The organism is Winogradskyella sp. SYSU M77433 (assembly GCF_029911945.1).
Classification (GTDB): Bacteria; Bacteroidota; Bacteroidia; order Flavobacteriales; family Flavobacteriaceae; genus Winogradskyella.
The window spans coordinates 1-186,441 of the sequence record NZ_JARYTG010000007.1; the positions used below are offsets into that span (position 1 = coordinate 1).

Genomic DNA, 186,441 nt, shown 5'->3' on the forward strand with positions numbered 1-186,441 from the left:
AAATAATAACAAGCTGGAATTTTTAACCATTTAAAATACATCCAAAAATGGTCAACCTATTTCAGGACAAGACAAAAAATCGTACTCATATTAATCATTGCCAATTTGTTTTATAATTGTGAAACGAAAAAGGAAAGAACGGAATTAAAAAAAATCCAATACTACTATCCTCGAGTTTCGAATTTTAAAATGGATTCTTCTCTGACTGAAATATATCTCGATTCAATCAAAAATTATGGTGAACTAATTAAAATTGCGGATAAAATTGCTTGCTATGGAAAAGCCCCATTACTTAAATTCAGCACTGATTCAACGGAATTTAATCTGATTGTGTACAAAGAGTGCATTAGTAAAATGGATATTGTCGACTATCACGGAAGTAATGTTATTTCAATTCAAAAAGATTCGATTATAATAAACAATGAAATCGAGGTATCATTTGACAGTTTACAGCCAATATTGCGGAATCATATACTTAACCCAGAACGAAAATTTGACTTCTCAAAAAGTATTGATAAGGCATTAATCTTTTATTATCAAGACAGTTCAGTTTCTTCAAAAAAAATAAAAGACCAACTCATTAAAATAACAACAGATTTCAACGAGCTGAATAGAAAAAATGGAGATAGTCTTCCATTGAAAATAAAATTAAGTGAATACTCTTACATTAAAATTCTAAATCCACCATTACCTGATGAAGAATAAAAACGTCTGGTAACACCGGCTATAGTTCATTGCTGCGGTAATCCCCACAGTTTATTTAGGCAACTGTACTATCTTTAGTTTTGGCGGAAAAGTCCTGCGGACGTTTTCCGCAACGAAATCATAGCCAAACACGTTACACACAATTTTGGTTAAACTTATCGACAAACAAAAAATTTAAAATCTTATTAACTTATGATGAAAAGACTCCCATTACTCTTAATCACCTTGATTTTTTTATCGTGTTCAAATGATGATAATGACTTATTAATGTCTAATGGCCAATTAGTGTATAATGAACAGTCTTTTACTTTGAGTTATGCATACAAGATTGAATTTGATTTTACAATAGATGATATTCACGGCTTTGAAATTATATTAACAGACCAACCAGTAACTTTTGAAAATAGTCAACTTAACTTATCTTTAGATACTAAAGTTCTCTTAAGGATGGTGTTTTTGACTCCAGGGAGTGATTCTGAATCACTAGAGAATATCTATCCACTTAACCAGAACAATTTCAATTCGGCTGACATTGAAGCAAGGCTTTCTGGTGCAAGCTTGTTTTTTCTAAGAGCTGATAATAATGAATTGATTACAGATAACTCTAACTTAATATGGAATACAGGCTCAGTCGAAATAACTGGTTCAAACAATCCTTATAATTTATCTCTTGAATTATCCACTGAAGAAGTTGAATTAACAGCAAGTTACACAGGTGAGATAATTATTGCTGAATACGAATAGAAACGGTTAGGTAAATAATTTATAAAACTTAATAGTATATTATCCTAAAATCAATACACTTAAAGAAAGTTTTGTAACGCTATGTGTATTTTATTAATATTCAATCTCTTAATCAAAATAAAGATGTATTTAGAAAGTCGCTAAATTTTTAATACAAATCAATCTAAAATAGAATGTCTAAACGCTCATTTTTAATTTTATTATTAGGAATATTAATAATATTAAGTTGTTCGTCTGTTAATGAATTTGGAAAAAGACGAATAGGTTTCCATTATGAAAAAATTAAACCAAATTCTAATCCAATTGCCTATAATATTATTGATACTTCTAAAGTTTATTTAAAAATATCGACTATTAATACTTTTGACAACTCAAAAGACTCAATTTCCAACAAAAACATAAAATCTAATCCAACATACTTGAAATTTTATAGAAATGGAAGAGTTGGTGAATTTAAAAACATTAACATAAATGACATAAATGACTTAAACCCAAAAAAAGCGGAAAGTTATTTATACAGATACAAAAAGGGAAAGTTTATTGTTCAAGTATATTTCAAACATCCACAGTGTGGAGAGTGCTTTATTAAGGAAACATTAAACAAAATTTCTAACGACACAATTAAAATAATTAGTGGAGACTATATCTCAACTTATATTAAAAAAGATATTCCGAAAAAATATTTGATATACAAGCCAGAATGGTAAAAGTACTACTATAACAAATTATGTCATTCTGGATAAAGGAATAATTAGAATTAAGGTGAAGTTAATGCATTTACTTTAAGAAGGTCAACCAAAACAAATAAAGTTCAATATGTTATCATAACTCTTATAAGAAATCTTTTTGTGTAATCAATAAAGCTTTAACAAACAGGGTATTAACTCATCATAATTGAAGAAATCGCTATTATGAAAAAAATATTTAGAGTATTTAAAGTTCTGTTTTTTGTTTATTTCGCTTATTTAGTAATTGCTATAGGCCTTGGTTTTTTTGGGGTGATTAACGTTATACCATTAGCACCTGGTTGGAAATTAAAAACACCAAACTATACAAGCAAACAGGTTGTAGTAGATTTTGAACAGCCCATAGTATATTACCAAAATGATAGTTTAAAAACTATTCATATTGAAAAAAAACAGAATTCCTTTTCTAAAAAGAGCGTATCATACAATATAAAAGATAGTGTTTATATAAAGGTAAAATATCCTAATGTAAGTTTTGATGTACCTATATCTCAAAATTATTCTATAGAAAAGGATACCTACAAACAGCCAAAAGAAATTATATGCCTTTCTGATATAGAGGGTAATTTTGATAGTTTTATTAAATTCTTAAGAGGAAATAAGATTATTAATGAGAAATATGAATGGATCTTTGGTGAAGGTCATTTAGTTTTATTGGGTGATTATTTTGATAGAGGTAAGTACGTTAACGAATGCTTATGGCTAATTTATAAATTAGAGAAAGAGGCTGAGCATGCCAGAGGCAAAGTTCATTTTATATTAGGTAATCATGAAGCTATGAACATAATTGGTGCGTATGATAATGATCTTTTTAAGTATGTTGATCATAAATATTTTGCTAATGCTGAGTTTTTAGGTTTTGAATATTCTAATTGGTATTCTAAAAACACGGAGCTAGGAAGGTGGTTGCGGACTAAAAACTCAATAGAAAAAATAGGTGATTTACTTTTTGTTCACGGTGGAGTAAGTCCAGATTTGATAGAAAGCGGTCTAACTTTAAACCAAATCAATTCTGGTATTAGAAATGGATTGGACAAAAAACCCGAAAACCATTCAGAAAATGAAACTTTACTATTAAGAAACAAAGGTCCTTTATGGTATAGAGGTCTGGCTAGAGAAGAAGTAACAGATATAGAGATTGATAATATTCTAACGTATTTTTCTAGTAACAAAATTATAATAGGACACACTGTTTTTGACGAAGTAAAAAGTCTCTATAAAAACAAAGTCATTGATATAGACTTAAACCATAAAGAGAATAAAAATACATTTGGTCTTTTAATTAAAGCAAATAGCTTCTATGAAGTTGATGATAAGTCAAGAATTAGAAAAACACTATCTTTAATTCCGTAAGTGATGGTTATACGAGACCTTTGGCAGTAATTAGAACTAAGTAATGATAGGATCTTTAATGCGAAACATATTTTATAAAAAACTGACTTCCGAATTAACTGAAATTAAGTTAACCGAAAGTGGATTTTCTATAAAAGAACCTTTTGGAGCGAAGCCCAAATTATTTAATTGGAAAGAAATTAATAATGTTCAATTTTCAGAAAATCGGAATGAAGTATTTTTTGAGAAAGCTGAGAAAACAATCAGTCTAAAAAATAATAACATTGGTTGGTATGAATTTATTCAAAATGTGCCAACTATATTTAAAAAATTTGATTTTGACTATGTATCTGAATTTATGAATTCCTTAAAAGCATGTGCAGTTTGCGGAATTGTTGCAGTAAGAGAAAATGAGTGTATGGTTTGTGAAACTATAACTTGGAATAACGAAATGATTGAAAACGAAATTGAGTACATAAAATCAAAACAATCGGAATTATACTCTGAACTAATAAAAAGAGGAACAGAAATAAACAAAGTGGCTGAACCTGAACACGGATTTAAAGCGGACAAAAACTGGAAACTATACATTTAAAAAAAACTACTGCAAATAACATGTTAGCTCATTGCGGCTGAATACCTATAGAGATTTTATTTCTATTTTGTTAGCTTTTGGCATTGGTAAAAAGAATCTTGTGATTTTTCATATAAATCATAGGCAAAACCTTTATTTTACATTAAGCATAAACTTAAATTAAAGAATGAAAAAAAGAATCCTACTAATTGTTTTAATTGGTTTTTTAACCAAAATTTATTCACAGGACAAAAAAATTGAATTTCAGTTATCTCTAGGACCTACATTATCTATACCTAAAACTAGCGAACTAACAAACACAAATGTTGATGGTAGTCCTGAAATAAAATCCTCGATTAATATTGGAGCATATATTCTACCTAGTTTTAACTATTTAATTAATGAAAATTCATCTATCGATTTTGGTATTGGTTTTTATTTAGATAGGTTTTCTATTGAAGATAAAATGGGTGCTATTACTAATAAAGGAAATCGAAATATTAGTCAAATTCAAATACCCGTAAATTATAATTTTCATTTTGGACAAGATAAATCTTATCATTTTGGAATAGGTGGATTTACAAGCTTTTTAATATCTGCAAAAGAGAAAGGTGACACTACAGCTGATCCAACTCAAATTATAGACCCAAACGATCCAGTTTTTAGCAATCCAACAGCCAGCTATAACAATGACATTAAGGATAATTATAATTCTGTAAGTTTTGGAGCTTTCATACAGTTAAAGAAATTTTTTTCATTTTCATCAGAAAAAAGAGGGTTTATCCTATTGAAGATTAATCAATATATTAATTCGATAAAGAATAATGATTCTGACTCTGATTTGAGCCAGTACATAGAGTTCAAAAATGAAAAAGAACCAACAACTGTGAATTTAGGAATTGGAATAATTATTTGAAAAATGTGCTTTATGAAACAAAAACTATTATTAGGTATATTACTGATTTTTTCAATTAAATCATTTTCACAAGACTCAAAATTTAGTCTTGAATTAAATTATCCTCTAACAGTTGGTGATAATTTCATTGGAAAAAATTATAATGGAATTATAGACTTAGGGGTTAAATATCGTTTTGCAAATTTAGAATTCTTAAATATAGGAGCATCTTTAAACGGAGGAATCCTAAAAAATTCTAAGGACGATAGTTTTCAACCTTTTGATGTTACTGTTTTTGCAATACAGCCAAGCATTTTTGCCGAATTAGATATTGAATCACTAACTAAATTTCATCCTTCGATAGGATTAGGTTATACTTTTATGAATTTTAAAACTTCAGGAATAGATGGTTTTAATTTTAGTAACCCGGATTTATCAAGCTCAAGTCAAACCGAAAATGGTATTAACCTGAATTTAGGACTTGTTTATGACATCACAAAAAAACTATTTGTCCAAGTCCAATATGATTTAATAAAAATTGGAGTAGAAGATGGGGTTCCAGATACAAGTTACAATACAAATATCACTATTTTAAAGTTTGGGTTTGGATTGAGAATTTAAAAATAGTTTCAAAAAGAGCAACATAAATCATTTAGCTTAAATCCACTAATAAGAAAAAGCCATTTCAAAATTAATTGAAACGGCTTCTTATCAAGACATTATTCAAGATTTGCTATTAATTCATAAGGGATTTTGAATAGTCATTCTTATTTTAGAATAATCCAACAGCATCTTTACTGTAAGAGATAAGCATGTTTTTAACAACACGGTAGTGGTCTAAAGCCATTTTATGGTTTTCACGACCAAAACCAGATTCCTTAACACCACCAAATGGCGCATGTGCAGGATATGTATGGTATTGGTTTACCCAAACTCTACCTGCTTGGATAGCTCTTGGTACTTGGTAAAGCTCATGAGCATCTCTACTCCAAACACCAGCACCTAAACCATAAGATGTGTCGTTTGCTATAGCAATAGCTTCTTCTACGGTGCTAAATGTAGTTAATGATACTACAGGACCAAAAATCTCTTCTTGGAATACACGCATATCGTTTTTACCTTTTAATACAGTAGGCTGAATGTAGAAACCATCTTTAATGTCTCCTTCATAGTTACCAGCATCACCACCAGCAAGAACTTCTGCACCTTCTTCTTTTCCGATTTTGATATAGTTCATAATCTTCTCGAATTGTGCTTTAGATACTTGAGAACCAATCATTGTTTCTGGATCTAAAGGATGACCTGTTTTTACTGCTGCTAAACGCTCTTGCATTCTTTCAATAAATAAGTCTGCGATATCTTCGTGTACTAAAATTCTAGAAGGAGATGTACAGATTTCACCTTGGTTTAATGCAAACATTAAAGCACCTTCAATAGCTTTATTAAAGAAGTTATCATCTTGATCTGCTACCGATTTAAAGAAGATATTTGGTGATTTTCCACCTAATTCTAAAGTTAAAGGAATAATGTTTTCTGCAGCGTTGTGCATTACTTTACGACCAGTTTCCGTAGAACCAGTAAAAGATAATTTAGCCACACGTTTTGAAGTTGCTAATGCTTCACCAGCTTCAGCACCAAAACCAGTAACAATATTTAATACTCCTTTTGGTAATACGTCTTTAATCAATTCCATAAAGCACATAACACTTGTAGGTGTTTGCTCTGCTGGTTTTACTACAGCTGTACAACCAGCCGCTAATGCAGGTGCTACTTTCCATGCTAACATTAATAATGGGAAGTTCCAAGGAATGATTTCTCCAACAACACCTACTGGCTCATGAAGAGCAATACTAACCGTATCTTTATCGTGCTCAGAAATAGTACCTTCATCTGCACGAATAACACCAGCAAAATATCTGAAGTGATCTATACAGTAAGGAATATCTGCTGCTCTAGCTTCACGAATTGGTTTTCCGTTATCTATAGTTTCTAAAGTAGCTAGGTATTCAAAGTTGTCTTCCATTACCTGAGCTATTTTTAATAAAGCGTTACTACGTTCTGTTGCAGAAGTTGTACTCCAAGCCGGAAATGCTGCATGTGCTGCATCTAAAGCTAGATTTATATCTTCTTCTGTAGATCTTGCTGCTTTTGTAAATACTTTACCATCAACTGGTGAAACATTATCAAAATAGTCTCCTTTTACTGGTGGAACAAACTCACCATTTATAAAGTTATCATACTTTTCTTTAAATACAGGTCTTTGTACTTGAGTCATAATTTTTTTCATTTTTAATTATAACTGCAAAACTACAAGCGAACTGCTTCTGACTATTTATTAAAACAAGTCAGTTATTTATGAAAATGGTTCAAAGTAGATAAAATTGAACTTTTTTGGCTTTAGGATACCTCTTTTGGACTAATTCCGAACTTGTTTTTAAAGGCTGTACTGAAGTTAGAAAGGTTATTATAGCCAATTTCTAGATACACATCAGATGCTTTTACATCGCGTTGTTCTATTAAGATTTTTGCTTTTTCTAAACGTTTATCCATAAGCCATCTACCTGGCGAAGCATTAAACTCTTCTTTAAAATGTCTTTTAAAAGTAGAAAGACTCATGTTACACAAAAAGGCAATTTCTTCAACCTTTAAGTTAGAATAGACATGACGTTCTACAACTTCTCTAAAGCTAGAATCTTTTTCTTTTATAAGCGACTGTAAAAAGGCTATAAAAGCGCTACCGTATTTACCTGAAAGATAGAGTAAAATCTCTTCAAATTTAAGCTTTGTTAAAGCTTCATTTTGTTGAAGTTGATCGTTACCTATTGCCGATAGTGAATTGATAAATGCCGAAATAAAGTCATCATTTTCAATAATGAAAAACGGGTTTTCTTGTTGGGCTTCTTCAGAAAAACTAGAATGTTTTTTTAAAAAGTCTTTTAATACTTTTTCTGAAAAGAAGAAAAGTTTACAGTAATAGCTATTTTCTGTGTCTAAAAGTTCGGTCCACAAACAATTACCTTTGGTCGTAAGAATAGATTGCGTTTTGTCTACTGCAACAGAAGTTTCTGCAAAGTGCACTTGCTTTTTTCCTATTTGAAGAAAACTAAACATGTGCATTTGTAGGTTGACTTTACTTTTTACATTATCATTAGTCATCCTAAAATCATGTATCAGAAGATCTGGTAAAGATTTAGAATTGGGAATAAATATATTGGGGATATTTTCTACTAGCATAAGGTTTGTAACAATTTAGGGTTTACAGATACCATTCCTTAATGTCTTCTGTTTTAATTGCTTTGGTGTAAATTAAAAATCGTGTTAGTAAATAAATTGCCATAGTATGACAAAAAATAATTAAGCTAATAAATGTTTTGTCATTGTATAAAAACTCGTTGATAACGCTAAGACATACTTGCACAAAAAAGAATATACCAGACGCCAATAACATGGTTCCGGATCTATAATTATTGCTAAAATAAATTAACCCTATAGTAACTAACAAAACGATGAGTGTTAATACGGACAAAAACACAAAAAATAGTGTGTTTTTTGGTAAAACAAGGACTAATAAGTCTAGTATTGCATATACAATGTAGGTCAACAACCCTATAGTGATAAAAGAAGTAATACTTAAGAAGGACTTTAGTTTTCCTCTTTTTAAATATTTTTTTAAAGCCAAAGTACTACAAACTATGTAGGTTGTAGTAAGTATTGTAATTTTCAAAAAAGAATCTTTAAAAGCTAAAGTTGCAAAAATATCAGAAGTGAATAAAGCCAATAGACCTATACTATATATAAGATTTGTTTTACTTTTTTTTACATAAACATAGTTCATTAGAATACACAACGTAATTGTAGGCATAGTATAGATCAAGTCTTTTTTCTCATACAGTATGCTAATTATTATTGATGCTAATAGTAATGCAAAAAAAAGCAGGTCGAAACCATTCAATCTGCGTTTTAGCTTTTTAAAATATTTTTTTTTCAATATTAAAACGTTAATTATCAATTACTAAAGGTAGTAATATTATAGCAATAGTTAACCTGTAATTGTAGCTTTTTAAGCGATTTAATTCTATGTGCTGGATTTTTTCGTTACTATAATAAGCGCTCAGCAATTTCTAACCAGTTGTTAACTCTAGTGTAACCAGTTTCGCTTACATTATGAGGAGAGTTGAAGAGTAGGGTATCACCATCAAATTTTTCTAGATTATAGGTTCTGTCATCTATGAGTAAATCTCCTTTAAGAATAAACTTATGACCGCACATAATACGGTGCTGCCATGTTATAAAGGGTATATATTCATCAATCCAATCGCTTTTTTCCTTTAGGGAGTCTGGAAATTGGGTTGCAGCCGTAGCAATGTAGACTTCATGTTTAGCGTATAGCGCCTCCATAACCTGTATGCAGTCCTTTTTTGGTTTTAGATCTCTAAAGAAGCCTTTTTGGTTGGCGTGATCCTTTATACTCAACTGGTGGTCTTCAGGTACATTGTGCCATACCTCACCTGAGGTGATTTGGGATATATTTAGTTGTTGTTGGTGTTCTAAGTTATATAGTTCAATATGCTTTTCGTACGTTTCTGCTAGCACATCGTCCATGTCTACAAATATGGTCATGTGAATTTTTTTACAAAGCACGAAAATTAATAAAGGCTAATCAAAGAATTTAAGGAAATTTTATAAAGATTTAATAGAATCTAAACATTGGGAAGTTATTTCTATAAGAAAAGACTACGATTGTAGTACTTAGGACAAGCGGTCACGATATTCAGTAGGTGTAACACCTAAGATCTTCTTGGCGTATCTTGTAAAAAAGGAACGACTACTAAATTCCATTTCATCCGCAATTTCAGAAATATTGAGACTTTTATCTTCTAACAAGATAATTAAGCGCTCTCTAACATAACGTTGTATCCATGCCGAAGCTGTAAGGTCTGATATAGATTTACAAATTTGATTTAGATATTTAGGCGTAATATGTAGTTGGTTGCTATAAAATTGAACTTCACGTTGCTGCATAGAATGTTTATGAAGCAGTGTAATAAAGCCTTCATAAATAGCATTTGTTTGCCTAGTATGTTTTTTACTTTCATATTCATTAGCAAAGGTGTTCCACATTTCTAAAACAAAAAGTTTAAGCTGAAGACTTAAAGCTTCTTCATAAAACTTGTGTGTCTTATTGAGATAACGTTGGTTTACTACTTTGAAGTTAGAAATGATTTTTTGCTGCACCTTTTTGTTTTGAATAATTTTTATAGGATTCACTCTAGAGTGGAGTAGAGCGTTAACCGCATATCCTACATTGGGAACATTGTCGTCTAGCAGTTGCTTTTCAACCAATAAAACAGAGGCTTTAAAGTCATTAGAGGTCTGTATTTGCAATAATTGACTTTGCGCAAACCAAAACAAAAAATCACCACCATTGCACTGCATCGTATCATTGTTTAACATGAATTTGATATTACCACTAAGACAAAACATATGTGTGTGGTAATGTTTATAAAAATCATCAGGTAAGTCAGATACAGCGCTAACGTCTAACAAAAGTACTTTTGGAAACTGATCGCTAAGCATAATTTTTGGTATTCTATACAAATATAAGTGATATATGACACAACTACCGTAATTTTTGTAACACTTAACGAATTGTACCTCAATATATTTGCAAAACAAAAATAACCCTAACCCCTTTTAACTAAAAGCACACATTGATTATAATTGATGTTTGAATATTAGTTCTGATTAATAGCTAAGCGTAATACTTGTATTACGCTTTTTTTTAAATCTGATTTACTGAAAATTGAGTATTGGTTAGCTAAATTCGTTTCAGGATTTCATTAAAACAAATTGTTAGTTTAAATGTTTTATTCAAAGCTTGAGAACAAAATGTATCGAAAAATATCTATAACCATAAATGTCAGTCTGAGCCCGTCGAAGACGAATGGTAATACTGGGTTTTAGACAGCGCACTCTTAATTATAATGCAATCCTAAATTCGTTTCTGGATCAAATCAACTATGACCAATAAACAATATAGAAGAAAGAAAATACCGAAATAAACAACCATAAAACAATTCCTAACCAAAGAGGTTTACTACCCGTATTTTTAATATCCTTTATAGCAATAGTTGTACCAACAAGGAAAAGCGTTACAATCAATAAGCGTTTAGCACAAACAACAATAAAACTCGACATCTCTAAAGGTATAAGCTGATAACTGTTGGTAACAATAGCAGCAATAAATGCTAAGATAAACAAGGGGAATTTCACTCCTTTTTTTGGTGACTTAAACACAAATAACGAAGCAATGGATAAAGGGATTATCCATAACGTTCGAGATAGTTTAACGGTTGTTGCAATTCTTAAGGCTTCATCTCCATAATCTATTGTAGCACCAACAACTGAGCTTGTATCATGTATAGCTACTGCGCACCAAAGCCCGAATTGCTCTTGTGTGAGTTGAAAATAATGCCCTAACACAGGAAATAAGAACAAAGCGATAGAGTTCAGTAAAAACACAATAACCAAGGCCATACTTATAGTTTTATTATTGGCTTTTATTATTGGGGAAATAGCAGCAATGGCACTACCACCACAAATTGCAGTTCCAGAAGTAATAAGATGTCCTAGTTTTAAGTCTATTTTAAAGATTTTGGTAAGTGCAATTCCCAAACCTAAGGTGAGTAATATTGTAAAAACTGTTAGTCCAAAACCTTCTTTTGTGGTTTGTAAGGTTTCATTTATAAACATTCCAAAACCCAAACCCACTACTGAAATCTTTAAGAGTAGGGGAATAGCTCTTCTATTATAACGCTCAAATGGATTTTCAAATACTAATACAAAAGCAAAACCTAGCAATAAAGCCACATAACTAGTGAGCAAACCTAAAACAGATGAAATTACTATGAGTACATAAATTAATTTCACTACAGTTTGTTTCATCCTATTTTTTTGCTTTGTGTGTTGCAAAATTAGGGCTATATTCTAACTCATCACAATTGTATTGTAGTTAATTGTTGAGTTCTTCCACAGATTACCTAAATAAGACTGATCTTTGAGGTTACTTATATTTATTGTCTAATCCTGAACTGTCACACTGTGCTAAGGAAGTATCGAAGTATTGTTTCAGGATACCATAAAGAGCTCCTCACCAGTTTGGACTTGTTGAACGCGATCTTTGTAATACAGCATAAACCATAAATAGTATCAAACCCAAATTCCGACACGGTCGGAAGCAACGATTTTCAGAAGTAATGAGCCCTTATTAATCTTAAGAATTTAAATCTAGGATTGAAGAATAATCATTAATAATAAAACAGAATAAACAATTATCAGTGAATGGTGCTTGCAACTTCCTATAAATCGTTTTGATCTTTTGGTTCGTTTTGTATCAAGACAAAATGAACATAAGAAACAAAATCCGTTAAGAATGGCTGAAGCCTAGGAAGTATTGTTGTCATGCTGAACTGAGCCTGTACTGAGCAAAGACGAAGTATCGAAGTGTTGTTTCAATCTGAAAGTATACAATAGAGTAGCACCCACAAATGTTAAGATTATTTTAAATCCTAGGATTTTTCCCATTTCATTCTTTAAACCATTTTATGACCCATACATTTGCAGGGTTTTATAAATTATAATAATAACACAAACAAACAATTATGAGTAAAGTAAAGGAAAATGATGTGGTAAAAGTGCATTATACTGGTAAGCTAAATAACGGTCAGGTATTTGACAGTTCTCTAGAGCGTGAGCCGCTACATGTAGAACTTGGTAAAGGTCAATTGATTCCTGGGTTCGAAAAAGGGCTTATTGATATGGAAGTTAATGAAAAGAAAACCATATCAATTGATAAAAAGGATGCTTATGGTGAAGTGAATGAAGCTTTATTTCAAAAAGTACCTAAAAATCAATTACCAGAAGATATAAAACCTGAAGTTGGTATGGGCTTAGTTGGTAGCAGACCAGACGGTGGGCAACAACAGTTCAGAATTGCAAAAGTGGAAGAAGATAGCATTATCGTTGATGCTAACCATCCATTAGCAGGACAAGACTTAGTTTTTGATCTTGAAGTAGTTGAGATTATATAATTAAAGTTATACTGAAGGTCCTGAAATAGGTTTAGACAATAATCAAGTGTTGTCGTCCAAAACTGTCACACTGAGCTTGTCGAAGTGTTGTTTCAGGATCTCATCTCATTTAATATTAGTAATGTCAGCCAGAGCCTGTCTAAGACAAATTAGTAAAACAACTAATCAACAAACTGCTTTTCCCGCGCTCGCACTTTTTTCTGCTTTTTCACTTCCTCACGTTCCCAAACAGTCGGACTACCAAACATAATCTTCCAAGCCTTTTTAGGACGGTTCCAAATATCAACTAATAAGTCTCCCCAAGCGTGAAATACCAGATACACTGGATTAAAAGATTTCACCGGTTTAGTAATACCATAAATAGCCTGTTCTTTTTCAGGTTGAAACGTACCAAAGATACGGTCCCAAATAATAAGTGTAGAACCAAAATTCTTATCAATATAATCGTCATTTACTGCATGATGAACTCTATGGTGCGATGGAGTTACAAAAATATATTCTATAGGTTTCGGTAGCTTCCGAATTAGTTCGGTGTGGATCCAGAATTGGTATAAGATTTCCAATTGATGTACAATGATAAACACTACAGGATCAAAACTCAGCATAATCACAGGAATAAAGAATACCAGTTTAAGGTTCTGTACCCATGAAAGACGAAAAGAGGTAGAGAGATTATAATATTCAGAACTGTGATGCACCACATGGGTAGACCACCAAAAGCGTTGTACATGCGATATTCTGTGCGACCAATATCGAACAAAATCTAAACAGAAAAAACACAAAAGGTATGACCACCACGTATGCGGAATAGTCCAAGGAGTTAAGTTATAACATATAACCACGATATAGAAAATACCCACTTTGGTTAAAGCATTAACAAAGAGATTACCAAAGCCAATGGCTGATGAAGCTAAGAAATCCTTGCCGTGATAGAGTTTTTTATTTTGTTTAATGGATAGATAGTATTCTAAAGCTACAAGGGCAAACATTACTGGTGCCGCTATCCAGATGATGGTGTTAAAGTCTAGTTTTAAAAGTGAGTCGAGAGTGATCTTTTGGTTTTCGATGCCTGGGTTTTTAGATTAAACGTAAAACTCGCAATATAAGTATTACAAGATGCCTTGTCGAAAGAATTGTTTTAAATCTATATTAAAACCTCAAGAAAATGGTTTATGAGAACCAGAGCCAAGCGAAGTATCTAAACATTTCAAAATTTATAAGATCCTGAATCAACACTTCGATACTTCGTCTTTGCTCAGTACAGGCTCAGCTCGGACTTACGGTAAACATAGTTGCAGTGTCATCCTGAACTTGTTTCAGTATCTAAGAAAAGTACTACTGTCAGTCTGAGCCAGTCGAAGACGAGTTCTGTTAAAGGTGGCGTCAGTTCGAGTGTTTTATGCGAAGCATGAGTATAAAATGTATCGAGAACTACATAAAAAAAAACAATTTGCAATCATAATGAGATCCTTAAACAAGTTCAGGATGACAAATTAAGATAGTGTTATTTGGATTGGCAACCCTTATGAAAAACAAAAACGCCTTAATAAATTAAAGCGTTTCTTTATTTCTTTTTCTATAGCAATTAGTCTTCATGATTTTCAGCATCTTCTAAATGGTCGTTGTCTCCGCTACCTTGACTATACAACTCGTTTTCTTCGTCCTTAAAGGTGCCTTTGTTTGGTGTGGCTCTTTCTCTGCCAGGAACATCCAAATCCTTTCCTGTGAAATCTATATGACGTTCTCTGTTCTCTAGTTGCGCATCATCTCCTTGGCGATCATTGCGGATTGCTCTGGCAAGTTCACCTAGTTTTTCCTTGTCTTGTTCTGTAATATCTGAATTATATGTTTTGTCAGTTTTCATAATCTATACTTTTAAATGATTCTTTTTCGTGTTCTTTCCAAAGGTCATTATAATGTATGGATTGGCTTGCTCCATATCTATCAATTCTTTGCTCTTACCGTTTTAAGAAATATTTAAGATGCTCTTATCAAACTGATTAAGATTCCTGTGGTTTGCGTTAATCGGAATTGGGTATTGTCGGTATTTTTGATACTGAACGTATAAAAATTAATAACACTAAAAACTCATATATTATGAATGTACAACCATATTTAGCCTTTAAAGGCGATTGCAAACAAGCTTTAGAATTTTATAAATCCGTATTGGGAGGTAAGATTGTGAACGAACAAACTTATAACAATGTGGAGAGCGATATTCCAGAACATTACAGAAACAAATTACAACATGCCGAACTGAAGGGTAGTGGCGTGCATATCATGGCTTATGATGCTGCACCAGACACACCTTTATCTAACGGTACCAACTTAAACCTTAGTATTGATGCCGACAGTAAAGAAGACGCGAAAGCAATCTTTGACAAGTTGAGTGCCCAAGGTACGGTACACACACCATTTCAAGAAATGTCTTGGGATGCGCATTATGGCCGTTGTTCCGATCAGTTTAATGTCAGCTGGATGGTAAATTATAAGCATAACTAAAATAATCAAGGTATCATATCTTAAGTATTGAACACAATCTACGCCAGTAGTAGAAAAAAGTACAGCTTTACACTCTATGCGATTATGAACTTCCATAATCGCATTATTTTTTTAAGCTAAAAGCATGTTAATGTATTAGTATTTAATCGCATAAAACTTTATCTTTAAAAGACTTATGAAAACAATTACTTCCATAAAGACTCTAGTATATAGCCTTGGGCTTTTCATTATGCTGTTTGCGGTATCTTGTAAATCTTCCGAACCATCAGTAGAAAATACTGCAGCACTCAACCAGTTGGAGCAACAGCTGACCAATGGCGACTTTAAAATAGATATCAATACCGTGTTTCCGTTTAATACCAATGCAACTACACAAGTACTAAACAACTTAACCCGCTACACTGGTAACACCGCCAACCGTATTAATGTTAACGGTTACGAGCTCACCTTTAAAAACGACAGTATTATTGGCCAATTACCATATTATGGCGAGCAACGCATGGGCAGAGGTGCTTACGGAACTACTATGGGTGTAGTGCTTAACGGTAAACCAACAGATTACTCCCTCACAAAACATCCCAAAAAAGAAGCCTACATCATGCAGTTTGATATTGATGATGGTGAAGAATCCGTAGAAAACTATAAGGTTATCATTACATTCTATACTAGCAATATTGCCGATTTAACCTTTGCATCTTCCCACAGAAACAGCATTAGCTATAGAGGAGAAGTAAAACCAATTGAATAAAATTTAAAGACTAACCACCCTGTTTTTCAATCTGAGGCGATTAAAGGTAAATCCAAAACAAAACTCTCTCTCTCTCAAAGCTTGTCATCCTGAACTAGTTTCAGGATCTAATTAATTAAATCTACTGTCAGTCTGAGCCTGTCGAAGACGAATTACTAAAAAATAACCACACCGTCAGTTCGAGTGTTTTATTCAAAGCATGAGAATAAAATGTATCGAGAACCAATATCCACAAAGACTGTCAAACCCAAATTCCGACACAGTCGGAACATGCTGTCAGCAGTATAATAAACAAAATCCGTTAAGAATGGCTGAAGCCTTGGAAGCCATTTAGGATTTTGGTTATGGTTTTAAGAGCACCAGAGTGCTATTAAAAATACCTCTTGACAGCAAAGCACTTTTTGGGTAGCTTGCCCTGAGCGCAGTCGAAGGGTTTGGTGCATCAAAAATGAACATGAGAAACAAAAACAATTAAATAAAAATCCGTTAAGAATAGTTAAAGCCTTAAAAGTATTATTGTCATGCTGAACTGTCTCACTGAGCTTGTCAAAGTGTTGCTTTCAGGATCTAATTAATTGATTAATCTTGCTGTCAGTCTGAGCCTGTCGAAGACGAATTAGTAAAAAATAATAACCACATCGTCAGTTCGAGTATTTTATTAAAAGCATAAGAATATTTTTGGGTAACCTACCCTGAGCACATCCTAAGGATTTCTTCGTCAAAAATGGACGTACTAAAAAAACATTAAAACAACATTTCGATACTTCGTCTTTGCTCTTTACACGCCAAGATCAGTGTAACAGTTCTGAATAATACAAAACCCAAAACCAATCAACATTATCAGTCTGAACCTGTAGAAAACTAATTAGTAATGCATAAAACCACTACGTCATTTCCTTCATTTTCAAGTAATAAAAGGTAAAATGATTCAGATTTCAGGTTTTTTGTATAAACATCTAACAACTTGAGTGTTATAGATTATTGTAAGAATATTTTGCAAAAGCAATGAGATCATGTTTGGTTTTTGTATAGGTCAATTTATTTGTTTCTCATTAAGCATTGAGTATAATTGATTTACTAAATAAATAAACTATGCTTAAAAACAAACAATCATTTTTCAAAATGCTGGTAGCTTTATTGCTATCAGTACATTCTTTATGCATTACTGCTCAAGTGGTTAATATAGGTAATGGAAGCTACACAACAACGTTTCCAGGTACCGATGCCGCTGGTAGAAATGGGTTTCCTTCGGGTTCACCTCAATTAAGTGGTAATGCTATTGGTAAACCAGTGCCAACCAATGACTGGTGGTCAAAATTAATCAAGGAAAATCATGCCGATAACCTGTTTAATTATCCAATGACCATGAAAACAACCAACCAAGGTTTAATTGTAACCTATATTCCTTGGGGACCAATCGGAGATTCTGCACCAATTGAGATTGGTCTAACAGGTTTAAATGCTTCTATGGCAACCGTATCAGACTATTCAGACTGGACAGTTACTATGAACTGGAACGACGGTGCACACGACCTTAAAGCAACATCAGGTATAGGAATGCCTTTTGTCTACTTTGATAAAGGTAGTAGCGATACTGTTGAAATTACAATCAACTCTGGTATCGTAACTATTTCAAATGAAACCATTACAGTACAAGACGCTACTTCTGGATCAGATTTTGCCATTTATGCGCCAACAGGGAGTACTTGGACACAATCGGGTTCTACCTATACATCCACGCTAAACGGAAATAATTATTGGTCTTTAGCTATGTTACCACTAAGTACTTCAGATGTCAATGCAATGGCGCAAGAATACAAAAAGTACGCCTATGTATTTCCTACCAATACGGTTACCAATTGGAGTTATGATGAATCCAATTCAAAATTAACATCAACATTTACTGTAACTACTGATGTAAAAGAAGGAACAGATACCAATGTATTGTTAGGATTACTACCGCACCAATGGAATAACTTATCCGCTGGCTCAACAACACCAGACGAATATAGTTACGACACGGTTAGGGGAGAGCTAAAAACCTTAGACGGCAACAGCTTTGAAGTAGAAAATGTTTTTAAGGGCATACTGCCAACACTACCAAATTTAGGGCAGTACAGTGCAGGTTATGATCCTGCTGAATTAAACAGTAAAATTGCAGCGATACAAAACGATCAATTAGCAACTTGGACAGATTCTTACAATGAAGGTCAGGTAATGAATCGTTTAATACAAACAGCCAGAATAGCAGATCAAGTAGGTAATACTGAAGCAAGAAACACCATTGTTAGCACCATAAAAGAACGATTAGAAGATTGGTTAACCTATCAGTCTGGTGAAGTGGCATTTTTGTATTATTACAATGATACATGGTCTGCAATGTTAGGGTATCCTGCTGGCCATGGTCAAGATAACAACATCAATGACCATCATTTTCATTGGGGATATTTTATTCATGCAGCAGCGTTTATGGAACAATTTGAGCCAGGTTGGGCTGCACAATGGGGAGATATGATTAACCTATTGGTGCGCGATGCTGCTTCTGATGATAGAAATGATGCCTTATTTCCTTTTTTAAGAAACTTTAGTCCGTATGCTGGCCACAGTTGGGCAAATGGATTTGCAACCTTTCCACAAGGAAATGATCAAGAATCCACATCAGAAAGTATGCAATTTGCTTCGTCATTAATTCATTGGGGAGCAATTACAAATAACGATGCCATAAGAGATTTGGGTATATTTATCTATACCACCGAACAAACTGCTGTAGAAGAGTATTGGTTCGATATGTACCAACGAAACTTTTCCGCATCACATCCTTACGAATTTGTGTCTAGAGTTTGGGGTAATTCCTATGACAATGGCACATTCTGGACAGGTGATATTGCGGCATCTTACGGCATAGAGCTCTATCCTATACATGGTGGCTCTTTATATTTAGGTCACAATCAGAGTTATGCACAATTACTGTGGTCAGAGATCTCTGCTGATACTGGTGTATTGAGTAACGAAGAAAATCCAAACTTATGGCACGATACGTATTGGAAGTTCCTAGCTTTAACGGATGCTCAAAGTGCAATTAATTTGTACGATTCTTATCCTAATAGAGCGCTTAAGTTCGGTATTTCTGATGCGCACACTTACCATTGGCTGCACAATATGAATGCTTTAGGCACACCAGAAGCTTCAATTACAGCAAATGATCCTCTAGCAGCAGCGTTTAACGATAATGGAACCATCACCTACGTAGCACAAAACTATTCAGGTACAGCAACAACAGTAACATTTTCAGATGGCTATGTGCTAGATGTTCCTGCTTATACCTTAGCTACAAGTAGAGATATAGATATTACAGGAGTTTTATCTGCTAATCCTACTGACCCTAACGAAAATGATAATGTAGAATTATCTGTAAGTACTACAGGCGCAGGTATTACCAAAGTAGAATTTTATCATAACGGAACATTGTTAGGCGAAGATACTACTGCACCTTACCAATACACACTTCCTAATATTGCTTTAGGCATACACAATGTCTATGCGAAAGTTTATGAGGGCACATCTTCTATTGTTACCAACATTGTTACATTAACCATAGGTGATCAAGTACCGTATTTAGGATCGCCAAGCATAATACCTGGTGTAATTGAAGCAGGACATTACGATCTTTTTGAAGGTGGAAATGGCCAAAACATAGCGTATTTTGATACTTCTATGGACAATCAAGGCGGTTTTAGACCATCAGAATATGTAGACGCAGCAACAGATGCCACAGAAGGCGAAACAATCGGTTGGGTTGCAGCAGGTGAGTGGTTAGAGTACACGGTAGATGTACAAACTGCAGGATGCTACAATTTAGATATCCGTTATGCATCAGGCAATACCAATGGAGGAGGCCCTATTAAGTTTGAAGTAGATGGTGCGCAAGTAAGTCAAGATATCATATTTTCATCAACAGGAGACTGGGGAAGTTGGAGTACAAAATCTACAAGCAACGTCAACTTAACTGCTGGTGTACACGTTTTGCGATTAACAGCAACAAATGGCGAAGTTAATTTAGGTAGAATGACCTTTACTTACAATGATGTGGTATGTGCAGAGCCAGGTAATAATACAGGGCTACCATTTTATTTTGAAACCACACCAGTAACGGCAGATTTTACTAATTTTGATGGTGCTACAGCCACTGTAGAAGCAGTTGTTCCACCACAAAGCACAGGAAACAGTAGTGCCAACTTAGCCAAAATTGTTAGAGATGGCGGACAAACTTGGGCAGGGGCTTTCATTAACCTTAATGATGCTTTAAACTTTAACACAGCACAATATATTACCCTAAACCTCTGGACCGAAGCTCCTATAGGCACACAAGTACTTATGAAACTAGAGCAGCAGAGTGGTGGTTCTACCTTTGAGTTATCAACACCAACAACGGTTACAGGAGAATGGGAAACATTAAGTTGGGACTTTGGTGCCCTTGGTGTAAGCCCATACGATAAGCTAGTATTTATGTTCGATTTTGGAAACGTAGGAAACGGTAGCGCAACATCTACATTTTATTTTGATGATGTTATGCAAGTATCTTCCTTATCTACCAATGCTTTTGAAACCAATGAAGTAAAACTATATCCTAACCCTGTTGGTAGTAAGTTGTTTATAGAATCTAACATTGACTTTTCTAAGGTAGAAGTATACTCGCTACTAGGAGAAAAACTTTTTGAAGTTTCAAATAACCCTAATACTATAGATATGCAACAGTTATCAAAAGGGATTTACTTTGTAAAGCTATATTCTGAAAATTCATCTATAACCAAGAGAATAATTAAGAATTAGGTATAATCGTATTATACTGTATTACTAAAATAAAAAGCGAAGAATGGGATAACAATAATTCTCATTCTTCGCTTTTTTTTATGACTTAGAGTCTACATCTCGTACTATTATCCCCAAATGTCAGTCTGAGCCTGTCGAAGACGAATTACTAAAACAATAACCACACCGTCAGTTCGAGTGTTTTATTCGAAGTATGAGAATAAAATGTATCGAGAACCAAAAAAAAGATACCCATAAAGATCATCAAACCCCAATTCCGACACAGTCGGAAACCGCTGTCAGCAGTATAATAACCAAAATCCGTTAAGAATGGCTGAAGCCTTGGAAGCCATTTAGGATTTTGGTTATGGTTTTAAGGGCACCATAAGTGCTCTTAAAAATACCTCTTGACAGCAAAGCACTTTTTGGTTCGTTTTTGGTGCATCAAAAATGAACATAAGATTTTGGTTACGCTACGCATTATACTTTCATTTAAAACAGTGTTTCAAATTCAGTAGTGTAAAGTCCTAAATAACCCCAAACCAATACCAAAAATAAGGTTCACCCGTATCTAAGTCGGGTCTAATCCAGATCAAAAGCGACTCAAACCCAGATAAACCTCGGATAACAATCGGGTAAACATCACAACATACAACAAGATAGCCACCAAAAACCAGCACTCTCAATCATAATATACTTTAATCTAAAATGTCCTATAATTTATATTATGTAAAATACATAGTGAATTAATAACTACTCTACAATGTATTTCTAGTGTATCATAAAAAGATCTATCATACCACAGATTCAGGATTTATAAGATACTTATCAGCATACTGTTTAGTAAAGTGTGCACCAAATAATAATATTAAACTAGAATACGACACCCACAGCATAATCAAAATTATAGAGCCTGCAGCTCCGTAAGTAGAACCAGGTTCCATAGTATTAAAATATAATGCCAGCAGATATTTACCAATCATAAACATTACGGTTGTTAATGCGGCGCCTACACGTACAGATTTCCACGGGATTCTCGCGGATGGTAAATATTTAAACATCGTAGCAAACAAGATATAAATAAAGCCAACCGACACTAACAAGTCCACCAAAAACAACAAATCGAACATATCTTCTGGTAATAACTCATTTAGTTGTCGACTAAAAGTGCTTAATAATGAGGTCAACACCAAACTCACTAACAACAAAAAGCCTATAACCAGTATAAATCCAAAGCTTTTAGCACGACTTACAATGGTTGCTAAAAGGCTGTTTTCGTACCTTGGATGATTTCCCCATATATTATCTAAAGCACTCTGCACCTGAAAAAACACTCCTGTAGAACCGTACAACAGCGTTCCTATACCAATGATGGTCGCCATGATTGAAGTGTCCGCACTACTCCTATTGTTTATCATAACCCGAATAGCATCAGCGGCATCAGGTCCTATGGCGCTAGATATTTCACCCAGTAACTCCCCTTGTACCAAGTCTTCTCCCCAAACACTGCCTACCACTTTTAAGATAATAATGATGAGTGCTGGTAAAGACAGTATGCCGTAATATGCTACAATTGCACTGTGTTTAAAAGGATCTCCTTTGTACCAAGATTTACCTGTATTAACCAGTAATCGTGGGATATGCTGTATTTTGAATGATTCGGGTGTTGTCATTAGTCATGCATTACCCCATATATTATCTAAAGCACTCTGCACCTGAAAAAACACTCCTGTAGAACCGTACAACAGCGTTCCTATACCAATGATGGTCGCCATGATTGAAGTGTCCGCACTACTCCTATTGTTTATCATAACCCGAATAGCATCAGCGGCATCAGGTCCTATGGCGCTAGATATTTCACCCAGTAACTCCCCTTGTACCAAGTCTTCTCCCCAAACACTGCCTACCACTTTTAAGATAATAATGATGAGTGCTGGTAAAGACAGTATGCCGTAATATGCTACAATTGCACTGTGTTTAAAAGGATCTCCTTTGTACCAAGATTTACCTGTATTAACCAGTAATCGTGGGATATGCTGTATTTTGAATGATTCGGGTGTTGTCATTAGTCATGCATTATAAGTAAATCTAAAGTTTGATTTTTAGAGTGCTTAGCGCATTTGGTTGAAATACTATTCTTAATGACATTGGATATTATAAATGCTGTTTTTGGAGTGCATATTTGTTAAAAATCAGCACTTTGCCGAGGAAAGGCATCCGTAAAGCAGATATTTTTTATGTAAAACTGGTTTGATGGTATTTTCGTATATAGATTCCCTCAGCTACTTAAAACCTATTATTATGGACACAAACTTTTCTTTGTTCAACCAGATCAACAGTTTATGTTATTGGTTGTTAACGTACAGCGACTACAGAACTTCTGTGAACCTTAATGCCGAAAACGACACATATAGTGTCTGTATTACTCATGCTGGTATTGAGCTTTATTCTAATTGTATTCAAGGATTTAGCAAACGTAATCCACGCTTTTTAGAGCATGAATTGGATGCTATTGTTGCAGGTTTGTTACATTTGAAGCAGAATGTTGCTTTAGAAACGGCTTAGACTGATATTAGCAATTAGGTACTGTTATTCTGTAAATGGTTCTCGATACTTTTTATTCTCATGCTTCGAATAAAACACTCGAACTGATGGTTTTTTATTAGGCTTTTACTCTATTCAACGTTTATTAATTTATCTTGACAGGCTCAGGTTAATATTACTTAGTTATTATGTCACCCTGAACTCGGTTCAGGATCTATTTAATTGTTTTTTTTCTTATGTTCATTTTGTCTTGATACAAAACGAACCAAAAAATCAAAACGATTTTTAGGAAGTTGCAAGCACCATTCGCTGATAACTGCTTATCTTGTATTTATATTCTTAATTGTTCTTCAATCCTAGATTTGAGTATTTAAGATTGATAAGAGCTCATTACTTCTGAAAATCGTTGCTTCCGACTGTGTCGGAATATGGGTTTGATTCTCTTTGTGGTTAATGTTGTATTACTAAAACGTCTTCGACAGGCTCAGACTGAAAACATCTTTCATGTTTGATGAGATCCTGAATCGAGTTCAGGATGACATGGCAACAAAGAGTTTAGGTTTTTAAAGTAATATTACTTCAATTGTTCTGTGAGCCAAAGTGGGTTTTTATTAAAGACTTTCCAATCCTTTTCTAGGGCTTTGTAGAGTTTATCGAGTTCTGTAAAATCGGTAATACCACTACTCTCTTCTGCTTTAAGTGATAATATATAATCCATTAATTCATAACAGGTTGTGAATTGTCCGCAAGCGATTAGTGTATCCATTCTATTTTTCTGAATATCGGTTTTATCCCACCATAAAGTGGTTGGTGTTTCAGATGCTGTAAGGCATACACTTTTTAAACTTTTGGAAGGTTTTGGCTTTATATGGTCATTATAATTTGCTTTAGTATAAGGAGTGTCTTCTCCGTTGAGTTTATACACGGTTGATGTTAAGCGTTTATTATTTAAGCTCGACTTGGAATAGAATAAGTCATAATTGAGTCGACGCATTTGCTTAAGAAACACATCGTTTATCATTTTAGCAGCAGATGTTGCACGTTCGGTGAGCATACGCTGCACCAAGGAGATATCTAGCTTTTGAAAGGTAAGAATATCATCTAGCAAAGGTTCTGGAACATTCTTTTTAAAGAGATTTTTTAGTTTACTAAGTGTAAAACCTTTTATGGTTGCGGCTAAGAGTCCTAAAATGGTCATGGTGAGTCCGATTCCCATGATGACACTACCAACGATATAGAGTGCTGTCCAGGCATTACCTTCACATTCAAAATAAGAACCAGCTAGCACAATGATGAGACCTATCAGTAAGGTAATCCAATAGATAGGTTTAATAGTAAAATATTGCAATACCTTATTGACTGCCTTTTGAACCGTTGATGTTTTTTCGATTTCCGCAGTATCAGGTTGCCAAGGAGTCATTTTGTAACTTCCAACATCATTGACCATAATAAGATCGAGTTTCCCTTTCATACGGTCATTGATTTTCATCATACTACCAATGCCTTGGTTATCGGCAATACCACCATCCATAATCCCTACTCCATCAATATAGCAATCCAATCCTTTAAGGTTTTTATAAGCTTCCGAATTTTGATCTTGGAAATAATCATCAGGAAATACTAAAGGTTCAAAACCCAAAGGAAAACATGATGATGAAGCTATAGCATCACTGAGCTGCACCTTATTTCGTAATGCATCGACTTCACTTCTATTGCTATTGTATAACGGACTATTTCCAAAGAATCCTTGATTCTGAAAACGATACGTTAACCCGAACGAAAAGTCTGTAGCATTAAAACAGACCTGTTCAATATGCTTTATATTGTCTTTATTGAACAATTCAAAATCACCTGAAAAGATGGGCATTTCGGCATAAGTCAAAGCAAAGGCATTGATGAGTGAACGTTTTTTATGACTGTTTTTCCAGATGCTATCATCTTCCAATTTAGCAATGGCGGTTTCTAAAAGTTTATCATTTTCTGGTGTAAAGGTGTTGTAAAACTCTTTGAAAAAGGTTTTGAAATCGTAATCAGGATGTTGAAGTGCTTTCGCAAAGCCAACACCCAATAAAGTTCCACCACTAACGGTACTGATGGCCTTTACGGATTTTAATAAGGATTCATTTTTATACGAAATATGATCTAAATAAGATACTACGCCTAAAGCAAAGAAAGTAGCTCTGTAACCACCACCGCTAAAGCAAAGTCCTATATTTTCGAATGGTTGGAATTGATGACCTGACATACTTTTATAGTTTTACTTTGCTATTACCTGTGTTAATTCCCCAATGAATTCCGAATAAAGTCACCAGATTATCATCTTCATTCACGCTAAAATCCTTACCAAATCCTCCTGTAATACTGATGTCTTTATTGATCGTAAAACGAATGTTTCCTACAGAGCGCTCACTATCTATAGTACCTTTTCTGGAAATATACTCGTAACCTACACCTAGTTTACCAAATTCGAATTCTAATTTTCCACCAAAATCACGATAGTAATTTGTGAAGAAATCTTCTGGACTTGTAGTATTGAAACCATCTTCAATATAACGAGCTGTCAATAATAGATTGAAATAGTTATTGGTTTTGGCATCGCTACCTTCGTTTAGAATGATACTGGTTTCGGATGTTAACCACGATCCAAAGCGTTTTACGGTCCCAGAAGAAATGGAATTTTCCTTAAACAAGGTACTGTAACCAATGGCAGCATCGAGCCTGAATTGCGGTTTGATTACTTTTTGGTAAGGTTCTAAAAGTGCATTGATTTCCTCTTGATTGTCGTTATAATACGCTTGGATAGCTTCTGGTCCTTGTGTAAGTACTTCCACAGGAACTGTTATGTTAGACAATGCTGTTGCCATACCAATCGTATTAGCATGTACTTTTTCTTTGTTATAAAAACGGAGCAATGTTGTACGGACTCCTATGGAATATGTTTTACGTTCGTCTGCTAAGCCTGAAAATTCTTTATCTACATAAGCAAAGGAAATAGTAGTGGTATTGAGTCCACTAAAAGGATTCTGCTTGAGTTTCTTGGTTTCTTCATCTTGCGTGACTCCAATATACTTCTGATAGGTTCTGTCCTTTCGTTCTTGATTGATGAGAAAATATGGAGTAGCTTCTACAGACAAGCTTTTACCAAAGTTATCTAAGGCATGAATGGCGAGCGCTTTTAGATTTTCTGGAGTGTAAATAGCTGTTGGTGTTTCTTCTACCAGTACAAATGCTGGAGTTGAGGCGTTAGCTAAAGTAAATTCACTCAAATCTACCTGTTGCGCTTGAAGTGTTAAGCCAAAAGCGCATACTATACTTAATGCTAATTTAGTTCTCATCGTCTTCGGTTTTTTCAAGTTTTAAAACTACGTAAGACATAAAGAGCATAGGATTGATCTTTACCTTTTCTGCCACAAAAGATTCCGTAATCGTTTCTGTAGAAATAATACATTCCACAATAGTGGTTTCCATCACGGCATCTATGAGTCCTCCGCTGACAAAGAAATTAGAAACTACAGATAGTGATTTTCCGTCGAGATCATCGATAGTACCAAGCTCAACATTAAAATTATTGGTAATACTTTTTTTGACCACGACATCATCGAGATGCACGTTAGAGCCGACATTGGCATCAGAGCTGATTTTGACCGTAAGCTTAACGGTTTCCCCTGTTTTGATTTTTAAGGTTTCCATTGGTGTATTTGGTTTTAACGTTAAAAACGATACTAATTTGTACTACTGTTACTGCTAGAATTATAGCGGTAATAGTACGTAAGGGAATTTGTAATTGTTATAGCAAGAGGGTCAACAAGAGTGTGTTAAAGGTATAAAATCTTTGTGAATTTTGTTTGATATAGGATTGGTTTTTAGTTTTGATATTGTCTTTGATAGGCTCGGACTGACATTAACATTCAAATGCTGTCATCCTGAACTAGTTTCAGTATCATTTTTTTATACGTTCATTTTGTATTCGTCAATATTCATTGTTTAAGAACTCATGATATGCTTCGCAGTTCTTGATACAAACCCTTCGACTGCGCTCAGGACAGGCTACCTAAAAAATCAAAACGATTTGTAGGAAGTTGCAAGCACCATTCGATGATGGTTGTATATTTTGTTTTATTATTAATAATTATTTTTTAATCCTTGATTTGGATCTTTAATATTGATAATTACTTATTACTTCTGAAAATCGTTGGTTCCGACTATGTCGGAATTTGGTTTTGATTCTCTTTGTGGTTAATGCTGGATTATTAACTCGTCTTCGACAGGCTCAGACTGACAATATCAATAATGAATTAAATCCTTAAACAACACTTCGTCAAGCTCAGTGTGACAGTTCAGGATGACAAAAATCAATGACAATGGCTTCTTTTAGATTTTTGTCAAACTGTCATTTCTTTGAACGTGATACCGAGTTCGGATTGGATATCAATAATCTTTTGCATTTCGCCAGGAATGATAAGTGCGATGGATTGACCTGTTTTACCAGCTCTGGCCGTTCTACCACTACGATGGGTATAATAGTCTAAATACTCTGGTAATTGATGGTGTAACACAAAAGCAAGATTATTTACATCAATACCTCTGGCGGAAACATCAGTGGAAACCAATACTTGTAGACTTTCATTTTTAAAGGCTCTCATAACCTTATCGCGTTCTTTTTGCTGCATGTCTCCTTGTAAAACATCAACAGCAAAACCTTCGTGCTGTAATTGTTGTGCTAAGGTTTTGGCACCTGCTTTTGTTCTGCAGAAAATAACTCCTCTATCGTCTTTGCGTTTATCCAAAATTCGGATAATCATATTGACTTTATCTTTAATATTAGTCTGTACGTAATGGTGAGAAATATTTTCATTAACTAAAGCGTTTTTGTTCACCTCTACTCTAGCCGCATTTGGATCCATGTAGTTTTTGATCATACTCTTTATATCCTGAGGCATAGTTGCTGAAAACAACCATGTTTTTCTGTTGCTGGTATTGTATTTTAGTATTTTGTTTAAGTCTTCCTTAAAACCCATACTCAGCATTTCATCCGCTTCATCAAGTACCAAGGTCTTTACATTAGAAATATCCACTGCACCACGCTCTACCAAGTCTAGCAAACGACCTGGTGTTGCCACTACGATATGTGTTGTTCGATTTAATGCTCGCATTTGAACATCCATCTTTTCGCCACCGTAAACGCCTTCAGCAAATATCTTTCCATCAATATACTTAGTGAATTTAAAGAGTTGCTTCTGTATTTGTTGAACCAATTCTCTGGTTGGAGCTATTATTAGTGCCTGAACTTCATTCTTATTTTTATCAATAGAATGTAATAGCGGTAATCCGAAGGCAGCTGTTTTTCCTGTGCCTGTTTGCGCTAAACCTATTAAATCTGTTTCTGCCTCCAATAATATTGGAATTACTGCAGCTTGAATTTCTGTAGGGTTTATAATGTTGAGCTCTTTAAGAGCTTTTATGTAAGGCTTACTTATTCCAATATCTTTAAAAGTCGTCATAGTCTTATAATTATTTTACAAAGGTACTTGTGTGAAGTAGAAAAACTAAGTTTTAATCTAAAAAAAACGACAGTAGATTTTACTGTCGTTTTGTTGTAATAACCGGTTATTACTATTTGTCATCAACACTAACTTGAGCTAGTGGTTGAATTTGCGGCTTTAAACGCTTGTACAAATCGAATTGTGGTTTTGTTAGTACATTGCGCATTTCCATGGTTTCCGCTTTTCTTAGTTTATATAGCATATTTAGTTTAGTTTTACCTTTGAATTCGTTGTGAATTTTTTCTTCTCTAATGAGGTACTCTTCTACTTTTTTTTCGAATAACGTAAATTGCTTACCATCCAGACCTAATTGGTCGTCATATGTTTTCGTAATTTTTGTGGCTATGCTTTCTAATGCTTTATTATCCTTTTGCATAATTGGATCTTGAGCCGAAAGTTGTAATGTAAATACTATACCTAATATAAATAAAACTGTTCTCATGGTTATTGTGATTTTATGGTTTACTATAATATAACAGCAGAAACTATATGAGTCAATTTTTTTAAGATTACTTAACGGAATTGAGGTTGTTTTAACATTGAATTAATAGTTTACAACATGACATGTAAACTATTATAAATCAAAATTTAACAAAAACTTATTTAAACACATGTACCTCATGAATTCTTGATCAGACTTAGATAACATCAATGTTTTATTAGATCCTGAAACAACACTTCGATACTTCGTCTTTGCTTAGTACAGACTCAGCTCAGTGTGACAGTTCAGGAAGACAAATCTTTGTGATGATTGGCGATATAATTTATTCCCATACTCCGAAAATGAAATATGTAGTTTATTTAATACTAGAGATTATTCTTCTGGCGGATAACCATGGATTTCCTCAAACTTCTCATCAAAATTGGTACGTAAATAGGTGTTCAATTTCTTTTGGTAGTCGTCCTTTAACCATTTTAAGAAGTTGTAGGTGCTTTTACTAATACACTTTGCATAGATTTCAATACGCTGATTGATGTCTTCTTTTAATAATTTAGCTAAAGCCAAAGCATCATAAACATCTTCACTATTCTCTATACAAATTTTTGCATGATGCTCTATAGAACGCTCTAAAACCACTTTTGAAGATTCACCATTAGCTACTGCATCTTTGTAGGTTTGGCGAATATCAAAGTAAGTATCTTCTGACTTTGAAAATTCGTCTTTGATATCGTCCGATAAGTCATGCTTAAAATTAGCTTCAATAGCTTCATCACTCTTTATTCTATCCGCATACCAGTTAGGCGACTTAAAGATTAATTGCCAATCTAAATCAGCTCCCCAAGGTCCGAAACGATACAAGTTATTCCCTAAATCAATAATTGTGAACTTGGATTTATTATTAAGAATACGCGATCCACGACCAACCATCTGATAATAAAGCGTCAACGATTTTGTTGCTCTGTTAAGAATGATAGTGTCAATAGTAGGTTCATCAAAACCTGTAGTTAAGATACTAACAGACGTAAGTACAGCATTTGGTGTTTCGTGAAACCAATCTAATATTTGCTTACGTTGCTTTTTGGTCGCCGTATTATCTAAGTGCATAATAGGAATACCAGCTTCTCTAAACGCATAGTAGACACTTATTGAAGTGTTGATACCATTGTTAAATATTAAAGTCTTCTTCCCTAGTGAATGTTTTTTGTAAGCGTCAATAGTTTTCTGCAACATAGCAGGACTAGAGTATAAATCTTCGGAAGATTTCACGGTATAATCACCATTAGAACCAACCTCAAGAGATGTTAAACCCATATCGTAAGCGTAAGTCTCTGCTCGTGCTAAGAATTCGTTTTCAATAAGGTTTTCAATGGTTTCACCTGTAATAAGTTCATCGTAATTACCTTTCATTGGTAATTCTTTATTAGAACTTAAAGGAGTTGCGGTAACACCGAGGATGAATGAATTTTCAAAAAATTTAAAAAGCTTTGTAAATGAGTTGTAATGCGCCTCATCTATAATAACCAAACCAACATCAGAAATGTCTAGTTTGTCGTCATTTAACCTATTGTTTAAGGTCTCAACCATGGCTACAAAACAAGAATAATCCGCCTGATCATCTAAATTAGCCTTACTGCTTACCACTTTATTAGTTACACCAAAGCTCGTTAACATTTTTGAAGTTTGGTTACACAACTCAATTCTGTGTGTCATAACCAAAACTTTTTTATTGTGATTTTTTAGATATTGGCGCACCATTTCGGAGAAAATAACCGTTTTACCACCTCCTGTTGGCAATTGGTATAGCAGATGGTAATCGTCTGGAGCGGTATCAAACTTTTCAAAAATCTTATTTATTGCACCTTGTTGGTAATCGTATAATTCTTTGTCGGTCTTTTTTTCTTGAAGAGCTTGATTGTTTTGAGACATAAATGAAATTTCGGGTTTTTAAATTGAGGTGCAAATTTACAATTCTTTGTAGCATAAAAAAAGCACCTATACAATATAGATGCCTTTCCTAGTTTTAAGTGTTGAATGTTATGTATTTATAATGGATCCATCTGCTCTGAACTCCACATCTTTATTTTTCCCTTTTTGTTTAAATTCTACATCGTAGAATACACCTTTAGTAGCACTATCTACTTTTTCTATTTCAGTTATTTCCTCGCTACCATAATTGTCCTTAATAGAGTTTTTTATAGCTTTAGGTAGCGCTTTCTTGTCAATACTTGTTTCCGTTTCAACCCAAGAGCCATCAGCATTAAAGTCTGCTCTATACTTTACACCATCAATTTTGAAGTGTGCTTCGTAATACCCATGATCGTCTTGATGCCAATCTGGATCATTCTCACCTGGATATTTAGCCTGAAAGGTTTTCTTTACAGCTTCAGGTGTTTGACCTTTAGTGTTATTATTACAACTCAAAAGTATTGCTGCACATAGTATAAATATCTTTTTCATAACAATTTCTTTTTAGTTATTCACAAAGTTAATTTTACCACAGGCTTGGTTTTAACTTATATAGTAAGAATTATTGTTCATATCGTTTACAGGTTCATTTTTGTTCAACATATATGAGACAATATTAATTCTATATTTACGTTTCAAAAATTGAATAAAATTTTTAGAATTAGTTATTTTCCCTCTATGAAGTACTTTGCTTTTTGTGTTGCTTTGTTTAGCAGTATTACATTTTCATTTGCCCAACAAGACTCTACCTTAACTTCATTAAAAATTAAAATCCCAAACACCTCTCTTTTTGATAAGTCAGAACAGATTAAAGAAGTTGAAATTCCATTAGTAACTTCCGATGCGCTTCCTGATATCAAAGCTGAATTTTGGGATACCACAGTCTATAATCCTTATAAAGATATTGAGGTTAAGTTTCCTTTACAGCTTAAATTTACAGATACCACATACGCTTCGCCTGTTGCCCATAAAAAGGTAATTACGTCTCGCTATGGATGGCGAAGAGGACGACCACATCAAGGCATCGATATTGATTTGGTTACAGGAGATAGTGTTGTTTCAGTTTTAGATGGCATCGTTCGTTTTGCTGGTTACAGTTATGGTCATGGAAAAACAGTTGTGGTTAGACATTATAACGGCATGGAGACAACGTATGCACACCTCTCTCGTATTAATGTTAAAGCTAACGACTCAATAGCTAAAGGCGGATTCTTAGGCAAAGGTGGAAACACAGGAAACTCTAGAGGAAGTCATTTACACTTGGTTGCAAGTTTTAAAGGTGAAAGAATTCATCCTGAATATTTATTTGATTTCTCACCAACCAATAAAATTAGAGCTCAAGAAATATGGGTAACCCAAGAGTGGACGCGTGCTATATTTCACAATTCAAGACGTGTGAGTAAAGTAAATGTTCTGGAGTCCGAAGAAGCTGCCTTAGCTAGTCTAGTTAAAGAAAAAACGATTTACACAGTGAGAAAAGGAGATACATTGTATGGTATTGCAAGGAGAAATAATATTCCGATATCTCTAATTTGTACTTCCAATAAAATCAAAAAGTCCTCTCCGTTAAAAATTGGACAAAAGTTAGTCTTAGAACTTTAATAAAATAGTCTTTTTTCATTTAGAAATTTCTGTAATTTGCAGGCTGATTAAAACCGAAGTGTATTGAAAGTTTGTATTGCCGAAAAACCTAGTGTTGCCAGAGAAATAGCTTCTGTACTTGGTGCTACCACCAAGCGAGATGGTTATTTTGAAGGAAATGGATATGCTGTAACTTACACCTTCGGACACCTTTGTACGCTTTGTGAGCCTAGTGACTACAAGCCTTATTGGAAAAGTTGGGATCTTAACAACTTACCTATGCTTCCTGACAAATTCAAAGTAAAGGTTGCCAATAATGATGGTATAAAAAAACAATTCAAAATTGTAAAAAGTCTTTTTGATAAAGCTGATGTGGTGATAAACTGCGGTGATGCCGGACAAGAAGGAGAATTAATACAGCGTTGGGTTATCAATGAAGCAAAATACAAAGGTAAAGTAGAACGTTTGTGGATTTCGTCTTTAACGACTGAAGCCATAAAAGAAGGTTTTGACAATCTAAAACCCTCTGAAAACTATGATAATCTTTACTACGCAGGCTTTTCAAGATCTATAGGTGATTGGCTTTTGGGTATTAATGCCACACGACTTTATACTGTGAAACATGGTGGCTACAAACAGGTATTGTCTGTTGGTCGCGTGCAAACTCCGACGCTTGCTATGCTTGTTAACCGTTATAAGGAGATAGAAAATTTTGTTCCTCAGCCGTATTGGGAATTACAGACCATGTATAGAGATACGCTGTTTAGTTATGAGGAAGGTCGTTTTCTTAAAATGGAAGATGGTGAAAAACTAGCAACTAAAGTTAAGGAACACGAATTTGAAATAGAATCCATTACCAAGAAGAAAGGTACAGAGTATGCTCCAAAATTGTTTGATCTTACAGGTCTTCAAGTATACTGTAATAACAAGTTTGGTTTTTCGGCTGATGAGACGCTTAAAATTGCGCAACGCTTGTATGAAAAAAAGGTAGTAACGTACCCTAGAGTAGACACCACTTTTTTACCTAACGATGTTTATCCTAAGGTGAAAAACATATTATCAAAACTCACTGATTATTCTGAACTTACAACTTCTATATTAAATAAAAAAATAAAGAAATCTTCTAGAGTTTTTAATGATAAAAAAGTTACCGATCACCATGCTATAATTCCAACAGGAATACAAACCCATTTACAACCTGCCGAGCAACAAGTTTATGACATTATAACACGACGATTTATAGCTGTTTTTTATGACGATTGCAAGGTTTCTAACACTACAGTCATTGGGAAAGCAGCTGATGTTAACTTTAAGACCACAGGAAAAGAAATCTTATCCAAAGGATGGCGTGTTGTTTTTGAATCTGATAGCTCGAAAAATAAAGGTGAATCCATACTTCCTTCATTTGTTAAAGGTGAAAAAGGACCTCATGAACCCTCTTTTTTAGAAAAGCAAACTAAGCCACCAAATCAATATACTGAAGCTTCCCTTCTACGCGCTATGGAAACCGCAGGAAAGCAAGTAGATGATGATGAGCTGAGAGACCTTATGAAAGAGAATGGCATTGGTAGACCATCTACCAGAGCCAATATTATTGAAACGCTCTTTAAACGTAAGTACATCAAACGAAATAAAAAGCAAATTCTACCTACTGTAACAGGTATTCAGCTGATTGATACTATTCAAAACGAATTATTAAAATCGGCGGAATTAACTGGAACTTGGGAAAAGCAACTAAAAGATATTGAGAAAGGCAAGATAAGTGCCAACGCTTTTATTAAAGGTATGAAGCGCATGGTTGATGCTTTGGTCTATGAGGTAAGAAGTGAAAAAGTAGAAACCCGTATTTCGGCAGTAAATAACAAGCCTACATCATCACCAAAAGCGAAAAAGAAAAGCAAATCCAAATCATTAGTTGGGAGTGACTGTCCTAAATGCAAAAACGGTCAATTATTAAAAGGAAAATCGGCTTATGGATGCAGTCTTTATGGTAAGAGTTGTGATTTTACACTCCCCTTTAGTTTTGCAGATAAAAAGATTTCAGAAAACCAATATAAACGGTTGTTGAGTAAAGGATCTACCGTAAACTTAAAAGGGTTTAACGTACAAGGAAATTCTATTGAAGGTTTATTACGTTTTGATGATAATTTTAAATTGAAATTAGAACCGAAACAAACGGCTAAAAACCTTTCTGTTAACGTTGGTGATACTTGTCCAAAATGTAAAACAGGTAAAATACTGAAAGGTAAAACCGCTTTCGGTTGTAGCAATTATAAATCTGGATGTGATTTTAGAGTGAACCTTTAGATAAACATCTATGACACTATGAGATCCTGAAACAACACTTTGGCAAGCTCAGCGTGACTGTTCAGGATGGCAAAACAAAACGTTTGATTATATAACTAAAATGTCAGTCTGAGCTTGTCGAAGACTGCTTAAACTACACTTCGACAAGCTCAGTGTGACGCAAAAGCTAATTAGATTTTATCGGTATATAAATATCCTCTTCAGAATCAGGACTTCCGTTTTTATAGTCCTCTCCCATAATCTGAAAATGAGGTCTATCATCTATTGTGTAACCTGATTTTGGTAGCCATTCCGTCATAATTTTTTCATACAAGCCTTGGATGTTCATTCCTTTCAATGTAAAAACAGCATAATCACCGCTTGGTATTGCATAAGATAGTATTCCGTTAGGAATATTTTCAAAATCATGAACTTCAACAGCTGCCCAAATCGTATACTCATCAACACCTTCATTGTTTATGTTATTTGGAAATAACTGAATTGCAATCAACTCATTAGTTGCTACATTTTTAATCTTATACTTTTCAGGCATGAATTGTCTCCAGAGTTCACCAATTTTATGAGGCTCATTTCTATTTATAGTTGATGATAATCCAACGACTTTCCTTTCTGAGCAGTTTATAATCTTAGGATTCATGAGTTGATTTGTATTTTGAGTTTAAAGATAAAAAAAGCACAAGCGTTTTGGCTTGTGCTTTCTCAGAATTAACAACTACCTCGATTATATGACTACTGTTGCTAATTCTACCCTAACTAAACTAAATTTAATATTTTACATTCCTGGAAGTACAACGGTATCTACCACATGAATAACTCCATTGGATTGGTTAACGTCAGCAATAGTAACTTTAGACATATTACCTGCACTATCTTTAAGAACAACAGCATCACCATCCATCATAGCCCAAAGCTTAGCACCATTTACGGTTTTAAACATCGCTTTACCATCTCCTTTTTTAATAGCTTTCATTATATCTTTTGCGCTGTATTTACCTGCTAACACATGATAAGTAAGTACAGACTGAAGTTTTGATTTATTCTCTGGTTTTAATAGTGTTGCTACGGTTCCTTCTGGTAATTTTTCGAAAGCAGCATTAGTTGGAGCAAAAACTGTGAAAGGTCCATCTCCTTGAAGTGTTTCTACCAATCCGGCAGCCTTAACCGCAGCAACAAGGGTTGTATGGTCTTTAGAATTTACAGCATTAGATACTATATCTTTAGAAGGATACATAGGAGCTTCACCTACCATTTTTATACCTTTTTCCTTTTTCATGTTTTGAGCCATTACTGTTGTGCTAAACACCAACGCTATAGCTAACATTAAGCTTGAAATCAAATTTTTAGTTTTCATCGTTTTAAGTTTTAAAGATTAACTGTTCACGATACTTACGATATTTTACATAAGGCGGTTTTAAAAAAATGAAAAAATGCTAGATATGTATAATCAAAAAATAAAAAGGCCATTATAGTTTTATCATATAATGGCCTTGAATATAAAGTTTTGTAATTCTTAGATTTCTACTTTTTTTACTTTTACAGCATTCATTCCTCTCGGTCCTTTTTCAAGTTCAAAAGTTACTTTATCATTTTCAGTAATGTCATCAAGTATGTTACTAACATGTGTGAAATATTTTTCATTAGTTTCAGTATCAATGATGAACCCGAAACCTTTTGAGTTATCGAAAAAAGAAACTTTACCGTTTCTAACAGGATCAAATTCCTCTTCAATATCTTCTTTTTTAGGAATTCCTATTTCAATATTTTTTGCTTTGATTTTAACTTTTTGGGATGGGTCTGGCGGAGTATCTGTTAGGTTTCCGTTGTGATCTACATAAGCTATCGGAATACCTCCTGTACCATTTTCTTCTTTCTCGAGTTTACGCGCTTCCATTTTTTTACGCTTTTCCTCTTTTTTCTTTAAACGCTTTTTTTCTTTTTCTGTTTTACTAAATGTCTGTTGTGATCTACCCATTCGTTGTTTTAAAGGTTAATAAATACTTGCCGCTTATGAAAGTTGCAGACAAACATTATTAACTTAACAATAAATTGTGTGAACTACAAAATAATAACTAAAGAATGTTATTAATGCGGTGAATCTTTTATATACTATTGCAAAGATACTGATTTTAGACTCACTTTAAGCGTCCTGTCCAAGAAATAGAGTTGCTACCACCAACAGAAGCTGTTAAAAAAGCATTTCCATTAGGTCTAACATCTATAAAAACATTAACGGTTTGTGATTCAGATTGTACTTTGAATTCAATAGTGATGATTTGTTGCGCATCATCAAAAGAAGCATTATAATCAGATATTGTTCCGTTAAGATCAAAAGCCTTTTTCTCTGTGCTTAAGGATGTAACTGTACCAGAAGCTGTTCTTTTGTCTATTTTAATAGTATTTTCCTCAGCATTAAGTATCTCTCTATTCTTATTATTGTATACAACTTCACCTGCATAGGTATATTGCTGTGTCTTTACTAAAGCCTTTAAGCTATTGTATGTTGATTGAAAAACCTCTTTTTGTGTTTTAGTGCTTTGTGCATAAGTCAATGATACTGTTGAAAAGTTAAATGCTAAAGCTAATAAAAGTAATTTTTTCATAATTTAAATTATTTAGGGTCTAACGTGTTTTCAATTCTTTCTATACAGTCTTTGTAATGGTATTTTGTCTCAGTGTTTACTGCTCTTCTTGAAGCTGAATTTAAAATATTTTTTAGCGTATTAAGCTCACCTCTAACTAAAGCTCTCACATCAGACTGATTAACATTGTAATACTGTCTTGTTCGTTCTGGATTTAATTCTTCCGTCATCAAATAAATCATTCTATCCAAGTAAACGCGCTGTAAGTTACGTCTAAAAATTGAAACATTTACAGAAGAATTGGTTTCTGACCAAATTCCTCTACGAACGTCACTTAACATCTCTAAAGCCGAATAAGTTTTTGAGTCAATCGCATGATGATCCATAAGTCGGCCAATACGCTCAAAATCCAATAAATTATTAAGATGTCTTGCTTGATAACGTCTTAAGATATCAGTATAACCAGCATAGTTAATATTTTTTATAATGTCATCATCTAATAACCAATCTGGTGTTTCAAAAACATTGTCTTGCAACCATTTTATAGCTTCTTCTTGATATGATTTTGAAACAGGTTGGTAAATTATACCTTCCTGAGAAGGATTTTTGGTGTTTTCCACTACTCCACCAACATGTGTTACTACGTGACCAACATAGCGGCTCAACACGCCAAGAAGTTCGCCATATAATTCTTTTAAGTCATCGTAATTATCAGTTTTATCACTTGTCCAACTTGGTAAGTTTTTAGCAACGATTTTTAAGTTTTTAATACCGTAAGTACTCGCTTTAATACTATTGTTACCAATGTCTTCAGTTTGTGCCGTTGGATCGAAACGGCTACTTTGTTTTCCGAATTTATAGATTGGATTACCTGCTTTTTCCATTATCCAACCCTTTAAAATTTCTTTTTCATCTTCAGCAGAATTCGCTTCCGGAATATAACGGTATCCAAAATTAATGGCATAATCATCATAAGGCCCTAACTGACGCACAAAACGAATGTTTTCATCTCCTGGTTGTGCAATATAGTTGTAGCGTGCATAGTCCATTATTGTTGCTGCAATACCATTTTTTTGAGTGAAGGCTCCATCACGATAACTCTCTACATCATATGCATAACTTGCACTCATATTATGAGGTAATCCTAGTGTGTGACCAACTTCATGAGCAATAACCATTTTCATCATTTCTCCAATTTCTTCATCAGGAGTATTTAGTGTTCTAGCTGATGGGTTTGCAGCACCAGTTTCCAATAAATAACGATTACGATAAGAGCGCAAATGGTTGTGGTACCAAATGATATCACTTTCTATAATTTCACCACTACGAGGATCTGAAACACTTGGACCAGTGGCATTTCTTGTGGTGCTAGCAACATAACGTACCACAGAGTAACGTATATCCTCAGGACTAAAATCTGGATCTTCTTCTTTTGAAGGAGGATCTTTAGCGATAATCGCATTTTTAAAACCTGCAGCTTCAAAAGCCTTTTGCCAAAGCTCAATGCCTTCTTTCATATAAGATCTAAATTTCTCAGGAGTTGCAGGATCTAAGTAATACACAATAGGCTTAACTGGCTCTACTAATTCACCACGTTTGTAGGCTTCAATATCTTTTGGAACCAGTTTCCAACGTCTTAAATAGGTTTTTTCATCAGCTTTGAGTTCTTCACTACCATAATCATATTTACTTAGTGTGAACCATCCTACACGTTCATCAAAATAACGTGGTTGCATTGGTTCTTCTGGTAATAAAATCATGGATTGGTTCATTTGAACACTTATAGTTTCATCACCTGTATTTACAGGAGGATTTGAAGCATTATAAGTAAAATCTTGAATGACTTCTATGTTCTTTGGAAAGCTTTTTATTGAATTAATAAAACTTCTAGATTTATCTAAATTTCTAACTTTATATGCAGAACGCATTCTTGAACCAAGTCCACTAATAGACTTAACATCAGAATCATAAAAACTTGTAACATCAACAACTATAGCTGTTGAATCTTTTGAGAAAGCAGCGATATCAAAAGCGTAAAGTGTAGGTTCATAATTATTTGCTTTAACAGATACATTTATCGGTAAGCTATCTGCAGCAACAGCGCTAGATGATTTTTCCTTTATGAGAATTTTGTTTTTAAAACGTTCCCAATTAATCATTCGAGTATTGGTTTTAGAACCAGCATTTACATAACCACCTCCTAGGTTTGATGGTAGTTTAGCAAATCGACTAACCAAGAGCATATCCGTATTAAGGTAATCCATCGGAATCTCAAAATAATACTTTTCATCAACCAAGTGCACTTTGAATAAACCATCATCTGTAATGGCATCTTTGGTAATTACTTTATCGTAATCTTTTATTTTACCAGGTTTCTTTTTTGGTTTTGGAGCACTTGCTGTGTATTGTGCATTACTTTTTGATTTGGATTGGTTTTTGACTGTTGCACAAGACAACACCAAAAGTGAAGCACATAAAAGTATAGAGACTTTCTTCATAATGGATTGGAATGATTTTAATTGATTTGCTAAAGATAACTAAACATTATTTACCCATACTCCATTTCTTAAAAGCTGTTAAAATTGTATGGCTATTCATATAATCTAGAGTATTTTTGCACAAAAATAAAACGATGCCAAAATTATTACCGATTTTCAGAATTGTAGCTTTATTAGAAGGTGTTTCATATATATTACTATTGTTTATTGCAACACCTATAAAGTACTTTGGAAATGATCCAACTTACGTGAAATGGTTGGGCATGCCACATGGTCTTTTATTTATAGCTTATATTGTTATTGCAGTTTTAATAAGCTCAGATATGAAATGGAATAATAGAACATTTTGGACTGTTTTGATTGCTTCTATAATTCCATTTGGGACGTTTTATGTAGACAAGAAATTTTTAGCGAAAAAAAATGCTTAAAATCAGACATTATATATATGATCTTTTAGTTGATAAAGGGATTTCAGAAGATACGGCCAAGTTTCTTAATATGCTTGGGTTGTTATTGGCTGTACTTCTTATTGCATTTATTATAGATTTTATAACCAAACGTATTCTTTGGAGGTTTTCTGCAGGTGTTGCAAAGCGTACCAAAACCAATTTTGATGATATTCTAATTACAAATAGGTTACCAAGAAATATTGCGCACATAGTTCCTTTAATCATTCTTATAGAGTTTGTACCTCAAGTATTTTCAGATTATCCATATGCTGAAAATATTATAGAAAAAACACTTAAAATCATTGCGATTGTTTTAGCACTTCAAATTATAAGAAGCTTTTTAAACTCTATTAAGGATTATTTAAAAACGTTGAAACGTTATAAAGACAAGCCTGTAGATAGCTACATACAAGTCTTTATGATTTTTGCTTGGCTTTTGGGATTATTTTCTGCTTTAGCGATTATTACAGGTGTATCTTTTATAAAGTTTGCAACTACGCTTGGTGCCGCATCAGCCGTAATTATTTTAATCTTTAAAGATACTATTCTAGGTTTTGTAGCTAGTATACAGGTATCTATCAACGATATGGTGCGTATTGGTGATTGGATTACTTTTGAAAAATATGGTGCCGATGGTGATGTAATTGAAATTAACTTAGCCACTGTAAAAGTGCAAAACTGGGATATGACGATAACCACTATTCCAACCTATGCGTTAATCTCTGATTCTTTTAAAAACTGGAGAGGTATGCTTGCCTCTGGAGGACGACGTATAAAACGATCCGTGATTATAAAGGTTTCTACGATTAAGTTTTTAACCGAGGAAGACATAGAAAAATTTAAGAAAATCCAATTAGTTTCTCAGTATATTGAAAATAAGTCGAAAGAAATTAAAGACTATAACACAAAGCATGGTGCAGATAAATCTGTGTTGATTAATGGTATTAATCTTACCAATTTTGGTGTGTTTAGAAAATATCTTCAAACCTATATAGAAAATCATTCTGCCATCAATAAAGATATGACTTTAATGGTGCGCCAGCTAGAACCTACTCCACAAGGTATTCCAATGGAAATTTATGCGTTTAGTAAAGACCAACGTTGGGTAAACTATGAATTTATTATAGGAGATATTTTTGACCACGTCTTGGCTTCCGTAAAGTATTTTGATTTGGAAATCTACGAGCTGTCTTTAGGGAATAAAGACTAATCGTTTCTTAATCGATCTTTTACAAACTCTACTTCGGTTTTTCCATGTGGTTTTGGTTTGCCATCTTCACCAAGGTTAACCATGATGAGATTGTCAATCGTTAGGATAGTTTCTCTTGTCATTTTGTTTCTAGCCTCACATTTTAAAGTCATTGAGGATTTACCGAATTTCGTAACTTCTATACCAATTTCAATAATATCTCCTTGTTTTGCAGAAGCCATAAAATTGATTTCAGACATATATTTAGTAACAATTCTAGAGTTTTCGAGTTGAATTATAGTGTATAATGCCGCTTCTTCGTCTATCCATGCCAAAAGCTGACCTCCGAATAATGTTCCGTTAGCATTTAAATCTTCGGGTTTTACCCATTTTCTTGTGTGAAATCTCATGTTTTAAGTAATTAGTAGTTAATGTTTAGTTTATAGTAGTTTGGTGGTTATAAAAGTTTTTGCTGCTGATCTTCATTAGGAATTCGCATATCAGTACCTAATTCGGCATTTAGTTTTTTAATTAAGTATGCAGAAAGTAATGGAGACTCTTTTTCGATATTTTGGTGTACAAAAAAATCTATTTCTTCAATACCATTATCTTTCCATTGTTTTAGTCGCTCTACCCAATCATCTAAACGCGTGTAATCGCTTTGGTGATTTGCACCAACATAACGCACAAATGCTCTAGAGTTAGTAAGGCGCATATGCATAAGATCGCGTCTGCCAGCACTGTCGACTATAATATTAGATATATTGTTTTCTTCTAAAAGTTGATACAAATCTTCAGCTATAGCTTTATCATTGTACCAATCTGTATGCCTAAACTCTACTGCTAACGGTACTTCTTTTGGCCAACTTTCAGCAAAATTTATAACACGATCAAAGTCCTTAGGTGCAAAATTGTTATGCATTTGTAAAAAAACACAGCCTAACTTTTCCTTTAAGTTAACCGCACTGTATAGGTAATTATCTACAACAGGTGCAATCTCTTCATTCAAACGTTTCCAATGGCTGATTTCTTGATTTAACTTTGGGAAGAATCTAAAATTATCAGGCGTCTTCTCATACCATTTTTCAAACTGTTCGGGAGGAAATATTCTATAGAATGTTGCATTAAGCTCAATAGAATTAAACTGTCGAGAATAATACTCAAGTTCATCTTTTGTTCCTCTAGGATAAAAGCCTTTAAGATCAGCCTTATTCCACTTAGCACAACCCACAAAAACATTAGTAGATTTTGAAGGGTTTTTCTGCAAAACTTTTAAAGTATCTGGATGATCTTCAGGTAAGGTAAAATCAATATTTTCAGGATTATCTACACTTCCAAACTTCATATAAATCGTTTTACCCAAAGATAACTCTAAAAACGTTAAAAGAAGAGCAAATCACATCTGAATATTGAATACAAAAATCAGCATTGTTAATAACCACGTTAACAAGATATTTCTTTCTCTTCCAAATACCACAGCTTAATACTTAAATTTAATTCCGTATAAATCTATAATAACCTAATTATGACTTCTAGAACTGAAGACCTACTAGCTATTAGAACTCAAATTCTTTCTGCAAAGATTAATGACAATATGAGCTCTGATGAATTATTTCAGAATACAACATTGAGGCCTGTTATAAAAATGCAACATGATTTGCTAATAGCTGTTTTTAGGAACTACATCGCTAAGCATAAAAATGTTTTTTACGAGCTGTCTTTAGAAAAACAGTTGGCTTATATAGAAAACTCTATTCACAAGGATATGAAGTTTAGAAATTCACTTAAAGGTATGATTATAGGACAGTTTACTGTTGAAGAATATGATCTTTATATTAAAAACTCTTCGGCTTTAAACAAACGTATGATGAATATTGTAAAAGAACGTTTAATTGATAGTATACAAGTATTTGAAAAGCCTGAAATATTGAAGGCTGTATAACAAAAATGAAAATAAAAAGAGATCTTTTAGACCTTTGTAACCAGCATGCCAATAAGCGTATTGCTGATTACAAAAACGAAATAGAACTTATAAAAGAATCTATTGAGAGCAATGATAAAGTAAGCAATGAAGAAGATGATTCTGGCAACTCTAAATTGTTAGACGATTTAGAAAAAAACATGAATTATCTAAATGAAGCTCAAAAAACAAAAGAAAGACTTCAATTAATTAAACCCAACTTACTCTCGGATACCGCAGTCTTAGGAAGCTTAGTTAAAACAGATAGTATTTCTTTTTTCTTGGCTATTAGTATTGGCAAAGTCACGTTGGAAGATGAAGACTACTACATTATTTCCATTCAGTCACCTATTGGGCAACTCCTAAAAACAAAAAAGAAAGGAGACCAAGTTGAATTTAATGGTAAACACTATAAAATTTTAGAAGTTTTATAAAATGGATTCACCATTAAGATTTGTAGTGAGCACATCGCTCATATAATCAAAAAATGGTCTTATTTTTTTGAAAGAATCATTAACGTCTTCTAGAAAACCTTCAGCCAAAACTTCTTTGTCTGTATATTTTTTTGTGAAGATGTATTGTTTTCTTCGGATAAGATCTATAGCAGGATGTTCTTTATCAAAACCTTTGGGAGCTGTTTTTAATTCATCACCAACAAAACCTCCCCAAGTTTTACTAAAGGTTTTATCATTTAGAATATCACGCATATCACTATCATCCATTTCAAATTCCTTTCGTATTCTTAATAAATCTTCCTTATTCGGATCCCAAAATCCAGTTGCAATAAATGATTCATTATTTGGTTGAACATGTAAATAATAACCACCTCTCAATTTCGGTTTTTTTCTAGAGTAAGAACCACCAAAATGCGTTTTGTAAGGCTGCTTATTTTTTGAAAAACGTACATCTCGGTAAATTCTGAACATTTTTATTTTTTCAATCTGGTCGTGTGCACTTAGTAATTCACCTAAATAATTATAAGCTACTTTAACTTGTTTTTCTATAGCTTTAAATTCAGGTTTATGCTCATTAAACCAATCTCTGTCATTGTTTTGGGATAGTTTTATAAAGAATGGAAATGTCTCTTTAGGGATTGTAACACTCATATTTTTTTTTGGTTTTTTATAAAAATAAAAAAAGCCATCTTAAAAAAGATGACTTTTTTGCTATTATTAGTTCAATCAATTTAAAACTTGGTATCACTGAATTTTTCAATGATAAGGGTTCCTTCGTTATCGTAATATTCAATTACGAATTGATTATCTTTAAAGTAACCTATACCTGAATAGTCGTCAGTATCTAAAATATATACGTCTCTATTAGCAGATATTCTAGCAGTACCAAAATTACTATTGTTTTTACCATCAATAATATCAAAACCTGAATTTGTAGGATTGAAATTATAGGTCATACCATCTTTTTGATAGTAGGTTACCTGTGATTCATTATCGTAAAACGGATCGCTATCATTATCTATGTAGATAACCTTAGAAACTTTTGTTGCTGGATAAACTCTGTCGGCATCAATAGTCCCTTTTTGTTTTTGGTTCGTTTTAACTTCTTGCTCTTTTGTAGTTCTTACCATCACTTTTTTCTGAACCATTTCGCCATCTTCCATGACGTTTATAATTCTAGTTTTGGTCTCTACAATTTTATCTTTGTTTTTTTGAGCTTCAACACCTATGAAAGTCATAAGTGCTAAAGCTAATATTTTGAGTTTCATAATACGACTTTTAAGAGTTATCGTTGCTTTCCTCTATGGCCTCATCAATTTCATCTTCAAGATCCTCGGCTGCGTCTTGTACATCGTCACTCGCATCCTCCAAATCTTCGCCAAGGTTATCCATAGCTTCTTCAACTTTTTCATCAGCCGATTTCTCTTCTCTACAACTTGTTGTTGTAAAGGCTAAAAGGCTAAGAATTGATAACATTATAATTTGTTTTTTCATTGCTTTTAAATTTATGGTTTAATCATCCACAGCATCTTCTACATCATCAGCAGCGTCTTCAATAGCGTCACCAGTATCGTCAACTGCTTCTTCAATTTTTTCTCCTGTAGACTTTTCTTCTCTACAACTTGTCGTTGTTGTGATTAAACTTAAACTAAATAGTGCTAAGAATATATATGATAATTTTTTCATGATTTTTCGAATTTTAGTGATTAATAATAATTAGATATTTTTTCAATTACCTTTTAACTGCTCCTTTAAGAAGTGACAGTACAAAAAGTACTAAGAATACAAAGAATAGAATTTTAGCTATTCCTGCTGATGCTCCTGCAATTCCACCAAATCCTAAGACTGCGGCTATGATTGCTATTATTACAAATGTGATTGTCCAACGTAACATAATTTTTGGTTTTTAAGTTAATGTGTTACCGACTATCAGTAACATACTCAAAGATCGCAAAGATTTTACCCTCTGCTTTGCTCTTATCCTTAACATGTTAACCCATTTGTGATTAACATGTATAAATTTAATTTTTAGTGTAGGCTTCTTGAAGATCTTTAGAATTGAAACCTAATTTATTATTGAATTCCAACGTTCTTATTGGGAACGGAATGTTGATACCTTCTTTATCATAAGCCTTTTTGATTTCAATAATGGCTTTTGTTTTAGCTCTTAACTTTTCTAGCATACTCTCGGCATCAATCCAAAAACGACATAAATAATTAATAGAGCTATCACCAAATTCTGTATAATAAAACTCAACATCATCAGATGATTTAATTTGGTCAAAAGTATTAGCTATAGTTTCTTTTGTTAACTGCTGTACTTTTTCCAAATCAGACTCATATCCTACTCCACATTCTAAAAAGATTCTCATCTTAGTTGTTAAGGAATAATTTTTCAGCGGATTTTCTAATATGGTCTTGTTTGGAATAATGACCATATTATTATCAGCTTCTTTAAGTGTAAAATCTCTAAGGTTAATATCAATTACTTCACCTGAATATCCTGTAGTTTCTACCCAATTACCAATTTGAATTTTCTTTCTAAACGATAATAAAAGACCTGCAAAAGTATTGGCTAATGTTCCTTGAAGCGCTAAACCTATTGCTAAACCTACAACACCAGCACCTGCCAATAATGAAGTTAATGCTTTGCCTAAATTCATAACACCTAAGGCGATGAATAAACCTAAACAAACAATAACAACAGAAGAAACTCTAGCTATTGCATACTTCACAGAATCTTGTTGCACTTTTTTACCTACTAACCTTGCCACAAATTTACTTATGTGTTTGGCTGCGTAGTAAGATGCTATCATTACTAGGATGGCCAATAAAAAATTAGGTATGTTTTCTATTATAGCATTAAACCATCCTTTGAGTTTCTCAATAAGGTTTCCTAATGCTGTGTTGAATTGTTCTTTCATAATGTTTTGGATAATTAGTTATTAAATGGATTTATGTTGAGCATTAATTACACAACACTTTCCTTTAATCTTGAAGCTGTTTCTTTTCGAAATGCATCTAACATCCAACTACTTTTCTCTAATTCTCTAATGTATGCACCAATTAAATCTATGGTACCTTCATCATTTGCATTTTCAGCTTTTTCGACAACTTTAGACATTTGTTTTAATAATACAGAATGATTATCGAGAATTGTATAAACCATTTGTTTATCAGTTAATTTTGAAGACGCTTCTTCTATTGAAGAAGTCTCTAAATAATCTTTAAGATTACTCATCGGATGATATCTTAGAGTAAGAATACGTTCAGCTATCTCATCAATTTTCACTCTGGCATCTGTGTACAGTTCTTCAAATTTCTCATGTAAATCGAAGAAATTTTCTCCTAGGATATTCCAATGAAAATTTCTCAAGTTTTGATAGTAGATATGATAATCTGCTAACAGTGTATTCAGTTCTACTACGGTTGGTAATAATTTTTCGTCGCTAATATTTAAATAATTCATTGTTTAAGATTTTTTAAGATTTGTTCTATTAATAAGATAAGCTGAATAGAAAATTTGTCAAGTGACTTAACAGGGTTTAACGGATAGCCTTATTCTTTAACATAATATTTTGTTAAGAAAATAGCGTTTTGTTAAAGATGTTAACAGTGTTAAAAACCTCGGTATAGAATTGTTAAAATATACTTGTGAGATGCTATAATTTTTACTATTATGCATGAGTTTTAATTTAGATAATAACTTTTATGGGTAGACCAGCAACAAGACCAACCAAATTAAAAGACGGTTACTATATAGAAATAAGAAATAAAGGTTCAAAAACAGGAGTAAAATTATATAGTGGTACAAAATTACAGATGCATCGTGCGATAAAAATGTACGAGCGTTCTAAAGAAGTTCTCATCTTAGGAGAGTCTGTAGATGGTAAGTTTGTAGAAAAAGAGCCTAAACTACACGTGGTAGACTAATCATCTACCTTATTTTTTTACTGATTTTCTTTCTAGATTGAAAATTTGTTAATTTTTTTCATAAATTGTTGATGAAAAGCTATTTTTTATGCTTTTACATTAACTAAATTAAATCAACCTTTTATGACTACATCTATTAACAAACCACCAACTTGGTTCTGGATTGTTAGTGTGTTAGCACTAATTTGGAACGGACTCGGAGTTATGGCGTATTTGGTCAGAGCTTTTGCTACGGAAGAAATGATAGCTGCTTTACCTGAAGACCAACAAGCAGAATTTTTAACGGAATATCCTGCATGGTACACTGCAGCTTTCGCATTAGCTGTATTTTGTGGTGCCCTAGGATGCTTATCATTATTGATAAGAAAGAAATGGGCACATTTCTTATTTATAATCTCTGCTTTTGCAGCAATAGTTCAGCACATTTATTTGTTTATTAATCTAGAAATGAGCCTTACAGATATAATTATGCCTGTTATGGTGATTGTGGTATGCTTTCTATTAATTGGATTTGCTAAAAAATCTATAGCGAAAGGCTGGATCAGCTAATAAAAATATAAAACCAACCAATCATAGAAAAGGTGCAAGTTTAATCTTGTACCTTTTTTTATTCAAAATTTACAGAATGAAGTATTAATCCAGATGCTGGAGCAATAAAGTCCATAATCTCCTTACTATCTGGCAATAATGAATCTTCTATATATTTTAAGTCTACTTCACCTCTACCCAATTTAATTAAACAACCCATCATTAGGCGAATTTGATTACGCATAAAACCTTTTCCTTTAATTTTAAAAACATAGGTCTTTTCTGGGAAGAAATTGGCAGTATAAATGTCATTATCTATGATTTCGCAAGATTCAATTGTTCTAGTGTATTCACCTTTATCTGTAGCTTTATAACAATATGTTTTAAAAAAGTGAGTTCCTTCAAATAGCTTGGCTCCTTCTTTCATCAACTCTACATTAAGAGGTTCTAGAATTGTTGTTAAAATTGGTGCACAAAACGGATGATTTTTTTGCCCTTCAGAAAACACATAATGATATTCTTTAACTTTAGAATCTTGAATAACATTAAAATCTTTATCAACTTCCTTTATAGATAAAGCTCTGATATCTTGAGGTAAATTGTGATTAAAAAGATCTAGAAAATCATCAAAATCCGTAATAGGGTCATTATATATAAACAATTCTAAAGCCGCTTCATTTGCAGACACCATAGCATCTGTTCTTCCTGCTCCTAGGGTTTTAAATCTCGTTTCGCCTAAAATATATTTTAAGGTTCTGTCTATCATTAAATGGATGGTTTTTACATCAGGTTGCTTTTGCCAACCATGAAACCGATAGCCCAAATACTGAATTTTTATAAGGTAATAGTAACGTTTATTAAACATACTGGCAAGAACGCTATTTTATTGAAATTTCCAAAAGCATTGTTTATTTTTATCAGCAAACTATGACCTTGAAAAGAGCTTACCCTTTCGACCCATTATTAAAGCATCATTTTATCATCAGTCTATTATTAGCTGTTTGGATTTTTATTTTCCTGTATTTCACAGAGCCCTTAGACGTCGCGGAACTTAATAATAAAGAAAAATTGATTTTTTTACCAGGTTATGGTTTGCTTGCTGGATTTTGCTATTTATTGTTTCTGCCTTTACAATATTTTTTATTTAAGAGAAACCAAAAAAAATGGTATTTATCTAACGAATTTTTGCTTATAAGTTGCTTTTCTGGTTTTACAATCATATTGGCTCGAAGTTATTATTTATTTGTAGTTGTAGCAGGAGAACCCAATCCTTATACCTTGAGCTATATGCTAAAGTCAATTTTTCTTCCAGCGTTGGTAGTGATTTTACCTATAATAATTATTGCAAGATTTGCCTTTGGTAAATACCATGAAAAGCGCTTGGATGATCAAAAAATAGAAATAAAAGGTGAAGGAAATTATGAAGGCTTAAGACTTCAACTAAATGAATTGGTTTACATTCAATCCTCTGATAATTACATTGAGGTCAATTATATTTCGAATAATATTCTGAAGAAAACTTTAATTAGAAATAAGCTATCGGCAATTGATAATGAATTTTCGGAATTGTTACGTTCACATCGTTCTTATCTTATAAATCCGTATCATTTTCAACGTTGGAAAACCGAGAATGGAAAGCTTTTTATGCTTTTAGGTTACGACACTAAAGTGCCTGTTTCAAAAACATATCAAACCGAAATAAAAACAGCTATAAATTCTACCACAAACTAACAGCATTTCACCCCAAACCCTTACTATAATTGAATATCTTGATTTTTGATGATTAGGTTTGCTTCAACAAATTTTAATATCAAAAATCCATAATCATGAAAATTTTAGCAGTATTCATTTCAATCTTTTTAGCTTCAATAATCACATTAAAAGCACAAGAGCAACAAAAAGAAGTCTTAATTATTGGCACAATGCACACCGTTCCAAAAATTGTTAAACACAGTTACAAACCAATGCTAAAACGTGCTTTAAGATATAAGCCAGAAGCTATATATGTGGAAAGTCCAAAAGGAAATGACTCCATAAGTTGGGAATATCTAAAAGATGGTTGGTCCGAAAATTATAGAGCTTTTTATTATTTGTCCGATTCTATTCAGAAGACCTTTACTTCAGATGAAAAGAGATTCGAAACTGTATTGAAAAAACAATTTTCAGATATGACCCCAGATGATTTAAAATTTATGATTAATTCATTTGCGTATAAAAGAGATCATGCCAACTATGAGTTGTACAAATATATTTTAGAGTATGGAATTGATGGTGCGAAAAAGCCAACTAGACATGAAGATGGTGACCTCACTTTTAAACTAGCATTAGAATTGAATACTACACTATTAAAATCAATGGATGATCAGCAAACCAACAAAGAATACCATACAGCTTGGTCTAAATGTTACAAGGAAGGAAAAAGCAATGGCAATAACACTATATTAAAAAAGCTAAATAAAAAAGATTATAATTCTGCCATTATACCTGCTCTATTCAGAGGTCTAGGAAAACACGTAAACAAGAGAAAGTCTCTAAATCGATTACATAAGTTAAGTTCTTTTACCTATGCTACAGAAATGACCGAAGGTTGCAGTGAAGGTGAACAATATTGGAACGAACGTAACATGCGAATGGCAAAAAATATAGGAGACCAAGTGATGCAATCAAAAAACATAAAGAATATCGTTATTGTTGGCGCTTCTCATGTCATTGGATTAGAAAAGGAGCTAAAAACGAACTTCCCTGAATTAAAAGTTTTATTATTTAATTAATAAAATAAAATCAGCTATAATCATATGATTATAGCTGATTAGGGATAAATAAAAACTAACAACAACTACCTAATAATTATCTTTTTTGTGACTTTTTCATTACCACTATTTTCTAATTGAAGAATAAAGACACCAATGCTGACATCACTAACATCTATAACTTGGTTATTTGATTTAGGATTTAAATCTTTAGATAAAATCAATCTTCCGTTTAAATCATACAGTTTAGCTTTTGTATTACTTTGAATCACTCCAGATATCACTATAGTTTTTTGCGATGTATTGTTATAGATATTTAACTGATTCAAATGTATTTCAGCCGTTCCAAGAGAAGCATTACTAAATCTCAAATAAAACCGACCAGAACCTGATAAATTTGAATTAGGTGTTAAAATAAAATCATTTGTAGTTAGTAAAGTAGATGTGTTATTTTCGGTGTCATCTAAATAAATATCGATACTTTCATCAATATCAGTTTGATCAATACTTATGGTTAACTGCTCTCCCTGATTAGCGTTTACTCCTAATGGAATCATATTATTATATATAGAATCTGGATTTACAGCTTGAACCGCCAAAGAAATATCAGAGGAATTACCATCTACCATTTTAGAATAAATTGAGAAAGAAGGTGGAACTCCACCATAAATAGCAGCATCGTAACCTGCATCAAAACTATTAGAGGTATTAGAGTTAAAATAAATGTCTGTAAAGTAATTTGAAGCATTTGATGATGATTTCAGTCTCACATAACCAAAATGTGGCGATGACTCAGAAGATCTTCCTAAAATAAAATCATCTGATGAACCTGATGTCCGCATTGCAGTAGTAAAATCAATTAGGCCACCACCAGGCTTAGCCTTTACAAAAAAGCCTTGACCAGGTGCTATTAATTCTGTTACAATAGGAGAATCAATCACAGCCTGATTCCAAATTACCCAACCATCAGAAGAATCTCCATCATAACCATATATAGCTTGATGCGAGCCACCATTTAGTTCAGTTTTATTCAATGCAAAAAATGTTGCAAAATCTATATAGGAAGGATACGGGTTTCCTATTAAATTCCATGCTCCACCAGCTGATGCATCAGAAATAGGAATATCTAAGACATCGCCTGTTATCACATTACCTGTAAATTTTAAAGTACTACCATTAGTTGTAGCTGCTCTATAACCTTTTCCAGATACTATTGTTGTTAATAAGTTTGTGACTGTATTATAATTTTCATAATTACCAGAAGATGTATTAAATGGCGCAAAAGCTCTAACTAAACCAGAAGCAGCTAAATTAGAGTTGTTAGTGGCAAATAGCCCAAAAGTTTGCCCTTGCAAAGGAGCGGATATTAAATCGTTTGTCCCAACTGGTCCGATTAAGGCTGTATATCTATTATAATTTACTGTTCCGGATATAGAACCGTCAGAGATTAAACTAGAATACTCTTGTGAAGTTGATTGCAAATTTACCGTTGCTGTTAAAGTTGCTCCTGATGCTATTATTAAAGTTGCTCCTGGATTTACTGTTACGGTAGCACAAGTTGTATTTGATGTTATATACGCGATACCAGATTCAATTACAATGGTATTAAATAATGAATACGAACCAGATGGATCACTTGGGGACCAGCCATCATCATAAACATAGGTCAGAAAAAATAATTTATTAGCTTCATTTTCATCAACTATTCGATGATTTTTTTCACCTAATACATAGTTGATTTTTTTTAGTTGGTTATGTTTCAAAAGTACCATTGGGTTATAAGTACACACAGAGAACAATAAAACCAAAGTGGCTTTAAAAAGTAACATAAGTTTCGGGTTATTAAGTATTTAACTCTAACTTATGCTTTTTGAATTACAAATCCGATAAAAAGCAATTTTTATCGATAAAATAATATAGTTTTACATCATTTGATCGGCAAAATACATATTTAATCGATGAAATACACACTTTAGATAAGTCTAGTGTTTTAATAATCAATTGTTTATGTAAGATTAATAATATAAATAATAAAAAAAAGTAAGTTAATTCTTATTGAGAATTCTAAAATTAAGAATCTTGTGTAAAAAAAACATCAAAAAACACCTCATTATAAGACACTTAACTAACGTCTTTCATTTAATACCTTTACAATATCTTCCAACTTGAAGCCTTTTGCCTGCAATAACATCAAATAGTGAAATAATAAATCGGCACTTTCATTTAAAAATAAATCGTCATTATTGTCTTTAGCTTCGATAACGACTTCTACAGCTTCTTCACCAACTTTTTGAGCCACTTTATTTATCCCTTTTGCAAATAGTGATGCTACATAAGATTTTTCTGTGTTACCAGCTTCTACTCTACTTTGTATCGTGTTTTCTAATTTGGTTAAAAATCCGTAAGATTCGATATTAGCTTCATTCCAACACGTATCACTTCCTTTATGACATGTTGGCCCTTTTGGATTTACTGTAATCAATAACGTATCGTTATCACAATCTAATTTTATGTCTATTAAATTTAAAACATTACCACTTTCTTCACCTTTAGTCCAAAGTCGGTTTTTGGTACGACTAAAAAAGGTCACTAACTTAGTGTCTTGTGTCTTTTTTAGCGCTTCTTCATTCATATAACCAAGCATCAACACATTTTTGGTTGTTGCATCTTGAATGATTGCTGGGACTAATCCGTCTTTATTTTTATTGAAATCTATGTTCATAATGTTGATTTTTGGATTCCGTATCAAGTGCGGAATGACAAGTTATAATCTAACAGAAACACCTTCCTGTTTTAATTCTTTTTTTAAATTTTTTATTTCTATTTCACCAAAATGAAATACACTTGCAGCCAAAGCAGCATCTGCTTTTCCTACTTTAAAGGTATCTGTAAAATGCTGAATGGTTCCTGCGCCACCAGACGCAATGATTGGGATATTTACAGTGTCTGATAGTTTTGCCAAAGCATCGTTTGCAAATCCGTTTTTTGTTCCATCGTTATTCATCGAGGTAAACAGAATTTCGCCTGCGCCTCTTGTTTCAACTTCTTCTGCCCAATCGAATAGATCTATTTCGGTTGGAATACTTCCACCAGCTAAATGCACTTTCCATTGTTCTTTAACTTGTTTGGCATCTATAGCAACTACAACACATTGACTACCGAATTTACTTGACAATTCATTAACCAATTCTGGTCGTTTTACTGCAGATGAATTTATAGATATTTTATCTGCTCCAGATTTTAAAAGTACATCTACATCTTCTACAGACGAAATTCCGCCACCAACGGTAAATGGAATATTGACTTGTTCGGCGACTTTCAGCACCATTTCAATCATTGTTTTTCTACCTTCTAAAGTTGCTGAAATATCTAAAAACACCAATTCGTCTGCACCTTTTTCTGCATACTGTTTTGCTAATTCTACAGGATCGCCTGCATCTCTTAAATTAACAAAATTAACGCCTTTAACGGTGCGACCGTTTTTAATATCTAGACAAGGTATGATTCGTTTTGTTAGCATAATTTTACTTCCTGCGAAAGCAGAAATCTCATTTTTAGTTTCAAAATAGATTCCGCAACAAGTGCGGAATGACAGTTTTATAAAAAGCGTTCTAATTCTTTTAAACTTATTCTGTTTTCGTAAATAGCTTTTCCGATTATCACTCCATCGCAACCTATGTCTGCTAAAACTTCAACATCTTTAATAGTTGTTACTCCACCAGAAGCGATTAGCTTTACAGATTGATCGGCGCTACCATTGGTACATTCGCTGATAATTTTTTTATACAGATCTACTGATGGACCTTGAAGCATTCCGTCTTTTGAAATATCTGTACACACCACATATTGAATACCATTTTTTTGATAGTCTTGTATAAATGGTACAACGTCTAAACTACTTTCTTCTAACCAACCAGAAATGGCGATTTTTTCGTTTTTACAATCGGCACCAAGAATGATTTTTTGCGTTCCGTATTTATTAATCCATCTTAAAAAAGTGTCTGTATTTTTTACAGCTATACTTCCACCGGTAATTTGTTTAGCACCAGAATTAAAAGCTATAAATACATCGTCATCTGATTTAAGTCCGCCACCAAAATCAATTTTTAAATTGGTTTTGGTCGCCACCTTTTCTAATACTCTATAATTGACGACATGATCTGCTTTAGCGCCTTCCAAATCTACCATATGCAAGTATTCTATGCCTGCATCTTCAAATTGTTTGGCAACTTCTAGCGGATTTTCATTGTACATTTTTGTTGTGCTATAATCGCCTTTAGTTAATCTTACGCACTTTCCTTCAATTATATCTATTGCTGGTATTATTCTCATTTTTTCGCCTTTTGCTTTTAGCTTTTAGCTAATCGTTTTATTATTTATAAATTGATGAAATTTCTCAAAATTCGTTCGCCTGCTAAGGATGATTTTTCGGGATGAAATTGGACACCGTAAAAATTATCTTTTTGTAATGCAGAAGCGTATTCAACATCATAAGTTGTAGTTGCAATTGCTTCTTGGCATTGTTCTGCATAAAAACTATGCACCAAATACATAAATTCATTGTCTTTAATATCTTTAAACAAATCTGATTGAAGATTATTAATCGTATTCCAACCCATTTGTGGCACTTTTACTGAATTTGAAAAACGCTTTACATCTACATCAAAAACACCTAAGCCTTTTGTATTTCCTTCTTCTGTAGATTTACACATTAATTGCATACCTAAACAAATCCCTAAAACAGGTTGTTTTAACTGCGGAATTAAACAATCTAAACCTGATTCTTTTAGCTTTTGCATAGCACTACTCGCCTCGCCTACACCAGGAAAAATCACTTTGTCTGCTGCTTTAATTTCTTCAGGATTATTAGTTAACAACCCTTTAAAACCTAAGCGTTTAAAAGCAAATTGAATGCTTTTGATGTTACCTGCACCGTAATTTATGATGACAATATTAGCCCCTTCTAACTTCCCCAAAGGGAAAGAATTAGCATCTGTGTTTAAATTTTCTTTATCCATTTTTTAGAGTTATTTGTTCCTTCCCTTTGGGAAGGATAGGATGGGCTTTTACAACATTCCTTTTGTACTTGGTAAAATCATTTTTTCAACATCGCGTTTTACAGCCATTTTTATGGCTTTAGCAAATGCTTTAAAAATTGCTTCAATTTTGTGATGCTCGTTTGTGCCTTCTGCTTTGATGTTCAGGTTACATTTTGCACCATCTGTAAAGGATTTAAAGAAGTGAAAAAACATTTCGGTTGGCATTTTACCAATCATTTCGCGTTTAAAATCGGCTTCCCAAACTAGCCAGTTTCTACCACCAAAATCTATTGCGGCTTGCGCAAAACAATCGTCCATTGGTAAGCTAAAACCGTAACGTTCAATGCCTAATTTGTTTCCTAAAGTTGTTGCAAATACTTCACCTAAAGCAATTGCTGTATCTTCAATGGTGTGATGCTCGTCTACATCCAAATCACCATCAACTTTAATGTTTAAATCTAATTGTCCGTGACGCGCTATTTGATCTAACATATGGTCGAAAAACGCAATGCCTGTATCGGTATTACTTTGTCCTGTTCCGTCAAGATTTAAATCGATTTTAATCTTGGTTTCGTTGGTGTTTCGTTCGATGCTTCCTGTGCGTTCTTTGGCTTTTAAGAATTTATAAATTTCTTCCCAATCGTTACTTTCTAAAGCGATAAACTGGTCTAAAGCGTCTCGTTTTACCGTAATTTCATCGGTTCCTAAATTGGTATTATCATTAATAAAAATGCCTTTAGAACCAAGGTTTTTAGCTAATTCTACATCGGTTAATCGGTCACCAATAACAAACGAATTTTCTAAATCGTAATCTTCGCTAAAATACTTAGTTAATAGACCTGTATTTGGCTTTCGTGTTGGCGCATTGTCTTTTGCGAAAGTTCTGTCAATAAACTGTTCTTCAAAAATAACACCTTCATTTTCAAAAGATTGAATCACAAAATTATGAACTGGCCAAAATGTGTTTTCTGAATACACATCTGTTCCCAATCCATCTTGATTGGTAATCATAACGATTTCGAAATCTAATTCTTTAGCGATTTTACTTAAATACGTGAAGACTTTTGGGTAAAACACTAATTTCTCAAAACTATCGATTTGTTCGTCTGCTGGTTCTTTAATCAATGTGCCGTCTCGGTCTATGAATAGTACTTTTTTCATCTTATTTGTTATTCCTGCGCAGACAGGAATCTTTTATTAATTTAACTTCTTTAATATTTCAATCAACTTCTCATTTTCTTCACTTGTGCCAACAGTAAAACGCAAACAGTTTTCACAAAGTGGCTGATTGGTTCGGTTACGAACAACGATGTCTTTTTCTACTAATTGACTGTATCGTTTTGTCGCATCATCTACCTTAATTAACACAAAATTCGCTTGTGTTGGATATATAGTATCAATCCAAGTAATCGACATTAAGGCTTTAATTAACAAGCGTCTTTCTGAAATTATATTCTGAATTTCGTTTTGAACCTCTTGTTGCTTTTCTAAACGTTGGATTGCCTTTTGCTGCGTTAATTGATTGACGTTATATGGTGGTTTTATTTTATTTAAAATTGAAATAATTTCGGTTGAAGCATAACAAATTCCTAGTCTGATTCCTGCCATTCCGTAAGCTTTAGACAACGTTTGTGTAACTATCAAATTTGGGAAATCTGATATTTTTGAGATCCAACTTTCGTCTTCTGAAAAATCGATATATGCTTCGTCAATCACTACAATTCCATTGAAATTAGTCAATAATTTTTCAACTTTTGAAGCTTCAAAACTATTTGCTGTTGGATTGTTTGGCGAACATAAAAATAACAGTTTGGTGTTGCTGTTTTGCGTGTTTAAAATCTCGTTTACTTTTGGTTGAAAATTGGTGTCTAATTCAACAGTCAAAACATCTACAGCATTTGTATTTGCTAATACGTCGTACATACCATATGTTGGTGGTAATGTGATAACATTATCTTGATTTGGCTCGCAAAACGCTCTAAAAATTAAGTCTAACACTTCATCACTTCCGTTTCCTAATAAGATATTTTCGGTTGGAATGTGTTTAATTTTTGACAACACCGATTTTACATCTTTTTGTTGCGGATCAGGATAACGATTTACACCATTTTCAAACGGATTTTCGTTTGCATCTAAGAAAATCATTTGGTTTGAAGTTGAGTCCTTAAACTCATCTCTCGCTGATGAATACGGTTTTAAGGCTGCGATGTTTGGTCTGACTAAGGTACTTATGTTGAAAGTTTGTTTCATATTATAATCTTTAGATTCTTCGCTTTCATTTCGACTGCGCTCAATGTGACAAATCTGAATGACATTAGTTTGTTAAGTCTTTTAATCTAATCGAAACTGCATTCTTATGTGCTTGTAAACCTTCAGCTTCAGCCATTAGTTCTATAGTGTTTCCTATGTTTAATAAACCTTCTTTTGTGATATTTTGAAACGTAATCGCTTTTGTGAAACTGTCTAAATTCACGCCAGAATAGGCTTTACTAAATCCGTTGGTTGGCAAGGTATGATTGGTACCTGACGCATAATCGCCAGCGCTTTCGGGTGTGTAATTGCCTATAAATACCGAACCTGCATTTTGAATACCATCAACATAAAAGTCGTTGTTTTTAGTTGCTACGATAAAGTGTTCTGGACCATAATCATTAATTAAATCTAATGCTTCTTCATCAGTTTTCACTAAAATAGATTTTGAATTATTGATAGCTTGTTGTGCGATATCTTGTCTAGGTAAAGCTTTAATTTGTGTGTTGATTTCAGTTTCAACTTCATTAATTAAATTCTCAGACGTTGATACTAAAATCACTTGACTGTCAGTTCCGTGTTCTGCTTGACTTAACAAATCTGAAGCCACATAACTTGCATTGGCACTATCATCTGCCACAACCAACAATTCGCTTGGTCCTGCAGGCATATCGATAGCAACACCGTATTTTGTAGCCAATTGCTTTGCAACAGTTACAAATTGGTTTCCTGGACCAAAGATTTTATACACTTGCGGAATAGTTTCAGTTCCAAATGTTAATCCAGCAATCGCTTGAATGCCACCAACTTTCACAATTTTAGTGACACCACAAAGTTGAGCAGCATACAAAATTTCGTTAGCAATTTTACCGTCTTTATTTGGTGGCGAACATAACACAACTTCTTTACAACCTGCAATTTTTGCTGGAATTGCTAACATCAAAACAGTTGAAAATAATGGCGCTGTACCAGCAGGAATATAAATCCCAACTTTTTGTATGGCACGTTTTTCTTGCCAACAGGTAATTCCAACAGATGTTTCTAAACTTACCCTTTCTGTTTTTTGTGCTTTGTGGAATGTTTCAATATTTGTCTTTGCTTGGTTAATTGCAACTTTTAGTTCTGATGATAATTTGGAAGATGCCTCTTCTATTTCTTGCGTAGTTACAAGATTAGATTGTAAATCTGCACCATCAAATAAGTTAGTATACTTTTTTATTGCTGTATCACCATTGCGTTGCACGTCTTCAAAAATTTGATTTACCGTACTTTCTATATCTTTAACGGTTTGTGTTGGTCGTTTTAAAAGTTCTGACCACGTATTTTTATTTGGGTATTTTATTGTTTTCATTCTTCTCGATAATTAGGCTTCGACTGCGCTCAGCCAGACATTAAAAATTTTATTACAAGACCATATTTTCAATTGGACAAACTAATATGCCTTCTGCTCCATTTGCTTTTAATTCGTCTATAATTTCCCAGAAATCGTTTTTATTGATTACGGAATGTAATGAACTCCAACCTTCTTCAGCTAGTGGTAAAACGGTTGGACTTTTCATTCCTGGCAAAATATTTATAATGTCATCAACCTTGGTGTTTGGCGCATTTAGTAAAACGTAACGTGAGTTTCTTGCTTTTAAAACCGATTGTAATCTAAATTGAAGTTTATTTAAAATGGCTTGATTTTCAGTGGAAATTTGAGGTGACACTGCAAGTACAGCTTCCGATTTTAAAATGACTTCAACTTCTTTAAGGTTATTTTTAAATAAGGTGCTTCCGCTAGATACAATATCAACAATAGCATCTGCTAAACCGATATTTGGCGCAATTTCTACAGAACCGTTAATGATGTGCAAATTCGCATTGACATTGTTGTTTTTTAAGAATTGGTTGACTGTGTTTGGATACGAAGTAGCGATACGTTTTCCTTCTAAATCTTTAATAGAATTGTAGGTTTTTCCTTTTGGAATCGCTACAGAGACTTTACAGCTAGAAAATCCTAATTTCTCTGCAATAGTGATGTCTTGTCCTTTTTCTACTAAAACATTTTCTCCAATAATAGCTACGTCTACTACACCATCTTTTAAATACTGCGGAATGTCTCCGTTACGCAAATAAAATACTTCTAGAGGAAAGTTTTTAGCAGAAGTTTTGAGTTGATCTTTGCCATTATCAATAGCAATACCAACGTCTTTTAGGATTTTCATAGAATCCTCGTTTAATCGTCCAGATTTTTGAATTGCAATTTTTAGTTTACTCATTTTTCTTTTTTAGTTAAAAGTGTTTGAGTAAATCTTTTTGGATAAGATTCCTGTTTTCACAGGAATAAAAAAACCGCTTGATTTACTCAAACGGTTTTAAAAATATCTTGGTTTTATTCAATACATTTTCAGCTCGCTTGAGTGCAAGTATGAAAATGATGATGATGTAATTGAATAAAAATCATGTGTCGTTTTGTTCTTTACAAAGATTGTAAATTTAAATCTACAAATCCAAATCAATTTCAATTTTTATGAAAAATTTAAATTATTGATTTCCTAAAATTATAGGCATTCCGCTTTCACCAGAACCAATAATAACTACTTTACTGTTAGGTGATTCTGCTAATTTATTTGTCGCTTCAATACCTTTATCTTGCAAAATTTTATCTGTTAAAGAAGCACTTAAAATTTTATTAGCATCTGCTTTACCTTGTGCTTCAATAATTTGTCTCTCGGCTTCTTTTTCTGCAGTAACTAGTCTAAATTCATATTCTAAAGACTCTTGTTCTTGCTTTAATTTACGCTCAATAGCGTCTTTAATTGTTGGTGGTAAGGTTACATCTCGCACTAAAACTTCATCTAAAACAATGTATTGATCATCTACAATTTTTTTAGTTTCTTCGAAAATTTCACGTTGAATAGCATCACGTTTACTAGAATATAATTGTTCTGGCGTGTAACGACCAACAACACTACGTGCAGCAGAACGAATTGTTGGTAAAATGATACGTTGTAAGTAATTCTCACCGATTTCTTGGTGTAATTTACCTAAATTACGCTCGTCTGGTTTGTACCAAGCCGATGCATCTAACTGAATATCTAATCCGTTAGAAGACAGTACTTTCATTTTTTCAAAAATTTCTTGTCTACGAACTTCATAAACATACACTTTGTTCCAAGGTGCAACAATATGAAAACCTTCACCTAAAGGTGGTTGATCTGTAACAACTCCGCCATCAAAGGTTTTATATAAAACGCCAGCTTCACCAGAACCGATAGTAACAGCAGATTTTGCGATGATAATTATTAGTAGAACGATACCAATTAAAATTGGCAGTCCTATTTTAGGTAATTTGTCCATTTTAGTTTGTTTTTATATTAGTCCGTTGTACTTTCTGATAAACCACTCAGCAAACAAGCTTAAAGCGATTAAGCCAAGTAGATATTTCCAGTCTATCAAAGGTACGATATTTTTAGTGCTTTTCTGAATTGTAGAATATCGCTTATCTGAGAGGAGATTCTCAATTAAATCATCAGTTTCACTACTGAAATAAGACTTTCCTGAACTATTATTAGCTAGAGATTTTAATTTTGAAATATCAGCATTTAGAAATTGTTGTTCAACATTGTATTCTAAAACCTGAAATTGACCTAAGGCAGATACAGCTTCTGAAGCATGCTTAACTGTAAAATTATACTCGCCAGCTTTTATACCGCTGAGATCAACTGTGTAATTTCCATTATTTAATAGCAAAGGTACTTCTCTTACACTATCATCTTCCGTATTTTTTAAAGTGATACTTAAAGAAGCACTATTATCAAACTCATAATTCTTGTTGAAATATTGCGCTGAAATGATAACATCATCATTGCCATTATAGAATGATTTGTAATCGATGTTTATTCGTGTGCGCTTTTTATTAGAACTTAAGTATTGAATAAGTTTCCCAATAAAATTATCAAAATCACTGAAGCTTTCCGTATCTAAATATGATTGTGCGCGCCAACGCCATATACCTTCACCACTTAGTAAGGCGTGTTTTGTATTTTCAAACTCTATTGTAGAAAGCAAAGACTGATCCGTAGTAATGCCATTTACAGTTTTATAAAGAATAACATCAGCAGGCACTAAAAATTCTGTTTTTCCAAATTCAGATTTTAAGGGTGGATAATTATTAAAATCTAAATTATCAACGATAAAAGTGTTGTAGTTCTTGTTTAAATTAGGTTGAAAATTTTCAGTTTGATTTGTTATGGTCTGCTTAAAATAGCCTTGAGAATTATTGAGTAAATTCCAATTTGTTATTGGTCCAGAGATTGTAAATGTATTCAGCTTTTGAGCTTTAATTTCTTGAAGAACTCTATTAAAGCCATTATTCGGCTGATACAAAATAACCAATTGAAAATCATTTATTTTATCAAAATATTCTTTTGGATTTAAAATAGTAACGCTTCGCTGTTCATTACTTTCAATTGACTTTTTTAAAGCGCCTAAATCTGGATGTAATTTATCTGAAACTAAGGCTATATTTGTCTTTTGATCGATGACCTCTACTCCAAAATTTTTGGTATTGTTAACTTTATTTTTCTCATCTTCTAGGGGCACCAATTCTACACGAAACGTTTTTACACCAACTGAGTTTGCGGTTAAAGTAGTTGAGACAATTTCCGAAGTTTTTGCGTCATCAAACTGAATAGTTTTTCTGAAAACCATATTGCTTCCTGACCAAATCTTCAATTCAGTATTTACAGCTTCCGTACCATTATAGTTTGTAATAATTTCAACAGGAAAGTCATTCTTTAAAAAGGCGTAACGATTAACATTAAGCTGTTTAATGCTTAAATCTGAATACACTGTTGAGTCTCCTAAAATAATTGGATATATAGGCTGATTTACGGAATTATACACATAACTATAATCAGAACCATAGGTTTGATTACCATCGGTAACAAGGATTATTGGAGCTGTTTCATCTTTAAAAACTTCACCAAATTGCTTTAAAGCTTGCGAAATATTAGATTGACGTTCCGTAAAACTTAAACTATCTAAATTGTTTACAGACTTGCCAAAACTGTATTCTTGAATATTAAAACGTTCCTTGAGTTCTGAACTTGAATCAATAGATTTTAGAATGCTATTAACACCTGCATCTTGTTCCAAATACGAAACCGATTCTGAATTATCTACCGCAACAACTAGAGTGGGTTTTTCGTTGTAATAAGTATTGGATTGGAATTTAGGATTAATCAGCAATAATAAGATTCCAAATACAGCAATAAACCTTAACGCTACTAATATATACTTAAGATTAGATTTTAATTTCGATTTATATAAATACTGAAACAGCGCTAATAAAAGCGCTGTTATTGCAGCAATGGTTATATATAAAATCGTTTCTGTTTGCAATTATCTTTTTAATGCTTTTTTTATACAAGAATTAATATCCTTAACATGCCTTGCTTTCATATTATATGAAGATAACATTCCTGCAACATAATTTCTGTAAATGATTTCACCCGTTTTTGAGTTTATAATATGTATGAATTTTTGTGAATTCACTCTTACAAAACGGAGGTAATAAAATTCTTCTCCATTAAGAATCCTTCTATCTATCTCATTTTCATCTTGAAACTCAAACTTATAATTATAGTTTTCAAAAGTATCTTGAAATTCATCTTTATCTTCTTTGGCTTTCATTTTCCAAGGGTTGTACTTTATCAAGTGATAATTTGGAATATAAAGTGTTTCGTTAGCTAATTTTTTTAGTTCAGGTAAAAAATCATTATCATACATCCAATATTCTTCACCAGTCCCTATTTGATTATTTACCTTTTGAAAATAATTTTTTAAAAACCCTGATTTATAATTATAAAACACATCTCTAGTATAAATACTATCCATTATAACGGAAGTTTCTGAAGTTAATGCCGTAGCAAGAAAAGTGTCTTTTGGAAACAAATCAACTCTAGCTATATTTTCTCTATTAGAACTTATCGCATTATTGAGTTTTCTTTCATATTTTTTTTTGCTTTTATCTAACTTACTTATATCTTTCTTTAAACCCTCACTGTCAAGCATAAAGAAGTTTACATAAACATAAATATAGTCTACAACAGCACCTGATTTCATCTGTTTTTGCTTATGATAACCTTCTAAATTTGCAAATGAATAGTTACCATCTAAGTAATCCAACAAATTAAAATCTTCTCGGCTAATCAACTTGTATGGAGTTATATCCCATGAATCACTCAACAACTTTTTATAAGTAGCTGTATCAATTATATCTGATAAAACAAAAATTGTTTCGGTACCTTTAAATTTATCTAAACGATCTTTAGGAAATTTCTTTTGCTTACCAATATGGGTTGGCCCTACACTTACTTGTCCATTAATAGATATAGTTAATAAAAATAAGCATATAAAAACTAGGTTTATTTTTAGTTTCATTTTATTTTTTTATTGATTAATAGCTTACTGTATTTTAATGGATTTTATGTTAACATTCCACCATCAACATTCAGGGTTTGTCCAGTTACATAGGCACTAAGATCACTTGCTAAATACACACAAGCGTTAGCTATATCTTCTGGAGTACCACCACGTTTTAATGGTATTGCAGCTCTCCAACCTTTTACAGTTTCTTCATCTAGTTTTGCTGTCATTTCAGTTTCTATAAAACCTGGTGCAATGACGTTACTTCTTATATTACGAGAACCCAATTCTAAAGCTACTGACTTAGAAAAGCCTATAATACCTGCTTTTGAAGCTGCATAATTGGTCTGACCAGCATTACCCTTAACACCAACTACAGAGCTCATATTAATGATTGAGCCTTTACGTTGCTTTAACATAGTACGCTGTACAGCTTTAGTCATGTTGAATACGGATTTAAGATTCACTTCAATAACTTTATCGAAATCTTCTTCTCCCATACGCATTAATAGATTATCTTTTGTAATACCAGCGTTATTCACCAAAATATCTATTGAACCAAATTCAGCAACAACATCTTCAGCTAACTTTTGAGCTTCATCAAAACTAGCAGCATTACTTTGGTAGCCTTTAGCTTTTACTCCTTTGTCATTAAGTTCTTTTTCTAATTCATTTGCAGCCTCAACAGACGAACTGTACGTAAAAGCTATGTTTGCTCCATGATCTGCAAAAACTTCAGCAATGCCTTTACCAATTCCTCTACTTGCTCCAGTAATGATTGCTGTTTTACCTTCTAAAAGTTTCATAAATTATTTTTTCGATTAGTTAGTTCCTACCCTAACTCATAAAGGAAGGAAAGTGTTTATATAATGTCAAATATACCAATTACAAGTTGCATGAAATATAAAAACCTCACAAGATTTTGTAAGGTTTTTAACAGTTTATACCAAACTTGGTTTAGTATTTAAATATTTTGATTAGCCTAAAACTTCAGCTACTTTTTTACCAATTTCAGCAGGAGAATCAACAACGTGGATACCACATTCTCTCATAATTTTCTTTTTAGCTTGGGCTGTATCATCACTACCACCTACAATAGCTCCAGCATGTCCCATAGTACGACCAGCAGGTGCAGTTTCACCAGCAATAAAACCTATGATTGGTTTTTTACTTCCGCTTTCTTTGTACCATTTAGCAGCATCAGCTTCTAATTGACCACCTATTTCACCAATCATTACAACAGCTTCAGTTTCTGGATCATTAATTAAAAGCTCAACAGCTTCTTTTGTAGTTGTACCAATGATTGGATCTCCTCCAATACCAATTGCAGTAGTAATACCTAAACCTTGCTTCACAACTTGATCCGCTGCTTCGTAAGTTAACGTACCAGATTTTGAAACAATACCTACTTTACCTTCTTTAAAAACAAAACCAGGCATAATACCTACCTTAGCTTCACCTGGAGTAATAACACCCGGACAGTTAGGACCAATTAAACGACAATCTCTGTTTTTGATATAATCTGCAGCTTTAATCATATCTGCAACAGGAATACCTTCTGTAATAGTAATAATTACTTTTATACCTGCATCAGCAGCTTCCATAATCGCATCAGCAGCAAATGCTGGTGGTACAAAAATGATAGTTGTATCAGCCCCAGCTTGTTCTACAGCTTCAGAAACTGTGTTAAAAACTGGTTTTCCTAAGTGAGTTTGACCTCCTTTTCCTGGAGTAACACCACCAACCACATTGGTACCATATTCAATCATTTGTTCAGCGTGAAAAGTTCCTTCACTACCTGTAAAACCTTGTACAATTATGTTTGAATTTTTATTAACTAAAACGCTCATTAGATATTTCTGTTTTTAAGTTTTATTAATTTGTTATGCAAAAATAAGAGTTTTGAAATGTAAAACCGACCTCTTTTTTATGTTTTTCTACGACTTGATTATTATTTTTTGTTTTTCAACTTTTCGAGGATTTCAGGTATCATTTTTATAGAAGCAATCTCCTTGTATTTAGATCTAAAATCATCAGCTGGAACACCGAAATAGCTCTTTCCCCCTTCTAAAGATTTACTCACACCTGCTTTGGCAGAAATCACCGCTTTTTTACCGATAGTAATTCCGCTAGTAATACCAACTTGTCCCCAAATGGTAACTTCATCCTCAATCACTACACAACCTGCAATACCAACTTGTGAGGCAATTAAGCATTTTTTACCAATAACTGTATCGTGACCTACCTGAACCTGATTATCGATCTTAGTTCCTTCTTTAATTGTTGTATCCGCAGTAACTCCGTTGTCTATTGTGCAAAGTGCACCAATATCAACATTGTTTTCTATAACTACTCTACCACCTGATTTTAACTGATCGAAACCTTCAGGTCTATTTTTATAATAAAAAGCACTCGCACCTAAAACTGTTCCAGCATGGATAATAACATTATCTCCTATGATGGCATTATCATAAATACTAACATTGGAATGAATAATACAATTCTTTCCTATTGTTACATTATTACCTATAAAACAGTTGGGCTGAATGACGGTACCTTCACCAATTTTAGCTTCTTCTGCTATAGCCAAATTAGACGGCTTAAATGGCTGGAAGTGATTAGTCAATTTATTGAAATCTCTAAAGGGATCATCTGAAATTAATAAAGCTTTCCCTTCTGGACATTCAACTTCTTTATTAATTAAAACAATAGTTGCAGCAGATTGTAGTGCTTTATCATAATACTTTGGATGATCTACAAAGACAATGTCTCCTGGCTCTACGACATGAATTTCATTCATGCCTAAAACAGGAAAATTATCATTACCAACATAATCCGTTTGGATTATTCCGGCTATCTCTTTTAATGAATATTCTCTAGGAAATTTCATAAAAACCTTTTATTTATTGATTAATTTAAAAGTTCCATTTATATATTCAAAAGAATTTTCATATTTATCAAGCTTATCATTTACAGTCCAATTCATTAACATAAAAATATCTTTTTCCCCTTCCACAAATGCAATAATATAAACCACTTCAATATCATCTACTTTCCCAAATATTTTTATTTGCCTTGCTGGCTTATCATTAATGGATGATAAGCCATAATCCTGGAAAATAGGATTTGTTAAAGACTCTGTAAACATATTTTTCTGAGCGTTCTTATAGTTTTCAATTACAGGTAATTCATCATTATAATCACCAAACTCTTTGAATAACTCAACATACTCATTTTTGTCTTCTTGAATAACTACAAAATAAGTTTCCTTATAAATATTACCATATTGCAAAACCGCGTCTGAATTTAATTGATTCATGGGTTTCATATAAATCGGTAAATCTACATGGAATACACTATCCAAACTTACCTTTTCATAATTATGAGCTGAAGTAGATACTGGCTGATTATTGATTTGTTCACTAGCTGCTTTTCCTGCTTCAGAAATTAACTCAACACAAGATGTAGCTACTAAAGCTAACAAAACAACTAGAAGAATTTTTCTCATAAAACTACTCCTTGATACGCTCTTTATAAGTTCCTTTTTCGGTTTCAACTTTTATTTTATCACCTTCATTTATAAATAAAGGCACATTAACTTCAGCACCAGTCTCAACCGTAGCTGGTTTTGTAGCATTTGTAGCTGTGTTACCTTTAACACCAGGTTCTGTATGCGTTACTTCTAAAATTACAGTTGCAGGCATGTCAACCGATAAAGGCATGTTATCCTCTGTATTAATCTGAATAGTTACAATTTCACCTTCTTTTAATAAATCGGGTCTATCTAAAGCTGATTCTAGTAATCGTATTTGAGTGTAGTCTGCCTCATTCATAAAATGGTAGAATTCACCATCATTGTATAAATATTGAAATTTATGCGTTTCAACACGAACATCATCAATTTTATGACCTGCTGAAAACGTGTTATCTATTACTTTTCCTGTGGTTACACTTTTTAATTTAGTTCTAACGAATGCAGGACCCTTTCCTGGTTTTACATGAAGGAATTCAATGATTTTATAAATATCGTGATTGTATCTAATACATAGTCCGTTTCTAATATCTGATGTACTTGCCATTATAATTTATAAGTTGTTAATTTTAGTTTGATTTAAAGTAGCCTTTCATAATACCTCGATGTGAATTCTTTATAAACTGTAAAATCTCATCGCGTTCTGGAGTGGCTTCCATTTCTGCTTCAATTAAATCTGAAGCTTGTGTATTGTTATAATTTTTTTGATACAGTATTCTGTAAATATCCTGTATTTCTCTAATTTTTTCTGAAGAATACCCTCTTCGTCTCAATCCTACAGAATTGATTCCTACATAAGATAAAGGCTCACGAGCAGCTTTAACATATGGTGGTACATCTTTACGCACTAAAGAACCACCTGTTACAAAAGCATGGTTTCCTATAGAACAAAATTGATGTACGGCAGTCATTCCTGCTAAAACAACATAATCGCCTACTGTAATATGTCCAGCTAACGTACTGTTGTTTGAAAAAATACAGTTATCACCCACAATACAATCGTGTGCAATATGGCAATAAGCCATTATAAGACAATTGTTACCAATTACGGTTTTCATCTTATCTGCCGTACCACGATTTATAGTAACACACTCTCGAATGGTAACATTATCACCTATCTCAACGGTTGTTTCTTCGTCGTTATATTTTAAATCTTGAGGAACTGCCGATATTACTGCACCTGGAAAAATGTTACAATTTTTCCCAATACGAGCACCTTCCATGATAGTAACATTACTGCCAATCCAAGTACCCTCACCTATCTTTACATTGTTATGTATTGTTGTAAAAGGCTCTATTACGACATTCTTAGCGATTTTTGCACCAGGATGTACATATGCTAAAGGTTGGTTCATTTTATTTTACTTTTGAAATTTGAGCCATTAATTCGGCTTCTGCGCATAATTTTCCATTGGCATATGCATAGCCTTGCATGTGACAGATCCCTCTTCTAATAGGAGTAATCAATTCACACTTAAAAATTAAAGTGTCACCAGGAACAACTTTTTGTTTGAACTTAACATTATCCATTTTCATGAAGAACGTTAAGTAATTTTCAGGATCTGGAACAGTACTTAATACTAAGATACCACCAGTTTGCGCCATGGCTTCAACAATTAGCACACCCGGCATTACTGGAGCTCCAGGAAAATGTCCTTTGAAGAATTCTTCATTCATTGTGACATTTTTCAAACCAATAACATAACTTTCAGTAAGTTCAAAAACTTTGTCTAAAAGTAAGAATGGCTGTCTATGTGGTAACATGTTCATGATTTGATTCACGTCCATTAAAGGTTCAGAATTCAAATCGACTTGAGGCACATTATTACGTCTTTCGTTCTTTATAATTTTGGACATCTTTTTTGCAAACTGAGTGTTTACAAAATGCCCTGGTTTGTTAGCAATGACTTTGCCTCTAATACGAGTACCAATTAATGCTAAATCACCAATAACATCTAATAATTTGTGCCTTGCAGCTTCATTAGGATAATGCAGTGTAAGATTATCCAAAATACCATTAGGCTTAACAGTAATTTTATCTTTATTGAATGCGACACTAAGCTTTTCCATTGTTTCAGGCGATAATTCCTTATCGACATAAACTATGGCATTATTTAAGTCACCTCCTTTTATCAGACCATGCTCTAAAAGCATTTCTATTTCATGGAGGAAACTAAATGTTCTTGCATTTGCTATATCAGATTTAAAATCCGAAATTTTATTTAATGTTGCATTTTGAGTCCCTAAAACTTTTGTTCCAAAATCTACCATTGTAGTAATTTGGTATGAACTTGAAGGCATTAATATAATTTCGCTACCAGAGGCTTCATCTGAATAAGAAACTACTTCAGTAACTTCATATTCTTCTCTACAAGCTTCTTGCTCAACAATTCCTGCTTCCTCTAAAGCTTCCACAAAAAACTTTGAAGAACCATCCATAATTGGTGGTTCAGAAGCATTAAGTTCTATTATAACGTTATCTATATCCAAGCCAACCAAAGCTGCTAAAACATGTTCACATGTCTGAATAACAACTCCGTTTCTCTCTAAACAAGTTCCCCTTTGCGTGTTAGTAACATAGTTGGCATCAGCTTCAATTTTTGGGTGTCCTTCTAAATCGACACGCTCAAAAAGGAATCCTGAATTTTCAGCTCCAGGTTTAAAAACCAATTTAACATTTGCACCTGTATGAAGTCCTACTCCTTCAAGTGTAACTTCTTTTTCAATGGTCTTTTGCTTTATATCTGTTTTAATTATTGCCATCTACTTTTTTTTCTAATTCATTTATAGTTTTTGCAAGCTTCGGTAAGTTTTTGAAAAGCACATAAGACTTATTCCAGTCGGTATAACCAAAAGATGGTGAACCTTGCAAAACTTCGTTATCCTTTATGTTTCTTCCAATTCCGGATTGCGCTTGCACTTTTACATTGTTACCTATAGTAATGTGACCAACGATTCCTACTTGACCTCCAATAATACAGTTGCTGCCTATTTTAGTTGATCCTGCAACTCCTGTTTGAGCTGCTATAACAGTGTTTTTTCCTATTTCAACATTGTGTGCAATCTGAATTTGATTGTCTAGTTTTACACCATAACGAATTACGGTAGAACCCATTGTGGCTCTATCTATTGTAGTACCAGCTCCAACATCGACATTGTCTTCTAAAATTACATTTCCTATTTGTGGAACTTTTGAATACTCACCCTTTTCATTTGGAGCAAAACCAAAACCATCTGCTCCTATAATAGCTCCAGAGTTGATCACACAATTATTACCAATAACACAATCGGAATAAATTTTTCCGCCTGCAAAGATGATACAATCGTCACCAATTGTAACATTCTCACCAATGTATGAATTCGGGAAAATCTTAACATTATTCCCTATAGTTACATTATCTCCTATATAAGTAAATGCACCTACATAAATATTTTCACCCAATTTTGCAGTATCGGAAATAAAGCTTGGTTGCTCTATTCCTGACTTATTACTCATTTTAAATTGGTTGTAATATTCTAATAGTTTTGTAAAAGACCTGTAAGCGTCTTCTACTTTTATAAGTGTTGTACTTATTGGGTTTTCGGGTTTAAAGTCTTCATTAACAATAGTAACCGAAGCCTCTGTAGTATAAATGTATTGCGTGTATTTAGGATTTGCTAAAAAAGTTAAAGATCCTTCGCTTCCTTCTTCTATTTTGGATAGTGTAGAAACTTCCACGTTGGGATCACCATCAACAGTTCCTTCTAAAATACCTGCGATTTGTTCTGCTGTAAATTTCAATTAATTGATTTATTTGTCTGTTGGTTCAGCAAAAATAGAAAAAATGTATTACAATTTCTTCTTAGGATAGCACTTATAATATTTGGTTACAGGTTTACTTAGTGCTTTTAGGTTAACTTGATCTGAAGCTTTAACTATATCCTTTACTTTTCCTGACTTTAGAAGAATATTGATATTCTGCTTTTTACTCTTATAAGCTTGATTGGTAATTTCACCTTTAAAAACAAAATACTCTGCTTCTTCTCTAGTTAGATTATACTCGTCAACTAAAGCATTGATATGCTCTGTAAGTTCCGCTTGTTTAATATCTTTATTTTTCAACTTTATTTTGAGTAAATCTCTATCGAGAATCATTTCGCAAAGATTACTTAACACAAAATCATTATGATTTTGCCAATTCTTCATTGCTGAAACAATATCATAATCGTCCAATTTAGAGAATATGCTTAAAGTTTCACCATCAAAAGATGCTCTATCAATATTAGAATTTAAAAAATACGACAAAGCTTCACTTGCATTGAGATCAACTCCTCCCGAAACCAAATCTTTAGCTCGCTTTAAAATTCTTGTTAAAAGTTGTTCGGCCGCTAAGCTTGTTTTATGTAAATATACTTGCCAATACATAAAGCGTCTAGCAACTAAAAACTTCTCTACACTATAAATTCCTTTTTCTTCCACAACCAACTCATCTTCAACCACATTAAGCATCGTAATTAAACGTTCACTATTAATGTTTCCTTCAGCAACACCTGTGTAAAAACTGTCTCTTTTCAGATAGTCTGCTCTATCCATATCGAGTTGACTTGAAATTAATTGACACATGAATTTCCGATGGTATTCACCTTTAAAAATTGAGATTGCTAACGTTAAACTTCCGTTAAACTCATTATTGAGTTCTTCCATAAAACGCAGTGAAATTTCCTCGTGAGAAATATCATTTACTATACTATGCTCCATGGCATGAGAAAAAGGCCCATGTCCAATATCGTGCAATAAAATAGCGATTAGCAAACCGTTTTCTTCATCTTCCGAAATCGCAACTCCTTTAAAACGAAGTACATTTATAGCTTTTTGCATTAAATGCATACAGCCAAGCGCATGATGAAAACGTGTATGATGCGCGCCTGGATACACCAAATAAGATAAACCCATTTGGGTAATTCTACGTAACCTCTGAAAGTATTTGTGTTGAATAATGTCAAAAATTAGTGAATTTGGAATGGTAATAAATCCGTAAATTGGATCGTTAAATATTTTGAGCTTATTATTAGTAGGCAAAATGTATAAAAATCAATAGTTAAAAGACAAATATACCACAACATGATAAATATTCTTTGGGTAGACGACGAAATAGATTTACTAAAACCTCATATTCTCTTTTTAGAGCAAAAACAATATATAGTTACTAAATGCCAAAGCGGTACAGAAGCACTAGAAGTTATAGACGAAACGAACTTTGATATTGTGTTTTTAGATGAAAACATGCCTGGACTCACAGGATTGGAAACTTTAAATGAAATAAAAGAAAAACGACCAAACCTTCCTGTGGTAATGATTACCAAAAGTGAAGAAGAATATATTATGGAGGAAGCAATCGGTAATAAAATTGCTGATTATTTAATTAAGCCTGTTAACCCTAACCAAATATTACTAAGTTTAAAGAAGAACTTAGACCATTCTCGTTTAGTCTCAGAAAAGACGACATCTAATTACCAACAAGAGTTTAGAAAAATAGCCATGGATTTATCTATGGTAAATTCTTATCAGGAATGGGTAGATCTTTATCAAAAGTTAATTTATTGGGAACTTCAGCTTGAGGATATAGAAGACGTTGGAATGACTGATATCCTTGAATCTCAAAAAACCGAAGCTAATCTACAATTTGGCAAATTTATTGAGAAAAATTACGAAGATTGGTTTCAGTCAAATACTGAAGCACCTGTTATGTCACATACTTTATTTAAGGATAAAGTTGTGCCAGAACTAAGTGATAAACAACCAACGCTTTTAGTTGTCATCGATAATTTACGTTATGACCAATGGAAAGCTTTTGAGCCTATCGTTAACAATTATTACAAGAAAGCTTCAGAACTTTCATTCTTCAGCATTTTACCAACAGCTACACAGTATGCGCGTAATGCTATATTCTCTGGTTTAATGCCATCAGACATGGAAAAACTTTATCCTCAATATTGGAAAAACGATATAGATGAAGGAGGAAAAAACCTTCACGAGGATGATTTTCTAAGAGAACAGTTGAAGCGTTTAGGACTAACACATCTAAAGTATGAGTATCATAAAATTACCAATTTAAAATCAGGAAAGAAACTTGTAGAAAACTTTAGAGCATTAAAAGAAAACGATTTAAGTGTAGTTGTGTATAATTTTGTGGACATGCTATCACATTCTAAAACTGAGATGGAAGTTGTTAAAGAATTAGCCTCTAACGATAAAGCTTATCGCTCGTTGACTTTAAGCTGGTTTAAAAACTCTCCATTATTAGAAATGATACAACTTTCTCAACAATTAGGTTTTAAACTCATAATGACTACAGATCATGGTACTATTAATGTTAAAGCACCTTCTAAAGTTATAGGCGATAGAGATACTAGTTTGAATTTACGCTATAAAACAGGTCGTAGCCTCACCTATCAAGACAAAGATGTTTTGGCGGTAAAAGATCCAAAATCTATTCATTTACCTTCATTAAGTATGAGTAGCTCGTTTATTTTTGCTAAAGGGGATTTGTTCTTAGCTTATCCTAATAATTTTAATCACTATGTCAGTTACTACCGAAATACGTATCAACACGGTGGTGTTTCTTTGGAAGAAATGATTATTCCTTTTGTGATTTTAGAACCAAAATAACAAATCTTCCATAAAGGATAATATCTGTAAAAAGCAAAAAAAATCGACGAAATACATAAATTTCTAGGATTTTCAATATTTTATTCCTAACATTGCATCAAATTTAATTGATAGTGAATACTATAGAATTTGAATATCAACTCAATGAAATTGATAGCATTGCAACTAAAGTTTTAGAGCATTTAGTTTCTAAAACCGTGCTTTTCAATGGGGAAATGGGTGCTGGAAAAACAACTTTCATAAATGCTTTACTAAAAGCTTTAGGAAGTGATGATGTAGCTTCTAGTCCGACATTCTCCATTGTTAATGAATATGAGCTGACAAATGATAAGGTTTTTCATTTTGATTTCTATAGGATTGAAGATATTGAAGAAGCTTATAATTTTGGTGTTGAAGATTATTTTAACAGTAATAATTGGCTTTTTATTGAATGGCCTGAGCGTGTTGAAGAATTACTACCTGATGATAACCAGACAATAAGCATCACTAATATTAATAATGAGAAAAGATCCCTCAAATTAACTATAAAGACTAAACATTTAACCGAAAATAAAGCTATGACAGAAACAAAATTTTAGTTTAAATTTTGACTATATTCCTTTAAGATAGTATGCTAATTACGGGAAAACCGTAATTATAAACTCATAATTTCTAGGATTTTAACATTATTACATTTTAGCACTATTACTCTACACTGTAATTTTGTAGTAATTAATTAATTAAATCCCTTTAAATTATGAAAGCTAAAAAACTAGTACTAGCGATTGCTATCTTCGGCGGAATGTTATTCACTGCTCAAGCAACTAACATTATTGACTTAGATGGCCAAACTACAACACAAGTTGACAAAAGAAAACTTAAAATCCCAACACACGGATAAGAAATCTTATAATCGAAAGATTTTAATGGGGAGTATCATAGCTACAGTTATAGCTGGTACTCCTTTTTTATTCTATATCTACGAATATGTGCCTGACACTCCTAAATGGGAAACTATATTTGGAACATATAATAGTAATTTATATGGAAGTGCAAATGTAGGCGTCTGGGTTTTAATGATGAAAGTTATACCCTTATTACTTTCTCTCATATGGTTTTTTACTTGTAAGCATTGGTGGTATCATGTTTTAATAATCCCTATTGCTATGTTTTCTTTTCAGTGCTTAAGTGCATTAAATGATGATATAGTTTATATGGACGAACTTCATATTATTTGGCTTTTACCTTTTATGGCTATCGTTTTCCCTTCAATATATCTAATTAGAGCTAGAATGTTCAATAAAATAAACGATGCAGATAAAACTATGGAAGAATTAGAAGAAGAGTTTATGATAAAACCAAAAACCTTTTGGGGTAAGATTAAACAGTACTTTTAATTATTATATTCCTCTCTATTAAAGCATTTATTGTTTGAAGTAGAATAATTTTAGTAATTCATTTAGGCTTTCACTATATTGCAATTACTTTAAACTAACCTTCAATGAGTAAATCTTTATCTCCATTTACCAAAGCCCAACTATTACCTCAAGAAGAGACCTTAGAAATTTTTAAACGAAAAGGGGAGCTTTTTATTGGTATCCCTAAAGAAACTCATTTTCAAGAAAAAAGAGTTTGCTTAACTCCAGATGCTGTTTCTGCTTTAACAGCAAATGGTCATCGTGTTTTATTAGAATCTGGTGCTGGAGAAGGTGCTAATTTCAATGATAAAGACTATAGCGAAGCTGGTGCAGAAGTCACCAAGGATACGGCAAAGGTCTACTCCTGCCCTATGATACTAAAAGTAGAACCACCTTCCTTAGATGAAATTAGTTTAATAAATCCTCAGACAATTTTAATATCTGCCTTACAGATTAAAACTCAGAGTAAAGCTTATTTTGAAGCTTTAGCCAAAAAAAGAATCACTGCTTTAGCTTTTGAATATATTAAAGATGAAGATGGTGCTTACCCAGCAGTGAGGTCACTTAGTGAAATTGCAGGCACAGCTTCTATTTTAATCGCTTCTGAGTTACTATCTAATGTTAATGGTGGTAATGGATTAATGATGGGAAACATCAATGGTGTTCCTCCTACCGAGGTTTTAATTCTAGGTGCTGGCACAGTAGGTGAATTCGCTGCTAGATCAGCTATTGGTTTAGGTGCAAATGTTAAGGTTTTTGATAGTTCAATTACTAAACTACGCTGTATTCAGAATAATTTAGGACGTACAATTTACACCTCTACAATGCAACCAAAAAACCTACTAAAAGCCTTAAAAAGATGTGATGTTGCTATTGGTGCTGTTAGAGGCACTAATCGTTCTCCTATTGTAGTTACTGAAACTATGGTAGACAACATGAAAAAAGGCTCAGTAGTCATAGATGTAAGCATTGATATGGGAGGTTGTTTTGAAACCAGTGAAATAACCACTCATGACCATCCTACTTTTGAACACAACGGAGTACTCCATTATTGTGTTCCGAATATTCCTGCGCGTTACTCTAGAACAGCTTCAGTTTCCATAAGTAATATTTTCACACCTTATTTACTAGAAATTGGTGAACATGGTGGTTTAGAAAATGCGCTTAGATTTGATAGAGGATTAAAAAATGGGTTGTATTTTTACCACGGCATCTTAACTAATAAATCAGTTTCCGAATGGTATGGTTTAGATTACAATGATGTCAACCTATTAATCTTTTAAAATTATTCAATGAAGTTTATTCATCGACTTGGCTATTATCTTGGAGGATTTGCCATAGGTCTTATAATTCTTATGTTTTTTCTTAACGGCAAAGATGCTTCGTGTGATTATGGCCCAAATGCTAGAACAGTTAAAAACATCAGTTCTAAACCACTCTCTTATTCTGAAAGTGCCTCTACTTTTATTCAAAAAAACACACTAGATTCTTTAACTGTAGTTAACTTAATAAAGTACGGAACAGTTGATTTTTCAAAAAGTAATATTGATCTAGACTCTTGTAAAATATATATTATAGAAAACTCTTATAAAGAGCAAGAGATGGAACTCAAAGTTGAAAATTGCAACTCGCTAGCAAAAATTATAGAAATTGATTTTACGCAAAACTAATATTTATGTATTCTATCGCTAAAATCTCAAATTTATCAATCTAAATTTTAATCTTTGAGGTTAATTATTCAAAACATTAAATAAAAGATAATGAAAGTATTAGTAACTGGTGCCGCAGGCTTTATTGGCTTTTTTGTTTCAAAAATATTAATAAATAAAGGGCATCAAGTAGTAGGCTTAGATAATATAAACGATTATTATGATGTCAACCTTAAATTTTCAAGACTTAAGGAATTAGGAATTGAAAAAGAGTGTGCTAGCGAGTTTAACAAAGTATGCAAAAGTTCATCTAGCTTTTTCTCTTTTGTAAGAATGAACCTTGAAGATCGAGAAAATTTACCTGAATTATTTAAAAACGAAAAGTTTGATATCGTTTGTAATTTAGCTGCACAGGCTGGAGTTAGATATAGTTTAGAAAATCCCGAAACTTATATTGATTCTAATTTGGTTGGATTTCTAAATATTCTTGAATGCTGTAGAAACTTTGAAATTAAACATTTAGTGTATGCTAGTAGTTCTAGCGTATATGGTTTAAATAAAAAAGTACCTTTCTCTACTGACGACAATGTTGATCACCCAATAAGCTTGTACGCTGCTACAAAGAAAAGTAATGAGTTAATGGCTCATACTTACAGTCATTTGTTTAATGTTCCAACAACAGGCTTACGATTCTTTACAGTTTATGGCCCTTGGGGAAGACCAGATATGGCTATGTTTTTGTTTACTGATGCTATTGTTAATGACAGACCTATAAAAGTATTTAATCACGGAAAAATGGAGCGTGACTTTACTTATATAGATGATATTGTAGAAGGTGTTGTGAGAATTATTGAAAAGCCAGCAATATCTCGTGTTGAAAACAAAGAACTTTATAAAGTATATAATATAGGGAATAATAATTCCGTAAAACTTCTAGATTTTATAAAGGAAATAGAAAAAAATCTAAATAAGGAAGCTGATAAAAATATGATGGATATACAACCTGGTGATGTTGAAAGAACCTGGGCTGATGTAGATCAATTAATAGCAGATTATGACTACAGGCCTAATACATCTATAGCAAGAGGAGTAAAAGCTTTTGTAGATTGGTATAGAGAATATTATAAATAAATAAATAATTGATAATGGATTTTATCGTAAAAACTTGTCGTTAATATAATAATTTAGAGTAAGCGAATAATTTCTTACAAATTTGAAATCTAAATAAATAAACCTGAATCTAATAAACTTAGAAACATGAAAATAAATAAAATTTGTTGTATTGGTGCTGGATATGTTGGTGGCCCAACTATGGCAGTAATAGCAAAGAAAAACCCTGAAATCCAAGTAACTATTGTAGATATAAATGAAGAACGCATTGCCGCTTGGAATGATGAGGATGTATCAAATTTACCAATTTATGAGCCTGGATTAGCGGAAATAGTAGAAGAAACAAGAGGAAAAAATCTTTTTTTCTCTACTGAAATAAACAAGGCTATTGATGAGGCAGAAATGATTTTCATATCTGTAAACACCCCAACTAAAACTTATGGTAAGGGAAAAGGTATGGCTGCAGATTTAAAATATGTTGAATTATGTGCTAGAAATATAGCAGAAGTAGCAACTACAGATAAAATTGTTGTAGAAAAGTCTACTTTACCTGTAAGAACAGCTCAGGCTATAAAAAGTATATTACACAATACAGGAAGCGATGTTAACTTTAGTATTTTATCTAACCCTGAATTTTTAGCTGAAGGAACAGCTATTGAGGACTTATTAAGTCCTGATAGAGTTTTAATAGGTGGTGAATCTGAAGACGCTATTGAAAGCCTGGCAAATATCTATGGAAGTTGGGTACCACAAGACAGAATATTAAGAACCAACGTTTGGTCTTCTGAGTTATCTAAACTAACAGCTAACGCTTTCTTAGCGCAGAGAATTTCGTCTATTAACGCAATTTCAGAATTATGTGAGCATACAGAAGCTAATGTTAATGAAGTTGCTAGAGCAATTGGTATGGATTCTAGAATAGGACCTAAATTCCTTAATGCATCAATTGGTTTTGGAGGATCTTGTTTTCAAAAAGACATACTCAACCTTGTCTATATTGCCAGAAGTTATGGTCTTAACCAAGTAGCTGATTATTGGGAACAAGTTATTATTCTTAACGATCATCAAAAACGCAGATTCTCTGATAACTTAATCAGTACATTATACAACACCGTTTCAGGGAAAAAAATTGCGATGCTAGGATGGGCTTTCAAAAAAGACACAAACGATACAAGAGAATCTGCTGCAATTTATGTAGCTGATCATTTACTAAGTGAACAAGCTAATATTGCAGTGTACGATCCTAAAGTATCAGACAAAAAAGTTCAAAATGACCTAAATTACTTAAACACTAGAACTTCTGAAGAAAACAGGGATCTTGTTACATCATATAGTGATCCTTATGAAGCTGTAAAAGATGCTCATGCTATTGCTATAATGACTGAATGGGATGAATTTAAAACTTACGATTGGAAAAAGATTTATGAGTCTATGAAGAAACCTGCATTTATCTTTGACGGTAGAAATATCTTGAATAAAGAAGAAATGAATGATATAGGTTTTGAATACTCTTCAATTGGAAAATAGAGTTTTATAAATAGAGTTTTATGTTACGAAGAGACTTGAGCCATATGAATCTGCTTAGAGCCGTTGGTATTACTTTGGTTGTTTTAAGGCATTCTTTTTCTCCATATAGAAATAGTTGGGATGTTAGTAAATATTATAAATATAATATTATAGCTGATTGCTTAGGGCAATATATCTCAACAATCTCTATGCCTCTTTTTGTTTTTATTTCTGGATATATATACTACTATTTGAGAAATAATTATGGAAAGTATGGGAACTATAAAACTTTACTCAAAAAGAAATCAAGACGCTTAATTGTACCCTATCTAATATTATCACCAATATATATCTATTTTTTAATTGATTATAGTTCTCTAAAGTCCTTTTTATTTTATATGTGGTCTGGAGCCGGACATCTGTGGTTTCTCTTAATGATGTTTTTCATGTTCATCATATATTATAAATTTGAAAAGTATTTATGTAAACATTATACATTAAGTATCTTAATTGGTATTATATTATATCTACTAGCATTACCCTTAAGTTATATTAACCTTCAGCCCCTATCTTTGGTTTGTAAATATTATATTTTTTTCCAAGTAGGTAATCTTTTTAATAAATACTCTTCTATAATTTTAATTTATTTGAAGGGAAAAGTGCTATATATTTTTTTATTACACCTAATTCTTTTTTCTTTTTATTTTTTTCTGATAAACTTTTTTCAAAACAAGTATATTTTGTTTGCAATTAACAAGACACAACTTGTATTGAGCTTATTAGCATTATGCTTTATTTATGGATTTTTAAATATACTAATTGTTAAATATGATTCTTTACTAAGTAAAGCAAAACCAATCATCTCATATGTAAATAATAATAGTTATTATTTATACCTGATACATGAACCTTTACTTAAAGTATTTTTCACTTTCATGTTTGTACAAAAAATGCCTATAATCCTAGCTATATCATTAGCTTTTATAATTTCAATGACTATATCTTTAATTTTAGGTAATCTTTTGATGAAATTAAAATTGGGCAGAGCACTAATAGGTTCTTGATCGGCAATTTAATCTATTATAAGTTTTTTGGTTATATCTCGGTCTCTGTCCACAAGTTGCACAAAATAAACACCTGCTTGTAACATACTGATATCTACTTGCTCAATCGTAACAGGATTTAAGTTTTCATTTAAAATCTTAACTGATTTTACTAGCTTACCTGTTAAATCATAAAAGTGAACATCTGACTCTAATGAACTTGATGACAGTTTAATATTAACACTATTTTTTGCTGGATTAGGAAAAATATTTAGAGAAGTTTCAGATTGTTCTTCACTAGGTGTTACGACACTATTTCCACAATTAGCATCTACCCCTACTATAACTGTGTCTTCATCATAACTCATAGCGTTAAAAACAGTTACGGTATATTCTGTTGTTTCAGTAGGAGATACTTCGATAGACTGGGTGGTTTCACCTGTACTCCAAAAATATTCATCACCTCCTGTAGCTGTTAATATTACAATTTCATCTAAACATATATTGGTATCTGCACCTGCATCTGCAACAACAGGCTCATATACATTTACTGTAACTTGTTTCTCATCAAAACAATCACCTATATAACCCACAACTTCATATGTAGTTGTTGCATTTGGACTTACAGCAATATTAGGTTGAGTCGCACCATTATTCCATTGATATGTATTGGCACCAGATGCTGACAATGTTATAAAATCACCACTTAATATATCAACACTTTCTCCGTTAGTTATAACTACTTCAGGGCTTGGATCAACATAAACAGTGACATCGTCAGTATCCTCTTGTTGTCCTTGTGTAACTGTAACTGAATAAGTTGTCGTAGACAAAGGACTAACTATAATACTTTGAGTAGTAGCACCTGTACTCCATAGATAGCTATCACCTTGTCCTGCAGTTAATACTACCTCATAGCTTTCGTTATTACAAACACGTTCATCAGTTCCTGCACTTGCCATAAATGGTTCTTCAACAATAACCGTAACTTGGGCTTCCGAAGAGCAAGAATTTGAAGTACCTATTACCGTATATGTTGTTGTTTGAACTGGACTTACTGAAATTGAAGCTGATGTTTCTCCTGTACTCCAAACATAGTTATTCGCTCCTTGAACTTGTAACGAGACAGTTTCACCTTCCACAATGGTAACATTGTCAGTAATGCTTAAAGTTGGTATTTCATTTACTGTTACAGTAACACTATCAGAATCTGAATTACCATATTCATCAGTCACAGTTATAGTATAAGTTGTTGTATTTGTTGGACTAACATTTAAACTTTGAGTATTATCACCTGTATTCCAAGCATAACTTACGCCTCCAGAGGCATTAAGGATTGTACTTTCGCCTTCACAAATTGAGACATCATCACCTGCTTCAGCTACGACTTCAGGGATTACTGTAACCGTAACTTCTTCTGTTGCTGTGCATCCATTTGTTCCAAGTGACGAAACAGAGTATGTTGTTGTTACGCTTGGGCTTATATTTATAGTATTTGTTGTTTCACCCGTACTCCATTCATAATTATCACTCCCGCTAGCCGTAAGTACTGCTGATTCACCATTTACAATGACTAGGTCATTTGTTACATTAATATTAGGCGCTTCATTTACAAAAACAATTACATCATCAACACTTGAACAATTGTTTTGAATCACCTCTACACTATAATTTGTTGTTGTACTAGGGGAAACTGAAATTGAAACTGTTGTTTCACCAGTGCTCCATATATAAGAATCACCTCCAGATGCCGTGAGCGTAATTAATTCTCCTTCACAAATTGTTTCATCCTCACCAGCGTAAGCACTAGGTATTGTATTTACTATAACAGTAACTTCATCTGTATCAAAATTACCATAACCATCTCCAACAGTAACACTGTATGTTGTTGTTTCTAATGGACTAACAGTCAATTGAGATGTTGTAGCACCAGTATCCCAAGCATAACTAACACCACCAGAGGCATTGAGTGTTGTACTTTCTCCTTCGCAGATTGAAACATCATCACCAGCACTTGCCATTAATTCATCTAAAACTGTAACAAGAATATCTGCTGAAGTCTCACATCCATTTTCAGAAATAGCAGTTACGGTGTAAGTGGTTGTTTCATTTGGGGAAACTTCAATTGAAGCTGTTGTTTCACCTGTACTCCATAAATATGTATCTCCACCATTAGAAACTAAAGTTGTTGAATTTCCAATCATGACGTAAACCTGATTGTTTACTACTAAATTAGGAGCTTCATTAACAAAAACTGTAATAGAGTCAGTATCGGAATATCCATAATCATCAGTAACAGTAACTGTGTATGTTGTTGTCTCTTCAGGACTGACAGATATTTCTGCTTGGTCTTCACCTGTGCTCCAAGAATAAGTTGATCCTCCTGTTGCAACTAAAGAAATTGTTTCACCGTTACAAATAGTTACATCCTCACCTGAATCAGCTACGACTTCAGGAATTACAGTTACTAAAATTTCTGCATAACCAATACAACCATTTTCACCAATAGAACTAACGGTATATGTTGTTGTTTCAGTAGGATTAACAGTTATAGAATCGGTTGTTTCACCAGTACTCCATTCGTAATTATCTACTCCACTAGCGATTAATGTTGTTGAAGTTCCATCTACGATAACCACATCTTCTGAAGTAATAATTATTGGTGAAGGGTTTACAAAAACAGAGACACTATCAGTGCTAGAACATGAATTGGAAATAACTTCTACATCGTAGATTGTTTCAATCTCAGGACTTACTTCGATTGATGCTGTTGTTTCACCAGTGCTCCACAAATAAGAATCACCTCCGGAAGCTGTTAATGTTATTGTTTCACCTTGACAAATAGTTTGATCTTCACCAGCATTAGCTGTAGGCATAGAATTTACGGTAACCATTACAGTAGCACCATCTGATTGACCAAAATCATCTGACACCGTTACAGCATAAGTTGTAGTTTCTACAGGAGACACTTGTATTTCTGGTGTCGTTTCACCTGTATTCCATAGGAAATAATCTCCACCTGTAGCTATTAAGGTAATCGTTTCTCCTTCACAAATTTGTTGGTCATCGCCTGCGCTCGCTTGGAGCGCTTCAGGAAAAACCGTTATCTCTGATGTATCAGTATAGCCTCCGTCATTAGATGTAAATGTAATTATTACTATGCCTTCAGAAACAGGCGTAACAACACCATTAGAATCTACCGTAGCTATTGCCTCATCACTAGAAGCCCAAACACCTGATTGGTTTGTAGCATCTGATGGCGTGAATGCTGTAGATAAGGTTATAGTTTCTGGAATTTGGATTTGAGCAGAACTAGGTAAAACTTCTACATCTTCAGCTGATACAGCTGATAAATCTACATCCACACCATTTAAGTACTCTTCAATCCAAGTATAACCTGAAGGAGCTATATCATTATGGTCTTGTCCTGCAGGTACATTATTTTGAAACCATATTTCAGGAATGTGAGGGTTTGATTGATAGAAATTATCAGGTCTTTGAACAGAAGGAATAGAAGGTAACACATATTCACTTGTTTCAAGCTTAGGTGTAAAGGATCCAGAGATAACATTATTTAACCACAGAAAATCATGCTCATCTAAATTATCACTAATACTACCGTCTTGATTTAGCCTAGAGCTACAACCAACATTAGACGACACATCTATTAGTGACTGACTTCCATCTAGAAGAGGTATTGCTCTACCTAGCAAGGTATGTTGATTATTTGCAAAATAATTATCTGGTAATTGGTCGCCATATTGGTATCCTCCACCGTCAAGAAAAAACTTCCAGCTGAGGTTATTATTACTATTCATTTCAGAAACTGAATAGGTTAAATCATTTGTATCTGTACTTTCATTTGGAGCAACAAGTATATTATCTGATGTATATATCTGAGGTATAGTACCATAAGCGAATACATTAAGGCTAGTGTTTTTCAATACAAAATTATTATAATGATAATAATTTCCTATGTGGTTCAAGCTAAAGCTACCATTACCTCTTATTAATCTTCCACTAGAATTCCAAACCACATTGTTTATAACATCTATTCTTCCGCCATCACCTGTTACATTCGGAAACCTATAACCAGAATTATAAAATAAATTACTTATAAAAGAGATTTTTGGAGATGGCCCTGTTTTTCCAGATTGTTTTCCAATGATACAACCTTTAACGCTTTCTGCAAATAAACATCGCTGTATAGTGACATTATTAACATTATCACCGTTACCTGTCGCATACCAACTTGCAGATTCATCTGCTCCAAATGCAAAACTACAATGATCAAATATTTGATTTGTCATTGTAGCTACAGAAGACAAAGAATCGTTTCCTAAGCTATCATTACTATTAGGGTAATAATCAGCATTAATTCCTCCTTTAAACCTTATATGCCTAACGATAATATTATCTACATCATTTAAATAAAACCTGGCACCATCTATAGTAATCCCCCCTTCTGGTGCAGTCTGGCCAGCAATTGTGACGTTACTATTGTCATTGTCTATATATAATAATGATGTTAAATTAATGATTCCACTTACATCAAAAACTATTATTCTAGGAACAGTCATTGATAATGCTTCTCTAAAGCTTCCTGGACCGTTATTATTTAAATTTGTAACATGAACTATAATTCCATCTCGTCCACCTGTAGTATAAGCTCCAGCTCCATAAGCGCTAGGAAATGCCAATTGTTGCGCAAATGAAGGTGGCTGAGAGATAAAAATAAATAGAATGAAGTAAAATAAGAAAGAACATTTAGGGGTAGTACACAAAAAACGCATAAGGGCTAAGTAGGTTAAGATTTAGGGACAATCTATCATTATTTATTGGCTAATCTATGGAATAAATACATAGATAACAGCTGAAAACCGTAATTATTCGACTAAAAGCAATAATTTGTAAGTTATTTCTATTGTATTAATGAATTTGATTTAAAAATATACGAATGAAGTAACCTTTTTGGATGTTATAAACATAAAAAAATGAAATTTTATTATATCAATCAACGATAATTTTATCCCGTTGACTTAAAAAGTAATATTTGAAGAACTAATTCATAATATTTGTTTTCAAAAAATCTTTGAAAATGAGTTTTAAAAGAGTTGATATAGAGAGATTATATCACTTAGATCTTATACGATTATTTGCTACTATCTATGTAGTATTTTACCACTATTGCTTTAGAGGTTACGCTAAAGGTAATTTCTCAATATTAAAATTCTCTCCTCTTGAAGACTTTTCTGAGTATGGTTATCTCGGTGTTGAGTTATTCTTTATTATTAGTGGCTTTATAATCTTAATTTCAGCTAGAAATTCTGATTTAAAAAAATTTTATATTTCTCGATTTAGAAGTCTTAATCCTGCGTTCTGGTTTAGTGTATTGCTAACTTCTTTTATTGTATTTATTTTTGGCTACCCACTGTTCCAATTAACGTATGGGCAGGTATTATTAAATCTTATTACAATGTTTAACGAATTTTTAGGTGTAGAGCATGTGGATGGCGTATATTGGTCCTTAGTAGTTGAATTGAAATTCTATTTTTTAATTGCAATTATATTATTTTTTAATCTAATAAGATACATAAGATTTTTTGCTTGGGTTTTATTATCTATAGCTATTATTCAAATTATAATCCCTTTTGCCGAAGCACCTTATTTATTGAAAATAGTATATTATGTTTGTTTTGCAAGTAAGGGCACGTACTTTGTTGCTGGAATGTTTATATATTTTATGAAATCGGAAAAAAAATTAATAAAAAATTTATTACCGATTTTACTAGCGTATGTTGTCTCAAACAAAATTGCTCATGATGATACTTTTATACGTAATGAAAGATATTTTAACTCTTATGATGAAAATGTTGTAATGCTAATAATCACACTATTTTTTATAATAATGTTTTTAGTTGGTATAGATAAGTTAAAACCATTTAATAAAAAGTTTTTCCTAAAATTAGGAATTTTAACCTACCCTTTATATTTGCTTCACCAAAATATTGGATTTATAATGTTTAATAAATTAAAACTATATATTAATAAATGGTTTCTTCTGAGTTCTGTAATAATATTCATGCTGATACTATCCTATGTAGTTAATAAATATATTGAAATCCCACTTGCTAATTATTTGAAAGAAAAATTAAAACAAAATAATATTTTTCCTAAATCTAACCCAATAAATAAGAATTCATTTTTTTAAAATTAATTTTATTCTATTATTTGTTATTTCAAATAACAAGTGAAATATTGACCTCAAACATCCATGGAACCTAAAAATTCATATAAACTCTTGACAAGACTTAAATCTTACTTGAAAAACCCTGTTTTGAGGAGTATGTTAATTGTTGCCATAGTAACTTTTTTTATTAAGGGTTTAGCCTTTTATAAAGAGACTGTTATAGCAAGTTCTTTCGGTCTTTCTGAAGTATTGGATACTTTTCTCGTGGCAGTATTGATACCTACTTTTGTACAAAGCGTTTTTTTAAATTCCTTAAAAAATTTATTCATCCCAAATTATATCATAGAAATTAAAAACGGTAGTAACAAAGGAGGTTTTCAGTCCTTAGTATTTCTAATGACTTTGATTGTTTCGTTAGTGTCTATCTTGGTATGTTATTTTTTTATGGATTTTTTTTTAGAAAATATATATCCTGGACATACAGAAAATTATTACGCTTTAGTTAAAAATCAATTAAATATTATTTTACCTAGCCTTGTGCTTTGGGGGTTTTCCACTGTTATTTCTGGACTTCTTGAAGTTGACAATAAATTCTTTGTAGCTACGATTCATCAATTTTTTCCTTTAATAATAATGTTATTATTTTTATTTTTTTTAAAAGAAAATCTTGGAGATAAAGTATTAGCTTATGGTACATTAGTAGGAAGTTTAAGTAGCTTTTTATTCTTATTAACGTATGCAATATATAGCAATAAATTACTATTAAGTAAACCTGCTATGAATACAAACTCAAAGATGATGTTATCGCAATTACCCCCAAAGATTACATCAAGTTTTCTTTCTAGTATGAATAATTTTATAGATCAATTTTTTGCTGGACAATTGGTAGTAGGCTCTATTGCGGCATTAAATTATGGTAACAGAATCCCAGCTTTTGGTGTTACCATAGTTATTATGGCCTTAGGAAGTGTGCTTCTTCCCCACTTTTCTAGACTTGTAAATACAGACATTAATTTAGCTTATAAGTATTTATTCAAAATACTAAAAATAGTTGTAAGTACTAGTGTAATTGTCGTTATAATTGTGATTTTTTTTTCCGATGTAATTGTAGAAATTTGGTTAGAAAGAAATGAATTTACTCATGATGATACGATTAAGGTTTCCCTAATACAAAAAATATTACTTTTTAATGTACCTTTTTACCTTTGTACTTTAATAATGGTTAAATTCTTAACCAGTATTAATAAAAATAGTTTCATGGCAAAAATCTCATTTGTTAATCTAATGATTAATATCTTACTAAACATAATACTTATAAAGTATTATGACGTTTATGGATTAGCTTTGAGTACATCGTTTGTACTAATAATAAGTAGTTGTTTCTACTTTAGGTATACTTATAAAGAATATAAAAAAATAAGCTAATGAAGATAGACTTTATAATTTCATCTTTAGGTGGTGGTGGTGCCGAAAGAGTTTTGGCTCTTATGGCAAACAGCTTGGCAAAAAACACTAATAATAAAATATCTGTTATAACACTTTTTGAGGGGAGAGACAACTACCAACTAGATCCATCAATCAATAAAGTTAATTTAAAACAAACAAAATTTGTACCTAGCCATACAATACGAAGTGTTTTAAATTTGTCTAGACATTATTGGAACAAGGCAAACAGACCAGATGTTATTATTTCCTTTATAACATTGACCAACTTAATAACAATAATAGTAGCTAAGCTATTTTCTATAAAAATCGTAGCTCAAGAACATAACTCTTACTTGAGATATATGAAAGGGCGAAAAAAAATTACAAATTTTACTAAAAAATATGTATACAAATTGGCTGATGTAGTTACAGTTCTCACTTCATTTGACATTGAGTATTATAGGTCTCAAGGAGTAAATGCCATAGTTATGCCTAATCCATGTAGTTTTATACCCATTACCAATAACTCCCATATTAGAGAAAAAACAATTTTAGCTGTAGGCAATTTAAATCGCTATCATCATAAAGGCTTAGACAATTTGATTAAATTAATTGAACCTATTTTAAAAGAGTTTGAAGAATGGAGATTAATAATTGCAGGTTCTGGTGATACAGGGTTGGATTACTTAAGGCTGCTAGCTACTGAAAAAGGTATTATAGAAAAAGTGGATTTTATAGGGTTTGTAGATAATATATCTGAGATAATGAATAAATCTTCAATCTTTATACTACCTTCAAGATTTGAAGGATTACCAATGGTACTCTTAGAGGCTATGTCCCAAGGTATGGCATGTATATCTTACAACTGTAAAACTGGTCCATCTGACGTAATAGAAAATGATATAAATGGCTTATTAATAGAAGATCAAAATATGGCTGAAATGCAATCAAAGCTAAAAGAGCTTATTGAAAATAAAGAGCTGAGAAAAGTACTATCTACAAAGGGTATTAAATCATTGGATAAATTTCATATTTCTACAATAACCTATCGATATGAAAAATTACTTCATGAAATGATAAAATTATAAATTAATGTATAAACTAATAACTTACATTTGTTTTTATTTTCCTTTAGTAAGCAGTTGCTTAAATCTTCAGATAACCGTTTCTAAATTTGTTTCACCTGCTTTAGCTCAATTTATTGCTTATTTTAATCTTGCCTTAATTACTTTGGGTTTGTTTCTTTTTCGTAAAAACATAAAGCACCTATCACCTACAAATCAGTTATTTTTTATTTTCTATTTACTTTATTACTCCTTTGGTTTACTTGCCATGGGAACATCAGGTTTTAAGACCTCGGTTATAGCTACTTTTGTACCTGTCATATACTTTATTGGTTTTTATTTCTTGTTAAGCAATAGAGAGCAATTCAAAATATTTTTTAAAGTAATATCCATATGTTTTGTTATCTCTGCATTTTTAACTATAATCTTAATAAAATTAAATATTAATGTATATACTGGTGAAGAACACGGTTGGGAACTCGATAGAGCTGGTGGTGTTACAGGGGATGCAAATGCTGCTGCACATACAAGTATATTTGCTTTTATTCTCTTTAGCCAATTATATAGGCCAAAAAAAAATATTTTTCGTTTTTTAAAAATAGTCATATTATTAATCATTTTTTACAGTCTATACCTTACGTTTTCAACAACTGGTCTTTTCGTTTTTACAATTGTCTTTTTCTTAATAAATTATAAGTTTTTTACTGGTCTAAGGCTTACTTTACTAGCCGCTATCATACCATTATTTTATATTGGCATATTTGCATTAAAATCCCAAACAGCTAGTTTAGGTTTGTCAAAAGCTCAAACAGATAAAGTAAATAACATTATCAACTTACTTACTTTTAATTTTGACGAAGTAGATAACTCTGGCCGTGGCGATCTTGTTGAGAAAGCATTATATTATTTATATGATCATCCTATTTTAGGTAATGGAATTGACTTTTCTGTTGATAAGCTAGTACATAATACATATGTGGGAGTTTGGGTAGATTCTGGCATATTTACTTTTTTATTTTTTATTTTTATGTTATTCTGCTATTTTTTTAGGTCGTTTTCACTTAGTCCCAATATCCGTTTTTTTTCAATATCAATTTTAACTGTATTATATATTTTCATGATTAGTCTTCAAAGCGTAATAAATCAACCTTACTTAATAGTGTTATTTGTTTTTGTAGGTTATCTAATAGATTACAATAAAATAGATAAAGGCTATACAAATATTTTTGCAAATAAAAAGGGGTAGTTTTAAAAAAAAATCAGTCACTTTCTTAACAATTTAAAGTTTTAATTATACACTTTGAAGATTTATTTTGATTTTTCGCTGAAGTTAAAACATATTTACGGAAATTTAAATAATCTGTCAAGCACCCCAAATTAACCGTATATGCTATTCAATTCCATAGAGTTTTTTGTGTTCCTTCCTATAGTCTTTGCGCTATATTGGTTCATTGGTAGCAAGAACATACGTTCTCAGAACCTACTCGTTGCTGTTGCCAGTTATGTCTTCTACGGCTGGTGGGACTGGAGGTTTCTTTTCCTTATACTTTTCAGCTCTATCGTGGATTATTCTATTGGACTCTTCCTCGATAAGACTCAAGAACAAAAGAAGCGTAAAATATTACTATGGGTAAGTATATGTGTTAACCTTGGCTTTCTGGGCTTTTTCAAGTACTATAACTTTTTTGTCGACAGTTTGGTAAGCTCTTTTACCTTTTTCGGCCAACAGCTAAACATCAGCACTCTAAACATCATATTACCTGTAGGTATTAGTTTTTATACGTTTCAGACTTTGAGCTATACTATAGATGTATTTAATAGAAAACTAGAGCCTACAAAGGACTTTGTTGGATTCATGGCCTTTGTTAGCTTTTTCCCTCAACTAGTTGCAGGACCTATAGAAAGAGCTACCAACCTGCTCCCTCAGTTTTCTGTTGAACGCAAGTTTGACTACCCAAAGGCTGTTGATGGACTCAGACAGGTACTTTGGGGATTGTTTAAAAAAGTGGTCATTGCAGACAATTGTGCTAAGTATGCCAATATGATTTTCAACAATCACACAGAATATAATGGAAGTACACTCCTTTTAGGGGCATTTTTCTTTGCCTTTCAGATTTATGGTGATTTCTCGGGTTATTCAGATATTGCCATTGGTATATCTAGACTTTTTGGTTTTGATCTAAAGCGTAACTTTGCCTTCCCTTATTTCTCTAGGGACATTGCAGAATTCTGGAGACGATGGCACATTTCGCTATCCACTTGGTTCAGAGACTATTTGTACATCCCTTTAGGTGGAAGTCGTGGAGGCACTAGTATGAAGGTTAGGAATACTTTCATAATCTTTATCGTTAGTGGGTTTTGGCATGGTGCTAACTGGACATTTATCGTTTGGGGTGCATTGAACGCTATCTACTTTTTACCTTTGTTACTGGCTAACAAAAACAGGATAAATACAGATCTTGTAGCTCAGGGTAAGTACTTACCGAGCATAAAAGAGCTTGGACAAATGGGGGTGACATTCTTTATAACATTGATTGCATGGGTATTCTTTAGGGCAGATAGTGTTTCGCATGCTTTCTCATACCTTAAAGGAACCTTCAGCTCTTCGCTGTTCAGTTGGGTGGAGATATTCCCTACTACGATATTGGCACTTTTAGTCTTCTTCCTTTTGGTGGAATGGTTGGGAAGAGCTAATGAATATGCCATAGAAAAAGCAGATGTCTTGAAAAAACCTCTTAGATGGGGATTTTACGCTGTACTTATCATTTTAATGTTTGCCTTTACAGGTGAAGAACAACAGTTCATATATTTCCAATTTTAGTCATGAAAAAGTTCTTGAAAAATACTGTTTTGTTTTTTCTTGTGATTTTAGTCATTGGAGAAATTGTGGTAAGAATAACTCATTCTGTTTCAGATATACCGCAAAGAACCATTGATAAATTTCATATTCAGAAATATTATCCTAATCAAGAAGGCTATTGGAAAGGTGGTGACCATAAATGGATGATTAACAAACTAGGTTGGCCAGGTGAATTACCTGAAAGTTTTGATGATTTAATATTAGTCATAGGAGATTCCTTTATTGAAAATTTTATGAACCCAAGTGAATGTCATCAATCCAAATACTTAAAAGAGAATATGGAAGATTATAATTTCATGGAAGCAGGAAGATCTGGTGTATCTCTAATTGAAGCCATGGAGATTAACAAACAATTAGATTCCTTAACGCCATTAAAAAGTCTGATTTATGTTAATGACAACGACTTCTTTGAAAGTATAGTTGACATAAAAACAATGAAAGACATTACTCAATTAGACTTAAAAGATGAAAATGTAGTCTATGGAGAAATGAAATCTCCAGGCCTAAAAAAAGTTTTATATAATTGGAAATTACTTTATTACTTCTATAATAGATTCCCTATAGATTTTTCAAAAAGTAAAGAAGATAGTCAAAAGATTGAAGACCTTAAAGAACTATTAAAAAATAATAAAGAAAAAGTTTTTGATCTTTTAAAATATATTACTACTCACTACAAAACAGATAATCAAATCTTAGTTTTTCACCCCAACTCTAGCGAGATTATTATTGAAGCTTGTAAAGAAGTTGGTTTTGAGGTTATAATTTTAGATTCTAGTAAAAGCTCTAATGATTGGACATTTGATTACGACAGTCATTGGACCTGCTATGGACACAAACAAGTGGCTAATCAAGTTTCAAGAGCATTAATAAATGCTCTTGAAAAAAATAATTAGACCTTATTTAAACTGTTATAATTAGTTATGATTAATTCAAAAACAGACTATAAGTACTATTTAAACCAAGATAAAACTGCATTAGGCATTAAAAAAATAAGCTTAGCAGCTTCTATTTTATCGTTTTTTTCTCCTAATCCTATATGGCAGTTTCAAAAAACAATGAGAAAATTAGAATATTATTCTAATTGCAAGAACAAAGGACTTTACAAGATATACATCTTATTATTAAGATATAAATACAAAAAAATATCATTGAAACTTGGGTTCTCTATTCCTATAAATGTTTTTGGCCCAGGACTGTCTATTGTTCACTATGGAACAATAGTCATTAACAGAGCAACAAGAGTTGGTAAAAACTGTAGAATGCATGCTTGTGTAAATATAGGAGCTTCTGGAGGAAGTAAAAAAGCACCTCAATTAGGAGATAATGTCTATATAGCACCTGGCGCCAAAATCTATGGTGATATAACCATAGCTGATAACACAGCTATAAGCGCTAATGCAGTTGTAAACAAATCGTTTGAAGAGAAAAGTATTTTACTAGCTGGTAATCCAGCAAGAAAAATAAAAGAAATAGATATCACCAAGATTATTACATATATATAGTTCTGATAATCAACAATATTACGCTAGATTAATTAATAAAGATTATTCATAACAAGTAAAGCTTTTTGTTAATAATAGTCATTATCGTACAATTCAAAGATTAATTTTGATTAATAGTTATAGTAGTGGCATATTTATACCATCAAATTATTAATGGTTTGATATACCCAAATTTAAAATTATGTTAATCAACCTACATCCAAATTTTAGATATTCATTTTTCTTTATTAAAACTAAGGTTTTTAGGTTAAAAAAAACAGTCTAATAACAAAACTGATGCTACCTAAATCTAAAATAAAAATCATTTTCATCTTACCTTCATTAGTCGCAGGAGGTGCCGAACGTGTAATCTCTTTTGTCTCACAAAGTATAGATAAAACCAAATTTGAGCCTTTGCTACTTGTTGCTGGTTATGAAAATGATACTGTTTACGATGTTAGCAATGTAAAAGTCAATTATTTAAATAAAAACAGAATATTAACGGCAATACCTTCAATTATTCTATCCATAAAAAAAGAAAGACCAGATATCGTAGTAAGCTCTATAGCTCATGTTAATACAGCTATGTCATTGATATCTCCGTTTTTTAAGAACACAAAGTTCATAGGAAGAGAAGCTACTATTTTAAGCAAAAGGAAAAATGAAAAAAAGGCTAGAAAATTCTCTCCAGTGTATTTTATGTCTAACGGATTTCAAAAGCTAGACGCTATAATTTGTCAATCACAAGATATGGCTAAAGATATGGTGGCTAATTTTGAAGTTCCTGAGCATAAAACTTATGTAATCAATAATCCTATTTCTAATTTGCCGGCTTTAAAAGATCCAAGGCCTTCTAACAAGAAAATAAAAAAATACATCACTGTTGGAAGGTTAACCGAAGTAAAAGGACATTTACGATTGTTAGAAATTTTATCTCGACTTAAGACACCTTTTGAATACACTATTATAGGTAATGGAGGTTTAAAGGACGAAATTTTTGCTAAAGCTCAGTCTTTAGGACTTTCTAACACAATTAGACATATTCCTTTCACCAATAATGTAAATGATTATATAGCAGAACATGATCTATTTTTACAAGGTTCTTATGTTGAAGGGTTTCCTAATGCTCTACTAGAAAGCTGTGTGGTTGGCACTCCTGTTATTGCTTTTAATGTACCAGGCGGCACAAAAGAAATTGTTGAAAATGGAATAAATGGCTATTTAGTTGATAGTGAAAAAGAGTTTGAAGAAAAGCTTAATGAGAAAATAGACTGGAATCCAAGTGAAATAAGGGAATCTGTTTATAAAAAATTCAATAAGGAAAAGATTATAAATGATTACGAACAATTATTTATAAATGTTTTAAAAGAGTAATAGTGGTGAATAACTCTAAAAAAAATATAAGTATACTTAGTATAACTCTAGGAAGTGGTGGAGCTGAAAAAGTAATTAGTCTGCTACTGAAGTCTTTGGTTAAAGATTATAATGTTTATTTAGTTCTTTTTTATGACAACATCCACTTCTCTATTCCTGAAGGTGTTAATGTAGTTTTCCTTTCTGAAAAAGGACCAGAAAGACCTTTTTATTTGAAAACCTTAGACTCCATAAAGTTTATTTTTAAATATTTTAAATTCGTCAAAAGGAACAATATTATTGTTTCGGTATCTTTCCTAGCATTCCCGAATCTTATAAATGGTGTTGTTTCTACTTTAAACAAAAGAGTTAAAACAATAATTAGTGAAAGAGGTTTCCCATCAGATAATGTAAGCAGTAAGTTGTCGCTTTATATCTCTAAGATTTTCTATCCTATTTTTTACAATAGATGTGATAAATTGTTTTCAAACTCCATTCACATAAATAATGATTTAAAAAATAATTTTGGGATTAAAATCCCTATGGAGGTGATTTACAACCCTATTGAAATACCTCAAAAAACAATAGAACCAACAAGTCTAAATTCTACTGAAAAAAGATTGGAAATTATTACGGCTGGCACACTCAATACAAGAAAAAATCAAGTAATGATTATACGCTCTCTTTTAGAAATACAAAATAATGATAAATTTACCATTCTTGGTGATGGTCATTTAAGAGCCTATTTAACTGAAGAGATTAAAAGCTCTAAACTTGAAAATCAAGTTCAGCTAAAAGGGAAAGTGAAAAATGTTAACGACTTTCTTCTTGAAAGTAATTGCTTTGTTTTGTCATCATTTACTGAAGGTTTTCCTAATGCTTTATTAGAAGCTATGGCTATTGGTCTACCATGTATATCTACTAATTGTTTATCAGGACCATTAGAGTTACTAAATGAAAATGATGCTGTAGACATAAAAAACGGCGAATTTGTCATTGCTAAATATGGCTTATTAGTTAATAATGATGATCATGTAGGATTAAGTAAGGCTTTAGATTTTTATAGAAATAGCCCTGAGAAACGAGTAGAGTTTGGTAAATTGAGTTTACAACGCGCCAAAGAATATCATTTAGACACCATATACACAAAGTTTAACCAATTTATAACCAACTAAAGGCTTTATAACCATGTGTGGAATAAACGGCATAATAGCCAAAACAAATAGAAATGAGAATGAGATTAAAACCATTCTCAACAATATGAATGACCTCATTATTCATAGAGGTCCGGATGAAGATGGTGTTTTTGCTAACGAAACCGAAGATTATACGGTTGGGATGGCTATGCGAAGATTGTCTATTATAGATTTATCATCTGGTAAGCAACCTATTTTCTCTGATGACAAACAAATCGTTATTGTTTTTAATGGAGAGATTTACAACTATAAAACTATCAAAGCTAAACTTGTAGCTGAAGGTGTGACGTTTCACACCACTAGTGATACCGAAGTTATTCTTAAAGCTTATGAAAAATATGGTGTCGAAGCTTTTCAATGGTTAGATGGCATGTATGGTTTTAGTATTTATGACAAAAAAATAAATAAGCTTTTTATAGCTCGTGATTTTTTTGGGGAAAAGCCACTGTATTACACACAAACTGATAAAGAATTTATTTGGGCTTCAGAACTTAAATCTATCATAAACACTATAGATTTTCAACCTGAAATTTCTAAAAAAGGGTTGAATTTATACTTTCGACTAACCTATATTCCAGCACCACATACAATTTATGAAGGTATACATAAGTTAGAGGCTAATCATTATATAGAATATGATTTTGGAACTCATAATACCTCTATCCATAAAATAAATGCCGAGCCTAAACCAAAAACAGCTAACATTTCTTTTGATGATGCAAAGTCCAAAACAAAAGAGTTGGTCTATAATAGTGTAGACAGTAGATCTATCGCAGATGTTGGTTTAGGTACATTTTTATCAGGTGGTGTAGACTCTTCTATTATTTCTCTTTGTTTATCTCAAGCTACGGATAAAAAGATAGATACATTCTCTATTGGATTTAAAAAAGCATCTTACGATGAAACAGATAAGTCTAGAGTTGTAGCTGATATGATAAATAGTAATCATCATGAATTCATTATTGATGAAGATGATTTAAAAAATAATATTCATCAAATCTTGGTGAATTTTGATGAACCTTTTTCAGATTCCGCAGCCTTACCCACTCACCTACTTTCAGAGAAAACAAGAGAGCATGTTACAGTTGCTTTAACTGGCGATGGTGGAGATGAAGTGTTTGGTGGTTATAACAAATATTACATTGGTAAAATGAATAAAAAGTTCACTAGTATAATACCTAGAGGACTTCATAAAACCATTAATAAACTAAGTAACAAGTACCTTGTTGACAAAGACGATAAACGTGGTAAAAAGTTTCAAATCAACAAATTGCTTAATGCTATAAATTATGATGGTGATTTCTATTGGGACATCATTTCTTTAGCTAACACAAGTAATCAATTAGAAGAACTCTTTCTACCAGAACAATTTGAAAAAGATCTTTTTAAAGAGTATAAAGAAGTTTTAGGCAAACAAAAAATTGAAACGCTTACAGATTTTAGACTTGTAGATAAAATTTTAAGTCTTGAAGGCGGAATGCTTGCTAAAGTTGATAGAACAAGTATGTTAACATCTTTAGAATGTAGAGCTCCTTTTCTTAACCGAGAAATATGGGAATTTACCAACACACTTCCTGAAGATTATTTGATGAAAGGTTGGGATAAAAAACATATTTTAAAAGAGGCATTTAAAGATCAATTTCCTATAGATTTTTTAAATAAAAGTAAAAGTGGTTTTGGCTCTCCAACTGGAGATTGGTTAAGACAAAGCTTAAGAAATGAACTAGAAAGCTACATAGATCCAAAAATGCTTCAGGACCAAGGCATCTTTAATGTAGATTATGTTACAAAACTAGTTAAAGACCACTTAGATAGTAAAAAAGATAGCTCTTTTAGGGTTTGGTCTTATTACTGCTTTCAGAAATGGTATAAGTATAATTATTTAAAACAAAGCTAAAATATGTCCCAAAAAAGAATATTAATCATAGCATCTTATGATGGCTCTTTAATTAGATTCCGTGGTGATTTTATTGCTAGCTTAGTAAAAGATGGTTTTGAAGTATTTGCTGCTGCTCCAGATTTTTCCAAGAAATACAGAAAAATGGTTTCTGACTTAGGTGCAACACCAATAGAGATTAATCTTCAAAGGACAGGCTTAAATCCTATTAAGGATTTAAAATCTATTCTTGAGCTAAACTCAATCATCAAAAAAAATAACATTGATATTGTTTTTCCTTACACTGTAAAACCCGTTATATATGGATCTTTTGCGGCAAACATGAGTAAAACACCTGTAATTTCATTAATTACAGGATTGGGTTATGCTTTTACAGGTCTATCTAAAAAAGCAAGATTATTACAGAGATTCAATGAAACTTTATACAAACTTTCGATCAGAAAAAATAAAGTTATTGTGTTTCAAAATAGAGATGATTATCAGCTCTTTTTAGATAGAAAAGTCATTTCTAAAAAACAAAAAGTTGATTTTGTAAGTGGTTCTGGTGTTAATCTTGACGAATTCAATTTCAAAGAGAAAAATCCAACTGACAAAGTAAGCTTTCTTTTGGTAGCACGATTAATCGAAGAAAAAGGAATAGCTCTTTATATGGAAGCTGCCAAAATTCTAAAAGCTAAATATCCAAAGACAGAATTTCACCTTATCGGTTCTACAGAAACTTCTCCTTCTGCAATAAGTGAAAATGAACTGAACGAATTACATGAAAAAAACATTATTGTTTTTCATGGTAAACAATCAAATATAGATGAACATCTGAACAAAAGAGATATTTTCGTTTTACCTAGTTATTACAGAGAAGGTTTACCAAGAACTACTTTGGAAGCCTGTGCATGTGGTAATCCTATTATCACAACAGATTCAGTAGGTTGTAGAGAATCTGTAAAAGAAGGTATTAATGGTTTTTTAATTGAACCTCAAAACCTCGAAGCATTAATAGAGCCTATGGAATTCTTTATTAACAATCCGGAAAAGATAAAAGAAATGGGCATCAATAGCAGGAAATATGCTGAAGAAAGATTCGATGTTAACATTATAAATAATGATTTAATAGATATTATTAATAAAGAACTTTAATTTTACACCAGAAAAACCATCCCTACACATGAAGTTTTATAGTGTTTTTAAAAGAATATGTGATTTTTTTGCAGCTTTAATAGGGCTTATAATAATTTCACCATTATTGATAATTCTAATTATCATACTTTCTATTTCCAACAATGGAAAACCATTCTTCTATCAAGAACGTGCCGGTAAGAAAGGAAGGATTTTTACAATCATAAAACTTAAAACTATGAACGATAAGAAAGATAGTAATGGAGAGTTACTACCTGTTAATTATCGTATAACACCTGTTGGTAACATTTGCCGCAAATATTCTCTAGATGAAATACCTCAATTAATAAATATTTTGAAAGGTGATATGAGTGTCGTTGGTCCTCGCCCACTTCTTAAAAGCTATTTACCACTCTACAACGAAGAGCAAATGAAAAGGCATGATGTACTACCAGGCATTACTGGTTGGGCACAAGTAAATGGTAGAAATACAATAAGCTGGGATAAAAAATTCAAGTTAGATGTTTTTTATGTGGAAAACCAATCGTTATTGATGGACATAAAAATAATTCTTAAGACAATTAACAGAGTAATCAGTCCGAAAGACATCAATAATTCCGAAGAAACTGACATGCCAGTTTTTACAGGAAATAATTAGATAAAATACTGATTTATTTAAACTTAGAATAAACCACAGAAACAATTAGTTCATCTACACTATATTTAGTTCCTCAAAAGAGAAAATAAAATCTTTAGGCAAATACCCATCTTTGTGGTACTTCCAATTTGTAGAGTGTATATTTAGTCCACTATCTATCATACCAATAGTTAACCAACGTAATTTATTCGGTGAGATAAAATCTTTTTTTAGATTATCCGCTATATAGATATATTGTTTAGCAGGTAATGAATTCTCTAAAATTTTGAAATTTTGAATACTAGGCTTTTCACTGCCAATGGCTTCAGAAATAATTATTTCATCAAAAAAATCTTTTATTTCTAAGGCTTCTATTTTAGCCAATTGAGTCTTTACCCTACCGTCAGTAATGATTCCCAACTTTCCTTTTTTTAATTTTATTTTATTAAGAACTTCTAATACTCCCTTATTAAGATTGATCTTGGGTTTATGAAAACGATAATAACTCAATAAATCGTCAATATTCCTATCATATCTTGAGCTTAATATCTCAAAAACGTTCTCTCCAGATCTATACATTGAGAACATTTTAGCATATAAAAATTTCCAATTTACAGGCTCAACAATCTTCGCTATATACATATAAGCAGATTTAAGATAATCGATCTCATTATAGAGTGTATCATCTAAATCAAAAACTACAACAGTCTTCTCATCAACCTTTATATCCATGGACTAAAATTTCATCATCGTATCTTATCATTAAAAGGTCGCTTTCCCAACTATCAAACTTATCCTCAATACTATTTTGTAAAAAGTATTCTTTAATTAACCACTTAGGAAAATTAGCACCTGACAAATAAGACAAAGGGTAACCACCACCAAATCTAGGATTAATCTCTATACCATATATTTTTGTTTCATCTTCTTTGTGAAGAAAAAATTGTGCTGTAACACACCCAAACGCACCATCTATGTAGTTTAGATGCTCTCTAATGTAACTGACAAGAATATTATTTTTAGTTACTGCCTTATACACTTCACCATCCCTAACTTCTAATCTTTGCCTTGGTACAACACATTTTAATTTACTGTTTTTATCAAAATACAAATCACATGTAAACTCATTATATTTATCATGGTCTAGGTATTCTAAAAACATTAATTTTTCATTCTGAAAGTGATAATCTTTTAATTCTTCCTTTTCTTTTATGATGTAGGTATCTACACTTCGACTACCATCTATCGGTTTAACAAATAGTGGTAATTGATAATTCTCTTTACTAAATTCTTTAGCGACATTAACACCTCTATCTTCTAAAAATTTATGTATTAAACGCTTATCTCTACATTGAGAAATAAAGTGATAGTCAGAAACTACAATATCAATACCTTGTTCTAAAAATTCTAATTTATTTTTTGAAAGAACAATTAGTTCTGTATCTATTGTTGGGATTATAAGTTTTATTGAGTGTTTTTCACAAATACTTTGCAATACTTCACCATATTTTGGATCATCAACTCTTGGCACAAGAAAAAAATCATCTGCTATTTGACAGGCAGCTGACAATTCTGGTTCGGAATCTGCTGCAAAAACCTTTGCTTCTGGATAAAAATTCTTTAGTTCTTTTTGAAATTCTCTAACTAAAGAAACTCGTCTTCCTGCGGAAGTTATTAATATATTCATAGGGAATATGTTGTTCTCTGCAATTATAAACAATTATCCCTCTCATCTCACAATGATTAGACATATCATAGCTTTTTTCGATTATATGTAAAATACACGATTAAATGAACTCATATTATAACTATATTGATTAAAATTTCAAGAATAAGAGTTGTTAATGTTCTAAAAGACATGCTTTTTATCTGATTTATTTTACTGTTGAAAATTAGCTCTTCATTATATATCGTTTAAAATTAACAGTTCATCGTAATATTCTAAATTTGTTTTATAGTTTGATTCATAAGGGCTTATATTAGCAATTGTAATGCTATTAATTTAGGTCCCAAACACCTTTATTTAAAAACTTTAGGTATTAACTTAAAGAATTAACCTATGAATAAAAAAATATGGCTGTCATCACCACACATGAGTGGTAATGAGCAATCTTACATAAATGAAGCTTTTGAAACTAACTGGGTTGCTCCATTAGGACCTAACGTTAATGGTTTTGAAGAAGATTTACAAAATTATCTTAATGAAGATATACATGTAGCAGCTCTTGCTTCTGGGACTTCTGCCCTACATTTAAGTCTTATTCTTTTGGGTGTAGGAAAAGATGATGAAGTTATCTGTCAAAGTAAAACTTTCTCTGCTTCTGCAAATCCAATTGTATATCAAGGTGCTACACCTGTTTTTGTTGATAGCGAAAAGGAAACATGGAATATGTGTCCTGAACAATTGGAGATTGCTATAAAAGATAGAATATCTAAAGGAAAAAAGCCTAAAGCTATAATAGCTGTTCATTTATATGGAATGCCTTATAAGGTAGATGAAATTAACAGAATAGCTAAGGAATATAACATTCCCATAGTTGAAGACAGTGCTGAATCTTTAGGAAGTCATTATAAAAATCAAAATTGTGGAACTTTTGGTGACCTTTCTATTCTTTCCTTTAATGGAAATAAAATAATCACAACATCTGGTGGTGGTGCAATTGTAACAAAAACACTAGAACAGAAACAGAAAGCTGTTTTTCTAGCTACACAAGCTAGAGATAATGCTCCGCATTACCAACACTCTCATATAGGATATAATTACAGAATGTCTAATATAGTTGCAGGTATTGGTCGCGGTCAGATGACGATTTTAAATAAACATGTGGCAAAGCGTCGTGCCAACCACGAATTTTATCAAAATGCTTTTAAGGACATTGATGAAATCACTTTTTTACCAGAACCAGAAGGGCATTTTTCAAATAGATGGTTAACCTGTGTTTTATTGGACTCTAAAGAAACAAGAGAAGCCTTAAGGCTAGCTCTTGAAAAAGAAAACATTGAATCCAGACCGCTTTGGAAACCAATGCACCAACAGCCTATATTTAAAGATTCACCAAGTTATTTAAATGGGGTTTCTGATGACCTATTTAACAGAGGATTATGTCTACCTAGTGGATCTAATCTTTCTGATGAAGAATTAAACAGAGTAGTTTCGACTATAAATACGTATTTTGTAACATGTTAGTGAATTTTTTACAAAACATATCGCAAAAGTATGCTTCGAAATGGCTAGTCTTGCTATTTGATATATGTATCATAATAGCAACATTCTTCCTTGCTTATCTTATTCGATTCAACTTTCAAATTGATTTTGATCTTAAAATTGTTTTTGAGCAAATACCATATTTAGTTATAGTTTCAGCGATAAGCCTTATTGCTGTTGGATCATATAAAGGTGTTGTTAGATTTACAGGTTTTAAAGATATATTGAACATTATAATTGGTGCTAATATCTTAGCAACTCTACTTATTTGTTGTACTTTTTTGAGCCGAAAATTCCTTAGTGAGGATAGTATCTTAAACATATCTGGATCGATAATTTATATCCATTTATTATTAAATATTTTATTTCTAATTGGAGCAAAATTATTTATAAAATCCATTTACAATTATATTACCCAAGAATCTCAAACAACTTCCAATGTACTAATATTTGGCGCTGGAAACTCTGGGATGCTGACTTATGACGCTATTCAAAACGATACTAAAAACAGTTTTGAAGTCGTTGGCTTTATTGATGATGATGAAAGAAAAATAGGAAAGAAGATAAATCTTCTAAAAGTTTATGACATCAGTTCTATTGATGGAGATTTTATCAAGAAGAATCATGTAGAAGATGTTATTATATCTATTCAGAATATTGATCCTTCAAGACTATTACAGATTACAGGTAACTTATTTTCGCTTGGTCTTAAAGTAAAAATCGTACCTCCTGTTCAAAACTGGATAGATGGCGACCTTAGTGTTGGCCAAATTAAAGAGGTAAAAATAGAAGACCTATTAGGCAGAGAACCTATAAATATTAAAAACCCAGCCCTTGAAGAACAATATGACAATAAAGTTATCTTGGTTACAGGTGCTGCAGGATCTATAGGTAGTGAAATTGCTAGAAAAGCTAGTTTATACAATTATAAAAAGCTTATCCTAATAGATAATGCTGAATCTGCTTTATATGACATTCAACAAGAATTCAGACAACAAGGTTTAGAGAACATAGACGCTATTGTAGCAGATGTTCGTAATAGAACTAGAATAGATCAGATTTTTAACCTTTATAAACCAAAAATTGTTTTTCATGCTGCAGCATATAAGCATGTTCCTCTCATGGAAAACAATCCTTATGAAGCTGTTAGTGTTAACATTGGTGGTACAAGAAATGTTGCTGATATAGCTGTAAAACATAGTGTGGATAAATTCGTTTTAATTTCTACAGATAAAGCTGTAAACCCAACCAACGTAATGGGTGCTACAAAGCGTATTGCCGAATTGTATGTTACATGTTTAAAGGGTAAAGGAAACACCAAGTTCATAACAACAAGATTTGGAAATGTATTAGGTTCAAACGGATCAGTAATACCATTATTTAAAAAGCAAATTGAAAAAGGTGGTCCACTTACTGTGACTCATAAAGAAATTACACGTTATTTTATGACCATTCCAGAAGCTTGTCAGCTTGTGTTAGAGGCTGCTGCCATGGGTAATGGAGGTGAGATTTATGTTTTTGATATGGGTGAACCAATTAAAATATTCAACCTTGCCACCAACATGATTATCCTTTCTGGATTACGCTATCCTGAAGATATTGATATTAAAATTACAGGCTTAAGACCTGGTGAGAAAATATATGAAGAACTTTTAGCTGACGGTGAAAACACCAAGAAAACATATCATGAAAAAATAATGATAGCTAAGTCCAGATACGTTGATACTGAAAATGTTGAGAAACAAATCATTAAAATAACCAACATGAATTCATTGACTCAGCCTTTAGAAATAGTATCTTCAATAAAAACACTAATTCCAGAATACATTTCTAACAACTCCACATATGAAGTTTTAGATTCAAAAAAATAATTCTATTCAATTAAAAAACTAAATTAAAACAACAGAAGATGAAAATCCGTTTACTTTTAATATCACTAATCTCAATTGCACTAGCTACTTCTTGTGCATCAAGAAAGAATATTGTTTATTTTCAGGATGAACTTCTGAAAGATGGATTAGAAACTTCTACTCCAGAACAATTGATTTACAAAACTGATGATTTGCTTACAATCAATGTTTCTGCATTTGTTCAAGAAACTGTAGCGCCTTTCAACCTTACAGTTGCTTCAAGTAATGCACTTAATACTACTAATGTTCAAGGAAATATTCAGCTTCAAACATATCTAATAGACTATGAGGGTAATATTGAATTTCCTGTTTTAGGTAAAATAAAAGTTGCTGGATTAACACGTACCGAACTCACCAAATATCTTACTGATAGGATTAGTGAGTACGCCAAAGATCCAATAGTTAATGTAAGGTTAGCAAATTTCACTATAACCGTTTTAGGTGAAGTGTCAAACCCAGGAACATTCACTATTCAAAAAGAGAGAATTACTTTAGTTGAAGCTCTTGGGCTTGCGAGTGACTTAACAATCTTTGGAAAACGTCAAAACGTTAAGTTAATAAGAGAAGTAAATGGCGTAAAGAAATTTGCAGAATTTGACCTAACATCAGTGAATACTGTAAACTCACCTGCATATTATCTACAACAAAATGATGTAATCTATGTAGAGCCTAATAGAGCCAAAGTTAGATCTTCTACATTTAATCAGAATAATTCAGTTTTAATTTCTGCTATTGGTACATTAACTACTATTTTAGCTATATTTTTAGTTAAGTAATCAATATTTATTTAAGTGTCTATGGACAAAAGTAAGCCTGTTTTTCAGTCTAATGAAATAAGACAAAACTTAGAATTATTCCTTTCTTATTGGAAAATCCTTTTAGTTTGTTTCATCGTTGCTGTATTTCTTGGTTATACCTACCTCAGATATACAACTTATGAATATAGTGCTTCTGCCACTATTAAAATTAGAGATGAAAAACAATCTCAAAAACTACCTAGTATTGAAGAAATTTCTAGTGGAGGTCTTTTTTCTGATGGAACTAATAAAATTAAGGATGAAATTGAGGTTATAAAATCTCGTACTTTAATAGCGAATGCTGTCAGAGACCTAAAACTAAACATTAGTTGTTTTGCACAAGGAAGTATTAAGGAAAGAGAATTATATCTAAACCCACCCGTTAAGCTTAGTTTTTTTGAAAGTGACTCTATTATTAACAGAGTAGATACTACGCTTTTTATTAAAATAAAATCTCCAACAGAATTCTTAGCTTTCAAAGAAGAAGGAAAATCTCTAATTGAAAGAGATGATTCTGAAGGTGTCCTTCACAGATTTGGCGAACGTATCAAAACTGGTTTTGGTGATATGGTACTCACTCCTGAGGTTGGGGAACATGCCCCAATGATCAATAGTAAACTAAAAATAGCTATAAGACCGGTTAGTCAGATTGTTAATGCTTACCAAAGAAAAATTAATATTTCTACAGCTGATGGATCTAGTATTATTAAACTAGATTTAAATGAAACCAACTCGCACAAAGCTGTAGACGTTCTTAATCAACTTATTAAAGAGTATAATAAAGATGTACTAATAGATAAAGAAGCTGTTGTTAAAGCTACTTCTGATTTTATAAATAATAGACTGCAGGTAGTCTCTGAAGAATTAGGTGAAGTAGACTCTAATGCTGAGTTAGTACAAAAACAAAATAATCTTACAGCTCTTGGCTCCCAAACAGATTTAAATTTACAAGCGAGAAAACAAATAGAACAACAAATTTCCAACACTTCTACAAATATTCAGATGATTTCTTATCTCCAGGAAGAAATAAGTGATGAGAATAGAATTAATGATATGTTGCCTGCTGATATTGGTATTGGTGATGCCAATACGGCTCAAGTAGTTAAAAGTCATAATGATTTAGTTGCACAACGTGATAGATTATTAAGAAATTCTAGTGAAAAGAATCCCGTTGTAATGCAACTTAACAATGAAATTAACGCATTAAAAACCAACCTTCAGAACTCTTTAGAGAGTATGAAAAGGACATCTGAGTTAACCCTAAACAACTTAAATACCGAAAGTAACAGAATAAGCGGTCAACTTTATGCTGCACCGACTAAAGCAAGACAATTTAGAGACATCAAAAGAGAGCAAGATATAAAAGAATCTCTCTACCTCTACCTACTCGAAAAAAGAGAAGAATCTGCTATTAGATTTGGAATGTATACACCAAATGCTAAAATCATAGATAAAGCCTACTCATCACACAGACCAGTAGCTCCAAATATGATGATGGTCTATATCGCTTCTATTATTTTAGGTTTAGGCTTACCAATTGGTTTAATCTATATTTCTGATTTAATAGACACCAAGCTATACAGAAAAGAAGATTTAGTTCAAATTTTAGATATTCCTTACATAGGAGATGTTCCTAAAACATCAAAAAAACAAAAGCTTGTAAAGAAAGTAGACTACTCACCAAAAGCTGAAGCGTTTAGAATAATACGATCTAACATAGACTTTATGCTTCGCAACGTTGAAGGTTCTAAAAAATTATTTATTACCTCTACTAAAGCTCAGGAGGGAAAGTCACATACCAGTACCAATCTAGCAACTTCAATTTCTTTTTCTGAGAAATCAGTTTTATTGATTGAAATGGACATTAGAGTTCCTAAGATACTGGATTACCTTGAACTTAAAGACAAACCGGAAAAAGGACTTTCAGATTTTATTGCGGATAAGTCAATTAAACCTGAAGAAGTTGTACTTAAACATAAGGACAATGAATACCTAGACATTATACCTTCTGGAACTATTCCTCCAAACCCTTCGGAGTTATTGATGAGTAATAGAATTGATGAACTTTTTAAGTATTTTGATGGTAAATACGACTATATTATAGCAGACACCTCTGCAGTAGGATTAGTAAGTGATACATTACTAATTGCCGGTCATGCAGATATGTTTGTGTATGTTGTTAGTGCTGATGGTGTTGATAAACGACAATTAGTACACGTCGCTCAACCATTATATAATGAGAGACGACTACCTAATATGACCATGTTGTTAAATGGCGTTAAACAAGGTAAGAAAGGCTATGGCTACGGTTATGGATACGGAAACAATCCAAACAAAAAGAAAAAGTGGTATCAGTTTTCTGCTAAGTAATAATAAAAAAGCCTTTCGTTTTGAAAGGCTTTTTACTTATAGTTTTCTACGTTTCTTTTCTTCTTTAAGCAAAGATAACTCTCTGTTGGTTTGTCCCGCTACAGATGTATTTTCTTCAGCTCTTCTTATTAAGTAAGGCATAACATCTTTTACCGGCCCAAAAGGAATATATTTAGCCACGTTATAACCTTGAGCTGCTAAATTAAAACTAATATGATCACTCATGCCGTAAAGTTGCCCAAACCAAACATTATTATCTTCCTTGCTAATATTATACTTTTCCATTATTTCCATCGCTAAATAACAACTTGCCTCGTTATGCGTACCAATAAAAATAGAAAGATCACCCAAGTTGTCAAGTATATACGTTAGTGAAGCATTAAAATTATCATCCGTCGCTTTTTTACTTTCACATATTGGTGAATCATATCCTTTTTCTATTGCTCTGTTTCTTTCCTTCTCCATATAAGCACCTCGCACTATCTTCATCCCTATCTTAAAACCTTCTTTTTTGGCTCTCTCGTGTAGTTGTTTTAAGTAATCTAAACGATCCCAACGATAGGTTTGTAAGGTATTATAAACGATTGTAACGTCTTTATTGTAGCGTCTCATCATTTCTTCTACTAAATCATCAGCTGCATCTTGCATCCAGCTTTCTTCACCATCAATTAATACCTCTACATCTTTTTCTTTCGCTAGTTTGCAAACCTTATCATATCGGTCTACTACCCTATCCCATTCCTCTTGTTCTGCTTCTGTAAATTCTTTACCTTCAGTTTTCTTATGATACAAATGAAATCTTCCAAAACCTGTAGGTTTAAAAACTACAATGGGCATTGCCTCTCGCTCATCACAAAAATTAATAATCTTTAATATTTTTTCTACTGCATTATCAAACTGAGCTTCTGTTTCTTTTCCTTCAACCGAATAATCTAAAACAGAACTAACTCCTTTAGTGTAGAGGTTATCTATTACGGTTAGACAATCTTCTTCATTTACACCACCACAGAAATGATCAAAAACTGTAGCTCTGATCAAACCTTCAACAGGTAAATTGGCCTTAAATGCAAATTGGGTAGCTAGTGTTCCTATTTTCACCAAAGGTTGAGAAGAAATCATTTTAAACAAAAAGAAAGCTCGGTCTAACTCAGAATCAGATTTTAGAACAAAAGCTGTTTCCGTATTTTCAAAAATAGTGCGGTCTATCATTAACTTAATTTATTATTACAAATATATTTATTCTAAGCCTTATTTATTTCTAAAAAAACTAACTATTTTAACGCAATCAATTAAGATAGCTTTTCAAATGAACTCTATATCAACTAAAAATTCTGTAGTTTACTTTAATTCTGAAACTTATACAGAACTTAATAAATACATACAGAATCAAAATCCTTCAAAAATATTTATTCTTGTAGATACTAATACTCACGAATATTGTTTACCGCAATTTCTTGAGCGTCTAGAATCTAACAATATTACTGTTGAAGTTATGGAAATGCCAGACGGAGAAGACCATAAAACCATTGATATATGCAATGGTGTTTGGGAGGCATTATCAGAATATGGTGCAGACCGCAAAAGCCTTATGATTAATCTTGGTGGTGGAGTTGTTACCGACTTAGGTGGTTTTGTAGCTAGTACATATATGAGAGGTATTGCTTATATCAATATACCAACAACACTTTTAGCTATGGTAGATGCTTCTGTAGGTGGTAAAACTGGAGTTGACTTAGGTGTACTTAAAAATCAAGTAGGGATTATTAATGAAGGGGAAATGGTTGGGATTGACACCGCCTTTCTAAATACACTACCTCAAAAAGAAATGATTTCTGGTTTTGCCGAAATGCTAAAGCATGGTTTAATATTCGATAAAGATTATTGGCATACCTTAACACATCTCGAAGGTATGGATTTTTCTGAATTAGATAGATTGATTTACGAATCAGTTGCCATAAAAAACAAAGTAGTAAGTGAAGATCCTACCGAAAAAGGTATGAGAAAGATTCTAAATTTCGGACATACGCTAGGTCATGCTATTGAAAGCTACTTTTTAGAAAATGCAGATAAAACACCTCTACTACATGGAGAAGCTATAGCTATTGGAATGATATTAGAGGCATACATATCCACAGAGATTAGCAATCTTAGCGAAGAAAATTTAAAGATTATTACAGAAGGGGTTTTAAAAACTTTTTTAACTACAAATATTACTGTTAATGATCAAAATATAATTATAAGACTACTGAAGCATGATAAAAAGAATAGTCATGGAATTGTGAAATTTGTTCTATTAGAAGATATAGGTCAACCTAAAATAGACTGTATTGTAGAAAATGATATAATTATAAAAGCTTTTGAATATTACTCTAAACTTTAAATAAAAAAGCCCTTGATTACTCAAGGGCTTTTTTATTTATTGCTTTACAATACTATAATTCATTAAATATAGTATGCATTAAACGTTTTTTGTCATTAATACTTTCTTCTAAGGAAATCATTGTTTCCGTTCTGTAAACTCCATCAATATCATCTAACTTAAAGATGATTTCTTTGGCATGCATGGTATCTTTCGCTCTAATCTTACAGAAAATGTTGAATTTTCCTGTTGTAATATGAGCAACAGTTACGTAAGGAATATCATTAATACGCTCTAAAACAAATTTAGTTTGTGATGTATTCTGAAGGAAAACTCCAACGTAAGCTATAAAAGAGTATCCTAGTTTTTTATAATCTAATGTTAATGAGGAACCTTTGATAATACCTGCTTCCTCCATTTTCTTTACACGTACGTGAACAGTACCTGCTGAAATCAATAATTTTTTTGCTATATCTGTAAAAGGAATACGCGTATTATCTATAAGCATATCCAAAATTTGGTGGTCTACTTCGTCTAATTTAAACTTTGCCATAATTGATTAATCTTTAATATAAATGCAAAAATAAAAGTTTTTTATTGACAAATCATCATTATTATTGAAATAATTTAGGCTTTTAGTGACGTTTTCTCATTATTTATCAAAACGAAAACGTTTTCGTAACCCACTTTTAGCTCCAAATTTTCTGCATTTTTTACCAAAGCCCCTTTTGCATCAATTTCTTTATGACCATAATAAGCATTTAAATCTGATATAGATTCCACTACCGGAATAAAATCAATTTTTCCATTTTTAAGAGACTCTTTATATTGTATAGCAACATCAAAACGTTCTTCACCTTTATTTATCCTACCATTTCTAATAATTATGTCATAAAAAGTTTTAGTGTTTTCAGGGATTTTAAAGTAGTCTTCATATTTATCTGAATCAACTCCACCAATAATAGATTCAATTCCTTTAAGGATAGCTATAAAAGCTAGTTTACGCACCCCTTCCCTATCATAATCATTTGGGTAATGCCCTGTTTCATATAAGACCGTTGGCACTCCAAAGCTTTGGAATGTATCACCTACGCAATTTAAGTTAAAACCGTCATCATAACGCCCAATCCCATTAGGAATTAAATCTTTAAGCTCATTATTTATATCAGATATTATTGTCATAGCTACTTTTCTGTTCTCTGTTAGTGACCGATTTTCATCCTCAGCAGGAGATAAAAATGACATTGTAGCAGAAACACCTGTAGATCCGGCTCCAAAAATGGTACGCTGACCATGTAGATTGAAGCAATAATGTGGTTTAAATTCATCATAAAGACCTCTTAAAACATTACTTTCTGGTTGAGATAAGTCTTGAGCATCCCTATTAATATCCACCTCATTAGCATTTGCCCTAGTATAACGCTCAGCACCATCTGGGTTTAATATTGGAATCATAACAATTGTACAAGACTCTAGAAGCTTCTTAGAAAACTCATTCTGGGTTTGAAATAGATTGATACAATCAAAAAGTGCTTTAGTAGTTGTTGATTCATTACCGTGCATCTGTGACCACATCAATACTTTTTTCGGACCAGTTCCAAATTGCAATTTATAAATCGGTCGCTTCTCAACCGAATATCCAATGGTTTCTATTAGAGCTTTAGGAAGCTTATCTAAACATTTTTCAATGTTTGAATTTGTGATATACCTACCAAACAAACCTTGCTCTTTTATGTCAGTATATATAGTATATAAATCAGTTATGTTCATTTACTTTTTCATTAGTTTACAAATGTAATCATTTGTTTTTTTACAAATATAAACAATTGAAATATGAATTATGTTTACATTAATGAACAATAGATATACATTAATCATCAATAGCTACAATTAAATATCAGACAAAAATTGAAATAAATTTTAATGCACTTAAAATACTGTTATTCAGTAAATAAAAACTATTAATTAAAGTGTAATTTTAAATTTTTTTAAACTTTTAACGCCACTTTTAATTAGAATAATCATTTATTGTTTACTTTTGTAACACCTCAATAGCTAAGACATAAGTTTACAATGATAAACTCATTAAAATTTACAGAAAGACTCCAAAAAGTCATAGAATTTTATGGCGAAACCGCATCTGGTTTTGCTGAAAAAATTGGAGTTCAGCGTTCCAGTATTTCACATATTCTATCTGGAAGAAACAAACCTAGCTTAGATTTTGTAATGAAGATTCTTGACACCTACCCTGAAGTTGAATTGTATTGGCTCTTAAATGGCAAAGGTGAATTTCCTAGAAACGAAAAAATTCAGGAAGAAATAAAAACTGATATTCAGCCAGTAAAAAAAATATCTGAGCCAGAGAATAACATCTCTGCCCAAAATTCCACACCTAATACTACTTCAGAAATTGAAAAGATTGTTATCTTTTATAAGGATGGTACTTTTAAAAGCTACAAACCTTAATTTAAATACATGATTCATTATCTTTGCCCAAAGGTTTTAGATGAGAAATTTTTATTCAATATTTATACTCTTAATTTTTACTAGCTGCTACAATACAGAACGTAACTGTGCGGATTTCAAAACAGGCACATTTCAATTTAATTACATAATTGATGGAGTTGAAAAAACTGGTAAATTTGTTCGTAACGACTCTTTGAGCATTGATTATTATGACGGTAAAGCTGATACTTCTTCAGTAAGATGGATCAATGATTGTGAGTTTATTCTAAAAAAATTGAACCCTAATAGCTTATCAGAAAAAGAACCTATCCACATGAAAATCCTTTCTACAACAAAGGACTCTTACGTTTTTGAATACAAACACGCCATTAAAAAAGCTAATAGAGATATCCACGTAGAAACAGGTATAGCAAAAAAAATAGATTAATTACCTATGTTAGATTTCCTACTTACTTCAGACGCCATCATGGCCTTGTTAACGCTAACGTTTTTAGAAATAATCTTAGGAATCGACAATATAGTCTTCATATCTATTGCAGCAAACAAATTACCCGAAAGTCAAAGAAGTAAAGCGACCAATATAGGACTGCTTTTAGCTATGGTACAGCGTATAGTGCTTTTGTTTTTTGTGTCTTTCTTAATCGGCTTAAGCGAACCTTTTTACACTATAGATACCGATTGGCTACATTTAGCTATAAGTTGGCAAGCTTTGATATTGTTTTTAGGAGGGTTATTCCTAATATACAAAAGTACTTCTGAAATAAGAGAGAAAGTAGAATCTCCAAAACATGATGAAGATAGCATGAAATCTAAAGTCATAAAGTCATTAAAACAAGCCATTGTACAGATTTTAATCATCGATTTTATTTTCTCAATAGATTCTATCCTTACCGCAGTTGGTATGACAAACGGATTACACCCAAATCATAATTACACTTTAGTTCTTATGATTATTGCTGTAATTATATCAATAGCTGTTATGATTGGTTTTGCAAACCCAATCCGAAAGTTTATAGACCGCAATCCAAGTATGCAAATATTAGGTCTTGCCTTTTTAATTTTGATAGGCTTTATGCTAATCACAGAAGCAGCACATCTTTCTCATACTGAATTTTTTGGAAAATCGGTTGGCGCTATACCAAAAGGTTACTTATACTTCGCTATTGCTTTTTCAATATTTGTTGAATTCTTGAACTTCAAGACGGTTAAAAAGAAATAATTAAAACCTTACCTAAAAGTTATAGAACGTTGTTTTTATTCCGCTTAACTAAAATTTAAGCACTTTTTAGGTCGCTGGAATTTGTATTTACTATATTTCACAAAAATTAACGTGTTTTTGCTAACCCAAATCTATAAAACTCTCAGTTAATGCTTTTTAATTCAATAGACTTCGCAGTATTCTTACCAGTAGTTTTTATATTATACTGGTTTGTTTTTAAAAAAAATCTAAAGCTGCAGAATCTTTTAATTGTAATAGCTAGTTATGTTTTCTATGGCTGGTGGGATTGGAGATTTCTTTCGTTAATTGTTTTTAGCACTCTAGTAGATTATTCCATAGGAATTGCCTTATCTAAAGAGAACAATTCAAAAAAACGCAAAATCTTTTTATGGGTAAGTATTATAGTAAACCTAGGCTTTCTCGGCTTTTTTAAATACTATAATTTTTTTCTAGAGAATCTAATAACAGCCTTTACTTTTTTTGGTAACGAACTACATGCTAACTCTTTAAAAATCATTCTTCCTGTTGGTATTAGTTTTTATACATTTCAAACGTTAAGCTATACAATTGATGTCTACAAAAGAAATCTTGAACCTACTAAAGACTTTATTGCGTTTTCTGCATTCGTTAGTTTTTTCCCTCAATTAGTTGCAGGACCTATCGAGCGTGCTACTAATTTGCTTCCTCAGTTTTATAAAAAAAGAAAGTTTGAATATAACAAAGCCGTAGACGGGTTACGTCAAATGCTTTGGGGCATGTTTAAAAAGGTGGTCATAGCGGATAATTGTGCCGAATTCGCAAATGAATTTTTTAATAACCACACAGAGTACAACGGAAGCACACTATTACTTGGCGCAATATTTTTTACTTTTCAAATATATGGTGATTTTTCAGGTTATTCAGATATAGCCATTGGCACATCTAGGTTATTCGGATTTGATTTAAAGCAAAATTTTGCATTTCCATATTTTTCAAGGGATATAGCTGAATTTTGGAGACGTTGGCATATATCACTTTCAACGTGGTTTAGGGATTACCTGTACATTCCGTTAGGCGGTAGTAAAGGTGGCACTTTAATGAAGGTAAGAAATACTTTTATTATATTTTTGGTTAGCGGTTTTTGGCATGGTGCTAATTGGACTTTCATAGTTTGGGGCGGATTAAATGCTATTTATTTTCTTCCTTTGCTTCTAACCAAAAGAAACAGGTCAAATATTGGAGTTGTAGCTCAAGACAGATACTTACCATCTTTTAAAAATATGATAAGCATTATTTCTACTTTTTGTCTTACAGTGTTGGCTTGGGTGTTTTTTAGAGCAAACTCAATTAATCACGCTTTAGAGTACTTACAAGGAATATTCTCTAACAACTTATTCTCAATACCTGAGTTTGAAAACAAGACTCATGCAGGAGAGGTTTTAATTCTCATAGTCTTTTTATTATTGGTTGAGTGGATTGGTAGAGAAACGCAATATGGCCTTGAAAAGCTAGGACTGAATTGGCCTAGAAGTCTAAGGTTGACTTTTTACGTGAGTATAGTTTGCTTAATATTTTTATTTATCGGTAAAGAACAAGAATTTATTTATTTTCAATTTTAGCATGAAAATTCTCATAAAAAAAATAATAATTTTTCTTTCGTTATCCTTCTTGGTAATTATTGCCTTAGCGTTGATCTCTAGTGAGACTATTAAATCTAGAGCCGATCTTAAAATACCAAAAAAGAACACAACGATAGTTGTAGGACACTCACACTCGCAGTGCTCTGTAAATGATTCAATTCTTTCAAACACGTCTAACCTCTCTTCTTCAGGCGAATCTTATTTTTATAATTTTCAAAAATTGAAGCAAATTATTAATGAAAATAGTCAAATTAAAACTGTTCTCATCGAATTCACCAATAACAATGTGGATAGCATAATGGATGAATGGACTTGGGGTTATGAAAAAATGTCTTTTTACCTTCAATATTACTCCCCATATATAGGTTCTGAAGATTTCAATTTATTGATGGACAATAATCCTACTGATTTATTTACAAGCTACTCGATTGCTACAAGAAAAAATCTATATAGAATTTTGAGAAGTGATTATAGTTTGATTGATGATTTTGGTGGATACACAGAATCTAAACTTAGTAAAGTTGATGATTTAATTGCTAAAAAAGATTTTAATTCTAGTATTTCTAAAAATCATGTAGTTTCCAATGTCAATCTCAAATATTTAAGAAAAATGATTGATGAGTGTAGAAAAAATAATGTAGATATTTTTTTAATTAGAAGTCCTCAACATGAATTATATGCTGACTTAGGCAATGAATCTATTTACCAAAAAGTGCTAAAAACTCAATTTAACGATGTTGAATTATTGGATTTTGACAATATGAAATTTCCAAATAAGTATTATTTAGACTTACACCATCTAAACTACAAAGGGTCTTTACAGTTCAGTAAACTGTTGAATGAATTAATAGAAAATAATATTTTAACTACAGACAACAAACAAGAAATGATTGACAAAGCTATTTTAAATTTTAATTTAAAACAGGTTAAACCTAATTTTTAACTTTCACTAAAATAATGTCCCCTGACCTTGTTCATCTTTACCTTCTGAATCATTAGATGTGTTTTCAGAATCGCTTGAAGATTCCGAATCTTCATCACTATCAACGGTTTCCTCGTCTATAACTTCTAAATCATCCGCGTGAACTTCTTCAGGAGCTTCATAAGGTAATGGGTCTAGAATGTTTATTTGGTTTATTTTATCTCTAGTCAACTGATTTCCTAGTGCATTAATGCCTTTTACTGCAATAAACTCTTCAAGATTAACCTCCATATTAGGCTTACGATCTTTACCTCGTTCTTTCGTGAATTCAACATCTACCATAGGACGCCAATCTGTTGAGATAACTTCTAATTGAGAGCTTGGATGATCCGATATAAAAGTTTCCTCTTTTCCTTCTTGTTCTATCAAAAAGCGTTTCACATAGTAACGCTCTTTTTCACCATCGTAGTAAATTGCTGAAATAGGTTTTTTAGGCACCCATTTTTCTAAAACAATCATATCGTCTTCAAAATGAGTCGTTAATTCTGGTATTATCGTTTTTGCCATACCTGACTGCGTAATAATCAACAAACGGTCTTCACCCCTAAACTCACCAATCAACTCACCTCTACCATCCACATTCAATCTTTGAACAGTATCATCGAACCAAATCTTTCTTGGTTTCAATGTTGAAACGCCTTTTTCTTTGAGCTCTACACGTTTTATAGCGTATTTAGTAACCAAGTTACCTTTAGACGATCTCCCTTTTATTAAAACATCAGAAAAATCTAAGTCCCATTTCAGCTTTTTGATACTTCCAACCTGTCTTAATAAAATAGTTACTACTTCCGCCTCTCCATTTGGATTTGCGGAAAAATACCAAAGAGACGATCCTTTATTGCCATTGGTCATATCGTACTCTCTATCTCGAGTCATACTTGTAACAGCAAAACGTTTCACGTAAGAAGGGCCTTTCTTGCCATCGCGATAAATCATGTTGTAGATCGTGCGCTTGTCCTTCTTCTTAAAAACAGCAACATGGATAATATTCTTACCAATAAATGTTTTCGTATCCACTTTGGTTACCATCATCTTACCATCAGCAGTGAAGCAGATAATATCATCTATATCACTACAATCGCACACATATTCATCACGCCTTAAAGATGTACCAATAAAGCCTTCCTCTCTGTTTACATAGAGTTTTGTGTTTCTTATAACAACCTTAGTAGCATCTACATCATCAAAAACTCTAATTTCAGTTTTACGCTCTTTACCTTCACCGTAATCCTTTTTTAGTCTTTCAAAATACGCTATGGCATAATCTATAAGATTAGCTAAGTGATGTTTTACTTCAGCTATTTGATCTTCTAAAGCTTCAATTTTTTGCTGTGCCTTATCAATATCGAATTTTGAAATTCTTTTGATTCTAATTTCCGTAAGACGTGTAATATCTTCTGTGGTAACTTCTCGCTTTAAATGCTTAATATGTGGCTGAAGCCCTTTATCAATTGCCTCTATCACTCCTTCCCATGTTTCCTCTTCTTCAATATCACGGTAAATTCTATTCTCAATAAAAATACGCTCTAAAGATGCAAAGTGCCATTGCTCTTCAAATTCACCGAGTTTTATTTCTAACTCTTGTTTTAAGAGCTGAACGGTGTTATCTGTAGAACGACGCAGCATTTCTGTAACACCAACAAAAAACGGCTTATTATCTTCAATAACACAGCCTAATGGAGAAATAGAGGTTTCACAACTTGTAAAAGCATATAGTGCATCTATAGTTTTATCTGGAGATAAACCAGACGGAAGATGTACTAATATTTCAACTTCAGCAGCTGTATTATCTTCAATTCTCTTGATTTTTATTTTACCCTTATCATTGGCTTTAAGAATTGAATCTATCAACGAAGATGTTGTAGTTCCAAATGGAATTTCAGTAATAACCAAGGTATTTTTATCTCGCTGTGAAATTTTAGCTCTTACCCTAACTCTTCCGCCACGCATACCGTCATTATAGTTAGTAAAATCAGCAATACCTGCTGTCGGGAAATCTGGCATTAAGCTAAATCGCTTACCTTTAAGATGTTTTACAGAAGCGTCAATTAATTCTATAAAATTATGCGGAAGAATCTTTGTTGAAAGTCCTACCGCAATTCCTTCACCTCCTTGCGCTAAAAGCAAAGGAAACATCACAGGAAGATTAATCGGCTCTTTCCTTCTACCATCGTAAGAAGCTTGCCACTCTGTAATTTTCGGATTATATACAACATCTAAAGCAAATTTTGAAAGTCTAGCTTCAATATAACGAGAAGCTGCCGCACGATCACCTGTAAGGATATTTCCCCAGTTACCTTGAGTATCTATCAGTAAGTCTTTCTGACCAATCTGAACCATAGCATCCGCTATACTGGCATCACCGTGAGGATGATATTGCATGGTATGACCGACAATATTCGCTACTTTGTTATAACGACCATCATCGAGATCTTTCATGGAATGCATAATTCGTCTTTGCACAGGTTTGAAACCATCTTCTATAGCTGGCACAGCACGTTCCAAGATTACATACGAAGCGTAATCTAGAAACCAATCTTTATACATTCCTGTAACCTTGGTTATTGTTTCCTGGTTACCGCTTTCATCGTTTAAAAGCTCTTCATTTTCTTCTGACATCCTCTATCCTAATTTGCTAATTTTTCTTTCCTTGAATATTTTCCTTAGAGACTGCTTTACATATCTGATTTTCTTAGGCTTTAGTAAAGTAACATTAAAGCGATACTTTACCACCCTATCTTCATGAGTTTTGATTTGTAAAACCAATGATTTATAAAAAAAATAATTTTTAATCTTGAATCCTACTAGTTGATTCCTTTTGAATTTAATCTTCTTCTGCCTGTAATTAATGTATTCCGTAAGAATTAACCCTTTATTAATTACAATAATTTTATCACCATCACTATCGTACTCAAAATAACCTGCTATAGATTGCACTAGCACTAAAAGCACTAAAAACCCTAGAAAGACATAAAAAACACCATTCTCAACCAATTCTAATGAACTAAATACCGTTGCCATTAAAACCGTTAGCAATATCAATACAAAATAAATGGAAATAACCGTATTTCTTACTTTTCTATTGTCGGTTCTCATGCAGTTTCTTCAACAATATCAAGTTCAACTTTAAGATTTTCGATAATGAATTCTTGTCTAGTCGGAGTGTTTTTCCCCATGTAAAATGACAATAATTCTTCAATAGACATGTCTTTATCTAGCATTACAGGATCTAAACGCATATCCTCACCAATAAAATGCTTGAATTCATCTGGTGAAATTTCACCCAATCCCTTAAATCGTGTAATCTCAGGTTTAGGTTTTAATTTTTCTATAGCATCTACACGCTCTTCATCCGTGTAACAATAAATCGTCTCTTTTTTATTTCTCACCCTAAACAAAGGAGTTTGCAAAATATATAAATGTCCTTCCTTTATAACTTCAGGAAAAAACTGTAAGAAGAAAGTAATTAACAACAAACGAATGTGCATACCATCAACATCGGCATCAGTTGCAATTACAACATTGTTATAACGCAAATCCTCTAAAGACTCTTCTATATTTAATGCTGCTTGCAAAAGATTAAACTCTTCGTTTTCGTAAACTATCTTTTTGCTAAGTCCATAACAGTTTAAAGGTTTTCCCTTCAAACTAAAAACAGCTTGTGTGTTAACATCTCTAGACTTTGTAATACTACCTGATGCAGAATCTCCCTCTGTAATAAACAATGTTGTATCGAGATATCTTTCGTTTTTGGTATCACCAAAGTGAATACGACAATCTCTAAGTTTTTTATTATGAAGACTCGCTTTTTTAGCTCTGTCCTTAGCCAATTTTCTAATTCCGGATAACTCCTTACGTTCACGCTCTGCCTGTAAAATCTTTCGCTGAATCTTTTCTGCAGCCTCAGAATTTTTATGAAGGTAATTATCTAAATATGTTTTTACAAAATCATTAATATAAGTTCTTACCGTAGGCAATTCGCCACCCATATCTGTAGAACCTAGTTTTGTTTTTGTCTGACTTTCAAAAACTGGCTCCATAACTTTAATAGCTATAGCAGCTACAACAGACTTTCTTATGTCTGATGCGTCATAGTTTTTACCGTAAAACTCTCGAATGGTTTTTACAATAGCTTCTCTAAAAGCCGCTAAATGGGTTCCTCCTTGTGTTGTATTCTGGCCATTTACAAAAGAATGATATTCTTCGCTGTACTGAGTTTTACTGTGCGTAATGGCAACTTCAATATCGTCACCACGTAAGTGAATAATCGGATAAAGTAAATCTGAAGTATTGATGTTTTCAGAAAGCAAATCTTTTAAACCATTTTCACTGTAGAACTTTTCACCATTGAAAACTATAGTTAAACCTGGATTTAGGTACACATAGTTTTTAAGCATACGTTCTACATACTCATTTCGGAATTTGTAGTTTTTGAATATCGCTTCATCAGGAATAAAACTAACTTTAGTTCCTTTTCTTCTACTCGTTTCTTCAAGTAATTCCTGATTAGTTAAGTCCCCTTGTTCAAACTCAGCTGAAGCCGACTTACCATCTCTAGTTGATTCTACTCTAAAATAAGTCGATAACGCATTTACCGCTTTGGTACCGACACCATTCAAACCTACAGATTTCTTAAAGGCTTTGGTATCGTACTTTCCACCTGTATTCATTTTAGAAACAACATCTACCACTTTCCCTAACGGAATACCTCGACCATAATCTCTAACAATGACACGTTCGCCTTGAATGGAAACCTCAATAGTTTTACCAGCTCCCATAACAAACTCATCTATAGAGTTGTCTAAAACTTCTTTAAGAAGGATATAAATACCATCGTCTGGCGAAGAACCATCACCCAACTTACCGATATACATACCAGGACGCATACGGATGTGTTCTTTCCAATCGAGTGAACGAATATTATCTTCTGTATAGTTAGATTGTTCTGCCATAGAAAAAGGACGGTTATTATTACGGTGGACTGCTAATATAATACTATACCGTAAAAAATGAAACTCGCTTTTGGTAAAGTAATTAACAATAAAGTACCGCTATTGTTGAGAACCTATAACAGATTTCATCGTTTTGATAATTCCTCAGCTTTTTGCTTAAAAATTTCGTTTCTATCAATTAGAATACGCTTAATATGTCTTTTTAAAATTAGGTTATCTATAAGTTTACCTAGAATTCCATATTTAGAAGTAAAGTGAAGTTCATTTATCATTATGGTTTTACCTTCTTGTTCTTCTTTAAAAATATGTGCATGCCTGTAAGATTTAAAACTACCATCAGTCATTTCGTTCACATATAAAAAAGGTTTTTCAAAACCTGTGACAGTTATTGTAAGGTGTTGTACAAAGCCAAGATGATTGGTTTCCCAAGTTACAAAATCCCCTTCCTCCATAAAACCAGATGTTTTTCCACTAACAGGAATTTCATTTCGGTTTTTTAAGGATTAAGCATAAAAACGAATATCTCTTGCCAAATCAAAACAAACCTCAATATTGGCATTAATTACGGTTTCTACTATAATTTGAGGCATAATCTATCTTTATGTATAAGACACTTCACTTAAGAAGCTGTCACATAATTTTCTTTGATTTTTTCAGCCCAAACAAGACGTTAACTGATAATCAAGACGTTAAAAACCGAATAAATGATAAAAAATTTACACGTTGAATAAGAAATGCATCACATCTCCATCCTTAACAATGTAATTTTTACCTTCAACACGCATTTTACCTGCTTCTTTTACTTTATTCTCACTTCCATATTGCACGTAATCGTCGTATGCAATAACCTCTGCTCTAATAAAGCCTTTTTCAAAATCGGTATGAATAACTCCAGCAGCTTGTGGCGCAGTAGCACCAACAGTTACCGTCCAAGCTCTTACTTCTTTTACACCAGCAGTAAAGTAAGTCTGCTGTTTTAGTAATTTGTATGCGGCACGAATTAATTTTGCCGAACCAGGTTCGTCTAAACCTATGTCTGCCAAAAACATTTGGCGCTCTTCATAATCATCTAGCTCATTGATATCTGCTTCTGTACCAACTGCCAAAACTAATACTTCAGCATTTTCGTCTTTTACAGCTTCTCTTACTTTTTCAACATAATCATTACCTGTTGTAGCAGCACCTTCATCTACATTACAAACATACATTACAGGCTTATCGGTAATGAATTGTGCAGGCTTTACGTAATCTTCATAATCGTCTTCAGAAAACTCTAATGCTCTGACCGATTTCCCCGATTCTAAACCTTCTTTTATTTTTAAAAGTACTGCTTCTTCAGCTTGTGCTTCTTTATTACCTGTTTTTGCAGCACGCTTTACCTTATCTAGCTTTTTCTCTGTAGTCTCTAGATCTTTAAGCTGAAGCTCCATATCAATGGTTTCCTTGTCTCTTAGAGGATTTACAGAACCATCAACATGAACAATATTATCATTATCAAAACAACGTAAGACGTGTAGAATAGCATCTGTTTCTCTGATGTTGGCCAAGAATTGATTTCCTAAACCTTCACCTTTACTTGCTCCTTTTACCAAACCAGCAATATCTACAATCTCTACGGTTGCTGGCATAACGCGCTCTGGCTTTACCAATTCCTCTAATTTAGATAATCTTGGATCTGGTACGTTTACCACACCAATATTAGGTTCTATGGTACAAAATGGAAAGTTTGCACTTTGCGCTTTGGCATTAGACAAACAGTTAAATAAAGTTGATTTTCCTACGTTTGGTAATCCTACAATTCCAGCTTTCATAATATTTCCTGCGAAGGCAGGAATCTTTTTAGTTAAACATCATACCCAACTTCTGTGTCCTCTTTTTGAGATTAAAGATGGATTCTTTTTATGCGCTGCAAATGTAGTTAATTAGTGGAATTGAAAGAAGTTTTTAAAAATAATTATAACCCTTATTTTATTCAACAAAACTTTATTTCTCTAATTTATTTTTTAAATATTGTATTTTTAAATCTAAATAAATATATAATTTGCGTGAAAGTTTTATAACAACAAATAATATAGCTATAACTAATATTAGAATTAAGACTTGCCATAAAATTAAAAAAATACTTGTATCGTTTATTTGCATAATTTTATATTATTTTTTTGAAATCTTTTTTGACAAATCTTTTTTTTAATTGAATTAAAAAAAGTGCGAGAAAATTTTATTTTTCTTACACTTATTCATTTAAATTGTAGAGACTAAGAACCTATAAATCTTATTTCTTTCGAATCTCACTTATGAGTATCGTATCCTGTTCAATTTTAATCTCGTAAGAACTATTCAATGGAATACCGTTACTGTAATAACCAAAATTTTCAATGATTTTATCTGAATTTAAATTATATTGTAATTTATAACCACCATCAGTTTTAGGAACACCTTTAAATTTTAGTACAACACTTTTCTTCTCGTTTGGTTTTATAGTATCCGTATAAATTTCATTTACTCCATTTGAAACCACAACATCTGTAATTATGTTGCCACTATAATTTTTAATATCAAATACAGTATCTTTTTTCAAGTTTAAGCAACTAGCATTAATAAGGATTAAGGCTAGAACAATATAGGTTATTTTTTTCATTGGTCTGTAGGTATTATTTGGGTTGAATTTGATATACCATGGTTGCCATCATTAATTTCAGTTGTAGAAAGGTCATCCCAAAAATTTGGATCGGCATAATTTATAGGAAATAAATAAACTAATTCACCATCCAAAACCGCTTGATAAACGGCATTAGAAAGATCTTGATCTGACACGAAAAAACTTGCATTATCGCCAATTATATGTCCAACATCATTATTATGTAAATCCATTTGTTTTTCTAGAACCCAGTTAGCTGGAACTTCACTCTCATGTGCTGTAGAGAAATATCTCGCTACCTTATCACCAGCATCATTTGAATTCATAGCATTGAAAAAAGCATGTCTAAAAGCATCCGATTTATCATTTATACCGTTTATACCAAACCTAACTTCAGTTTCATCTTCAGCAGGATCTCTATTAGCATTAATTATAAAAGCTTGAGCTGGAAAAGCAGCTATAAGCCATTTTTCTTCATCGGTCAAATCTTCATTTACCCCATCTAAATTTAAGTCTATATTATCTGATACAAATGTTTCGTCATTCCACCAATTATAAGGAAAATTATCTTCCATACCTGGATAATCTGTTTCACTTATTATACTCGTATAGCTAATTGCTATCTCAGCTATTTCATCATCATCTAAACTATCCGAGATTTTTATAACAGCAGTTACAAAGTCAATATCTTCATCAGAGTTATCTCCATTTTCATCTTTGTTATTCTCTAGATATTCATTGAGTTCAAATACTTCTTGTCCATTACTAATATCATCTATCCAATTATTAAGAGCTTGATTTTCCTCTGTGCCCTCCCCTATTCTGTTACCTATATCAAGTTTTTGTTTTAACTGTTCGCTAATAGAGGCTGGTGGTAGAGGATTACCCACAAAACCATCTCCTGGCTCTTGTCCACCACCACCTCCTGTTCCAGAGCCTTCTGAAGGATCAGAACTAGAATCTCCCGTGCCTGTACCACCACCTGCTGACCCGCCAGATGAAGAACACCCATAAATCACTATATTATTCCATTCACAGCTTAGGTATGCTGGTGTGCAGCTTGCTGAAACACCACAAGAACAACTATCTCCCACGTCATGACCCGCTCCTGTGCATGCAACACTAGTACACACATATCCTTCTGCTTCTGCTATAATCTGAAAATTAGCACAAGAGTCACTTTTTAAAATTAAACTTTCATCAGAAATTTCTGTAACCTCTGCATTAGCATAGTCGTATATAGTATTTCCTTGCCCATCTAAATTAAATGGATAAGCAATAAGATATTGTTTATATGTGTTATCTGGATACTTAATCAATAAGTAGTTCTCTAAAATGTTAGGTGTTTCATAACTTCTATTAACCACAAAAGTATAAGAAATATAAGTATCAGTTTCTATAGTCTGTACTTGATACTGATCCAATAAAAAAGCTTGGTCATTATTTTTAGCATCTAATACATCTTGAGCGTTAAAATACTTACTAACTCTCTTAACCAAATCTCTATTTTGTTCTTTTTCATGATTCCACAAGCCTATTCTAATATTTATATCACCCAAAGATTGACTTTGATTATCGCTATTAGGCTTTTCTATGATTGCCTCTTGTTGGCAATTAGTAAAAAATAATAATGTACATATTACTATAATTAAAACTTTACTTGAGCCATTTCGCTTGCTTTTCATTTTAAAATTATTTTTAGTTATTTTTTGATATCAAATTTTCTAAAATATTTGATATCCTTATAATTATGATTAAATAAAAAAATTTAAGCAAAAATATTATTTAACATTAAACAATAATATACGTAAAGTTACGTATTTTTAAAACAAAAAAATCCCAAGCCATAGACTTGGGATTTTTTAACAACACAATTTAACTATGATGCATTTACGCATAGGTTTCTTTTAAAAAGTCTGCAATGGACTGTGTTGGTCGTCCTAATACCGTTTCTAAATCGTTGGTATTATGGTTAAATTCCCCATTAGCAATACCAAGGCTAAACATTACCACCATATCTATAATCTCTTGAGGTAAGCCTACTGCTGCCAATTGCTTTCTAAACTCACCTTCTTCTGGTGATATATAAGGAATGGTTTCACCAACCACTGCAGATAATTTTTCTGCAACGTCCTTAAAGCCTACTTGCTCACTACCGTTAAACTCTAAAATCACATTTTTATAAGCTTCTGGTTTAGCCAAAATAATAGCCTCTGCCTCAGCAAAATCCTTTCTTGGCACAAAAGATACGACTCCGTCTTCTGTTGGTAAATAAATAGATTTGGTTTGTAGTACTTGGGCTTTGTCACCAATAAACATATTAATGACCTCAGCATACAAGTTGTGTCTTAATATGGTGTAGTTTAATCCTGAAGCTAAGATTAAATCCTCGGTTTGTTTGTGTGAGTCTACCACTGGAAATAATGGTGCAGCTTCGCTTTCATCATTTCTAACCGTACTTGTGTATAAGATATGTTCTACACCAGCTTGTTCTGCTGCTTTAACAACATTTTTATGCTGTGGCAAACGTTTGCCTATATCACTACCAGACACAAAATACAAAAGGTCTATACCTTTAAATGCTTCTGTAAGGCTCTCAAAATTATCGTAGTCTCCTACTCTAACATCTATGCCTTCAGACTTATAGCTTTTAACGATATCACTATCTGTATTACGCACTAAAACAGCGATTTGATCTGTGCTTACTTTTTCTTTTAAAAAACGTACTGTACTACTTCCTAAATGTCCTGTAGCACCTGTTATCAATATTTTTTTCATTATTATAAATTTATAGTTTAACTTTACAAAAGTTTATTACTTACTTTTAGTGAGTCAAAGGTAAAAAGTAATTAAAGACTAAACAAGAACTGTAAAGAAAGTGAGACACTTACTTTTTGGTAACTACTATTGAAAATGAGATTGTTATGACTGAAAATAATTTAGAAAAATATTTAGATGCTGATAATTGCCCAGTGCGAAATGTGCTGGATAGAATTGGAGACAAATGGTCTGTATTGATTATTCTACTTCTGGAAGACGCTAAAACACTACGTTTTAATGAGATTCATAAATATATTGGTACTATTTCCCAAAAAATGCTCACGGTGACTTTAAAAAAGTTAGAAGCCGACGATTTGGTAAAACGTACCATATATCCGCAAGTACCACCAAAAGTTGAGTACAACCTTACCGAACGTGGACAAAGCCTAGTGCCTTATATTCAAAATTTAGTGCAATGGGCCAATACTAATCTTGAAGGGATTAAACAATCGCGAAGCAGAGTACAATAGATCCTATTCTGGTTTCCAACCTCCAAGCACAAATGTAGGATCAGTGTATTGTTGAATAAGCAAACTGTCGTTTTCTTTTGTTAACTGACGAGAAATAGGATGCCTCTCGCTTATGTTTATTGGTTCTCCAGAAGTTTTATCTGTAGAATTATATTCCCAATAATGAATGCTATGTGTGTTTTCACCACGTACAGCCCAACCTTTTGGATCAATACCATCTAAAGTACAGTTAAGCAACACAGCTTCGCAATATGGATATCCTTCTCCTCTATTATCTGTGGTACGTGCTAAAACGGCTTTATTTTTTCCTGTGTTTGTAAAACTACAGTTTAGAAATACGTTACCATGATTCTCGGCTGTGTTTCTAATCCACATGAATGGTCCAGGCGATAAAAACTCACAGTTTTTAAAGAATGCTGGACCTCTGCCTAAAATCATATCTCCACCTCCATCTATTTTTACATCTTCAAAATATGCTGGTCCGTTGGTTTGCAAAGCATCTCCATCACCAACTATAGTGACGTTTTTTACTAACACCTGATCTCCGTTAATCAGTAAGCCTTCCGCCTGTCCTTTTAATAATGTTTTTACAGTGAGGTTTTTCAGCTGAATGTTACTACAATTATCTATCGCAAACGCAGCACGTCTCGATGGAAACGTTCCTGGTTTTTCATTGGTCTTTAAATTTCTTGGATGCGGATTGAAAACTTCATTATTAGCATATTGTACAATAGTGCTTGCTCTGCTTTCACCTTCAATAATGATGTTCGATTTATTCCTGAAATAAATCAACTCTTCATACACTCCATTTTTAATTGAAATATGAATGGTATCTTGGTGATGCTCTGGTATAAAATCTAACGCACCTTGTAAAGTGTTAAAGTCACCTTCTCCTCTATCATCCACAACTAATTTCTTTTTAGAAAGTTCTGGTTTATCTTTTTTTGTCTGGAATTGCCATGAGTTTTTATTGTAAATGCCTTTGAAATTTCCATCTGGTGTTGACAACACTGTACTGTCCATTAGAACATAGTACTGCTTATTATAATGAAGCAAATTATGATGTGGATAAATGATTGCTGTACTGTCGTGAACTATAATAGGATAAAAGTGAAATGCATCAGAAAACCCACCAATAATAGTTAATTGGTAATCGTCTGAAGTAGGCAAAGCTCCACCTGAAGGTGTGCCTGGTTTTGTATTGGCATTGGTAGAAACAGGAGTATTATAATTGTATGGTTCTTTAATATAATCGGCATCAGGCTTCTTTTTATATTCGGTTGGTCCTGGTGGAATACTAAGATCTAAAACATCTACTAACGAATCATTAGAGGCGTCAAATATTTTGATTTTTCCTTTGTTGCCGATATTTGGCTGACTTTTAAAAGTAATTTTAAGATGTGTGTCTGGCGAAATTCCCATCTCATTTGCCTCTGGATAAAATACCAAATCTGTACTTTCATCCTTTGTTTCACAAGATACAAGAAGGGTTATTGTTAGGATATAGATGAACTTTATTATTAAAGCGGATGGCTTAGTTTTCATATAATAGCTATTGTTTCTTTTAGTTTTTCATAAAAGTAACAAACTAAATTTTAAAACAGCTTCAAATAAAAAATCCTGAGCGTTAACTCAGGACTTATTTTCATCTACTAATGAAGTTCCTCACAATAAAAACCGTGCATTCCCAACAAGCCCAAAACTGATTCGGCTGTAATGGTGTTACTCTCAACTCGAAGTATGTTATCACAGTCTTCCAAATCAAAATTCCAACGGTCATTTTTAGCCACTAACTTATTAAGTAATGGATTCAGCTTTTGTACTTCATCAGTGTTGTAAATTGAAGTTTTAAATACCAATACAGTTTTTAATAATGTCTCCTTCATAATTACTGTTTTAGTCTCTCATATAAAATAAAGGCGGCTCAATACCCAAAGAACGTAAGTACACATAACCTTGTGCTCTATGGTGAATTTCGTTATCTATAAAATATGAGATCTGTGAATACACCGTACCTTCGTATTGTCCAAATAGCGTAATGTTTTCTTGAAACTGCTCTGGTTTTAATTTTGCCCAAAGCGTGTTGATAGCTTCCGTAGCATCGTCCCAAAGTTTTAAGAAATACTCCTTATTTTTTTTGTGCTTAAACTCTTCGTCAAAAGATTCTGGTTTATCTCCTGTAATTTCTCTTAAACCTGGTTCCGCAATAGCTAAAAGCTCCATAACCATTTTATAAAAAGGACGCATACCTCCTATACTATGATTAAAAAAAGCATCTTCTGGAAAAGCTTCTATAGTACGACGCGTAACACGTCTATGACCTTGCCAATGTTCTAAAAGTTCTGCTGGACTAACAACCTGTGGTTGCGTTTGTTTTGCTGTGGTTTCCATAATAATTTCTGTTTTAATAATTAATGATACAGCAAATGTAAAAGCAGCTTGTGACAGCAGTATGTCAGTAGTATTTTAATTATTTTTATTCTGCTTTTATGTTGTTATGACGTTCCTAAACTTCCTGACAAACCCTTGTCACTATGCCAACCTAAATTTGATCCATCAACCAATAGCATTTAAAAACATAGTGCTATGACGAAACTAAAAGACCTTAATAAAATTCAGATTCATCTTAAAGATTATCTTTGGGATATATGTTGTGCCATTATGAGTATAGATACCGTAAAACGATTCGATCGTATTGTTGCCATACTAGTAAAACTACAATCTAAACGCATTGTTAAAGCTCAAGAGTTAGCAGATAAGTTTGATGTGAGCCTTAGAACCATTTACAGAGATGTAAGAACCTTAGAAGCAGCAGGCATCCCAATTGTTAGTGAGGCTGGTATTGGTTATTCTATAATGGAAGGCTACCGATTACCTCCCGTAATGTTTACCAAAGAAGAAGCTAGTAGTTTTGTAGCTGCTGAAAAGCTTATGCAGAAGTATGTAGATAAATCTTTAGGTAATTATCATGAGTCTGCCATGCTTAAGATAAAATCGGTTTTAAGAGGCAGTGAAAAGGATTGGATTACAGCATTAGAATCTCAGATAACGGTAAGTCCATCGCAACAATTATTTAATAAGAATCTACCTGATGCATTAGAAATTATTTTTGAAAGCATTACCGAACACAAGCAGTTTTTCTTAAAATATCATTCGTTAAATAGCGAAACACCTTCTGAGCGCTTTATAGAACCTGTAGGTTTATTTCATGAAAATAATGCTTGGTATCTTTTAGGATATTGTCTTTATCGGAATGATTACAGACAATTTAGAACCGACCGAATGCTGAACATAAAACGAACCGAAATACCTTTTACCAAAATCCACGGAAATCTTGAAGACCACTTAGCAAAAACAAAAGCACACGAAAAAACCAAAGTGGTTATTAGAGTTGACAAAACTGTAGCGCGCTATATCAGTAGTAGTAAAAAACAAAATGGATTTATCTCTGAACGTATAGTTGGTAACCAAATAGAAATGACGTTTATGTCGTCTCACTTAGAGGACGGTTTTGCCAGATGGTATATTATGTTTGCTGACTATGCCGAAATCGTAGAACCCGAAAGTCTAAAGACACGCCTTAAGGAGATTATGAAAAAAGCTACGGAACGGCTTTAGGTGGTTTTTGGTTTATTGCGCTTATGGTTTGTGTATAGTGTCGTTGTGTGAAAACCCACTAGGATTTTCGTGTTAAGAAACTAAATTAGCAAATCGTTTTTTATTCAAATTCATCACTATTCATTAGTTTTTCAATTTTCCATTGAGAAACTTTACGAATTCTTTTAATTCTGTCCGACAATTCTGAATTGTATTCACAGCGGTTTCTTTCAAATCCAATCCAATCAGGAAAATATTTTTTAGCTAATTCAAAAGTTCGTTTCTCAATCCTTTTCGAGTTCTTCTTTTTGATTACAAAGTTCTTATCAACAATCAAATTCGTTCTATAATTAAGAGCGTATCTTAATGCATTTTCCAATTCTGGATCACATTTTTCAATTCCTTCATCATTCCAAACAATAGCATCAGCTAAAACGTGATAATTCATTTTTGGTTTTTCAGAAACAGATTGAGTAGGAAGACTGTTTTTGTATTTTCTAAAAACTCTTCTCATTAATAATTCCTGTGTAATCCATTCTGCTATTTTGTGCATTAATTATATTATTTTCTAAGGCTAAAATATAGTTCCTTTTCAATGAAATATATCGATTGATAATTAAATAAATTCAGGTTAATGACTAAAAAACAACAGCTATCATATGCCTAAATTCCAGCCTATAATTAGTTTGATCGTATTTGTTTTTACCGTTCCATCTAAATGGTTTGGAACACCACCAATATCAATAACTCCAAAATCATCTCTAATTTCAACAACTAGGTCATTGCTTTCATTTAATGCAATATTTGTTCCTACACCAAATGATAACCCCAAATCAATTTTTTTCTGTTCCGTTATTTCATCATTACTATCATTGGGATAGTTAGAATCAAGTTTGTTATTTAATAAATAATTGAAAAATGGACCACCATTTATAAAGAATTTTGATTTTCCAAATTCATATTTCAATAATAGTGGGACATTTATATATTCATAAATCTCACTAAAACTTTCATCTCCTACTTCTTCTGCATCATAGTTGAAGTATGTCAGTTCTCGTTCCCTATTTTTTCTTTCATAATTAATATTTGCTTTTATTGATAAATCTTCCTTCAGGTAATAATCGAAAGAGACACCTAACAGATAGCCTATTTTAAATTTTCTATTCTTTGCATATTCATACCCTCTGTGATCTGGATAATTTAATCCAGCATTAACTCCTATTTTAAATTTATTTTGGGCTCCTATAGTAACTGAAAACAAAAATCCAATTACAATTAAAAATAATTTACGTTTATACATACATTTTTTATAATTAAAGAAATATTAAATAAACAAGATATAAGTAGTACTATACAACACATCTCTTTATCAACAAATTTAAACTTTGTAGATTCACTTTCAATACGTAAAGTCACGTATTTTAATCTAGTCTTGTAATAAAACAGATATTATTCCGTATAATCCATAAAAATCTTAACCAAAGTAGTAATGCCTATAAAGAGAATAAAAAACAAGGATAACTTTCTAAACTTAGATTGTGGGATATAAACCAATATCTTTTTCCCTATAAATGACCCTACCAAACCTATAATTAATAAAAAAGGGACATACTTTAAATCGTGTTTATGTATATAGCCATTATTGTAATACACAAACGTCCGAGAAAAGTCTATCATAAAATCAATAAAAGCTGAAGTGGCTATAAATGCACTTTTTTCTAAATTAAAAGCAGCCATGGTAAGACCTCTAATTGCACCACCTGTTCCTAATAAACCAGCCGAAAAACCTGATAAAGATCCACCTACAATAGCATTCTTGTTTTTTGGCTGAACAATGACGTTACTTTTTATCAAAAAGAATAGGCTTAAAACCACCAAAAAAACACCCAAGAAGATTTCTAAAAAATAGGTGTTTAGATATTTTGAAACAATACCACCTAAAATGACAAATATTACCGAAGGTAAACCTATGTATAACAACAGTCTTTTGTCTAAGCCTTTCTTAAATAAGAAGATTTTACTCAAATTGCTAGACAAATGAAAAATTGCTGTTAAGCCTAATACTGAATAAAAATCGAAATAAAAGTTGCCAATAGGCACAAAAAATACTGAAGAACCAAAACCACCTATTGTACCTATAATTTCAGCTACTAATGCCAAAAGCAAAAATATATAGCTAATATCTTTCATGGTATTTAGTTTTAGTAGATAAACAGCCTTATTAGGTCATATTAAATGTATGAAATAATTAAGTGTAAAACCATTTTTGAGGCTTAATTTATTAGTGAAGTCTTAAAGTTTTTCGCAAATAATATCCAATATTTTAAATGTAGACTTTTACATGTTGCGCTTATCTTTGTGTATAATTGGCTAAATGTTTGAGCAACTAATTTAGAAAATAAAAAACGAATAGAAAATCCGCAAGGATTTTCGTAAGTAGGCCATAACTTGCAATTAATTATACATGTTTTTGTGTGTAGTTTTTCGTATAATAATTTCTGCTATCCCTAGGTTTATTGTCCAGCCTAAAACAGAAACAATTTTATAAGTGTCCATTGGTGGTAATTCAAAAACCGATACAATTCCATATTTAAATAGTCTTAAACTTATTGCAGATAAAGTTAAAGCATAACTTCTAATCATAAAGTTTCTATGTTTTTTAAAACTTCTTTTTTTTATGCTTGTATATGCACTTAATGTAAATACAAACCATAGGATTGAAAGGGTTAAAAAGGATATTTGAGAAATTAAACCTCCGTTTGCGTGATATGACATTATTAATCCAGATGGTGAAGCAACTAATAAAATCAAAAGAATATATACTTTTCCACTAATTTTATGAATAGAAGAGAATCGATTTCTTATTGTTTTAGAAAACTGGGTTAAGCCTAAAGATATAATAATTATGCTTGAATATACGTGACTAAAAAACGCTAATTTATAATAAGCTAATTTAATTTCCTCTTGTTTTAAATTGAGAAAAGCTATTTTGTAATTTATTGGAATGTATTGTATTGTTATTAATACTAATAGATATATGAAATAAACTAAAGAGCCATATAAAATAGCTTTAAGGAAAAAAAAGCGATTTAATTTTAATTTCATTATCCTCTCCCAAAATAATCATAATATTCAATTGCATTCTTTTCATAACGCAAGAGAAGTTTAATATTTTCTTTTTCAATTTCGGTGAATTCTGACTTAACATCTGTATGAACAGGAATATACCAACTTTGAGCATCAAAGAATACTCTTAGTGGTCTATTTTTAAATGAATATCCGTGTCTTGTGTAAATTGTATTTCTTATTATTGTTAAGTCTCCTTTTTTTAAATTTTCGACATCATTTTTTTTCAATAAAGTATTTGACGCATTAATAGTATAAATTAATTTGGTAGCAGTGGCAAATTCTTTTGTTATCCATTCTTCAAATTCTCCTTCTTCATATTCTTCAAGAGTTTTTTCTTCAGTAAAATTATTCCAATCAACATACTCTTTTACTTGCTCTAGCATTATATCTGGATTATATGCAAAAACTTTTTTTATCAGCTCGTATTTTCGATTCTTGATATCAATATTTTTATAAGCAGTCCATTTACCAATTAATTTATTTTCTGTAATTGTAAATTTAAATTCCCCATCATATTTATCATCTCCTGGTTCTTTTACGTGGAACACCCCATTTAGTAATTGCCCTGCGAAGGGTCTGTTGTTACCAGCAACAACACTATGCCCAATTATTAAACTGTCAGTGATTTTATCTATTGATATATTTATTTTATTCTCCCTATTCCAATAAAAACCTTCGTCAGCATAAATAGCTTTTTCAGTATAACTATCTTTTGTGTCTTCTTTGAAATATCCAATCCAAGAGCCTAAAATCTTCTCATTATTAGAATTAGCTTTGACCTTGTTTTCAGGTATGTAATTTGTTTTTTTTTCTTCTATTATTGTATTCTGTTCAATAATTTCAGTTCCATTCTCAATTTTAATTTTTGACTCTGAATCTTTAATTTTTGAATTACAACTAATAATTAAGAACGCAATAACAAGAATAGATATATAATTTTTCATTTTTCAGAATTAATATTTTCAATTACGACAACGTTAAGATATAGTTCCAATTCAATGAATTATATCGATTGATAGGCGAAGTTAGTTTTTTCTAAGCATAGTTTCAAGACTTAAAGTCACGTATTTTCTTACTAAAAAGAACATTTACAACACAATAGTAGGAGAAATGCGTTTTAAATTGTTATATATTTATAACATAAGAAGTTAAATTTAACAGCTTAATAATCAATTTAATCAACTATTATGAAAAAATCAATCGTACTTATTCTTTCTTTAGTTTTAGTATTTGCCTGTTCTAAAGACAAATCAGAAAATATTGAAGGAGACTTTTCTATCTCTGGAAAATTTGTAACTCCAAACAGTAACGATGCCATATCTAAGGCATCGGTTAAGCTATACAGCAATAGTACTATTGTAAAAGAAACAGATACAGATAGTGAAGGTAATTTCACCCTGTCTGGTATTGAATCTGGCGAATACGAATTAACTATTGCTAAAGGACTTTTTACAACTACACAAAACGTAATATTAGATGAAACTAATGATGTTTTTGACATCACTTTAGATAATATTGAATTTACAAGTTTTCCTAATATTGCCGTAGTAACAGGCTCTTACGATCATATTGAAGATGTATTATACAATATAGGTTTAGTAAACCCTATAACACAAGAACCTTTATTTGACATCATAGATGGTAGTGGACCTTTTGATAGACCAATTGGAGATGCCCATAATAGTAGACATCAATCTTTAATGGGTAGAAACTTTAACCCTCAATTAGAACCAAATGTAGATTTTGATTTTGGTGATCTTATTGATTCTCCAACCTTATTGAGTAATTATGATATCATTTTCTTAAACTGCGGACTAGATAATAGTAAATTGGCTTCTAGTAATAATCTTACACAATATGTCGCTGATGGCGGTTTATTATATGCTACAGACTGGGCTTATGAATATCTTAATGATATTACTGCTGACGGTAATCAGTACCTGAGCTTCTATAATCCTTACAAAAGCGGAGAGTCACTAAGCACTGAAGCCGAAGTCTTTAATACGGATTTGCTAGATTGGTTAACACTAAATTATAATATTACCATAGAAAATAACACAGTAACTATTGATGAATTTTTACCTAGCTGGCAAGTTGTTGATAGTTATGATGAAACTACAGTTTTGCCTTGGTTAAATGGACCAATAACTTATAACGGCATAACCGAAAACAAGTATTTAGCATACACATTCCTTCATGGAAATGGTGGTGTGCTTTACTCCTCTTTCCACACTGAAAATGAAACTTCTGATGCCACAACTGTAGAACGTGTAATGCAATATCTTACTTTTGAACTCTCAGATTTAAAGAACGAATAAGAAGTAAAATCTTTCTATAATTAAAAAAGCCCTGAGAAGTCCTTGGGGCTTTTTTGATAATTCTTGTTTTCTCATAAAATATCAAAGGGGAAATTGAGTATTCAGAAATACCTCTTTAAATTCACGAAATTAAGATCATACATAATCTAATCTGAATATAAATCTACATTGGTAACAAAAGCTCTATATTTAAAAAGTGCAACGAACACAACTCCTCCTATAGCATTTCCTATTAATGCTAGCACTTGAAATGTTAAGTAGTCCACAAAACCTATATCTGCACTAGTGATCATTCCTGAAAATACTTCTATACTTCCTATAATACTATGATGTAGTCCTGTAAATGACATCGTAGCGGTAATCATAAAAATAATTACAAAACGGGTAATAGTATCCCTAGATGAGGTTACTAGCCAAGACAACAATCCCATTAACCATCCTGCCAAAATTGCACTTACCAAAATAACTAATGGAGAAAAACTAATCACATGATTAGCAACAATAGATACAGTATCGTACTCAAATAAACCCAGTTTAGGACAAATCCATAAAAAAACTAAAGAAATGATATAGCCACCGATTAAATTACCTGCTATAACTATTCCCCATAATCCCAACAAACTTTTAACCGAACGTTTTTTATTAAAAACTGGTAGAGATAACAAGGAAGTCTGTTCTGTAAACAATACTGACTGACCAAATACCACTAAGATAAAACCTAAAGGATAAGCCAGACTGATAAGCTTAAACAATGCATCATTAGAAAAATCATTACTAAAAAAACTAAAAATAGTACCCATCAACAAATAACTAAACCCTATTTCCATACCAGCAGTAAACGAAGAAATGAATACGCTTCGTCTATGAGCATCAAAAGTTTCCATACCTTCAATAAGCTGTTCGCGTAAAATTTCTCCGTGAGACTTAGCTACATCAGCCGAATCAGAAACAGATTGCTTAATTTCCTGATCTATTGTTTTTTGAGCTGAATCGGCTGGAGGTGTCTGTTCTTTCATAATTTTTCAAACACAAAATTACTCAAATACATTGCTGTATACAACTTGTACTACACTTTTGAAGACATAATAAGAATATTTATATTCTACTGATATTATCGAAATAATTATGGGTTATTTATTAAGTGTCAGATTGTACTAGAAACCAAAACCGTAGCTTTATACAATCATTTTAGTTGGTATCTAGTTAATGTTGGTTACTTCAATTCCTTTATTTTTGTTAAATTTGCAACCATAGGCTATTATTAAAATAGTAGATTCTTTAATTGGATATGAAAAAGAATCTTAGCTATATCCATTACATGTTGTACCAACATTTTTTCTATCCAAAAATCCTTGTTTTACTATAATTAGAGTTATTAGCAGAACTTGGATTCACTATTTAAAAGTGCTAATTCTTCAAGACAACTTACGTTGTGGTTTTAGAAAACCTAATCATTAAAATACGAAATGAAAAATAAAATGAAAATCAGAGTCACACTCAGTAAAGGTGTTACTGTGCCTAGTCTTATTTTTATTGTAATCATTTGTTTACTCTCGGCAATTTATCCAAAACTTACCGAGAACTTACTCAATACAGTTAAGGATTTTATTTTCATCAACCTGAACTACGTCTATGTATGGTCAGTGACTATTTTCATACTCTTCCTTTTTTATCTTATGTTCAGTAAATTTGGAAATATTAGGTTGGGCAGAAACAACAGTAAACCCGATTACTCTTTCTTTTCATGGATTTCTATGCTTTTTGCAGCAGGTATGGGTATTGGGCTGATGTACTTTAGTGTAGCCGAACCTATGCAACATTATTCTAATGAAGTTTTTTCTGCAAATACTACTGTTCAGAAAGCTAAAGACGCTCAACTCTTTACCTTTTTTCATTGGGGCATACATGCTTGGGCTATTTATGGTATTGTTGGTTTAGCCTTATCTTATTTCGCTTATCGTTACCGATTACCATTATCACTACGAAGTTGTTTTTACCCTTTGTTAAAAGATAAAATCAAAGGAAAATGGGGAAATATTATAGATGTGTTTGCGCTTTGCAGTACATTTTTTGGTATTACAACAACCTTAGGGTTTGGAGTTGTTCAGATTAACTCAGGATTAGAAACACTCAACGTCGTTCCTGGAAGTAGTTTTACTTACCAAGTAATTATTGTTGTAGTGCTAATTTCACTTTCCATAATTTCTGCTGTAAGTGGTGTAGATAAAGGAGTAAGAATTTTGAGTAGTATCAACATCATTAGCGTTATTGTACTTTTGCTATTCGTTTTATTTTTAGGCCCAACTGTTTATCTTATTGGTAGCTTTACCGAAGGTATTGGGAATTATATCAACAATTTTTTCACCCTAACTTTCAACACCCATGTTCATGAAGAAAACATGCAACCTTGGTTTTATGATTGGACAATCTTATACTGGGCATGGTGGATTTCATGGTCGCCTTACGTAGGACTCTTCATTGCGAAAATATCTAAAGGAAGAACCATAAGAGAATTCATAGCTGCTGTTCTCATTCTACCTACAGTATTCAATTTTATTTGGATGACAGTCTTCGGGAACAGTGCCATATGGTTTGATATGAATGTTGCTGATGGAGCATTAAGCCTTCTGGCTTCAAACCCTGATGCGCTAATGTTTCGCTTTCTAGAATACTTACCCTTAACCAAGATTACTAGTTTTTTAACCATAGCTATCATTATTATTTTCTTTGTTACTTCTGCCGACTCTGGCATGTTTGTAATGAACAGCATTGCCACAAAAAATGCTCGTATCTCTCCTAAATGGCAAACTGTGGGTTGGGGAATTTTACTTGCTTGTTTGGCTTTAATGTTATTAAATGCAGGTGGATTAAACGCTCTTCAAAGTATGACCTTGATAACCGCATTGCCATTTTCAATTATTATGCTGCTTTTTATTGTGAGTTTGGTTAAGGCACTTTCTATCGACAAGAATTATTACGAACGTGATTTTTCGTTAACTACTGTACCTTGGTCTGGCCAGTCTTGGAAAGAGCGATTAGGTAGAATCAACTCCTTAAAGGATAAAAAAACAACAAACCAATACATCAATACCACTGCTAAGGAAGCGTTTATAGAGTTACAAAAGGAATTTGAAAAGAACGGAATAGATGCTAGAATTAATCAGTATAGCGATCCTCAAAAAGTTGAAATCGAGATAAAGTACGATATTGTAAATAATTTTATCTATGGTGTAAAGAACGAATCTAAAATAGTATCCGAATATCTATTGAACGAGGAAAATTTACAGGATATTGATGATAATCAGACCTTTTTTCCTAAGTCTTATTTTGGCGATGATCGTAAAGGATATAATGTACTACTCTTTACAAAGAACGAACTCATATCAGATGTTCTGAAACACTATGAGCGATTTATAGAAATCATTTCTGAAGAAAAAAATGAAATGTTTGTAAGCAGTAATACCAACAGAAAATTGAGGTGATCTAACTATTTAGAATAATAGTATAATTAGCTCATCTAAAAAATAAAAAACTAGTTACAGATCAGTTTATATTTCCAAACTTATCCTTTTATAGTATAAATCATATAAGTAAATTTAGGCTGTAAATCATTATAAACTGTGTTTTATTTCACTGACAATTCATTACTGATGATTTGAATAAATTTTTCATTCCATTTTTTATAATCGTGCCCACCATCAAACTCATTAATTTCAGATATTAAATTCAGTTCTTCATATTTTGTTTTCAAAAACTCAGCATCTTGTTTAAGAAAAAATGGTTCCTCACTTCCATATTCTAAGTACAGTTTAGGATAATCAACGTTGCTTTTCCAAGAGTTTGTTTGAATATCTCCACCAAATGTTGAAAAACAAAGGTAAGTCCCTATACTCTCTGGATGACTATTTAATAAATGTAGTCCAAAGCCAGCACCATTTGAAACTCCATAAAAATATCTATCTTCTTTAGTTAGTTTTTGGTTTAATTTACTTTCTACCGAGGATATCAATTCGTCGTTAAAGTATTGCATATGGTTTTTAAACCTGTTAGCAATTTTAGAATTATTATAACCTTCAGAATACTGATTTAGGTATTCAAAATATCTATATGCTAAATACATTTTATCTCCGTTTCCCAATGTACCACTACTGTCTGCAATTTTCTGGTTTGAATAGCTTTTAATTAAAATAGTTGGTTTAATGATGTTCCTTTCGATTAAGGAGTCTAATGTTTTTTGATAAAAACTATTCTTCTTTATTTCGTTACCATCCGTTGAGTATATAATGGGATATCTTTTTGTGCTATCAAAGTCTTTTGGCAAGTAAACGTTATGTTTACGGTATTCATTCAGAAAATTACTGTAGATTGAATCTGTGAAATATTTAGATTCTGAATTTGATGTAGATATTTTCGATTGACAAGAAACTATTAAAAATCCAACAATTGCAATTATTATTCTATTTTTTCTCATTGATTGTTTTTTTTTGTAATACCATAACGACCTAGAATTTATTTCATTGCGGAATCATCTGCTCAATTATTTCATCAATAGCAAAAGTTAGCAAGCTTGTTTTAAGCTTTCTTATAATCTAAGCTGCTGCGAATTAAAACATTTATATGAAATGTTATTTTTTTAGCTCAAATTCAATTTTTTTTACTTGAGATTTCATTTCCTTTATTGCATAATTGATGTTTTTATTGGCAACAGGTATATAACCGCCTGAAAGAACTAAAAATTCATTGAAGTCTTCACTATCATGTATTAACTCATAATTAACCTTATAGTTTACTTTTATACCATCTGAAGTATCAGGGATAACCTCTTTTTCAAAAATTTTAGAAACCAAATCATGCTTTTTATAAAGTTGTCTTCTTATAAATTCATTGACCCAAAATTCGACTGCTTTTAATTTTACCTCGTATAAATTTGTAATGCTGTTTCTGAGTTCAGAATTAGAAATTTTATCTAATCCCGTAGATTTTATAGACTCATATGGACTATAATTTATCACCATAGCTATACCACCTTCTCTTACCTTGGTAAAATGGTAAACTAGCGAATCGTGAGAGTATGTAGGTTCATTACGAATAGTTGTCAATTTAATTACGCTTCGTTTTAAATCTTCAAGAGCATTAAGCCCTCCCTCCATATTATATATATCTTTATCTAAAGCATCCTTAATCTCCCTGAGCATAGTCAACTCATAATTCCTATTTATTCTTTCTTGATTTTTATTATTGATTTGTAGCGCTATCAATATTCCAATAACTACAAGTATGATTTCACCAACAGCATAAATCAGATATTTACTGAATTTATTTTCAGAGAGGAGTTTCTGTCTTATTTTTCTAAAGAATTTTATCATTGGTAAAGGTTAGTTATACTAAAGAACAACTGCTTGGATATGATTTGTGTGGAATCGTCCAAAAGACCATTCCTTGCAAGAAACCAGCTTGGTTAAGTTTACATTTTATACAAATAAAACATAGATCACACTGAATAATAGACATTGTTGTGCTTTCGTTATTATTAAAATTCAATTCTCAAATTTCTTCAACTCTAGTCTTACATCATCTAAAATTTCAGAAATGCGCATGTTTATTCTTTCAGTGTACTGAAAGTTTAATTCTGCGTCTACACCTATCAGTGTGCTGACGTGGTACTTGGAGTTGGAATCATTTTTAAAGCCTTCAATGTCTGTTTTAAAATGCTCTAAATCTTTATTTGAAATTATTCTATTTTCTCTATTATAATTTTTCCACAAGTGCGCCATTATTTCTGCATCAAAATATTTGTATAAATGAGCATTATACTTCTCTTTATGCTTATGAGCTTCCGTAAATAAAAATGAATTGGCAGCCCTAATACTACTCTTGTAATTTGAAATTTTTGTTTTCAAATTTTCACTTTTAATAAGACTCAAATTTCCCGAAGAAATGATTTCATCATACGTTGGTGTGCTACTATTAAAGAGCAAGGCTTTACTATTATAGAACAAGAGGCTTACTAAAGAATCAGCTCGGAGGTTGTTCTTTCCTTCTAAAAATAGTCTTATTCTCATCCCATCCTGTACTTTTAAGTTAGTCAACCAAGCCTGTGTTTCAATATGGCTACTATCCTTTTCAAATTCCTTTTGCAATTGTTGTAATAGATAATATTCTTTCTTGGAGTTCTTTTTTCGTTCATTCCAAGTGTTGATTTGAAGGGCAATCAAAATGCCTATAACTACAAGTATAATTTCTCCAATTGCGTAAATCAGATACTTACTGAATTTATTTTCAGACAGAAGCTTTAGTCTAAATTTTCTAAAGAATTTTATCATTAGAGGTTAGTTTCTCTAAAGATATGATTTTTAATCTATTGAAATTCTGGAAATGGTAAAGCAATTCCGATTAGGACACGAGCACGCAGTGCAAACTATGCGATAGCAAATTTTCAGAAGTGAGCGAGTTTATCTTTGAGCATATCTATGCCAATACACAGGGATACCGTAGAGCTTTAGATAACGATTTACTGCCTTTTCTAAACAACCGTTAGGTCCCCTTCCTAACAGAAGAACAAATGATTTACGACAAAGGTGAAGATCTAAAACTAAAGCTCAAACGCATTATGAATTCTTATGTTATAGAATAAATAAAAAGCCTCTCATGGTCATTGAGCTTGCCAAAATGTGAGAGGTTTTTTTTAATGTGCTTATCGGTAACGTATAAGAATAGTAGCAAATTTTAAGTAATTACTTTTCAGTCTATAACTGACCTTTATTTTATTAATCATCTTTCGTTTAAGCACCAAAAATCTCTATTTTTTATATACATTGTTGACAATAGTTTTTATTTCATTTAAATATGTTTTTTTCATTTCAGGTGATTGAAATTTAACAAGCTCGTTTATTTTTCTGATTGAAATATCCTTTTTAGCATAAAAATAAGCAAATAGTTCAGTTGTAATCAATGTAACATTTCTAAAATATCTGAATTCAAATTTGCCCTTTTCATCATCAGGTATATTTGGAATTTTAATGTTTTTAAACATTACATTCTCTCTAATTTCTCTTCTTTTATTTGGCATTAAATTAAAAGGAATAAGTAAACCAGAAATAACTGCATTCCAACATCTACAACCTTCGATGAAGTTTATATTCTTGAAGCTAGTACTCCACATATAACTATGTGAAAAATCCACATCAACTAAAGTTATATGATTAAATTTCGTGTCACCTAATACACAACCACTGAAATCAATGTTTTTAAGGTAGCTAAATGAGAAATCTAGATGATTCAAAACGGCATATAAAGAAGTACGCTCGTCAATTTGACTCATATCAATTCCTTTAAATAAATTTCTACCCCATTCTGGAATATTGTTTTCATTTGTTCTTCTATTAGTAGATTGAATTATTAAATCAAATAACTTTTTTGGGTTTATTTCATACTCTTTATTAAATAACACAGGTTTGTTAATATTGCTTAAGTCATTACAAAGTTTATTTCCAACTAGTAAAGCTATCCATTTATCAAAATCAAGAGGTAATTCATAAATAGAGGTATTTTGGATTAACGTTAACTCATTGTCGTATAATGATGATTTTAAATCACTTTTTGTAAGCAAGTAAGTATTATTTGAGTTTATAATTTCCTTACACAAATAAAGTATCTTGTCTATCTTAGCTTTATTAAAAGCCCAATCTTCAATTAGTTCTATTGGATATTCTACTTCATCGGGTTTTATAGGGTATTTGTTAAACCACTCGTAGTATAAGCTATTACAGAATAGATTATTGTTTTTTTCTGTTGCCAGCGTAGCTAATAATGGAAATAATAGTTTTCTTTTTTCAACTGTTTCAGAAGCTTTTGTGTCGTTTGTCGAATCCTTTAATAAAATTAATAGGTCAATTAAAAATCTAATTGTTTGTTCAGTTGGAAAGCCCAGAAGAAGTTTTGCTCTGGCTTCTGCTATATTGAAATCTTTGTCTACCGAGTATTTAATAAATACTTTCAAGTAATACTCAGCCAATAGTATCTCGGCAAAGGATTGATGTTGAAAATGTAATTTATTATCATTTTCGCCAAAATATGAATGAGATAAAAATTCAATTTCTGTAACCTTTTTGTTTTTATAGCGTTCTAATATTTCATTGTCAGATTCGTGGCGGTTATCTCCGTCAAGAACTCGACATATATCAGCTTTTTTTAATGAACCTTGCTTACCTTGATGTCTTTCAAACATCCATAATGCTGATATTGAATGAAGCAAATTTCGATACTCAAATTCTTCACTTAAGTTTACGTGATAACTAGGATCGTTAATATGCTTTGCATCTTTCGAAAGAAGATTTAGAAATGATAAATAAACTCCTATTTTACCAACCTCAAGAAAATTTACATTATTTAAGATTAGTTGATAAATCATATAAGCAAAAATGGGTCTTCTTAATTCGCTTTTTGACAATGTTTTATTTTCAACTAATGCTTTGTAAATGTCGTATTCCCCATCTTCATAAACAGCTGTTAATATTTTATTTATAATTCCACTTGTTTTTGATATATCGATTCTTGGTGCATTTTTTATGGAGGAAATTAGCCAATCATTGAATTGTTTTTTTTTGAAACCATATATCGAAATAAATTGAGGAATTTCTCTTTTTGCTTTATTTAATCTGGTTTTGGGTTTATGACATTTTAAGTGTTGGTCCAATCCTTCGTCAAAAGGTCTTGTAGTGACTATAATTTTATTAGTCCTATATTTTTGTTTATCAATATTTTGTATTTGTTGAATAGAGTTAATAACTTTCTCAATACTCACTTTATTTAACTCGCCACTTTCATCTAATGAATCTATTAAAAACACATATTTCTTTTTGGCAAATTCATCTGATTTAATATCAATGGCATATTCAGTTAATAAATAATCTTCAATTACTCCAAGTCTTGTGTTGTGTGAATAATTATGAAAATTTCGCAGATTAAAATAGATTGGAAATTCACCCTCTCTAGTATTAATGTATTTTTTAGCTAATTCAGAAGCATAATGTTTTAGAAAAACCGATTTACCTTTACCAAAATCTGCCACTATAAATAAAATTTTGTCTAGGTTGTTTTCTGAATTGATTTTAAAATATTCTTCAATCAATTCTAATACTGGATTTAATTTTTTTTCTTTTTCATTTTCATCATCATTTTCCTCATATAAATTCTCATTCTCGCTTTCAAAACTTTTGAAAGTATTTACATCTTTCCATATGCCAAATGTTTCCTCATATTTAAGATTTTCATTAGAAGTAAATCCTATTACACCTAATTTGGACGTATCCCAAAGTAATCTAGTCTCGTTTTTTCCTAATGCATATTCAGAAATTAGTTTTAAATGCTCCTCATAACTTTTGCCGAAATTTTTTTCAACTTCAGAGCTGATATTTGAATTAAAATCTAAAAGAAATTTATTAATTACACTTGTATTAATACCAAGTTTTTTAAGAATACTTACATAATTGTTTTTTACAAAGTTTATAGATGGATGATATTCGGGTTGAAATATTAGTAGTATATTAGAAGAATGAAACGTTTTAATTTCTTTGTCGACTATTGATTCATAAATCAAAGAAAATTCATTGGCAGATAACAAGTTAGTTAAATCATCTTCAATTTTTTCAATTGAATTATTTGCTTGAATAAAGGCTGACTTAAGATATACTTTTTCTCCAAAATCTTTGAGCTTATTTTTCTCAAGTTTATCAAAGTATTTATCTATCAGTGTTTTACCAAACAACTTAATTATTATTCCAGCAGTACCAGTAGAATTCTCTAATACATCTTGAGCATTTTCTTCAAAATTATTCTTTGTCCAGTCAGCAACATTTTTGATGACATCTGGTAAATTATCAATTATTTTTGAGGTTATTTTATTCATTCAGTTCAAATTATTGCTAACGTCAAGACACAGTTTCATTTCAATGAACTATATCTGTTAAAAGGCAAACTTAACTTTTAATAAACTATAAGTCAATACGTAAAGTCCGTACATTTTAAACAAACTGCTCTAAGTCCATAACATTAATCGTATCATGGCTGGTATGCGCCACCACTACTCCTTCTCGTATCACTAAAAGTTGAGCTACAATAAATTATAACCCATTAGTATATGCCTTTTTCTTATAAACTACTGACAGGCTTTTAATATCATTCCCCATTTATTTGGAACTATTATTTTATCGCCATCAAAAACAGTTTCACTTAATAAGTCTACCATACAATGAGTTCTCAACTCTGGAATATCTAAAATGAATTCTTCACCTCCATTGTTGATGGCAACAACTATGCTTTCACCTTCATATTGGCGTTCAAAAACAAAAATACCTTTAGCATCATTCGTAAATACTGTTTTATATGTACCTTGTTGTAGTGAAGGGTGATCATTTCGTATAGAAATGAGCTTTTTGTAGTGATTAAATAAAGAGGTATTGGTTTCAACCTTATCTGGTTTGTGAGTAGAACCATCTGCATTAAAAACTTCATCTTCATACACAATATCATCCCAAATCATCGGTTTTCTACAATCCGGATCATTACCTCCCCACATTCCAACTTCATCACCATAATAAATCATAGGTGCGCCTACGTAGGTCATTTGCATAATGGCAAACAGTTTTTGCAAATCAATATCTTCTTTTTGAGGTTTCCGTGTGGAATAATTAGGATTGTTTCCTGCTACCGAAGCATTAAAATATGTTCCCCAGTTTCTAAAATTTCCAATTCCCCTATCACGATTTACAATGTGTGAACCAATTCTATTAGAATCATGACTACCAAAAAGGTTTTGAGAAACATAAGCCACACCTTCAGGATATAAGTCTCTAAGAGCTTTTAATTTTTGAGCATATGTACTCGCATTAATTTTAGTAGAATCTGTATTGAAAAAGAATTCTGCTGAGGCAAATGCAAAATTATAGTTCATTTCTCCATCAAACTCATCTCCTTGCATATATGGCGTCACTTTTTCTGGATCATCAACAATTTCAGCTGTCATATAAGCTTCAGGGTTAATTGATCTAACATGTTTTCTCCATTTTTTCCAAAATGGATGACCAATACAGTAGGCAACATCTAGTCGCCATCCGTCTATGCCGTGTTCAATACCCTTGTTTTGAGGATTCATCCAGCGTTGGGTAGCATTGAAAATATATTTTTTAGGACCTTCTACAATTCCTGTACTATCTTCTTTAAATTCTGGAAGCGATTTTACTCCAAACCAGCCTTCATAATCAAATTCAGTTCCTTTTTCTTCATCATTCCAAGACTTAATCATAAACCAATCCTTGTACGGCGAATTCTGTTGGTTTTTTACCACATCCTGAAAAGCAAAACTATTGTAACCTAAATGGTTGAACACACCATCAAAAATGATTTTCATATCACGGCTATGCGCTTCATCAATTAATTGCAAGGCTAGTTTATCAGCACTCGTCCAAACCCAAGTAGATGGATCCAAAGGATTTTCAGATGCTATTAATTTCCTATCACCTTCTGGATCAGGACCAAAATTAGGGTCTATATGATGGTAACTTTCGCCATCATATTTATGTAACGAGGGCGACTGAAAAACGGGATTTAAATAAATAGCTGTGATGCCTAAATCTTGTAAGTAATCTAGTTTATTTATAACTCCCTGTAAGTCTCCTCCATAACGTCTTCTTAAAATATGTTTCCACAATTCAGGCTCTCCGTTTGCCTTCTCATAGTCTTGTAAGGCATACCAATCGCTTCCCCATGGATGAACCTCCCATTCTTTAGGTAGTTCTTTAGGATCCGCTCCTTTTAAATCGTTTATTGTCGGATTATTAGTTGAGTCTCCGTCTCTGAAACGCTCTGGAAAAATTTGATACCATACCACGTTTTTAGCCCATTGAGGAACAAATTCTTTATTAACTTTAGATTCTGGTGGATTATTACATGCAGATAAAAAAAGTATTGATAATAGAATACATATCTGGTTGTAGGTGTATTTCATGTTTTTAGTTTAAATTGTATACATCGCTAAGATATAATTACGTTTGAATGAACTATGATACTTGATAAGCGAAGTTCGCCATTTTAAACCAAAAGGCAATACATAAGCTTAAGTAGTTTTAGATATATTACCTAAAAACTATAGTGTTAATACCTATGAACTGTTGTATGCAATCGCTACAACATTTAATAATTTATGATTTCAGTCTTTCTATAATCATTGAAGAAAAAAAGTTAACTCCAGAGGCTATACTATTTTCATCAACCGCAAAATTTGGCGAATGTGGCATGGAAATTATACCTTTTTCAAAATTAGATGCTCCCATTAAAAAATAGACTCCCGGAATTTCACGTTGAAATAATGAGAAATCATCACCACGGCCATCTGGTATAGCTCCGTAAAGAGGAAGAACATGTTCATTTCCGTAAATTTTACCAATTGAAGCCATTGCTGATGAGGTTAATTGAGCATCATTAAGAACTAATGAGGTTTCATAATAAAAAGCACCATTAATAAATTGATCTGCGTAGTCAGAGGCTTTAAATGTCTTTTTTATTTCGCTTAAAAGTATGTCTAGCTGAGTTTCTTTTTCTGCACTTAGGTAGGCTCTTATCGAAATTTCGTCATCATTTTCTTTAACCGCAATATTAGTGTTAACAGTAACATAGCCTTTAAAAATGGTATTAGGATTACCTAGTCCAATATTAGGGTCTAATAAATTTCTATTATCCCAGAATTTACTGTCAGCTGAAACATTCTGAAGGTTTAAAAGTAAATCTTTTGTATAGTTAATCAGCTCTGTGTTATTCTCAACGTTTTTAAAAGTAAGTTCAATTCCCTTATAATCCGCATATGGGTTTCTTGCCTTGGTGCTAATCATCCCTTCAGACATTGGTGCAATATGTAATGCATAGATTTCGTCTGGACTTATTATATTTAGTAAGCCATCATTTAACATAGCTTTTGCTCCCTCCCAATTTTCCTCTGCTGGCTGAAAAATAAAATAAATGGTTCCTGTTAGGTTTTCTTTTAAACTTGTTAATACATTTGCTATCCCAAGCCCAATAGTGGTATGCACATCGTGTCCGCAAATATGTCTTACTCCTTCATTTTTTGAAGAAAAGTCAACAACATCAAGATGGTCAGAAGCTAGTGCATCAATATCAGCTCTCCATGCAATCCCTTTACCTTTTTTGTTTGTTCTTAAAATTCCAACAACACCATAACCTCCAACACCTGTATGTACTTCTAATCCTAATGACTTAAGATAAGTTGCTATTTTAGTTGAAGTCCGTTTTTCTTGCTCAGCTAATTCAGGATAGGTATGAAAATCTCTTCTGATGCTCACCAAGCTATCAAAGATAAGTTCAGTACGTGTCTTAACTTTTTCATGAATATTGCTATCTACTGTTTTGCTTTGCGCAAATATTAAGGAAGGTAGATAAGCTAACTGTATAACAAGTACTATTTTGATAAGTTTTTTAATTGATGTCATTTTTACAATATTTTAAATTACACTGTAAAATTGCAAATCAATAATGAAGTGAACCTGACACATTTGTGACAATTTTACTTTTTAGCAATTTTTTTTCGTATTCTACTTAATGATTGTCTTTCAATACCTAAGTAAGAGGCTAAATGAGTTAAGCTTATTCTATTAATAATATCAGGATTGTCATGTATGAAGTTTAAATACCTTTGCTCGGCATTTTCAAACAAAAAACTTTCCACTCTATCAGTTTGCACTGTCAAAACATACTCCGCAATTAACCTTCCATACATTTCATTGTTTTTAAATTTTTTGTATCCTTCTTGTATATCTTGGTAAGACAATTCAATAATTACGGATGGTTCAAGGCACTCCATGTAATATTTTGTTGGTTTTTGCCTTATAAATGCAGGATAATCCGTTGCATATTCATTTTCCTTAACAAAGCCAGTTGTTATTTTGTTACCTTTTTCATTGATGTAGTATCTTCTTAATAAGCCTTTACACACATAACCCATATGTTTTTGAACTTCCCCTCTTTTTAAAAAAAAGTCCTTTTTACCTAGTTCTTTAATCTCTAACTGTGAGCGTAAAATCTCTAACTCCTCTAAGCTTAAATGAGTAAATAGTTTGAGATAAGAATCATAATATGTTTTGAATTTCTCTTTCAAAAATCGAAGTTTATTTTAGCTTATCATTTACTTTAAGATATAATTCCGTTCTCATTAAATTATAGATATGTATAGTAATTTTTAACTAAACACAATTTCTCATATACTTAAATAAACTTCTCTAAATCCATATCAATAATCCCACCATGGCTCGCATGCGCCACCACTACTCCATTTCGTATCACCAAAAGTTGTGGAGACTCGTGCATCACCTGGAACTTGTAACCCACTTCGTTAGACACCTCTCTATAACTCAGCAAATCCAAATAATACAAATCGGTATTTAAGTCCAAATCATAGGCAGCTACAAACTGGTTCATCACCATTCTGCTAATCCCACAACGCGTAGAGTGCTTAAAAATAAGCTGCGTTTTCCCTTTAGATTTCTCTTCAATAATATCCAATTGGTCTATGCTGTTCAAAGCAATCCAAGGCAGTATTTTTTCTTCTTTAGGCTCAGATGAGCCAAACAATTTTTTAAACATTTTAAATCTATTTTTTAATGTCAGTTCGAGTGAAATGCGCAGCATTATGTATCGAGAACCTCCATGACCTCAAAACCACATTATAGCAATCTCAAACATAAAGTTCATCCGTATCTACTTCGGGTCTAATTCAGGTTTAAGTCGAGTTTAAAGCGTATCAATCTTGGGTCATACCCAGATATAACCACAACTAATCACAGACAAAAAGTCACTACAATACTAATAAAACCAGTCATTTTGTCGTTTTTGTCTTACCAAACATAAATGGTAAGATAATTGCCTAAAGGTAATCAAACAGAATAATAAATTAAAACAATAAAGGTGTCATTCAGAGCGTAAGCGAAGAATCCTTCAACAGATTGCCACGTCCTACGTCCTCGCAATGACACTAAAACAAAATACTATATGAACTTTAATAATTATACCATAAAATCGCAAGAAGCCATACAGCAAGCACAACAGCTTGCACAAGGCTTTGGTCATCAACAAATAGAAAACGAGCACATATTCAAAGCGCTATTCGAAGTTGATGAAAACGTACTACCATTCATCCTTAAAAAGCTGAATGTTAATGTGTCTTTATTACAACAAATATTAGACAAAGAACTACAGAGTTTTGCTAAAGTCTCTGGTGCAGAGCTAATGATTTCCAGAGAAGCAAGTAAAGCCCTCAACGAAGCATCGATCATCGCCAAAAAGATGAATGATGACTACGTATCTATTGAGCATTTAATCTTGGCAATATTTAAGTCTAACAGTAAAATCGCCCAGATTTTAAAAGACCAAGGCGTTACAGAAAAAGGACTCAACTCAGCCATTGAGGAACTGCGTAAAGGAGATAGAGTAACGTCTCAAAGTCAAGAGGAAACCTATAACTCTTTAAATAAATACGCTAAAAACCTTAACCAATTAGCACAAGATGGTAAGCTAGATCCAGTTATTGGTAGAGATGAAGAGATTCGTAGAATACTTCAAATCCTATCACGACGTACCAAAAACAATCCTATCTTGGTTGGTGAACCTGGTACTGGTAAAACTGCCATTGCAGAAGGTTTAGCACATCGTATCATAGATGGTGACGTTCCTGAGAACCTTAAAGACAAGCAAATCTTTGCTTTGGATATGGGAGCATTAATTGCTGGCGCGAAATATAAAGGTGAGTTTGAAGAGCGACTTAAAGCCGTTATTAAAGAAGTAACCACTAGCGAAGGTGATATCGTCCTATTCATTGACGAAATCCACACCCTTGTTGGCGCAGGTGGTGGCCAAGGTGCAATGGATGCTGCAAACATCCTTAAACCTGCTTTAGCACGTGGCGAACTGAGAGCTATTGGTGCCACTACGCTAGATGAGTACCAAAAGTACTTCGAGCAAGACAAAGCATTAGAAAGACGTTTCCAAAAGGTAACGGTAAATGAGCCAGATACAGAGAGTGCCATTTCCATCCTTCGTGGTATTAAAGAAAAGTATGAAGCACATCACAAAGTGCGTATCAAGGATGAAGCTATTATTGGTGCTGTAGAGTTATCAAACCGATACATTACCAATCGTTTCTTACCAGACAAGGCGATTGACCTTATGGATGAAGCAGCTTCTAAATTACGTATGGAAATAAACTCTAAACCAGAGGAATTGGATGTCCTGGACCGTAAGATTATGCAGCTTGAAATTGAGCACGAAGCTATAAAACGTGAAAAGGACGAAACCAAATTAAAAGCCTTAAAAGCTGAATTGGCTAATCTTAAAGAAGAACGTAACGAGCTTAATGCCAAATGGAAGTCTGAAAAAGAAACAGTTGAAAACGTTCAAAACATAAAGCAAGAAATAGAAAACTATAAGCTTGAAGCTGAACGAGCAGAGCGTGAAGGTGATTATGGTAAGGTTGCAGAAATCCGTTACGGAAAGATAAAAGAAGCCACAGAAAAGCTTGAAGCGTATCAAAAACAACTGGCAGAACAACAAGAAACAGCCTTAATTAAAGAGGAAGTTACTTATGAAGATGTCGCTGATGTTGTTGCCAAATGGACAGGAATTCCTGTAACCAAAATGATACAAAGTGAGCGCGAAAAGCTTTTAAAACTTGAAGACGAATTACATAAGCGTGTGGTCGGCCAAGAAGAAGCCATTGAAGCCGTGAGTGATGCTGTGCGTCGTTCTAGAGCTGGTTTACAAAACCCAAATAGACCAATAGGATCATTCTTATTCTTAGGTACAACAGGTGTTGGTAAAACAGAATTAGCAAAAGCACTAGCAGAATACTTGTTTGATGATGAAAATGCCATGACGCGTATCGATATGAGTGAATATCAAGAGCGTCATGCGGTGAGTAGATTAGTTGGTGCGCCTCCAGGATACGTTGGCTATGATGAAGGTGGGCAATTAACCGAAGCTGTAAGACGTAAGCCTTATTCAGTAGTATTGCTAGATGAGATTGAAAAAGCGCATCCAGATACCTTTAACATCTTATTACAAGTATTGGATGAAGGACGTTTAACAGATAACAAAGGTCGTATTGCAGATTTCAAAAACACCATTATCATCATGACCTCTAATATGGGAAGCCATATCATCCAAGAACGTTTTGAAGCTACAAAAGATATTCCATCTGCGATGGAAGCTGCCAAAGTAGACGTTTTAGGTTTGTTGAAACAAAGTGTAAGACCAGAGTTCTTAAACCGTATTGATGATGTCATCATGTTTACACCTTTAACCAAGGAAGACATTGTTTCTATTGTAGACCTTCAATTGAAAGGCATTACAAAAATGATTGCTCATCAAGGTATCACTTTTGATGCTACTCCAGAAGCGAAAGCTTATTTGGCAGAAAAAGGATACAATCCAGAATATGGTGCAAGACCAGTAAAAAGAGTCATACAGAAAGAAGTATTAAATCAATTGAGTAAAGAAATATTAGCTGGCAAAGTAACTACAGATAGTATAATTCTTCTTGATGAGTTTGACGGACAATTGGTTTTTAGAAATCAAGGAGATTTAGTGGTTGAAGAATTGTAATATCTGTAACAATTTTCAACGCAAACAGTCTTTATAATGATTGGTTGGTAAAAGCAACACAAATTTTGAGCAATTAAAAGGCGTGTTGCTTTTTTATGTTGTTTTTTTTGAGTACATTAATATGATAATTCTGTGTGTAAATAAAATCAATTTGTTATGGGAATATTTAAGTACTATGACATTGGTCACGCTGAGGTTTTTGTTTTTGACGACTTTCTCATTAAACAAGTAAAAGAAGGAGTAATCATTGATTTGAAAGAAACCGATGCCTTGAAAGAAGTTTTGGAAGAAAACTTTAAAGGTAGAAATGTAGCTTATATTTCTAATCGCATGACCTCTTATTCTGTTAACCCTTTGGTTTACAAGGAAATTGAAAACATCTCAAATTTAGTTGCGATTGCAATTATTCCCAACAATCACTTAAAAAAGTCTAATGCGGAATACGAAAAGCAATTCTTTAAAAAACCCTTTGGTGTTTTTGATTCTCTTGATGAAGCCATTAAATGGGTGCATCACATCATCTCTAAGGAAAATTCTGAAATCCCTGTTTAGTACTTTTTTCCTTAGACCAACCCTAAAGATTTAATTAAAAGCAAAAAAGAGTCTCATTCTGAGACTCTTTTTCAATTACTATGAAAATTAAAGTTGGTTTAAAACTTCATACCAACCCCTAAACCAATGATTAATGGATCTATATCAACCTCAACAGGCAAAGTAGCATCTCCTAAATCAACATCTACGTCTGTCGATAGAAATAATTTTTTGATATCTAAGTTTAAAAACCATTTATCGTTTAAATTATAATCTAAACCAGCTTGTAATGAGAAACCAAAAGAATTCTCATAATCCATACCAGCGACATCACCTTCATCAACACCATAGAAGAATGTATAATTTACACCTGCACCTACATAAGGTTTAAAATTATCTGCAAAGAAGTGATACTGTAAGTTTAAAGTTGGAGGTAATGACCAAACATGTCCCAAATCTGTGCCTTCAACATCTACATTGTGTTTTGTTGTTCCCAAAATAAGTTCTGCAGCAATGTTTTTGGTAAAGAAATATGTAAAATCTAATTCAGGAACAAAAGATGTACTTATGTCTACATCTGCACCATCTATATCATCACTAGGTGATGGAATTACAGAAATAAGCCTAAATCTAGCTTGCCATTTATTATAATCTCCTGTTGATTGTTCTTCTTGAGCTTTAACACTAAACGTAAAACCGATTGCTAGTACAAATAATAGTATTTTTTTCATGATATAATTAAGTTATTTATTTCCGTCAAAAATAAACGTCTCAAATACCATAAATACTGATAAAAATCAGGTTTTAAACCACTATTTTTAATTAAAAAAGCACATTTTAAGTCTTACTTTTTTTGTTAGTCTATCTTATTTAAAATGAGTCCATTTAAAAAGTTATTAACAATAAATCGATGAAATGCATAATAAAATTAAAAATGCAGAGTTACTTTTTAACGAAGAAATCATTAATTTTGTCGAGCTATTAATTCCAACATAACTTAAATTCTATTAAGACTTGTTATAGAATTCCCTCAATTTCTGGGAGTTACTATGGCTGATAATTTTTATAACCCTATTTTAAAGATATATAATGGAATTAAACCAGTATTTGGACCACACTTTATTAAGTGCCTCTGCCTCTGAATCAGACATATTAAAACTGTGTGAAGAAGCTATTAAATATAATTTTTACTCCGTATGTGTTAACAGCTGTTATGTACCCATAGCAAAACAAGCTTTGGGCAGATCTAATGTTAAGATTTGTACCGTTGTAGGATTTCCTTTGGGAGCGATGTCTACAGAAGCTAAAGTCTATGAAGCTAAAAAAGCTATTGAGCAAGGAGCTAGCGAGATTGATATGGTAATAAACATTGGCCGTATGAAAAGCCAAAACCATGTTGCCGTTTTAAAAGATATTACCGACGTAAAACAAGCCATTGGTCTTACTCCTCTAAAAGTAATTTTAGAAATCAGTGAGCTTTCTAAAAATGAAATTGTAAAAGCATGTGAAATCTGTATTGATGCTAAAGCCGATTTTGTAAAGACCTCAACAGGTTTTTCTAAAAGTGGTGCGACGCTAACTGCAGTAAAGATTATGCGTAAAACCGTAAGAGACCATTTGAAAATAAAAGCTTCTGGTGGTATTAGAGATGCAGAAACTGCATTAAAATATATTGATGTTGGTGTGGATAGAATAGGAACTTCATCAGGTGTTGCAATGATGGAAGATTTACCATCTTATTCGTCTTATTAATTATTCTTTATATGTAAATTTACGGCATGAGTGTACACATTGGTGCCAAGAAAGGCGATATAGCAGAAACTATTTTATTACCTGGAGATCCATTACGAGCTAAATGGATAGCTGAAACTTTTTTTGAAAACCCTATTTGCTTCAATGAAGTAAGAGGCATGTATGGTTATACAGGTACATATAATGGGAAACCCATTTCAACCATGGGAACAGGAATGGGTATTCCTAGTATATCAATTTATGCCAATGAGCTTATTAAAGATTTTGGTGTAAAAAATCTTATTAGAGTTGGTAGCGCAGGATCATATCAAAAGAATGTAAAAATCAGAGATGTTGTCTTAGCTATGGCTGCCTCTTCTACATCTGGTGTTAACGAACTTCGATTTGGTGGTGCAGACTATGCTCCTACTGCAAATTTCGATTTGTTTATCAAAGCTGTTGAAGCTGCAAAGGCTAAGAATATTCCTATTCAAGCTGGTAATGTATTATCTTCTGATGAGTTTTATGAAGACGATATGGAGTCCTATAAAAAATGGTCTAAGTTTGGTGTACTTTGTGTTGAAATGGAAGCTGCTGGCTTGTATACCGTAGCTGCAAAACACAATGTTAATGCTTTGGCAATTCTAACCATTTCAGATTCTTTGGTTACTGGTGAAAAAACAACCAGTAAGGAAAGAGAGACTACATTTAGAAATATGATAGAGATTGCATTAGAGCTCGCCTAGTTTTAACATTTTTTGATGCAACCTTTTCAATTTTTTACGTCTTACTAATATGATCAAAGACTAAACTATTATGAAATTAAAGTACTTGTTCCTACCTTTTCTGCTATTTCTTTTAACCAACTGCTCTAAAGATGACGATAATTCAAGTAATGATTTAATCGTTGGTAAATGGCAACTCGATAAAATTATTCTTAATGGTTTTGCAGGTCAAACAGAAACTTTATACAATCCCGAAGATGTTATTTATAAATTTTATTCAAATGGAACCTTAGAAATTATAAGTAACATTTCAGATATTAATTCTGAAACAATGAATTATTCTATAGAATTGGATTGTTTGAATTCAAATTGTGACAATAATGATCAGATGTATGAATTTTTATTCTTAAATGGTAATAAAAACGAATTTTGGATTGAGGAAAATACTCTTAGTTTTGGCACAGCTTATGTCGATGGTTCTACTTTTGTTTTAAGTCATTTGCAATAGACATTTAACACTCTTTTAAAGATAAATTGATTTTTTATAGCCTATTTTTGAGAGGTTTAACAAATCATCTTTCAAAATGAAATCTCTGTTCTTTAGTCTGCTATTTTTACTTTCATTCAACATTTTTGCTCAGGAAACACCTGAAAAAGAACAGAAAGTCACGACCTACTATCTCATTCGGCATGCAGAAAAAGATCGTACAGACAAGTCTAATAAAAATCCTGACTTAACAGAAGCTGGACATAAAAGAGCCAGAAATTGGGCAACCTATTTTAAAGATATTGAGTTTGACGCTGTATATTCAACAGATTATAACCGAACTAAACAAACCGTTTTACCAACAGCTGAATCTAATAATTTAGATATAGAAATTTACAACCCTTTTACCATCAAAATCGATAGCTTTTTGATGAAAACAAAAGGAAAAACAGTTCTCATTGTTGGCCACAGCAACACTATCCCTAAATTTGTAAATCAACTAATTGGCGAAGAAAAATATAAAGACATAGCTGATGATAATAATGCTAATCTTTATATCGTAAAAATTAAAGAAGGTAAAGCTATATCTGAATTAAAAGTTATTGAATAATTTTAACTTTTACATTTTCCAATTCTATTTTAGATAATAGTTCTAGTTGGTTTTGTTCAAAAGCTTTTACTAAGTCTTCTAGTCGAATAGATTTATTTTCAGATTTAAAATTATTGTAGTCTACAAAACGTAAGTCATCAATAAAGCGTTCGTTATAAGCTTCCCTAAAACGCATTCCAATACCACTATCTTCTTTGTATGAATATGCTAGATAATCAACTTTAAAAGTTTTCTGGTTAACCCAATACACAAATACATCATCAAAGTCTTCTCCGCCTCCATCTTCACTAAAGGTCACTTTAATTTTATAATAGCGCTTTCCATTTATGGTGTCTTCACCAAATAACGATTTATTTACAGCCTTATCATTCAAGCCATAAGGTAAAACCGAAAAATAATGTACAGAATTTACAGATGCTGAGTATCTAGGCACCATTGAATCTTCAACCGCAGTTATGTTCTCGTTCACCAATCTTTCAAATCCATTATTACTCAAGATATCAACAATTGTATCATTATCTTTTGTGAATTTTCTTTTAAGCTGAAACTTACCGTTATTTCGCTTTGCCGAATAGAACATATCCCTAAAATCAAAACTAATAATAGACTTATCAAATTTTGATCCTCCTGAAACTTCAATAGATTTATCAACGATTTCATTGGCTGTTAAGTCTTCAACATTAGAGCTCTTAGTATTTTCTTTACAAGCCACTAAACTTAAACTCACTACTAAAACTAAAATATATTTCATGTCAATTCTTTAAGTGAAACTGTCGTAAAATTAAAAGTTTGTTTACACACCTTCTTAACTTTTTACTTATTACTTTTAACTTCAAACTATATCGATTACCTTTGCGGACTATGCAAAAAACAGTTAACATACTTAATAAGAAGGCCAAATTTCAGTACGAAATATTAGATAAATACACGGCTGGAATTGTACTTACTGGCACTGAAATAAAATCCATCAGAGCGAGCAAGGCTTCTATTGCAGAAAGTTTTTGCGAGTTCAATGAGCACGGTGAACTGTTTGTTATTAACATGACCATTCAAGAATATATTTTCGGAAATTATTACAACCATAAACCAAAAGCTGAGCGCAAACTTCTTCTTAATAAGCGCGAACTAAAAAAACTCGAAAAGGAGGTTAACATCAAAGGAAATGCAATAATTCCGACACGTCTTTTTATTAATGATAGAGGCCTTGCCAAACTTGAAATTGCGCTGGCAAAAGGTAAAAAATTGTTTGACAAAAGAGAGGTTATCAAAGACCGTGACAACAAGCGAAACCTAGACCGTATTAAGAAAAGTTTTTAATAACTTTAAGATTGCTATAACTTTAGGCATTGAGATTTTAGTCTATGTTTGAAACATTATAGGCAACCATTCGTCAAAGAATTGCGTCTATACAAATACAAACCATCAATCAATACACTATGCTAAAAAAACTACTTTGCCTTACATTCATTTCTTTATTTTATTTTTCATCAGCTCAAATTGTAGGTACTGTTAAAAGTACCAAGGGAGAACCGCTTCCATTTGTAAACATCCTTATAGAAAACACCTATAAAGGAACTACCAGTAATGACGACGGTTATTACGAGCTTAACATTACCAAGCCAGATACCTACACTATTGTTTACACGTATCTTGGTTATAAAACCGTAAAAAAGAAAGTTGCTGTAAGTGATTTTCCTTATGTTATCAATGTAAATTTAGAAGAAGAATCAGTTTCTTTAGGCGAAGTTGTGGTTAGTGCAGAGGACAATCCTGCAAATGCCATTATGCGACAAGCTATAGCTAAACGAAAAGAAAATCTTGAAAAAATAGAATCCTTCAAAGCAGATTTCTATTCAAGAGGTTTAATCCGAATTAAAGATGCGCCCGAAAAAATACTCGGCCAAGAAGTTGGGGACTTAGGCGGAGGATTAGACTCTACCAGAAGTGGTATTATTTATTTATCCGAAACCATTTCTAAAATTCAGTTTTTACAACCCGATAAACTAAAAGAGAAAATCACAGCATCTAAAGTTAGTGGTGATGATAACGGCTTTAGCTTTAATAGCGCTTTGGATGTCGATTACAATTTTTATAATAATACGGTTGAATTTGGTAATCAAATCGTTTCTCCTATTGCGAATAACGCCTTTACCTATTACAAGTACAAGTTAGAAGGCATTTTTTATGATGATAGAGGTAATCTTATCAATAAAATAAATGTAATACCAAAACGAAAGAACGATCCTGTTTTTTCTGGTTCAATTTATATTGTTGAAGATCAGTGGACCATTTACGCACTAGAATTAGATATTACAGGTGTGCAAGCTCGTATTCCTGCCGCAGACTTAATTACGTTGAAACAAAGTTTTTCCTATTCTGAAAAAGATAATATTTGGCCAATTATCTCACAAAGTATAGACTTTAAGTATGGTATTTTTGGTATAAAAGGAGATGGACGTTTTACGGCTGTTTATAGCAATTATGAATTCAATTTACCTTTAACACGAAAGGATTTTGGTAGAGAATTGGTTGCTTTTGAAAATGAAGCGAACAAGAAAGATTCGCTATACTGGGAAAGCATTAGACCTGTACCTTTAACAAAAGAAGAGCGAACAGATTATACAAAGAAAGACAGTATACAGATTGTAAAAGAATCGAAACCTTATTTAGATTCTATAGACCGCGTCAATAACAAATTTAAACTAGGTGATATCTTAGGCTACACCTATCAAAACTCGCATAAAGATTATCGTTTAGGGTTTAATATGCCGATTACTGGTGTCCGATTCAATACCGTTCAAGGTTATACGGCGAAAGCTAACGTATTTTACACAAAAAACTATGACGAGTACAAACGTTACTTTAATGCCAGTGCAAGCATTGAATATGGTTTTTCGGATGAACGATTAAGAGCTACTGGGTCTTTAAACTACAAGTTCAACAATACCTCTAGAGCTTTTCTTTCGCTTTCAGGCGGCGTGAGTGTTCAACAATTTAATCCTGCAGAGCCAATTTCACCATTAATCAACTCCGTGAGTACTTTGTTTTTTGAAGACAACTATATGAAACTTTACGACCGTAGTTTTCTTCAACTTAATTATTCCGAAGAATTATTCAACGGTTTTAGACTTTATGCTGGTTTAAGCTACGAAAGACGAAAAGCATTATTCAATACTACAGACCAAACATTCTACAATGATAAAGATGATGCCTATACAAGTAACAACCCGTTAGACGAAACAGCATTCGGTATTGCTCCTTTTGAAACTCATAATATTGTAAAAGCTAATGTTTCGGCTCAAATTAATTTTGCTCAAGAATATTTTAGCTATCCAGATAGTAAGTTTAATGTTGGTAATGAAGATTATCCAACTTTAGTGTTAAGCTACGAAAAAGGTTTAGGAGCTACTAATAGTGATTATAATTTTGATCAAATCAAAGCAAGACTATACCAAACCTTTAGTATTGCAGACAAAGGAAGATTTAGGTACAACATTAGAGCGGGAAAATTCTTTAATGCGGATGATATTGCTTTTATGGATTACCAACATTTTAACGGTAACCAAACTCATGTAAGCACCTCTGGCAGTTACACCAATGTGTTTAATAATTTAGATTATTATACTGCAAGCACTAATGATTCTTATTTAGAAGCACATGCAGAACATGACTTTAATGGTTTTTTACTTGGAAAAGTACCAGTATTGAATAAATTGAACTTCAATTTGGTTATCGGTGCGCACTTACTTTCTACTCCAGACATGAAACCTTACCAAGAATACACTATTGGTGTAGATAATATCGGTTGGGGAAAATGGAGATTTTTACGAGTAGATTATGTACGCTCTTACCAAAGCGGATTCCAAAGCGATGCTATTTTGTTTGGATTAAAATTCTTTTAAATTTACATAATTGTATTCCTGCTTGTCATACTGAGCTTGTCGAAGTGTAAGCAGGAGTCTAAAACTCTAGATATTTGCCAATTATGAAAAAACTACTATTAATTTTTACACTTATTTCGTTTAGCGTTTCTGCACAAGAAACCGAAAAAAAAGATTATTCTAAGAATGTAGCAACATTAGATAGTACTATTGAAAGTTTATATACTGTAATTTCTGGTGACAAAGGTTTTAAACGCGATTGGGCTTTATTCAAACATTTATTTCACAAAAAAGCAAAACTAATTCCAACGGGTAAAACTGAAAAAGGTGAAACAATTTCACGCTATATGACACCTGAAAGTTATATTGAAACCTCAGGCGAATGGTTAACACAAAATGGATTTCACGAAAGAGAAATTTATAGAACCGTTGAAACTTTTGGAAATATAACGCATGTATTTAGCACTTACGAATCTTACAGAACCAAAACGGACGACAAAGCTTTTATGCGAGGTATAAATAGTATTCAACTAATGTATGACGGTACGCGTTGGTGGATTATAAATATCTTTTGGTTACAAGAATCTAAGGAAAACCCAATTCCTGAAGCCTATTTACCTAAAGGTTAAATTAATTTTTATCCTCTAGAAGCGGTACAAATCGGAATTCGCCAAACTCATGTTTTTCGAATTCCTTTGCTCCTTTTCGAATAAACAACGTCATTGTTTGAACATCATCACCAACAGGAATTACTAAACGTCCTCCAATTTTTATTTGACTCATTAAAGGTTTAGGAACAAAAGGTGCACCTGCGGTAACAATTACACTATCAAAAGGTGCTTCTTCTGGTAAACCTTTATAGCCATCACCAAAAATTAGTTTTTTAGCTCTATAGCCTATTTTAGGTAAAAACTTAGACGTTTTTTTAAATAACTCTTGCTGACGTTCTATACTAAACACTTTTGCTCCAAGTTCTAGCAAAACAGCAGTTTGGTAACCACTACCTGTTCCAATCTCCAAAACTTTATGTCCTGGTTGAATCTGTAATAATTCCGATTGAAATGCAACAGTATAAGGCTGCGAAATGGTTTGATCTGCAGCAATAGGAAACGCTTTATCTACATAAGCATGGTCTATAAAACCAGAATCCATAAATAAATGCCTAGGGATTTTGCCAATGGCTTTTAAAACCTTTTCATTTGTTATGCCCTTTTTTATCAGTGTATCAACAAGTTGTTGACGCATGCCCTGATGCTTAAATGTATCTTTCAAAGTCTAGTTTAGTTTCAGGCTAAATTAATTCATAGAATTACAAGTTCAAAACCAGATTGTCAAACTTTATTAAATTAATAATTCCGCAGTATTTTATATTTTCTTTTTTAACTTTCTAAAGGAAAACGATTATTTTTGAAAAAAACAGAAAAACATGCTAAAAGCTGGTGTTCTAGGTGCTGGTCACCTTGGAAAAATTCATTTAAGACTTCTTAAACAATCCGAAAAATATGAGCTTGTAGGGTTTTATGATGCCGACCCTGAAAATGCAAAACGTGTAGTTGAAGAGTTTGATTATAAATACTTTGAAACTATTGATGAATTGATTGATGCTGTTGATGTTGTGGATATTGTAACTCCTACCCTTTCGCATTATGATTGTGCGAAACAAGCTATTAAAAAAGGAAAACACATTTTTATAGAAAAACCAATTACTAATACCGTAGAAGAAGCTGAAACTATTAGAACTTTAGTGGCAGAACATGGTGTTAAAGGACAAGTTGGTCATGTAGAGCGTTTTAATCCTGCGTTTATTGGAATAAAAGACAAATTGGAAAATCCAATGTTTATTGAAACCCATCGCTTGGCAGAATTTAATCCTCGTGGTACTGATGTTCCTGTAGTTTTGGATTTAATGATTCACGATATAGACATTATTCTAAGTGTCGTTAATTCACCTGTAAAACATGTTTCAGCAAGTGGAGTTTCAGTTGTCAGTGATACTCCAGATATTGCTAATGCACGTATAGAGTTTAAAAACGGTTGCGTTGCCAACTTAACAGCTAGTCGTATTTCGCTTAAAAATATGCGAAAAACACGTTTCTTTCAAAAGGACGCTTATATCTCTGTAGATTTCCTTGAGAAAAAATGCGAAGTGGTAAAAATGAAGGATGCTCCAGAAAATCCTGGTGATTTTGATATGATTCTTCAAAATGCAGAAGGTATCAAAAAACAAATCTATTTTGATAATCCTGAAATTACTTCAAACAATGCCATTTTAGATGAATTGGAAACCTTTGCAGATGCCATTAACAACAACACAAAACCAATTGTAACATTGCATGATGGTACAGAAGCTTTGCGTGTTGCAACCATGATTATTAATCAGTTTTAAGACTGAATTTAAGTGGTCATTGAGGCTCTCGAAATGACCATAATTTTAATTCTCCGTGACTTCGAGAGCCTCAGTCACCAAAAAATATTATGAAAAACATAGCAGTAATAGGCGCTGGTACTATGGGAAACGGAATTGCCCATACATTTGCGCAATCAGGATTTAAAGTAAAACTTATAGACATCAGTGAAGCGTCTCTAGAAAGAGGCTTGGCAACTATTTCTAAAAACTTAGACCGAATGGTCTCTAAGGAAAAGATTACCGAATCTGATAAAGAAAGTACCTTAAATAACATTTCAACTTTCACTAAAATTGAAGACGGAGTTAAAGATGTTGAACTTGTTGTAGAAGCTGCAACAGAAAATGTAGATTTAAAACTTAAAATCTTTAAGCAACTAGATGAAGTCTGTGGTAAAGACACTATTCTAGCTACAAACACGTCGTCTATATCTATTACACAGATAGCAGCAGTAACTTCTAGAGCTGAAAAGGTTATTGGTATGCACTTTATGAACCCTGTGCCAATTATGAAATTGGTAGAAATTATTAGAGGTTACAACACAAGTGACGAAGTTACTAATACCATTATGGAGTTATCTAAAACTTTAGGTAAAGTACCGACTGAGGTTAACGATTATCCTGGTTTTGTGGCTAACCGTATTTTAATGCCAATGCTTAACGAATCTATTGAAACACTTTACAACGGTGTCGCTGGAGTTGAAGAAATTGACACTGTAATGAAATTAGGTATGGCACACCCAATGGGTCCATTACAACTGGCCGATTTTATTGGCTTAGACGTTTGTCTTTCCATCTTAAATGTTATGTACGATGGATTTAAAAACCCTAAATATGCTCCTTGTCCTCTATTGGTAAATATGGTACAAGCTGGAAAACTTGGTGTAAAATCTGGTGAAGGTTTTTACGATTATTCTGAAAGCCGTAAAGCGGAAAAGGTTTCTAGACAATTTGCTAAATAGAAATTGTAAATAATTTAATGACTCGATTTTCCTTATGTATATTGACCCTATTGATATTCTTTTCATGTAAAAATGAAAAAGCTATTTCAATAGAAGGTTTCAGTAATACTGGAGAATACATGGATTATAGTCTAAAGATTGAATTTGGTCAGGATATTGATTATATAGAGTTATTTGATAAAAATCCCTCATACATTTCAAACGGTTTTGATTTCCCTGTTGGAAAGCCAAACGCAAGAGGCTATTACAATGCCCAAAAATTTCAAGAAAACAATCATTTAGGTGATGATTGGAATGGTAATGGCGGAGGCAATTCTGATTTAGGCGACCCAATATATGCAATTGGTAATGGCTATGTTAGCGTTGCTGAAGATTTGAAAGGTGGATGGGGAAATGTGGTCAGAGTTATTCATTTGTATGATGGAAAACTTTATGAATCATTATATGCACATTGTGATTCTTTATACGTAGATCAAAAGCAGTTTGTAAAAAAAGGTGAACAAATTGCAACTATAGGAAACTGTAATGGCGCATATTATGCACATCTTCATTTAGAAATTAGAGATGAGGTAGGTTTAGATATTGGTGGCGGTTATTCAACTAATACTGACGGTTATCTAGATCCTTCAGCTTTTATTGAAAAAAACAGATAGAAATTGGCAAAAATTATCCCATTCAAAGCAGTAAAACCTACAAGAGCCATGGTTGGTCTTGTGGCCTCACGTCCTTACCAAAGTTATACGCTGGAAGAACGTGAGTCTCGTATGGGCTATAATCCGTTTAGCTTTTTACATATTATAAACCCTGGTTATAAATACGATCAAGAAGTAACAGGAGAAGAACGTTACAAACTCGTCCGAAATAGATATCTGGAATTTAAGGAAGATGGTATTTTTGTTCAAGATGAAAAACCTTCGTTCTATGTGTATAAAATAGTTAATAGACATGGACAAGAATTCAATGGTATCATTGCTGCTACTAGTGCCGAAGATTATGAAAAAGACATTATAAAAAAACATGAAGATACCATTGCCAAACGGGAGCAAACTTTTAAAACCTATCTTCAAACCGTAGGTTTTAATGCTGAACCTGCTTTACTCACCTATCCAGATAATGCTGTAATTGCTTCAATTATTGAAGAAACTCAAAAAGGTTATGCTGAATTTGAGTTCACTATGACTTATAGAGATACCCATTACCTTTGGAAAGTTGATGATGAAGCTACCATAGCTATAATTCAAAAAGAATTTAAGGCTATGGAAACTATTTATATTGCGGACGGCCATCACAGGTCTTCATCGTCCTATTTACTTTATAAAGACGAAAAAGCGAAGAATCCAAACCATAATGGCAGTGAATCTTACAACTTCTTTATGTCTTATCTTATTCCTGAATCTGATTTAGTAATCTATGAATTTAATAGATTGGTTAAGGATTTAAATGGACTCACAAAAGAAGAATTCTTAATAAAGTTAGATGAATTCTACCGAATAGAGAACAGAGGAACGTTACCTTACCAACCATCAAAACCACATCATTTTAGTATGTATTTAGATGGTGAATTTTATTCCTTATATTTACGTAAAACACATTACAACTTTAAGACTGCGTTAGATCAATTAGATGCTCATCTGCTTTACAAAACCATTCTTCAACCTATTTTAGGTATTAACGATTTAAGAAACGATAGCAGAATTGAATACGTTAATGGTCGTCATGAAATGATTACCACAAAAAGTAGTGTTGATAGCGGAGCATTTTCCGTTGGATTCGGAATGTGTCCATCTAATGTAGAACAAATGAAACAAATCGCTGATGAAGGCTTAACAATGCCCCCAAAGAGCACTTACATTTTACCCAAATTACGAAGTGCCATCACGATTTACGAATATTGAAACTAATTTATTTCTGAAAAAGAAATAACAAAAGACCTAAGATTAATGAGTGTAAAAGATAATCTCAAACACATAAAATCTCAATTACCAGACCATGTTACTTTAGTTGCTGTTTCTAAAACCAAGCCTGTTTCTGAGCTTATGGAAGCCTATGATGCCGGACAACGTATTTTTGGTGAAAACAAAATCCAAGAAATGGCCGAAAAACATGAACAAATGCCTAAAGACATTCAATGGCACATGATTGGTCATGTACAAAGAAACAAGGTAAAATATATGGCTGAGTTTGTTAGCTTAATTCATGGTGTAGATAGTTTTAAGCTTTTAAAAGAAATTAACAAACAAGCCGAAAAGTACGATAGAGTTATCAATTGCTTGCTTCAAATAAAAATTGCTGAAGAGGATAGTAAATTTGGTATGTCTAAAAATGATGCCGCTTCTCTACTCCAATCTGATGAATTTGCAGCTTTAAAACACATAAAGATTGTTGGAGTTATGGGCATGGCAACATTTACTGATGATATGATGCAAATTATTAAAGAGTTTAATAATTTAAAATCTGCATTCGATAGCTTAAAAAGCTGGCAAACCGAAAACTGTCACTTAGAAACCGTTTCTATGGGAATGAGTGGTGACTACCAATGGGCTATTGAAAGCGGAAGTACCATGGTTAGAATAGGAAGCAGTATTTTTGGCCCTAGAAATTATCACTAAAATTAGTGTTTCAAAGCATTAACTTTTTTAATTTAGTACCTTATCTAAGCTTAGAGTTATATACGCAATACTAGACATAGAAACCACAGGTGGCAAGTACAACGAGGAAGGTATTACTGAGATTGCAATCTATAGATTTGACGGTCATAAGGTTACCGACCAATTTATTTCTTTAGTTAACCCTGAACGCGACATACAACCTTTCGTAGTTAATCTTACTGGCATCAATTCTAATATGCTTAGAAATGCACCAAAATTCTATGAAGTTGCAAAACGTATTGTAGAAATTACCGAAGATTGTATTCTTGTAGCTCATAATTCAGACTTTGATTATCGAATCCTTAAAACGGAATTTAAACGTCTTGGATTTCCCTTCAAAAGAAAAACACTTTGTACGGTAGAATTATCCAAACAGCTTATACCTGATATGGAATCTTACAGTTTAGGTAAATTAGCTAGAGCACTTGGCATTCCGGTAAGTGATAGACATAGAGCCAATGGCGATGCGCTTGCTACGGTAAAATTATTCAAAATGTTGTTGAATAAAGATACCGACAAATCCATAATTAAGAATGCCGTAAAAGTTGAGAAAAAATCTAAAATAGCTCCCAATCTTAGAGATATTATTAATGAACTGCCGAGCGAAACAGGAGTGTATTATATTCACGATGCTGATGGAAATATAATTTACATCGGAAAAAGTAACAACATTAAAAAACGCATTACGCAACACTTTACAAATACCAATTCAAAATCTAAAAAAATACAGCTTCAAGTCGCTTCTGTAACTTATGAAAAAACAGGCAGTGAATTAGTTGCCCTATTAAAAGAAAGTGAGGAAATAAAAACGAACAAACCAATACACAATCGAGCACTTAAACGTAGCAAGTTCACTCAGGGCCTTTATAGCTTTGTGGATTCTAAAGGTTATATCAATTTAAGAGTTTCTCAAATAAAAAAAGATGTGAAACCTATAACCACATTTACCAACAGACAAAGTGGTATTTCTTTTATGACACGAATGATTGAAACCTATGAACTCTGCTCAAAACTTTGTGGGTTAGAAAAAGGAGACTCAAGTTGTTTTAATTATGGCATCAAGGCTTGTCACGGAGCTTGTATAGAAGAAGAACATATTGAAACGTATAATAAACGAGTACTATCGGTAATTGAAACCAATTCTTATGATAACAAAGACATGATTCTCATTGATCGCGGAAGAGATATAGATGAAAAAAGTGTTATTTTAATTGAAGACGGCATTTTTAAAGGCATCGGCTTTTTTGACCTTAATCATCAAATAAACAATCGAGAAATTCTGTCGTCTTTAATCACACCAATGCAAAACAATAGAGACACACAGCATATTATTCAAAGTTACATGAGAAGGAATAAGCGATTGAAGGTTGTAGATTTAAAATAGCTTCTCTTTTTTACTTTTTGTATTTTTAAATATTGGAACAAGAAAATAAACATAACTGGCGCACCAGACTTCATGAAATAATTTATGAAGCAGATACTCCTGAAGGTAAGTTATTTGATGTTGTTCTTTTAATAGCAATATTAACAAGTATTGTTCTTGTGATGTTAGAAAGCATCAAACCATTTGATTTAAAGTATCACCAAGAAATAAATATAGCAGAATGGATTATCACCATCCTTTTTTCTATAGAATACATTGTTCGTATCATTTCCGTAAAAAAGCCTTTTAAGTATATTTTTAGTTTCTATGGTATTATAGATTTATTATCTACTGCACCTAAATATATTTCATTGTTTATAACAGGAACTCATGCGCTTATTGCCTTAAGAGCTTTAAGGTTATTACGTGTCTTTAGAATTTTGAAACTCGTAAGATATCTTGGTGCTTCAAACCATTTAGCTAATGCCATAAAAGCTAGCAGAGCTAAAATAGCAGTGTTCTTATTTGCAGTTCTTATTGCTTCTGTAATTTTCGGAACCATAATGTATATGGTTGAAGGTGAAGAAAACGGGTTTACAAATATCCCAAAAAGTGTGTATTGGTGTATTGTTACTATGACTACGGTTGGTTTTGGCGATATAGCCCCACAGACTGCTTTAGGACAATTTATAGCTGCTATAATTATGATTATTGGGTATGGTATTATTGCTGTACCAACAGGAATTGTTTCTGCAGAATATGCCAAAAACACCCCTCAAAAATTATTAGGCGAAGAGGTTAATAAAAAAAACACCCCTAACAAAGTACGCTTAAACACACAATCTTGTAGTAATTGCCTAGAAGACAAACATCAAGATAACTCAGAGTTTTGCCACAAATGTGGTTATAAATTACATCATGACTAAAAGCAACTCTCTTATTTCTATTGTTGGGCCAACAGCTATTGGTAAGACAGCGCTTAGCATAAAATTGGCTCAACATTTCAATACAGAAATTATATCTTCAGACTCACGTCAATTTTATAAAGAAATGAATATTGGCACGGCAGTACCTTCAGAAGAAGAACTTAGTGCTGCTCCGCATCATTTCATTCAGAACAAATCCATTACAGACTATTATAATGTTGGTGATTTTGAACGCGATGCCATAGAAAAACTCAATCAATTATTTAAGGTTAATTCTAAAGTTGTTATGGTTGGTGGTTCTGGTCTTTATGTTAAAGCCGTTACAAAAGGATTAGATAACTTTCCTGAAGTGGATAGCAGCATTAGAGAACGTTTAAATGAGCGATTTAAAAATGAAGGTTTACAGCCTTTACAGGAAGAATTACAAACTCTAGATGTAGCATCATACAATTCTATAGCCATAGATAATCCTCAACGTGTTATTAGAGCTTTAGAAATATGTATGGGAACAGGAAAGCCTTATTCTACTTTTCTAACAAATCCTGAGAAAAATCGCAACTTCAAAACCATCTCTATTGGTTTAGATGCAGAGCGCTCTATAATTTATGATAGAATTAACCAACGTGTAGATATAATGATTGAAAATGGGTTGTTAGATGAAGCTAAAAAGCTACTACCTTACAAAGACAATAATGCTCTAAACACTGTTGGTTACAAAGAATTATTTGAATATTTTGAAGGTAATTACACTCTAGATTTTGCAATTTCTGAAATTAAAAAGAATACCAGACGCTTTGCTAAAAGGCAGCTTACATGGTTTAGAAAAGATACTTCTATTAAATGGTTTGATTATAAAACCAACATTAACGAAATTATTGAATATATTGAATATGAGATATAAAAAAATCCAGTTCAAAAGAACTGGATTTTTCATTTATAAAGTTTCAACTTTTCTTATTTATTTACTACTAATCTAAAACCTTCACCGTGAATGTTTAAAATTTCAACATTTTCGTCTGGTTTTAGATACTTACGTAATTTGGCAATATAAACATCCATACTACGAGATGTAAAATAGTTATCGTCTCTCCAGATCTTAGTCAATGCTAATTCTCTTGGCATTAAATCATTTTCATGTAAAGCCAATAAACGTAACAATTCATTTTCTTTTGGTGATAACTTTGTTGGTTCACCTCCATCAAATTTTAAGAAACGAAGTTTTGAGTTTAAATCGAAACGACCGATTTTAAATTCAAATTGCTTGCTGTCAGCTATAGTGTCGGTAGCTTTGCGTTGCATTATTGCCTTTATTTTCATGAGTAATACCTCACTATCAAAAGGTTTATTTAAATAATCGTCTGCACCAACTTTGTACCCTTTAAGTACATCTTCTTTCATAGCTTTAGCCGTTAAGAATATAATTGGAACATCTTCGTTTTTTTCTCTAATTTCTTTTGCCAAGGTGAAACCATCTTTATAAGGCATCATGACATCCAGTATACAAAGATCATAATCGTCTTTTTTGAACTTTTCAAAACCCTCCATTCCATTTTTGGCATGGACAACGTCGTAATCGTTCATCATTAAATAATCTTTTAAAACTGTTCCAAAATTTGGATCGTCTTCTACCAAAAGAATTTTCTTGTTTTGCTCTTCCATAGTTTTACTTTATGATATTAATGGCAACTTTATAATAAAAGTACTGCCTTTTCCTTTTTCACTTTCTACTGATATATGACCTTGATGGTCATCTATTATTTGTTTTACATAGGCTAAACCAAGCCCATGTCCTTTTACATTATGTACGTTCCCTGTGTGTTCTCTATAAAATTTTTCAAACACACGTTTGGCAACTTGTTTAGACATTCCGTTACCTTGATCTGAAATCTTCAAAATGATATTGTTACCTACATTTTCTGTATACACATCTATTTTTGGTACATCATCCGAATACTTCACGGCATTATCTAAAATATTCACTATTACATTAGTGAAATGTGATTCGTTTGCCAAAACTGATGACTTTGCAGCATTCAAATGCGTTTTTACATATCCTTTTCTATCTTCTACAATTAACTCAATATGGGTAATGGCATCTTCAACTAAGTCGTGTAACTTAAGACGCTCCTTACTAATGTTAAGCTCATTCTTCTCTAGCTTAGATATTCGTAATACATTTTCTACTTGAGCATGCATACGTTTATTTTCATCCTTTATCATTCCCAAATAACGCATCACTTTTTCTCGATCATTTATGATTTTAGGATTTCTAATAGAGTCTAATGCCAAATTTATTGTTGCTATTGGCGTTTTAAACTCGTGCGTCATATTGTTGATAAAATCTGTTTTTATCTGTGATATTTGTCGTTGTCTTATCAACTGATAAATAGCACTGACATAAGCTAAGATTATAATACCTGTAAAGATTATGGACAATACAATCATCCATAAAATAGAAGATATTAAATACTTTTTTCTTTCAGGAAAATCTACCCAAAGCTTATAACTGCTTTCGTTATTATTATCTAAAAAGATAGGTACTCCGTAAGCATTTAATTTCTCAAAGTTTTCAGTTTGTACTTTAGTAGCCAAATCATCATCGTATATCGCAAATTCAAAATCTAAAATCACACCTTCGCCCTGAAGTTCTCTTCTTAACAATGTTTCTATTTGTTCTGGTGTTACCCTTTTATAAATAGGAACATCTTTAAGGAAAGTATTAAAAGAGGTTTCCCACATTTGCTTTCTTAACTCAGGCATTGAAGAATAATCTCTGAGAATTTCTTGAGGTTCAATCCCAAGATTGCCATCAATTGTACTATTGTAGATTTCCGTTACACGCTCATTAGTATAATTACTAATTGTTATGCTGTCTGCATCAATTTCAAAGAACAAGGATGGTACTTTAAAGCGTTCTTCTAAAACCGTATTGCGGTGTACAATGGTTTTTTCGTTTAGTTCGTCTTCGGAAGTTATGTACAACTCTTGGATTAAAGTTGAGTCTAATGCTTCTTGACTAGAAAGGTATGGACGGATTTTTAAAATATAATCCCTAATTTCCATCTCCTTTATGTCTCTAGAGACAAAACTTAAAGCTCTTTTTACACTGAGTGTAAAATTCTTTTCCTCATTTTCTAAAGTATTATTAATAAAAAATGATTGTACAAAGATGATACCAACAAGTGATAAGCTCATTAATATTACCAACAAGACGAATAGCTTCTTACCCATCGCCCAAATTTAACATTTTAACATTTAGAATAAATTACCTTTAACCTTACATTAACATTAGAATTAGTGTTAATTCTCCTCTGTTTTCTCAAGAATTTGAAGGTGTATTTTATGAGCTTCTTGCTTTGCGGAACCTAAGTTGTTATTAGTGATAACAAAGTGAGATCTTTTAATTTTTTCTGAATCAGGCAATTGATTTTTAATTATGGCTTTAACTTTCTCTTTAGATGAATTATCTCTTTTCATCACCCTTTGGATTCTTAAATCTTCGTCTGCAACTACGGTTATGATGTAATTGTATTGATCCTCCAAGTTATTTTCAAAAATTACAGCAGCTTCTTTTATAATATAAGGAGCATTTTGTTTTTTCAACCAATTCTTAAAATGCGAAGCTACTTTTGGATGAACTATAGCATTCATTTTTGCCAATAATGCTTTATTATTAAATATTTTGGTTGCCAAATAAGACCTATTTAACTCGCCATTCTCATAGGCTTTTTCTCCAAAAAGTTCTGTGAGTTTTCTTTTAATAACCTTAGAGCTATTCATAAGCTCTTTAGCTTCCTTATCTGCAATATATACAGGAACTCCTAACGATTCAAAATACCTTAATATGGTGGTTTTTCCACTTCCAATACCACCAGTAAGACCAACTATAATCATATTACAATTTTATGAAGTCTATACGATTTTGTTTAATATTTGCTCTCTTGATAAATTCTGGTTTCTTTGTGACTTTAGGAACTAAATACGTTTGATTTTCTTCAACAGCCATAAAATCACATTCTACTATAAAATCACCTTTTCTTATAAGCTTATAGTTCTCTAAATCTACATAATAAGCCACTGTAACCGTTTTAGGAAAAAAGTTAATTTCTAAGTCTTTTGGCTTATTTACCAATGTCACTGGCACCTCTATTGTACCTTCTGTAAAACGTGTTACTTTAGCTTTCACCTCTACTATCTTAGGAAAAACTTCTATATTTTTATACTTAGAAACGTTTACCTCAACGTGTTCTGAAATATCCTTATTCACATCATTTAAGATCAGTTTTTTAGTTTTAATCTTATGAATTGAATCTACTTCATTTGCTGAACCTACAATCTTAATACTATCTATATTAGTAGAAAATTCACCTTTTATATCATATCCTACTGAATATTTAACGTCGCTTTCTAAAACTAAAGGTACTTTTTTAGATGCTAATTTGGAATAATATAAATTCAAAGTGTCTGGTGATAATGTTAGAAGATCGTAAGACTTACCAAGTTGTTCTTCAATTAGGAATTTATGACTTTGTACATCAAAAATAAAATGATCAGGTCTTGTGGTTACATCGGTTTTGGAATCTAAGACTATATCTTCGGTATTACTGAACAAAAATGACAACATAGAAAACCCTTTAGCTTTAACAAAGGCATCAATAATGTTTGTAGAATCTTTTTTTAGAACAATTTCATCCTGAGTATTCGCAATTTGTACCCTTAATTTAATGTTTTGGGTATAATCGTTTGAAAGCTTAGAAAAGATTAGAAAAATGAAAGCTACAAGAAAAAATATACTAAAGCGCTTAGCATTTTTTCTTTTTAAGTAAGATGATATATTAAACTTTCTATTAGAACTCATACTTATTTGAAAAATAGTTTTGGAAAAGCATGTTCTGGTTTCTTCTTTAATATAAGCAAGCTAATTGTAGATTTTAAAAATCCATAACCATACCCAAAAAACTGGATGCCTATTGCCAGAATAGATTGAAAAGCTACAATAATATTTTTAGACGAAATAAATGCCAATAGAAAAGCTACTAGGAAATATAATACATAAAAGTAAAGAAGTATAGGTATATTAAATAAAGTCAATACTAACGATAATACAAAACCTAAACTAAACAACGTTGGAAACCAATAAACCAAGCTCTTGGACTTTGGATGCCATTGATTAATTATTGGCCTTACGAGTCCAAATTTATTAACTTGTATATAAAATTTCTTCCATGAAATTCTTCTTTTATGGTAAACAAAAGCATTCTCAATCAGAACTGTTTTAAAACCCAATTTTTGCAATCTCAATGACAAATCAGGATCTTCACCTGGATGAATTTTCCCAAATCCACCAGAAGCTAAAAATGCTTTTTTGGAAATACCCATATTAAAACTACGTGGTTGAAAATCTTCAACCTGTTTCTTCCCGCCTCTTATACCGCCAGTTGTTATAAAAGAAGTCATAGCAAAATTTATAGCTTTCTGTAAGTTGGAAAATGAAGGGTGTGCGTTATCAGGACCACCAAAACAATCGTAATACGTATTTTCTAAAAAATCATTTACTTCTTTTAAATAGTTTGAAGGTAGAATAACATCTGAATCAAGAATTATAAAATACTCACCTTGTGCTCTCTGCATTCCATAATTTCTAGAATCACCTGGACCAGAATTGCTTTTATAATAATATGAGATATTCAATTGATCCTTAAAATCCTTTATAACCGATTCTGAAGTATCAGTAGAACCGTCTTCAACAATAACAATTTCATATTTAGGTGCTTCTTGAAGGAGAGTAAAACTCTCTAAAAGCTCCCTAATTTCTTGTGGTCTGTTATAAACAGGAATAATAAACGAAAAACTAATTTCCTTCATTTCACAAAGGTAAATAATCCTTTTTCACAATTTAAGAATTGTTGAAGCTTTTAATTTTGGATTATTAATACTTTACTATTCTGAAAGTTTGTTTTGAGATATCACCAAGCACTTCTAAAAAGTAAACTCCAGGTTTTAAAGAAGACATATCAATAGAAGATTCATTTTTAGAAAATTTAATCTCTTTAACTTTCTGACCTACAGTATTATAAATTAACACTTTTTCATAGGTTTTGTTTGAATTGATGAATAATTTTCCAGATGTTGGATTAGGATACAAATTTATATCATCTATAGCCTCTTCACTTAAAGACAATGTGGAGCCCTCAACAATATTTAACTGCTGATTTGCACCAACGTTATATATTATATCTTCAATACCACTTAACCATGTTACTTTTATATAATCAATTTGTATATTTCCTCCTAATCCAAAAAATTCTGTTGCAGAGTTTTGTGAAAGATAGCCTTCACCACACAAAGTATAACGATATTGCTTGTTTCCATTGATTGATATTTCAATAAAAGATCCTATACCATTTTTATTACTCGTTGTGCCTTCTAATTTTACTCTTAGCCAATTATTGGCATTTACTGTATTATTTTTCCAAAGTGTAATATTATTATGATTGATGTTATTTACAATAATTTCAGGAAATCCATCATTATCTACATCACCTATAGCATTAGAATAACTTATAGTAAAATCATTTGGTATTGAGGAGTTGTTTAAGTTAAAATTATAAATACCATCTTCACTGTAAAAACTCTTATAAAAAGCCGATGACAAATAACCTGGAATTGATCCATTATGCTCGCCACTAATAAATAAATCCTCATCAGTATCGTTATCTGCATCTAAAAAAACGGCACCCCAAGCTACACTATTGAACGTTGTACCCGTTTCAACAGCTACATTGGTAAAAGTTCCATCACCATTATTTTTTAAAAGCACATTTCCTGGTATATCATTTGAGACGTAAATATCTAACCAACCATCATTATTATAATCTGCGATAGTAGCAGACATTGCGTCTATAGCTATATTAGTTCCTGAAACAGCACTTACATCTGTAAATGTTCCATCTCCATTATTTTCATATAACGTATTAGTGTAATCTAATTTATCATTAATAACATAAATATCTTGGTAACCATCATTATTATAATCAATAAAAGCAGAGCAAAAAGATAAATAAAGTGTGGGGTCAAGATCTAAACCAGCTTCTAGATTAGCTATTGTAAATGTATTATCCCCATTGTTCTTATATAAAATATTAGGAATACTAGTATCTCTGTTGCTAACAAAAACATCTAAAAAACCATCGTTATTATAATCACCCCAAGAAGCTCCATAAGTAACTAGGGATTCTGTTAACATTCCTGACGAAGCTGTAATATCAAGCATGACCATGTTTCCTAAGTCTTCATACAATTTATTTCCAGTGGTATCACTGGTTATAAACAAGTCATTGTCACCATCATTATCAATATCTACCCAATTGATTTGCTTGTTCCTTGTGTTGTCGGTTATAATATTTATACTCTGTTCTATGTAATTACCATTAAAATTCTTAAAAAAACGAACATTATCGCCTTGGGCTGTTCCTATGGTAATATCATCCCAACCATCATTATCATAGTCAAAAAAACTAATACCACTGCCGTACAGAGAGTTACCACATAAAACCTCAATCCCTAATACACTTGCTTCATCACTAAAAACAACTTGTGCTGAGGTAAATTCATGTACTAAAAATAAGATTAGAAGAATAAAATAGTTTTTCATAAAAATATATTTCATACATGAGTTAAACCAATTAATTATTCTTAATTATAATTTAAGAATTTTGACTGTTTTGTTATCATAACTATTAATAGCTTTTATAAAATAAATGCCAGATTTAAAATTAGATAAATCAATATTATATCTATAATCTTGAGTGCTTGTTTTGAATACTTCTTTACCTAAAGTATTATAGATTATAATGGTTTCTATTATAGTCTTAGAATTTACATAAATTATATTCTTTACTGGATTAGGAAATATTAAAAAGTTTGTGTTAGAATAAGGGTCTAAAGAAAGTGTTGAAGCTTCTGTAATATTCAACTGTTGATTAGCACTAACATTATATAGAATATCTTCCACGCCACTCAACCACTTTACTTTTACATAGTCTACTTGTAAATCATTTCCTAGTCCAAAAATTTCTGTAGCAGAATTTTGAGATAAATAGCCTTCTCCACATAATGTATAGCGATATTGCTTTTCTCCATTTATCGAAATCTCAACTAAAGATCCAATACCATTTCTGTTACCAATTGTGCCTTCTAACTTTATCTTGAGCCAATTATTATTATTTTCTTGACTTATATTTTTCCATAAAGATATATTAGTATGATTGATATGATTAACAGCTATTTCTGAATACCCATCATTATCCAAATCTCCAATAGCATTAGAATAACTATTAGCAAAATCATTAGGAACAGAAGCATTATTTAATGAAAAAGTACCATCGTTATTGTTTATATAAAAAGCAGATGACAAATACTCTGGATTAGAACCATCAGTTTCACCACTTATATATAAATCTAGGTCCTTATCGTTATCTGCATCCAAAAAAACGGCGCCCCATCCTAAGCTATTAAAAGTTACTTGAGAACTTATTGCTACATCAGTAAAAGTTCCATCAGTATTATTGAGCAACAAAACACTATCGGTATCATCATTTGTAACGAAAATGTCTAACCATCCATCAGAGTTAATATCATCAATAGTAACCGACATAGCATCAATGCCTATTGCTGTACCTGTCAACGCTCCTACTTCTGTAAATGTATTATCACCATTATTTCTGTACATTAGATTAGGATAATTTTCCTTGTCATTTGACACATAAATATCTTGATCTCCATCATTATCATAATCAAAGAAAGCCGAGCAAAATGACATAAATCCATTACTTAATAATCCTACTTCAGTATTTACTATAGTAAAAGTATTGTCACCATTATTTTTATAAAGTATATTGGGAATGTTCTGGCTTCTTATACTCAGGAAAACATCAAGAAATCCATCATTATTATAATCTCCCCAAGAAGCTCCATAATAAGGAAAAATATCTGAAAGCATTCCACAGCTATCAGTAATGTTTTCCATGATCATGTTTCCCAAGTTTTCATATAGTTTCACACCTGATGTATCACTGGTAACAAACAAGTCATTGTCACCATCATTATCAATATCAACCCAATTAATCTGTTTGGTCTGTGAGTTATCATCTTCAATATTTAAACTATGTAAAACAAAATTGCCATTGATATTTTTATAAAAACGTATTGAATAACCTTGAGCAGACGCTATAGTAATATCATCCCAACCATCATTATCATAATCGAAAAAAGTAATACCATTTCCAAGAAATGTATTTCCACAAGGAGCATTTATTCCTAAGTTAGTTGCCAGATCATTAAAACTAACTTGAGATATAGAGATATTAACAAATAGAAATGATACTAATAAACATACATTACGAAATTTCATTGCTAATTACTTCTTTAGAAGAATTTAAGATACAAAAAAGCCGCTAAAATTTAGCGGCCTTTGTTTATAAAATCATAATCTATTCTGATTATAGTTTACTGTTTAATAACTCTAACTGTTTTTGTTGTATTAGCTATAGTTACTTGTACAAAATAAGTACCAGAATTTAATTGTGACATATCCAATTCACTGTCAATAGTATTTGGAGTAGCTCTTAATACTTCTTGACCTAACATGTTATACATTACGACATTATCAATGTTGTTTTGAGCATTTAATGTTAATGTATTTTTAACTGGGTTTGGATAATAAGTGAAACTAGAAGTACCACTGATATCACCTAATCCTAAAGTTGCACTGAAAGCAGACACCTGAAAGTTCATTACAGAATCACCACTATACTCCCATACTCTTACATAAACCGTTTGATCAGCTAGCCCATCTGTAGGTTCAATAACAACTTGACTGTATGCGCCATTTCCATCATCATCATCACATTCTAAAAGAACTAAAGAACCACATGAACCTGTATATACTGCCATACCTCCATCTCCTCCATTTCCTGTTGGATCAGAATCTGTTTCTATTGTTAAATTTCCATCAGAAGGTACTGTCACAGCATACCATACATCTCCTCCATTTCCTGTTGAATCAGTTGGATCGTATGAAGCACATCCAGGTAAAGGCATCTCCCCAGAATCTGTTGCTCCTGCATTTGTTTGTCCTGCAATAGGATTTTCACCAAAAGTTGAGCCTGGAGTAATTACAGAAGCATTTACACAATCATTATTTGCTGGTGGACATGTGTAAGAAATTAATGCTAAACTATAATCACATGCAGAATCTGAATGCTCAACTGTCAAAGTAATGCTTGATCCACTTGTAAATGGACCTACTTGTGTAATACCTGTACCTGAAATTGGATAAGTATTGGTACCATCAGTAATCTGTGTAGCATCACCTACTGTAGTAATATCTACATCTACATAAAATTGTGTATTAGAACAATCCGCAGATATTGTTGAAGAATCTACAACAGCAGAAGTACATACTAACGGAGTTCTTACCTTGAAATTATCTACATAAAAATTCATATCACCTCCAGAGTTATCATCTTCTAAAGCATAGATAGCAAATTGAACTGTTGAACTCGTTATCGCAGCAATATCTATCGTTAAGTTGTCACCTGTATTTGATGGTGAATTAGAGTCATCCCATGTGTAAATAGGTGTCCATGTCGCACCACCATCTATTGATTGCATTACATATACAGCATCACCAGTATTTATAGTTTGTGCTGCAGTACCTGTGTAAGCAGTAAGTGCAACATCCATATTCAATTCATATCCTCCAGCAGATAAATCAAATGTTGGTGTAATTAACCAATCATCACCTCCTGTAGAATAAATATTAAATCTTGCACTACCAGTGGTTCCATCATTAGCGAAACCATCAGCTGTCCATCCAGCACTTCCATAAGCTGTTGGTCCTGTAATAGGCCCTGTAGCTTCCTCCCAACAAGGATTTAGAAAAGTTGTAAAATCCTCTGTGTAATCAGGCACAAAAACGTCACAAGGTGTTGTAAAGCTGAAAGGTCCAGCCCAAGCACTTAAATCTCCTCCAGTACAATCTGCCTGTACGTAATACTGATAATCTGTTGTTGGAGTTAACCCTGTTTTAGTAAATCCACTAACTACACCTGTATCTGTTGGTGTTCCTGTTGGTGTTTCTCCATCTAAAACTACTTCTACATTATATGATGAAGCTGATCCATTTTCAGTCCAACTTAAATCAGCTTGATAAGGCATAATATTAGATGCTGTTAAATCAGAAGGCTCTATACAACTTGGAATAGGCTCCCAGTTAAAATCGTCAATATAAGTATAATCATAAGTTGCTTGCGGTGCCATTTTAAATGCTATATAAGCATCACTACCCGTATACGTATCAAAGTTTACTGAATACTCTGTTGCTGTTGAAGATAGAGTTACAGATTGAAACTCTGTAAATGTTGTAGCATCTGTAGGGTCAGTTATAGTTCCAACAATAATATCATTACTATCATTATCTCTACCTGAGAACCTAACTCTATTTTGAGTAAAATCGTCACTAAACATTGGAGTTACCAATATCAATTCAGCATCAAGATCACCTGAGTTATAAAAACGAATTGAGTTTGGTTCTGAAACATCATTTGTTGTACTTGTAGTTACATTAGCATAACTAGATGTTGTATTTTCTATTTTAGACCAACAGTCCGGTAAATTCGGTGTTGAAGGAGTGTCAAAATTCTCATAATAAGAAGCTGTGAAAGGATCACAAACTGTACTAAAAGCATATGGACCTACCCATGCACTTAAATCAGTACCGCATATAGCTTGGACGTAGTATTCATAATCATTATTAGCTGTAAGACCTGAATAATCATAAGAGTTTGAAACTCCTGTTTCAGTAGCTGTCATCGTTTGATTGCCACCTGCTGTTATATCTACAAGCTCTATATTATACGTTGTTGCTGAACCGTTTTCTGTCCAACTTAGTATAGCAGAGTTATTTGTAACATTTGAAGCCATTAAGTCTGATGGATCAAAACATGAAGGAGCATCATCAAAAGAAATATTATCTATAGACATATCACTAGTATAATCTGCACCTTTAGTTCCTCTAAATATTATTTGAATGGTTTGTCCTGAGTAAGCAGATAAATCAACGATTTCAGTTTCAAAAGGATCATTTTCGGATGTTTGCTGTTGTCCAACAAGTGATAACAACACAGTTTCTGTTCCACCTACATTAACAATAATTTCTAAAGTTCCCATATCAGCTCCATACATATGATAATCAAAGTATAGTGCAGGTACCGTTAATGCACTTAAATCTACTAAAGGTGACCATACATCAATTGCATCTCCTGTAGAACCACTTGTAGCTTCAGTAAACAAATAATTACCGTCACTTACACCTGAAGCAGGACCTGTTGATCCTGAAGAGGTATCTGTTGTAGCAGCTACTTCCCATACATATCCAGAAATACTAGTCGCACTCCAACAATTTTCATTAGATAAACCAGCTGTAGAAACAGTAAATGTTTCAAAATCTTCAGCATAAGGCGCTACAATTGCCGCACAAAGTGTGTAAAATGTGTATGGACCTTCCCATGCACTGTAACCATCTGCATCACAATTAGATCTAATATAAATATCGTATGCTGTGTCTTCAGTTAAACCTGAAAAACTATATGATTCATCTGTAGGATTAGCTGTAGCTGCTTGTAATTCCTCACTATTTCCTGGGGTAAATCCAAGAGCACCAAGCTCTAACTCATAACCTAAAGTGCCATTTGGTTCGTCTAACCATGTAAAATCTGCTGTAGAAGTGGTTATACCACTCACAGCAGCATTAGTAGGAGGATAACATGAAATTAAAGTTGTAAATGAAAATGGCCCTATCCAATCCGACAAATCACCACCACAAATAGCCTGAACATAGAATTCATAATCATTATCGGAAACAAGTCCCGAATAAGTATATGGATTTGAAACTCCAGATTGTGTTGCTGTCATAGTTTGTGTTCCGCCTCCTGTTATATCAACTAACTCTATGTTATAAGTTGTTGCTGTCCCTGTTTCAGTCCAGCTAAGATCAGCTGAATAGGCCATAATATTAGCTACATCTAATGTAGAAGGATTAGAACATGCAGGTGGTTGAGCTATACTAAAAGTGTCAATATAAAGTTCATCTTCCCAATCACCCTTATATTTAAAAGCTATGTAAACTGTTTGACCAACATATGAACTTAAATCTTGGATGTATTCAGTCCATTCATCTTCTGATGCATTAGCCAATAAATCATATAAAAGTGTATAATCCCCTGGGTTAGTAATAGGATCTGAACCTGTAGTTGATATCCAAACCCCATTTTCTTCACCATAAGTTGGTGTAAAATTGTGACGGTACCAAAATCGAAGCTCATCACCACTAACAACAGTATAACTAGGAGAAATCATCCAATCCTCAAAACTAGCAGATAAATTATCGTCATTATGATAAAAGGAAGCTGCACCATCTTGAAATTGTGCTGTTGTTTGAATCCATCCTATACCGGATGCATCTTCATTATAGAAACTCCAGCCTGTTGGAGGGTCCGTTTCAAAATCTTCAGATAGCTGTGCACTAGATTGCCAATAAAAAGCTACTAATGCAAAAAGCATCAATGTAATTTTTTTCATAAGAATTAATTAAAAGTTAGTAATTCTTTAAAAATATGTTAATTCTATAGAAAGGTTAGAACCTTTAACAAGCAAATCGTTAAAACGACAAATACATCGATGAAAAAAATGCACACTAATTATACTTTTTGTTTATGAAATAATACTCTATTAATATTTGAGCTATTCAAATTTTCTTGTGTAGTAATTTTACAGATATATCACAAAAAAAAAGCCGCTAAAAATTAGCGGCCTTTGTTTATAAAATCATAATCTATTCTGATTATAGTTTACTGTTTAATAACTCTAACTGTTTTTGTTGTATTAGCTATAGTTACTTGTACAAAATAAGTACCAGAATTTAATTG

Annotated in this window: 167 protein-coding genes; 72 read left to right on the forward strand and 95 right to left on the reverse strand. The window is 32.4% G+C overall.

Features of this window, described 5'->3' with window-relative positions; all coding sequences use genetic code 11:
* Positions 1-189 precede the first annotated feature (189 nt).
* From QGM60_RS13995 to QGM60_RS14025, 7 genes are all read left to right on the forward strand, one after another.
* The gene (locus QGM60_RS13995; RefSeq protein ID WP_281140869.1) at positions 190-705 is read left to right on the forward strand and encodes a hypothetical protein; all 516 of its coding nucleotides are present in this window, start codon (positions 190-192) and stop codon (positions 703-705) included.
* A gap of 192 nt (positions 706-897) precedes the next feature.
* On the forward strand, positions 898-1,449 hold the full coding sequence (locus QGM60_RS14000) for a hypothetical protein (protein ID WP_281140870.1): 552 nt from the start codon (positions 898-900) through the stop codon (positions 1,447-1,449).
* A gap of 173 nt (positions 1,450-1,622) precedes the next feature.
* On the forward strand, positions 1,623-2,156 hold the full coding sequence (locus QGM60_RS14005; RefSeq protein WP_281140871.1) for a hypothetical protein: 534 nt from the start codon (positions 1,623-1,625) through the stop codon (positions 2,154-2,156).
* 204 nt (positions 2,157-2,360) lie between these two features.
* A complete protein-coding gene (locus tag QGM60_RS14010; protein ID WP_281140872.1) occupies positions 2,361-3,548 on the forward strand; it encodes a metallophosphoesterase in 1,188 nt (395 codons plus the stop codon).
* Between the two features lie 43 nt (positions 3,549-3,591).
* Entirely contained in the window at positions 3,592-4,122 is a 531-nt protein-coding gene (locus QGM60_RS14015; protein ID WP_281140873.1) for a hypothetical protein, read from the forward strand.
* A 166-nt stretch (positions 4,123-4,288) separates the two neighbouring features.
* On the forward strand, positions 4,289-5,017 hold the full coding sequence (locus QGM60_RS14020; RefSeq protein WP_281140874.1) for an outer membrane beta-barrel protein: 729 nt from the start codon (positions 4,289-4,291) through the stop codon (positions 5,015-5,017).
* Between the two features lie 12 nt (positions 5,018-5,029).
* The gene (locus QGM60_RS14025; RefSeq protein WP_281140875.1) at positions 5,030-5,617 is read left to right on the forward strand and encodes an outer membrane beta-barrel protein; all 588 of its coding nucleotides are present in this window, start codon (positions 5,030-5,032) and stop codon (positions 5,615-5,617) included.
* A 151-nt stretch (positions 5,618-5,768) separates the two neighbouring features.
* On the opposite strand, the gene QGM60_RS14030 is transcribed toward QGM60_RS14025, so the two are convergent.
* The 6 genes from QGM60_RS14030 to QGM60_RS14055 form a co-directional block, all read right to left on the reverse strand.
* On the reverse strand, positions 5,769-7,271 hold the full coding sequence (locus QGM60_RS14030; RefSeq protein WP_281140876.1) for an aldehyde dehydrogenase family protein: 1,503 nt from the start codon (positions 7,269-7,271) through the stop codon (positions 5,769-5,771).
* A 122-nt stretch (positions 7,272-7,393) separates the two neighbouring features.
* Entirely contained in the window at positions 7,394-8,230 is an 837-nt protein-coding gene (locus QGM60_RS14035; protein WP_281140877.1) for an AraC family transcriptional regulator, read from the reverse strand.
* Positions 8,231-8,252: 22 nt separating this feature from the next.
* Complete coding sequence (locus tag QGM60_RS14040) at positions 8,253-8,858, reverse strand: hypothetical protein (protein WP_281140878.1); 606 nt, start codon at positions 8,856-8,858, stop codon at positions 8,253-8,255.
* A 236-nt stretch (positions 8,859-9,094) separates the two neighbouring features.
* Positions 9,095-9,616 carry a 5'(3')-deoxyribonucleotidase gene (locus tag QGM60_RS14045; RefSeq protein ID WP_281140879.1) on the reverse strand — a complete coding sequence of 174 codons (522 nt, stop codon included), beginning with the start codon at positions 9,614-9,616 and terminating at the stop codon, positions 9,095-9,097.
* A gap of 129 nt (positions 9,617-9,745) precedes the next feature.
* Positions 9,746-10,573 carry a helix-turn-helix domain-containing protein gene (locus QGM60_RS14050; RefSeq protein ID WP_281140880.1) on the reverse strand — a complete coding sequence of 276 codons (828 nt, stop codon included), beginning with the start codon at positions 10,571-10,573 and terminating at the stop codon, positions 9,746-9,748.
* 441 nt (positions 10,574-11,014) lie between these two features.
* Entirely contained in the window at positions 11,015-11,941 is a 927-nt protein-coding gene (locus QGM60_RS14055; RefSeq protein ID WP_281140881.1) for a putative sulfate exporter family transporter, read from the reverse strand.
* A 716-nt stretch (positions 11,942-12,657) separates the two neighbouring features.
* Between QGM60_RS14055 and QGM60_RS14060 the strand changes: the two genes are divergently transcribed.
* Complete coding sequence (locus QGM60_RS14060; RefSeq protein WP_281140882.1) at positions 12,658-13,086, forward strand: peptidylprolyl isomerase; 429 nt, start codon at positions 12,658-12,660, stop codon at positions 13,084-13,086.
* A gap of 161 nt (positions 13,087-13,247) precedes the next feature.
* On the opposite strand, the gene QGM60_RS14065 is transcribed toward QGM60_RS14060, so the two are convergent.
* On the reverse strand, positions 13,248-14,075 hold the full coding sequence (locus QGM60_RS14065; RefSeq protein WP_281140883.1) for a sterol desaturase family protein: 828 nt from the start codon (positions 14,073-14,075) through the stop codon (positions 13,248-13,250).
* Between the two features lie 596 nt (positions 14,076-14,671).
* Positions 14,672-14,950 (reverse strand): hypothetical protein, encoded by a 279-nt coding sequence (locus QGM60_RS14070; RefSeq protein WP_281140884.1) that lies wholly within the window; start codon positions 14,948-14,950, stop codon positions 14,672-14,674.
* A 233-nt stretch (positions 14,951-15,183) separates the two neighbouring features.
* On the opposite strand from QGM60_RS14070, the gene QGM60_RS14075 reads away from it, so the two are divergent.
* From QGM60_RS14075 to QGM60_RS14085, 3 genes are all read left to right on the forward strand, one after another.
* Entirely contained in the window at positions 15,184-15,588 is a 405-nt protein-coding gene (locus QGM60_RS14075; RefSeq protein ID WP_281140885.1) for a VOC family protein, read from the forward strand.
* A gap of 175 nt (positions 15,589-15,763) precedes the next feature.
* Positions 15,764-16,336, forward strand: coding sequence for a DUF4251 domain-containing protein (locus tag QGM60_RS14080; RefSeq protein ID WP_281140886.1), 573 nt, complete (start codon positions 15,764-15,766; stop codon positions 16,334-16,336).
* A 1,092-nt stretch (positions 16,337-17,428) separates the two neighbouring features.
* Positions 17,429-21,166: a glycosyl hydrolase gene (locus QGM60_RS14085; RefSeq protein ID WP_281140887.1), complete on the forward strand. Its 3,738-nt coding sequence runs from the start codon at positions 17,429-17,431 to the stop codon at positions 21,164-21,166.
* 773 nt (positions 21,167-21,939) lie between these two features.
* Here the strand turns inward: QGM60_RS14085 and QGM60_RS14090 are convergent.
* Entirely contained in the window at positions 21,940-22,818 is an 879-nt protein-coding gene (locus tag QGM60_RS14090) for a YihY/virulence factor BrkB family protein (RefSeq protein WP_281140888.1), read from the reverse strand.
* 3 nt (positions 22,819-22,821) lie between these two features.
* Positions 22,822-23,211: a YhjD/YihY/BrkB family envelope integrity protein gene (locus tag QGM60_RS14095; RefSeq protein ID WP_281140889.1), complete on the reverse strand. Its 390-nt coding sequence runs from the start codon at positions 23,209-23,211 to the stop codon at positions 22,822-22,824.
* A gap of 235 nt (positions 23,212-23,446) precedes the next feature.
* Here QGM60_RS14095 and QGM60_RS14100 point away from each other — a divergent pair, with 235 nt between their 5' ends.
* Entirely contained in the window at positions 23,447-23,710 is a 264-nt protein-coding gene (locus QGM60_RS14100) for a hypothetical protein (RefSeq protein WP_281140890.1), read from the forward strand.
* Between the two features lie 553 nt (positions 23,711-24,263).
* On the opposite strand, the gene QGM60_RS14105 is transcribed toward QGM60_RS14100, so the two are convergent.
* The 7 genes from QGM60_RS14105 to QGM60_RS14135 all read right to left on the reverse strand — a co-directional run bounded on the left by QGM60_RS14105 (position 24,264) and on the right by QGM60_RS14135 (position 32,131).
* Entirely contained in the window at positions 24,264-25,934 is a 1,671-nt protein-coding gene (locus QGM60_RS14105) for a patatin-like phospholipase family protein (RefSeq protein ID WP_281140891.1), read from the reverse strand.
* A gap of 4 nt (positions 25,935-25,938) precedes the next feature.
* Positions 25,939-27,024: a hypothetical protein gene (locus QGM60_RS14110; protein ID WP_281140892.1), complete on the reverse strand. Its 1,086-nt coding sequence runs from the start codon at positions 27,022-27,024 to the stop codon at positions 25,939-25,941.
* Positions 27,014-27,379 (reverse strand): hypothetical protein, encoded by a 366-nt coding sequence (locus QGM60_RS14115; RefSeq protein WP_281140893.1) that lies wholly within the window; start codon positions 27,377-27,379, stop codon positions 27,014-27,016. Before QGM60_RS14115 ends, QGM60_RS14110 begins: the two co-directional genes overlap by 11 nt.
* A gap of 692 nt (positions 27,380-28,071) precedes the next feature.
* Positions 28,072-29,190, reverse strand: coding sequence for a DEAD/DEAH box helicase (locus QGM60_RS14120; protein WP_281140894.1), 1,119 nt, complete (start codon positions 29,188-29,190; stop codon positions 28,072-28,074).
* Between the two features lie 112 nt (positions 29,191-29,302).
* The gene (locus QGM60_RS14125) at positions 29,303-29,674 is read right to left on the reverse strand and encodes a hypothetical protein (protein ID WP_281140895.1); all 372 of its coding nucleotides are present in this window, start codon (positions 29,672-29,674) and stop codon (positions 29,303-29,305) included.
* Between the two features lie 372 nt (positions 29,675-30,046).
* The gene (locus QGM60_RS14130; RefSeq protein ID WP_281140896.1) at positions 30,047-31,600 is read right to left on the reverse strand and encodes a DEAD/DEAH box helicase family protein; all 1,554 of its coding nucleotides are present in this window, start codon (positions 31,598-31,600) and stop codon (positions 30,047-30,049) included.
* A gap of 108 nt (positions 31,601-31,708) precedes the next feature.
* Positions 31,709-32,131, reverse strand: a complete 423-nt coding sequence (locus tag QGM60_RS14135; protein ID WP_281140897.1) for a PepSY-like domain-containing protein — start codon at positions 32,129-32,131, stop codon at positions 31,709-31,711.
* Positions 32,132-32,317: 186 nt separating this feature from the next.
* Between QGM60_RS14135 and QGM60_RS14140 the strand changes: the two genes are divergently transcribed.
* Together QGM60_RS14140 and QGM60_RS14145 are read left to right on the forward strand one after the other, a co-directional pair.
* Positions 32,318-33,241, forward strand: coding sequence for a M23 family metallopeptidase (locus QGM60_RS14140; protein ID WP_281140898.1), 924 nt, complete (start codon positions 32,318-32,320; stop codon positions 33,239-33,241).
* Between the two features lie 63 nt (positions 33,242-33,304).
* Positions 33,305-35,527 (forward strand): type IA DNA topoisomerase, encoded by a 2,223-nt coding sequence (locus QGM60_RS14145; protein ID WP_281140899.1) that lies wholly within the window; start codon positions 33,305-33,307, stop codon positions 35,525-35,527.
* Between the two features lie 166 nt (positions 35,528-35,693).
* On the opposite strand, the gene QGM60_RS14150 is transcribed toward QGM60_RS14145, so the two are convergent.
* From QGM60_RS14150 to QGM60_RS14170, 5 genes are all read right to left on the reverse strand, one after another.
* Positions 35,694-36,164: a GyrI-like domain-containing protein gene (locus tag QGM60_RS14150; RefSeq protein WP_281140900.1), complete on the reverse strand. Its 471-nt coding sequence runs from the start codon at positions 36,162-36,164 to the stop codon at positions 35,694-35,696.
* 135 nt (positions 36,165-36,299) lie between these two features.
* Entirely contained in the window at positions 36,300-36,878 is a 579-nt protein-coding gene (locus tag QGM60_RS14155) for a fasciclin domain-containing protein (RefSeq protein ID WP_281140901.1), read from the reverse strand.
* Positions 36,879-37,037: 159 nt separating this feature from the next.
* Positions 37,038-37,499, reverse strand: a complete 462-nt coding sequence (locus tag QGM60_RS14160; protein ID WP_281140902.1) for a cold shock domain-containing protein — start codon at positions 37,497-37,499, stop codon at positions 37,038-37,040.
* Between the two features lie 160 nt (positions 37,500-37,659).
* Positions 37,660-38,127 carry a DUF4251 domain-containing protein gene (locus QGM60_RS14165; protein ID WP_281140903.1) on the reverse strand — a complete coding sequence of 156 codons (468 nt, stop codon included), beginning with the start codon at positions 38,125-38,127 and terminating at the stop codon, positions 37,660-37,662.
* An 8-nt stretch (positions 38,128-38,135) separates the two neighbouring features.
* Positions 38,136-40,604 carry a zinc-dependent metalloprotease gene (locus tag QGM60_RS14170; RefSeq protein WP_281140904.1) on the reverse strand — a complete coding sequence of 823 codons (2,469 nt, stop codon included), beginning with the start codon at positions 40,602-40,604 and terminating at the stop codon, positions 38,136-38,138.
* A gap of 134 nt (positions 40,605-40,738) precedes the next feature.
* Here QGM60_RS14170 and QGM60_RS14175 point away from each other — a divergent pair, with 134 nt between their 5' ends.
* Entirely contained in the window at positions 40,739-41,032 is a 294-nt protein-coding gene (locus QGM60_RS14175; RefSeq protein ID WP_281140905.1) for a DUF3817 domain-containing protein, read from the forward strand.
* A complete protein-coding gene (locus QGM60_RS14180) occupies positions 41,025-42,263 on the forward strand; it encodes a mechanosensitive ion channel domain-containing protein (protein ID WP_281140906.1) in 1,239 nt (412 codons plus the stop codon). The genes QGM60_RS14175 and QGM60_RS14180 overlap by 8 nt, the downstream gene beginning before the upstream one ends.
* On the opposite strand, the gene QGM60_RS14185 is transcribed toward QGM60_RS14180, so the two are convergent.
* Positions 42,260-42,652, reverse strand: coding sequence for a hotdog domain-containing protein (locus tag QGM60_RS14185; RefSeq protein ID WP_281140907.1), 393 nt, complete (start codon positions 42,650-42,652; stop codon positions 42,260-42,262). The genes QGM60_RS14180 and QGM60_RS14185 overlap by 4 nt on opposite strands.
* 47 nt (positions 42,653-42,699) lie before the next feature.
* Entirely contained in the window at positions 42,700-43,587 is an 888-nt protein-coding gene (locus QGM60_RS14190; protein ID WP_281140908.1) for a DUF72 domain-containing protein, read from the reverse strand.
* Between the two features lie 180 nt (positions 43,588-43,767).
* Between QGM60_RS14190 and QGM60_RS14195 the strand changes: the two genes are divergently transcribed.
* Together QGM60_RS14195 and QGM60_RS14200 are read left to right on the forward strand one after the other, a co-directional pair.
* Positions 43,768-44,184, forward strand: a complete 417-nt coding sequence (locus QGM60_RS14195) for a glyoxalase (protein WP_281140909.1) — start codon at positions 43,768-43,770, stop codon at positions 44,182-44,184.
* A 5-nt stretch (positions 44,185-44,189) separates the two neighbouring features.
* Positions 44,190-44,636: a GreA/GreB family elongation factor gene (locus QGM60_RS14200; RefSeq protein WP_281140910.1), complete on the forward strand. Its 447-nt coding sequence runs from the start codon at positions 44,190-44,192 to the stop codon at positions 44,634-44,636.
* Here QGM60_RS14200 and QGM60_RS14205 read toward each other — a convergent pair.
* From QGM60_RS14205 to QGM60_RS14235, 7 genes are all read right to left on the reverse strand, one after another.
* Positions 44,631-45,308: a DUF2461 domain-containing protein gene (locus QGM60_RS14205; RefSeq protein ID WP_281140911.1), complete on the reverse strand. Its 678-nt coding sequence runs from the start codon at positions 45,306-45,308 to the stop codon at positions 44,631-44,633. The two genes, QGM60_RS14200 and QGM60_RS14205, sit on opposite strands and share 6 nt — an antisense overlap.
* Positions 45,309-45,388: 80 nt before the next feature.
* A complete protein-coding gene (locus QGM60_RS14210) occupies positions 45,389-45,925 on the reverse strand; it encodes a hypothetical protein (RefSeq protein WP_281140912.1) in 537 nt (178 codons plus the stop codon).
* 10 nt (positions 45,926-45,935) lie between these two features.
* The gene (locus tag QGM60_RS14215; RefSeq protein WP_281140913.1) at positions 45,936-46,151 is read right to left on the reverse strand and encodes a hypothetical protein; all 216 of its coding nucleotides are present in this window, start codon (positions 46,149-46,151) and stop codon (positions 45,936-45,938) included.
* Between the two features lie 18 nt (positions 46,152-46,169).
* The gene (locus QGM60_RS14220) at positions 46,170-46,343 is read right to left on the reverse strand and encodes a hypothetical protein (protein ID WP_281140914.1); all 174 of its coding nucleotides are present in this window, start codon (positions 46,341-46,343) and stop codon (positions 46,170-46,172) included.
* Between the two features lie 46 nt (positions 46,344-46,389).
* On the reverse strand, positions 46,390-46,551 hold the full coding sequence (locus QGM60_RS14225; protein WP_281140915.1) for a DUF1328 domain-containing protein: 162 nt from the start codon (positions 46,549-46,551) through the stop codon (positions 46,390-46,392).
* Positions 46,552-46,678: 127 nt separating this feature from the next.
* Positions 46,679-47,581, reverse strand: coding sequence for a mechanosensitive ion channel family protein (locus QGM60_RS14230; protein ID WP_281140916.1), 903 nt, complete (start codon positions 47,579-47,581; stop codon positions 46,679-46,681).
* Positions 47,582-47,628: 47 nt separating this feature from the next.
* Positions 47,629-48,126 carry a DNA starvation/stationary phase protection protein gene (locus QGM60_RS14235; RefSeq protein WP_281140917.1) on the reverse strand — a complete coding sequence of 166 codons (498 nt, stop codon included), beginning with the start codon at positions 48,124-48,126 and terminating at the stop codon, positions 47,629-47,631.
* Between the two features lie 242 nt (positions 48,127-48,368).
* Here QGM60_RS14235 and QGM60_RS14240 point away from each other — a divergent pair, with 242 nt between their 5' ends.
* Positions 48,369-48,590 (forward strand): hypothetical protein, encoded by a 222-nt coding sequence (locus QGM60_RS14240; protein WP_281140918.1) that lies wholly within the window; start codon positions 48,369-48,371, stop codon positions 48,588-48,590.
* Positions 48,591-48,713: 123 nt separating this feature from the next.
* Positions 48,714-49,139 carry a hypothetical protein gene (locus QGM60_RS14245; protein ID WP_281140919.1) on the forward strand — a complete coding sequence of 142 codons (426 nt, stop codon included), beginning with the start codon at positions 48,714-48,716 and terminating at the stop codon, positions 49,137-49,139.
* Between the two features lie 58 nt (positions 49,140-49,197).
* Here the strand turns inward: QGM60_RS14245 and QGM60_RS14250 are convergent, their stop codons facing one another.
* Entirely contained in the window at positions 49,198-49,983 is a 786-nt protein-coding gene (locus tag QGM60_RS14250; protein WP_281140920.1) for a tRNA pseudouridine(38-40) synthase TruA, read from the reverse strand.
* A 62-nt stretch (positions 49,984-50,045) separates the two neighbouring features.
* On the opposite strand from QGM60_RS14250, the gene QGM60_RS14255 reads away from it, so the two are divergent.
* Together QGM60_RS14255 and QGM60_RS14260 are read left to right on the forward strand one after the other, a co-directional pair.
* Complete coding sequence (locus QGM60_RS14255) at positions 50,046-50,849, forward strand: LytTR family DNA-binding domain-containing protein (RefSeq protein WP_281140921.1); 804 nt, start codon at positions 50,046-50,048, stop codon at positions 50,847-50,849.
* Between the two features lie 95 nt (positions 50,850-50,944).
* Complete coding sequence (locus QGM60_RS14260; RefSeq protein ID WP_281140922.1) at positions 50,945-51,889, forward strand: DUF5694 domain-containing protein; 945 nt, start codon at positions 50,945-50,947, stop codon at positions 51,887-51,889.
* A 65-nt stretch (positions 51,890-51,954) separates the two neighbouring features.
* Here QGM60_RS14260 and QGM60_RS14265 read toward each other — a convergent pair whose 3' ends face one another.
* The 21 genes from QGM60_RS14265 to QGM60_RS14365 all read right to left on the reverse strand — a co-directional run bounded on the left by QGM60_RS14265 (position 51,955) and on the right by QGM60_RS14365 (position 74,162).
* The gene (locus tag QGM60_RS14265) at positions 51,955-53,697 is read right to left on the reverse strand and encodes a T9SS type A sorting domain-containing protein (RefSeq protein WP_281140923.1); all 1,743 of its coding nucleotides are present in this window, start codon (positions 53,695-53,697) and stop codon (positions 51,955-51,957) included.
* A 296-nt stretch (positions 53,698-53,993) separates the two neighbouring features.
* Complete coding sequence (gene hisIE / locus QGM60_RS14270) at positions 53,994-54,590, reverse strand: bifunctional phosphoribosyl-AMP cyclohydrolase/phosphoribosyl-ATP diphosphatase HisIE (RefSeq protein WP_281140924.1); 597 nt, start codon at positions 54,588-54,590, stop codon at positions 53,994-53,996.
* A gap of 42 nt (positions 54,591-54,632) precedes the next feature.
* On the reverse strand, positions 54,633-55,388 hold the full coding sequence (gene hisF / locus QGM60_RS14275; protein ID WP_281140925.1) for an imidazole glycerol phosphate synthase subunit HisF: 756 nt from the start codon (positions 55,386-55,388) through the stop codon (positions 54,633-54,635).
* 77 nt (positions 55,389-55,465) lie between these two features.
* Positions 55,466-56,200, reverse strand: a complete 735-nt coding sequence (gene hisA, locus QGM60_RS14280) for a 1-(5-phosphoribosyl)-5-[(5-phosphoribosylamino)methylideneamino]imidazole-4-carboxamide isomerase (RefSeq protein ID WP_281140926.1) — start codon at positions 56,198-56,200, stop codon at positions 55,466-55,468.
* A 44-nt stretch (positions 56,201-56,244) separates the two neighbouring features.
* The gene (hisH, locus tag QGM60_RS14285; RefSeq protein ID WP_281140927.1) at positions 56,245-56,886 is read right to left on the reverse strand and encodes an imidazole glycerol phosphate synthase subunit HisH; all 642 of its coding nucleotides are present in this window, start codon (positions 56,884-56,886) and stop codon (positions 56,245-56,247) included.
* A gap of 48 nt (positions 56,887-56,934) precedes the next feature.
* Entirely contained in the window at positions 56,935-58,068 is a 1,134-nt protein-coding gene (gene hisB, locus QGM60_RS14290; protein ID WP_281140928.1) for a bifunctional histidinol-phosphatase/imidazoleglycerol-phosphate dehydratase HisB, read from the reverse strand.
* A gap of 36 nt (positions 58,069-58,104) precedes the next feature.
* Positions 58,105-59,157 carry a histidinol-phosphate transaminase gene (hisC, locus tag QGM60_RS14295; protein ID WP_281140929.1) on the reverse strand — a complete coding sequence of 351 codons (1,053 nt, stop codon included), beginning with the start codon at positions 59,155-59,157 and terminating at the stop codon, positions 58,105-58,107.
* Positions 59,158-59,221: 64 nt separating this feature from the next.
* Complete coding sequence (gene hisD / locus QGM60_RS14300) at positions 59,222-60,508, reverse strand: histidinol dehydrogenase (protein ID WP_281140930.1); 1,287 nt, start codon at positions 60,506-60,508, stop codon at positions 59,222-59,224.
* Between the two features lie 52 nt (positions 60,509-60,560).
* Positions 60,561-61,418, reverse strand: coding sequence for an ATP phosphoribosyltransferase (hisG, locus tag QGM60_RS14305; protein WP_281140931.1), 858 nt, complete (start codon positions 61,416-61,418; stop codon positions 60,561-60,563).
* A gap of 265 nt (positions 61,419-61,683) precedes the next feature.
* A complete protein-coding gene (locus tag QGM60_RS14310) occupies positions 61,684-62,499 on the reverse strand; it encodes a prohibitin family protein (protein ID WP_281140932.1) in 816 nt (271 codons plus the stop codon).
* Positions 62,500-62,511: 12 nt separating this feature from the next.
* Positions 62,512-64,545, reverse strand: coding sequence for a VWA domain-containing protein (locus QGM60_RS14315; RefSeq protein ID WP_281140933.1), 2,034 nt, complete (start codon positions 64,543-64,545; stop codon positions 62,512-62,514).
* Entirely contained in the window at positions 64,546-65,586 is a 1,041-nt protein-coding gene (locus QGM60_RS14320) for a hypothetical protein (RefSeq protein ID WP_281140934.1), read from the reverse strand.
* 44 nt (positions 65,587-65,630) lie between these two features.
* Entirely contained in the window at positions 65,631-66,377 is a 747-nt protein-coding gene (fabG, locus tag QGM60_RS14325) for a 3-oxoacyl-[acyl-carrier-protein] reductase (RefSeq protein ID WP_281140935.1), read from the reverse strand.
* A gap of 171 nt (positions 66,378-66,548) precedes the next feature.
* Positions 66,549-67,421 (reverse strand): succinate--CoA ligase subunit alpha, encoded by an 873-nt coding sequence (sucD, locus tag QGM60_RS14330; RefSeq protein WP_281140936.1) that lies wholly within the window; start codon positions 67,419-67,421, stop codon positions 66,549-66,551.
* A gap of 101 nt (positions 67,422-67,522) precedes the next feature.
* A complete protein-coding gene (locus QGM60_RS14335; RefSeq protein WP_281140937.1) occupies positions 67,523-68,461 on the reverse strand; it encodes a UDP-3-O-(3-hydroxymyristoyl)glucosamine N-acyltransferase in 939 nt (312 codons plus the stop codon).
* A 9-nt stretch (positions 68,462-68,470) separates the two neighbouring features.
* Positions 68,471-69,079 (reverse strand): hypothetical protein, encoded by a 609-nt coding sequence (locus QGM60_RS14340; RefSeq protein WP_281140938.1) that lies wholly within the window; start codon positions 69,077-69,079, stop codon positions 68,471-68,473.
* A gap of 4 nt (positions 69,080-69,083) precedes the next feature.
* Entirely contained in the window at positions 69,084-69,650 is a 567-nt protein-coding gene (gene efp / locus QGM60_RS14345; protein WP_281140939.1) for an elongation factor P, read from the reverse strand.
* Positions 69,651-69,672: 22 nt separating this feature from the next.
* Entirely contained in the window at positions 69,673-70,458 is a 786-nt protein-coding gene (lpxA, locus tag QGM60_RS14350; protein ID WP_281140940.1) for an acyl-ACP--UDP-N-acetylglucosamine O-acyltransferase, read from the reverse strand.
* Between the two features lies 1 nt (position 70,459).
* A complete protein-coding gene (locus QGM60_RS14355; protein WP_281140941.1) occupies positions 70,460-71,866 on the reverse strand; it encodes a bifunctional UDP-3-O-[3-hydroxymyristoyl] N-acetylglucosamine deacetylase/3-hydroxyacyl-ACP dehydratase in 1,407 nt (468 codons plus the stop codon).
* On the reverse strand, positions 71,853-72,884 hold the full coding sequence (lpxD, locus tag QGM60_RS14360) for a UDP-3-O-(3-hydroxymyristoyl)glucosamine N-acyltransferase (RefSeq protein ID WP_281140942.1): 1,032 nt from the start codon (positions 72,882-72,884) through the stop codon (positions 71,853-71,855). Before lpxD ends, QGM60_RS14355 begins: the two co-directional genes overlap by 14 nt.
* Before the next feature lie 48 nt (positions 72,885-72,932).
* The gene (locus QGM60_RS14365) at positions 72,933-74,162 is read right to left on the reverse strand and encodes an HD domain-containing protein (protein ID WP_281140943.1); all 1,230 of its coding nucleotides are present in this window, start codon (positions 74,160-74,162) and stop codon (positions 72,933-72,935) included.
* A gap of 42 nt (positions 74,163-74,204) precedes the next feature.
* Here QGM60_RS14365 and QGM60_RS14370 point away from each other — a divergent pair, with 42 nt between their 5' ends.
* The 7 genes from QGM60_RS14370 to QGM60_RS14400 all read left to right on the forward strand — a co-directional run bounded on the left by QGM60_RS14370 (position 74,205) and on the right by QGM60_RS14400 (position 81,435).
* Complete coding sequence (locus tag QGM60_RS14370) at positions 74,205-75,752, forward strand: bifunctional response regulator/alkaline phosphatase family protein (RefSeq protein ID WP_281140944.1); 1,548 nt, start codon at positions 74,205-74,207, stop codon at positions 75,750-75,752.
* Between the two features lie 122 nt (positions 75,753-75,874).
* Positions 75,875-76,330 (forward strand): tRNA (adenosine(37)-N6)-threonylcarbamoyltransferase complex ATPase subunit type 1 TsaE, encoded by a 456-nt coding sequence (tsaE, locus tag QGM60_RS14375; protein ID WP_281141070.1) that lies wholly within the window; start codon positions 75,875-75,877, stop codon positions 76,328-76,330.
* A gap of 243 nt (positions 76,331-76,573) precedes the next feature.
* A complete protein-coding gene (locus QGM60_RS14380; RefSeq protein ID WP_281140945.1) occupies positions 76,574-77,128 on the forward strand; it encodes a hypothetical protein in 555 nt (184 codons plus the stop codon).
* Positions 77,129-77,232: 104 nt separating this feature from the next.
* Complete coding sequence (locus QGM60_RS14385; protein WP_281140946.1) at positions 77,233-78,432, forward strand: alanine dehydrogenase; 1,200 nt, start codon at positions 77,233-77,235, stop codon at positions 78,430-78,432.
* Between the two features lie 9 nt (positions 78,433-78,441).
* Positions 78,442-78,819 (forward strand): hypothetical protein, encoded by a 378-nt coding sequence (locus QGM60_RS14390; RefSeq protein WP_281140947.1) that lies wholly within the window; start codon positions 78,442-78,444, stop codon positions 78,817-78,819.
* Positions 78,820-78,909: 90 nt separating this feature from the next.
* Positions 78,910-79,929, forward strand: a complete 1,020-nt coding sequence (locus QGM60_RS14395; protein WP_281140948.1) for an NAD-dependent epimerase — start codon at positions 78,910-78,912, stop codon at positions 79,927-79,929.
* 126 nt (positions 79,930-80,055) lie between these two features.
* Positions 80,056-81,435: a nucleotide sugar dehydrogenase gene (locus QGM60_RS14400; protein ID WP_281140949.1), complete on the forward strand. Its 1,380-nt coding sequence runs from the start codon at positions 80,056-80,058 to the stop codon at positions 81,433-81,435.
* Positions 81,436-82,486: 1,051 nt separating this feature from the next.
* On the opposite strand, the gene QGM60_RS14405 is transcribed toward QGM60_RS14400, so the two are convergent.
* Complete coding sequence (locus tag QGM60_RS14405; protein ID WP_281140950.1) at positions 82,487-87,157, reverse strand: T9SS type A sorting domain-containing protein; 4,671 nt, start codon at positions 87,155-87,157, stop codon at positions 82,487-82,489.
* Between the two features lie 398 nt (positions 87,158-87,555).
* Between QGM60_RS14405 and QGM60_RS14410 the strand changes: the two genes are divergently transcribed.
* The 12 genes from QGM60_RS14410 to QGM60_RS14465 all read left to right on the forward strand — a co-directional run bounded on the left by QGM60_RS14410 (position 87,556) and on the right by QGM60_RS14465 (position 101,694).
* The gene (locus QGM60_RS14410; protein WP_281140951.1) at positions 87,556-88,668 is read left to right on the forward strand and encodes an acyltransferase; all 1,113 of its coding nucleotides are present in this window, start codon (positions 87,556-87,558) and stop codon (positions 88,666-88,668) included.
* A 63-nt stretch (positions 88,669-88,731) separates the two neighbouring features.
* The gene (locus QGM60_RS14415) at positions 88,732-90,072 is read left to right on the forward strand and encodes a lipid II flippase MurJ (protein ID WP_281140952.1); all 1,341 of its coding nucleotides are present in this window, start codon (positions 88,732-88,734) and stop codon (positions 90,070-90,072) included.
* A complete protein-coding gene (locus tag QGM60_RS14420; protein WP_281140953.1) occupies positions 90,072-91,160 on the forward strand; it encodes a glycosyltransferase family 4 protein in 1,089 nt (362 codons plus the stop codon). The genes QGM60_RS14415 and QGM60_RS14420 overlap by 1 nt, the downstream gene beginning before the upstream one ends.
* 4 nt (positions 91,161-91,164) lie before the next feature.
* Positions 91,165-92,382 carry an O-antigen ligase family protein gene (locus tag QGM60_RS14425; protein ID WP_281140954.1) on the forward strand — a complete coding sequence of 406 codons (1,218 nt, stop codon included), beginning with the start codon at positions 91,165-91,167 and terminating at the stop codon, positions 92,380-92,382.
* 141 nt (positions 92,383-92,523) lie between these two features.
* Positions 92,524-93,957, forward strand: coding sequence for an MBOAT family O-acyltransferase (locus QGM60_RS14430; RefSeq protein WP_281140955.1), 1,434 nt, complete (start codon positions 92,524-92,526; stop codon positions 93,955-93,957).
* Between the two features lie 2 nt (positions 93,958-93,959).
* Positions 93,960-94,889 (forward strand): hypothetical protein, encoded by a 930-nt coding sequence (locus QGM60_RS14435; protein ID WP_281140956.1) that lies wholly within the window; start codon positions 93,960-93,962, stop codon positions 94,887-94,889.
* A gap of 27 nt (positions 94,890-94,916) precedes the next feature.
* A complete protein-coding gene (locus tag QGM60_RS14440) occupies positions 94,917-95,498 on the forward strand; it encodes a serine acetyltransferase (protein ID WP_281140957.1) in 582 nt (193 codons plus the stop codon).
* A gap of 276 nt (positions 95,499-95,774) precedes the next feature.
* Entirely contained in the window at positions 95,775-96,851 is a 1,077-nt protein-coding gene (locus tag QGM60_RS14445) for a glycosyltransferase (protein ID WP_281140958.1), read from the forward strand.
* Positions 96,852-96,856: 5 nt separating this feature from the next.
* Positions 96,857-98,005: a glycosyltransferase gene (locus QGM60_RS14450; protein WP_281140959.1), complete on the forward strand. Its 1,149-nt coding sequence runs from the start codon at positions 96,857-96,859 to the stop codon at positions 98,003-98,005.
* A 13-nt stretch (positions 98,006-98,018) separates the two neighbouring features.
* Positions 98,019-99,923 (forward strand): asparagine synthase (glutamine-hydrolyzing), encoded by a 1,905-nt coding sequence (asnB, locus tag QGM60_RS14455; RefSeq protein WP_281140960.1) that lies wholly within the window; start codon positions 98,019-98,021, stop codon positions 99,921-99,923.
* A 3-nt stretch (positions 99,924-99,926) separates the two neighbouring features.
* Entirely contained in the window at positions 99,927-101,057 is a 1,131-nt protein-coding gene (locus tag QGM60_RS14460) for a glycosyltransferase family 4 protein (protein WP_281140961.1), read from the forward strand.
* Positions 101,058-101,085: 28 nt separating this feature from the next.
* Complete coding sequence (locus QGM60_RS14465; RefSeq protein WP_281140962.1) at positions 101,086-101,694, forward strand: sugar transferase; 609 nt, start codon at positions 101,086-101,088, stop codon at positions 101,692-101,694.
* Positions 101,695-101,748: 54 nt separating this feature from the next.
* Here the strand turns inward: QGM60_RS14465 and QGM60_RS14470 are convergent, their stop codons facing one another.
* Both QGM60_RS14470 and QGM60_RS14475 read right to left on the reverse strand, forming a co-directional pair.
* A complete protein-coding gene (locus QGM60_RS14470) occupies positions 101,749-102,405 on the reverse strand; it encodes an HAD family hydrolase (RefSeq protein ID WP_281140963.1) in 657 nt (218 codons plus the stop codon).
* Positions 102,389-103,360 carry an ATP-grasp domain-containing protein gene (locus QGM60_RS14475; RefSeq protein ID WP_281140964.1) on the reverse strand — a complete coding sequence of 324 codons (972 nt, stop codon included), beginning with the start codon at positions 103,358-103,360 and terminating at the stop codon, positions 102,389-102,391. Before QGM60_RS14475 ends, QGM60_RS14470 begins: the two co-directional genes overlap by 17 nt.
* Positions 103,361-103,732: 372 nt before the next feature.
* Between QGM60_RS14475 and QGM60_RS14480 the strand changes: the two genes are divergently transcribed.
* The 4 genes from QGM60_RS14480 to QGM60_RS14495 are packed head-to-tail and all read left to right on the forward strand — an operon-like array spanning position 103,733 to position 109,955.
* Positions 103,733-104,860 carry an aminotransferase class I/II-fold pyridoxal phosphate-dependent enzyme gene (locus QGM60_RS14480; RefSeq protein ID WP_281140965.1) on the forward strand — a complete coding sequence of 376 codons (1,128 nt, stop codon included), beginning with the start codon at positions 103,733-103,735 and terminating at the stop codon, positions 104,858-104,860.
* A 50-nt stretch (positions 104,861-104,910) separates the two neighbouring features.
* Positions 104,911-106,749: a nucleoside-diphosphate sugar epimerase/dehydratase gene (locus QGM60_RS14485; protein ID WP_348634910.1), complete on the forward strand. Its 1,839-nt coding sequence runs from the start codon at positions 104,911-104,913 to the stop codon at positions 106,747-106,749.
* A gap of 38 nt (positions 106,750-106,787) precedes the next feature.
* Entirely contained in the window at positions 106,788-107,564 is a 777-nt protein-coding gene (locus QGM60_RS14490) for a polysaccharide biosynthesis/export family protein (RefSeq protein ID WP_281140967.1), read from the forward strand.
* Positions 107,565-107,585: 21 nt separating this feature from the next.
* On the forward strand, positions 107,586-109,955 hold the full coding sequence (locus tag QGM60_RS14495; protein ID WP_281140968.1) for a polysaccharide biosynthesis tyrosine autokinase: 2,370 nt from the start codon (positions 107,586-107,588) through the stop codon (positions 109,953-109,955).
* Between the two features lie 36 nt (positions 109,956-109,991).
* Here the strand turns inward: QGM60_RS14495 and QGM60_RS14500 are convergent, their stop codons facing one another.
* Entirely contained in the window at positions 109,992-111,164 is a 1,173-nt protein-coding gene (locus QGM60_RS14500; RefSeq protein WP_281140969.1) for a proline dehydrogenase family protein, read from the reverse strand.
* Between the two features lie 97 nt (positions 111,165-111,261).
* Between QGM60_RS14500 and aroB the strand changes: the two genes are divergently transcribed.
* Positions 111,262-112,335, forward strand: a complete 1,074-nt coding sequence (gene aroB / locus QGM60_RS14505; RefSeq protein ID WP_281140970.1) for a 3-dehydroquinate synthase — start codon at positions 111,262-111,264, stop codon at positions 112,333-112,335.
* Positions 112,336-112,387: 52 nt separating this feature from the next.
* Here the strand turns inward: aroB and QGM60_RS14510 are convergent, their stop codons facing one another.
* Both QGM60_RS14510 and QGM60_RS14515 read right to left on the reverse strand, forming a co-directional pair.
* Positions 112,388-112,867, reverse strand: coding sequence for a winged helix-turn-helix transcriptional regulator (locus QGM60_RS14510; protein ID WP_281140971.1), 480 nt, complete (start codon positions 112,865-112,867; stop codon positions 112,388-112,390).
* A 74-nt stretch (positions 112,868-112,941) separates the two neighbouring features.
* A complete protein-coding gene (locus QGM60_RS14515; protein WP_281140972.1) occupies positions 112,942-114,084 on the reverse strand; it encodes a M14 family metallopeptidase in 1,143 nt (380 codons plus the stop codon).
* A 303-nt stretch (positions 114,085-114,387) separates the two neighbouring features.
* Here QGM60_RS14515 and QGM60_RS14520 point away from each other — a divergent pair, with 303 nt between their 5' ends.
* From QGM60_RS14520 to QGM60_RS14540, 5 genes are all read left to right on the forward strand, one after another.
* The gene (locus QGM60_RS14520) at positions 114,388-114,780 is read left to right on the forward strand and encodes a helix-turn-helix transcriptional regulator (RefSeq protein ID WP_281140973.1); all 393 of its coding nucleotides are present in this window, start codon (positions 114,388-114,390) and stop codon (positions 114,778-114,780) included.
* Positions 114,781-114,820: 40 nt separating this feature from the next.
* On the forward strand, positions 114,821-115,207 hold the full coding sequence (locus QGM60_RS14525) for a hypothetical protein (protein WP_281140974.1): 387 nt from the start codon (positions 114,821-114,823) through the stop codon (positions 115,205-115,207).
* Positions 115,208-115,213: 6 nt separating this feature from the next.
* Positions 115,214-115,999, forward strand: a complete 786-nt coding sequence (locus QGM60_RS14530; RefSeq protein ID WP_281140975.1) for a TerC family protein — start codon at positions 115,214-115,216, stop codon at positions 115,997-115,999.
* A gap of 149 nt (positions 116,000-116,148) precedes the next feature.
* Positions 116,149-117,597 carry an MBOAT family O-acyltransferase gene (locus QGM60_RS14535; RefSeq protein WP_281140976.1) on the forward strand — a complete coding sequence of 483 codons (1,449 nt, stop codon included), beginning with the start codon at positions 116,149-116,151 and terminating at the stop codon, positions 117,595-117,597.
* A 1-nt stretch (position 117,598) separates the two neighbouring features.
* Positions 117,599-118,561, forward strand: a complete 963-nt coding sequence (locus tag QGM60_RS14540; protein ID WP_281140977.1) for a hypothetical protein — start codon at positions 117,599-117,601, stop codon at positions 118,559-118,561.
* A gap of 6 nt (positions 118,562-118,567) precedes the next feature.
* Here the strand turns inward: QGM60_RS14540 and QGM60_RS14545 are convergent, their stop codons facing one another.
* The 8 genes from QGM60_RS14545 to QGM60_RS14580 form a co-directional block, all read right to left on the reverse strand.
* Positions 118,568-121,219, reverse strand: coding sequence for a DNA gyrase/topoisomerase IV subunit A (locus tag QGM60_RS14545; protein WP_281140978.1), 2,652 nt, complete (start codon positions 121,217-121,219; stop codon positions 118,568-118,570).
* Between the two features lie 3 nt (positions 121,220-121,222).
* Entirely contained in the window at positions 121,223-121,696 is a 474-nt protein-coding gene (locus QGM60_RS14550) for a hypothetical protein (RefSeq protein ID WP_281140979.1), read from the reverse strand.
* Positions 121,693-123,552 carry a DNA topoisomerase IV subunit B gene (locus tag QGM60_RS14555; RefSeq protein ID WP_281140980.1) on the reverse strand — a complete coding sequence of 620 codons (1,860 nt, stop codon included), beginning with the start codon at positions 123,550-123,552 and terminating at the stop codon, positions 121,693-121,695. The genes QGM60_RS14550 and QGM60_RS14555 overlap by 4 nt, the downstream gene beginning before the upstream one ends.
* A gap of 125 nt (positions 123,553-123,677) precedes the next feature.
* Complete coding sequence (locus QGM60_RS14560) at positions 123,678-124,004, reverse strand: hypothetical protein (RefSeq protein WP_281140981.1); 327 nt, start codon at positions 124,002-124,004, stop codon at positions 123,678-123,680.
* A gap of 264 nt (positions 124,005-124,268) precedes the next feature.
* Entirely contained in the window at positions 124,269-125,363 is a 1,095-nt protein-coding gene (gene ychF / locus QGM60_RS14565; RefSeq protein ID WP_281140982.1) for a redox-regulated ATPase YchF, read from the reverse strand.
* Positions 125,364-125,824: 461 nt separating this feature from the next.
* Positions 125,825-126,190, reverse strand: a complete 366-nt coding sequence (locus QGM60_RS14570) for a hypothetical protein (RefSeq protein ID WP_281140983.1) — start codon at positions 126,188-126,190, stop codon at positions 125,825-125,827.
* Complete coding sequence (locus QGM60_RS14575; RefSeq protein WP_281140984.1) at positions 126,187-127,875, reverse strand: hypothetical protein; 1,689 nt, start codon at positions 127,873-127,875, stop codon at positions 126,187-126,189. The genes QGM60_RS14570 and QGM60_RS14575 overlap by 4 nt, the downstream gene beginning before the upstream one ends.
* A 205-nt stretch (positions 127,876-128,080) precedes the next feature.
* The gene (locus QGM60_RS14580) at positions 128,081-128,968 is read right to left on the reverse strand and encodes an SDR family oxidoreductase (protein WP_281140985.1); all 888 of its coding nucleotides are present in this window, start codon (positions 128,966-128,968) and stop codon (positions 128,081-128,083) included.
* Between the two features lie 146 nt (positions 128,969-129,114).
* On the opposite strand from QGM60_RS14580, the gene QGM60_RS14585 reads away from it, so the two are divergent.
* Positions 129,115-129,480, forward strand: coding sequence for a helix-turn-helix domain-containing protein (locus QGM60_RS14585; protein WP_281140986.1), 366 nt, complete (start codon positions 129,115-129,117; stop codon positions 129,478-129,480).
* A 3-nt stretch (positions 129,481-129,483) separates the two neighbouring features.
* On the opposite strand, the gene QGM60_RS14590 is transcribed toward QGM60_RS14585, so the two are convergent.
* The 3 genes from QGM60_RS14590 to QGM60_RS14600 form a co-directional block, all read right to left on the reverse strand.
* Positions 129,484-131,025 (reverse strand): pectinesterase family protein, encoded by a 1,542-nt coding sequence (locus QGM60_RS14590; RefSeq protein ID WP_281140987.1) that lies wholly within the window; start codon positions 131,023-131,025, stop codon positions 129,484-129,486.
* 107 nt (positions 131,026-131,132) lie between these two features.
* Complete coding sequence (locus QGM60_RS14595) at positions 131,133-131,366, reverse strand: hypothetical protein (protein ID WP_281140988.1); 234 nt, start codon at positions 131,364-131,366, stop codon at positions 131,133-131,135.
* A 10-nt stretch (positions 131,367-131,376) separates the two neighbouring features.
* Positions 131,377-131,871 (reverse strand): DinB family protein, encoded by a 495-nt coding sequence (locus QGM60_RS14600; RefSeq protein ID WP_281140989.1) that lies wholly within the window; start codon positions 131,869-131,871, stop codon positions 131,377-131,379.
* Between the two features lie 270 nt (positions 131,872-132,141).
* Between QGM60_RS14600 and QGM60_RS14605 the strand changes: the two genes are divergently transcribed.
* Positions 132,142-133,098, forward strand: a complete 957-nt coding sequence (locus QGM60_RS14605; protein ID WP_281141071.1) for a YafY family protein — start codon at positions 132,142-132,144, stop codon at positions 133,096-133,098.
* Positions 133,099-133,198: 100 nt separating this feature from the next.
* Here the strand turns inward: QGM60_RS14605 and QGM60_RS14610 are convergent, their stop codons facing one another.
* The 5 genes from QGM60_RS14610 to QGM60_RS14630 all read right to left on the reverse strand — a co-directional run bounded on the left by QGM60_RS14610 (position 133,199) and on the right by QGM60_RS14630 (position 137,150).
* Positions 133,199-133,630 carry a hypothetical protein gene (locus QGM60_RS14610; protein WP_281140990.1) on the reverse strand — a complete coding sequence of 144 codons (432 nt, stop codon included), beginning with the start codon at positions 133,628-133,630 and terminating at the stop codon, positions 133,199-133,201.
* A 102-nt stretch (positions 133,631-133,732) separates the two neighbouring features.
* Complete coding sequence (locus tag QGM60_RS14615) at positions 133,733-134,377, reverse strand: porin family protein (RefSeq protein ID WP_281140991.1); 645 nt, start codon at positions 134,375-134,377, stop codon at positions 133,733-133,735.
* Positions 134,378-134,526: 149 nt separating this feature from the next.
* On the reverse strand, positions 134,527-135,267 hold the full coding sequence (locus tag QGM60_RS14620) for a sulfite exporter TauE/SafE family protein (RefSeq protein WP_281140992.1): 741 nt from the start codon (positions 135,265-135,267) through the stop codon (positions 134,527-134,529).
* 264 nt (positions 135,268-135,531) lie between these two features.
* Positions 135,532-136,182 (reverse strand): DUF2306 domain-containing protein, encoded by a 651-nt coding sequence (locus tag QGM60_RS14625; RefSeq protein ID WP_281140993.1) that lies wholly within the window; start codon positions 136,180-136,182, stop codon positions 135,532-135,534.
* Positions 136,182-137,150 carry a YARHG domain-containing protein gene (locus tag QGM60_RS14630; protein WP_281140994.1) on the reverse strand — a complete coding sequence of 323 codons (969 nt, stop codon included), beginning with the start codon at positions 137,148-137,150 and terminating at the stop codon, positions 136,182-136,184. Before QGM60_RS14630 ends, QGM60_RS14625 begins: the two co-directional genes overlap by 1 nt.
* A 243-nt stretch (positions 137,151-137,393) precedes the next feature.
* Here QGM60_RS14630 and QGM60_RS14635 point away from each other — a divergent pair, with 243 nt between their 5' ends.
* Entirely contained in the window at positions 137,394-138,524 is a 1,131-nt protein-coding gene (locus QGM60_RS14635; RefSeq protein ID WP_281140995.1) for a carboxypeptidase-like regulatory domain-containing protein, read from the forward strand.
* A 146-nt stretch (positions 138,525-138,670) separates the two neighbouring features.
* Here QGM60_RS14635 and QGM60_RS14640 read toward each other — a convergent pair whose 3' ends face one another.
* Positions 138,671-139,540, reverse strand: coding sequence for a formate/nitrite transporter family protein (locus QGM60_RS14640; RefSeq protein WP_281140996.1), 870 nt, complete (start codon positions 139,538-139,540; stop codon positions 138,671-138,673).
* Between the two features lie 462 nt (positions 139,541-140,002).
* Here QGM60_RS14640 and QGM60_RS14645 point away from each other — a divergent pair, with 462 nt between their 5' ends.
* The gene (locus QGM60_RS14645) at positions 140,003-142,006 is read left to right on the forward strand and encodes a BCCT family transporter (protein WP_281140997.1); all 2,004 of its coding nucleotides are present in this window, start codon (positions 140,003-140,005) and stop codon (positions 142,004-142,006) included.
* A gap of 143 nt (positions 142,007-142,149) precedes the next feature.
* Here QGM60_RS14645 and QGM60_RS14650 read toward each other — a convergent pair whose 3' ends face one another.
* The 8 genes from QGM60_RS14650 to ytxJ form a co-directional block, all read right to left on the reverse strand.
* Complete coding sequence (locus QGM60_RS14650; protein ID WP_281140998.1) at positions 142,150-142,995, reverse strand: alpha/beta hydrolase-fold protein; 846 nt, start codon at positions 142,993-142,995, stop codon at positions 142,150-142,152.
* Positions 142,996-143,149: 154 nt separating this feature from the next.
* Positions 143,150-143,890 (reverse strand): DUF6090 family protein, encoded by a 741-nt coding sequence (locus tag QGM60_RS14655; protein WP_281140999.1) that lies wholly within the window; start codon positions 143,888-143,890, stop codon positions 143,150-143,152.
* Positions 143,891-144,061: 171 nt separating this feature from the next.
* Positions 144,062-144,847: a DUF6090 family protein gene (locus tag QGM60_RS14660; protein WP_281141000.1), complete on the reverse strand. Its 786-nt coding sequence runs from the start codon at positions 144,845-144,847 to the stop codon at positions 144,062-144,064.
* A 476-nt stretch (positions 144,848-145,323) separates the two neighbouring features.
* Entirely contained in the window at positions 145,324-148,290 is a 2,967-nt protein-coding gene (locus tag QGM60_RS14670) for an NACHT domain-containing protein (protein ID WP_281141001.1), read from the reverse strand.
* A 390-nt stretch (positions 148,291-148,680) separates the two neighbouring features.
* Positions 148,681-150,528, reverse strand: a complete 1,848-nt coding sequence (locus QGM60_RS14675; RefSeq protein WP_281141002.1) for a glycoside hydrolase family 13 protein — start codon at positions 150,526-150,528, stop codon at positions 148,681-148,683.
* 193 nt (positions 150,529-150,721) lie between these two features.
* Positions 150,722-152,023: an amidohydrolase gene (locus QGM60_RS14680; protein WP_281141003.1), complete on the reverse strand. Its 1,302-nt coding sequence runs from the start codon at positions 152,021-152,023 to the stop codon at positions 150,722-150,724.
* Between the two features lie 74 nt (positions 152,024-152,097).
* Positions 152,098-152,688: a Crp/Fnr family transcriptional regulator gene (locus QGM60_RS14685; protein WP_281141004.1), complete on the reverse strand. Its 591-nt coding sequence runs from the start codon at positions 152,686-152,688 to the stop codon at positions 152,098-152,100.
* A gap of 107 nt (positions 152,689-152,795) precedes the next feature.
* On the reverse strand, positions 152,796-153,173 hold the full coding sequence (gene ytxJ / locus QGM60_RS14690; protein ID WP_281141005.1) for a bacillithiol system redox-active protein YtxJ: 378 nt from the start codon (positions 153,171-153,173) through the stop codon (positions 152,796-152,798).
* Between the two features lie 405 nt (positions 153,174-153,578).
* Here ytxJ and clpB point away from each other — a divergent pair, with 405 nt between their 5' ends.
* The gene (gene clpB / locus QGM60_RS14695) at positions 153,579-156,185 is read left to right on the forward strand and encodes an ATP-dependent chaperone ClpB (RefSeq protein ID WP_281141006.1); all 2,607 of its coding nucleotides are present in this window, start codon (positions 153,579-153,581) and stop codon (positions 156,183-156,185) included.
* A gap of 156 nt (positions 156,186-156,341) precedes the next feature.
* Positions 156,342-156,737, forward strand: a complete 396-nt coding sequence (locus QGM60_RS14700; protein WP_281141007.1) for a hypothetical protein — start codon at positions 156,342-156,344, stop codon at positions 156,735-156,737.
* A 98-nt stretch (positions 156,738-156,835) separates the two neighbouring features.
* Here the strand turns inward: QGM60_RS14700 and QGM60_RS14705 are convergent, their stop codons facing one another.
* Complete coding sequence (locus tag QGM60_RS14705; RefSeq protein ID WP_281141008.1) at positions 156,836-157,447, reverse strand: OmpW family outer membrane protein; 612 nt, start codon at positions 157,445-157,447, stop codon at positions 156,836-156,838.
* A 358-nt stretch (positions 157,448-157,805) separates the two neighbouring features.
* On the opposite strand from QGM60_RS14705, the gene deoC reads away from it, so the two are divergent.
* The 4 genes from deoC (at position 157,806) to QGM60_RS14725 (ending at position 160,269) form a co-directional block, all read left to right on the forward strand.
* A complete protein-coding gene (gene deoC / locus QGM60_RS14710; protein ID WP_281141009.1) occupies positions 157,806-158,468 on the forward strand; it encodes a deoxyribose-phosphate aldolase in 663 nt (220 codons plus the stop codon).
* 26 nt (positions 158,469-158,494) lie between these two features.
* Positions 158,495-159,193, forward strand: a complete 699-nt coding sequence (gene deoD / locus QGM60_RS14715; RefSeq protein ID WP_281141010.1) for a purine-nucleoside phosphorylase — start codon at positions 158,495-158,497, stop codon at positions 159,191-159,193.
* Between the two features lie 70 nt (positions 159,194-159,263).
* Positions 159,264-159,680, forward strand: coding sequence for a hypothetical protein (locus QGM60_RS14720; RefSeq protein WP_281141011.1), 417 nt, complete (start codon positions 159,264-159,266; stop codon positions 159,678-159,680).
* Between the two features lie 76 nt (positions 159,681-159,756).
* Complete coding sequence (locus QGM60_RS14725) at positions 159,757-160,269, forward strand: phosphoglycerate mutase family protein (protein ID WP_281141012.1); 513 nt, start codon at positions 159,757-159,759, stop codon at positions 160,267-160,269.
* On the opposite strand, the gene QGM60_RS14730 is transcribed toward QGM60_RS14725, so the two are convergent.
* Positions 160,259-161,020 (reverse strand): DUF6503 family protein, encoded by a 762-nt coding sequence (locus tag QGM60_RS14730; protein WP_281141013.1) that lies wholly within the window; start codon positions 161,018-161,020, stop codon positions 160,259-160,261. The two genes, QGM60_RS14725 and QGM60_RS14730, sit on opposite strands and share 11 nt — an antisense overlap.
* Before the next feature lie 110 nt (positions 161,021-161,130).
* On the opposite strand from QGM60_RS14730, the gene smpB reads away from it, so the two are divergent.
* The 3 genes from smpB to QGM60_RS14745 all read left to right on the forward strand — a co-directional run bounded on the left by smpB (position 161,131) and on the right by QGM60_RS14745 (position 164,779).
* Positions 161,131-161,586: an SsrA-binding protein SmpB gene (gene smpB, locus QGM60_RS14735; RefSeq protein WP_281141014.1), complete on the forward strand. Its 456-nt coding sequence runs from the start codon at positions 161,131-161,133 to the stop codon at positions 161,584-161,586.
* 119 nt (positions 161,587-161,705) lie between these two features.
* On the forward strand, positions 161,706-164,171 hold the full coding sequence (locus QGM60_RS14740) for a DUF5686 and carboxypeptidase regulatory-like domain-containing protein (protein WP_281141015.1): 2,466 nt from the start codon (positions 161,706-161,708) through the stop codon (positions 164,169-164,171).
* Between the two features lie 83 nt (positions 164,172-164,254).
* Positions 164,255-164,779, forward strand: coding sequence for a hypothetical protein (locus tag QGM60_RS14745; protein WP_281141016.1), 525 nt, complete (start codon positions 164,255-164,257; stop codon positions 164,777-164,779).
* 1 nt (position 164,780) lies between these two features.
* On the opposite strand, the gene QGM60_RS14750 is transcribed toward QGM60_RS14745, so the two are convergent.
* On the reverse strand, positions 164,781-165,422 hold the full coding sequence (locus QGM60_RS14750; RefSeq protein ID WP_281141017.1) for a protein-L-isoaspartate(D-aspartate) O-methyltransferase: 642 nt from the start codon (positions 165,420-165,422) through the stop codon (positions 164,781-164,783).
* A 154-nt stretch (positions 165,423-165,576) separates the two neighbouring features.
* On the opposite strand from QGM60_RS14750, the gene QGM60_RS14755 reads away from it, so the two are divergent.
* From QGM60_RS14755 to miaA, 8 genes are all read left to right on the forward strand, one after another.
* On the forward strand, positions 165,577-166,536 hold the full coding sequence (locus QGM60_RS14755; RefSeq protein ID WP_281141018.1) for a Gfo/Idh/MocA family oxidoreductase: 960 nt from the start codon (positions 165,577-165,579) through the stop codon (positions 166,534-166,536).
* An 89-nt stretch (positions 166,537-166,625) separates the two neighbouring features.
* Positions 166,626-167,516 (forward strand): 3-hydroxybutyryl-CoA dehydrogenase, encoded by an 891-nt coding sequence (locus tag QGM60_RS14760; RefSeq protein ID WP_281141019.1) that lies wholly within the window; start codon positions 166,626-166,628, stop codon positions 167,514-167,516.
* Positions 167,517-167,533: 17 nt separating this feature from the next.
* Positions 167,534-168,169 (forward strand): M23 family metallopeptidase, encoded by a 636-nt coding sequence (locus QGM60_RS14765; RefSeq protein WP_281141020.1) that lies wholly within the window; start codon positions 167,534-167,536, stop codon positions 168,167-168,169.
* Between the two features lie 3 nt (positions 168,170-168,172).
* The gene (locus QGM60_RS14770; protein WP_281141021.1) at positions 168,173-169,411 is read left to right on the forward strand and encodes a DUF1015 domain-containing protein; all 1,239 of its coding nucleotides are present in this window, start codon (positions 168,173-168,175) and stop codon (positions 169,409-169,411) included.
* Positions 169,412-169,456: 45 nt separating this feature from the next.
* Positions 169,457-170,125: a YggS family pyridoxal phosphate-dependent enzyme gene (locus tag QGM60_RS14775; protein WP_281141022.1), complete on the forward strand. Its 669-nt coding sequence runs from the start codon at positions 169,457-169,459 to the stop codon at positions 170,123-170,125.
* A gap of 58 nt (positions 170,126-170,183) precedes the next feature.
* The gene (locus QGM60_RS14780) at positions 170,184-171,548 is read left to right on the forward strand and encodes an exonuclease domain-containing protein (RefSeq protein ID WP_281141072.1); all 1,365 of its coding nucleotides are present in this window, start codon (positions 170,184-170,186) and stop codon (positions 171,546-171,548) included.
* A gap of 32 nt (positions 171,549-171,580) precedes the next feature.
* Positions 171,581-172,453 (forward strand): ion transporter, encoded by an 873-nt coding sequence (locus tag QGM60_RS14785; RefSeq protein WP_281141023.1) that lies wholly within the window; start codon positions 171,581-171,583, stop codon positions 172,451-172,453.
* Complete coding sequence (miaA, locus tag QGM60_RS14790; protein WP_281141024.1) at positions 172,446-173,354, forward strand: tRNA (adenosine(37)-N6)-dimethylallyltransferase MiaA; 909 nt, start codon at positions 172,446-172,448, stop codon at positions 173,352-173,354. Before QGM60_RS14785 ends, miaA begins: the two co-directional genes overlap by 8 nt.
* A 53-nt stretch (positions 173,355-173,407) precedes the next feature.
* Here the strand turns inward: miaA and QGM60_RS14795 are convergent, their stop codons facing one another.
* From QGM60_RS14795 to QGM60_RS14830, 8 genes are all read right to left on the reverse strand, one after another.
* Positions 173,408-174,112 (reverse strand): response regulator transcription factor, encoded by a 705-nt coding sequence (locus QGM60_RS14795; protein ID WP_281141025.1) that lies wholly within the window; start codon positions 174,110-174,112, stop codon positions 173,408-173,410.
* 9 nt (positions 174,113-174,121) lie between these two features.
* Positions 174,122-175,648 carry a HAMP domain-containing sensor histidine kinase gene (locus tag QGM60_RS14800; RefSeq protein ID WP_281141026.1) on the reverse strand — a complete coding sequence of 509 codons (1,527 nt, stop codon included), beginning with the start codon at positions 175,646-175,648 and terminating at the stop codon, positions 174,122-174,124.
* A gap of 105 nt (positions 175,649-175,753) precedes the next feature.
* Positions 175,754-176,347 carry a dephospho-CoA kinase gene (gene coaE / locus QGM60_RS14805; protein ID WP_281141027.1) on the reverse strand — a complete coding sequence of 198 codons (594 nt, stop codon included), beginning with the start codon at positions 176,345-176,347 and terminating at the stop codon, positions 175,754-175,756.
* 1 nt (position 176,348) lies between these two features.
* A complete protein-coding gene (locus QGM60_RS14810; protein ID WP_281141028.1) occupies positions 176,349-177,311 on the reverse strand; it encodes a hypothetical protein in 963 nt (320 codons plus the stop codon).
* Positions 177,312-177,313: 2 nt separating this feature from the next.
* The gene (locus QGM60_RS14815; protein WP_281141029.1) at positions 177,314-178,318 is read right to left on the reverse strand and encodes a glycosyltransferase; all 1,005 of its coding nucleotides are present in this window, start codon (positions 178,316-178,318) and stop codon (positions 177,314-177,316) included.
* Between the two features lie 64 nt (positions 178,319-178,382).
* Positions 178,383-180,107, reverse strand: a complete 1,725-nt coding sequence (locus QGM60_RS14820; RefSeq protein ID WP_281141030.1) for an FG-GAP-like repeat-containing protein — start codon at positions 180,105-180,107, stop codon at positions 178,383-178,385.
* 45 nt (positions 180,108-180,152) lie between these two features.
* Positions 180,153-181,865: an FG-GAP-like repeat-containing protein gene (locus QGM60_RS14825; protein ID WP_281141031.1), complete on the reverse strand. Its 1,713-nt coding sequence runs from the start codon at positions 181,863-181,865 to the stop codon at positions 180,153-180,155.
* A 95-nt stretch (positions 181,866-181,960) separates the two neighbouring features.
* The gene (locus QGM60_RS14830; RefSeq protein WP_281141032.1) at positions 181,961-186,094 is read right to left on the reverse strand and encodes a choice-of-anchor J domain-containing protein; all 4,134 of its coding nucleotides are present in this window, start codon (positions 186,092-186,094) and stop codon (positions 181,961-181,963) included.
* Positions 186,095-186,441: the final 347 nt, after the last annotated feature.

What these genes read in the sequence shown, in the direction of transcription:
- QGM60_RS13995 (WP_281140869.1), top strand. Translation starts at nt 190, where the DNA reads ATGGATTCTTCTCTGACTGAAATATATCTCGATTCAATCAAAAATTAT.
- QGM60_RS14000 (WP_281140870.1), top strand. Translation starts at nt 898, where the DNA reads ATGATGAAAAGACTCCCATTACTCTTAATCACCTTGATTTTTTTATCG.
- QGM60_RS14005 (WP_281140871.1), top strand. Translation starts at nt 1,623, where the DNA reads ATGTCTAAACGCTCATTTTTAATTTTATTATTAGGAATATTAATAATA.
- QGM60_RS14010 (WP_281140872.1), top strand. Translation starts at nt 2,361, where the DNA reads ATGAAAAAAATATTTAGAGTATTTAAAGTTCTGTTTTTTGTTTATTTC.
- QGM60_RS14015 (WP_281140873.1), top strand. Translation starts at nt 3,592, where the DNA reads ATGATAGGATCTTTAATGCGAAACATATTTTATAAAAAACTGACTTCC.
- QGM60_RS14020 (WP_281140874.1), top strand. Translation starts at nt 4,289, where the DNA reads ATGAAAAAAAGAATCCTACTAATTGTTTTAATTGGTTTTTTAACCAAA.
- QGM60_RS14025 (WP_281140875.1), top strand. Translation starts at nt 5,030, where the DNA reads ATGAAACAAAAACTATTATTAGGTATATTACTGATTTTTTCAATTAAA.
- QGM60_RS14030 (WP_281140876.1), bottom strand. Translation starts at nt 7,271, where the DNA reads ATGACTCAAGTACAAAGACCTGTATTTAAAGAAAAGTATGATAACTTT.
- QGM60_RS14035 (WP_281140877.1), bottom strand. Translation starts at nt 8,230, where the DNA reads ATGCTAGTAGAAAATATCCCCAATATATTTATTCCCAATTCTAAATCT.
- QGM60_RS14040 (WP_281140878.1), bottom strand. Translation starts at nt 8,858, where the DNA reads ATGCCTACAATTACGTTGTGTATTCTAATGAACTATGTTTATGTAAAA.
- QGM60_RS14045 (WP_281140879.1), bottom strand. Translation starts at nt 9,616, where the DNA reads ATGACCATATTTGTAGACATGGACGATGTGCTAGCAGAAACGTACGAA.
- QGM60_RS14050 (WP_281140880.1), bottom strand. Translation starts at nt 10,573, where the DNA reads ATGCTTAGCGATCAGTTTCCAAAAGTACTTTTGTTAGACGTTAGCGCT.
- QGM60_RS14055 (WP_281140881.1), bottom strand. Translation starts at nt 11,941, where the DNA reads ATGAAACAAACTGTAGTGAAATTAATTTATGTACTCATAGTAATTTCA.
- QGM60_RS14060 (WP_281140882.1), top strand. Translation starts at nt 12,658, where the DNA reads ATGAGTAAAGTAAAGGAAAATGATGTGGTAAAAGTGCATTATACTGGT.
- QGM60_RS14065 (WP_281140883.1), bottom strand. Translation starts at nt 14,075, where the DNA reads ATGTTTGCCCTTGTAGCTTTAGAATACTATCTATCCATTAAACAAAAT.
- QGM60_RS14070 (WP_281140884.1), bottom strand. Translation starts at nt 14,950, where the DNA reads ATGAAAACTGACAAAACATATAATTCAGATATTACAGAACAAGACAAG.
- QGM60_RS14075 (WP_281140885.1), top strand. Translation starts at nt 15,184, where the DNA reads ATGAATGTACAACCATATTTAGCCTTTAAAGGCGATTGCAAACAAGCT.
- QGM60_RS14080 (WP_281140886.1), top strand. Translation starts at nt 15,764, where the DNA reads ATGAAAACAATTACTTCCATAAAGACTCTAGTATATAGCCTTGGGCTT.
- QGM60_RS14085 (WP_281140887.1), top strand. Translation starts at nt 17,429, where the DNA reads ATGCTTAAAAACAAACAATCATTTTTCAAAATGCTGGTAGCTTTATTG.
- QGM60_RS14090 (WP_281140888.1), bottom strand. Translation starts at nt 22,818, where the DNA reads ATGACAACACCCGAATCATTCAAAATACAGCATATCCCACGATTACTG.
- QGM60_RS14095 (WP_281140889.1), bottom strand. Translation starts at nt 23,211, where the DNA reads ATGACAACACCCGAATCATTCAAAATACAGCATATCCCACGATTACTG.
- QGM60_RS14100 (WP_281140890.1), top strand. Translation starts at nt 23,447, where the DNA reads ATGGACACAAACTTTTCTTTGTTCAACCAGATCAACAGTTTATGTTAT.
- QGM60_RS14105 (WP_281140891.1), bottom strand. Translation starts at nt 25,934, where the DNA reads ATGTCAGGTCATCAATTCCAACCATTCGAAAATATAGGACTTTGCTTT.
- QGM60_RS14110 (WP_281140892.1), bottom strand. Translation starts at nt 27,024, where the DNA reads ATGAGAACTAAATTAGCATTAAGTATAGTATGCGCTTTTGGCTTAACA.
- QGM60_RS14115 (WP_281140893.1), bottom strand. Translation starts at nt 27,379, where the DNA reads ATGGAAACCTTAAAAATCAAAACAGGGGAAACCGTTAAGCTTACGGTC.
- QGM60_RS14120 (WP_281140894.1), bottom strand. Translation starts at nt 29,190, where the DNA reads ATGACGACTTTTAAAGATATTGGAATAAGTAAGCCTTACATAAAAGCT.
- QGM60_RS14125 (WP_281140895.1), bottom strand. Translation starts at nt 29,674, where the DNA reads ATGAGAACAGTTTTATTTATATTAGGTATAGTATTTACATTACAACTT.
- QGM60_RS14130 (WP_281140896.1), bottom strand. Translation starts at nt 31,600, where the DNA reads ATGTCTCAAAACAATCAAGCTCTTCAAGAAAAAAAGACCGACAAAGAA.
- QGM60_RS14135 (WP_281140897.1), bottom strand. Translation starts at nt 32,131, where the DNA reads ATGAAAAAGATATTTATACTATGTGCAGCAATACTTTTGAGTTGTAAT.
- QGM60_RS14140 (WP_281140898.1), top strand. Translation starts at nt 32,318, where the DNA reads ATGAAGTACTTTGCTTTTTGTGTTGCTTTGTTTAGCAGTATTACATTT.
- QGM60_RS14150 (WP_281140900.1), bottom strand. Translation starts at nt 36,164, where the DNA reads ATGAATCCTAAGATTATAAACTGCTCAGAAAGGAAAGTCGTTGGATTA.
- QGM60_RS14155 (WP_281140901.1), bottom strand. Translation starts at nt 36,878, where the DNA reads ATGAAAACTAAAAATTTGATTTCAAGCTTAATGTTAGCTATAGCGTTG.
- QGM60_RS14160 (WP_281140902.1), bottom strand. Translation starts at nt 37,499, where the DNA reads ATGGGTAGATCACAACAGACATTTAGTAAAACAGAAAAAGAAAAAAAG.
- QGM60_RS14165 (WP_281140903.1), bottom strand. Translation starts at nt 38,127, where the DNA reads ATGAAAAAATTACTTTTATTAGCTTTAGCATTTAACTTTTCAACAGTA.
- QGM60_RS14170 (WP_281140904.1), bottom strand. Translation starts at nt 40,604, where the DNA reads ATGAAGAAAGTCTCTATACTTTTATGTGCTTCACTTTTGGTGTTGTCT.
- QGM60_RS14175 (WP_281140905.1), top strand. Translation starts at nt 40,739, where the DNA reads ATGCCAAAATTATTACCGATTTTCAGAATTGTAGCTTTATTAGAAGGT.
- QGM60_RS14180 (WP_281140906.1), top strand. Translation starts at nt 41,025, where the DNA reads ATGCTTAAAATCAGACATTATATATATGATCTTTTAGTTGATAAAGGG.
- QGM60_RS14185 (WP_281140907.1), bottom strand. Translation starts at nt 42,652, where the DNA reads ATGAGATTTCACACAAGAAAATGGGTAAAACCCGAAGATTTAAATGCT.
- QGM60_RS14190 (WP_281140908.1), bottom strand. Translation starts at nt 43,587, where the DNA reads ATGAAGTTTGGAAGTGTAGATAATCCTGAAAATATTGATTTTACCTTA.
- QGM60_RS14195 (WP_281140909.1), top strand. Translation starts at nt 43,768, where the DNA reads ATGACTTCTAGAACTGAAGACCTACTAGCTATTAGAACTCAAATTCTT.
- QGM60_RS14200 (WP_281140910.1), top strand. Translation starts at nt 44,190, where the DNA reads ATGAAAATAAAAAGAGATCTTTTAGACCTTTGTAACCAGCATGCCAAT.
- QGM60_RS14205 (WP_281140911.1), bottom strand. Translation starts at nt 45,308, where the DNA reads ATGAGTGTTACAATCCCTAAAGAGACATTTCCATTCTTTATAAAACTA.
- QGM60_RS14210 (WP_281140912.1), bottom strand. Translation starts at nt 45,925, where the DNA reads ATGAAACTCAAAATATTAGCTTTAGCACTTATGACTTTCATAGGTGTT.
- QGM60_RS14215 (WP_281140913.1), bottom strand. Translation starts at nt 46,151, where the DNA reads ATGAAAAAACAAATTATAATGTTATCAATTCTTAGCCTTTTAGCCTTT.
- QGM60_RS14220 (WP_281140914.1), bottom strand. Translation starts at nt 46,343, where the DNA reads ATGAAAAAATTATCATATATATTCTTAGCACTATTTAGTTTAAGTTTA.
- QGM60_RS14225 (WP_281140915.1), bottom strand. Translation starts at nt 46,551, where the DNA reads ATGTTACGTTGGACAATCACATTTGTAATAATAGCAATCATAGCCGCA.
- QGM60_RS14230 (WP_281140916.1), bottom strand. Translation starts at nt 47,581, where the DNA reads ATGAAAGAACAATTCAACACAGCATTAGGAAACCTTATTGAGAAACTC.
- QGM60_RS14235 (WP_281140917.1), bottom strand. Translation starts at nt 48,126, where the DNA reads ATGAATTATTTAAATATTAGCGACGAAAAATTATTACCAACCGTAGTA.
- QGM60_RS14240 (WP_281140918.1), top strand. Translation starts at nt 48,369, where the DNA reads ATGGGTAGACCAGCAACAAGACCAACCAAATTAAAAGACGGTTACTAT.
- QGM60_RS14245 (WP_281140919.1), top strand. Translation starts at nt 48,714, where the DNA reads ATGACTACATCTATTAACAAACCACCAACTTGGTTCTGGATTGTTAGT.
- QGM60_RS14250 (WP_281140920.1), bottom strand. Translation starts at nt 49,983, where the DNA reads ATGTTTAATAAACGTTACTATTACCTTATAAAAATTCAGTATTTGGGC.
- QGM60_RS14255 (WP_281140921.1), top strand. Translation starts at nt 50,046, where the DNA reads ATGACCTTGAAAAGAGCTTACCCTTTCGACCCATTATTAAAGCATCAT.
- QGM60_RS14260 (WP_281140922.1), top strand. Translation starts at nt 50,945, where the DNA reads ATGAAAATTTTAGCAGTATTCATTTCAATCTTTTTAGCTTCAATAATC.
- QGM60_RS14265 (WP_281140923.1), bottom strand. Translation starts at nt 53,697, where the DNA reads ATGTTACTTTTTAAAGCCACTTTGGTTTTATTGTTCTCTGTGTGTACT.
- hisIE (WP_281140924.1), bottom strand. Translation starts at nt 54,590, where the DNA reads ATGAACATAGATTTCAATAAAAATAAAGACGGATTAGTCCCAGCAATC.
- hisF (WP_281140925.1), bottom strand. Translation starts at nt 55,388, where the DNA reads ATGCTAACAAAACGAATCATACCTTGTCTAGATATTAAAAACGGTCGC.
- hisA (WP_281140926.1), bottom strand. Translation starts at nt 56,200, where the DNA reads ATGAGAATAATACCAGCAATAGATATAATTGAAGGAAAGTGCGTAAGA.
- hisH (WP_281140927.1), bottom strand. Translation starts at nt 56,886, where the DNA reads ATGGATAAAGAAAATTTAAACACAGATGCTAATTCTTTCCCTTTGGGG.
- hisB (WP_281140928.1), bottom strand. Translation starts at nt 58,068, where the DNA reads ATGAAAAAAGTACTATTCATAGACCGAGACGGCACATTGATTAAAGAA.
- hisC (WP_281140929.1), bottom strand. Translation starts at nt 59,157, where the DNA reads ATGAAACAAACTTTCAACATAAGTACCTTAGTCAGACCAAACATCGCA.
- hisD (WP_281140930.1), bottom strand. Translation starts at nt 60,508, where the DNA reads ATGAAAACAATAAAATACCCAAATAAAAATACGTGGTCAGAACTTTTA.
- hisG (WP_281140931.1), bottom strand. Translation starts at nt 61,418, where the DNA reads ATGAGTAAACTAAAAATTGCAATTCAAAAATCTGGACGATTAAACGAG.
- QGM60_RS14310 (WP_281140932.1), bottom strand. Translation starts at nt 62,499, where the DNA reads ATGGACAAATTACCTAAAATAGGACTGCCAATTTTAATTGGTATCGTT.
- QGM60_RS14320 (WP_281140934.1), bottom strand. Translation starts at nt 65,586, where the DNA reads ATGAAACTAAAAATAAACCTAGTTTTTATATGCTTATTTTTATTAACT.
- fabG (WP_281140935.1), bottom strand. Translation starts at nt 66,377, where the DNA reads ATGAAACTTTTAGAAGGTAAAACAGCAATCATTACTGGAGCAAGTAGA.
- sucD (WP_281140936.1), bottom strand. Translation starts at nt 67,421, where the DNA reads ATGAGCGTTTTAGTTAATAAAAATTCAAACATAATTGTACAAGGTTTT.
- QGM60_RS14335 (WP_281140937.1), bottom strand. Translation starts at nt 68,461, where the DNA reads ATGAAATTTCCTAGAGAATATTCATTAAAAGAGATAGCCGGAATAATC.
- QGM60_RS14340 (WP_281140938.1), bottom strand. Translation starts at nt 69,079, where the DNA reads ATGAGAAAAATTCTTCTAGTTGTTTTGTTAGCTTTAGTAGCTACATCT.
- efp (WP_281140939.1), bottom strand. Translation starts at nt 69,650, where the DNA reads ATGGCAAGTACATCAGATATTAGAAACGGACTATGTATTAGATACAAT.
- lpxA (WP_281140940.1), bottom strand. Translation starts at nt 70,458, where the DNA reads ATGAACCAACCTTTAGCATATGTACATCCTGGTGCAAAAATCGCTAAG.
- QGM60_RS14355 (WP_281140941.1), bottom strand. Translation starts at nt 71,866, where the DNA reads ATGGCAATAATTAAAACAGATATAAAGCAAAAGACCATTGAAAAAGAA.
- QGM60_RS14370 (WP_281140944.1), top strand. Translation starts at nt 74,205, where the DNA reads ATGATAAATATTCTTTGGGTAGACGACGAAATAGATTTACTAAAACCT.
- QGM60_RS14380 (WP_281140945.1), top strand. Translation starts at nt 76,574, where the DNA reads ATGGCCAAACTACAACACAAGTTGACAAAAGAAAACTTAAAATCCCAA.
- QGM60_RS14385 (WP_281140946.1), top strand. Translation starts at nt 77,233, where the DNA reads ATGAGTAAATCTTTATCTCCATTTACCAAAGCCCAACTATTACCTCAA.
- QGM60_RS14390 (WP_281140947.1), top strand. Translation starts at nt 78,442, where the DNA reads ATGAAGTTTATTCATCGACTTGGCTATTATCTTGGAGGATTTGCCATA.
- QGM60_RS14395 (WP_281140948.1), top strand. Translation starts at nt 78,910, where the DNA reads ATGAAAGTATTAGTAACTGGTGCCGCAGGCTTTATTGGCTTTTTTGTT.
- QGM60_RS14400 (WP_281140949.1), top strand. Translation starts at nt 80,056, where the DNA reads ATGAAAATAAATAAAATTTGTTGTATTGGTGCTGGATATGTTGGTGGC.
- QGM60_RS14410 (WP_281140951.1), top strand. Translation starts at nt 87,556, where the DNA reads ATGAGTTTTAAAAGAGTTGATATAGAGAGATTATATCACTTAGATCTT.
- QGM60_RS14415 (WP_281140952.1), top strand. Translation starts at nt 88,732, where the DNA reads ATGGAACCTAAAAATTCATATAAACTCTTGACAAGACTTAAATCTTAC.
- QGM60_RS14420 (WP_281140953.1), top strand. Translation starts at nt 90,072, where the DNA reads ATGAAGATAGACTTTATAATTTCATCTTTAGGTGGTGGTGGTGCCGAA.
- QGM60_RS14425 (WP_281140954.1), top strand. Translation starts at nt 91,165, where the DNA reads ATGTATAAACTAATAACTTACATTTGTTTTTATTTTCCTTTAGTAAGC.
- QGM60_RS14430 (WP_281140955.1), top strand. Translation starts at nt 92,524, where the DNA reads ATGCTATTCAATTCCATAGAGTTTTTTGTGTTCCTTCCTATAGTCTTT.
- QGM60_RS14435 (WP_281140956.1), top strand. Translation starts at nt 93,960, where the DNA reads ATGAAAAAGTTCTTGAAAAATACTGTTTTGTTTTTTCTTGTGATTTTA.
- QGM60_RS14440 (WP_281140957.1), top strand. Translation starts at nt 94,917, where the DNA reads ATGATTAATTCAAAAACAGACTATAAGTACTATTTAAACCAAGATAAA.
- QGM60_RS14445 (WP_281140958.1), top strand. Translation starts at nt 95,775, where the DNA reads ATGCTACCTAAATCTAAAATAAAAATCATTTTCATCTTACCTTCATTA.
- asnB (WP_281140960.1), top strand. Translation starts at nt 98,019, where the DNA reads ATGTGTGGAATAAACGGCATAATAGCCAAAACAAATAGAAATGAGAAT.
- QGM60_RS14460 (WP_281140961.1), top strand. Translation starts at nt 99,927, where the DNA reads ATGTCCCAAAAAAGAATATTAATCATAGCATCTTATGATGGCTCTTTA.
- QGM60_RS14465 (WP_281140962.1), top strand. Translation starts at nt 101,086, where the DNA reads ATGAAGTTTTATAGTGTTTTTAAAAGAATATGTGATTTTTTTGCAGCT.
- QGM60_RS14470 (WP_281140963.1), bottom strand. Translation starts at nt 102,405, where the DNA reads ATGGATATAAAGGTTGATGAGAAGACTGTTGTAGTTTTTGATTTAGAT.
- QGM60_RS14475 (WP_281140964.1), bottom strand. Translation starts at nt 103,360, where the DNA reads ATGAATATATTAATAACTTCCGCAGGAAGACGAGTTTCTTTAGTTAGA.
- QGM60_RS14480 (WP_281140965.1), top strand. Translation starts at nt 103,733, where the DNA reads ATGAATAAAAAAATATGGCTGTCATCACCACACATGAGTGGTAATGAG.
- QGM60_RS14490 (WP_281140967.1), top strand. Translation starts at nt 106,788, where the DNA reads ATGAAAATCCGTTTACTTTTAATATCACTAATCTCAATTGCACTAGCT.
- QGM60_RS14495 (WP_281140968.1), top strand. Translation starts at nt 107,586, where the DNA reads ATGGACAAAAGTAAGCCTGTTTTTCAGTCTAATGAAATAAGACAAAAC.
- QGM60_RS14500 (WP_281140969.1), bottom strand. Translation starts at nt 111,164, where the DNA reads ATGATAGACCGCACTATTTTTGAAAATACGGAAACAGCTTTTGTTCTA.
- aroB (WP_281140970.1), top strand. Translation starts at nt 111,262, where the DNA reads ATGAACTCTATATCAACTAAAAATTCTGTAGTTTACTTTAATTCTGAA.
- QGM60_RS14510 (WP_281140971.1), bottom strand. Translation starts at nt 112,867, where the DNA reads ATGGCAAAGTTTAAATTAGACGAAGTAGACCACCAAATTTTGGATATG.
- QGM60_RS14515 (WP_281140972.1), bottom strand. Translation starts at nt 114,084, where the DNA reads ATGAACATAACTGATTTATATACTATATATACTGACATAAAAGAGCAA.
- QGM60_RS14520 (WP_281140973.1), top strand. Translation starts at nt 114,388, where the DNA reads ATGATAAACTCATTAAAATTTACAGAAAGACTCCAAAAAGTCATAGAA.
- QGM60_RS14525 (WP_281140974.1), top strand. Translation starts at nt 114,821, where the DNA reads ATGAGAAATTTTTATTCAATATTTATACTCTTAATTTTTACTAGCTGC.
- QGM60_RS14530 (WP_281140975.1), top strand. Translation starts at nt 115,214, where the DNA reads ATGTTAGATTTCCTACTTACTTCAGACGCCATCATGGCCTTGTTAACG.
- QGM60_RS14535 (WP_281140976.1), top strand. Translation starts at nt 116,149, where the DNA reads ATGCTTTTTAATTCAATAGACTTCGCAGTATTCTTACCAGTAGTTTTT.
- QGM60_RS14540 (WP_281140977.1), top strand. Translation starts at nt 117,599, where the DNA reads ATGAAAATTCTCATAAAAAAAATAATAATTTTTCTTTCGTTATCCTTC.
- QGM60_RS14545 (WP_281140978.1), bottom strand. Translation starts at nt 121,219, where the DNA reads ATGTCAGAAGAAAATGAAGAGCTTTTAAACGATGAAAGCGGTAACCAG.
- QGM60_RS14550 (WP_281140979.1), bottom strand. Translation starts at nt 121,696, where the DNA reads ATGAGAACCGACAATAGAAAAGTAAGAAATACGGTTATTTCCATTTAT.
- QGM60_RS14555 (WP_281140980.1), bottom strand. Translation starts at nt 123,552, where the DNA reads ATGGCAGAACAATCTAACTATACAGAAGATAATATTCGTTCACTCGAT.
- QGM60_RS14560 (WP_281140981.1), bottom strand. Translation starts at nt 124,004, where the DNA reads ATGGAGGAAGGGGATTTTGTAACTTGGGAAACCAATCATCTTGGCTTT.
- ychF (WP_281140982.1), bottom strand. Translation starts at nt 125,363, where the DNA reads ATGAAAGCTGGAATTGTAGGATTACCAAACGTAGGAAAATCAACTTTA.
- QGM60_RS14570 (WP_281140983.1), bottom strand. Translation starts at nt 126,190, where the DNA reads ATGAAAAAAATAACCTATATTGTTCTAGCCTTAATCCTTATTAATGCT.
- QGM60_RS14575 (WP_281140984.1), bottom strand. Translation starts at nt 127,875, where the DNA reads ATGAAAAGCAAGCGAAATGGCTCAAGTAAAGTTTTAATTATAGTAATA.
- QGM60_RS14580 (WP_281140985.1), bottom strand. Translation starts at nt 128,968, where the DNA reads ATGAAAAAAATATTGATAACAGGTGCTACAGGACATTTAGGAAGTAGT.
- QGM60_RS14585 (WP_281140986.1), top strand. Translation starts at nt 129,115, where the DNA reads ATGACTGAAAATAATTTAGAAAAATATTTAGATGCTGATAATTGCCCA.
- QGM60_RS14590 (WP_281140987.1), bottom strand. Translation starts at nt 131,025, where the DNA reads ATGAAAACTAAGCCATCCGCTTTAATAATAAAGTTCATCTATATCCTA.
- QGM60_RS14595 (WP_281140988.1), bottom strand. Translation starts at nt 131,366, where the DNA reads ATGAAGGAGACATTATTAAAAACTGTATTGGTATTTAAAACTTCAATT.
- QGM60_RS14600 (WP_281140989.1), bottom strand. Translation starts at nt 131,871, where the DNA reads ATGGAAACCACAGCAAAACAAACGCAACCACAGGTTGTTAGTCCAGCA.
- QGM60_RS14605 (WP_281141071.1), top strand. Translation starts at nt 132,142, where the DNA reads ATGAGTATAGATACCGTAAAACGATTCGATCGTATTGTTGCCATACTA.
- QGM60_RS14610 (WP_281140990.1), bottom strand. Translation starts at nt 133,630, where the DNA reads ATGCACAAAATAGCAGAATGGATTACACAGGAATTATTAATGAGAAGA.
- QGM60_RS14615 (WP_281140991.1), bottom strand. Translation starts at nt 134,377, where the DNA reads ATGTATAAACGTAAATTATTTTTAATTGTAATTGGATTTTTGTTTTCA.
- QGM60_RS14620 (WP_281140992.1), bottom strand. Translation starts at nt 135,267, where the DNA reads ATGAAAGATATTAGCTATATATTTTTGCTTTTGGCATTAGTAGCTGAA.
- QGM60_RS14625 (WP_281140993.1), bottom strand. Translation starts at nt 136,182, where the DNA reads ATGAAATTAAAATTAAATCGCTTTTTTTTCCTTAAAGCTATTTTATAT.
- QGM60_RS14630 (WP_281140994.1), bottom strand. Translation starts at nt 137,150, where the DNA reads ATGAAAAATTATATATCTATTCTTGTTATTGCGTTCTTAATTATTAGT.
- QGM60_RS14635 (WP_281140995.1), top strand. Translation starts at nt 137,394, where the DNA reads ATGAAAAAATCAATCGTACTTATTCTTTCTTTAGTTTTAGTATTTGCC.
- QGM60_RS14640 (WP_281140996.1), bottom strand. Translation starts at nt 139,540, where the DNA reads ATGAAAGAACAGACACCTCCAGCCGATTCAGCTCAAAAAACAATAGAT.
- QGM60_RS14645 (WP_281140997.1), top strand. Translation starts at nt 140,003, where the DNA reads ATGAAAATCAGAGTCACACTCAGTAAAGGTGTTACTGTGCCTAGTCTT.
- QGM60_RS14650 (WP_281140998.1), bottom strand. Translation starts at nt 142,995, where the DNA reads ATGAGAAAAAATAGAATAATAATTGCAATTGTTGGATTTTTAATAGTT.
- QGM60_RS14655 (WP_281140999.1), bottom strand. Translation starts at nt 143,890, where the DNA reads ATGATAAAATTCTTTAGAAAAATAAGACAGAAACTCCTCTCTGAAAAT.
- QGM60_RS14660 (WP_281141000.1), bottom strand. Translation starts at nt 144,847, where the DNA reads ATGATAAAATTCTTTAGAAAATTTAGACTAAAGCTTCTGTCTGAAAAT.
- QGM60_RS14675 (WP_281141002.1), bottom strand. Translation starts at nt 150,528, where the DNA reads ATGAAATACACCTACAACCAGATATGTATTCTATTATCAATACTTTTT.
- QGM60_RS14680 (WP_281141003.1), bottom strand. Translation starts at nt 152,023, where the DNA reads ATGACATCAATTAAAAAACTTATCAAAATAGTACTTGTTATACAGTTA.
- ytxJ (WP_281141005.1), bottom strand. Translation starts at nt 153,173, where the DNA reads ATGTTTAAAAAATTGTTTGGCTCATCTGAGCCTAAAGAAGAAAAAATA.
- clpB (WP_281141006.1), top strand. Translation starts at nt 153,579, where the DNA reads ATGAACTTTAATAATTATACCATAAAATCGCAAGAAGCCATACAGCAA.
- QGM60_RS14700 (WP_281141007.1), top strand. Translation starts at nt 156,342, where the DNA reads ATGGGAATATTTAAGTACTATGACATTGGTCACGCTGAGGTTTTTGTT.
- QGM60_RS14705 (WP_281141008.1), bottom strand. Translation starts at nt 157,447, where the DNA reads ATGAAAAAAATACTATTATTTGTACTAGCAATCGGTTTTACGTTTAGT.
- deoC (WP_281141009.1), top strand. Translation starts at nt 157,806, where the DNA reads ATGGAATTAAACCAGTATTTGGACCACACTTTATTAAGTGCCTCTGCC.
- deoD (WP_281141010.1), top strand. Translation starts at nt 158,495, where the DNA reads ATGAGTGTACACATTGGTGCCAAGAAAGGCGATATAGCAGAAACTATT.
- QGM60_RS14720 (WP_281141011.1), top strand. Translation starts at nt 159,264, where the DNA reads ATGAAATTAAAGTACTTGTTCCTACCTTTTCTGCTATTTCTTTTAACC.
- QGM60_RS14725 (WP_281141012.1), top strand. Translation starts at nt 159,757, where the DNA reads ATGAAATCTCTGTTCTTTAGTCTGCTATTTTTACTTTCATTCAACATT.
- QGM60_RS14730 (WP_281141013.1), bottom strand. Translation starts at nt 161,020, where the DNA reads ATGAAATATATTTTAGTTTTAGTAGTGAGTTTAAGTTTAGTGGCTTGT.
- smpB (WP_281141014.1), top strand. Translation starts at nt 161,131, where the DNA reads ATGCAAAAAACAGTTAACATACTTAATAAGAAGGCCAAATTTCAGTAC.
- QGM60_RS14740 (WP_281141015.1), top strand. Translation starts at nt 161,706, where the DNA reads ATGCTAAAAAAACTACTTTGCCTTACATTCATTTCTTTATTTTATTTT.
- QGM60_RS14745 (WP_281141016.1), top strand. Translation starts at nt 164,255, where the DNA reads ATGAAAAAACTACTATTAATTTTTACACTTATTTCGTTTAGCGTTTCT.
- QGM60_RS14755 (WP_281141018.1), top strand. Translation starts at nt 165,577, where the DNA reads ATGCTAAAAGCTGGTGTTCTAGGTGCTGGTCACCTTGGAAAAATTCAT.
- QGM60_RS14760 (WP_281141019.1), top strand. Translation starts at nt 166,626, where the DNA reads ATGAAAAACATAGCAGTAATAGGCGCTGGTACTATGGGAAACGGAATT.
- QGM60_RS14765 (WP_281141020.1), top strand. Translation starts at nt 167,534, where the DNA reads ATGACTCGATTTTCCTTATGTATATTGACCCTATTGATATTCTTTTCA.
- QGM60_RS14775 (WP_281141022.1), top strand. Translation starts at nt 169,457, where the DNA reads ATGAGTGTAAAAGATAATCTCAAACACATAAAATCTCAATTACCAGAC.
- miaA (WP_281141024.1), top strand. Translation starts at nt 172,446, where the DNA reads ATGACTAAAAGCAACTCTCTTATTTCTATTGTTGGGCCAACAGCTATT.
- QGM60_RS14795 (WP_281141025.1), bottom strand. Translation starts at nt 174,112, where the DNA reads ATGGAAGAGCAAAACAAGAAAATTCTTTTGGTAGAAGACGATCCAAAT.
- QGM60_RS14800 (WP_281141026.1), bottom strand. Translation starts at nt 175,648, where the DNA reads ATGAGCTTATCACTTGTTGGTATCATCTTTGTACAATCATTTTTTATT.
- coaE (WP_281141027.1), bottom strand. Translation starts at nt 176,347, where the DNA reads ATGATTATAGTTGGTCTTACTGGTGGTATTGGAAGTGGAAAAACCACC.
- QGM60_RS14810 (WP_281141028.1), bottom strand. Translation starts at nt 177,311, where the DNA reads ATGAGTTCTAATAGAAAGTTTAATATATCATCTTACTTAAAAAGAAAA.
- QGM60_RS14815 (WP_281141029.1), bottom strand. Translation starts at nt 178,318, where the DNA reads ATGAAGGAAATTAGTTTTTCGTTTATTATTCCTGTTTATAACAGACCA.
- QGM60_RS14820 (WP_281141030.1), bottom strand. Translation starts at nt 180,107, where the DNA reads ATGAAAAACTATTTTATTCTTCTAATCTTATTTTTAGTACATGAATTT.
- QGM60_RS14825 (WP_281141031.1), bottom strand. Translation starts at nt 181,865, where the DNA reads ATGAAATTTCGTAATGTATGTTTATTAGTATCATTTCTATTTGTTAAT.
- QGM60_RS14830 (WP_281141032.1), bottom strand. Translation starts at nt 186,094, where the DNA reads ATGAAAAAAATTACATTGATGCTTTTTGCATTAGTAGCTTTTTATTGG.